General features: G+C 73.0%; 233 protein-coding genes, 7 tRNA genes and 2 pseudogenes (1 of these 242 cut by a window edge). 101 read left to right on the top strand and 141 right to left on the bottom strand.

What is annotated here, in order from left to right; translation table 11 throughout:
* Positions 1-69: 69 nt before the first annotated feature.
* Positions 70-663 (top strand): hypothetical protein, encoded by a 594-nt coding sequence (locus RMN57_RS14000; protein WP_313763741.1) that lies wholly within the window; start codon positions 70-72, stop codon positions 661-663.
* Between the two features lie 105 nt (positions 664-768).
* On the top strand, positions 769-1,827 hold the full coding sequence (locus RMN57_RS13995) for a hypothetical protein (RefSeq protein WP_313763740.1): 1,059 nt from the start codon (positions 769-771) through the stop codon (positions 1,825-1,827).
* A 108-nt stretch (positions 1,828-1,935) separates the two neighbouring features.
* Here RMN57_RS13995 and RMN57_RS13990 read toward each other — a convergent pair whose 3' ends face one another.
* The gene (locus RMN57_RS13990; protein ID WP_313763739.1) at positions 1,936-3,039 is read right to left on the bottom strand and encodes a M48 family metallopeptidase; all 1,104 of its coding nucleotides are present in this window, start codon (positions 3,037-3,039) and stop codon (positions 1,936-1,938) included.
* Positions 3,040-3,284: 245 nt separating this feature from the next.
* Here RMN57_RS13990 and RMN57_RS13985 point away from each other — a divergent pair, with 245 nt between their 5' ends.
* From RMN57_RS13985 to RMN57_RS13950, 8 genes are all read left to right on the top strand, one after another.
* On the top strand, positions 3,285-3,431 hold the full coding sequence (locus RMN57_RS13985; protein WP_313763738.1) for a hypothetical protein: 147 nt from the start codon (positions 3,285-3,287) through the stop codon (positions 3,429-3,431).
* 164 nt (positions 3,432-3,595) lie between these two features.
* Positions 3,596-3,754, top strand: coding sequence for a hypothetical protein (locus RMN57_RS13980; RefSeq protein WP_238741139.1), 159 nt, complete (start codon positions 3,596-3,598; stop codon positions 3,752-3,754).
* 171 nt (positions 3,755-3,925) lie between these two features.
* Entirely contained in the window at positions 3,926-4,558 is a 633-nt protein-coding gene (gene nadD / locus RMN57_RS13975; protein ID WP_313763737.1) for a nicotinate-nucleotide adenylyltransferase, read from the top strand.
* A 19-nt stretch (positions 4,559-4,577) separates the two neighbouring features.
* Positions 4,578-6,419 (top strand): LytR C-terminal domain-containing protein, encoded by a 1,842-nt coding sequence (locus RMN57_RS13970; RefSeq protein WP_313763736.1) that lies wholly within the window; start codon positions 4,578-4,580, stop codon positions 6,417-6,419.
* 130 nt (positions 6,420-6,549) lie between these two features.
* Positions 6,550-7,020: a ribosome silencing factor gene (gene rsfS, locus RMN57_RS13965; RefSeq protein ID WP_313763735.1), complete on the top strand. Its 471-nt coding sequence runs from the start codon at positions 6,550-6,552 to the stop codon at positions 7,018-7,020.
* The gene (locus tag RMN57_RS13960) at positions 7,017-7,664 is read left to right on the top strand and encodes a histidine phosphatase family protein (protein WP_313767817.1); all 648 of its coding nucleotides are present in this window, start codon (positions 7,017-7,019) and stop codon (positions 7,662-7,664) included. Before rsfS ends, RMN57_RS13960 begins: the two co-directional genes overlap by 4 nt.
* A gap of 193 nt (positions 7,665-7,857) precedes the next feature.
* Positions 7,858-7,930: transfer RNA gene (locus RMN57_RS13955), tRNA-Ala, on the top strand.
* A 37-nt stretch (positions 7,931-7,967) separates the two neighbouring features.
* Positions 7,968-8,040: transfer RNA gene (locus RMN57_RS13950), tRNA-Ala, on the top strand.
* A 92-nt stretch (positions 8,041-8,132) separates the two neighbouring features.
* Here RMN57_RS13950 and RMN57_RS13945 read toward each other — a convergent pair.
* Positions 8,133-9,134, bottom strand: a complete 1,002-nt coding sequence (locus RMN57_RS13945; protein ID WP_313763734.1) for a helix-turn-helix transcriptional regulator — start codon at positions 9,132-9,134, stop codon at positions 8,133-8,135.
* 101 nt (positions 9,135-9,235) lie between these two features.
* Between RMN57_RS13945 and RMN57_RS13940 the strand changes: the two genes are divergently transcribed.
* The 8 genes from RMN57_RS13940 (at position 9,236) to RMN57_RS13905 (ending at position 21,960) form a co-directional block, all read left to right on the top strand.
* Positions 9,236-10,678, top strand: coding sequence for an MFS transporter (locus RMN57_RS13940; RefSeq protein WP_313763733.1), 1,443 nt, complete (start codon positions 9,236-9,238; stop codon positions 10,676-10,678).
* A gap of 230 nt (positions 10,679-10,908) precedes the next feature.
* Positions 10,909-10,981: transfer RNA gene (locus RMN57_RS13935), tRNA-Ala, on the top strand.
* 221 nt (positions 10,982-11,202) lie between these two features.
* Positions 11,203-12,555, top strand: a complete 1,353-nt coding sequence (locus RMN57_RS13930) for a hypothetical protein (RefSeq protein WP_313763732.1) — start codon at positions 11,203-11,205, stop codon at positions 12,553-12,555.
* A 222-nt stretch (positions 12,556-12,777) separates the two neighbouring features.
* Positions 12,778-15,672, top strand: coding sequence for a leucine--tRNA ligase (leuS, locus tag RMN57_RS13925; RefSeq protein WP_313763731.1), 2,895 nt, complete (start codon positions 12,778-12,780; stop codon positions 15,670-15,672).
* A gap of 388 nt (positions 15,673-16,060) precedes the next feature.
* On the top strand, positions 16,061-16,852 hold the full coding sequence (locus RMN57_RS13920; protein WP_313763730.1) for a hypothetical protein: 792 nt from the start codon (positions 16,061-16,063) through the stop codon (positions 16,850-16,852).
* A gap of 118 nt (positions 16,853-16,970) precedes the next feature.
* Positions 16,971-17,816, top strand: a complete 846-nt coding sequence (locus tag RMN57_RS13915) for a DegV family protein (protein WP_313763729.1) — start codon at positions 16,971-16,973, stop codon at positions 17,814-17,816.
* 586 nt (positions 17,817-18,402) lie between these two features.
* Positions 18,403-19,173, top strand: coding sequence for a ComEA family DNA-binding protein (locus RMN57_RS13910; protein ID WP_313763728.1), 771 nt, complete (start codon positions 18,403-18,405; stop codon positions 19,171-19,173).
* A 237-nt stretch (positions 19,174-19,410) separates the two neighbouring features.
* Positions 19,411-21,960 carry a ComEC/Rec2 family competence protein gene (locus tag RMN57_RS13905; protein ID WP_313763727.1) on the top strand — a complete coding sequence of 850 codons (2,550 nt, stop codon included), beginning with the start codon at positions 19,411-19,413 and terminating at the stop codon, positions 21,958-21,960.
* Positions 21,961-22,337: 377 nt separating this feature from the next.
* Here the strand turns inward: RMN57_RS13905 and RMN57_RS13900 are convergent, their stop codons facing one another.
* Positions 22,338-22,574 (bottom strand): hypothetical protein, encoded by a 237-nt coding sequence (locus tag RMN57_RS13900; RefSeq protein WP_313767816.1) that lies wholly within the window; start codon positions 22,572-22,574, stop codon positions 22,338-22,340.
* Positions 22,575-22,826: 252 nt separating this feature from the next.
* On the opposite strand from RMN57_RS13900, the gene holA reads away from it, so the two are divergent.
* Positions 22,827-23,822 (top strand): DNA polymerase III subunit delta, encoded by a 996-nt coding sequence (gene holA, locus RMN57_RS13895; RefSeq protein ID WP_313763726.1) that lies wholly within the window; start codon positions 22,827-22,829, stop codon positions 23,820-23,822.
* 385 nt (positions 23,823-24,207) lie between these two features.
* Here holA and rpsT read toward each other — a convergent pair whose 3' ends face one another.
* Complete coding sequence (gene rpsT, locus RMN57_RS13890) at positions 24,208-24,474, bottom strand: 30S ribosomal protein S20 (protein ID WP_313763725.1); 267 nt, start codon at positions 24,472-24,474, stop codon at positions 24,208-24,210.
* A 165-nt stretch (positions 24,475-24,639) separates the two neighbouring features.
* Positions 24,640-24,945: an antibiotic biosynthesis monooxygenase gene (locus RMN57_RS13885; RefSeq protein ID WP_313763724.1), complete on the bottom strand. Its 306-nt coding sequence runs from the start codon at positions 24,943-24,945 to the stop codon at positions 24,640-24,642.
* Positions 24,946-25,167: 222 nt separating this feature from the next.
* On the opposite strand from RMN57_RS13885, the gene lepA reads away from it, so the two are divergent.
* Positions 25,168-27,036 (top strand): translation elongation factor 4, encoded by a 1,869-nt coding sequence (gene lepA / locus RMN57_RS13880; RefSeq protein ID WP_313763723.1) that lies wholly within the window; start codon positions 25,168-25,170, stop codon positions 27,034-27,036.
* Positions 27,037-27,178: 142 nt separating this feature from the next.
* Here the strand turns inward: lepA and RMN57_RS13875 are convergent, their stop codons facing one another.
* From RMN57_RS13875 to RMN57_RS13860, 4 genes are all read right to left on the bottom strand, one after another.
* Positions 27,179-28,258, bottom strand: coding sequence for an FAD-dependent oxidoreductase (locus RMN57_RS13875; protein ID WP_313763722.1), 1,080 nt, complete (start codon positions 28,256-28,258; stop codon positions 27,179-27,181).
* Positions 28,259-28,333: 75 nt separating this feature from the next.
* The gene (gene sigJ, locus RMN57_RS13870) at positions 28,334-29,257 is read right to left on the bottom strand and encodes an RNA polymerase sigma factor SigJ (protein WP_313763721.1); all 924 of its coding nucleotides are present in this window, start codon (positions 29,255-29,257) and stop codon (positions 28,334-28,336) included.
* A gap of 172 nt (positions 29,258-29,429) precedes the next feature.
* Complete coding sequence (locus RMN57_RS13865) at positions 29,430-31,328, bottom strand: ABC transporter ATP-binding protein (RefSeq protein ID WP_313767815.1); 1,899 nt, start codon at positions 31,326-31,328, stop codon at positions 29,430-29,432.
* A 110-nt stretch (positions 31,329-31,438) separates the two neighbouring features.
* Complete coding sequence (locus tag RMN57_RS13860) at positions 31,439-33,172, bottom strand: ABC transporter ATP-binding protein (RefSeq protein WP_313763720.1); 1,734 nt, start codon at positions 33,170-33,172, stop codon at positions 31,439-31,441.
* A gap of 327 nt (positions 33,173-33,499) precedes the next feature.
* Between RMN57_RS13860 and RMN57_RS13855 the strand changes: the two genes are divergently transcribed.
* From RMN57_RS13855 to RMN57_RS13845, 3 genes are read left to right on the top strand one after another with little or no spacing between them, the layout of a single operon-like run.
* Positions 33,500-35,422 carry a long-chain fatty acid--CoA ligase gene (locus tag RMN57_RS13855; protein WP_313763719.1) on the top strand — a complete coding sequence of 641 codons (1,923 nt, stop codon included), beginning with the start codon at positions 33,500-33,502 and terminating at the stop codon, positions 35,420-35,422.
* 58 nt (positions 35,423-35,480) lie between these two features.
* Positions 35,481-36,710, top strand: coding sequence for a radical SAM family heme chaperone HemW (hemW, locus tag RMN57_RS13850; protein WP_313763718.1), 1,230 nt, complete (start codon positions 35,481-35,483; stop codon positions 36,708-36,710).
* 40 nt (positions 36,711-36,750) lie between these two features.
* Positions 36,751-37,308 (top strand): Uma2 family endonuclease, encoded by a 558-nt coding sequence (locus RMN57_RS13845; RefSeq protein WP_313763717.1) that lies wholly within the window; start codon positions 36,751-36,753, stop codon positions 37,306-37,308.
* Here the strand turns inward: RMN57_RS13845 and RMN57_RS13840 are convergent.
* The 3 genes from RMN57_RS13840 to htpX are packed head-to-tail and all read right to left on the bottom strand — an operon-like array spanning position 37,299 to position 39,703.
* Positions 37,299-38,132, bottom strand: a complete 834-nt coding sequence (locus RMN57_RS13840; protein WP_313763716.1) for a DUF3097 domain-containing protein — start codon at positions 38,130-38,132, stop codon at positions 37,299-37,301. The genes RMN57_RS13845 and RMN57_RS13840 overlap by 10 nt on opposite strands.
* Positions 38,133-38,176: 44 nt before the next feature.
* Positions 38,177-38,761: a PspA-associated protein PspAB gene (locus RMN57_RS13835; protein ID WP_238741087.1), complete on the bottom strand. Its 585-nt coding sequence runs from the start codon at positions 38,759-38,761 to the stop codon at positions 38,177-38,179.
* Positions 38,762-38,785: 24 nt separating this feature from the next.
* Entirely contained in the window at positions 38,786-39,703 is a 918-nt protein-coding gene (gene htpX, locus RMN57_RS13830; RefSeq protein ID WP_313763715.1) for a zinc metalloprotease HtpX, read from the bottom strand.
* Between the two features lie 272 nt (positions 39,704-39,975).
* On the opposite strand from htpX, the gene hrcA reads away from it, so the two are divergent.
* The 15 genes from hrcA (at position 39,976) to era (ending at position 54,502) form a co-directional block, all read left to right on the top strand.
* The gene (gene hrcA / locus RMN57_RS13825) at positions 39,976-41,010 is read left to right on the top strand and encodes a heat-inducible transcriptional repressor HrcA (protein WP_313763714.1); all 1,035 of its coding nucleotides are present in this window, start codon (positions 39,976-39,978) and stop codon (positions 41,008-41,010) included.
* A gap of 76 nt (positions 41,011-41,086) precedes the next feature.
* On the top strand, positions 41,087-42,229 hold the full coding sequence (dnaJ, locus tag RMN57_RS13820; protein ID WP_313763713.1) for a molecular chaperone DnaJ: 1,143 nt from the start codon (positions 41,087-41,089) through the stop codon (positions 42,227-42,229).
* A gap of 162 nt (positions 42,230-42,391) precedes the next feature.
* Positions 42,392-43,141, top strand: coding sequence for a 16S rRNA (uracil(1498)-N(3))-methyltransferase (locus RMN57_RS13815; RefSeq protein ID WP_313763712.1), 750 nt, complete (start codon positions 42,392-42,394; stop codon positions 43,139-43,141).
* A 108-nt stretch (positions 43,142-43,249) separates the two neighbouring features.
* Positions 43,250-46,483 (top strand): PDZ domain-containing protein, encoded by a 3,234-nt coding sequence (locus RMN57_RS13810; protein ID WP_313763711.1) that lies wholly within the window; start codon positions 43,250-43,252, stop codon positions 46,481-46,483.
* Between the two features lie 97 nt (positions 46,484-46,580).
* Positions 46,581-47,300 (top strand): RDD family protein, encoded by a 720-nt coding sequence (locus RMN57_RS13805; RefSeq protein ID WP_313763710.1) that lies wholly within the window; start codon positions 46,581-46,583, stop codon positions 47,298-47,300.
* A 52-nt stretch (positions 47,301-47,352) separates the two neighbouring features.
* Positions 47,353-47,706 carry a histidine triad nucleotide-binding protein gene (locus RMN57_RS13800; RefSeq protein ID WP_313763709.1) on the top strand — a complete coding sequence of 118 codons (354 nt, stop codon included), beginning with the start codon at positions 47,353-47,355 and terminating at the stop codon, positions 47,704-47,706.
* Positions 47,707-47,711: 5 nt separating this feature from the next.
* Positions 47,712-48,635, top strand: a complete 924-nt coding sequence (locus tag RMN57_RS13795; protein ID WP_313763708.1) for a ribonuclease Z — start codon at positions 47,712-47,714, stop codon at positions 48,633-48,635.
* A gap of 248 nt (positions 48,636-48,883) precedes the next feature.
* On the top strand, positions 48,884-50,023 hold the full coding sequence (locus RMN57_RS13790) for a PhoH family protein (protein WP_380233891.1): 1,140 nt from the start codon (positions 48,884-48,886) through the stop codon (positions 50,021-50,023).
* Positions 50,024-50,037: 14 nt separating this feature from the next.
* On the top strand, positions 50,038-50,532 hold the full coding sequence (ybeY, locus tag RMN57_RS13785; RefSeq protein ID WP_238741059.1) for an rRNA maturation RNase YbeY: 495 nt from the start codon (positions 50,038-50,040) through the stop codon (positions 50,530-50,532).
* A 19-nt stretch (positions 50,533-50,551) separates the two neighbouring features.
* The gene (locus tag RMN57_RS13780) at positions 50,552-51,880 is read left to right on the top strand and encodes a hemolysin family protein (protein WP_313763707.1); all 1,329 of its coding nucleotides are present in this window, start codon (positions 50,552-50,554) and stop codon (positions 51,878-51,880) included.
* Positions 51,881-51,912: 32 nt separating this feature from the next.
* Positions 51,913-52,149, top strand: coding sequence for a hypothetical protein (locus RMN57_RS13775; protein ID WP_313763706.1), 237 nt, complete (start codon positions 51,913-51,915; stop codon positions 52,147-52,149).
* Between the two features lie 73 nt (positions 52,150-52,222).
* Positions 52,223-52,762: a DUF4383 domain-containing protein gene (locus RMN57_RS13770; RefSeq protein ID WP_313763705.1), complete on the top strand. Its 540-nt coding sequence runs from the start codon at positions 52,223-52,225 to the stop codon at positions 52,760-52,762.
* Between the two features lie 111 nt (positions 52,763-52,873).
* Complete coding sequence (locus RMN57_RS13765; RefSeq protein WP_313763704.1) at positions 52,874-53,239, top strand: cytidine deaminase; 366 nt, start codon at positions 52,874-52,876, stop codon at positions 53,237-53,239.
* A 103-nt stretch (positions 53,240-53,342) separates the two neighbouring features.
* A complete protein-coding gene (locus RMN57_RS13760) occupies positions 53,343-53,522 on the top strand; it encodes a hypothetical protein (protein ID WP_238741044.1) in 180 nt (59 codons plus the stop codon).
* 50 nt (positions 53,523-53,572) lie between these two features.
* A complete protein-coding gene (gene era, locus RMN57_RS13755) occupies positions 53,573-54,502 on the top strand; it encodes a GTPase Era (RefSeq protein WP_313763703.1) in 930 nt (309 codons plus the stop codon).
* A gap of 72 nt (positions 54,503-54,574) precedes the next feature.
* On the opposite strand, the gene RMN57_RS13750 is transcribed toward era, so the two are convergent.
* Positions 54,575-54,841 (bottom strand): protealysin inhibitor emfourin, encoded by a 267-nt coding sequence (locus RMN57_RS13750; protein ID WP_313763702.1) that lies wholly within the window; start codon positions 54,839-54,841, stop codon positions 54,575-54,577.
* A gap of 94 nt (positions 54,842-54,935) precedes the next feature.
* Positions 54,936-55,955: a M4 family metallopeptidase gene (locus tag RMN57_RS13745; protein ID WP_313763701.1), complete on the bottom strand. Its 1,020-nt coding sequence runs from the start codon at positions 55,953-55,955 to the stop codon at positions 54,936-54,938.
* A gap of 354 nt (positions 55,956-56,309) precedes the next feature.
* On the opposite strand from RMN57_RS13745, the gene leuA reads away from it, so the two are divergent.
* From leuA to RMN57_RS13725, 4 genes are all read left to right on the top strand, one after another.
* Positions 56,310-58,106 carry a 2-isopropylmalate synthase gene (gene leuA, locus RMN57_RS13740; protein WP_313763700.1) on the top strand — a complete coding sequence of 599 codons (1,797 nt, stop codon included), beginning with the start codon at positions 56,310-56,312 and terminating at the stop codon, positions 58,104-58,106.
* A 261-nt stretch (positions 58,107-58,367) separates the two neighbouring features.
* Positions 58,368-59,030: a TerB family tellurite resistance protein gene (locus tag RMN57_RS13735; RefSeq protein WP_380233883.1), complete on the top strand. Its 663-nt coding sequence runs from the start codon at positions 58,368-58,370 to the stop codon at positions 59,028-59,030.
* 278 nt (positions 59,031-59,308) lie between these two features.
* Positions 59,309-60,055, top strand: a complete 747-nt coding sequence (gene recO / locus RMN57_RS13730; protein WP_313763698.1) for a DNA repair protein RecO — start codon at positions 59,309-59,311, stop codon at positions 60,053-60,055.
* A 4-nt stretch (positions 60,056-60,059) separates the two neighbouring features.
* Positions 60,060-60,905, top strand: coding sequence for an isoprenyl transferase (locus RMN57_RS13725; protein ID WP_313763697.1), 846 nt, complete (start codon positions 60,060-60,062; stop codon positions 60,903-60,905).
* A gap of 95 nt (positions 60,906-61,000) precedes the next feature.
* Here the strand turns inward: RMN57_RS13725 and RMN57_RS13720 are convergent, their stop codons facing one another.
* From RMN57_RS13720 to RMN57_RS13705, 4 genes are read right to left on the bottom strand one after another with little or no spacing between them, the layout of a single operon-like run.
* Positions 61,001-61,414, bottom strand: coding sequence for a Fur family transcriptional regulator (locus RMN57_RS13720; protein ID WP_313763696.1), 414 nt, complete (start codon positions 61,412-61,414; stop codon positions 61,001-61,003).
* A 35-nt stretch (positions 61,415-61,449) separates the two neighbouring features.
* Complete coding sequence (locus RMN57_RS13715; protein ID WP_313763695.1) at positions 61,450-62,472, bottom strand: metal ABC transporter permease; 1,023 nt, start codon at positions 62,470-62,472, stop codon at positions 61,450-61,452.
* Positions 62,469-63,233: a metal ABC transporter ATP-binding protein gene (locus RMN57_RS13710; protein ID WP_313763694.1), complete on the bottom strand. Its 765-nt coding sequence runs from the start codon at positions 63,231-63,233 to the stop codon at positions 62,469-62,471. Before RMN57_RS13710 ends, RMN57_RS13715 begins: the two co-directional genes overlap by 4 nt.
* A gap of 16 nt (positions 63,234-63,249) precedes the next feature.
* Positions 63,250-64,203 (bottom strand): metal ABC transporter substrate-binding protein, encoded by a 954-nt coding sequence (locus RMN57_RS13705; RefSeq protein WP_313763693.1) that lies wholly within the window; start codon positions 64,201-64,203, stop codon positions 63,250-63,252.
* Between the two features lie 190 nt (positions 64,204-64,393).
* Between RMN57_RS13705 and RMN57_RS13700 the strand changes: the two genes are divergently transcribed.
* The gene (locus RMN57_RS13700) at positions 64,394-65,776 is read left to right on the top strand and encodes a glycine--tRNA ligase (protein ID WP_313763692.1); all 1,383 of its coding nucleotides are present in this window, start codon (positions 64,394-64,396) and stop codon (positions 65,774-65,776) included.
* Positions 65,777-65,999: 223 nt separating this feature from the next.
* Here the strand turns inward: RMN57_RS13700 and RMN57_RS13695 are convergent, their stop codons facing one another.
* From RMN57_RS13695 to RMN57_RS13685, 3 genes are all read right to left on the bottom strand, one after another.
* The gene (locus RMN57_RS13695; protein ID WP_313763691.1) at positions 66,000-67,325 is read right to left on the bottom strand and encodes a hypothetical protein; all 1,326 of its coding nucleotides are present in this window, start codon (positions 67,323-67,325) and stop codon (positions 66,000-66,002) included.
* A gap of 68 nt (positions 67,326-67,393) precedes the next feature.
* A complete protein-coding gene (locus tag RMN57_RS13690; RefSeq protein ID WP_313763690.1) occupies positions 67,394-68,629 on the bottom strand; it encodes a hypothetical protein in 1,236 nt (411 codons plus the stop codon).
* Positions 68,626-69,204, bottom strand: coding sequence for an NADAR family protein (locus RMN57_RS13685; protein WP_313763689.1), 579 nt, complete (start codon positions 69,202-69,204; stop codon positions 68,626-68,628). The genes RMN57_RS13690 and RMN57_RS13685 overlap by 4 nt, the downstream gene beginning before the upstream one ends.
* A gap of 169 nt (positions 69,205-69,373) precedes the next feature.
* On the opposite strand from RMN57_RS13685, the gene RMN57_RS13680 reads away from it, so the two are divergent.
* Positions 69,374-70,024: a hypothetical protein gene (locus RMN57_RS13680; RefSeq protein ID WP_313763688.1), complete on the top strand. Its 651-nt coding sequence runs from the start codon at positions 69,374-69,376 to the stop codon at positions 70,022-70,024.
* 171 nt (positions 70,025-70,195) lie between these two features.
* Here the strand turns inward: RMN57_RS13680 and RMN57_RS13675 are convergent, their stop codons facing one another.
* Positions 70,196-71,689 carry an MFS transporter gene (locus tag RMN57_RS13675; RefSeq protein WP_380233877.1) on the bottom strand — a complete coding sequence of 498 codons (1,494 nt, stop codon included), beginning with the start codon at positions 71,687-71,689 and terminating at the stop codon, positions 70,196-70,198.
* Between the two features lie 101 nt (positions 71,690-71,790).
* Between RMN57_RS13675 and RMN57_RS13670 the strand changes: the two genes are divergently transcribed.
* Positions 71,791-72,669, top strand: a complete 879-nt coding sequence (locus tag RMN57_RS13670; protein WP_313763687.1) for a helix-turn-helix transcriptional regulator — start codon at positions 71,791-71,793, stop codon at positions 72,667-72,669.
* 188 nt (positions 72,670-72,857) lie between these two features.
* On the opposite strand, the gene RMN57_RS13665 is transcribed toward RMN57_RS13670, so the two are convergent.
* Together RMN57_RS13665 and RMN57_RS13660 are read right to left on the bottom strand one after the other, a co-directional pair.
* Positions 72,858-73,289, bottom strand: a complete 432-nt coding sequence (locus RMN57_RS13665; protein WP_313763686.1) for a hypothetical protein — start codon at positions 73,287-73,289, stop codon at positions 72,858-72,860.
* Positions 73,286-73,825 (bottom strand): hypothetical protein, encoded by a 540-nt coding sequence (locus tag RMN57_RS13660; RefSeq protein WP_313763685.1) that lies wholly within the window; start codon positions 73,823-73,825, stop codon positions 73,286-73,288. The genes RMN57_RS13665 and RMN57_RS13660 overlap by 4 nt, the downstream gene beginning before the upstream one ends.
* Positions 73,826-73,959: 134 nt before the next feature.
* Between RMN57_RS13660 and RMN57_RS13655 the strand changes: the two genes are divergently transcribed.
* From RMN57_RS13655 to RMN57_RS13620, 8 genes are all read left to right on the top strand, one after another.
* Entirely contained in the window at positions 73,960-75,189 is a 1,230-nt protein-coding gene (locus RMN57_RS13655) for a sensor histidine kinase (RefSeq protein WP_313763684.1), read from the top strand.
* Positions 75,177-75,821: a response regulator transcription factor gene (locus RMN57_RS13650; protein WP_313763683.1), complete on the top strand. Its 645-nt coding sequence runs from the start codon at positions 75,177-75,179 to the stop codon at positions 75,819-75,821. Before RMN57_RS13655 ends, RMN57_RS13650 begins: the two co-directional genes overlap by 13 nt.
* 2 nt (positions 75,822-75,823) lie before the next feature.
* Positions 75,824-76,600 carry a DUF4097 family beta strand repeat-containing protein gene (locus RMN57_RS13645; protein ID WP_313763682.1) on the top strand — a complete coding sequence of 259 codons (777 nt, stop codon included), beginning with the start codon at positions 75,824-75,826 and terminating at the stop codon, positions 76,598-76,600.
* Positions 76,601-76,812: 212 nt separating this feature from the next.
* On the top strand, positions 76,813-77,982 hold the full coding sequence (gene dusB / locus RMN57_RS13640) for a tRNA dihydrouridine synthase DusB (protein WP_313763681.1): 1,170 nt from the start codon (positions 76,813-76,815) through the stop codon (positions 77,980-77,982).
* A 563-nt stretch (positions 77,983-78,545) separates the two neighbouring features.
* Positions 78,546-81,254 carry a pyruvate, phosphate dikinase gene (gene ppdK / locus RMN57_RS13635; protein ID WP_313763680.1) on the top strand — a complete coding sequence of 903 codons (2,709 nt, stop codon included), beginning with the start codon at positions 78,546-78,548 and terminating at the stop codon, positions 81,252-81,254.
* A 215-nt stretch (positions 81,255-81,469) separates the two neighbouring features.
* Complete coding sequence (locus RMN57_RS13630; protein WP_313763679.1) at positions 81,470-81,988, top strand: ribonuclease domain-containing protein; 519 nt, start codon at positions 81,470-81,472, stop codon at positions 81,986-81,988.
* A 135-nt stretch (positions 81,989-82,123) separates the two neighbouring features.
* A complete protein-coding gene (locus RMN57_RS13625; protein WP_313763678.1) occupies positions 82,124-82,594 on the top strand; it encodes a hypothetical protein in 471 nt (156 codons plus the stop codon).
* Entirely contained in the window at positions 82,594-82,911 is a 318-nt protein-coding gene (locus tag RMN57_RS13620; RefSeq protein WP_313763677.1) for a transcriptional regulator, read from the top strand. Before RMN57_RS13625 ends, RMN57_RS13620 begins: the two co-directional genes overlap by 1 nt.
* A 115-nt stretch (positions 82,912-83,026) precedes the next feature.
* On the opposite strand, the gene RMN57_RS13615 is transcribed toward RMN57_RS13620, so the two are convergent.
* The gene (locus tag RMN57_RS13615) at positions 83,027-84,022 is read right to left on the bottom strand and encodes a hypothetical protein (protein WP_313763676.1); all 996 of its coding nucleotides are present in this window, start codon (positions 84,020-84,022) and stop codon (positions 83,027-83,029) included.
* Between the two features lie 109 nt (positions 84,023-84,131).
* On the opposite strand from RMN57_RS13615, the gene RMN57_RS13610 reads away from it, so the two are divergent.
* On the top strand, positions 84,132-85,385 hold the full coding sequence (locus RMN57_RS13610; protein WP_313763675.1) for an ADP-ribosylglycohydrolase family protein: 1,254 nt from the start codon (positions 84,132-84,134) through the stop codon (positions 85,383-85,385).
* A gap of 132 nt (positions 85,386-85,517) precedes the next feature.
* Here the strand turns inward: RMN57_RS13610 and RMN57_RS13605 are convergent, their stop codons facing one another.
* The gene (locus RMN57_RS13605) at positions 85,518-86,246 is read right to left on the bottom strand and encodes a GNAT family protein (RefSeq protein WP_313763674.1); all 729 of its coding nucleotides are present in this window, start codon (positions 86,244-86,246) and stop codon (positions 85,518-85,520) included.
* A 734-nt stretch (positions 86,247-86,980) separates the two neighbouring features.
* Between RMN57_RS13605 and RMN57_RS13600 the strand changes: the two genes are divergently transcribed.
* The 5 genes from RMN57_RS13600 to RMN57_RS13580 all read left to right on the top strand — a co-directional run bounded on the left by RMN57_RS13600 (position 86,981) and on the right by RMN57_RS13580 (position 94,319).
* A complete protein-coding gene (locus tag RMN57_RS13600; RefSeq protein ID WP_313763673.1) occupies positions 86,981-87,925 on the top strand; it encodes a PAC2 family protein in 945 nt (314 codons plus the stop codon).
* A 226-nt stretch (positions 87,926-88,151) separates the two neighbouring features.
* A complete protein-coding gene (locus RMN57_RS13595) occupies positions 88,152-89,153 on the top strand; it encodes an SGNH/GDSL hydrolase family protein (protein ID WP_313763672.1) in 1,002 nt (333 codons plus the stop codon).
* Between the two features lie 126 nt (positions 89,154-89,279).
* Positions 89,280-90,590: a deoxyguanosinetriphosphate triphosphohydrolase gene (locus RMN57_RS13590; protein WP_313763671.1), complete on the top strand. Its 1,311-nt coding sequence runs from the start codon at positions 89,280-89,282 to the stop codon at positions 90,588-90,590.
* A 179-nt stretch (positions 90,591-90,769) separates the two neighbouring features.
* Positions 90,770-92,677, top strand: coding sequence for a DNA primase (gene dnaG, locus RMN57_RS13585; RefSeq protein ID WP_313763670.1), 1,908 nt, complete (start codon positions 90,770-90,772; stop codon positions 92,675-92,677).
* Between the two features lie 430 nt (positions 92,678-93,107).
* Positions 93,108-94,319, top strand: a complete 1,212-nt coding sequence (locus tag RMN57_RS13580) for an RNA polymerase sigma factor (protein WP_380233867.1) — start codon at positions 93,108-93,110, stop codon at positions 94,317-94,319.
* Positions 94,320-94,391: 72 nt separating this feature from the next.
* On the opposite strand, the gene RMN57_RS13575 is transcribed toward RMN57_RS13580, so the two are convergent.
* The 3 genes from RMN57_RS13575 to RMN57_RS13565 form a co-directional block, all read right to left on the bottom strand.
* Entirely contained in the window at positions 94,392-95,660 is a 1,269-nt protein-coding gene (locus RMN57_RS13575) for a DUF2690 domain-containing protein (protein WP_313763669.1), read from the bottom strand.
* A 608-nt stretch (positions 95,661-96,268) separates the two neighbouring features.
* Positions 96,269-97,702: an FGGY family carbohydrate kinase gene (locus RMN57_RS13570; RefSeq protein ID WP_313763668.1), complete on the bottom strand. Its 1,434-nt coding sequence runs from the start codon at positions 97,700-97,702 to the stop codon at positions 96,269-96,271.
* 107 nt (positions 97,703-97,809) lie between these two features.
* The gene (locus tag RMN57_RS13565) at positions 97,810-98,103 is read right to left on the bottom strand and encodes a hypothetical protein (protein ID WP_313763667.1); all 294 of its coding nucleotides are present in this window, start codon (positions 98,101-98,103) and stop codon (positions 97,810-97,812) included.
* 242 nt (positions 98,104-98,345) lie between these two features.
* Here RMN57_RS13565 and RMN57_RS13560 point away from each other — a divergent pair.
* Positions 98,346-98,418: transfer RNA gene (locus RMN57_RS13560), tRNA-Asn, on the top strand.
* A gap of 61 nt (positions 98,419-98,479) precedes the next feature.
* Positions 98,480-98,552: transfer RNA gene (locus RMN57_RS13555), tRNA-Asn, on the top strand.
* Between the two features lie 166 nt (positions 98,553-98,718).
* Here RMN57_RS13555 and RMN57_RS13550 read toward each other — a convergent pair.
* Together RMN57_RS13550 and RMN57_RS13545 are read right to left on the bottom strand one after the other, a co-directional pair.
* Entirely contained in the window at positions 98,719-99,468 is a 750-nt protein-coding gene (locus RMN57_RS13550; RefSeq protein ID WP_313763666.1) for a trypsin-like peptidase domain-containing protein, read from the bottom strand.
* A gap of 117 nt (positions 99,469-99,585) precedes the next feature.
* Complete coding sequence (locus tag RMN57_RS13545; RefSeq protein WP_313763665.1) at positions 99,586-100,431, bottom strand: hypothetical protein; 846 nt, start codon at positions 100,429-100,431, stop codon at positions 99,586-99,588.
* A gap of 189 nt (positions 100,432-100,620) precedes the next feature.
* Here RMN57_RS13545 and RMN57_RS13540 point away from each other — a divergent pair.
* Positions 100,621-100,694: transfer RNA gene (locus RMN57_RS13540), tRNA-Ile, on the top strand.
* A 340-nt stretch (positions 100,695-101,034) separates the two neighbouring features.
* Positions 101,035-101,982: a pyridoxal-phosphate dependent enzyme gene (locus tag RMN57_RS13535; RefSeq protein WP_313763664.1), complete on the top strand. Its 948-nt coding sequence runs from the start codon at positions 101,035-101,037 to the stop codon at positions 101,980-101,982.
* A gap of 69 nt (positions 101,983-102,051) precedes the next feature.
* Here the strand turns inward: RMN57_RS13535 and RMN57_RS13530 are convergent, their stop codons facing one another.
* Together RMN57_RS13530 and RMN57_RS13525 are read right to left on the bottom strand one after the other, a co-directional pair.
* On the bottom strand, positions 102,052-103,554 hold the full coding sequence (locus RMN57_RS13530; protein WP_313763663.1) for an LCP family protein: 1,503 nt from the start codon (positions 103,552-103,554) through the stop codon (positions 102,052-102,054).
* Between the two features lie 223 nt (positions 103,555-103,777).
* Entirely contained in the window at positions 103,778-104,242 is a 465-nt protein-coding gene (locus tag RMN57_RS13525) for a MarR family transcriptional regulator (protein ID WP_313763662.1), read from the bottom strand.
* Positions 104,243-104,337: 95 nt separating this feature from the next.
* Here RMN57_RS13525 and RMN57_RS13520 point away from each other — a divergent pair, with 95 nt between their 5' ends.
* Complete coding sequence (locus tag RMN57_RS13520; protein WP_313763661.1) at positions 104,338-105,360, top strand: NADP-dependent oxidoreductase; 1,023 nt, start codon at positions 104,338-104,340, stop codon at positions 105,358-105,360.
* 361 nt (positions 105,361-105,721) lie between these two features.
* Complete coding sequence (locus RMN57_RS13515; protein WP_313763660.1) at positions 105,722-106,216, top strand: DUF3145 domain-containing protein; 495 nt, start codon at positions 105,722-105,724, stop codon at positions 106,214-106,216.
* A 67-nt stretch (positions 106,217-106,283) separates the two neighbouring features.
* Here RMN57_RS13515 and fabF read toward each other — a convergent pair whose 3' ends face one another.
* The 5 genes from fabF to RMN57_RS13490 form a co-directional block, all read right to left on the bottom strand.
* Positions 106,284-107,549: a beta-ketoacyl-ACP synthase II gene (gene fabF / locus RMN57_RS13510; protein WP_313763659.1), complete on the bottom strand. Its 1,266-nt coding sequence runs from the start codon at positions 107,547-107,549 to the stop codon at positions 106,284-106,286.
* Between the two features lie 142 nt (positions 107,550-107,691).
* Entirely contained in the window at positions 107,692-107,934 is a 243-nt protein-coding gene (locus RMN57_RS13505; RefSeq protein WP_313763658.1) for an acyl carrier protein, read from the bottom strand.
* Positions 107,935-108,012: 78 nt separating this feature from the next.
* Complete coding sequence (locus RMN57_RS13500) at positions 108,013-109,044, bottom strand: beta-ketoacyl-ACP synthase III (RefSeq protein ID WP_313763657.1); 1,032 nt, start codon at positions 109,042-109,044, stop codon at positions 108,013-108,015.
* Positions 109,041-109,985 (bottom strand): ACP S-malonyltransferase, encoded by a 945-nt coding sequence (locus RMN57_RS13495; RefSeq protein ID WP_313763656.1) that lies wholly within the window; start codon positions 109,983-109,985, stop codon positions 109,041-109,043. Before RMN57_RS13495 ends, RMN57_RS13500 begins: the two co-directional genes overlap by 4 nt.
* 90 nt (positions 109,986-110,075) lie before the next feature.
* The gene (locus RMN57_RS13490; protein WP_313767811.1) at positions 110,076-111,272 is read right to left on the bottom strand and encodes a helix-turn-helix domain-containing protein; all 1,197 of its coding nucleotides are present in this window, start codon (positions 111,270-111,272) and stop codon (positions 110,076-110,078) included.
* Positions 111,273-111,549: 277 nt separating this feature from the next.
* On the opposite strand from RMN57_RS13490, the gene RMN57_RS13485 reads away from it, so the two are divergent.
* Positions 111,550-112,326 (top strand): pirin family protein, encoded by a 777-nt coding sequence (locus RMN57_RS13485; RefSeq protein ID WP_313763655.1) that lies wholly within the window; start codon positions 111,550-111,552, stop codon positions 112,324-112,326.
* A gap of 57 nt (positions 112,327-112,383) precedes the next feature.
* On the opposite strand, the gene RMN57_RS13480 is transcribed toward RMN57_RS13485, so the two are convergent.
* Positions 112,384-113,217 carry a serine hydrolase domain-containing protein gene (locus RMN57_RS13480; protein ID WP_313763654.1) on the bottom strand — a complete coding sequence of 278 codons (834 nt, stop codon included), beginning with the start codon at positions 113,215-113,217 and terminating at the stop codon, positions 112,384-112,386.
* 140 nt (positions 113,218-113,357) lie between these two features.
* On the opposite strand from RMN57_RS13480, the gene RMN57_RS13475 reads away from it, so the two are divergent.
* On the top strand, positions 113,358-113,876 hold the full coding sequence (locus RMN57_RS13475; protein ID WP_313763653.1) for a MerR family transcriptional regulator: 519 nt from the start codon (positions 113,358-113,360) through the stop codon (positions 113,874-113,876).
* Positions 113,873-114,886, top strand: coding sequence for an aldo/keto reductase (locus tag RMN57_RS13470; RefSeq protein WP_313763652.1), 1,014 nt, complete (start codon positions 113,873-113,875; stop codon positions 114,884-114,886). Before RMN57_RS13475 ends, RMN57_RS13470 begins: the two co-directional genes overlap by 4 nt.
* Positions 114,887-114,940: 54 nt before the next feature.
* Here RMN57_RS13470 and RMN57_RS13465 read toward each other — a convergent pair whose 3' ends face one another.
* Positions 114,941-115,519 carry a TIGR03086 family metal-binding protein gene (locus RMN57_RS13465; protein ID WP_313763651.1) on the bottom strand — a complete coding sequence of 193 codons (579 nt, stop codon included), beginning with the start codon at positions 115,517-115,519 and terminating at the stop codon, positions 114,941-114,943.
* A 100-nt stretch (positions 115,520-115,619) separates the two neighbouring features.
* On the opposite strand from RMN57_RS13465, the gene RMN57_RS13460 reads away from it, so the two are divergent.
* Positions 115,620-116,594, top strand: coding sequence for a WYL domain-containing protein (locus RMN57_RS13460; RefSeq protein WP_313767810.1), 975 nt, complete (start codon positions 115,620-115,622; stop codon positions 116,592-116,594).
* A 20-nt stretch (positions 116,595-116,614) separates the two neighbouring features.
* On the opposite strand, the gene RMN57_RS13455 is transcribed toward RMN57_RS13460, so the two are convergent.
* From RMN57_RS13455 to RMN57_RS13435, 5 genes are all read right to left on the bottom strand, one after another.
* A complete protein-coding gene (locus tag RMN57_RS13455; protein ID WP_313763650.1) occupies positions 116,615-117,829 on the bottom strand; it encodes an alpha/beta hydrolase in 1,215 nt (404 codons plus the stop codon).
* A gap of 348 nt (positions 117,830-118,177) precedes the next feature.
* Positions 118,178-118,525: an MmcQ/YjbR family DNA-binding protein gene (locus tag RMN57_RS13450; protein WP_313763649.1), complete on the bottom strand. Its 348-nt coding sequence runs from the start codon at positions 118,523-118,525 to the stop codon at positions 118,178-118,180.
* A gap of 67 nt (positions 118,526-118,592) precedes the next feature.
* Positions 118,593-120,896 (bottom strand): Dyp-type peroxidase, encoded by a 2,304-nt coding sequence (locus RMN57_RS13445; RefSeq protein ID WP_313763648.1) that lies wholly within the window; start codon positions 120,894-120,896, stop codon positions 118,593-118,595.
* A gap of 31 nt (positions 120,897-120,927) precedes the next feature.
* Positions 120,928-122,829, bottom strand: a complete 1,902-nt coding sequence (locus RMN57_RS13440) for a galactose oxidase-like domain-containing protein (RefSeq protein WP_313763647.1) — start codon at positions 122,827-122,829, stop codon at positions 120,928-120,930.
* A gap of 315 nt (positions 122,830-123,144) precedes the next feature.
* Positions 123,145-123,831: a TetR family transcriptional regulator gene (locus RMN57_RS13435; RefSeq protein ID WP_313763646.1), complete on the bottom strand. Its 687-nt coding sequence runs from the start codon at positions 123,829-123,831 to the stop codon at positions 123,145-123,147.
* Positions 123,832-124,047: 216 nt separating this feature from the next.
* Between RMN57_RS13435 and RMN57_RS13430 the strand changes: the two genes are divergently transcribed.
* Positions 124,048-125,652, top strand: a complete 1,605-nt coding sequence (locus RMN57_RS13430; RefSeq protein WP_313763645.1) for an MFS transporter — start codon at positions 124,048-124,050, stop codon at positions 125,650-125,652.
* A gap of 165 nt (positions 125,653-125,817) precedes the next feature.
* On the opposite strand, the gene aceE is transcribed toward RMN57_RS13430, so the two are convergent.
* Positions 125,818-128,568, bottom strand: coding sequence for a pyruvate dehydrogenase (acetyl-transferring), homodimeric type (gene aceE, locus RMN57_RS13425; protein ID WP_313763644.1), 2,751 nt, complete (start codon positions 128,566-128,568; stop codon positions 125,818-125,820).
* 517 nt (positions 128,569-129,085) lie between these two features.
* Between aceE and RMN57_RS13420 the strand changes: the two genes are divergently transcribed.
* The 5 genes from RMN57_RS13420 (at position 129,086) to RMN57_RS13400 (ending at position 133,004) form a co-directional block, all read left to right on the top strand.
* Positions 129,086-129,523, top strand: a complete 438-nt coding sequence (locus RMN57_RS13420; RefSeq protein WP_313763643.1) for a DUF3052 domain-containing protein — start codon at positions 129,086-129,088, stop codon at positions 129,521-129,523.
* A gap of 230 nt (positions 129,524-129,753) precedes the next feature.
* Positions 129,754-130,212 (top strand): peroxiredoxin, encoded by a 459-nt coding sequence (locus tag RMN57_RS13415; protein WP_313763642.1) that lies wholly within the window; start codon positions 129,754-129,756, stop codon positions 130,210-130,212.
* A 261-nt stretch (positions 130,213-130,473) separates the two neighbouring features.
* Complete coding sequence (locus tag RMN57_RS13410) at positions 130,474-131,049, top strand: TerD family protein (RefSeq protein WP_238740915.1); 576 nt, start codon at positions 130,474-130,476, stop codon at positions 131,047-131,049.
* A gap of 212 nt (positions 131,050-131,261) precedes the next feature.
* Positions 131,262-131,837, top strand: a complete 576-nt coding sequence (locus RMN57_RS13405; RefSeq protein WP_313763641.1) for a TerD family protein — start codon at positions 131,262-131,264, stop codon at positions 131,835-131,837.
* Between the two features lie 60 nt (positions 131,838-131,897).
* Entirely contained in the window at positions 131,898-133,004 is a 1,107-nt protein-coding gene (locus RMN57_RS13400) for a DUF475 domain-containing protein (RefSeq protein ID WP_313763640.1), read from the top strand.
* A 187-nt stretch (positions 133,005-133,191) separates the two neighbouring features.
* On the opposite strand, the gene RMN57_RS13395 is transcribed toward RMN57_RS13400, so the two are convergent.
* The gene (locus RMN57_RS13395) at positions 133,192-134,388 is read right to left on the bottom strand and encodes a DUF2637 domain-containing protein (protein ID WP_313763639.1); all 1,197 of its coding nucleotides are present in this window, start codon (positions 134,386-134,388) and stop codon (positions 133,192-133,194) included.
* Positions 134,389-134,767: 379 nt separating this feature from the next.
* Here RMN57_RS13395 and RMN57_RS13390 point away from each other — a divergent pair, with 379 nt between their 5' ends.
* Positions 134,768-135,493 carry a Tellurium resistance gene (locus RMN57_RS13390; RefSeq protein WP_313763638.1) on the top strand — a complete coding sequence of 242 codons (726 nt, stop codon included), beginning with the start codon at positions 134,768-134,770 and terminating at the stop codon, positions 135,491-135,493.
* A 61-nt stretch (positions 135,494-135,554) separates the two neighbouring features.
* Here RMN57_RS13390 and RMN57_RS13385 read toward each other — a convergent pair whose 3' ends face one another.
* Complete coding sequence (locus RMN57_RS13385) at positions 135,555-136,739, bottom strand: TerD family protein (RefSeq protein WP_313763637.1); 1,185 nt, start codon at positions 136,737-136,739, stop codon at positions 135,555-135,557.
* A 544-nt stretch (positions 136,740-137,283) separates the two neighbouring features.
* Here RMN57_RS13385 and RMN57_RS13380 point away from each other — a divergent pair.
* The 3 genes from RMN57_RS13380 (at position 137,284) to RMN57_RS13370 (ending at position 142,354) form a co-directional block, all read left to right on the top strand.
* Positions 137,284-138,585, top strand: a complete 1,302-nt coding sequence (locus RMN57_RS13380; RefSeq protein WP_313763636.1) for an HpcH/HpaI aldolase/citrate lyase family protein — start codon at positions 137,284-137,286, stop codon at positions 138,583-138,585.
* A gap of 290 nt (positions 138,586-138,875) precedes the next feature.
* Positions 138,876-141,485, top strand: coding sequence for a phosphoribosyltransferase (locus RMN57_RS13375; RefSeq protein WP_313763635.1), 2,610 nt, complete (start codon positions 138,876-138,878; stop codon positions 141,483-141,485).
* 5 nt (positions 141,486-141,490) lie between these two features.
* Positions 141,491-142,354, top strand: a complete 864-nt coding sequence (locus tag RMN57_RS13370; protein WP_313763634.1) for an HAD family hydrolase — start codon at positions 141,491-141,493, stop codon at positions 142,352-142,354.
* 93 nt (positions 142,355-142,447) lie between these two features.
* Here the strand turns inward: RMN57_RS13370 and RMN57_RS13365 are convergent, their stop codons facing one another.
* The 3 genes from RMN57_RS13365 to RMN57_RS13355 form a co-directional block, all read right to left on the bottom strand.
* Positions 142,448-142,669: a zinc ribbon domain-containing protein gene (locus RMN57_RS13365; RefSeq protein ID WP_313763633.1), complete on the bottom strand. Its 222-nt coding sequence runs from the start codon at positions 142,667-142,669 to the stop codon at positions 142,448-142,450.
* Positions 142,670-142,688: 19 nt separating this feature from the next.
* Complete coding sequence (locus tag RMN57_RS13360; protein WP_313763632.1) at positions 142,689-143,159, bottom strand: DUF4442 domain-containing protein; 471 nt, start codon at positions 143,157-143,159, stop codon at positions 142,689-142,691.
* Between the two features lie 112 nt (positions 143,160-143,271).
* Complete coding sequence (locus tag RMN57_RS13355) at positions 143,272-144,603, bottom strand: hypothetical protein (RefSeq protein ID WP_380233846.1); 1,332 nt, start codon at positions 144,601-144,603, stop codon at positions 143,272-143,274.
* 209 nt (positions 144,604-144,812) lie between these two features.
* Between RMN57_RS13355 and RMN57_RS13350 the strand changes: the two genes are divergently transcribed.
* The 3 genes and pseudogenes from RMN57_RS13350 (at position 144,813) to RMN57_RS13345 (ending at position 146,006) form a co-directional block, all read left to right on the top strand.
* A tRNA-Val gene (locus tag RMN57_RS13350) sits at positions 144,813-144,884 on the top strand.
* Between the two features lie 501 nt (positions 144,885-145,385).
* Positions 145,386-145,568: pseudogene (locus tag RMN57_RS37060) on the top strand (GntR family transcriptional regulator); the annotation flags it as partial.
* Positions 145,569-145,610: 42 nt separating this feature from the next.
* Positions 145,611-146,006, top strand: coding sequence for a UTRA domain-containing protein (locus RMN57_RS13345; RefSeq protein ID WP_313763631.1), 396 nt, complete (start codon positions 145,611-145,613; stop codon positions 146,004-146,006).
* A 38-nt stretch (positions 146,007-146,044) separates the two neighbouring features.
* Here RMN57_RS13345 and RMN57_RS13340 read toward each other — a convergent pair whose 3' ends face one another.
* Both RMN57_RS13340 and RMN57_RS13335 read right to left on the bottom strand, forming a co-directional pair.
* Entirely contained in the window at positions 146,045-146,197 is a 153-nt protein-coding gene (locus tag RMN57_RS13340; protein ID WP_313763630.1) for a hypothetical protein, read from the bottom strand.
* Between the two features lie 175 nt (positions 146,198-146,372).
* Entirely contained in the window at positions 146,373-146,870 is a 498-nt protein-coding gene (locus tag RMN57_RS13335) for a hypothetical protein (protein WP_313763629.1), read from the bottom strand.
* 394 nt (positions 146,871-147,264) lie between these two features.
* Here RMN57_RS13335 and RMN57_RS13330 point away from each other — a divergent pair, with 394 nt between their 5' ends.
* On the top strand, positions 147,265-148,530 hold the full coding sequence (locus RMN57_RS13330; RefSeq protein ID WP_313763628.1) for a transcriptional regulator: 1,266 nt from the start codon (positions 147,265-147,267) through the stop codon (positions 148,528-148,530).
* On the opposite strand, the gene RMN57_RS13325 is transcribed toward RMN57_RS13330, so the two are convergent.
* Positions 148,511-149,170: an HAD family hydrolase gene (locus RMN57_RS13325; protein WP_313763627.1), complete on the bottom strand. Its 660-nt coding sequence runs from the start codon at positions 149,168-149,170 to the stop codon at positions 148,511-148,513. The two genes, RMN57_RS13330 and RMN57_RS13325, sit on opposite strands and share 20 nt — an antisense overlap.
* 57 nt (positions 149,171-149,227) lie before the next feature.
* Here RMN57_RS13325 and RMN57_RS13320 point away from each other — a divergent pair, with 57 nt between their 5' ends.
* Positions 149,228-149,488, top strand: a complete 261-nt coding sequence (locus tag RMN57_RS13320) for a hypothetical protein (RefSeq protein ID WP_313763626.1) — start codon at positions 149,228-149,230, stop codon at positions 149,486-149,488.
* A gap of 56 nt (positions 149,489-149,544) precedes the next feature.
* On the opposite strand, the gene RMN57_RS13315 is transcribed toward RMN57_RS13320, so the two are convergent.
* The 40 genes from RMN57_RS13315 to RMN57_RS13120 form a co-directional block, all read right to left on the bottom strand.
* Positions 149,545-149,811 carry a hypothetical protein gene (locus tag RMN57_RS13315; protein WP_313763625.1) on the bottom strand — a complete coding sequence of 89 codons (267 nt, stop codon included), beginning with the start codon at positions 149,809-149,811 and terminating at the stop codon, positions 149,545-149,547.
* Positions 149,808-150,032, bottom strand: a complete 225-nt coding sequence (locus RMN57_RS13310; protein WP_313763624.1) for a holin — start codon at positions 150,030-150,032, stop codon at positions 149,808-149,810. The genes RMN57_RS13315 and RMN57_RS13310 overlap by 4 nt, the downstream gene beginning before the upstream one ends.
* 30 nt (positions 150,033-150,062) lie before the next feature.
* Positions 150,063-151,121 carry a peptidoglycan-binding protein gene (locus RMN57_RS13305; RefSeq protein WP_313763623.1) on the bottom strand — a complete coding sequence of 353 codons (1,059 nt, stop codon included), beginning with the start codon at positions 151,119-151,121 and terminating at the stop codon, positions 150,063-150,065.
* A gap of 62 nt (positions 151,122-151,183) precedes the next feature.
* Positions 151,184-151,558, bottom strand: a complete 375-nt coding sequence (locus RMN57_RS13300) for an ATP-binding protein (RefSeq protein WP_313763622.1) — start codon at positions 151,556-151,558, stop codon at positions 151,184-151,186.
* Positions 151,555-152,283 carry a hypothetical protein gene (locus RMN57_RS13295; protein ID WP_313763621.1) on the bottom strand — a complete coding sequence of 243 codons (729 nt, stop codon included), beginning with the start codon at positions 152,281-152,283 and terminating at the stop codon, positions 151,555-151,557. Before RMN57_RS13295 ends, RMN57_RS13300 begins: the two co-directional genes overlap by 4 nt.
* A gap of 1 nt (position 152,284) precedes the next feature.
* Positions 152,285-153,382 carry a hypothetical protein gene (locus tag RMN57_RS13290; protein ID WP_313763620.1) on the bottom strand — a complete coding sequence of 366 codons (1,098 nt, stop codon included), beginning with the start codon at positions 153,380-153,382 and terminating at the stop codon, positions 152,285-152,287.
* Positions 153,382-154,425 carry a hypothetical protein gene (locus RMN57_RS13285; RefSeq protein WP_313763619.1) on the bottom strand — a complete coding sequence of 348 codons (1,044 nt, stop codon included), beginning with the start codon at positions 154,423-154,425 and terminating at the stop codon, positions 153,382-153,384. Before RMN57_RS13285 ends, RMN57_RS13290 begins: the two co-directional genes overlap by 1 nt.
* Before the next feature lie 13 nt (positions 154,426-154,438).
* Positions 154,439-155,368: a hypothetical protein gene (locus RMN57_RS13280; protein WP_313763618.1), complete on the bottom strand. Its 930-nt coding sequence runs from the start codon at positions 155,366-155,368 to the stop codon at positions 154,439-154,441.
* Between the two features lie 6 nt (positions 155,369-155,374).
* Positions 155,375-158,812: a hypothetical protein gene (locus RMN57_RS13275; RefSeq protein WP_313763617.1), complete on the bottom strand. Its 3,438-nt coding sequence runs from the start codon at positions 158,810-158,812 to the stop codon at positions 155,375-155,377.
* A 14-nt stretch (positions 158,813-158,826) separates the two neighbouring features.
* Entirely contained in the window at positions 158,827-158,979 is a 153-nt protein-coding gene (locus RMN57_RS13270) for a hypothetical protein (protein ID WP_313763616.1), read from the bottom strand.
* 23 nt (positions 158,980-159,002) lie between these two features.
* A complete protein-coding gene (locus RMN57_RS13265) occupies positions 159,003-159,596 on the bottom strand; it encodes a hypothetical protein (RefSeq protein ID WP_313763615.1) in 594 nt (197 codons plus the stop codon).
* Positions 159,593-160,045 carry a phage tail tube protein gene (locus RMN57_RS13260; RefSeq protein ID WP_313763614.1) on the bottom strand — a complete coding sequence of 151 codons (453 nt, stop codon included), beginning with the start codon at positions 160,043-160,045 and terminating at the stop codon, positions 159,593-159,595. The genes RMN57_RS13265 and RMN57_RS13260 overlap by 4 nt, the downstream gene beginning before the upstream one ends.
* A 13-nt stretch (positions 160,046-160,058) precedes the next feature.
* Positions 160,059-160,478: a minor capsid protein gene (locus RMN57_RS13255; protein WP_313763613.1), complete on the bottom strand. Its 420-nt coding sequence runs from the start codon at positions 160,476-160,478 to the stop codon at positions 160,059-160,061.
* On the bottom strand, positions 160,471-160,821 hold the full coding sequence (locus tag RMN57_RS13250; protein WP_313767808.1) for a minor capsid protein: 351 nt from the start codon (positions 160,819-160,821) through the stop codon (positions 160,471-160,473). The genes RMN57_RS13255 and RMN57_RS13250 overlap by 8 nt, the downstream gene beginning before the upstream one ends.
* Before the next feature lie 18 nt (positions 160,822-160,839).
* The gene (locus RMN57_RS13245) at positions 160,840-161,157 is read right to left on the bottom strand and encodes a hypothetical protein (protein WP_313763612.1); all 318 of its coding nucleotides are present in this window, start codon (positions 161,155-161,157) and stop codon (positions 160,840-160,842) included.
* Positions 161,154-161,582, bottom strand: a complete 429-nt coding sequence (locus RMN57_RS13240; RefSeq protein ID WP_313763611.1) for a hypothetical protein — start codon at positions 161,580-161,582, stop codon at positions 161,154-161,156. Before RMN57_RS13240 ends, RMN57_RS13245 begins: the two co-directional genes overlap by 4 nt.
* Before the next feature lie 10 nt (positions 161,583-161,592).
* Complete coding sequence (locus RMN57_RS13235) at positions 161,593-162,108, bottom strand: hypothetical protein (RefSeq protein WP_313763610.1); 516 nt, start codon at positions 162,106-162,108, stop codon at positions 161,593-161,595.
* A 10-nt stretch (positions 162,109-162,118) separates the two neighbouring features.
* Positions 162,119-162,715, bottom strand: a complete 597-nt coding sequence (locus RMN57_RS13230) for a hypothetical protein (RefSeq protein ID WP_313763609.1) — start codon at positions 162,713-162,715, stop codon at positions 162,119-162,121.
* Positions 162,712-162,945, bottom strand: a complete 234-nt coding sequence (locus RMN57_RS13225; RefSeq protein WP_313763608.1) for a hypothetical protein — start codon at positions 162,943-162,945, stop codon at positions 162,712-162,714. The genes RMN57_RS13230 and RMN57_RS13225 overlap by 4 nt, the downstream gene beginning before the upstream one ends.
* Positions 162,945-164,015 (bottom strand): major capsid protein, encoded by a 1,071-nt coding sequence (locus tag RMN57_RS13220; RefSeq protein WP_313763607.1) that lies wholly within the window; start codon positions 164,013-164,015, stop codon positions 162,945-162,947. Before RMN57_RS13220 ends, RMN57_RS13225 begins: the two co-directional genes overlap by 1 nt.
* 13 nt (positions 164,016-164,028) lie before the next feature.
* Positions 164,029-164,802: a hypothetical protein gene (locus RMN57_RS13215; RefSeq protein WP_313763606.1), complete on the bottom strand. Its 774-nt coding sequence runs from the start codon at positions 164,800-164,802 to the stop codon at positions 164,029-164,031.
* 59 nt (positions 164,803-164,861) lie between these two features.
* Positions 164,862-165,983 (bottom strand): phage minor capsid protein, encoded by a 1,122-nt coding sequence (locus RMN57_RS13210; protein ID WP_313763605.1) that lies wholly within the window; start codon positions 165,981-165,983, stop codon positions 164,862-164,864.
* Between the two features lie 14 nt (positions 165,984-165,997).
* The gene (locus RMN57_RS13205) at positions 165,998-167,536 is read right to left on the bottom strand and encodes a capsid protein (protein ID WP_313763604.1); all 1,539 of its coding nucleotides are present in this window, start codon (positions 167,534-167,536) and stop codon (positions 165,998-166,000) included.
* Positions 167,517-167,789 (bottom strand): hypothetical protein, encoded by a 273-nt coding sequence (locus RMN57_RS13200; RefSeq protein WP_313763603.1) that lies wholly within the window; start codon positions 167,787-167,789, stop codon positions 167,517-167,519. The genes RMN57_RS13205 and RMN57_RS13200 overlap by 20 nt, the downstream gene beginning before the upstream one ends.
* Positions 167,786-169,033, bottom strand: coding sequence for a PBSX family phage terminase large subunit (locus tag RMN57_RS13195; protein ID WP_313763602.1), 1,248 nt, complete (start codon positions 169,031-169,033; stop codon positions 167,786-167,788). The genes RMN57_RS13200 and RMN57_RS13195 overlap by 4 nt, the downstream gene beginning before the upstream one ends.
* Positions 169,023-169,565 carry a hypothetical protein gene (locus RMN57_RS13190; protein ID WP_313763601.1) on the bottom strand — a complete coding sequence of 181 codons (543 nt, stop codon included), beginning with the start codon at positions 169,563-169,565 and terminating at the stop codon, positions 169,023-169,025. The genes RMN57_RS13195 and RMN57_RS13190 overlap by 11 nt, the downstream gene beginning before the upstream one ends.
* 46 nt (positions 169,566-169,611) lie before the next feature.
* A complete protein-coding gene (locus tag RMN57_RS13185; RefSeq protein WP_313763600.1) occupies positions 169,612-169,887 on the bottom strand; it encodes a hypothetical protein in 276 nt (91 codons plus the stop codon).
* Between the two features lie 374 nt (positions 169,888-170,261).
* Positions 170,262-171,215, bottom strand: coding sequence for an IS481 family transposase (locus RMN57_RS13180; protein WP_313761509.1), 954 nt, complete (start codon positions 171,213-171,215; stop codon positions 170,262-170,264).
* A 320-nt stretch (positions 171,216-171,535) separates the two neighbouring features.
* Positions 171,536-171,667 (bottom strand): hypothetical protein, encoded by a 132-nt coding sequence (locus RMN57_RS13175; RefSeq protein ID WP_313763599.1) that lies wholly within the window; start codon positions 171,665-171,667, stop codon positions 171,536-171,538.
* A 90-nt stretch (positions 171,668-171,757) separates the two neighbouring features.
* Positions 171,758-171,955 (bottom strand): hypothetical protein, encoded by a 198-nt coding sequence (locus RMN57_RS13170; protein ID WP_313763598.1) that lies wholly within the window; start codon positions 171,953-171,955, stop codon positions 171,758-171,760.
* Positions 171,956-171,980: 25 nt separating this feature from the next.
* A complete protein-coding gene (locus tag RMN57_RS13165) occupies positions 171,981-172,133 on the bottom strand; it encodes a hypothetical protein (protein ID WP_313763597.1) in 153 nt (50 codons plus the stop codon).
* Positions 172,134-172,244: 111 nt separating this feature from the next.
* The gene (locus RMN57_RS13160) at positions 172,245-172,532 is read right to left on the bottom strand and encodes a hypothetical protein (RefSeq protein ID WP_313763596.1); all 288 of its coding nucleotides are present in this window, start codon (positions 172,530-172,532) and stop codon (positions 172,245-172,247) included.
* Between the two features lie 53 nt (positions 172,533-172,585).
* Positions 172,586-172,765: a hypothetical protein gene (locus RMN57_RS13155; protein WP_313763595.1), complete on the bottom strand. Its 180-nt coding sequence runs from the start codon at positions 172,763-172,765 to the stop codon at positions 172,586-172,588.
* Positions 172,762-172,941 (bottom strand): hypothetical protein, encoded by a 180-nt coding sequence (locus tag RMN57_RS13150; protein ID WP_313763594.1) that lies wholly within the window; start codon positions 172,939-172,941, stop codon positions 172,762-172,764. The genes RMN57_RS13155 and RMN57_RS13150 overlap by 4 nt, the downstream gene beginning before the upstream one ends.
* 16 nt (positions 172,942-172,957) lie before the next feature.
* Complete coding sequence (locus RMN57_RS13145) at positions 172,958-173,173, bottom strand: hypothetical protein (protein ID WP_313763593.1); 216 nt, start codon at positions 173,171-173,173, stop codon at positions 172,958-172,960.
* Positions 173,170-173,871 carry a hypothetical protein gene (locus RMN57_RS13140; protein ID WP_313763592.1) on the bottom strand — a complete coding sequence of 234 codons (702 nt, stop codon included), beginning with the start codon at positions 173,869-173,871 and terminating at the stop codon, positions 173,170-173,172. The genes RMN57_RS13145 and RMN57_RS13140 overlap by 4 nt, the downstream gene beginning before the upstream one ends.
* Positions 173,868-174,203 (bottom strand): hypothetical protein, encoded by a 336-nt coding sequence (locus tag RMN57_RS13135; protein ID WP_313763591.1) that lies wholly within the window; start codon positions 174,201-174,203, stop codon positions 173,868-173,870. Before RMN57_RS13135 ends, RMN57_RS13140 begins: the two co-directional genes overlap by 4 nt.
* A 12-nt stretch (positions 174,204-174,215) precedes the next feature.
* A complete protein-coding gene (locus RMN57_RS13130) occupies positions 174,216-174,374 on the bottom strand; it encodes a hypothetical protein (protein ID WP_313763590.1) in 159 nt (52 codons plus the stop codon).
* Between the two features lie 2 nt (positions 174,375-174,376).
* Positions 174,377-174,538, bottom strand: coding sequence for a hypothetical protein (locus RMN57_RS13125; RefSeq protein ID WP_313763589.1), 162 nt, complete (start codon positions 174,536-174,538; stop codon positions 174,377-174,379).
* A complete protein-coding gene (locus tag RMN57_RS13120) occupies positions 174,535-175,659 on the bottom strand; it encodes a hypothetical protein (protein WP_313763588.1) in 1,125 nt (374 codons plus the stop codon). The genes RMN57_RS13125 and RMN57_RS13120 overlap by 4 nt, the downstream gene beginning before the upstream one ends.
* 169 nt (positions 175,660-175,828) lie before the next feature.
* Between RMN57_RS13120 and RMN57_RS13115 the strand changes: the two genes are divergently transcribed.
* The gene (locus RMN57_RS13115; protein WP_313763587.1) at positions 175,829-176,128 is read left to right on the top strand and encodes a helix-turn-helix domain-containing protein; all 300 of its coding nucleotides are present in this window, start codon (positions 175,829-175,831) and stop codon (positions 176,126-176,128) included.
* Positions 176,129-176,551: 423 nt separating this feature from the next.
* Here the strand turns inward: RMN57_RS13115 and RMN57_RS13110 are convergent, their stop codons facing one another.
* From RMN57_RS13110 to RMN57_RS13020, 19 genes are all read right to left on the bottom strand, one after another.
* A complete protein-coding gene (locus RMN57_RS13110) occupies positions 176,552-177,193 on the bottom strand; it encodes a hypothetical protein (RefSeq protein ID WP_313763586.1) in 642 nt (213 codons plus the stop codon).
* 99 nt (positions 177,194-177,292) lie between these two features.
* Complete coding sequence (locus tag RMN57_RS13105) at positions 177,293-177,565, bottom strand: hypothetical protein (RefSeq protein ID WP_313763585.1); 273 nt, start codon at positions 177,563-177,565, stop codon at positions 177,293-177,295.
* Positions 177,566-177,575: 10 nt separating this feature from the next.
* Positions 177,576-177,764, bottom strand: coding sequence for a hypothetical protein (locus tag RMN57_RS13100; RefSeq protein WP_313763584.1), 189 nt, complete (start codon positions 177,762-177,764; stop codon positions 177,576-177,578).
* Positions 177,761-178,450, bottom strand: coding sequence for a hypothetical protein (locus tag RMN57_RS13095; protein WP_313763583.1), 690 nt, complete (start codon positions 178,448-178,450; stop codon positions 177,761-177,763). The genes RMN57_RS13100 and RMN57_RS13095 overlap by 4 nt, the downstream gene beginning before the upstream one ends.
* Positions 178,447-178,689, bottom strand: coding sequence for a helix-turn-helix transcriptional regulator (locus RMN57_RS13090; protein ID WP_313763582.1), 243 nt, complete (start codon positions 178,687-178,689; stop codon positions 178,447-178,449). The genes RMN57_RS13095 and RMN57_RS13090 overlap by 4 nt, the downstream gene beginning before the upstream one ends.
* Positions 178,686-178,919: a hypothetical protein gene (locus RMN57_RS13085; protein WP_313763581.1), complete on the bottom strand. Its 234-nt coding sequence runs from the start codon at positions 178,917-178,919 to the stop codon at positions 178,686-178,688. The genes RMN57_RS13090 and RMN57_RS13085 overlap by 4 nt, the downstream gene beginning before the upstream one ends.
* 88 nt (positions 178,920-179,007) lie before the next feature.
* Entirely contained in the window at positions 179,008-179,361 is a 354-nt protein-coding gene (locus tag RMN57_RS13080; protein ID WP_313763580.1) for a hypothetical protein, read from the bottom strand.
* 58 nt (positions 179,362-179,419) lie between these two features.
* Positions 179,420-179,713: a hypothetical protein gene (locus RMN57_RS13075; protein ID WP_313763579.1), complete on the bottom strand. Its 294-nt coding sequence runs from the start codon at positions 179,711-179,713 to the stop codon at positions 179,420-179,422.
* 56 nt (positions 179,714-179,769) lie between these two features.
* Positions 179,770-180,012, bottom strand: coding sequence for a hypothetical protein (locus RMN57_RS13070; protein WP_313763578.1), 243 nt, complete (start codon positions 180,010-180,012; stop codon positions 179,770-179,772).
* A 68-nt stretch (positions 180,013-180,080) separates the two neighbouring features.
* The gene (locus RMN57_RS13065) at positions 180,081-180,266 is read right to left on the bottom strand and encodes a hypothetical protein (RefSeq protein WP_313763577.1); all 186 of its coding nucleotides are present in this window, start codon (positions 180,264-180,266) and stop codon (positions 180,081-180,083) included.
* 47 nt (positions 180,267-180,313) lie between these two features.
* On the bottom strand, positions 180,314-180,940 hold the full coding sequence (locus tag RMN57_RS13060; RefSeq protein ID WP_313763576.1) for an SAM-dependent methyltransferase: 627 nt from the start codon (positions 180,938-180,940) through the stop codon (positions 180,314-180,316).
* 12 nt (positions 180,941-180,952) lie between these two features.
* Positions 180,953-181,327, bottom strand: a complete 375-nt coding sequence (locus tag RMN57_RS13055; protein ID WP_313763575.1) for a hypothetical protein — start codon at positions 181,325-181,327, stop codon at positions 180,953-180,955.
* Positions 181,324-181,554 carry a hypothetical protein gene (locus tag RMN57_RS13050; RefSeq protein WP_313763574.1) on the bottom strand — a complete coding sequence of 77 codons (231 nt, stop codon included), beginning with the start codon at positions 181,552-181,554 and terminating at the stop codon, positions 181,324-181,326. The genes RMN57_RS13055 and RMN57_RS13050 overlap by 4 nt, the downstream gene beginning before the upstream one ends.
* 67 nt (positions 181,555-181,621) lie before the next feature.
* Positions 181,622-183,070 carry a DNA cytosine methyltransferase gene (locus tag RMN57_RS13045; RefSeq protein ID WP_313763573.1) on the bottom strand — a complete coding sequence of 483 codons (1,449 nt, stop codon included), beginning with the start codon at positions 183,068-183,070 and terminating at the stop codon, positions 181,622-181,624.
* Positions 183,071-183,202: 132 nt separating this feature from the next.
* The gene (locus tag RMN57_RS13040; RefSeq protein WP_313763572.1) at positions 183,203-184,231 is read right to left on the bottom strand and encodes a hypothetical protein; all 1,029 of its coding nucleotides are present in this window, start codon (positions 184,229-184,231) and stop codon (positions 183,203-183,205) included.
* Positions 184,228-184,431 carry a hypothetical protein gene (locus RMN57_RS13035; RefSeq protein ID WP_313763571.1) on the bottom strand — a complete coding sequence of 68 codons (204 nt, stop codon included), beginning with the start codon at positions 184,429-184,431 and terminating at the stop codon, positions 184,228-184,230. Before RMN57_RS13035 ends, RMN57_RS13040 begins: the two co-directional genes overlap by 4 nt.
* Before the next feature lie 9 nt (positions 184,432-184,440).
* Positions 184,441-184,884: a hypothetical protein gene (locus RMN57_RS13030; RefSeq protein WP_313763570.1), complete on the bottom strand. Its 444-nt coding sequence runs from the start codon at positions 184,882-184,884 to the stop codon at positions 184,441-184,443.
* A gap of 37 nt (positions 184,885-184,921) precedes the next feature.
* Positions 184,922-185,215, bottom strand: coding sequence for a hypothetical protein (locus RMN57_RS13025; protein ID WP_313763569.1), 294 nt, complete (start codon positions 185,213-185,215; stop codon positions 184,922-184,924).
* Positions 185,216-185,224: 9 nt separating this feature from the next.
* A complete protein-coding gene (locus tag RMN57_RS13020; RefSeq protein ID WP_313763568.1) occupies positions 185,225-185,527 on the bottom strand; it encodes a hypothetical protein in 303 nt (100 codons plus the stop codon).
* A 402-nt stretch (positions 185,528-185,929) separates the two neighbouring features.
* Here RMN57_RS13020 and RMN57_RS13015 point away from each other — a divergent pair, with 402 nt between their 5' ends.
* Positions 185,930-186,073 (top strand): hypothetical protein, encoded by a 144-nt coding sequence (locus RMN57_RS13015; RefSeq protein ID WP_313763567.1) that lies wholly within the window; start codon positions 185,930-185,932, stop codon positions 186,071-186,073.
* 44 nt (positions 186,074-186,117) lie between these two features.
* Here the strand turns inward: RMN57_RS13015 and RMN57_RS37055 are convergent.
* The 16 genes and pseudogenes from RMN57_RS37055 to RMN57_RS37050 form a co-directional block, all read right to left on the bottom strand.
* Positions 186,118-186,255, bottom strand: a pseudogene (locus RMN57_RS37055) (helix-turn-helix domain-containing protein); the annotation flags it as partial.
* A 193-nt stretch (positions 186,256-186,448) separates the two neighbouring features.
* Positions 186,449-187,270: a hypothetical protein gene (locus RMN57_RS13010; RefSeq protein ID WP_313763566.1), complete on the bottom strand. Its 822-nt coding sequence runs from the start codon at positions 187,268-187,270 to the stop codon at positions 186,449-186,451.
* A complete protein-coding gene (locus RMN57_RS13005; protein WP_313763565.1) occupies positions 187,270-188,061 on the bottom strand; it encodes a hypothetical protein in 792 nt (263 codons plus the stop codon). The genes RMN57_RS13010 and RMN57_RS13005 overlap by 1 nt, the downstream gene beginning before the upstream one ends.
* The gene (locus RMN57_RS13000) at positions 188,058-188,228 is read right to left on the bottom strand and encodes a hypothetical protein (RefSeq protein ID WP_313763564.1); all 171 of its coding nucleotides are present in this window, start codon (positions 188,226-188,228) and stop codon (positions 188,058-188,060) included. The genes RMN57_RS13005 and RMN57_RS13000 overlap by 4 nt, the downstream gene beginning before the upstream one ends.
* Before the next feature lie 25 nt (positions 188,229-188,253).
* Entirely contained in the window at positions 188,254-188,862 is a 609-nt protein-coding gene (locus tag RMN57_RS12995) for a WhiB family transcriptional regulator (RefSeq protein WP_313763563.1), read from the bottom strand.
* Positions 188,859-189,608: an exonuclease domain-containing protein gene (locus RMN57_RS12990; RefSeq protein ID WP_313763562.1), complete on the bottom strand. Its 750-nt coding sequence runs from the start codon at positions 189,606-189,608 to the stop codon at positions 188,859-188,861. Before RMN57_RS12990 ends, RMN57_RS12995 begins: the two co-directional genes overlap by 4 nt.
* Positions 189,605-189,853 (bottom strand): hypothetical protein, encoded by a 249-nt coding sequence (locus RMN57_RS12985; protein WP_313763561.1) that lies wholly within the window; start codon positions 189,851-189,853, stop codon positions 189,605-189,607. The genes RMN57_RS12990 and RMN57_RS12985 overlap by 4 nt, the downstream gene beginning before the upstream one ends.
* Positions 189,850-190,707: a hypothetical protein gene (locus RMN57_RS12980; protein WP_313763560.1), complete on the bottom strand. Its 858-nt coding sequence runs from the start codon at positions 190,705-190,707 to the stop codon at positions 189,850-189,852. Before RMN57_RS12980 ends, RMN57_RS12985 begins: the two co-directional genes overlap by 4 nt.
* Positions 190,704-191,588 carry a PD-(D/E)XK nuclease-like domain-containing protein gene (locus RMN57_RS12975; protein ID WP_313763559.1) on the bottom strand — a complete coding sequence of 295 codons (885 nt, stop codon included), beginning with the start codon at positions 191,586-191,588 and terminating at the stop codon, positions 190,704-190,706. The genes RMN57_RS12980 and RMN57_RS12975 overlap by 4 nt, the downstream gene beginning before the upstream one ends.
* Entirely contained in the window at positions 191,585-191,923 is a 339-nt protein-coding gene (locus tag RMN57_RS12970; protein WP_313763558.1) for a hypothetical protein, read from the bottom strand. The genes RMN57_RS12975 and RMN57_RS12970 overlap by 4 nt, the downstream gene beginning before the upstream one ends.
* Positions 191,923-192,285 carry a hypothetical protein gene (locus tag RMN57_RS12965; RefSeq protein ID WP_313763557.1) on the bottom strand — a complete coding sequence of 121 codons (363 nt, stop codon included), beginning with the start codon at positions 192,283-192,285 and terminating at the stop codon, positions 191,923-191,925. The genes RMN57_RS12970 and RMN57_RS12965 overlap by 1 nt, the downstream gene beginning before the upstream one ends.
* A gap of 11 nt (positions 192,286-192,296) precedes the next feature.
* A complete protein-coding gene (locus RMN57_RS12960; RefSeq protein ID WP_313763556.1) occupies positions 192,297-192,617 on the bottom strand; it encodes a hypothetical protein in 321 nt (106 codons plus the stop codon).
* Positions 192,617-193,057, bottom strand: a complete 441-nt coding sequence (locus RMN57_RS12955) for a hypothetical protein (protein ID WP_313763555.1) — start codon at positions 193,055-193,057, stop codon at positions 192,617-192,619. The genes RMN57_RS12960 and RMN57_RS12955 overlap by 1 nt, the downstream gene beginning before the upstream one ends.
* Entirely contained in the window at positions 193,057-193,842 is a 786-nt protein-coding gene (locus tag RMN57_RS12950) for a BRO family protein (protein ID WP_313767807.1), read from the bottom strand. The genes RMN57_RS12955 and RMN57_RS12950 overlap by 1 nt, the downstream gene beginning before the upstream one ends.
* Positions 193,843-193,950: 108 nt before the next feature.
* Positions 193,951-194,211, bottom strand: a complete 261-nt coding sequence (locus RMN57_RS12945; RefSeq protein WP_313763554.1) for a hypothetical protein — start codon at positions 194,209-194,211, stop codon at positions 193,951-193,953.
* Positions 194,208-194,414, bottom strand: a complete 207-nt coding sequence (locus RMN57_RS37050) for a helix-turn-helix domain-containing protein (RefSeq protein ID WP_374209057.1) — start codon at positions 194,412-194,414, stop codon at positions 194,208-194,210. The genes RMN57_RS12945 and RMN57_RS37050 overlap by 4 nt, the downstream gene beginning before the upstream one ends.
* A 213-nt stretch (positions 194,415-194,627) precedes the next feature.
* On the opposite strand from RMN57_RS37050, the gene RMN57_RS12940 reads away from it, so the two are divergent.
* The 3 genes from RMN57_RS12940 to RMN57_RS12930 all read left to right on the top strand — a co-directional run bounded on the left by RMN57_RS12940 (position 194,628) and on the right by RMN57_RS12930 (position 196,796).
* Positions 194,628-195,170, top strand: a complete 543-nt coding sequence (locus RMN57_RS12940) for a helix-turn-helix transcriptional regulator (RefSeq protein WP_313763553.1) — start codon at positions 194,628-194,630, stop codon at positions 195,168-195,170.
* 117 nt (positions 195,171-195,287) lie between these two features.
* Positions 195,288-195,464, top strand: a complete 177-nt coding sequence (locus tag RMN57_RS12935) for a hypothetical protein (RefSeq protein ID WP_313763552.1) — start codon at positions 195,288-195,290, stop codon at positions 195,462-195,464.
* 60 nt (positions 195,465-195,524) lie between these two features.
* The gene (locus RMN57_RS12930; RefSeq protein ID WP_313763551.1) at positions 195,525-196,796 is read left to right on the top strand and encodes a hypothetical protein; all 1,272 of its coding nucleotides are present in this window, start codon (positions 195,525-195,527) and stop codon (positions 196,794-196,796) included.
* Between the two features lie 160 nt (positions 196,797-196,956).
* Here RMN57_RS12930 and RMN57_RS12925 read toward each other — a convergent pair whose 3' ends face one another.
* Both RMN57_RS12925 and RMN57_RS12920 read right to left on the bottom strand, forming a co-directional pair.
* Entirely contained in the window at positions 196,957-197,091 is a 135-nt protein-coding gene (locus RMN57_RS12925; RefSeq protein WP_313768092.1) for a hypothetical protein, read from the bottom strand.
* 75 nt (positions 197,092-197,166) lie between these two features.
* Entirely contained in the window at positions 197,167-198,210 is a 1,044-nt protein-coding gene (locus tag RMN57_RS12920) for a nuclease-related domain-containing protein (RefSeq protein WP_313763550.1), read from the bottom strand.
* A gap of 256 nt (positions 198,211-198,466) precedes the next feature.
* Here RMN57_RS12920 and RMN57_RS12915 point away from each other — a divergent pair, with 256 nt between their 5' ends.
* The 3 genes from RMN57_RS12915 to RMN57_RS12905 all read left to right on the top strand — a co-directional run bounded on the left by RMN57_RS12915 (position 198,467) and on the right by RMN57_RS12905 (position 203,069).
* Positions 198,467-199,321, top strand: coding sequence for a toll/interleukin-1 receptor domain-containing protein (locus tag RMN57_RS12915; RefSeq protein WP_313763549.1), 855 nt, complete (start codon positions 198,467-198,469; stop codon positions 199,319-199,321).
* Between the two features lie 336 nt (positions 199,322-199,657).
* The gene (locus RMN57_RS12910) at positions 199,658-200,389 is read left to right on the top strand and encodes a VIT family protein (protein ID WP_380236240.1); all 732 of its coding nucleotides are present in this window, start codon (positions 199,658-199,660) and stop codon (positions 200,387-200,389) included.
* A gap of 100 nt (positions 200,390-200,489) precedes the next feature.
* Positions 200,490-203,069, top strand: a complete 2,580-nt coding sequence (locus RMN57_RS12905; RefSeq protein ID WP_313767805.1) for an AAA family ATPase — start codon at positions 200,490-200,492, stop codon at positions 203,067-203,069.
* A gap of 76 nt (positions 203,070-203,145) precedes the next feature.
* Here RMN57_RS12905 and RMN57_RS12900 read toward each other — a convergent pair whose 3' ends face one another.
* The 3 genes from RMN57_RS12900 to RMN57_RS12890 form a co-directional block, all read right to left on the bottom strand.
* Positions 203,146-204,033: a metallophosphoesterase gene (locus tag RMN57_RS12900; protein ID WP_313763548.1), complete on the bottom strand. Its 888-nt coding sequence runs from the start codon at positions 204,031-204,033 to the stop codon at positions 203,146-203,148.
* 247 nt (positions 204,034-204,280) lie between these two features.
* A complete protein-coding gene (locus RMN57_RS12895) occupies positions 204,281-204,547 on the bottom strand; it encodes a DUF4190 domain-containing protein (RefSeq protein ID WP_313763547.1) in 267 nt (88 codons plus the stop codon).
* 119 nt (positions 204,548-204,666) lie between these two features.
* The gene (locus RMN57_RS12890) at positions 204,667-204,822 is read right to left on the bottom strand and encodes a hypothetical protein (RefSeq protein WP_313763546.1); all 156 of its coding nucleotides are present in this window, start codon (positions 204,820-204,822) and stop codon (positions 204,667-204,669) included.
* A 146-nt stretch (positions 204,823-204,968) separates the two neighbouring features.
* Between RMN57_RS12890 and RMN57_RS12885 the strand changes: the two genes are divergently transcribed.
* The 6 genes from RMN57_RS12885 (at position 204,969) to RMN57_RS12860 (ending at position 211,788) form a co-directional block, all read left to right on the top strand.
* On the top strand, positions 204,969-205,607 hold the full coding sequence (locus RMN57_RS12885) for a TetR family transcriptional regulator (RefSeq protein WP_313763545.1): 639 nt from the start codon (positions 204,969-204,971) through the stop codon (positions 205,605-205,607).
* A gap of 109 nt (positions 205,608-205,716) precedes the next feature.
* Complete coding sequence (locus RMN57_RS12880) at positions 205,717-206,625, top strand: serine protease (RefSeq protein WP_313763544.1); 909 nt, start codon at positions 205,717-205,719, stop codon at positions 206,623-206,625.
* A 141-nt stretch (positions 206,626-206,766) separates the two neighbouring features.
* Positions 206,767-208,242 (top strand): S28 family serine protease, encoded by a 1,476-nt coding sequence (locus RMN57_RS12875; RefSeq protein ID WP_313763543.1) that lies wholly within the window; start codon positions 206,767-206,769, stop codon positions 208,240-208,242.
* 213 nt (positions 208,243-208,455) lie between these two features.
* Positions 208,456-209,172 (top strand): TetR/AcrR family transcriptional regulator, encoded by a 717-nt coding sequence (locus tag RMN57_RS12870; RefSeq protein ID WP_313763542.1) that lies wholly within the window; start codon positions 208,456-208,458, stop codon positions 209,170-209,172.
* A complete protein-coding gene (locus tag RMN57_RS12865; protein ID WP_313763541.1) occupies positions 209,156-210,790 on the top strand; it encodes an acyl-CoA dehydrogenase family protein in 1,635 nt (544 codons plus the stop codon). Before RMN57_RS12870 ends, RMN57_RS12865 begins: the two co-directional genes overlap by 17 nt.
* Positions 210,787-211,788 carry an amidohydrolase family protein gene (locus RMN57_RS12860; protein WP_313763540.1) on the top strand — a complete coding sequence of 334 codons (1,002 nt, stop codon included), beginning with the start codon at positions 210,787-210,789 and terminating at the stop codon, positions 211,786-211,788. Before RMN57_RS12865 ends, RMN57_RS12860 begins: the two co-directional genes overlap by 4 nt.
* Positions 211,789-211,825: 37 nt before the next feature.
* On the opposite strand, the gene RMN57_RS12855 is transcribed toward RMN57_RS12860, so the two are convergent.
* Complete coding sequence (locus RMN57_RS12855; protein WP_313763539.1) at positions 211,826-212,638, bottom strand: inositol monophosphatase family protein; 813 nt, start codon at positions 212,636-212,638, stop codon at positions 211,826-211,828.
* A gap of 138 nt (positions 212,639-212,776) precedes the next feature.
* Between RMN57_RS12855 and RMN57_RS12850 the strand changes: the two genes are divergently transcribed.
* Together RMN57_RS12850 and RMN57_RS12845 are read left to right on the top strand one after the other, a co-directional pair.
* Positions 212,777-213,808, top strand: coding sequence for an Lrp/AsnC family transcriptional regulator (locus RMN57_RS12850; RefSeq protein WP_313763538.1), 1,032 nt, complete (start codon positions 212,777-212,779; stop codon positions 213,806-213,808).
* 178 nt (positions 213,809-213,986) lie between these two features.
* The gene (locus RMN57_RS12845; protein ID WP_313763537.1) at positions 213,987-214,418 is read left to right on the top strand and encodes a hypothetical protein; all 432 of its coding nucleotides are present in this window, start codon (positions 213,987-213,989) and stop codon (positions 214,416-214,418) included.
* Between the two features lie 25 nt (positions 214,419-214,443).
* On the opposite strand, the gene RMN57_RS12840 is transcribed toward RMN57_RS12845, so the two are convergent.
* From RMN57_RS12840 to RMN57_RS12830, 3 genes are all read right to left on the bottom strand, one after another.
* Positions 214,444-215,319, bottom strand: a complete 876-nt coding sequence (locus RMN57_RS12840) for a helix-turn-helix domain-containing protein (protein ID WP_313763536.1) — start codon at positions 215,317-215,319, stop codon at positions 214,444-214,446.
* A 50-nt stretch (positions 215,320-215,369) separates the two neighbouring features.
* Positions 215,370-215,852: a DUF2269 family protein gene (locus RMN57_RS12835; protein ID WP_313763535.1), complete on the bottom strand. Its 483-nt coding sequence runs from the start codon at positions 215,850-215,852 to the stop codon at positions 215,370-215,372.
* Between the two features lie 178 nt (positions 215,853-216,030).
* Entirely contained in the window at positions 216,031-216,741 is a 711-nt protein-coding gene (locus RMN57_RS12830) for a 4'-phosphopantetheinyl transferase superfamily protein (RefSeq protein WP_313763534.1), read from the bottom strand.
* Positions 216,742-216,944: 203 nt separating this feature from the next.
* Between RMN57_RS12830 and RMN57_RS12825 the strand changes: the two genes are divergently transcribed.
* Positions 216,945-218,453, top strand: a complete 1,509-nt coding sequence (locus RMN57_RS12825; protein ID WP_313763533.1) for a choice-of-anchor A family protein — start codon at positions 216,945-216,947, stop codon at positions 218,451-218,453.
* Positions 218,454-218,518: 65 nt separating this feature from the next.
* Here RMN57_RS12825 and atpF read toward each other — a convergent pair whose 3' ends face one another.
* The 3 genes from atpF to RMN57_RS12810 form a co-directional block, all read right to left on the bottom strand.
* Complete coding sequence (atpF, locus tag RMN57_RS12820) at positions 218,519-219,019, bottom strand: F0F1 ATP synthase subunit B (protein ID WP_313763532.1); 501 nt, start codon at positions 219,017-219,019, stop codon at positions 218,519-218,521.
* Positions 219,020-219,220: 201 nt separating this feature from the next.
* Positions 219,221-220,447 (bottom strand): kynureninase, encoded by a 1,227-nt coding sequence (kynU, locus tag RMN57_RS12815; protein ID WP_380236273.1) that lies wholly within the window; start codon positions 220,445-220,447, stop codon positions 219,221-219,223.
* Between the two features lie 37 nt (positions 220,448-220,484).
* Positions 220,485-220,922, bottom strand: the 3' portion of a protein-coding gene (locus RMN57_RS12810) for a tryptophan 2,3-dioxygenase family protein (RefSeq protein ID WP_313763530.1). Its footprint extends 393 nt past the window's final position; the window shows 438 of its 831 coding nt (coding positions 394-831); the start codon falls outside the window, past its right edge — the gene reads right to left on this strand; its stop codon occupies positions 220,485-220,487.

The following is a 220,922-nucleotide window of genomic DNA, read 5'->3' as shown; positions in this document are numbered from 1 at the left end:
TCACACGTGTGACGGACCAACTGCGAGGAGCCACAGACAAATCGCCCGCCCGGTAATACGCTGAATCCCGTGGCTGAGGATGTGGGGGGCTTGCCGTACCCCGACGGCGCCGACCACGGTGGTGCGGACGACGAGTTCGCCACCGTGGTCTTCGATGAGGCCTTCGTCCGGTCCGCCGCCGTGCACGAGCCGACGGCCAAGGAGCGGCAGCTCGCCGCCGCCGAGGCCAGGTTCGAGCCGGACACGGCGGGTGCGGGCTGGGGCTATGACGTCCCGGCCGGTGACGGGCTGCCGCTGGAGCTGCGGCCGTACCCGGGTGGGCTCGACGACGACCGCCTCTACCCCGACCCGTGGTCGGGCCCCGGCCGGGCGGCCGGGCGCCGGAGCCGCAGGTGGGGCCGGGGCGGCGGCTTCGACCCGGCGCGGGCCCGGCGCGGGCGCTACGTCGCCCAGCAGCGCTGGCACCGACCGGTGGCCTGGGTCCTCGCCGTGATCATGGGCGTGAGCCTGGTCGCGGTGGCGGTCGCGGCGATCTACCAGGGCGTGGGCGGGTCGGGCGGCGGTACGCCGCGGCGGCCCGAGTCCGGCAGCAGCAGTGCGGGGCTCGACCCCGCACCGTCGCCGGCCGAGCCCTCGCTGGTCGTCGTGGCGCCGGCGGGCTGACCCGCCGGGGCGGTGCGCCCCGGGCCGGTGGGCGGCCACCGGGCGTCCCGCGGAATGTGCGCGAGCACCCTCGTGGCGGGGCCGGGTGCGCCTTACCCTGGTGTCATGGGTGACCCGCGCGAGCCTCCGGAGGGTGCGCCCGAAGGTGGTTCCGGAAACGATGACGAGTACCGGTCCGTCGTCTTCGACGAGTCGTTCGTCCGGGCTGCCCGGATCCAGGAGCTGTCCGCCCGGGAGCGGCTGGCCGGCCCGTTCGGCCGGGCCACCCGGCCGCGGGTGCGGCTCGGCCCGCTGGGCACCGTGCCGCGGCAGGCCCTCGCGCTGCTGCTGTTGATCCTGCTGGCCTTCGCGGCCGCCGTGTACTTCGGCGTCAGCTCGCCGAACCGGCAGTCGGCGCGGCCCGAGGGCAGCCAACTGACCGTCAGCCTGGTGGCTCTGAGCCCGGCTTCGGTGGTCCGGCCGGTCGCCGACCCGGCCGCTCCGTTCGCCTCGCTGCCGGCCGGCTACGGCGACGGCGCGATCGGCCTGGGCACGCCCGCGGGGGCGGCCACCCAGCACTTCAGCCGGGTCGAGGTGACCAAGGCGCTCGACACCGTCCAGCGCTACCTGGTCGCCTCCTCGCTGGCGCCGGCGGCGCTGGTCCAGGGCGGCACCGCGGACGTGCGGGCCTTCATCACCCCCGGTGAGCAGGCGCACTTCGACGCGAGCGTGGCGCACCCGGTCGACGACCGCCACCACGCGGCGACCGGCTGGGTGGTCCGCTTCGACCCGGCGCAGGTCGCGCTGGCGGCCGACACCGTGAAGGTGGCCGGCGCGATGCGGATCGACGAGGCGGACAGCGGCACGCTGCAGATCACCACCGACCACACCTTCGTCTACGCGCTGAAGCAGGCCGGGGCGCCGAGCGGTGCGCCGGTGACGCTGGAGACCGTGCGGCGGCAGCTGACCTTCCAGTTCGACCGGATCGACCTGGCCTCCGCCCAGCTGCGGCTGGTGGACTCGGTGCTGCAGGCCGGTCCGGCCAACTGCACCGGCTCGATGGCCGCGTACCTGCAGCCGGTGCTGGCCGGGCCGGACGGCACCCAGCCGCCGGCGCCGACGGCCGTCGACCCCGGCAACCACGCCCACCCGGCCTGGCAGGTCTGTGGGGTGCTGGCGGGCTGACGCCCGGCGTCCGCGGTCGGGGGCCGGTCGTCGGCCGGGCGCCCGGGGGCGGTGAGACGCCGACGGCCCCCCGGCGGGTGGGCCGGGGGCCGTCGGGACGGGCCGGGGTCAGTCCCGGTCGCGGTCGTCCCGGCCGTCGCGGGGGCCGGGAACGTCACTGTTGCCGTTGCCGTTGCCGTTGCCGTTGCCACGGGTGGCGTTGGCGAAGGTGTCGCGGAGCTTGCCGCCGACGTTGGCCGCACCGCCGGCGACGTCGCGGATCAGGCCCATCAGCGGGTCCTTGCTCTCCTTCACGGAGCTGCTGTAGTGCTCGGCGGCGGCCTTCCACTGCTCGCCGACCGAGGCGTCGGGGTCGTCGGTGCGGCGCGGGTAGGCGCCGGCCAGGATCGAGCGGTACTCGTCGCTCTCCGCCCACTTCTTCAGCTTGGCGACCCGCACCACCGCGAACGGGTGGCTCTGCGGCAGCACCTGCAGCAGCTTGAGCACGCCGTCGCGGAGGTCCCCGGCCTTCTCGTACTCCTCGGCCTGCTCCAGGAAGGCGTCCACGTTCATCTCGGCCGTGTTGTGGCCGCCGGCCAGCTTCATCAGGGCCCGCATGGAGGCCTGGAGGTCCTGGCCGGCGAGCAGCCCCGCGCGGTCGCTGGAGAGCTCGGCCTTGCGGAACCACTCGTTGAGCGCCGTCACGATCGCCATGATCGCGAGGTTGCCGAGCGGCACCCAGGCGATCCGGGCGGCGATGTTGGTGAGGATCAGCAGCATCGTCCGGTAGACCGCGTGGCCGGACATCGCGTGGCCGACCTCGTGGCCGATGACCGAGCGCAGCTCCTCCTCGTCCAGCAGCTCGACCAGCCCGCTGGTGACCACGATGATCGGGGAGTCGATGCCGATGCAGTACGCGTTGACCGTCGGGTCCTGGCTGACGTAGAGGTCCGGCACCTGGTCGAGGTCCAGCACGTAGGCCGCGTCCCGCACCATCCCGTGCAGCTCGGGGAACTGCCGCTCGGACGTCTTGACGGCGGTGGCCAGGAACATCAGCCGGATCGCGCGCTCGGAGACGAGCCCGGCGAGCTTCTTGAGCACGTCGTCGAAGCCGGTCAGCTTCCGCAGCGCGACCAGGGCGGAGCGGTCCGCCGGGTGCTCCCAGGCCCGGGTGGAGATCTCCGGGAAGCGCTGGCGGCGCCGGCTCGGGGCCTTCGCGGTGATGTCGGTCATGGTGTGGGTACCCTCCTGGTCGACGGCGGCCCCGGCCGGTGGCCGGCCCCCGCTGGTCTTCGCCTGCAACGACTCTCAGTGCAACGTCCGCGGTTGCGTACTCGTCCCCGGGCGGGCCCCTCCTCGGCACGGACGCGGCCGGAGGGGGCAGTGGGCGGCCGCGGTGTGAGGGCGGTTTACCCTGAATGCCCTGGAGCGCCGGGACCAGCCTGGCCGCGGTACGCGTACGTCCGAGGAGCCCGCAGATGTCCACCGACGCCCTTGTCAGCCTGGCCGGACCGATCTCCGGGGAGGGCGGCCCCGGGCTGTTCCTGCGGATCATCGTGGTGGCCTCGTTCGTCGGCGTCGGCCTGCTCGCCTGGATCCTGCTGCGGGCCGGCCGCAAGAGCTGAGCGACCCCCTTCCGGCCCGGCTCCGGCCGGGCACGCTCACGCCGGATCAGACGCGGTGGGCCGCCGAGCGGTTGCCGTGTAACCCCCCGTACGATGACGGGTGGGCCCTCACCGGCCTGCACACCCCCTGGTCCGTCATCCGAGCCGAGAAGGTCCCGCCGACCATGAGCACTGCCGCCGCACTTCCCGTTCTCAACCTGCTCGCCTCCGAGGGCGAGGGGGGCAACCACGACAGCCTCAACCCCTACCTGACCGGTGGCGGCGCGCTGTTCATCCTGCTGCTGCTGCTCTACGTGACCACCCGCTTCAACCGGGACCGCTGAGCCCGCCTCCCGGGACCGCTCGGGGAGCGTCCGGCGACCGCGCCGGCCGCTCCCTCACGCATCTCTGCGGGCAGGCTCCGACCGGGCCCGCAGCCGGGCCCTGCCCGGGACTCCGGGGCCGTCACCCGGCCGTTCCCGCACCGCAACGGGCGTCGCGTATGGTGTGGCGGCATGGGAGAACAGACCGGGAATCCCGGCGGACCGGCACCGGCGAAGCGACGCCTCGGCGTGATGGGCGGCACCTTCGACCCGATCCACCACGGACACCTGGTCGCCGCCAGTGAGGTGGCGAGCGCGTTCCACCTGGACGAGGTGATCTTCGTACCGACCGGGCAGCCGTGGCAGAAGACCGACCGCCACGTCACCCCGGCCGAGGACCGCTACCTGATGACGGTCATCGCCACCGCGGAGAACCCGCAGTTCTCGGTCAGCCGGATCGACATCGACCGCGAGGGTCCGACGTACACCGTCGACACCCTGCGCGACCTGCGCGCGCTGCACCCGGACGCCGACCTCTTCTTCATCACCGGCGCCGACGCGCTCGCCCAGATCCTCTCCTGGCGGGACTCCGACGAGCTCTTCTCGCTCGCGCACTTCATCGGCTGCACCCGGCCGGGGCACACTCTTTCGGACGCCGGGCTTCCGGTGGGCGGGGTCTCCCTGGTGGAGGTCCCGGCGCTGGCCATCTCCTCCACGGACTGCCGCAACCGGGTCGCCAAGGGCGAGCCGGTCTGGTACCTCGTCCCGGACGGCGTGGTCCGCTACATCGACAAGCGGGCGCTCTACGCGCCGGACCGGACCTGAGTCCCGGAGGGGCGTGCGCATGAGTGACCGCAGGGGCGGCGGACAGCAGCCCGACGACTGGTCCACCGGGCAGTACCAGCAGCACCGGCAGCCGTACCAGGGGCATCCGCAGCAGGGCGGCTACGACCAGCAGTCCTACGAGCAGTACGACCAGTACGGGCAGCCGGTCCAGTCGGGGCAGCAGGGGCAGCACGGGTACCAGCAGCAGGGCGGTTACGGCTACCAGGAGCAGCCGTACCAGCAGCAGGGGTACCAGTCCTACGACCAGCAGTCCTACGAGCAGTACGACCAGTACGGGCAGCCGGTCCAGTCGGGGCAGCAGGGGCAGCACGGGTACCAGCAGCAGGGTGGCTACGGCTACCAGGAGCAGCCGTACCAGCAGGGCTACGACCCGCACGGGCAGCAGGCGCAGCAGTACGCGACCGCGCCGCAGCCCGTGATCACCGAGCCCGAGCCCGAGCCCGCTCCGGAGCCCACCACCCCGGTGCCGCCGCGCCCGCGTACGCCCCGGCCGGCCGCTGCGGCAGCCGCCGCTGCCGCCGCGCCGACCCGGCCCGAGCAGCCGTCCGAGCAGGTCGGCGGCAGTCGCGCCGGCAAGGCCAAGGAGCCCAAGGCCTCCTACGCCACGGGCCAGTTCACCTTCGTCGACGAGGAGGCGGAGGAGACCGAGGACGTCATCGACTGGCTGAAGTTCGCCGAGTCCCGCAGCGAGGTGCGCGCCGAGCGCCGCCGCAAGCTGCGCAACCGGCTGATCGGCGTCGGCGTGGTGGCCGCCCTCGCGGCGGCCGGCACCGGCGGCTACCTCTGGTTCACCGGCGACAAGCAGACCGCGGCGACCGCGGCCGGCCCGCGCCAGGTCAACGTGGTCCACCTGCGCGACCTGCAGGGCAAGGTCTCCAGCGCACTGCTGGTCAACGACTCCGCCGGGCGCAAGGGCACCGTGCTGCTGCTGCCCGACACCCTGCGGCTGCCCGGCCCCGGCGACCCCCCGGTCACCACCGTCGGCCAGGCGATGGACGCCGTCGGCCCGTCCTCCACCCGCGACGGCCTGGCCACCGTGCTCGGCGCCCCGGTGGCCGGCACCTGGCGCCTGGACACCCCCTACCTGGAGCTGCTGGTCGCCCAGCTCGGCGGCGTCCGGGTGGACACCAACGCCGAGACCCACGAGGGCGGCAAGCCGGACGGCAAGCTGCTCTCCGCCGCCGGCAAGAACACCCTGCTCGGCGGGAAGGCCGCGGTCGCCTACGCCACCCTGCAGGGCCAGGGCGAGAACCGGGACGCCCAGCTGGCCCGGTTCGGCCAGGTGATGGACGCGGTGCTGCGCACCATGCCGACCGAGTTCAAGGACGCCAAGGACGACGTGCACCGGATGAACGCGGTGCTCGACCCGTCGCTGCCCGAGGACGCCCTGGCCGGGGTGCTGGCGCAGCTCGCCCAGCAGGGCAAGGACGGCCACCTCGGGACCACCGCGCTGACCGTCAAGCCGGACGGCACGCTGGACGAGGCCACCGCCGGCAAGCAGGTCAAGGACGTCCTGGGCGGCACCGTGAAGTCCGCCAACGCCACCGACGCGCCGGCCCGGGTCTCGATCCAGGACGCCACCGGCAACGACCAGGCGGCCGCGGCCGCGCAGGTCCAGGTGGTCAACGCGGGCCTCACCTTCATCCCGGGCGGGGCCAAGGGCGCGCCGCAGGCCGTCAGTGAGATCCGCTACACCGACGACGCCCGGCAGGCCGCGGCGAAGTCGCTGGCCACCAGCCTGAACCTGCCCGAGACGGCGGTGAAGAAGGTCGCCGACGCGCAGAACGCCGACCTGGTGGTCGTCCTCGGCAAGGACTACCAGCCGCCGAAGCCGCAGTAGGCCCGGCGCCCGGTGCGGCGGGCGGTCCCGGAAATCGGTTCCGGGGCCGCCTGGGCGGCGTGAGATCCTGGAAGGCGATGCCCGGCCGTGTGCCGGGCGCGCCCCCAAGCCGCCGAGCCGGAAGTACACCGTGACCGCCACCGAGCACAGCCAGGAACTCATCACCGTCGCCGCCCAGGCGGCGGCCGACAAGCTGGCGCACAACATCATCGCGTTCGACGTCAGCGAGGTGCTGTCGATCACCGACGCCTTCCTGATCGCCTCCGCGAACAACGACCGCCAGGTCAAGTCCATCGCCGAGGAGATCGAGGACCAGCTGCGCGAGCAGCTGGACGTCAAGCCGGTGCGCCGCGAGGGCGAGCGCGAAGGCCGCTGGATCCTGCTCGACTACCTGGACATCGTGGTGCACGTCCAGCACTCCGAGGAGCGCTCCTTCTACTCGCTCGACCGGCTCTGGAAGGACTGCCCCGAGCTGCCCCTGCCGGCCGACGCGCTGGCCTCGCGCAACCGCCCCGACGCGCTCACCGACGCGGACGGCAACGCCGTCGCGCCGGCCGAGGCGGCCCCGGCGGACGACTTCGGCGCCGAGGACTACAGCTGAGCCGGGAGGCGCGAGGCCCGCGCATCGTCTTCTGGCGGCACGGTCAAACCTCCTGGAACCTCGAATCGCGGTTCCAGGGGACCACGGACATCGAGCTCACCGGCCAGGGCGTCCTGCAGGCCCAGCGGGCGGCCCGGCTGCTCTCGGGCCTGCGGCCCGACCTGCTGATCTCGTCCGACCTGAAGCGCGCCCGGCGCACCGCCGAGGAGCTGGCCGCCGTCACCGGCCTGGACGTGCAGCACCACGAGGGGCTGCGCGAGACCTACGCGGGCTCCTGGCAGGGGCTGACCAACGCCGAGATCCGCGAGCGCTTCCCGGAGGAGTACGCGGCCTGGGCGCAGGGCGAGCCGGTCCGGCGCGGCGGTGGCGAGCTCTCCACCGAGGTGGCCGACCGCGCCGTCCCGGTGGTGCTGGAGGCGGCCGCCAAGCTGCCGGAGCACGGCACCCTGGTCGTGGTCAGCCACGGCGGCACCATCCGCACCATGCTCGGGCGGCTGCTCGGCCTGGAGCCGGCGCTCTGGGAGTGCTTCGGCGGCCTGTCGAACTGCTGCTGGTCCGTGCTTGGCCGGGGCGCGCGCGGCTGGCGACTGCTGGAGCACAACGCCGGCACCCTGCCGCAGCCGGTGATCGGCGACGACACCTGAGACGACACCCGGGTGGAGCGGTCGGCGGCACCCGAGCGGGCCGCCGGAGGCGCCCCCACCGGGCGGCCGAAGGCGGCTCCCGAGGGGGTCCACGGGGGCGGATTTCGCAGTTCCGGGCCTGACCAGCTAGAGTCTTCCTCGTTCGCACGGAGGGAACGCGGCCCGGAAGGGAAGCGGGAGATCCGGTGAGTGCGGGGCTGTAGCTCAGTTGGTAGAGCGCTTGCATGGCATGCAAGAGGTCCGGGGTTCAATTCCCCGTAGCTCCACTCCGCACCTGCGGTCCGCGAGGACCGTGCGTGTCGCGGGGCTGTAGCTCAGTTGGTAGAGCGCTTGCATGGCATGCAAGAGGTCCGGGGTTCAATTCCCCGTAGCTCCACAGACCGTACGAAGGCCGTCACCCATCGGGTGGCGGCCTTCGGCGTTCCCGGCCCGGCCCTCTCCGGTCGCCGGGGCGAGGCGGGGGACGGCTCAGGCCTTGTCCGGCCTGCCGGCCGCGCCGGCCGCGCCGACCTCGACGGCCTCGCCGGAGCGGGGGCCGTGGCCGGAGGGGTAGCCGCAGTCGTGGCAGGGGTCCAGCCAGCCGCCGGGCGGCAGGGCGGCGAGCTGCTCGATCCGTTCGCGGTCCTGCGGGCCCTCCGGGAGGTAGACCACGATGTAGGTCTCCGGCACCCCCGGCATCGTCAGGTACGAGGCGTTCAGCCGCAGCGCCCCGACCTTCGGGTGTTTGAACACCCGGAGCCAGATCTCCGGCGGTGCGACCTCCTGGCGCTCCCACAGCTCCCGGAACAGCTCGCTGCGCTCCGACAGCCGCTGGACGTGCTCCTCCCAGGCCGGCTCGCCGACGTGCTTGCCGTACGCGGACCGCAGCACGGCCACCATCCGCGGCAGCGCCTCGGCCCGGTTCACGAACGGGTTGCAGCACGGCGGCGCGAGCACCGTGCACCAGATGCTGTTGAACCGCCCGTTGGCCGTCGTGATCCGGGCGGCACCGAACAGCGACTCGTACGGCCGGTTGTACATCAGCACGTCGAACCGGGTGTTGGAGACCGCAGCGGGCAGCGGCGCCAGCGCGTCCAGGATGACCTGGGTGGACGGGTCCAGCACCGGCGGCTCCGGCTCCGCCAGGAAGTCGGGGGACAGCCCGGCGAGCCGGAACAGGTGCTCCCGCTCGGTGCCGTCCAGCCGCAGCGCCCGCGCCACCGCGGCCAGCACCTGCTCGCTCGCGTTGATCGGCCGCCCCTGCTCCAGCCACGTGTACCAGGTGACGCCGACCCCGGCGAGCTGCGCCACCTCCTCGCGGCGCAGCCCCGGCGTGCGCCGTCGCAGCCCGGGCGGCAGACCGACGTCCTCCGGGGTCACCCGGGCCCGGCAGGCCTTCAGGAACCTGGCCAGCTCGGTCCGGCGGCGGTCCTTCTGCTCCTTGCGGCCCGGCTCGGCGTCGGCGGCGGTGAGGTCGTCCAGGACGGTCATGCCACCAGCCTGCCGCAGAGCGCGACGCGGAAACAGGTGCTGCCAGTACCAGGATCACCAGGCTCTAACCACCAGTACCCGGATCGGGCGAGCCTGGCTCCATGACGGACCTTCAGACCCGGCCCAGCGCGGCCGGCAGTACGACCGCGGCCCGGGCGGTACGCCCCGGACTGCTCCTCGCCCTCGTCCTCTGCGGCCAGTTCATGGCCGTCCTGGACGCCTCCATCGTCAACGTCGCGGTGCCGACCATCCGCACCGACCTGCACGCCTCCGGCGCGGCCCTCCAGCTGGTCATCGCCGGCTACACCATCGCCTACGCGGTGCTGCTCATCACCGGCGCCCGGTTGGGCGCCCGCTACGGCTACAGCCGGCTCTTCCAGATCGGCCTGGCGGGCTTCACCGCCGCCTCGCTGGCCTGCGGCCTCGCCCCCGCCACCGGCTGGCTGATCGCCTTCCGGCTCCTCCAGGGGGCCGGCTCGGCCCTGATGGTGCCCCAGGTGATGAGCCTGCTGCAGCGGACCTTCACCGGCGCCGCCCGGACCAGGGCGCTGGGCCTCTACTCGGCGGTGCTCGCCGGGGGCATGGCGGTCGGCCAGGTGCTGGGCGGGGTCCTGGTCAGTGCCGACCTGTTCGGCACGGGCTGGCGCCCGGTCTTCCTGGTCAACGTGCCGATCGGGCTCGCCCTGCTGGCGGCCGGCGCCCGGCTGCTGCCGAACCTGCCCGGTGACCGGAGCCGCGGCTTCGACGTCCCCGGCCTGGTGGTGCTCGGCGCGGCCCTCGGCCTGCTGGTGGTGCCGCTGGTGCTCGGCCACGAACTGGGCTGGCCGGCCTGGGGCTGGGCGATGCTGGCGGCCAGCGCGGCCCTGTTCGCCCTGTTCGTGGTGGTCGAGCGCCGGATCGCCCGGCGCGGCGGGCAGCCGCTGATCTCCGGCCGGGTGCTGCGGGCGCCCAGCCTGCGCCCGGCGGCCCTCGCCATCTTCATGATCATGGCGGCCTTCGCGGGCTTCCTGTTCGCCTTCGCCCTGCACCAGCAGGCCGGGCTCGGCCACGAGGCGCTGCGAGCCGGCCTCTGCTCGGCGCCGGTCGCGCTCGGCTTCGGGCTCTCCAGCCTGCACTGGCACCGGCTGCCCGCCCGGCTGCACGGGGTGCTGCCGGTGATCGCCGCCGCCCTGCTCGCCCCCGGCTACCTGCTGCTCGGTGTGCTGCTGGGGGACGGTGCGGACATCGGCGCGCAGGCGCTGGCCGTGACGGCGGTGCTCGGGCTGATCGCGGGCTGTGCGTACTCGCCGCTGTTCGCCCGGGCGCTGGGCGGGGTGGACCCGGCCGACGCGGCCGACGCCAGCGGGGTGATGGTGACGGTCGTCCAGCTCGGCCAGGTGGTCGGGGTGGCGGTGCTCGGTTCGGTGTTCCTCGGCGGGGCCGACCTGCCGGCGTCGGCCGGGGAGTCCGGGCACGCGCTGCTGGTGACCACCGCCGTGATCGCGGCCGCCGTCGCGGTGGCCGCGGTCGCCGCAGCCCGGACCCGCCGGACGGCGAAGGGGTAGCGGGGTGCGGGACCGCGCCGTGCCGCCGGGGCTCCCGGCGGCACGGCGCGGTGGGGCGGGGCTGGTGGGGCGCCGGCCGTGGTGGCGCCGACAGGTCGCTCCCGAGGGGTGCCCGGGCGGTCGCCGAGGGGCATCCGAATACGGATTCGTGGAGCACCCCTTCGACCGTGTAAAGTAGTCGATGTCGCCGAGGGAAACCGCAGGAAACTCCCGGTGACACTGCAGGTCAAGGGGCTGTAGCTCAGTTGGTAGAGCGCTTGCATGGCATGCAAGAGGTCCGGGGTTCAATTCCCCGTAGCTCCACAGGAATCGAGGGCCGCCTCCCGCTTCGGGAGGCGGCCCTCGGCGTTGTGACCGGTTGTCGGCCGGATGCGGCGGGTCGGTCGCGGCGGCCGGACGCGGGTGGCGGGTGGCGGTGGGCGGGCCCGGGCGGGCCCGGGCGGTGCGCCGCGGCCACGTCCCGGCCCCGGCCCGTTTCCCGGAGGCCCCGGCGGCCGGCCCCGGCGGACCGCTACCGTCGTCCCATGGCCGACCTGGAGCGCAGACGCAACGAGGAGCTGGCCCGGATACTGCACCAGCTCGGCTGGAGCCCGGAGCGCCTCGCCCGCGAGGTGAACCTCACCCTGCCGCCCGCCCTGGCGATCAGCTCCACCGCCCCCTACAAGTGGCGCGACCGGGGCATGGTGCCGCGCAGCCCGCACGACCAGACCGTCTGCGAGGTGCTCGGTCGCACCCTCGGCATCGCCGTCACCTACGAGCAGCTCTGGGGCCGGATGGGCGGCAACCGGGGCGCCAAGATCCTCTCCCCGCACCTGCTCACCGATCCGTGGACGGCCGACACCGCCCAGACCGCGCTGCGCGACGCGGCCACCGACGCCGGTCCGGTCCGGCTGACCGACCTCTTCCGCGGCGCCGACCTCGACCGGGCCGCCGACCGGCTGGCCGCCCCGCCGCCCCCGCTCGGCGGGGGAGAGGGCGCGCTGAGGATCGCCCCGGCCCTGGTCGAGGAGCTCCGGCTCTCCCACCTGAGCAAGCTGCGGCTGGAGCAGGCCTGCGGTGGCGGGCTGGTGCTCGGCCCCGCCCGGGCCGAGCTGGCCCTCGTCGCCAAGCTGCTGGAGCTCGGCGCCTACGACGAGCCGCTCGGCCGTGCGCTGTACGGCACGGCCGGCCGGTTCGCCCGGCTGGCCGGCTGGGCGGCGTACGACCTCGGGCACGACGCGGCCGCCCAGCGGGCCTTCGTCGCCGCGCTGCGGGCCGCCCACCTCAGCGGCGACCGGCGGCTGGGGGTCGGCGTGGTCGGCGGTCTGGTGGTGCTGGCCACCCAGAGCGCCGGCGGGCGGGGGCTGGACGCCGTCACCGCGCTGGCCGGCGCACTGGAGGCGGCCGGGGACGCCCTCGACCCGGCCGACCGGGCGCTGCAGCTCGGGCGGATCGCGCGTGCGCACGGGCGGCGGGGCGACAAGGACGCGGTGCGGGAGGCGGCGGAGCGGGCGTTCGCGGAGCTGGACGCGGCTGGGAGCCGCGCGACGGACGTGGCCGGGCTCGACGCGACGGACACGGGCGGGGACCGCGGGGACGCGCGGGCGGATCTCGCCGGCATGGTGGGGGAGGGCTACCTCTTCCTCGGCGACCACCGGCGCGCCCAGCCCCTGCTCGCCGAGGCGGTGGCGGGCCTCGGTTCCGGGCGGGCCCGGGCGCGGGCACTGCTGATGGTCCGGCTCGCCGACTCCCAGCGCCGCACCGGCCGCCACCGCGAGGCGGCCGCCACCGCCGACCGCGCCCGGGCGCTCGCCGCCGGCATGCAGTCCGAGCGGGTCGCCCGTGCCCTGCGCGACTTCGACGCGGCCTCCCGGGCGGTATTGCCGGGAGGGGCCTGACACCCTTGCGGTACCCTGAGCCCATGCGAACCGTGCGCCTGCTCCTTAGCCGGCCGCGCTGACCAGGACCGGCCCCGCTCTCGGGCGGCTGCCGGAGTCGGCGTGGCGTCCCCTCCTGCGAGGGGCTTTTTTGTTTTCCACCGCCTTCGCCACCGACCTCCCGGTCCGGCCGGCCGGCCGAGCGTGCGGTTCGCCCACTACATCGACGGAGCCAGAAGGACCATGAGCGAGACGACCCCTGCTTCCGGCGCGGCCGAGGCCGCAACCGAGCCGTTCCGGTACAGCGCCACCCTGGCGGCGGAGATCGAGTCCCGCTGGCAGGACATCTGGGAGAAGGAGGGCACGTTCCACGCCCCCAACCCCACCGGTGACCTGGCCGACCCGGCCGCCGGCGACGTCTCCGCGAAGCCGCACAGCTTCATCATGGACATGTTCCCGTACCCCTCGGGCGCGGGCCTGCACGTCGGCCACCCCCTGGGCTACATCGCCACCGACGTCTACGCCCGCTACCAGCGGATGACCGGCCACAACGTGCTGCACACCCTGGGCTACGACGCCTTCGGCCTGCCCGCCGAGCAGCACGCCGTCGCCACCGGCCAGCACCCGCGGATCACCACCGAGGCGGCCATCGCCAACATGCGGCGCCAGCTGCGCCGGCTGGGCCTGGGCCACGACCCGCGCCGCTCGATCTCCACGATCGACCCGGAGTACTACCGCTGGACCCAGTGGATCTTCCTGCAGATCTTCAACTCCTGGTACGACGAGGCCGCGCAGAAGGCCCGCCCGATCGACGAGCTGATCGCCCAGTTCGCCGACGGCTCGCGGCCGACCCCGGACGGCCGCGCCTGGGCGGCGCTGAACGCCACCGAGCGCGACGAGCTGCTGGGCGAGTACCGCCTGGCCTACGCCAAGGAGGTGCCGGTCAACTGGTGCCCCGGCCTGGGCACCGTGCTGGCCAACGAGGAGGTCACCGCGGACGGCCGCTCCGAGCGCGGCAACTTCCCGGTGTTCAAGTCCAACCTGCGCCAGTGGATGATGCGGATCACCGCCTACGCGGACCGCCTGATCTCCGACCTGGACCTGCTGGACTGGCCCGAGGCCATCAAGCTGCAGCAGCGCAACTGGATCGGCCGCTCCGAGGGCGCCCGCGTCGACTTCGCCGTCGACGGCGAGAAGATCACCGTCTTCACCACCCGCCCCGACACCCTGTTCGGCGCCACCTACATGGTGCTGGCCCCCGAGCACGGCCTGGTCGACTCGATCGTCCCCGCCGCCTGGCCCGAGGGCACCCGGGCGGAGTGGACCGGCGGCGCCGCCACCCCCGGTGAGGCCGTCGCCGCGTACCGCGCCGCGGCCGCCGCCAAGTCCGACGTCGAGCGCCAGGTCGAGGCCAAGGTCAAGACCGGCGTGTTCACCGGCGCCCACGCCGTCAACCCGGTCAGCGGCGAGCCCGTGCCGGTCTTCATCGCCGACTACGTGCTGATGGGCTACGGCACCGGCGCCATCATGGCCGTCCCCGCCCACGACCACCGCGACTTCGCGTTCGCCCGCGCCTTCGAGCTGCCGATGCGCTGCGTCGTCCGCCCGACCGACGGCCGCGGCGACGACCCGGCCGCGTGGGACGACGCGTTCGACACCTACGACTCCGTCATCGTCAACTCGGCGCACGACGAGGGCACCGCCGACGGCATCTCGCTGAACGGCCTGAGCGTCGTCGACGCCAAGGCCGCCGTCACCGCCTGGCTGGCCGAGCGCGGCATCGGCGAGGGCACCGTCAACTACCGCCTGCGCGACTGGCTGTTCAGCCGCCAGCGCTACTGGGGCGAGCCCTTCCCGATCGTCTACGACGAGGACGGCGTCATGCACGCGCTGCCCGAGTCGATGCTGCCCGTGCAGGTGCCCGAGGTCGACGACTACTCGCCGCACACCTACGACCCGTACGACTCCACCTCCTCGCCGAAGACCCCGCTGTCGCGGAACGAGGACTGGGTCAACGTCGAGCTGGACCTGGGCGACGGGCCGAAGACGTACCGCCGCGAGACCAACACCATGCCCAACTGGGCGGGTTCCTGCTGGTACGAGCTGCGCTACATCGACCCGACCAACGGCGCCGCCGTGGTCGACCCCGCCAACGAGCAGTACTGGCTGGGCCCGACGGCCGGCAAGCCGGGCGGCGGCGCCGACCTGTACGTCGGCGGTGCCGAGCACGCCGTGCTGCACCTGCTGTACGCCCGCTTCTGGCACAAGGTGCTGCACGACCTGGGCCACGTCGCCTCGGTCGAGCCGTTCCACAAGCTGTTCAACCAGGGCATGATCACCGCGGACGTCTACCGCGACGAGCGGGGCTTCCCGGTCCCGGCCGCCGAGGTCGAGGAGCGCGACGGCGGGTACGTCTGGCAGGGCGAGCCGGTCAAGCGCGAGGCCGGCAAGATGGGCAAGTCCCTGAAGAACGCCGTCGCCCCGGACGAGATCGCCGACGAGTACGGTGCCGACACGCTGCGCCTGTACGAGATGTCGATGGGCCCGCTGGACGTCTCCCGCCCCTGGGACACGCGTGCGGTGGTCGGTTCCTACCGCTTCCTGCAGCGCCTGTGGCGCAACGTCGTCTCGGAGGCCACCGGCGAGCTGGTGGTCACGGACGAGGAGCCGGACGAGGCGACGCTGCGCGCGCTGCACAAGGCCATCGACGGCATCCGCGGCGACATGGCCGGCCTGCGCTTCAACACGGCCGTGGCCAAGGCGATCGAGCTGAACAACTACCTGGTGAAGCGCGGCTCCACGCCGCGGGCGGTGGCTGAGCAGCTGGTGCTGATGGTCGCCCCGCTGGCCCCGCACATCACCGAGGAGCTGTGGCGCCGGCTGGGCCACGGCGACTCGCTGGCCCACACCGACTACCCGGCGGCGGACCCGGCGTACGTCGTCGACGAGGCCGTGACCTGCGTCGTGCAGATCAAGGGCAAGGTCAAGGCGCGGCTGGAGGTCGCGCCGTCGATCTCCGACGCGGAGCTGGAGGCGCTGGCGCTGGCCGACCCGGCCGTCGTCGCCGCGATCGGGGACGCGCCGGTGCGCAAGGTGATCGCGCGGGCGCCGAAGCTGGTCAACATCGTCACCGGCTGACGGTTGGCGGCTGTTGGTCGACGGTCGACGGCTGTCGGGCCGCCGTGGCCGCCGGTTGCCGGCGGTCCGCTGGGCGGGTGCTCCTCGGGGGCGCCCGCCCAGCGGCGTTCCCGGGGGCGGGCGGTGGGCGGGGCGTGGGCAGGGCGCGTGCGGGGCCGGGGGTGGGGCCTTTGGCCGGGGTCCGGGGTCCGTGGTTCGGGGGTTCGCCAGGACTCGGGGATCTCTCCGGGGCTCCCGGGGGAGATCCCCGATCTGTCCCTGATCTCGGGCGCCCGAGCCCGTCTGGCGATGCCGGAGGCCCGGTCCGGCGGATACCGTGGAACCCAAGGCGGTCCGGCCCGCGTTGGGCCCGGTGGGGGCCGGTTCGGCTGGCGGAAGGTGGCTCGTGATGGACGTGCTCGGCGTGATGGTCGGCCTCGCCCTGCTCTTCGGACTCGCGATGGTGGCGCTGGTCGTGGTCGGCGTCGTCAAGGCGGCGAAGGCGGTCGGCGAGAAGGTGGAGCGCCACGAGGCCAACGCCCGGCGTGCCGTGGAGAACGCCACGCTCAAGGCGAAGACCTTCGCCAAGCCCGGCCCGCAGGGCCAGATCTCGTCCGTCCGGCTGGGCCTGCGCACCTCGCTCGACGGCACCCGCCAGGTCCTGGAGAGCGGCCTCGTCCAGGACGGCCAGCTCGGCGAGTCGCTCGCCCTGCTGCGGCGGCTGGACGCCCACGCGGCCGAGCTGGACGGTGAGCTGCGCATCCTGGAGCGCGAGCCGGACACCGGGCGGATCGCCGCCAAGCTGCCCGAGCTGCGGGAGCGGGCCGAGCGGATCAAGCACTCCGCCGAGACCATGCGCTGGGCCGCTCAGGACCGGATGCACCGCTTCGCGGACGACGAGCTGACCCGGCTCAGCCAGGAGTGCGAGAACGAGGCCGGGGCACTGCGGCACTGGGACGCCCCGGGCGGGAACGGTGCTTCCGGTGGCGACGGGGTCGGTGGCGCCGCGGCCGGTGGTTCCGCGGCAGGCGGTTCCGTGGCCGACGCTTCCGCGACCGGGCGTCCGTCGACGCAGCGGGCCGGCCTGACCGACGGGAAGGGCGGGCGGCCGAGCGCCGAGGAGCTGCTGGTCCTGGGCGACCCGCTGGCGAAGCTGACGGAGCGGCTGCGGAAGCCGTCGGCGGGTCCGTCGGCCGGCTGAGCGGGCAGGCGCGGGTGGCGGGCGGTGAACCGCCCGCAGGCGCAGCGTCGCCGGTGGGCCCGGGGTGACGCGGTCGGTGCGCTGTCGTCCGGGCCGGGCGCGGAGTAACCTCCGCCTCATGCCCGCCGACCTCGCACTCGTCACCGATTCCACGGCCTACCTGCCGCAGGAGGCCGTCGACCGCCACGGTGTCGCCGTGGTCCCGCTGAGCGTCGTGGTCGGCGACGCCGTGCTCACCGAGGGTGTGGAGATCTCGCCCAAGGACGTCGCCGAGGCGCTGCGAGGCAAGCAGCGCGTGACGACCTCCCGGCCCAACCCGGAGTCCTTCGCCGCCGCCTACCGGGCTGCCGCCGAAGCGGGTGCGCGTGGCATCGTCTCGGTGCACATCTCGGGCGAGCTCTCGGGGACGGCGGAGGCGGCCCGGCTGGCGGCCGCGGAGTCGCCCGTCCCGGTGCGGGTGGTGGACAGCCGGCTGGTCGGCATGGCCCTCGGGTACGGGGTGCTGGCGGCGGCCGAGGCGATCGCGGCCGGCGCGGAGCTCGACGGGGCGGCCGACGCCGCCGTGCGGCGGGCGGCGGCGACCACCGGGTTCTTCTACGTGGACACCCTGGAGTACCTGCGCCGGGGCGGCCGGATCGGGGCGGCCCGTGCGCTGCTCGGCTCGGCCCTGGCGGTGAAGCCGCTGCTGCACCTCGACGGGGGTCGGATCGAGCCGCTGGAGAAGGTGCGCACGGCGTCCCGGGCGATCGCCCGGCTGGAGGAGATCGCCGTCGAGGAGGCGGGCGGTCGGGAGGTCGACATCGCCGTCCACCACCTGGCGGCGGAGGACCGGGCCGAGCCGCTCGCGGAGCGCCTGCGGGCCCGGGTTCCGGGGCTGCGCGAGCTGTACGTGGGCGAGGTCGGCGCGGTGATCGGCGCGCACGTCGGTCCGGGGCTGCTGGCGGTGGTGGTCTCGCCGCGCTGAGCGGCGCTCGGCGCCGGTGCTGGTCCTGTACCTCTGTTGACGGCCGGTCACCCCGCCGGGCGACCCCGGTCAACTCCGAGCCGCTCTCCTGGCTCGTGCGAGTGACCTGAGTTATCCACAACCCCCGGGTTATCCACAGGGTTACGGCAATTCTCCCGCCCGCCCTGGACGGGCTCCTAGCGTGCACCGCATGACGAGCACGAGATTCGGCGCGAGCAAGCGCCAGGCGATCAGCCGCACCGCCCGGGCACGGATGGCGGTCCTGCTGCCCGCGGCCGAGGGCCCCGGGGAGGTCCGGCCCGCGGGGCCGGCCACGGCACCTGTTCCATTGGTGGGAGGGGGAGCGGCCGCGCCCACGGCGGACGTTCCGACGGCGGACGTTCCGGTGACGGAGGTTCCGGTGCCGCTCGCGCCGACTCGGGGCGCGCCGACGGCCGATGCTCCGGCTGTCGGAGCGGGTGCGGCGGGCGAGCCGTCGGCCACCGGGCCGCCGGGGCCAGGTCGGGAGTCCGGGTCTGGGGCCGAGCCGGGGTCTGGGACAGGGCCGGGGGCCGGGTCCGGGTCGGCGCCGGGCTTTGACGACCCCGTGCCCGGCCACCTCACCGAGTCGCTGCCAGGGCTGCCGTCCGACCAGGGGGACGTGGCCCCGGCCGCTGAGGGGGTCGTGGCGGGGCCGTCCGGCCGCGCGCGGTTCCGCCTCGGACCGGCGGCGATGCTCGACCGGCGGGCCGTGGCGGGGCTGGCCGTCCTGGCGCTGCTGGCCGTCGCCTACGGCGCGCAGCACTTCTGGCTGGCGCGCCCCCAGCCGGTCGAGGTCCCGGTCGTGGCGGCCGCAGCGGCGGAGCCCGGTAGCGGCGGTCCGCCGCCGTCGGATGCCGTTCCCGGTGCGCCGCGGTCGGCGGACAGCCATGCAGAGGCGGCCGGTGCGGTCGTGGTGGACATCGGCGGCCGGGTGCACGCTCCCGGGCTCCACACACTTCCCGGCGGGTCGCGGGTGGCCGATGCCCTGCACGCGGCCGGGGGCCCGCTGCCCGGGACGGAGACCAGGAACCTCAACCTGGCCCGGCTGCTCACCGACGGCGAGCAGATCCTGGTCGGGGAGTCCGGAGGGGCCCCGCCCGCCGGTGGGCCCGGCACCGGCGGGCCGGCGGCTGGGACACCGAAGCAGCCGGTCAGCCTGAACCACGCCACCCTCGAACAGCTCGACACGCTGCCGGGCGTCGGCCCGACGCTCGCCCAGCGCATCATCGCCTTCCGCATGTCCCACGGCTCCTTCCGCTCCGTCGACCAGCTCCGCCAGGTCAACGGCATCGGCGAGCGCACCTACGCGGAGATCAGACCGCTGCTGACCCTCTGATCCGTCCCGGCCCCACCGCCCCGGAACCGGCCGACCTGAGCCCGCCCTGCCCGACCCCGGCCGACCCGTGCGTCGACCGTCTGCCCATCGGCTGCCCGCCCACCGACTGCCTGCCTGAAGGGAGGTGCCGTCATCACCAGCCCGGCCGCGACCGCGAAGCCGATCACTGACTCGTCATCAACTCCTCTGACCGCCGACGATCTCCGGCTGCTGCTCCCTGCCGTCGCGGCGTGGGCCGTGACGGCGGCCGTGCTCGGCCTGGGCCCGGGCCACGGCGCGGTGCTGCTCGCCGCTGCGGGGGCCGCCCTACTCCTCGCCGCTGTCCTGCTCGCCGGCCGTCCGGGCGGGCGCCCCTCCTGGGCAGGGGGCCGGCGCCAGGGCACCCGCATCACGGCGGCTGCCGTACTGCTCGTCGCTGCCGCGGCGACCGCCGTGACCCTGCTGCACACGGCCGACCTCCACCGGGGCCCGGTGCCGGCGCTCGCCCGGGCCGGGGGCACCGCGCCCGAGGTGGCCGTCGAACTGACCGTCACCGGTGACCCGAGGACACGCGCTTCGCGGACCAGGGGGACGACTGCCGGGCAGACCGTCCTCACCGTGGACGCCGTGGTGGACCGGGTCACCATCTCCGACGGGCCGGTGCCCGTGCCCGGAGCAGCCTCCGCCCGGACGCACACGCCGGTGACGGTGCTCGCCCGCGGGCCGGACATCGACCGGTGGCAGCGGTTGCTCCCGTCTACCCGGGTGGCCGTCGAGGCCGATGTCCGCCCGGCCGGGGAGGGGCACGACGACGAAAGTGCCGCTTTGCTGGTCGCGCACGGCCCGCCCCGGGAGCTCGCGTCGCCGAGCCTGCCGCAGCGGATCGCCGGACGGCTGCGCGAGGGTCTGCGGACGGCCGCCGACGGGTTGCCGTCGGATGCGCGGGGGCTGCTGCCGGGCCTCGTCGTCGGCGACACCTCGCGCCTGCCCGGCGACCTCCTGGAAGCCTTCCGGGCCACCGACATGGCCCATCTGGTCGCGGTGAGCGGCGCCAACCTGGCGATCGTCCTGGGGGTCCTGCTCGGTGCGCCGGGGCGGGCCGCCACCCCCGAACGACGCGGCCTGGCCGGGTTCCTCGGGCTCTCCCTGCGCACCACGGCGCTGCTCGGCACCGGCATCACGCTGGCGTTCGTCACCGTCTGCCGGCCCGAGCCGAGCGTGCTGCGGGCGGCCGGCACCGGGTTGATCGGGCTGCTGGCGCTGGCCACCGGCCGTCCGCGCCGGGCGCTGCCGGCCCTGTCCGGGACGGTGCTGCTCCTGGTGCTGCTCGATCCCTACCTGTCGCGGTCCTTCGGCTTCCTGCTCTCGGTGCTGGCCACCACCGGGCTGCTGGTCCTCGGTCCGCACTGGGCGCGGGCGCTGCAGGCGCGGGGCTGGCCGCACCACTTGGCAGGTGCCGTCGGGGCCACGGCGGCGGCCCAGGCGCTCTGCGCGCCGGTGACGGTGGTGCTGTCCGGACACATCAGCCTGGTCGCCGTTCCGTGCAACCTGCTGGCCGAACTGGCGGTGGCTCCGGCGACCCTGCTCGGATTCGCGGTGCTGGTGATGGAACCCCTCTTCCCGGCGCCGGCCCGGCTGCTCGCAGAGGTGGCGGGTGTCCCGGTCGGCTGGCTGGCGGCGGTGGCCCGGCACGGGGCGGATCTACCGGGGGCTCAGCTCTCCTGGCCGGGCGGGCCGCTCGGCACGGTGACGCTCGCCCTGGGGACGGTGGCGGTCTGTTGGACGGTGCCGTTGCTGGTGTCACGGCGGGGCGCGGTGGCGGGGCAGCGCCGCTGGGGGCGCTGGGCACGGGCGGCAGTGGCGGGTCTGCTCTTCCTGGTACTGCTGGCCGTGCTGCTACGACCGCCCGTGCTCACCCGGCTGGCCACGGGCTGGCCGCCTCCGGGGTGGCGGCTGGTCATGTGCGACGTGGGGCAGGGCGACATGGTGGTGCTGCCGACGACGGGCTCGGTGGGTGACCCACCCGACAGCGCGGTCGTGGTCGATGCCGGGCCGGATCCGCATGCGGCCGATCGCTGTCTGCGGGAGCTCGGGATCACCCGGGTGCCGCTGCTGCTGGTGACGCACTTCCATGCCGATCACGTGGAGGGCGTGCCGGGGGTGCTGCGGGGCCGCGCGGTGGGGGCGATCGAGGGGACCACGGTGGACGACCCGCCGGGTGAGGCGGCCCGGGTGTCCGGGTGGGCAGCGGCCTCCGGAGTCCCGCTGCTGCGGGCTCGGCGGGGTGAGCGGCGGTCGGTCGGGCCGTGGCTGTCGTGGGAGGTGATGTGGCCGGACGCCATGCCGGCGCCGGAGGCGGCGGGTGCCAACAACGCCAGTGTGGCGCTGCTGGTGACGTTGGCGGGCGGGCTGCGGCTGGCCTTGTTGGGCGATCTTGAGCCACCGGCTCAGGCGGCGTTGCTGGGGAGATCGGGAGGTGGGGTGAAGGTGGACGTGCTGAAGGTGGCACATCATGGTTCGGCGCATCAGGACTGGGACTTGGCCACAGTGTTGGGCCCCCGGCTGGCTTTGATCTCGTGTGGTGAGGGCAACCCGTACGGGCATCCCTCGGCGCGGACGGTGGATCGTCTGCGCTCACTCGGGGCCACGGTGCTGCGGACGGACGTGGCCGGTGACATCGCGGTGACGGGCGACGGCCCGGCCGACCTCGGGGCTTCGGTGCATCCGCACGCCGGCCACGGCCGGCGCGGTGCCCGTGCCCTCCGCGGTGTGGTCGAGGCCGGCGGGCCGCGCGGCCCGCCGGCCTGACTCCACCAATCCCGCTCACTCGCTCGCCCTCCCCACCAGGAGGAGGAGAGGAGGTGGGGAGGGAGGGAGGGCGAGGGGGGTGGGGGGCGGGGCGGGGCCCCAGGGAGAAGACGCGCCGGCCCCGGGCGCTACCCGGGGCCGGCGCGAGTGGAAGCGGCCCCCAGCGCGAGTGGAAGTGGCCCCAGCGGGGGCCACCGCGCTCCGGGTCTGCCGGGCGCGAGGCACCGCCGCCGGGGACAGCCGAGGACGGGCAGAGGCCGCCGGGGACGAGGAACGCGGCCGCTGCGGGGCGATATGAGAGGCAGCGGCGCCGCTGCGCTCGGGGCGGTCGCCCGCCCACGAGAAGTCGGACCGGCCGACTTCTCACGGAGGCGCCGTCAGCTCTCCTCGCGCCAGCCGTCGTACTCGGCGGCGACGGCGTCCAGGGCGCGCAGCAGGGCGGCGGTCCAGCCCTCCTCGGGCGGCTCCACGACCACGAGCCACTGGGCGTCCTCGGCGTCGTCCTCGCCCGCGAGCGCGTCCCGGACGATTTCGAGCTCGCCGAGGTCGGCGTGGTCGGCGCTGAGCTGCTCGGCGGCCTCCTGGGCGGCATCGCGGTCGGGCAGGACGAGCAGTTGCCGGGCGTTCGGGTCGAAGGCGTCCGGCTGGTTGGTGGTCTGGTCTTCGGTCACCCGGCCATTCTCCAGGGCGCGATCTTCGTCCCCGCGGAGACCCCCGGCCCTGGCCCCCGGCCCCCGGCCCCGGCCCCAGGCGCGGCGCCCCCGGCCCCGGCCCCGGCCAGGCCGCGACCGCGGGCCCCGCTCCCCGCGCCCCGCGTGCACCGCACCGGGCAGGGCTGTCCGTACCGCGTGGGATGCTGGTAGGCGATGGCCAGGAAGAGTGCACCCGACGACCTGCTCGCCCCGCTGACCCTCGCGGTCGGCCAGGAGGAGCTGCTGCTGGACCGCGCGGTGGCCCAGGTGGTGGCGGCCGCGAAGGCCGCGGACCCCGACACCGACGTGCGGGACCTCGCGCCCGGCGGACTCCAGCCGGGCAGCCTGGCCGAGCTGACCACGCCCTCGCTGTTCGCCGAGCGCAAGGTGATCGTGGTCAGGGCCGCTCAGGACCTCTCCGCCGACTCCGTCAAGGAGGTCAAGGCGTACATCGAGGCCCCGGCCGAGGAAGTGATCATGGTGCTGGTCCACGCGGGCGGCGCCAAGGGCAAGGGGCTGCTGGACGCCGGGCGCAAGGCCGGTGGCCGGGAGGTGGCCTGCGCCAAGCTGGCCAAGGCGTCGGAGCGGCTCGCCTTCGTCAAGGGCGAGTTCCGCACGCTCGGACGGTCGGCGACGCCGGAGGCCTGCCAGGCGTTGCTGGACGCGCTCGGCAGCGACCTGCGCGAGCTGGCGGCCGCGTGCAGCCAGCTCACCTCGGACGTCGAGGGGACCATCGACGAGACCGTGGTGGCCCGCTACTACAGCGGTCGGGCCGAGGCGACCGGCTTCGAGGTGGCGGACCTCGCCGTCACCGGCCGGGCCGCCGAGGCGCTGGAGCGGCTGCGCTGGGCGCTGGCCGTGGGGCAGCCGCCGACCGGCATCACCTACGCCCTGGCCTCGGGGGTCCGCAGCATCGGCCGGCTGGCGACCACCGGGCGGAACATGCGCCCCGCCGACCTGGCGCGCGAGCTGGGCATGCCGCCGTGGAAGGTGGACCGGGTCCGTCAGCAGATGCGTGGTTGGACGGGTGACGGCGTGGCCACCGCTCTGACCGCGATCGCCCAGGCGGACGCCGCCGTCAAGGGCGGCTCCGACGACCCGGCCTTCGCGCTGGAGCGGGCCGTGGTCGCCGTGGCGCGGGCCGCCCGGGCCGGTTCCCGCCCGTACTGAGCCAGGTCGGTGCCGAGCCGTACTGAGCCAGGTCGGTGCCGAGCCGTACTGAGCCAGGTCGGTGCCGAGCCGTACTGAGCCAGGCCGGTACCGACCCACCCTTCCCGCGGGCCTGGAGCGGCGGCTGTTGCTGCCGCGGAGGCCCGGCGAACCCGGGTCCGCCCCGGGACGGTGGTGCCCCGACCGCCTTGGCCGGGGCACGGAACGCGACAGGCGCCGCAGCAGCCTCTGGGGAAGAGGTCCGCTACGGCGCCTGCCGTACTGCCTGTGCACCGCACCCGCGTGGCGAACGCAGGCCGCGTGCGGTGCGAGTCTTTGCCTCGCCTCAGGAGTCCGGGTAGAGGGCCGGTTCGTCCCGAGGGGGTGGGGCCGGAGCCCCGGGGCGTCAGGCCTGGGCGGCGTTGACGCGCTTGGTGATGGCCGACTTCTTGTTGGCGGCCTGGTTGGCGTGGATGACGCCCTTGCTCACGGCCTTGTCCAGCGCCTTGGAGGCGGCGCGGGCCAGCACGACGGCCTTCTCGGTCTCGCCGGCGGCAGCGGCCTCACGGGCCTTGCGCAGAGCGGTCTTCAGCGAGGACTTGACGGCCTTGTTGCGCAGGCGCGCCTTCTCGTTGGTCTTGTTGCGCTTGATCTGGGACTTGATGTTCGCCACGAAAGTGCCTCAGTCTTTGTCATCGGTTGGAACGGGCTGCACCGCGCGGCCGTCGGACCAGCTGAGAGGGCATGCCGAGGCCAGGTGCAGCGCCCCACGCTACCAGGGGCGCGCCGTTCGCCCCAAACCGACCGGGCGCCGCGAACGGGCGCGGGGGCGACCGGCTCAGGCCCAGAGCACCGGCTCGCCGTAGTGCTCCACCTCGGGGAACGGCGCGTAGAAGTGGTGCAGCAGTTCGCGCCAGCGCCGGTACTCGGCGGAGCGGCGGAAGCCCTCGGTGTGGTCGGCCAGGGTCTCCCACTCCACCTGGAGCAGGAACCGCGAGCCGCGCCCCGCGTCCAGGCAGCGGCGCAGTTCCAGGGAGCGGAATCCCCGCTGGACCGCGATCAGCGGCCGGGCCTCGGCGAAGGCGGCGAGGAACGCCTCCTCCTGGCCGGGGACGACGTCGAGCAGGGCGCTTTCCAGGATCATGCGACGGCATCCTGCCGCAGTGGCGGCGCCCGCCGGAAGGCCGTCCGCGGAGCGGCCGGGGCCGGGGCCGTGACCGGAGCGGAGAGCTGACCGGTGGCGCACGCCGCGCTCGTGGGAAGATGGGAGGGACTATTTCGATCGGACGACTGTCCGGTCCCCGGGAGGCCGGTCAGCGATGACCCGGACACCCCGGCCCCCGGACCAACGGAGAATCGGACCAAGGTGCCCGCGACCCCCAGCAATGTGCCAGAGCCCAGCCGTACCGACCCGGCGCTGATCCGCAACTTCTGCATCATCGCCCACATCGACCACGGCAAGTCGACGCTCGCAGACCGGATGCTCCAGATCACCGGTGTGGTCGACCCGCGGCAGATGCGCGCCCAGTACCTCGACCGCATGGACATCGAGCGCGAGCGCGGTATCACCATCAAGTCGCAGGCCGTCCGCCTCCCGTGGGCGCCGAACACCGGGCCGAACACCGGTGCGACGCACATCCTCAACATGATCGACACCCCGGGCCACGTGGACTTCACGTACGAGGTGTCCCGCTCCCTCGCCGCGTGCGAGGGCACCATCCTGGTGGTCGACGCGGCCCAGGGCATCGAGGCGCAGACCCTCGCCAACCTGTACCTGGCGCTGGAGAACGACCTCACGATCATCCCGGTGCTCAACAAGATCGACCTGCCGGCCGCCCAGCCGGAGAAGTACGCCGCGGAGATCGCGCACATCATCGGCTGCGACCCGTCCGACGTGCTCCAGGTCAGCGCCAAGACCGGCCTCGGTGTCGAGGACCTGCTGGACCACATCGTCAACACCATCCCGGCCCCGGTCGGCGTCAAGGACGCCCCGGCCCGCGCGATGATCTTCGACTCGGTGTACGACGCCTACCGCGGCGTGGTCACCTACGTCCGTGTCGTCGACGGCCAGCTCACCAAGCGCGAGCGGATCGCGATGATGTCCACCGGCGCGACCCACGAGCTGCTGGAGATCGGCGTCATCTCGCCGGAGCCCAAGGTCGCCGACGGCCTCGGCGTCGGTGAGGTCGGCTACATCATCACCGGTGTGAAGGACGTCCGGCAGTCCAAGGTCGGTGACACGATCACCTCGCAGACCAAGGGCGCCACCGAGCCGCTCGGCGGCTACAAGGACCCGCGCCCGATGGTGTTCTCCGGCCTCTACCCGCTGGACGGCTCGGACTACCCGCTGCTGCGCGACGCCCTCGACAAGCTGCGGCTGAACGACGCCGCCCTGGTCTACGAGCCGGAGACGTCCGTCGCGCTCGGCTTCGGCTACCGCTGCGGCTTCCTCGGCCTGCTCCACCTGGAGATCATCCGGGAGCGCCTGGAGCGCGAGTTCAACCTCGACCTGATCTCCACCGCCCCCAACGTGGTCTACCGCGTGGTGATGGAGGACGGCACCGAGCACACCGTCACCAACCCGAGCGAGTTCCCCACCGGGAAGATCGCCGAGGTGTACGAGCCGATCGTGCGCGGCACCATCCTGGCGCCCAACGAGTTCGTCGGCGCGATCATGGAGCTCTGCCAGTCCCGCCGCGGCAGCCTCCAGGGCATGGACTACCTCTCCGAGGACCGCGTCGAGCTGCGCTACACCCTGCCGCTGGCCGAGATCGTCTTCGACTTCTTCGACCAGCTGAAGTCCAAGACCCGCGGCTACGCCTCGCTGGACTACGAGCCCATCGGTGAGCAGAGCGCCAGCCTGGTCAAGGTCGACATCCTGCTGCACGGCGACGCGGTGGACGCCTTCTCCGCGATCGTCCACAAGGACAAGGCCTACAGCTACGGCGTGATGATGGCCGGCAAGCTGCAGAAGCTGATCCCGCGCCAGCAGTTCGAGGTGCCGATCCAGGCCGCCATCGGCTCCCGGGTGATCGCCCGTGAGACGGTCCGCGCGATCCGCAAGGACGTTCTCGCCAAGTGCTACGGCGGTGACATCTCGCGTAAGCGCAAGCTGCTGGAGAAGCAGAAGGAAGGCAAGAAGCGGATGAAGATGGTCGGCCGCGTGGAGGTCCCGCAGGAGGCCTTCATCGCCGCGCTGTCCACCGACGCCGAGGCGCCGAAGGACAAGAAGTAACGTCGCGAGCCGGCAGCGACGACGGGAGGGCCCGGGGCGAACAGCCCCGGGCCCTCCCGCGTTCCGGTGACGCGCGACCGCAGCCCGCGACCGCAGTCCACGCGTCCGCAGACAGGCGTACCGGGCATGCCCGGCATGCGCGCTACCGCAGCGACCGGACCACGGCGTTCACGATGAGGGCCTTGGTGAGCCGCCCCGTCCGGCCGGTGAGCACGCCCGGTCGCATCGAGTCGTCCCCGTGGATGAGCTGTACCAGCCCCTCCCGCCGGCCCAGGCTCAGGCACTGCACCGCGTACCGGAACGCGAAGGGCTTGCCGGTGCGCCCGGCGAGCAGCCGGCCGACGTAGCGGCCCATCGGCAGGGCGGTGGCGCAGGCCATCCGTAGGGTGCCGGTGCCGGGGACGGTGACCTCGGCGGCGTCGCCGATCACGTGGACGTCGGGGTGCGAGACCGACCGCAGGTACCGGTCGACCACCGCCCGGCCGGCGGCGTTGACGGTGAGTCCGGCCTCGGCGGCCAGCGGGAGCGGCTCCATGGAGGCGGCCCAGACCACGACGTCGCCCGGAATCCGGCCGGCGGTGGTGTCCAGGCCGTCCTGGTCGACCGCGGTGACGGTGGCCTGCTCGTGCACCTCGACGCCGAGCCCGGCCATGACGGCCAGGACGTGGGCCCGGCCGCGGGCCGAGAACCAGCCGCCGACCCGGCCGGCGGCGACGATCCGCACCTTCCACGCGGGGTGCGCCTCGGCGATCTCGGTGGCCATCTCGATGCCGGTGGCGCCGCCGCCGACCACGGCCACGGTGCCGGGGCGGTCCGCGGTGCGCAGCCGTTCGCCGACCTCGGCGGCCCGCTCGGCGCCGTAGGCGTGCTCGGCGGCGCCGGGGACGCCGTGCCAGGCGGTGCGGCTGCCGAGGGCGTAGACCAGGGTGTCGTAGGCGAGGGTCTCACCGGTGTCCAGGAGGACCTTGCGACCGGCGAGGTCGAGCTCGGTGGCCCGGGCCCGGACGTGCCGGACGCCGCGGCCGCGCACCACCTCGGCGACGGTGGGCCGGCGTGCGGGGTGCCCGGCCGCGGTCTCGTGCTGGCGGATCCGGTGCCGGAAGCGGGTCTCGGGGGCGACGAGGGTCACCCGGTTGTGCTTCCCGGCCCGGGTGGCCGCGGTGAGGCCCGCGTAGCCCGCGCCGAGTACGACGATGTGCTTGCCGTTCGCCTTGCTGGTCATGGTGCTCGTCTCCCCTTCGAAGGGCCCGCGAGGGGCACCCTGTGCGCCTGCTCGGGAAGGGGACGACGCGACCGGTCAGGATGTGACGGTGATCGGCGTCACACGGGTGAGCTTCTCCGGGTTGACCACCACGTAGGCGTCGGTGATCCGGCCGCCCGGGCCGACGTTGAAGCCGACCACACCGTCCACGGCGCCCGTGCCGGCGTTGTGGAAGATCAGCCCGGGCAGGCCGTTGACCAGGGCGGACGCGATGCGGGTGTCGGGGGTGAGCCACTTGGTGACCAGACCGACCACCAGGCGGGCGACCTTGTCGGCCCCGAACACCGGGCGGGCCGCGGCGCGGACGATGCCGCCGCCGTCCGCGTGCCAGACCACGTCCGGGTCGAGGACGTTCATCAGGCCGAGGATGTCGCCCTGGGCGGTGGCGGCGGCGAAGGCCTCGACCGCCTGCCGGTGCTCGGCGGGGTCGGCGGTGCTGCGCCGGCCGCCCTCCTTGACCCGGCGGCGGGCCCGGGAGGCGAGCTGGCGGGTGGCGTCGGGGGAGCGGTCGAGGGTGGCGGCGATCTCGTCGAAGCCGACCGCGAACACGTCGTGCAGGACGAATGCGGCCCGCTCGGCGGGGGTGAGCTGCTCCAGTACGGCGAGCAGCGCGATCGAGACGGACTCGCCGAGCTCGGCCAGCTCGGCGGGCGAGGCCGGGGCGGCCGTGGTGGCGACGGAGGGCTCGGGCAGCCACTCGCCGAAGTAGGACTCCCGGCGGGCCCGGGCCGAGCCCAGCTGGTCGTAGCAGAGCCGGGTGACCACGGTGGTCAGGAAGGCCCGCGGGTCGGCGACGGCGGCGCGGTCGGCGGACTGCCAGCGCAGCCAGGCCTCCTGCAGGACGTCCTCGGCGTCGGTGAAGGAGCCGAGCAGCCGGTAGGCGACCGAGCCCAGGTAGCGCCGGTTCGCCTCGAAGGCGTCCGGGTCCGGTTCGGCGGGGGCTGACGGCTGGTCACTCACACGCCTACCGTAGCGCCCGCCGTCACCGGTGCAGAAGAGCCGGCCGGGACGAGGCGAGCCCGGCCGAGCCCAGCCGAGCAGGCCCGGCCCGCCCTGCCGGAACGCAGGAGCCGGAACGGGAGGACGGACACCCCGCTCCGGCTCCTGCGTGCGTCCGCTGCGCGCGCCCCGGTCAGTCGACCTCGGCCACCGCCTCGGCGAACTGCGCCTTGTACAGCCGCGCGTACGCGCCGTCGGCCGCGATCAGCTCCTCGTGCGTGCCCTGCTCGACGATCGAGCCGCTCTCCATCACCAGGATCACGTCGGCGTCCCGGATGGTGGAGAGCCGGTGGGCGATCACGAAGCTGGTGCGCCCGGTGCGCAGCCGGGCCATGGCGCGCTGGATCAGCACCTCGGTGCGGGTGTCGACGGAGCTGGTCGCCTCGTCGAGGACGAGGATCGAGGGCTGGGCGAGGAACGCCCGGGCGATGGTGATCAGCTGCTTCTCGCCGGCGCTGACGCCGGTGCCCTCGTCGTCGATGACGGTGTCGTAGCCGTCCGGCAGGGTGCGCACGAAGCGGTCCACGTGCGCGGCCTTGGCCGCCTCGACGACCTCCTCGCGGGTGGCGCCGTCGGCGCCGTAGGCGATGTTCTCGGCGATGGTGCCGCCGAACAGCCAGGTGTCCTGGAGCACCATGCCGATGCCGGAGCGCAGGTCCTCGCGGGCCATCGCGGCGATGTCCACCCCGTCGAGGGTGATCCGCCCGGAGTTGACCTCGTAGAACCGCATCAGGAGGTTGACCATGGTGGTCTTGCCGGCGCCGGTCGGGCCGACGATGGCGACGGTCTGCCCGGGTTCGACCTTGAGCGAGAGGTCCTCGATCAGCGGCTTCTCGGGGTCGTAGCGGAAGGAGACGTCCTGGAAGACGACCCGGCCGCGGATGGCGTCGGGCCGCTCCGGCATGGCCGGCTCGGGGGTCTGCTCGGGCGCGTCGAGCAGTTCGAAGACGCGCTCGGCGGAGGCGACGCCGGACTGCACCAGGTTGGCCATGCTGGCGACCTGGGTGAGCGGCTGGCTGAACTGCCGCGAGTACTGGATGAAGGCCTGCACGTCGCCGATGGACAGCGCGCCGGAGGCGACCCGGAGGCCGCCGACGACGGCGACCAGCACGTACTGGAGGTTGCCGATCAGCATCATCGCGGGCTGGATGACGCCGGAGATGAACTGGGCCCGGAAGCTCGCCTGGTAGAGGGCCTCGTTGTGCTCGCGGAAGGTCGCGGCGGACTCCCGCTGCCGGCCGAACACCTTCACCAGGGTGTGGCCGGTGTACATCTCCTCGATGTGCGCGTTCAGCTGCCCGGTGGACTTCCACTGCTGGACGAACTGGGGCTGCGCCCGCTTGCCGACCCGGGTGGCCACGACCACCGAGAGCGGCACCGAGACCAGGGCGATCAGGGCCAGCAGCGGGGAGATCCAGAACATCATCGCCAGCACGCCGACGACGGTGAGCAGGGAGTTCACCACCTGGCCCAGGGTCTGCTGCATGGACTGGCTGATGTTGTCGATGTCGTTGGTGACGCGGCTGAGCACTTCGCCGCGGGGCTGCTTGTCGAAGTAGCTGAGCGGCAGCCGGGTGAGCTTGGCCTCGACGTCCTGGCGCAGCCGGTAGCCGGCCCGCTGGATGGCCTTGGTGGCGAGCCGGCCCTGGAGGACGCCGAAGACGGCGGCGGCGACGTAGATGGCGAGCACCCAGAGCAGGACGGTGCCGATGGCGCCGAAGTCCATGCTCTGGCCGGGGGTGAAGTCGGTGGAGGAGAGGAGGTCGGCGACGCCGCCGTTGCCCTGGGCGCGGAGGCCGTCGACGACCTGTTCCTTGCTGGTGCCGGGCGGGGTCTGCCGGCCGACCACACCGGCGAAGATCAGGTCGGTGGCGTCGCCGAGGACCTTGGGGCCGGTGACGGCGCAGCCGATGCTGAGCACGCCGAGGGAGAGGACGCCGGCGAGCAGGGGGCGCTCGGGGCGCAGCAGGCCGAGCAGCCGCTTGCCGGAGCCCTTGAAGTCCATCGACTTCTCGACGCCCTGGCCGCCCATGAACCGGCCGGGGCCGGCGGGGCCGCGGCGGGCGGCGGCGGCCTGGGAGTCGCTGGGCAGGTCGCCGGGGCCGGTGGCCGGCTTCGCCGGCGCCTTCTTGTCCGCGGTGGTCACGCCGCCTCCTGCTCGGTGAGCTGGGAGAGCACGATCTCCCGGTACGTCGGGTTGTCGGCCATGAGTTCGCGGTGGGTGCCGCTGCCGACGACGGCGCCTTCGTCGAGGACGATGATCCGGTCGGCGTCGCGGATGGTGGAGACGCGCTGGGCGACGATCAGCACGGTGGCGTCGGCGGTCTCGCGGGCGAGGGCCTTGCGGAGCTTGGCGTCGGTGGCGTAGTCGAGTGCGGAGAAGGAGTCGTCGAAGAGGTAGACGTCGGGCCGCCGGACCAGGGCGCGGGCGATGGCGAGGCGCTGGCGCTGGCCGCCGGAGACGTTGCTCCCGCCCTGGGCGATGGGTGCGTCGAGGCCTTCGGTGAGCTGTTCGACGAAGTCCTTGGCCTGGGCGACTTCCAGGGCGTGCCAGAGTTCCTCGTCGGTGGCGTCGGGCCGGCCGTAGCGGAGGTTGCTGGCGACGGTGCCGGTGAAGAGGTAGGGCTTCTGCGGGACGAGGCCGACGGTTTCGGCGATCGCCTCGGGGGCGAGTTCGCGGACGTCGACGCCGTCGAGCAGGACGCGGCCGGAGGTGGCGTCGAAGAGCCGGGGGACGAGGCCGAGCAGGGTGGACTTGCCGCTGCCGGTGGAGCCGATGACGGCGGTGGTCTGGCCGGGGCGGGCGGTGATGTCGATGCCGCGCAGCACGGGGACCTCGGCCCCGGGGTAGCGGAATTCGACGTCGTGCAGCTCCAGGTTGCCGCGGCGCAGCACCTCGGTGACGGGGGCGGCGGGCGGGACGACGCTGGAGCGGGTGTCGAGGACTTCGTGGATGCGTTCGGCGCAGACCTCGGCGCGCGGCACCATCATGAACATGAAGGTGGCCATCATGACGCTCATCAGGATCTGCAGCAGGTAGGAGAGGAACGCGGTGAGCGCGCCGATCTCCATGCCGCCGCTGTCGATGCGGTGGGCGCCGAACCAGAGCACGGCGACGCTGGAGACGTTGACCACCAGCATGACGGTGGGGAACATCAGGGCCATCAGCCGGCCGACCTGGAGTCCGACGTCGGTGAGGTCGTGGTTGGCGCCGGCGAAGCGGTGCTGCTCGTGGTCGTCCTTGACGAAGGCGCGGATGACCCGGATGCCGGTGATCTGCTCGCGCAGCACCCGGTTCATGGTGTCGATCCGCACCTGCATGGCGCGGAACTTCGGGCGCAGCGCGCGGACGAGCAGGACGACGACGCCGCCGAGGACCGGGACGACGGCGAGTAGGAGTGCGGAGAGCGGCACGTCCTGGTTGAGGGCCATGATGACGCCGCCGACGCACATGATGGGGGCGGCGACCATCAGGGTGAAGGACATCAGGACCAGCATCTGGACCTGTTGGACGTCGTTGGTGGTCCGGGTGATCAGGGAGGGCGCGCCGAACTGTCCGACCTCGCGGGCGGAGAAGCCCTGCACGCGGTCGAAGACGGCGGCCCGGACGTCCCGGCCGACGGCCATCGCGGTGCGGGCGCCGTAGTAGACGGCGCAGACGGAGCAGAGCGCCTGGATGACGGTGACGCCGATCATCACGCCGCCGACGCGCAGGATGTAGCCGGTGTCGCCCTTGACCACGCCGTCGTCGATGATGTCGGCGTTGAGGGTCGGCAGGTAGAGGGAGGCGAGCGTCGCGACCAGCTGGAGGAGGACCAGCAGGGTGATCGGTCGGGTGTACGGGCGCAGGTACGCCCTGAGCAATCTGATCAGCACTGGCACACTCTTGTCGTCGGCGGTGGGATTCGCACCACAATTCTCGGTCTTTCGTGGGCTTCTCCAGACCATTGGGCATGCGGCGACCGGAGGTTTGTCCAGTCCTTTGCCGAATGTTTCGGCGGGGGCCGGGACGGGCCTGCACCGGGGGTGCGGGGGCGTGCCAGCTGGCTCTGCCCCCTTACGCATCGACCGGTTTCCCCCTAGGCTGCTGGTGGCCCCCTTGTTACTCGCTGGTATCAGGCCGGTTAACCCGGGGCCCCGGCGACCGCCCCCACGGGAGCCGCGACCACCCCTCAGACGGCCACCCGCCCCCGGAGGTCCTCGTTGAGTTCCGCGCAGTCCCTGATCGGCTCCGGCAGCGCCGACATCGTCGCCGGGCGTCCCGCCTCCGTCGCCCACCTGTTCCTGGAGCGGGTCGCCGCCACGCCGGGTGCCGAGGCCTACCGCTACCCCGCCCCGGTGGACGAGCAGGCGGCCGACGGTGCCCCGGGCGCCGAGCAGTGGCGCTCGCTGACCTGGGCGCAGACCGCCGTCCGGGTGAAGGCGGTGGCCGCCGGCCTGATGGCGCTCGGCATCCGGCCCGAGGACCGGGTCGCCCTGGCCTCCTCCACCCGGGTGGAGTGGATCATCGCCGACCTCGGCAACATGTGCGCGGGCGCGGCGACCACCACCGTCTACCCGAGCACCAACGCGGACGAGACGGCGTTCATCCTCGCCAATTCCGGTTCGAGGGCGCTGTTCGCGGAGAACGCCGCGCAGCTCGCCAAGGCCGTCGAGCAGATCGAGCAGCTGCCCGAGCTGCGCACCGTGATCCTGTTCGACGCGCCCGGTGACACCCCCGAGACGGCCGGCCTCGAACTGCTCACCCTCGCCGAGCTGGAGCAGCGCGGCGCGGAGTACCTGGAGCAGCACCCGGACGCGATCGAGAAGACCGTCGCCGGGCTCGACAAGGAGCAGCTGGCCACCCTGATCTACACCTCGGGCACCACCGGCCGGCCCAAGGGCGTGCGCCTGGTGCACGACTGCTGGGCGTACGAGGGCCGGGCGCAGGAGGCCAGCGGGCTGCTGCGCGCCGACGACGTGCAGTTCATGTGGCTGCCGCTGTCGCACGTGTTCGGCAAGACGCTGATCTCCGGCCAGATCTCGACCGGCCACGTGATGGCGGTGGACGGCCGGGTGGACCGGATCATCCACAACCTGCCGGCGATCCGGCCGACCGTCATGGCGTCGGCGCCGCGCATCTTCGAGAAGGTCTACAACGGCATCGCCGGCCGGGCCCGGGCCGAGGGCGGGGCCAAGTACAAGATCTTCCTCTGGGCCGCCAAGGTCGCCCGCGACTACGCCCGGACCACCCAGGCCAACCGGATCGCCACCGGCCGCGACGGCGCCCCGGCCGCGCTGCGGCTGCAGCACGCGCTCGCCGACAAGCTGGTGTACGCGAAGATCCGGGCCGCCTTCGGCGGGCGGCTGCGCGGGGCGGTCTCCGGCAGTGCGGCGCTCGCCCCGGAGATCGGCTACTTCTTCCTGGGCGCCGGGGTGCCGATCCTGGAGGGCTACGGCCTCAGCGAGACCAGCGCCGGCTCGACCGTCAACCGGGCGGAGGACATCCGGATCGGCACCGTCGGCCGGCCGCTGCCCGGTACCGAGGTGCGGATCGCCGAGGACGGCGAGATCCTGCTGCGCGGCCCCGGCATCATGCGCGGCTACCACGAGCTGCCGGAGAAGACCGCCGAGGTGCTGGAGCCGGACGGCTGGTTCCACACCGAGGACATCGGCGAGCTCAGCCCGGACGGCTTCCTGCGGATCACCGACCGCAAGAAGGACCTGTTCAAGACCTCCGGCGGCAAGTACGTCGCGCCGAGCGAGGTCGAGGGCAAGTTCAAGGCGGTCTGCCCGTTCGTCAGCAACGTCCTGGTGATCGGCAACGGCCGCAACTTCTGCACCGCGCTGATCGGCCTGGACGAGGCGGTCATCGTGCCGTGGGCCGCCGAGCACGGCCTGGCCGGCAAGTCCTACGCCGAGCTGGCCGTGGACCCGCAGGTGAACCAGCTGATCGAGGGCTTCGTCAAGCGGCTCAACAACGACCTGCAGCGCTGGCAGACGATCAAGAAGTTCCACCTGCTGCCGCGCGACCTCGACGTCGAGCACGGCGAGCTCACGCCGAGCCTGAAGATCAAGCGCCCGGTGGTCGAGAAGACCTACGCGGACGCCGTCACCGCGATGTACGCGGGGGCCAACGAGGCCTGATCCGTCCCGTTCCGGTACGGCCCGCGGGCTTCCGCGGGCCGTACGGGACAATGGGGTCATGCCCTCCGCACTTCCCGACGGCGAACCCGTGCCGTCCGACGGTTCCCTGCCCGCGCACGCCCTCGCCGGGCTCGGGTCGCGGCCGTTCGGTTTCTACCTGCACGTGCCGTACTGCGCGAGCCGCTGCGGCTACTGCGATTTCAACACCTACACCGCCACCGAGCTGCGTTCCTCGGGCGCGGTCGCCTCGCAGGAGACCTACGCGGACAACGTGGTCGCCGAGATCCGGCTGGCCCGGAAGGTGCTGGGCTCCGCCGAGCTGCCGGTGCGGACGGTCTTCCTCGGCGGCGGCACGCCCACCCTGCTGCCCGCCCGTGACCTGGTGCGGATGCTGGCCGCGATCCGCGAGGAGTTCGGGCTCGCCGAGGACGCCGAGGTCACCACCGAGGCCAACCCCGAGTCCGTCGACCCGGCCTACCTGGCCGAGCTGCGGGACGGCGGCTACAACCGGATCTCCTTCGGCATGCAGTCGGCCCGCCCGCACGTGCTGCAGCTGCTGGACCGCCACCACACCCCCGGCCGCCCCGAGGCCTGCGTCGCCGAGGCCCGCGCGGCCGGCTTCGAGCACGTCAACCTCGACCTGATCTACGGCACCCCCGGCGAGTCCGACGACGACTGGCGGGCCTCCCTGGACGCCGCGATCGGCGCCGGACCGGACCACGTCTCGGCCTACTCGCTGATCGTCGAGGACGGCACCCGGCTCGCCGCCCGGGTCAAGCGCGGCGAGCTGCCGATGATCGACGACGACGTGCACGCCGACCGCTACCTGATCGCCGAGGAGGCGCTCGCCGCCGCCGGCTACTCCTGGTACGAGGTCTCCAACTGGGCCACCACCCCCGAGGGGCGCTGCCGCCACAACGAGCTCTACTGGACCGGGGCGGACTGGTGGGGCGCCGGCCCCGGCGCGCACAGCCACGTCGGCGGCGTCCGCTGGTGGAACGCCAAGCACCCCGCCGCCTACGCGCAGGCGCTCGCCGAGGGCCGCACCCCCGCGCAGGGCCGCGAGCTCCTCTCCGCCGAGGACCGCCGGGTAGAGCGCATCCTGCTCGAACTGCGCCTCGCCGAGGGCGCCCCGCTCGACCTGCTCACCGGCACCGGCCGGGAGGCCGCCGACCGCGCCCTCGCCGACGGTCTGCTGGCCCCGGAGCCCTATGCCCAGGGCCGCGCCGCCCTGACCCTCCAGGGCCGTCTGCTGGCGGACGCGGTCGTGCGTGACCTGGTGGACTGACGTTCGTTAACGTGGTGTCAGCCGTCGGAGGGAGCGCGCAGTGACCGCCATCGATGACCGGATGATGGGGATCTTCGAGAACCTGGAGGTTCCGGAAGGCGTCAAAGCCGAACTCATCAGGGGGGAAATCGTGATGATGGCCGGGCCGGACATGGTCCACAACCTCATCGTCTCCGCGATTCAGCACCAGACCCCCTACGCCCGGTGGCGGGCGCTTCAGACCCAGGATCTGATCATCTCCGGCGAGGCCAGTGAACCCCAGCCGGATCTGGTCGTCTTCGAGCGCGGCGCAGCCCCTGAGGCCGGCCGATTGCTGTCCGCCGCTGCGGTGACCGTCGTGGTCGAGGTGGTCTCCAAGACCAGCGTGCACCGGGACTACCGCATCAAGCGCGAGATGTATGCGCAGGGTGGGATCCCGGCGTACCTCATCGTCGATCCGCTCAAGGGCGTATGTGTGCTCCTCACCGAGCTGACCACCGACACGGCTTCGGGTACCCCGGTGTACTGGTCCGAGCGGACCACCAAGTTCGGTGACCCGATCCAGGTCGACCTGCTCGATGTCATCCTGGACACCTCGGAGTTCCAGACCTACTCCTGAGCCGGTGGCGTCACGAAGTCGATCAGCTCCTCGACGCGCCCGAGCAGCTCGGGCTCCAGGTCCTTGTAGGAGTCGACCGTCGCGAGGATGCGCTTCCACGCGGCGGGGGTGTCGACCGGCCAGCCGAGGCGCCGGCAGGTGCCCTCCTTCCAGTCCTCCCCGCGCGGGACGGCGGGCCAGGCCGGGATGCCGACGGCGGCCGGCTTCACGGCCTGCCAGATGTCGACGTAGGGGTGGCCGACCACCAGGACGGACTCGCCCGTGACCCGGGCCGCGATCCGGTGCTCCTTGGTGCCGGGGAGCAGGTGGTCGACCAGGACGCCGAGGCGGCGGCCCGGGCCGGGGGCGAAGTCGGCGACGATCGCCGGCAGGTCGTCCACGCCCTCCAGGTACTCGACCACCACGCCCTCGATCCGCAGGTCGTCGCCCCAGACCCGCTCGACCAGCTCGGCGTCGTGCCGGCCCTCGACGTAGATCCGGGACTCGCGCGCCACCCGGGCGCGGGCCCCGGGCACGGCCACCGAGCCGGAGGCCGTCCGCCCGGGCGTCCGGGCCGGGGCGGGCCCGGCGGGACGCACCAGGGTGACGGTGCGGCCCTCCAGCAGGAAGCCGCGCGGCACCAGCGGGAAGACCCGGTGCTTGCCGAAGCGGTCCTCCAGGGTGACGGTGAAGCCCTCGGCGGTCTTCTCGCAGCGCACCACCGCCCCGCAGAAGCCGGTCGCCGCCTCCTCCACCACCAGGTCCCGCTCGGCGGGCACCTCGGGGGCGGGCTGCTGCCGCTTCCACGGCGGGTTCAGATCGGGTCCGTACTGGCGGCTTCGCATGCAGGTGACTATAGGCAGCGCCGGCCCGCCGGGCCGACGGCGCGTCAGAGGCCCGGCGCGCCCCAGACCGGGAACCAGCGGGTGAGGTCCTTCTCCAGCCGCAGGTCGTTCCCGAGCGAGGCGTTGACCTGGAGCTCCAGCGGGCTGTTGCGCTTCTCCCCGCCGCCGGGCATCGGCGCGAACGGGTAGAAGGTGCCGCGCTTGTAGAGGTAGACCAGCGCCAGCGAGCGCCCCTGCTCGTCGCGGAAGCCGACCATCGAGCAGAGCAGCTGCGGGCCGAAGCCGTTCCCCTCCAGCTCGCTGTTGACCGCGTGCAGGTCGGTGACCAGCTCCGGCAGCTCCTCCGGCGGGTGCCGCACCAGCAGCCAGGAGTAGCCGTACGCGTCCGTGGAGGCCTCCACCGGGACGCCGCCGCGCCCGGTGTCGGCGTCCAGCAGCGCCCGCACCTGCCGCTCGACCTCGACGAAGGCGCCGCCCTCGACGGAGGCGAAGCAGACCGAGCCGAGCCCGGTCGGGCGGAAGCCGGACGCCGCCTCCAGGGTCAGCGCGGCCGACGGCACGCCGAACAGCTGGTCGAGGTCGGGCTTGACCGGCTTGGTGCGGCCGAACAGCGCGTCCAGGATTCCCACGGCGGTCCCTTCCGGAGCGGCGGGTCAGTGGCCGAGCCGGGCCGAGATCCGGGCCAGCTGCTCCAGCCGCCGCTCCAGCGAGGGGTGGGTGGAGAACAGCTGGGTGGCGGTCTCCCGGGCGCTCAGCGCGGGGGCGAAGTAGAAGGCGTTGTAGGGCTGCGCCTGGCGCAGGTCCTTGGTGGGGATCGCGGCGATCTGCCCGGTCACCTTGGTCAGCGCCGAGGCGAGCGCGCTGGGCCGGCCGGTGAGCTGGGCGGCGGCCCGGTCGGCGGCCAGCTCCCGGTAGCGGGAGAGCAGCCTGGTCAGCAGGAAGCTGATCGCGTAGACCACCACCGACACCAGCGGGATGATCAGCGCGACGATCGCGGCGTTGGAGTCGTTGTTGCTCCGGCCGCCGGCGAACCCGCCGTACACCGCGATCCGGGTCATCGCCCCGGCCAGCACCCCGAGGAAGCCGGCGACGGTCATCACCGCGACGTCCCGGTGGGCGACGTGCGACAGCTCGTGCGCGAGGACGCCCTCCAGCTCCTCCGGCTCCAGCCGCCGCAGCAGGCCGGTGGTGACGCACACCACGGCGTTCTGCGGGTTGCGGCCGGTCGCGAAGGCGTTCGGCATGTCGTTGTCGGCGACCGCCACCCGGGGCTTGGGCATGTCGGCGAGCGCGCAGAGCCGGTCGACGGCGCCGTGCAGCTGGGGGTACTGCTCGGGGGTCACCCGGTGGGCGCCCATCGCCCGCTCGGTGATCTTGTCGCTGAACCAGAACTGGGCGACGAACAGACCGCCGGAGATCAGCACGATCAGCGGCCAGGCGCCGCGCAGCAGGGCGATCAGCAGGCCGGTGAAGCCGACGTAGAGCAGGCCGATGAAGAACATCGTGGCGACCATCCGGCCGGTGAGGCCGCGGTCCGGTGCGAAGCGGGTGGGTTGGCCCGAGGTCGACATCGCTGTCCTCCGTTCGCCGTCTGCTGTCGATGCTCCCACCCGGACCGGCGCGGGGCATCATCCGGCGCGCGACCCGTCGCCGCGGACTGCGGGCAGGATCACCCCGGCCGGGCCGTTCCTGCCGTGGGACCCGGGCCTTACACTGGCAGGTACGGTTCTGGCACTCGTGTGTTCAGAGTGCCAAGACCGGGGTCGCCCGGTTCGGCCCGGAACATGCAGGTACGGAACACATGTCACAACGGACAACGTGCGAAGACGGAGGTGCGTGCCCCATGGCCGGTGAGGTCCGCCAGCTGGACGACCGCAAGCTCGCGGTGCTTCGCGCCATCGTCCAGGACTACGTGGGCACCGAGGAGCCGGTCGGCTCCAAGGCCCTGGTCGAGCGGCACAACCTCGGCGTGTCACCGGCGACGGTCCGCAACGACATGTCGGCGCTGGAGGAGGACGGCTACATCCACCAGCCGCACACCAGCGCGGGGCGGATCCCCACCGACAAGGGGTACCGCCTCTTCGTCGACAGGCTGGCCGAGGTCAAGCCGATGAGCGCGCCCGAGCGGCGGGCGATCCGGCACTTCCTGGACGGCGCGGTCGACCTCGACGACGTGGTCGCCCGCACGGTCCGGCTGCTCGCCCAGCTGACCCGACAGGTCGCGGTGGTCCAGTACCCCTCGCTGTCCCGTTCCACGGTGCGGCACATCGAGCTGGTGGCCCTGGCGCCGGGCAAGGTGATGCTCGTGCTGATCACCAACACCGGCCGGGTCGAGCAGCGGATGGTCGACTGCCCGGGCGCCGTCGGCGAGGTGGTCCTCGCGGACCTGCGCGCCAAGGTCAACACGCGGGCCGTCGGCCGGCGGCTGCCGGAGGTCCCGGGGCTGCTGGAGGACGTGCCGGCGCTCTTCGAGGCGGCCGACCGGCCGACCGTCACCACCGTCCTGGCGACGCTGTTCGAGGCGCTCGCCGAGCAGAACGAGGAGCGGATCATGCTGGCCGGCACGGCCAACCTGACCCGTTTCGGCCACGACTTCCCGCTCACCATCCAGCCGGTGCTCGAAGCACTGGAGGAGCAGGTCGTCCTGCTCCGCCTCCTGGGTGAGACCGCGGACGCCGGGATGACGGTGCGGATCGGCCGGGAAAACGCCTACGAGGGGCTCAATTCCACCTCGGTCGTCTCGGTCGGTTACGGTTCGGGCGATGAGAGCGTGGCCAAACTGGGTGTGATCGGTCCGACCCGGATGGACTATCCGGGCACAATGGGGGCGGTGCGAGCGGTGGCACGGTACGTCGGCCAGATCCTGGCCGAGTCGTAGGGAACGGCCGCCGTCAGAATTCTGACGGTGGTCCCAGTCGCAGGCACTTCTACAGGCGGAACAAGCGGAGCATTTGGTGGCCACGGACTACTACGCGGTACTCGGCGTCCGACGGGATGCGGGGCAGGACGAGATCAAGAAGGCGTTCCGGCGCCTGGCACGCGAACTGCACCCGGACGTCAACCCGGACCCGAAGACGCAGGAGCGGTTCAAGGAGATCAACGCCGCCTACGAGGTGCTCTCCGACCCGCAGAAGCGTCAGGTCTACGACCTCGGCGGGGACCCGCTGTCCCCGAACGGCGGCGCGGGCGCGGGCGGCTTCGGCGCCGGCGCGGCGGGCTTCGGCTTCTCCGACATCATGGACGCCTTCTTCGGCGCCGCCTCCGGCCAGCGCGGACCGCGCTCGCGGACCCGGCGCGGCCAGGACGCCATGATCCGGCTGGAGATCACCCTGGAGGAGGCCGCGTTCGGCACCACCAAGGAGCTCCAGGTCGACACCGCCGTCACCTGCACCACCTGCAGCGGTGAGGGCGCCGCGCCCGGCACCTCCGCGCAGACTTGTGACATGTGCCGCGGCAAGGGCGAGGTCTCCCAGGTCACCCGGTCCTTCCTGGGCCAGGTCATGACCTCCCGCCCCTGCCCGCAGTGCCAGGGCTTCGGCACCGTCGTGCCGACCCCGTGCCCGGAGTGCGCCGGCGACGGCCGGGTCCGCGCCCGCCGCACGCTGACCGTCAAGATCCCGGCGGGTGTCGACAACGGCACCCGGATCCAGCTGGCCGGCGAGGGCGAGGTCGGCCCCGGCGGCGGCCCCGCCGGCGACCTCTACGTCGAGATCGCCGAGACCACCCACACCGTCTTCCAGCGCCGCGGGGACGACCTGCACTGCACGGTGACCATTCCGATGACGGCCGCCGCGCTCGGCACCCAGGTGCCGCTGCAGACCCTGGACGGCCTGGAGGAGGTCGACATCCGGCCCGGCACCCAGTCCGGCCAGTCGATCCCGCTGCACGGCCGCGGCATCACCCACCTGCGCGGCACCGGCCGGGGCGACCTGATAGTGCATGTCGAGGTGCAGACGCCCACCAAGCTCGACCCCGAGCAGGAGGAGCTGCTGCGCCGCCTGGCGGTGCTGCGCGGCGAGGAGCGGCCGGCCGGCCAGTTCGCGCCGGGCCAGCAGGGGCTGTTCTCCCGGCTGAAGGACGCCTTCAACGGCCGCTGATCCGCTTCGGCGGCCGTCGACCCGGTTCGACTGCCGCTGATCCGGCTGCCGCCGACCAGGCCGCCGCCCGCACCGCCGGTGCCCGGTGATCCGCGAGGGTCGCCGGGCGCCGTCGTTCCCCCGCCCGCCGGACCCCCGCCCGCCAGACCTCCAGGAACCGCCATGACCGCGCCCGTGTTCGTCGTCGAGACCGCGCAGCTCGCCACCGCCGCACCCGGCGCGGTGGTCCGGCTGGACGGCCCGGAGGGGCGGCACGCCGCGGCCGTGAAGCGGCTGGAGCCGGGCGAGGCGGTGACCCTCGCCGACGGCCTCGGCCTCGGCGTGGACGGCACGGTCGCCGCGGTGCACGGCAAGGACGCCGTCGACGTGGCGGTGGCCGCCGTCCGCCGGGAGCCCGAGCCGGCCCCGCGGATCGTCGTCGTCCAGGCGCTGCCCAAGGGCGACCGGGGCGAGTTGGCCGTGGAGACCATGACCGAGGTCGGCGTGGACGCGGTGATCCCGTGGTCCGCCTCCCGCTGCATCACCCAGTGGAAGGGCGAGCGCGGAGCCAAGGCGCTCGCCAAGTGGCGCTCCACCGCGCGCGAGGCCGGCAAGCAGTCCCGCCGGCTGCGCTTCCCCGAGGTCCGCGAGCCGATGACGACCCGCCAGCTGGCCCCGGTGCTGGCCGCGGCCGCGTTCGCCGGGGTGCTGCACGAGGAGGGCGCCGAGCCGCTGGCCGGCGCCGCGCTGCCCTCCGCGGGGGACATCGTGCTGGTGGTCGGCCCCGAGGGCGGGGTCTCGCCGGACGAGCTGGCCGCCTTCGCCGAGGCCGGCGCCAAGCCCTACCGGCTCGGCGCCTCGGTGCTGCGCACCTCGACCGCCGGGGTGGCCGCCGGCGCCCTGCTGCTGGGCCGCACCGGCCGCTGGAGCTGACCCGACGCCCGCGGGCGGGGCGGCGCCCTGGCCCGGGCCGTCGCCCGCAGGGGGCGGCTGTTGCCGAAAAGCCGGTGCATCGTACGCGTACGTGCCTAGGCTGGCGGCGTGAGCGAATCCCCGAGCACCTCCGCCGGCGCCTACCTGCGCCACCCGCACCTGCACGGTGACCTGGTCGCCTTCGTGGCCGAGAACGACGTCTGGCTGGCTCCGGTGGACGGCGGACGGGCCTGGCGGCTGACCGCCGACCACGCCCCGGTCCGCAACCCGCGCTTCTCCCCGGACGGCCGGCACATCGCCTTCACCTCCACCCGGGACGGCGCCCCCGAGGTGCACGTCGCCCCGGTGGACGGCGGCCCGTCCCGCCGGCTGACGTACTGGGGCAGCGGCCAGACCCAGTTGGAGGGGTGGACGGCCGACGGCCGGCCGGTCGCCACCACCACCGCCGGGCAGTCCACGCTGCGCCGCACCTGGGCGCACGCCGTGCCGCTGGACGGGGGCGAGCCGGTCCGGCTGCCGTACGGGCCGGTCGGCGGGCTGGCGTTCGAGCCGGGTGGCGACCGGCTGTTGCTCTCCACCGTGAACAACCGGGAGCCGGCCTGGTGGAAGCGGTACCGGGGCGGCCGGGCCGGCAAGCTCTGGATCGGCAGCGAGGAGTTCGTCCGGGTCCACGAGGACCTCGACGGCCAGCTCTCCTCGCCGCTCTGGGTCGGCGACCGGATCGCCTTCCTCTCCGACCACGAGGGCGTCGGCGCGCTCTACTCCAGCCTCCCCGACGGCTCCGACCTGCGCCGCCACACCACCTCGCCGGACGGCTTCTACGCCCGCAACGCGAGCACCGACGGCGCCCGGGTGGTCTGGCACAGCGCCGGCGACCTCTGGCTGCTGGACGACCTGGCCGGCGCCGAGCCGCGCCGCCTGGACGTCCGCCCGGCCGGCCAGCGCGCCGGGCGCCGGCCCCGCCCGGTGTACGCCGCGCACTGGCTGGAGACCGCCGCCCCCGACCGCACCGGCCGGGCCGGCGCCGTCGTGGTGCGCGGCACCGTGCACTGGCTCACCCACCGCGAGGGCCCGGCCCGGGTGCTGGACGAGACGCCCGGCGTCCGCGGCCGGCAGGCCCGGGTGGTGCCGGGCGAGGACGCCGGGCAGGGCGTGCTCTGGGTGACCGACGCGGACGGCGACGACGCGCTGGAGTACGCCCCCGCCGTGCTCGGCGCCGAGCGCCGCCGGCTGGCCGGCGGCCGGCTCGGCCGGGTCCGCTCGCTGGTCGTCTCCCCGGACGGCAAGCAGGCCGCGGTCGGCTCGCACGACGGCCGGGTGCTGCTGGTCGTGCTCGCCGACGGCGCCGTGCACGAGCTGGAGCGCAGCACCGACGGCGAGGTCAGCGGCCTGGCGTTCAGCCCCGACTCGGCCTGGCTGGCCTGGTCCCGGCCGGCCCCCGGCATGGGCCCCTTCTCGTTGCGCCAGATCGTGCTCGCCAACCTGGCCACCCGCACGGTCAGCGAGGTCACCCCGCAGCGGTTCGTCGACACCTCGCCGGCCTTCACCGCCGACGGCCGCCACCTGGCGTTCCTCTCGGTGCGCAACTTCGACCCGGTCTACGACTCGCACGTCTTCGACCTGTCGTTCCCCAACGGCTGCCGCCCGTACCTGGTCACGCTGGCGGCCGACACGCCGTCCCCGTTCGGGCCGCAGCGGGCCGGGCGGGCGGTCGGCGGGGAGGAGGACGAGCCGAAGGGCCGGAAGGCGGACGGCGAGGAGTCCGCCGGGGACGCGCCGCCGGTCACCCGGGTGGACCTCGACGGCATCGCCGACCGGATCATCCCGTTCCCGGTCGAGGGCGGCCGGTTCGGCACCCTGCGCGCCGCCAAGGACGCCGTGCTCTGGACGAGGGTCCCGCTGATCGGCGAGCTCGGCGACGAGGCGGCCTCGCTGGAGGACGAGCGGCCGCGCCCCGCGCTGGAGCGGTTCGACCTCCGCAAGCGCCGCGCCGAGCAGCTGGTCGACGGCCTCGACGGGTTCGCGGTCAGCGGCGACGGCAGCCGGATCGCCGTGCTGGACGAGGGCGCGTTGCGGATCGTCCCGGCCGACCACAAGGCGGGTGAGGACGACGAGGTCGACGTCGACCTCACCCGGCTGCGGGTCACCGTCGACCCGGCGGCCGAGTGGCGGCAGATGTACGAGGAGAACGGCCGCCTGATGCGCGACAACTTCTGGCGCCCCGACCTCGACGGCGTGGACTGGGCCGGCGTGCTGGACCGCTACCGGCCGCTGGTGGAGCGGGTCGGGTCGCATGACGACCTGGTGGACCTGCTCTGGGAGGTGCACGGCGAGCTCGGCACCTCGCACGCCTACGTGCTGCCGCACGGCGTCCACACCGAGGCCGCCCGCCGGCAGGGGCTGCTCGGCGCGGACCTCGTCAAGGACGGGGACGTCTGGCGGATCGCCCGCATCCTGCCCGGCGAGTCCTCCGACCCGCGGGCCCGCTCGCCGCTGGCGGCGCCCGGCGCGGCGATCCGCCCGGGCGACGCGATCCTCGCCGTCAACGGGCGCCCGGTGGACCGGGTGACCGGTCCGGCGCCGCTGCTGGCCGGCACCGCCGGGCAGCCGGTCGAGCTGACCGTGGCCGGCAAGGACGGCACCGACCAGCGCCACCCGGTGGTCGTCCCGCTGGCCGACGAGGAGCCGCTGCGCTACCACGACTGGGTGGCCGGCCGGCGGGCCGCCGTGCGCGAGCTGTCCGGCGGGCGGCTCGGCTACCTGCACATCCCCGACATGCAGACCACCGGCTGGGCGCAGATCCACCGGGACCTGCGCTCGGAGATGGCCAAGGAGGGCGTGATCGTCGACATCCGGGAGAACCGGGGCGGCCACACCTCCCAGCTGGTGATCGAGAAGCTGGCCCGCCGGATCGTCGGCTGGGACGTCGCCCGGGACATCACCAGCCCGGTGCCCTACCCGGGCGACGCCCCGCGCGGACCGGTGGTGGCGCTCGCCGACGAGTTCTCCGGCTCGGACGGCGACATCGTCAACGCCGCCATCCAGGCGCTGAAGCTCGGCCCGGTGGTCGGTACCCGGACGTGGGGCGGGGTGATCGGCATCGACAGCCGCTACAGCCTGGTCGACGGCACGCTGGTGACCCAGCCCAAGTACGCCTTCTGGCTGGAGGGCTACGGCTGGGGCGTGGAGAACCACGGCGTCGACCCGGACGTCGAGGTGCCGTTCGCGCCGCACCACTGGGCCGCGGGGCAGGACCCGCAGCTGGCGGAGGGCGTCCGGATCGCGCTGGCGGCCCTGGCCGAGACCCCGGCCAAGACGCCGCCGCCGATGCCCTGGCAGTAGCCGCGGGGGAGCGGGGGGTCGGCCGGTCCGACCTCCCGCTCCGGGCCTGGGTAGGATGCGGGGCTGTTCTTGATCATCGGTAGGTACGGGGGCGGTCGTGGCACAGGGATATCCACCGGGTTCGTACGGTTCGCAGCAGTACGCCCCGCAGCCGTACCCGCCCCAGCAGCCCCACGGGCAGCAGCCGTACCCGCCGCAGCAGCCCTACGGCGGCCAGCCGCAGCACTACGGGCAGCCGCAGCCGTACGGTCAGCCCCAGCCCTACGCGCAGCCCCAGCCCTACGCGCAGCCCCAGCCCTACGCGCAGCCCCAGCCCTACGGCCAGCCGCAGCCCTACGGCCACCCGCAGCCCTACGCGCAGGAGCCGCAGCAGTCGCCCCACGCCCGGGTGCCCCGGCCGAAGGAGGCGAGCGGCTTCCGCCGCTACCCGGCGATCATCCTCGACTGGCTGCTCGCCGTCGTCCTGGGCGTCATCGCCGCCAAGGCCGTCGGCGGTCCGAAGAGCGACCACCCCGGTTCCTACTTCATGGCCCTGCTCGCCGTCGGCTTCGGCGTCTCCTACGTCAACCAGGTGCTGTTCGCCCGGCTCACCGGCTTCAGCGTGGGCAAGGGCCTGCTGGCGCTCCGGGTGATCCGCAAGAAGGACGGCAGCCGCCCGCACACCTGGCGGCTCACCAAGCGCTGGGCGATCGGCTTCGTGATCATCGCCGTCTCGCTGATCACCGAGGACTTCGAGGACGAGGAGGTCTTCGGCGTGCGCGTGGTGCGCTGGAAGCATCTGAGCGAGTACCAGCAGGCCACCGCGCGGCTCGGCTAGCATGCGGCCGTACGCCCCGACCGACACCGTGCGACACCGCGAGGAGACCCCGATGGCCGGCGAGCCGCAGTCCGACTGCCTGTTCTGCAAGATCGTGGCGGGCGAGATCCCGGCCACCGTGGTGCGCAAGACCGAGCGCACCCTCGCCTTCCGCGACATCGCCCCGAAGGCCCCGACCCACGTCCTGGTCATCCCGCACGTCCACTACCCGAACGCCGCCGCTCTGGCCGCGGCCGAGCCGGAGATCGCCGGCGAGCTGCTCGCCGAGGCCGGCCGGGTCGCCGAGGACGAGGGCCTCCGGGACTACCGTCTGATCTTCAACACCGGTGCCGGCGCGGGGCAGACCATCTTCCACGCGCACGTCCACGTGCTGGGCGGCATCCCGATGCACGAGCGCATGGTCTGACCGACGTGTCACAGCGCGAACTCGTCGTCCTCGGCACCGCCAGCCAGGTGCCCACCCGGCACCGCAACCACAACGGCTACCTGCTGCGCTGGGACGGCGAGGGCCTGCTGTTCGACCCCGGCGAGGGCACCCAGCGGCAGATGCTGCACGCCGGGGTCTCCGCCACCCAGCTGACCCGGATCGCCGTGACGCACTTCCACGGCGACCACAGCCTGGGCCTCGCCGGGGTGATCCAGCGGATCAACCTGGACCGCGTGCCGCACCCGGTGGACGTCTACTTCCCGGCCTCCGGCGAGGTCTACTTCGAGCGGCTGCGGCACGCCACCGCCTTCCACGAGACGGCCGTGCTGCGCCCCCGCCCGATCGACGAGCCCGGCCCGCTGCCGGCGCCCGGCGCCCGCTTCGCGCTGGACGCCGTCCGGCTGTCGCACCCGGTCGAGTCCTTCGGCTACCGGCTCACCGAGCCCGACGGCCGACGGCTGGTGCCCGAGCGGCTCGCCGCCCTCGGCCTCGCCGGGCCGGACGTCGGCCGGCTGCAGCACCTCGGGGCGGTCGAGGTGGACGGCCGGCAGGTCACCCTGGACCAGGTCAGCGAGCCCCGGCCCGGCCAGAGCTTCGCCTTCGTGATGGACACCCGGCTCTGCGACGGCGTCCACGAGCTCGCCGAGCGGGCCGACCTGCTGGTCATCGAGGCGACCTTCACCGACGCCGACACCCGGCTCGCCGAGGAGCACGGCCACCTCACCGCCGGCCAGGCCGCCAAGGTGGCCGCCGAGGCCGGCGTCCAGACCCTGGTGCTGACGCACTTCTCGCAGCGCTACCCGGACCTCGGCCAGCACCTCGCCGACGCCCGCAAGCACTTCGACGGCACGGTGGTGCTCGCCGAGGACCTCGCCCGGGTGCCCGTGCCGCCCCGGCGCCGGCCGTGACCGCCCGTCGCGGCCCCGGCCGGGGCCGGGCGGCGGCCGGGTCGCGGCCGACCGGAGGCCCGGGCCGCGGAAGGGCCGCGACCGGCGCGGAAAACCGCTCGCGCCGCTCCGCGATCTGCCGCAGCATCGTCGGGTGCGGCCCCGCCGCCCGCCGCGGCGATCACGTGCGCGGCGTACCCTGGTGCCCCGGAGAGAACCGAGCGGCCCACGAGAGACGGATGGGATGAGGCAGGCCCCAGCGCCGACCTATGAGTGACACATCGCAGACCCGTACCAACGGACAGTCGCGCCCCGAGACGGCCGACGACGGCCGCGTCAGCGCCCGGATCGTCGTCCCCGAGAAGCACCCGATGGTCACCCTGCTCGGCACCGCCGACTCGCTGCTGCGGGTGATCGAACGGGGCTTCCCCGCCGCCGACATCCACGTTCGCGGCAACGAGGTGACCGCCACCGGAGAGCGCGCCGAGGTGGCCCTCGTCCAGCAGCTCTTCAACGAGATGATGCTGGTGCTGCGCACCGGCCAACCCCTGACGGAGGACTCCGTGGAGCGCTCCATCGCCATGCTCCGGAGCGCCGTCGACGACCCGGACAGCCCGGCGCCGTCGCAGGTGTTCACCGCGAACATCCTGTCCAACCGGGGTCGCACCATCCGCCCCAAGACCCTCAACCAGCAGCGCTACGTCGACGCGATCGACAAGCACACGATCGTCTTCGGTCTCGGCCCGGCCGGTACCGGCAAGACCTACCTCGCGATGGCCAAGGCCGTCCAGGCCCTCCAGGCCAAGGAGGTCAACCGGATCATCCTGACCCGTCCGGCCGTCGAGGCGGGGGAGCGGCTGGGCTTCCTGCCCGGCACCCTCTACGAGAAGATCGACCCCTACCTGCGCCCGCTCTACGACGCGCTGCACGACATGATGGACCCGGACTCCATCCCGCGGCTGATGGCGGCCGGCACCATCGAGGTCGCCCCGCTCGCCTACATGCGCGGCCGCACCCTCAACGACGCCTTCATCATCCTGGACGAGGCCCAGAACACCTCGCCCGAGCAGATGAAGATGTTCCTCACCCGCCTCGGGTTCAACTCCCGGGTGGTCGTCACCGGCGACACCAGCCAGATCGACCTCCCGGGCGGCACCCGCAGTGGCCTCAAGGTCGTCCAGGAGATCCTGGCCGACGTGCCCGACATCCACTTCTCCGTCCTCACCAGCACCGACGTGGTCCGCCACAAGCTGGTCGGCCGGATCGTGGACGCCTACGAGCGCTGGGACGCCCGCCAGGAGACCGGGGAGACCGCTCCGCCGGCCACCCGCAAGCCCGCCCAGCGGCGTACCGGCGGCAAGGCGACCGCGCCCCGCGCACCCCGACAGTCCCATCGCACCGAAAGCTGAGTAACCAGCCCGTCATGTCGATCGACATCGCCAACGAGTCCGGTTGGGACGCCGACGAGGAAGCCATCCTCGACGTCGCCCGCTACGCACTGGACAAGATGCGGATCCACCCGCAGTCCGAACTGTCCGTGATCCTGGTGGACGGAGCGGCGATGGAGGAGCTGCACATCCAGTGGATGGACCTCCCGGGCCCGACGGACGTGATGTCCTTCCCCATGGACGAGCTGCGCCCCGGCAAGGAGGGCGAGGAGCTGCCGCAGGGCCTGCTCGGCGACATCGTGCTCTGCCCCGAGGTCGCCGAGCAGCAGGGCAAGGCGGCGCCGTCCAAGCACTCGATGGACGAGGAGCTGCAGCTGCTGACCGTCCACGGCGTGCTGCACGTGCTCGGCTACGACCACGAGGAGCCGGACGAGGAGGAGGAGATGTTCGGCCTCCAGAAGGCCATCCTGGACGGCTGGCGGGCCGGTCGCGGCCTCGGCGGCATCTCCCCGGCCCCCACCACCCACTGAGCGCGGAGCCCGAACCCCTGTGAGTGGTGAGAGTACGAGCTTCATCCTCGGTGCCGTGCTGCTCGTCGTGCTCGGCTGGCTGGCCGCGTGCGCCGAGGCGGGCATCTCCCGCGTCTCGAAGTTCCGTGCGGAGGAGGCCGTCCGGGCCGGGCGGCGCGGCTCGGCCCGGCTGCTGACGGTGGCCTCCGACCCGATCCGCTACCTCAACCTGGCCACCCTGATCCGGGTGGCCAGTGAGATGGCGGCCGCGGTGCTGGTCACCGTGGTCTGCGTGCGCAACCTCGACGAGACCTGGCAGGCCGTGCTGCTGGCGTTCGGCGTGATGGTGCTGGTGTCGTTCGTGGCGGTCGGCGTCTCGCCGCGCACGATCGGCCGCCAGCACCCGCTGACCACCGCGACGGCGGCCTCCTTCGTGCTGCTTCCGCTGGCCGCCGTGCTCGGCCCGATCCCGAAGCTGCTGATCCTGCTCGGCAACGCGCTGACCCCCGGCAAGGGCTACAAGGAGGGTCCGTTCGCCTCCGAGGCGGAGTTGCGGGCCCTGGTCGACCTCGCCGAGAAGAACGACGTGATCGAGGACGAGGAGCGCCGGATGGTGCACTCCGTCTTCGAGCTGGGCGACACCATCGTCCGCGAGGTGATGGTGCCGCGCACCGACCTGGTGATGATCGAGCGGCACAAGACCGTCCGGCAGGCGCTCACCCTGGCGCTGCGCTCGGGCTTCTCGCGGATCCCGGTGGTCGGTGACAACGAGGACGACGTGGTCGGCATCGTCTACCTCAAGGACCTCGTCCGCCGCACCCACATCAACCGGGAGGCCGAGTCGGACGAGGTCGGCAGCGTGATGCGGCCGGCCGTGTTCGTCCCGGACTCCAAGCCGGCCGCCGACCTGCTGCGCGAGATGCAGCAGATCCGCTCGCACGTGGCGATCGTGATCGACGAGTACGGCGGCACGGCCGGGCTGGTCACCATCGAGGACATCCTGGAGGAGATCGTCGGCGAGATCACCGACGAGTACGACCGGGAGATCGCGCCGGTGGAGGACCTCGGCGACGGCTCGTACCGGATCACCGCCCGGCTGCTGGTCGAGGACCTGGGCGAGCTGTTCGGCATCGAGCTGGAGGACGAGGACGTCGAGACCGTCGGCGGCCTGCTCGCCAAGCACCTGGGCCGGGTGCCGATCCCCGGCTCGTCCTGCGAGATCCCGCTCCCGGAGGACACCACCTCCACGCTCTCCGGGATCCGGCTCACCGCGGAGAGCTCGGCCGGCCGGCGCAACCGGATCGGCTCGATGGTCGCCCTCCCGGTCCGCCGGAGGGCCGACCGGGCCGCCGAGGAGGTCGGCGAGTAGCGCCCGGGCGGCGGCGGGGCGACGATGGCGTCATGAGTCATCTACTGCGTGCGGAGTACGGCCCGCGGGGTCGGTCGGCCGGGGCGAGCACCTGGCACGTCGTCCGGGCCGCAGATCCCGCGACGGCCCTCTGCGGCCGCACGATGGACACCGACGCCGAGACCCGGGCGGAGGAGGAGTGGGGCACCGGGCTGCGCTGCTGCCAGCAGTGCGGTTCGCTCTACATGCACGAGGTGCCGCACATGGAGGGGAGCCACCCCTACAGCTAGCCGTCGGCCGAGCGCTCCCGGGGGACCGGAGTAGCGTGGACCAGGCCGTCCGACGTCCCCTGCGGAGGTCACCATGAAGCTGCAAGACGAACTGCCCGTCGACCGCAAGCTCGCCACGGTCTGGCGGATCGGGGCGGGGCTCGGGGGGGTCTTCCTGATCGTGTTCGGCTGCCTCGGGTTGGCGGATCACCCGGGCTTCCTGTCCACGGAGGGGAACGAGGTCGCCGGGATGTCCACCAACGGGGCGCTCAGCATCCTCTCCATCGTGGTGGGCGGCATCCTCGTGATCGGCGCCTTCATCGGCGGGAACGTCGCCGCCAACCTGAACATGGCGGCCGGGGTGCTGTTCGTGCTCTCCGGCTTCTACGGCCTGACGGTGCTCGGCCGGCCGGACGCCAACATCCTCAACTTCCGGATGGCCAACGTGCTGTTCGCCTTCATCTTCGGGCTGGTGCTCACCACCTTCGGGATGTACGGGCGGGTCAGCAGCCACCTGCCGCACGACAATCCGTACTGGCAGCGGCGCGCCGGCCACGAGGAGCCGATGCCGTCCGGCCCCAAGACCTTCGTCAAGGTCATGCGGCCCGGTCCGCCGAACCCGATCGGCCACTGACCCCGGCGGCCGGGGTCGGCGGCCGGCTCGGCGCCGGACCCGGTGGCCGGTTGGGCGCCGGACCCGGCGGCCGCGGTGGAACGTCTGGACGGCCGACCCGAGCGGCGTCCTATGCTCGGCGGCATGAGTGACATCGTCGAGATCGACCCCGAAGACAAGAAGATCATCACCCTGGCCCGCTCCGCCCGCGCCCGCAACGGCGTCCCGGAGGGGGCCGCGGTGCGCGACGAGACCGGGCGCACCTACGTGGCCGGGACGGTCGCGCTGGAGTCGCTGCGGCTGAGCGCGCTGCAGACGGCGGTCGCGATGGCGGTGGCCAGCGGCGCGAAGTCGCTGGAGGCGGCGGCCGTGGTGACCGAGGCCGGGGAGCCGGCCGAGGCCGACCTGGCCGCCGTGCGGGACCTCGGCGGGGCCGGGACGCCGGTGCTGCTGGCCGGTCCGGACGGCGCGCTGCGGCTCTCGGTCGGGGCGCGCTGAGCGACGACGCACCTCCGGGCGCCTGGGGCCGTGACCCGGGGCGCCCGGCCCGCGCTGTGGGGCCGACTCCGTTCAGCCGATAATCTCACCGGAAGTTGGCGCGGTGAGAGGGCTGGGGGAGATGGGGCCGTACGCGTTCTTCGCGGGGCTGCTGCTGGGCGTGATGGGGATGGGCAAGTGGCAGGAGACCGGTTCGCCGTTCTGGCTCTGGGGCTCGGTGGCCTTCCTGCTGATGGTGCTGATCATGGGAATCTCCTCGCTGGGCGGCGGCAAGAAGGGCTGACCTTGGCGGTGCGTCCGTCCCGGCTCGGGTGATCAGGGAGAATGGAGCCCATGAATGCCCCTTCCTCCTCGTACCGCTCCGGCTTCGCGTGCTTCGTCGGCCGCCCCAACGCGGGCAAGTCGACCCTGACCAACGCCCTGGTGGGGACGAAGGTCGCGATCACCTCCGACCGCCCGCAGACCACCCGGCACACCGTCCGCGGCATCGTGCACCGCCCGGACGCCCAGCTCGTCCTGGTCGACACCCCCGGCCTGCACAAGCCGCGCACCCTGCTCGGCGAGCGCCTCAACGACCTGGTCCGCACCACCTGGGCCGAGGTCGACGTGATCGGCTTCTGCCTGCCCGCCGACCAGAAGCTCGGCCCCGGCGACAAGTTCATCGCCAAGGAGCTCGCCGAGATCAAGAAGACCCCCAAGGTGGCCATCGTCACCAAGACCGACCTGGTCGACTCCAAGCGGCTCGCCGAGCAGCTGATCGCGGTCCACCAGCTCGGTGCCGAGCTGGGCATCGAGTGGGCGGAGATCATCCCGGTCTCCGCGGTCGGCGACAAGCAGGTGGACCTGGTCGCCGAGCTGATCACCAAGCTGCTCCCGGAGGGCATGCCGCTCTACCCGGACGGCGACCTCACCGACGAGCCCGAGCAGATCATGGTCGCCGAGCTGATCCGCGAGGCGGCGCTGGAGGGCGTCCGGGACGAACTGCCGCACTCGCTGGCGGTCGTGGTCGAGGAGATGCTCCCGCGCGAGGACCGCCCGGCGGACCGCCCGCTGCTCGACATCCACGCCAACGTCTACATCGAGCGCCAGAGCCAGAAGGCGATCGTGATCGGCGCCAAGGGCTCGCGGCTCAAGCACGTCGGCACCACGGCCCGCAAGCACATCGAGGCGCTGCTCGGTACGCCGGTCTACCTGGACCTGCACGTCAAGGTCGCCAAGGACTGGCAGCGGGACCCGAAGCAGCTGCGCAAGCTCGGCTTCTGACCCGAAAGCCCCCACGGCGGCCCGCCCGGACACCTCCGGGCGGGCCGCCGTTCCCGTCTGTCGGACGGGGCGTCAGGCGCCCTCGCGCAGCACCAGCGAGACCAGCTCGCGCTGCGACTCGGTGAGCTTGGGGTCGGCGCAGTGGACCGTCCGGCCGTCGACGGTGATCTCGTAGTGGAAGCCGTCCGGTACCCCGTACGAGGGTGCCCGCAGCCCGCCCGCGACGGCCTCGCGGGCGAGCGCGTGCACGTGCGGGGCGTCGATCCGCTCGGTGGTGTCGAGTTCCGCATGGCGGACCTGCCCCGCTAGGCCGCCGGTCCGGGTCACCTGGATACGCATGGTGTCCATGGTGATACGCAGGGATGGTGTTTGCCGGGGTTTTCCCGGACCTTGACCTTGCGGGATCCGCCGCCCGCCCGGCGGATCCCGCCGGTCAGGTGGTGCTGACGCCGACCTGCGCCCAGGCCGCCGTCACGGTGTCGGCCACCGACGGCTCGGGGTAGCGGGCCCTGGCGGCCGCGACGGTGGCCCGGGCGAAGGCGGTGAACCCGGCGTCGGAGGGGAGCCGCCGGCCGGTCAGCGCGTCGTACCAGATCCGACCCGCCCGCTCCCAGGCCGGCCCGCCGAGCGCGGTGGCGAGCAGGTAGAACGCGTGGTTGGGGATGCCGGAGTTGATGTGCACGCCGCCGTTGTCCCGGGCGGTGCGCACGTAGTCGCGCAGGTGGGCCGGTTGTGGGTCCTTGCCGAGCCGGGGGTCGTCGTACGCGGTGCCGGGCGCCTTCATCGAGCGCAGCGCGACCCCCTGCACGCCCGGGGCGAGCAGCCCGGCCCCGATAAGCCAGTCCGCGTCGGCGGCGTCCTGGCGCAGCGCGTACTGCTTGACCAGGGAGCCGAACACGTCGGAGACGGACTCGTTGAGTGCGCCGGGTTGGCCCCGGTACTCCAGGCCGGCGGTGAACTGGGTGACGCCGTGGGCGAGTTCGTGGCCGATCACGTCGATGCAGGCGGTGAAGTCGCCGAACACCTCGCCGTCGCCGTCCCCGAAGACCATCTGCTGGCCGTCCCAGAAGGCGTTGTCGTAGTGCACCCCGTAGTGCACGGTGGCGTCCAGCCGCAGGCCCTCGTCGTCGATCGAGCGGCGCCCGTAGACGTCGGCGAAGAGTGCGTAGGTGGCGCCGAGGCCGTCGTAGGCGTGGTTGACGGACTGGTCGTCGACCGGGCCCTGGCCCTCCCGGCGGACGGTGCGCCCGGGCAGGCGCTCGGTGTGTTCGGCGTCGCCGATCACCCGGTCGAGCCGGTCGGAGCCGGGCCGGGGCGGGGCGGCGGTGAGACGGGCCGTGCGGTGCACGGCGTCGAGGGCGAGGGAGCGGGCGGCGGGCTCGTGACCGTCCTCGGCGAGGCGGTCCAGGACGTACGGCGGAACGATCGCGCAGAGCGCCGGTTCAGCGGTCATGTGGCCAAGAGTGAGGCAAGCGTGACGTGTTGTCACCGGCGCGGACGAAATCGCGCGCCGTCTCAAGGAATCGCGCGCCGTCTCAAGGAGTGGAATGTCCGCCCGGCTCGCTTCGGGGGCGCGCTCCGCTCGGTTACGCTGGAGCACATCATGCGCAACGGGCTGCTTCTTCTTAGCTGCCGCGTCGAGGGCCTGTAGTCCACCAAGGGCCGGCTCCCTCGCCGCGGGGACTGTGCTGTGCGCGTAGGAATCGGGCGATCCAACGACGGGTCGCGAGCGGCAGCAGGCCGGCCAGTCGGGTGTCCACCTCACCCCGACACGCCCCGCATCCACAGGAAGCCGAGAGTCACCTCCATGACCGAGCAGACCTCCGCCGCGTCCGTCCCCGCCGGTCGGGCCTTCACCGACCGTCCCACCCCGATCACCGCCGCGACCGTCCGCCAGCAGTCCGCGGGCATGCGCCACGGCCGCTACCTGCCGTTCGGCACCGTCGACCTGCCGGACCGCACCTGGCCGTCGAAGGTGATCACCAAGGCGCCGCGCTGGCTCTCCACCGACCTGCGGGACGGCAACCAGGCGCTGATCGACCCGATGTCCCCGGCCCGCAAGCGGAAGATGTTCGACCTGCTGGTCGCGATGGGCTACAAGGAGATCGAGGTCGGCTTCCCGTCCTCCGGCGCCACCGACCACGCCTTCGTGCGGTCGCTGATCGAGGAGGGCGCGATCCCGGAGGACGTGACCATCTCGGTGCTGACCCAGGCGCGCGAGGAGCTGATCGAGAAGACGGTGGAGTCTCTGGTGGGCGCCCCGCGGGCGACCGTCCACCTGTACAACGCGACCGCGCCGCTGTTCCGCCGGGTGGTGTTCCGCAACGGCAAGGAGGCCACCAAGGCGATCGCCACCGACGGCACCCGGCTGGTGATGGAGTACGCGGACAAGCTGCTGGGCGACGACACCGTCTTCGGCTTCCAGTACTCGCCGGAGATCTTCGTCGACACCGAGCTGGACTTCGCGCTGGAGGTCTGCGAGGCGGTCATGGACGTCTGGCAGCCGGGCGAGGGCCGCGAGATCATCCTGAACCTGCCGGCCACCATCGAGCGGGCCACCCCGAACGTCCAGGCCGACCAGTTCGAGTGGATGTCGCGCAACCTGTCCCGCCGCGAGTACGTCTGCCTGTCGGTGCACCCGCACAACGACCGCGGCACCGCCGTCGCCTCCGCCGAGCTGGCCTACATGGCCGGCGCCGACCGGATCGAGGGCTGCCTGTTCGGGCAGGGCGAGCGGACCGGCAACGTCGACCTGGTAACCCTGGGCATGAACCTGTTCTCGCAGGGCATCGACCCGCAGATCGACTTCTCCGACATCGACGAGGTGCGCCGCACCGCCGAGTACTGCAACCAGATGGAGGTGCACCCGCGCCACCCGTACGCCGGCGACCTGGTGTACACCTCCTTCTCCGGCTCGCACCAGGACGCCATCAAGAAGGGCTTCGACGCCCTGGAGGCGGACGCGAAGGCGGCCGGCGTGCCGGTGGAGGAGCACACCTGGGGCGTGCCGTACCTGCCGATCGACCCGAAGGACGTCGGCCGCACCTACGAGGCGGTCATCCGGGTCAACAGCCAGTCGGGCAAGGGCGGCGTCGCGTACGTCCTGAAGAACGACCACAAGCTGGACCTGCCGCGCCGGATGCAGATCGAGTTCTCCCGGATCATCCAGGCCAAGACCGACGCCGAGGGCGGCGAGGTCACCCCGGCCGACATCTGGGCGGTCTTCGAGGACGAGTACCTGCCGACCACGGCCAACCCGTGGGGCCGGATCTCGCTGAGCGGCTCGCGGACCCTGACCACCGAGGACGGCCGGGACGCGCTGACCGCCGAGGCCGTCGTCGGCGGCGAGCCGGTCACGCTGGCCGGTACCGGCAACGGCCCGGTCTCCGCGTTCGCCGACGCGCTGGCCCGGATCGGCGTGGACGTCCGGGTGCTGGACTACGCCGAGCACGCGCTGAGCGAGGGCGGCGACGCCCAGGCCGCCGCGTACGTCGAGTGCGCGGTGGAGGGCAAGGTGCTGTGGGGTGTCGGCATCGACGGCAACACCGTGCTGGCCTCGCTGAAGGCCATGATCAGCGCCGTCAACCGCGCGCAGCGCGGGTAGTTCGTACGAGTGGTGGTCGCCGGGCCGTCCTTCGGGGCGGCCCGGCGCCGTTCCGGGCGGCCGGGGCCGGGCGGGGCGCGCCGTGGTGTGGCCTGCGCCACACTTTTTCGGATTCCGGGCCGTTCGAGGTGCTGACACGTGCCGGTAACCATGGCAACATCGACGCACCGGAAAGCCGGGTCGGTGGGACGGCCTCGGCATCCGGTCGCGTGACCTGCCCATGGTTGTGCAGGCCGCCTGCCGTGTCTGGGGAGTGGCGCCGTGACAGGGTTGTGGGGTGTTCGCCCGCGGTGGCGGACTGACGTTCTCGGTGACTTCTTCTGCCCGGGCTGCGGTGGTGACCGCAACTACCGCCGGCAACACGGCCGGCGGTGGCTGCGGTTGCTCGGTACCCCGGTGCTGCCGCTCGGCCCCGTCCTCGGCAGCGTGCAGTGCACCACCTGCCACGGCCGGTACGGGGTGGAGAGCCTGGAGCAGCCCACCTGCGTCCGCCTGGGCGGGATGCTGCGCGACGCGCAGTACACCGTCGCGCTGGCCCTGCTCGCGGCCGGCGGCACCGCGCACCGGGCGGCCCGCGAGGCGGCCTGCGCGGCCGTCCGGGAGGCCGGCTTCGAGGACTGCGGCGAGGCCCAGGTGCTGGCGGCGCTGGCCGCGCTCTCCGGCCTCGGCGGGGAGCTCCACGACGCCCACGGCGTGGCCGGCGGCCTGGCCGCCGAGCTGCACGCGGTGCTCGAACCGCTCGCCGCGCACCTGGCCCAGCAGGGCCGGGAGCGGTTGTTGCTGCAGGGCGCGGCGATCGCCCTGGCTGACGGGCGCTACCTGCCGCAGGAGCGCGAGGCGCTGGCCGCGGTCGGGCGCTGCCTGGACCTGCCGCAGAGCACGGTCGGGGCGCTGCTGGAGGCGGCCACCCGGGCCTCCCGTTAACTCGCGTCGGTCTCCCGACAGCCCCGCGCCGCCAGCCGCGCCGCCCACCGCACGGCCCTGCTGAACGGCCCACCGCACGGGCGACCCGTTCCGAGACCCCCACGAGAACCGGGCCCGACCCCCCTCCCGGGCCCGCCGTGACCCGCACCGACCGGCACACCCCCACGGCCCCGGTGCGGGCGCACGGCCGCCCCCGGTTCGGTGCGCCGGCCGCCCGCCGTCCTGCGCGACAATGGTGGGATGTCCACACTGTTCGACGCCGGCCGCGGGGCCGCGGCATGAGCCTCTTCCGGGACGACGGCGTGGTGCTCCGGGCGCAGAAGCTCGGCGAGGCCGACCGGATCATCACCCTGCTCACCCGCCAGCACGGCAAGGTGCGCGCGGTGGCCCGCGGGGTGCGCAAGACCAAGTCCAAGTTCGGTGCCCGGCTGGAGCCGTTCTCGCACGTGGACGTGCAGTTCTTCAGTCGGGGGAGTGAGCTGGTCGGCCGCGGGTTGCCGCTCTGCACCCAGGTGGAGACGATCGCCCCGTACGGCGGATCGATCGTCACCGACTACGGGCGCTACACCGCCGGGACGGCCATGCTGGAGACGGCCGAGCGGTTCGCCGAGAACGAGGGCGAGCCGGCCGTCCAGCAGTACCTGCTGCTGGTCGGCGGGCTGCGCACGCTGGCCGCCGGGGTGCACGAGTCGCACCTGGTGCTGGACGCGTTCCTGCTGCGCTCGCTGGCGGTCAACGGGTACGGCGCGAGCTTCACCGACTGCGCCAAGTGCGGTCTGGAGGGCCCGAACCGGTTCTTCTCGCTCCAGGCCGGCGGTGTGCTCTGCGCGGACTGCCGAGTGCCCGGATGTGCCGTACCCTCCCCTGAGACACTGGTACTGCTCGGGGCGCTGCTGTCAGGGGACTGGCAGACGGCCGACACCTGCGAGCCGAGGTACTGGCGGGAGGGCAGCGGCCTGGTCGCGGCCTATCTGCAGTGGCACCTGGAGCGGGGCATCCGCTCGATGAGATACGTGGAGAAGTGAGCACATGGCAGCGCGACGGCTCTTCGGCGGCGGCAAGCAGCGGGCGTACGTCCCCCCGACCCCGCACCCCAGTGGCGCCCAGCCCCCGAAGATCCCCGGCGAGCTGGTGCCCGAACACGTCGCCATCGTGATGGACGGCAACGGCCGCTGGGCCAAGGAGCGCGGGCTGCCGCGGACCGAGGGCCACAAGGTCGGCGAGAGCGTCGTGCTGGACGTCCTCAGGGGCGCGATCGAGCTCGGCGTGAAGAACATCTCGCTGTACGCGTTCTCGACCGAGAACTGGAAGCGCTCGCCCGACGAGGTGAAGTTCCTGATGAACTTCAACCGGGACGTCATCCGCCGCCGCCGCGACGAGATGGACGCGATGGGCGTGCGGATCCGCTGGGCCGGCCGGATGCCGAAGCTGTGGAAGAGCGTCGTCCAGGAGCTCCAGGTCGCCGAGGAGCAGACCAAGGGCAATGACGCCGTGACGCTCTACATGTGCGTCAACTACGGCGGCCGGGCCGAGCTGGCGGACGCGGCGCAGGCCATCGCGGCCGATGCCGCGGCCGGCAAGCTGGACCCGCGGAAGGTCAACGAGAAGACCATCGCGAAGTACCTGTACCACCCGGACATGCCGGACGTGGACCTCTTCCTGCGCCCGAGCGGCGAGCAGCGGACGTCCAACTTCCTGCTCTGGCAGTCCGCGTACGCCGAGTTCGTGTTCCAGGACGTGCTCTGGCCGGACTTCGACCGCCGGGACCTCTGGCGGGCCTGCGAGCAGTACGCGATGCGCGACCGCCGCTTCGGCGGGGCGATCCCCAACGAGGTGGCCCAGCCGGTGGTGGCGGATCTGCCCTCGCAGCGCTGACGCGCCGGGCGGCGCCGACGCCCGGACACCCGGAAGGGCCCCGCGGGACGCGTCCCGCGGGGCCCTTCCGGGTCCCGTACCGGCCCGGTGCCGGTTCAGGCCTGCTTCTTGGCACACTCCGCGCAGGTGCCGAAGATCTCCAGCGTGTGCGCGATGTCGCTGAACCCGTGCTCGGCGGCGACCGAGTTGGCCCAGCGCTCGACCGCCGGGCCCTCGACCTCGACGGTGGCGCCGCAGGTCCGGCAGACCAGGTGGTGGTGGTGCCCGCTGCTGCAGCGGCGGTACACGGCCTCGCCGTCGGCGGTGCGCAGGACGTCCACCTCGCCCGCGTCGGCGAGCGACTGCAGCGTGCGGTAGACCGTGGTCAGGCCCACCGAGTCGCCGCGGTGCTTGAGCATGTCGTGGAGCTCCTGCGCGCTGCGGAAGTCCGCGATCTCGTCCAGGGCCGCCGAGACGGCGGCACGCTGCCGGGTCGATCGGGCGCGCGGCGACGGGCCTGCGGTGGTCACCGTGGGTCCTCCTGGGGGTCTGGGCGTCTCGCCCCTCATTGTGCCAGTCCCGCCCCGCGCTCCGGGGTGGTCGCGTCGGACGGACCCTTTCCGGACCAACCGTGGCCGGACGAACCCTGCCCGGACGGATCCTGACCGGACGAACCCTGGCCGGACGAGCCCTGACCGGACGAACCCTGGCCGGGCAGTCGCACGTCGCAGACCGCCGGGCCGGCGTCGGCGGCCGCCGGCCGGTGCCGGCGGCGGGCCAGCGGGCCGGCGACCGCGCTGAACACCGCGAAGACGACGATGGCCAGCAGCACGATGGCGGGGCCGGGGGGCAGCTCGGCCTCGAAGGAGGCGGTGACGCCGGCCAGCGAGACGACAACGCCGAGTGCGATCGAGGCCGCCTGGGTGACGGCGAACGAGCGGGTGAGCTGCTGGGCGGCCACCACCGGGACCACCATCAGCGCGCTGACCAGCAGCAGACCGACCACCCGCATGGCGACGGTGACGGTGACCGCGGCCATCACGGCGAGCAGCAGGTTGAGCAGGCGCACCGGCAGGCCGGTGACCCGGGCGAAGTCCTCGTCCTGACAGATCGCGAAGAGCTGGCGGCGCAGGCCGACGGTGACGGCGATGACCACGGCGCCGAGGACGCCGATGGTGACGAGGTCGGCCGGGCCGACGGTCAGGATCGAGCCCCAGAGGTAGCTCTCCAGGGCGGTGGCCCCGCCCTGGGCGGAGGTGGAGACCAGCAGCTTGCCGCAGGCCATGCCGCCGTAGAAGAGCAGGGCGAGGGCGATGTCGCCGCGCTGGTTGCCGCGCGAGCGGACCAGCTCCATGGTGACGGCGCCGAGCACGCAGACCAGCACGGCCATCCAGACCGGGCTGGTGTTGAAGACGAAGCCGAGGCCGACGCCGGTCATCGCGACGTGCCCCATGCCGTCGCCCATCAGCGCCTGGCGCCGCTGGACCAGGTAGATGCCGACGGCGGGCGCGGTGAAGCCGACCAGCACGGCGGCGAGCAGGGCGCGCTGCATGAAGTCGTAGCTGAGCATCTCGGTCAGGTCGATCATGCGAGGAGCCTCGGCGTGGTGTGGTCGGCGTGCGGGTGGACGTGGTCGTGGCCGGGCAGGGCGTGCAGGCCGGTGTTGGGGACCGGCGGCCCGTCGTGGGCCACGCAGCCGTCGCGGAGCACCACCGTGCGGTCGATCAGCGGCTCCAGCGGTCCGAGTTCGTGCAGCACCAGGAGGACGGCGGCGCCGCGCGCGACCTCGCTGCGCAGGGTGTCGGCGAGCACCTGCTGGCTGGCGGCGTCCACCCCGGCCATCGGCTCGTCCATGATCAGTAGGTCGGGCGAGCCGACCAGGGCGCGGGCGATCAGCACCCGCTGCTGCTGTCCTCCGGAGAGGTCGGCGACGCCGTCCGAGGCCCGGTCGAGCATGCCGACGGCGGTCAGCGCGCGGTCCACCGCCTCCCGGTCGCGGCGGCGGAACGGCAGCAGCCGGTGCTGCGGCAGCCGTCCGGTGGAGACCACCTCGCGGACGGTGGCCGGCACGCCGGAGGCGGCGGTGGTGCGCTGCGGCACGTAACCGATCCGGTGCCAGGCGCGGAACTTGGCGAACGGCGTGCCGAACAGCTCCAGGTCGCCGTGCTCCAGGGCCACGGCGCCGGTCACGGCCTTGACGGTGGTGGACTTTCCGGAGCCGTTGGCGCCGAGCAGGGCGACGACCTCGCCGGCGGCCACGGTCAGGTCGACGCCGCGCAGCACCGGCCGGCCGCCGCGGGAGGCGACGGCGGCACGCAGGTGCACGGCCGGGGGTGTCGGGTGGGTCATCGCTTCTGCCGTCCTGTCAGCTGGTGGTGGCGCCGAGCGCGGCCCGGAGGTTGGCCAGGTTCTGGCGCATGACCGTCAGGTAGTCGTTCTTGGCCGGCTCCTTGAGGCCCTCCAGCGGGTCCAGGACGGCGGTCTTGAGGCCGAGGTCCTTGGCGACGGTGTCGGCGAGCTTGGGGCTGACCAGGGTCTCGAAGAAGATCGTGGTGACGCCGTTCTCCTTGGCCGCCTTCTGGACGTCGGCGAGGCGGGCCGGGGTGGGCTCGGACTCCGGGTCGACGCCGTTGATGGCGACCTGGGTGAGGCCGTAGTGCTCGGCGAGGTAGCCGAAGGCGGCGTGGCTGGTGACGAAGGTCCTGCTCCCGGCGTCCTTCAGGCCGGCCTTGAACTCCTCGTCCAGGGCGGTGAGCCGGCCGACCAGGTCGTCGGTGTTCTTCCGGTAGTCCTCGGCGTGCTCCGGGTCGGCCTTGGCGAACTCGGCGCCGACGTTCTTGGCGACCGCCGCGTAGCGGGTCGGGTCGAGCCAGATGTGCGGGTCGCCGGCGGGCCCGTCGTGGTCGTGGCCGTCGCCGTCGGCGTGGCCCTCCGCGAGGTGGTGGTCCTCCAGCGGGCCGGCCGCGGCGGCGTCGACCACGTGCTTGGCGGAGGAGCCGGCGACCGCCTTGTCCACGGTGGGCTGCAGGCCCTTGAGGTAGACCACCGCGCCGGCCTTCTTGACGGCGGCGACCTGCTTGGCGGTGAGCTCCAGGTCGTGCGGTTCGACGCCGGCGGCGGTGAGGTCGGTGACCTTGACGTGCTCGCCGCCGATCTGCGAGGCGAGGTACTCCATCGGGTAGAAGGAGGCGACGACGTCCAGCTTGCCGTCCGTGCCCTTGGCGCTGCCGTCCCCGCCGCAGGCGGTGAGGAGGAGGGCGGCCGCGAGGGTGGTGGCGGCCAGGGCTATGGAAGTGCTGGCAGGTCGTCGGATCATCATGACAACCATTCTCAGGTTAATTGGAAATGATTGTCAAATCACTCGGGCGGGTGAACGGTCGGTGGGGGTGGCCGGGACGGGCCGGGAGATACCGATTTGAACCTCGTACCCGGGTGGCCGGTAACCTGAGGTATTCGGGAACGTGCAACCAGCCGTGCCCTGACCGTGCCGTCGTACTGAAGAGAGCACTGTGGCCGCCGACAAGATCGACACGATCGTCAGCCTGAGCAAGCGCCGTGGCTTCGTCTACCCCTGCAGCGAGATCTACGGCGGCACGCGTGCCGCCTGGGACTACGGGCCGCTGGGTGTCGAGCTGAAGGAGAACATCAAGCGCCAGTGGTGGCGCGCGATGGTCCAGGCCCGTGAGGACGTCGTCGGACTCGACTCGTCGGTGATCCTGGCCCGCGAGGTCTGGGAGGCCTCCGGCCACGTCGCGACCTTCAACGACCCGCTGACCGAGTGCCTCTCCTGCCACAAGCGCCACCGGGCCGACCACCTGGAGGAGAAGTACGAGGCCAAGCACGGCTTCCCGCCGCCGAACGGCCTCCAGGACATCAACTGCCCGGACTGCGGCACCAAGGGTTCCTTCACCGAGCCCAAGGACTTCTCCGGCATGCTGAAGACCCACCTCGGCGTCACCGAGGAGGCGAGCGGCCTGGCCTACCTGCGCCCGGAGACCGCCCAGGGCATCTTCACCAACTTCAAGGCCGTCCAGACCACCTCGCGCAAGAAGCCGCCGTTCGGCATCGCCCAGACCGGCAAGAGCTTCCGCAACGAGATCACCCCCGGCAACTTCATCTTCCGCACCCGCGAGTTCGAGCAGATGGAGATGGAGTTCTTCGTCAAGCCGGGCGAGGACGAGCAGTGGCACGAGTACTGGCTCCAGCAGCGCTGGGACTGGTACGTCGACCTCGGCCTGCGCACCGAGAACATGCGCCTCTTCGAGCACCCGAAGGAGAAGCTCTCCCACTACGCCAAGCGCACGGTGGACATCGAGTACCGCTTCAACTTCGGCGGCAGCGAGTTCTCCGAGCTGGAGGGCATCGCCAACCGCACCGACTACGACCTCACGGTGCACAGCGAGGCCTCCGGCCAGGACCTCAAGTACTTCGACCAGGAGTCCGGCGAGCGCTACTTCCCGTACGTCATCGAGCCGGCAGCGGGCCTCAACCGCGCCATGCTGGCCTTCCTGATCGACGCCTACTTCGAGGACGAGGCGCCGAACGCCAAGGGCGTCATGGAGAAGCGCGTCGGCATGCGGCTCGACCCGCGCCTGGCCCCGGTCAAGGTCGCGGTGCTGCCGCTGTCGCGCAACGCCGACCTCTCGCCGAAGGCCCGCGGCCTGGCCGCCGACCTGCGCACCGCGTGGAACGTCGAGTTCGACGACGCGGGCGCGATCGGCAAGCGCTACCGCCGCCAGGACGAGATCGGCACGCCGTTCTGCGTCACCGTCGACTTCGACACCCTCGAGGACAACGCCGTGACCGTGCGCGACCGCGACACCATGTCGCAGGAGCGCGTCTCGCTGGACCAGGTGAAGTCGTACCTGGCGGCGCGGCTGATCGGCTGCTGAGGCCCTTCCGCTCGACCGGAGCCCCCGTTCGCCCTTCCGGGCGGGCGGGGGCTCCGGCGTCGGTGCCGGTGGTGCCGGTGGTGCGGGTGATCGGCGCTGCGGGTGGTCCGCGGTGGGTCGGGGGCTCGGCCGGTCGGTGGCCGGGTGGCGGCTCGCGGCGGTTCGGCGGGTCGGTGGCCGGGTGGCGGGTCGGCGGCTGGGTGGCTTGCCCGGTGCCGCTCGGTCAGCGCCGTCCCCAGCGGGAGCGGGGCCGGCCGGCGGGGGTGGTGGGCAGCCCGGCCGTGCGGAGGGCGGCGAGCGTGGTGCGGTGGCGGCCCTCGTCCGCGGTCAGCGCGGCCAGCAGCCCGTCGTAGAGCTCCCGGTGGTCCTTCAACGCGGAGGCCAGCCGGACCAGTTCGGCGGACGGGCGGAGCGCGGCGAGCTCGTGGAGGAGGACGGCGGGCAGCGGCGCGGGCAACGTGCCGACGAGGGCGGCGAGGTCGGCGGTGGGCCGTCCGGCCGCCTGGCGCAGCAGGGTCCGGACGTCGCCGGAGCGGCCCGCCCGTTCGAGGGCGGCGGCGAGCGCGGCCAGCTCGGCGGTCGGCGCGGAGCCCCAGTTCCAGAGCAGGGTGGCGCCGTCGGCGGGCTGTCCGGTCTGCTCCAGGGCCGCGAGCAGGGCCGGCAGGGCGTCGACCGGGTGGCCCCAGAGGGCGTGGAACAGCTCGGTGGCCTCCTCGGCGAGGCCGGCCTGGCGCAGTTCGGCGAGGGTGGCGGCGGCCTGCTCCGGCGCGCCGTTCGCCGCTCCGCGCGCGAGCCGGACGGAGGCGCCGTCCGGGCCGCCCCGGGTCAGCAGCGCGGCGAGGCGGGCGGTGTCGGGCGGCAGGAGGAGGGCGGCGGCCTGGTCCAGCAGGGCGGCGCTCTCCCGTGCGGCGCCCTGGCGGTGCAGGGTGGTGATCCGCTCGGCGAGGGCGGCGAGTTCGCCGGGGGAGCGGCGACGGGGCGCCTTGGGGGCGGGCGGAGGCGGGGGCGGCGCGGCGGCCGCCGGGGCCGCGGGCGCCTCGGGGCGGGCCTGCGCACGGCCGGGGCGCGTACCGGTGGCGGGCCGGGGTTCGGTGGCGGAGCGGGTCTCGCCGGCGGGCCGGGTTTCGCCGGCGGGCGGGGGAGTGGCTTGTGGTGCCGAGGGGGCGTACGGATCGTCGTACGCGCCCCCGAACCGGGCGTCGGCGCCCGGGCGGGGGGTCGGCCCCGGCCCGGAGCCCGGTGCCGCCTGCCGGGGGCCGGGTTGGCGTAGGCGGTGCTCCAAGTCCATGAGCTGCTCGCTCAGTTCCAGGCAGCGCGCGCCGATCTCCTCGCGCAGCGTCCGGGCCCTGGCGAGCTGTCGCAGCAGCTCCGCGTCCGGTCGCTGCCGCTCCGGGACTGCCCGCACCGCCTCGGCGAGCCGGCGCTCGCGCTGGTTGGCGTACTGCCGCGCGCGGAGTAATTCGTCCAGCTCCGCCCGTAGTTCGAGGGCGTCCTGCTCGCTCTCACCTGTGTGTTGGGCTCTGGGTTGTTCCGTGTGCCGTATCCGCATGATCGCCGCACCCTGTCCATCTCGACCCTGACTGCGGGTCATCCTGGCGTCGGTAAACGGCGTTCTCGTTACGGGAGCGCGTCGAGCGGCTTGCGACTGGCGTCCAGGAGGGCGCAGACGGCGGCGGTCGTTCCGAGCGCGACGACGGCCGCCCGCAGGAGCGCGGCCTCGTAGTAGGGATCGGTGAAGCAGAGGACGGTCAGGCAGCCCGCGGCCGCGCCCGCCGCGGCGGGGAGCGCGAGCCGGGCGGCATGGCGGGCGGTGGCGGCGACCAGCGCCACGGCGCCCGCCGCGGCGGCGAGCCGGGGCGTACCGAAGCTCCCGGCGTAGCGGACGGCGAGCGCGGGGACGAAGAACAGGACGAGCCCCCGGCCCAGGGCGTCCGCGAGCGCGGCGACGCGCGGGCCCGCCGGAGCGTCGCGGCGCGGCACGAAGCGGGTCGCGGCGAGCACGGCGAGCGCGACGAACGCGCGCGCCAGCCGCTGTTCGTCCAGCCGGGCGAGGTTGTAGAGCAGCACGGTGTCGTAGCACACCAGCATCAGCTGGCCGTACGCCCACAGCTCGATCGCGAAGACGACCGGCCTGGGCGCGGTCGGCGCGGTGTCCGGTTCGCGCGAGGCGATCCGGGCGAGCAGCAGCGGCGTGGCGAGCGCCGACGCGATCCGCAGGACGATGTCGTCCACCGTGTACGGATTGCGCAGGTCCCACTCCACCGCGCAGAACGCCGCGGTGTACGAGGCGGCGGCGAGCGGCAACAGCGGCGAGCGGGCCACCCGGACGTACAGCGGGCGGTCCAGCCGGCGCAGCACCGCGGCGAACGCCAGGAGGACGAGCGGCAGTTCGAGGAACGCCTGGACGCGCAGGACGGACGGTGCGAGCAGTTCCGGCGCGGGCGTGTGCGCCGCGAGCCAGTCGAGCGTCCGGCTGTCGCGCGGCACGGCGAACCATCCGGGCGGCAGGTGGCGCGCGATGAACGCGGTGCTCCCGCCGTGCACCCGGCGGACGTGGACGGCGAAGGCCAGTTGGTTGAGGAGGAACAGAGCCCCGACGAGCGCGAGCAGCGCCTCCGGCCCGGGCGCACGCCGGCGTCGGGGCGCCGGACGGGGCGCCGACCGGGACGTGGCTTCGTCCGTGTCGGGCGTGGCGTCGGGCGTGGCGTCGGGTGTGGCGTCGGGTGTGTCGGGCCCGGGCGGGGTCTCGTGCCCGGGCCGGACCCCGGGCCGCAGGACCCGGGGTGCGAGGGCGAGTGCGGCTCCCGTCGACAGCACCACCGTGCCGTCCAGCACGGGCGCGATCGCGCTCACCGGGCCAGCCGGGTGCGGGCCTCCATCAGGGCGAAGCCGAGCAGGTTCTCCCCCCGCCAGTCGGCCGGCCGATGCGCCCGCTCGTCGTCGGCGGCGAGCCCGATGCCCCAGATCCGGTCCACCGGGCTGGCCTCGACCAGGACGCGCCGATCGGTGCCGAGCAGGTACTCCCCGAGCGCCTCGTCCTGCCCGAACTTGGCGAGGTTGCCCCGGACGACCAGCTCGAACCGGCCGGCCGCCCAGGCCGCGGCGTCGAAGCCCCTGACCATCCGTCCGAGCTTCTTGGCCTCGGCGGGGGTGGCGGCGCCCAGGATCCGGGGCACGATCGCCGAGTCCCCGAACATCCGCGCCTTGCCGGCCATCATCCAGTGCTCGGCGGAGGCGTACTCGACGCCGTCGACGGTGAACGCGCACGGCCACCACTGGCTCAGCGACCCCGGTCCGATCGACCCGTCCCGCTGCGGCCGGTGCCCCCAGAACAGCAGCCACTTCGGCTCCGCACCGGCGGCGACCGCGGCCACCAGCTCCGCACGGTTGCGGGTGTCGAGCGGGTTCCCCGTGAATTCCTTGCTCATATCGTCATACTGACACAAAGGGGTGGGTGCCGACCATCGACTTTCGGGCGGGGCCGTGGCACCGGGCCGGCGCGGATCGTTCGGAGCGCGCGCCCGGCCGGCGCCGTCGGGGGCCTGAGGCACGGTCCGCCCGGCCGTGGTGTCGGTGCTGCTTGGCATCATGATCGGTATGAGCCACAACATCTCGTACTCCACCGCCGACAAGGCCGACGTCCTGGCGTTCCTCGGTTCCGGCGGCAACCTGACGGAGGACCAGCAGCGTCGCCTCGGCAACATGCGCCGGCTCGCCCAGGCCCACCAGGACAGCCTCGACTACCAGGACGTGGACTGGGGGCTGTCCGTCCCGGACGCCCTCGACCACCTGATAGCCGGGCGTGCGGACTCCGACGCGGCCTGCGCGGGCAACGCCTACCACGCCGCCATGCAGCTCGTCATCGACCGCAACGCGTCCGACCCGTCGCAGCTGGGCACCTACTCCAAGCCGTCGACGTTCTTCGGCCTGGTCGACGACGAGATGCGCCGTCTCGGCGTGCCGGCCGACCTGCTGCCCCACGGCTACCTCTACGGCGGCCTGCCCGACGAGTTCCCCCACATCCCGTGGTCGGTCGACGGCTACCCGGCCATCGGCCACCTCCCGCTGGCGAAGGCCAAGCCCGCGGCCGACGCCTACCGCGCCGTCCTGGACCGGATGGACCCGGACTTCCGCTACGACGTCCAGGAGCTCATCGAGAAGCTGGAGTTCGAGCACGAGGAGTGGGAGCGCGCCACCCGGGACATCGACTGGTACACCCAGGACACGCTGTTCTTCTCCCTCACCTGAGGGGCCCCGCGGTCGGATAGGGCCCATCCGGGCTCGGACCCGGGTGGCCCGAACGCGGTGCATGTGACCAGCGGGATCAGGGGGCAACGCCGGGTCGGACGACGCAGCGGCCCCCGCCGCTACGGCGAGCGGCGGGGGCCCGGTGCTCGGCCGTGACCCGAGGCCGGACCGTCAGCCGATCGAGCGGGGGAGACGGAGGGTCAGACCGAGGATGGTCAGCGCGCCCAGCAACTGGATGCCGAGGCAGAGGGCCAGCGCCCGGTCCGTCCCGAGGGTGGGGGAGAGGGCCAGGAAGAGGGAGCCCAGCGTGGCCACGCCCAGGGCGAGGCTGGACTGCTGGCCGGTGGCGAGGACGCCGCTGCCCACGCCCGCCCGGTCGGCCGGCACCTTGGAGAGGACCACCCGGAACAGCGGGGTGCCGATCAGGCCCTGGCCGATGCCGGCGAGGGCGACGCCCGGCACCATCCGGAGCGGGGAGAAGTGCGCCCAGTCGGCGAGGACGGTCGCCGCCAGGGTGGCCAGGCCGGTCGCCTGGACCAGCGCGCCCGCGGTGAGCACCCGGCTGCCGAAGCGGCCGATCAGCCGGGGCCCGGCGAGCGAGGCGACGAAGTAGCCGACCGCCATCGGGACCAGCGCCCACCCGGCCGCCACCGGGGTGAGGTGGAGGCCCTGCTGGAGCGCCACGGCGATGACGAACATGAACCCGCCGAATCCGGCGAAGAAGGGGAGCGCGATGCCGAGGCCGCGCCGCATCTCGGGGATGCGCAGCATGGTGGGCGGCACCAGCGGGGAGCCGCCGTTGCGCTCGGTGCGGCGCTCGACCAGGACGAACGCGGTGGCGAAGGCCGGGAACAGTGCGAGCAGCACCCAGGACCAGAGCGGCCAGCCGGCGGTGCGGCCCTCCATCAGCGGGACCAGCAGGGTGAGCAGGGCGGCGGCGAGCAGCACGGTGCCGGGGACGTCGACCCGGGCGGCCCGCTCGGCGCGGTTCTCCGGCACGTACCGGACGGCGAGGACGAGGGCGAGCAGCGCGCACGGCACGTTGATCAGGAAGACCGAGCGCCAGCCGGTGCCGAAGACGTCGGCGGCGACGAGGATGCCGCCGAGCACCTGCCCGATCACCACCGCGATGCCGCCGACCGCGCCGTAGACGCTGAGCGCGCGGCCGCGCCGGGCGCCGTGGGTGGCGGCCGTGATCGTGCCGAGCACCTGCGGGATCAGCAGCGCGGCCGAGGCGCCCTGGGCGGCACGGGCGGCGACCAGCGTCCAGGCGTCCGGGGCGAGACCGCAGGCGAGCGAGGTCAGGGCGAACGCGGCGGCGCCGGCGGTGAAGAGGCGGCGCCGCCCGAAGATGTCGCCGAGCCGTCCGCCGAGCACCAGCAGGACGGCGAAGGCGATGCCGTACCCGGCGGCCACCAGCTCCAGCACGGCGGGGCCGGCGGCCAGGTCCTGGTCGATGGTGGGCAGGGCGACGTTGACGATGAAGAAGTCGAGCATCGTCAGGAAGGCCCCGAGCAGCAGAGTGGCCAGCCCGGCGGTGCCGAGCGAGGCGACGCCCGCCGGGGCGGCACCGGTGGTGGCGGTGGCGGCTCCGGCCGGCCTGGGGGACGCGGTGACGGTGGTCTTGGCGGCGGTGGGCTTGGCGACGGCGAGTTGTTGGGTCACGGGTCATACGATCCGCCGTCCGACAACCTGGTACCAGAGTGTGCTTATCCAGGTATAAGAAGTACCTGGCAATAGGCTCCGTGCTGGCGCATGCTGGGGCCATGAGCCTGACGACAGCCCCCGCGCACACCCCCGAGAGCGCCGCCCCCGTCGCGCCCGCCGAGGCCCGGCGGCACGAGCTGGCCGCCTTCCTGCGCAGCCGCCGGGAGCGGATCGCACCGGAGCAGGTGGGGCTGCCGATGACCGGCCGCCGCCGGACGCCGGGGCTGCGCCGGGAGGAGGTGGCGCTGCTCGCCGCGGTCGGCGTCACCTGGTACACGTGGCTCGAACAGGGCCGGGACATCCAGGTCTCCGCCCAGGTCCTGGACTCGGTGGCCCGCGCGCTGATGCTGGACCCGGCCGAGCGGGGCCACCTCTTCGTGCTGGCCGGGGCGGAGGACCCGTCGCCGGTGCGGGAGTGCCTGACGGTGACGCCGGCGATCCGGCTGGTCCTGGAGCAGATGTCGCCGATGCCCGCCGCCGTGGTCAACGCCCGCTGGGACGTGCTGGCGTACAACCGGCCCTACACCCACATCATCGGGAACATCGACGAGTTGCCGTTCGAGGACCGGAACCTGATGTGGCTGGCGTTCACGCCCTCCCGCTTCCGGGACGTGCTGGTGGACCACGAGAACGAGCGGGAGACCATGGTGGCCCGGTTCCGGTCGGCGATGGCCGACCACAGCGCCGAGCCGGCCTGGAAGGCGCTGCTGGCCCGGCTGCGCAAGGCCTCGCCGGACTTCGAGGCGGCCTGGCAGCGGCACGACGTGATGACCCCGGGCAACGGGCTGAAGCGGTTCATGGTGCCGGGCGTCGGGCTGCTGCACTGCGACTACACCAGCTTCTGGCTGGGGCCGCGGCCCGGCGCCCGCCTGGTGGCGTACACGCCCCGGGACGAGGACACCCGGGCGCGGATGGACCTGATGGTGGACGGGCTGTAGCCGGCGGGCTTCAGCGGGCCGCCGTGGGCGAGCCGGGTCCGGTGAGCCGGGTTGGGTGAGCCGGGTTGATCGGGCCGCGTCGGGTCGGGCCGCGGGCGGGAGGGATCCGGCAGGCGGGAGTGGGTAGGCCGGAGTGGGTCGGTCGGAACGGGTAGGCCGGAGTGGGCTCGCTGCTTGCGGGTGGTGGCTCAGGCGTGGGCCGCCGAGCGCCGGCCGAGTGCCAGGCAGACGGCGGCCAGCGGCAGTTCGACGCAGCCGGCCATCACCACGGCGGCGGCCAGCGGCAGGCCGTGGCCGGCGGTGCCGACATCGGCCAGGGCGTCGCCGGTGAGCAGCACCGCCACCGCGCAGGCCACCGGGAACGCGGCCGGGCTCCGGCGCCGCAGCAGCGCGTCCAGCCGCAGCAGGGCGGTCAGTTCGCCGAGGTCCAGGGCGACCCAGGCGGTCTCGTGGCAGACGGCCAGCACCACCAGCCAGGGCAGCAGCGCGGTGGCGGCCACGGCGGGGAGCCGCCGGGCCCAGGCCGGCAGCGAGCCGGCGGGGCGGGTGGGGGAGCCGGTCGGGCGGGCCGGTGCGAGGGAGCGGGAGGCCGGGCGTGCCCCCAGGACGGCCGTGCTCACAGCGCGCCCCCGGCCCGTAGCGGGAGCCGCCGCCCGGGGCGGACCCGCGCCAGAGCCTGCCGCTCACAGCCGCCCGCGTGCCGGACCAGCACCCCGTCGAACCGCCCCTCGGCCCAGGCGAGCCAGAACTCACCGGCCACCGTGACGACTTCGGGCACCGCGACGGCCCGGCCCGGGCGCCCCGGCCGGCGCAGCCACCCGACGGTGAAACCGACGGTGGGCACGCTGCCGCCGTCCGGCAGCCGGCCCCAGGCCAGCACGGAGGACCCGCACGCCCCGGGGAGCGCGCACCGCCGGGCGCCCCGCAGCAGCGGCAGGTCGAGCCGGGCGGCGACCAGGACGTCCGCCAACTCGCCGTACTCGTAGACCTCCAGGGCCGGGCGCCCGTGCGTCGCCCGGACGCTGCGCACGGACCACGGCCCGCGCGGCCCGGTCGGGCCCGCGGGCCCGACCGGCAGCGGACCCTCGGCACCGTCGGCGCCCACGACGGGCCGCCCGGACGGTGGGGTGGCGGAATGCGGTGCAGTGCTCGTCATGCCGTCAAGACTCGCGTCCGGCAAGGCCTGTGTCGGTAGTGCGCCGCACCGAATCGGGGGTGTAGCCAGGTACACCCCTACTCGGCAGCCCCCTTCATGGCAGCCGTCGATCACCGCCCTCTACGCTGTCGGCCGTGCCCACCACGACGCTGCGCCGCGCGCTCGCCAGGGGCGCCGCCCGGCCGCCGTGGTCGGCGGCGCCCTGGCGCGACACGCGCTTCCTGGCGGCCGGAATCCCGCCGGCCCTGCCGATCTGGTTCGCCGTCATGTCACCGCGGCTGTCGCTGGTGATCCTCGGCCTGGCCCTGCTCTGCCTGCGCCCGCTCACGGCCCTCCAACGCAGCCGCCTCCGTGTCCTGCGCGGGATCGAGGTGCCCCCGCTGCTGCGGGCGGACGACGCGCCGAGCGGCCTGCTGCCCCGGATCCGCACCGGCGTGAGCTGGCGCCAGGTCGGCTACCACCTGCTGGCCGGGCCGCTGCTGGCGCTCGGCGCGCTCGCGGTCGTCTACGCCTGGGGCGCCGCGCTGGCGGGCACCACCGTCTGGGCGTGGGCCTGGCTGATGCCGGTCTCCAGCCCGGTGCGGCACCAGTGGTACCAGCTGGACGTCCCGCTCTCGGTCGGCGGCGCCGTGCTGCTGGCGGTGCTGCCGTGGGCGGCGGCCCTGCTGGCCCGGCTGGAGGAGCGGGCGGCCGTCCGGCTGCTCGGTCCGGGGCTGGCGGAGACGCTGGAGCACCGGATCGAGGAGGTCGTGGAGAGCCGGGCGGGCCTGGTCGACGCGGTCGACGCCGAGCGCCGCCGGATCGAGCGCGACCTGCACGACGGCGCCCAGCAGCGGCTCACCTCGCTGGCGATGAACCTCGGCCTGGCCCGGCGCACCCTCAAGGACGTGCCGCCGGAGGTCATGCAGGTGATAGTCGAGGCGCACGAGGAGGCCCAGGCCGCCATCGACGAGCTGCGCGACCTGGTTCGCGGCCTGCACCCGGCGGTCCTGGAGGACCGCGGCCTGGACGCGGCGCTCTCCGGCATCGCGGCCCGCGCGCCGCTGCCGGTCCGGCTCGACGTCCGGCTGGCCGAGCGCATAGCCCCGACTGTCGAGGCGGTCGCCTACTTCACCGTCTCCGAGGCGCTGACCAACGTCGCCAAGCACGCCCGGGCCTCCCGGGTGGACCTCTCGGTGCGGACGGCGGGCGGCCGGCTGCGCCTGGTCGTCAGCGACGACGGCGTGGGCGGCGCGGACGCCGCGCGCGGCACCGGGCTCACCGGTCTGCGCAAGCGCGCCGCCTCGGTCGACGGCACGCTGTCCGTTCTCAGCCCCCTCGGGGGCCCGACCACCATCACCGTGGAGTTGCCGTGCGCGCTGTGATCGCCGAGGACTCGGTCCTGCTCAGGGTCGGCCTGGTCAAGGTCCTGGAGGCGGTGGGCTTCGAGGTGGCCGCCGCGGTCGGGGACGCCGAGGCGCTGCTCGCCGCGGTCGAGGAGCACCGCCCGCAGGTGGTGGTGGCCGATGTCCGGATGCCGCCGGGCTTCACCGACGAGGGCGTCCGGGCCGCGCTGCTGATCCGCCGGCAGTGGCCGGAGGTCGCGGTGCTGCTGCTCTCCCAGTACGTCGAGGAGCGCTACGCCGCCGACCTGCTGGCCACCAACACCAGCGGGGTCGGCTACCTGCTCAAGCAGCGGGTGGCCAATGTGGACGACTTCGTGGACGCGCTGCAGCGGGTCGCCGAGGGCGGCACCGCTCTGGACCCGGAGGTCGTCGCCCAGCTGCTGGTCCGCCGCCACCGGGATCCGCTGGAGAAGCTGACCCCGCGCGAGCGGGACGTGCTCGGCCTGATGGCGGAGGGGCGGTCCAACGCGGCGATCGCCGCCGCCCTGGTGGTCAGCGACAGCGCGGTGGCCAAGCACATCAACTCGATCTTCACCAAGCTCGACCTGCCCCCGGCCGACGACAGCCACCGCCGGGTGCTGGCGGTGCTGCGCTTCCTGGAGGTCGGCTAGCCGTGCAGGAGGGACGGGTCTGGCGGACGGTCGGGGCGCTGTCCCTGGCGGCGGTGCTGGTCGTCGGGGCGGTGCAGACCTGGGCCGTGGCGGTGCAGCAGCAGACGGTGTCGGAGCGGACGTACCCGGTCGCGGTGACCAGGGTGGTGCTGGACACCGGCCCCGCGGCGGTGGTGGTCAGGCCGGGCGCCGAGGGGCAGGTGGTGGTCCGGCGCCGGCTGGACTGGACGGTGCGCAAGCCGGTCGTCGCGGCGGAGATCCTGGGCAGCACACTGACCGTCGCGATGCGGTGCAACCAGCTGCTCCCCGGGGTGGACGTCAGCTGTGGTGCGCTGATCGAGCTGGAGGTGCCGCCCTCGGTCGCGGTGGAGGGCCAGGGCTCCTCCGGCAGCCTGCAGGTCTCCGGCCTGAGCGGGGAGGTGCGGCTCTCCTCCAATTCGGGGGAGATCCGGATGAACGGGATCTCCGGATCGGTGGTCGCGAGGACCACCTCCGGCTCGGTGCGGGGCACGGGCCTCTCCTCCTCCCACGTGGAGGTGGGTGCGACCTCGGGCTCGGTGTCCCTGGACTTCGCCAGGCCGCCGCACCTGGTGGACGTGGGTGCGACCTCGGGCTCGGTGGAGCTGGTCGTGCCGAAGGGATCGCGGTACGCCATCACGGGCGAGGCGGGCTCGGGGAGCCGGCACGTCGACCCGCTGCTGGCGGACCCCTCCAGCCCCGACCGGATCCGGGTCGCGGTGACGTCCGGCTCGGTGAACGCCGTCTCCTCGAACGGCTGACCGGGGCGCCCGGCCGGGGACGACCGCGCCGCCCGGCCGGCCGGGGCGACTGACCGGGGCGCCCGTCCGCCCGCCCCACCGCCCCACCGCCCCACCGCGCCGGCCGCCCGCCGACCGGCCCCGGGGCGACCGATTCCGACGCCCCCGGGGCCGGTCCGCCGCGTGGGGGACAATGAAGAGTCCCGCATCCCCGTCCCCGAGGTCAGCCGCGCATGACAGCCACGCCCGCACCCACCGCGACCACCGACGAGTTCGCGCCGCTGACGATCGGCCCGATGCAGGTCTGGCCGCCCGTCGTGCTGGCGCCGATGGCCGGCATCACCAACGCGCCGTTCCGCACCCTCTGCCGCGAGCAGAGCGGCGGCAAGGGCCTGTACGTCTCGGAGATGATCACCACCCGGGCGCTGGTCGAGCGCAACGCCAAGACCATGCAGCTGATCAAGTTCGACGCGAGCGAGAAGCCCCGCTCGATCCAGCTCTACGGGGTGGACCCGGTCACCGTCGGAAAGGCGGCCCGGATGATCGCGGACGAGAACCTCGCCGACCACATCGACCTGAACTTCGGCTGCCCCGTCCCCAAGGTGACCCGGAAGGGCGGCGGCTCGGCCCTGCCGTACAAGCGGAACCTGCTCCGCGAGATCCTCCGGGAGGCCGTGGCCAACGCCGGGGACCTCCCGGTCACCATGAAGATGCGCAAGGGCATCGACGACGACCACCTCACCTACCTGGACGCCGGCCGGATCGGCGCCGAGGAGGGCGTGGCCGCGATCGCCCTGCACGGGCGCACCGCCGCCCAGCACTACGGCGGCACCGCGGACTGGTCGGCGATCGCCCGGCTGCGCGAGTCCGTCCCGGCGCACATCCCGGTGCTCGGCAACGGGGACATCTGGTCGGCGGACGACGCGGTGCGGATGATGCGGGAGACCGGCTGCGACGGTGTGGTGGTCGGCCGTGGCTGCCTGGGCCGGCCCTGGCTGTTCAAGGACCTGGTCGCGATCTTCGAGGGCGAGGTCGACTACGCCCGCCCGAGCTTCGCCGACGTGTCGCGGGCGATGGTGCGCCATGCGCAGCTGCTCGGTGAGTGGCTGGGCGACGAGGCCCGCGGTGTGATCGATTTCCGCAAGCACGTGGCCTGGTACACGAAGGGCTTCTCGGTCGGCTCCGAACTCCGGGTGAAGCTGGCCAACTCCTCCTCCTTGGCCGAATTGGCCGAAACCCTGTCCATGGTGGAGCAGTCCCAGCTCTGGCCGGCCGGTGCGGACGGCCCGCGCGGCCGGACGAGCGGCAACAACCGGGTGGTTCTGCCCGAGGGCTGGTTGGACGATCCGTACGACTGCGCACTGCCCAGTGCAGACGCCGAATCGGACACCTCCGGCGGATGATCTGTCCGTAGTGGCGAAATGGCCCTCATGGGGGCCATGGACGTCCCGGCCCAGCCCTCTTGTCCAATTCGGCCAAGGGGGCTCCCTTTTGGTGCGCTAATGTCACGCAACGAGCACGATTCTGGACGGAGTGCGACGATCGACGCAGCTCGACTACGCCCGATCGGCGAGATGCACTCGTGACGCTGGCCACATACGGTGGCTGCTGACGGTTACTCAGAGGACGATTTGGCCAGTTCGGCCGGGAATCGCTTCCCGAAGGGGGCGGCGCGGGATCGGCCGGTCCGGGTGCAGGAAATCAAGCCGGGGCGGCGCACTGGACCGTCGGTCACTACCCTGCGTCCCGCTCGTGTGATCTTCCGGTTTCCTTGGCTTCAAGAGTTGAACGGTTGCTAGCGTCATCCGGACGATTTCACCAACAGAGGTGAACGCCTTTATGTGCATTCGATCTGCTGGGTTACCGCGCCGTACTGGCCACGTACGGCCTATCGGGGACGCAAAAGTGCCTTCGAAATGGGTATGTTCTCCGGCGTCAGGGCAACCGCGTACGAGGAGACCGACCCGTGCCGTCCCAGCAGAAGTTTGTTTACTCCTTCACCGAAGGAAACAAGGACCTCAAGGATCTTCTTGGCGGCAAGGGCGCGAACCTGGCCGAGATGACCAACCTGGGCCTCCCCGTCCCCCCGGGGTTCACCATCACCACCGAGGCCTGCAAGGTCTTCCTGGAGACCGGCAGCGAGCCGGCCTCGCTCCACGAGGAGATCAGCGCGCACCTCGAAGCGCTTGAGCAGGAGATGGGCAAGAAGCTCGGCCAGGCCGACAACCCGCTCCTCGTCTCGGTGCGCTCGGGTGCCAAGTTCTCCATGCCCGGCATGATGGACACCGTCCTGAACATCGGTCTCTCCGACGCCTCCGTCGTCGGTCTGGTCGCGCAGTCCGGCAACGCGCGCTTCGCCTGGGACTCCTACCGCCGCCTGGTCCAGATGTTCGGCAAGACCGTGCTGGGCGTCGACGGCGAGCTGTTCGAGGAGGCCCTCGACGAGGCCAAGCACGCCAAGGGCACCACCAACGACCTGGACCTGGACGCTTCCGACCTCCAGGAACTGGTCGAGGTGTTCAAGGGCATCGTCGAGCGCGAGACCGGCCGGGCCTTCCCGCAGGACCCGCGCGAGCAGATGGACCTCGCCGTCCACGCCGTCTTCCACTCCTGGAACGGCGACCGCGCCCGGCTGTACCGCCGCCAGGAGCGCATCCCGAACGACCTGGGCACCGCGGTCAACGTCTGCACCATGGTCTTCGGCAACCTCGGCGAGGACTCCGGCACCGGCGTCGCCTTCACCCGTGACCCCTCCACGGGCGCCCAGGGCGTCTACGGCGACTACCTGTCCAACGCCCAGGGCGAGGACGTCGTCGCCGGCATCCGCAACACCCTGCCGCTGTCCGAGCTCGAGAACCTCGACAAGAAGTCGTACGACGAGCTGATGGCGATCATGCAGAAGCTCGAGAACCACTACCGCGACCTCTGCGACATCGAGTTCACCATCGAGCGCGGCAAGCTCTGGATGCTGCAGACCCGCGTCGGCAAGCGCACCGCGGCCGCGGCCTTCCGGATCGCCGTCCAGCTGGTCGACCAGGGTCTGATCGACCTGGACGAGGCCCTGATGCGGGTCACCGGCGGCCAGCTCTCGCAGCTGATGTTCCCGCGCTTCGCCCCGAACACCGAGTCGAAGCAGATCGCCTGGGGTCTCGCCGCCTCCCCCGGTGCGGCCATCGGCAAGATCGTTTTCGACTCGTACACCGCCGTCAAGTGGTCCCGCTCCGGCGAGAAGGTCATCCTGGTCCGCCGCGAGACCAACCCGGACGACCTGGACGGCATGATCGCCGCCGAGGGCATCCTGACCTCGCGCGGCGGCAAGACCTCGCACGCCGCCGTGGTCGCCCGCGGCATGGGCAAGACCTGTGTCTGCGGTGCCGAGGAGCTGGAGGTCGACACCAAGCGCCGCCGGATGACCACCGCCGACGGCATGGTGCTGGAGGAGGGCGACGTCGTCTCGATCGACGGCGCCACCGGCAAGGTCTACCTCGGCGAGGTACCCGTGCTGCCGTCCCCGGTGGTCGAGTACTTCGAGGGCACCCTGCACGCCGGCGCCGACGTCCAGGGCGGCCTGGTCCAGGCCGTGCACCGCCTGATGTCGCACGCCGACGGCCGCCGCCGGCTCGCCGTCCGCGCCAACGCCGACAACGCCGAGGACGGCGGGCGCGCCCGCCGCTACGGCGCCCAGGGCATCGGCCTGTGCCGCACCGAGCACATGTTCCTCGGTGAGGAGCGCCGCAAGGAGGTCGAGCACCTGATCCTGGCGGACAACGACAAGGACCGGGAGCTGGCCCTCTCCACCCTGCTGCCGCTGCAGAAGGGCGACTTCCTGGAGCTCTTCCAGGCGATGGACGGCCTCCCGGTGACGGTCCGCCTGCTCGACCCGCCGCTGCACGAGTTCCTGCCGGACATCACCGAGCTGTCGGTGCGCGTCGCCCTCGCCGAGGCCCGCAAGGACCCGAACGAGAACGACCTGCGCCTGCTCCAGGCCGTGCACAAGCTGCACGAGCAGAACCCGATGCTGGGTCTGCGCGGCGTCCGCCTCGGCCTGGTCATCCCCGGCCTGTTCGGCATGCAGGTCCGCGCCATCGCCGAGGCCGCCGCCGAGCGGAAGCTGGCCGGCGGGGACCCGCGCCCCGAGGTGATGATCCCGCTGGTCGGCACCGTCCAGGAGCTGGAGCTGGTCCGCGACGAGTGCGAGCGCGTGCTCGCCGAGGTCGCCCAGTCCACCGGCGTCCAGCTGGACATCAAGCTCGGCACCATGATCGAGCTGCCGCGCGCCGCGGTGACCGCGGGCCAGATCGCCGAGGCCGCCGAGTTCTTCTCCTTCGGCACCAACGACCTCACCCAGACCGTCTGGGGCTTCTCCCGGGACGACGTGGAGGCCTCGTTCTTCACGGCCTACCTGGAGAAGGGCATCTTCGGGGTCTCGCCGTTCGAGACCATCGACCGCGACGGCGTCGGCTCGCTGGTGAAGCACGCCGTCGAGGCCGGCCGGGCCACCCGCCCCGACCTCAAGCTCGGCGTCTGCGGCGAGCACGGCGGCGACCCGGACTCGGTCCACTTCTTCCACGAGGTGGGGCTGGACTACGTCTCCTGCTCCCCCTTCCGGATCCCGGTGGCGCGCCTGGAGGCCGGCCGCGCCGCCATCGAGTCTGCGGGCAGCGACTCGCGCTGAGGAAGGCATCCCTCCAGCGCGGTTCCATTCGCTGACCGCAATCCCTCCCGTCGGGAGGGCGTACACCGGAGCTCGGCGCAGGAGAACCGGCGTACGTAACGCAGCCGGGGCGGGAACGGACAACGGCGTCCGTTCCCGCCCCGGCCGCGTGCTTTCCGGGCCGCGGTCGAGCCCGCCGCCGCTCCCGCCGCCCGCCCGACTGCCAAGCTGGGCCCATGACCAGCAGAAACCGCCTGCCCGCCCGTCTGGCCGTCCTGCTCTGCGCCCTGGTGGCGGCCGCCGGGTGCACCGGCGCGGACCACAGCGCGACCGCCACCGCCACCGCGACCGCGACCGCCGCCTCCGCCGCCACGGCCACCGCGCCGCGGCCGAGCGCCCCCAGGCCCTCCGCGCCCCGCACGACCGCCGCCACTCCCGCCCCGGCCGGCACCTGGGTGCCCACCGACCCCGCGCTCGCCGACGTCTGCCGCACCAGGCTGCCCGCGCAGGCCCTCGACACCCTCGGCCTGATCGCCAGGGGCGGGCCGTACCCGTACCGCTCGGACGGGATCGTCTTCGAGAACCGGGAGAACCGGCTCCCGCGCAAGGCCTCCGGCTACTACCACGAGTACACCGTCGTCACGCCGGGCTCCGCCGACCGCGGTGCCCGACGGGTCGTCACCGGCGGTTCGGGCGAGCAGTACTGGACGGCCGACCACTACGACAGCTTCCAGGAGATCGACGTCCGTTGCTGACCCGGCCTCCCCGCCCGGCAGAACTCTCGAACCGGCAGAACTCTCCCACAGGAACTACTTTCCAATCCGGAAAGTGGATGCCATAGTGGAAGCACCGAGGCACCCCGACGGGGTGCCGGACTCCAGGGGGATTCCATGAACGACACCGCTCCGGCCGATCTGCCCGCGGCGGATGCGCTGCGCGTCGCCGAGCAGGCCCGTGCCGCCGCCCAGGCCCCGCGCTCGCTGCCGGGCTGGTTCGGCCCGGTGTTCGCCACGGCCTTCACGCTCTACGGGGCCGGCGTCGGGTATGCCTCCTACTCCCACGCGGGCTGGCTGAGCGGTCTGCTGGCCGTCGTCTTCGCCGCCCTGACCGGAGCCCTGACCGCGGCCGCCGCCCGCTCCGGGGGCATCGTGCAGCGGCCGGCCAGTGGCCACCGGCACCTGATGTGGCGCGCGTTCGGGCAGGTGGCCGGGGCTGCGCTGGTGGCGGCCGGCCTGGCCTACGCCGCCGGCGCCGACGCCCGCGGGCTCGGGGTGGCGATCGGTGCCGCAGCGGGCGTGGCGTTCTGGGTGACGGCCCGGTGGCTGAACGCCCGGATCCGGCGCGAGTTCGAGGCCCGCTGATGCCCGCCGGGCTCGACCCGCTGCTGCAGCACCCGACCAGGCTCGCCGTGCTCGCCTTCCTGAGTGCCTGCCAGGAGGCCGAGTTCTCGGCCGTCCGGGACCACTGCGAGGTCTCCGACTCGGTGCTCAGCAAGGCCGCGACGGCCCTGGAGGAGGCCGGCCACGTCAAGGTGAAGAAGGGTTACGTCGGCAAGCGCCCGCGCACCTGGCTCGCCGCCACCAAGGCCGGCCGTGCCGCGCTGGCCGGACACGTCGCCGAGCTCCAGCGCCTGGTGGCCGCCGCCGAGGCGGCCGGCGCGGAACACGGCCGGGAGTAGCACACCCTCCTGCGCGGGTCCACCCGCAGTGGTCGGCCCGGGTCGACCCGCCCGGGTCGGCCCACCCGCCCAGCCGCCCGACCCTCCCGCCGGGGCTGCCCCGTCCCGCCCGGGCTCACCGGGCCCGGCGCCAGCTGACGCGGGCGTGCGGCCCGTGCGGTCCGGAGTCGATCAGGGCGGCCAACTCCCGCAGGACGGGGGCGGGATCGCGGCGCAGCTGGACGGGGGTGGCCCGGACGACCGGGAGTCCGGCGGCGGTCAGCCGGTTGGCGCGGGCCAGGCTCCGCTCGTGGTCGGCCGGTCGTAGGTGCCAGGCCCGGGAGTCGATCTCCAGGGCGACGCAGGCCTGCGGCCAGTAGGCGTCCGGTACGGCGAGGAAGCCGCCGTCGAGGAAGAGCGCCGGGTTCCAGAGCGGGTCGGGCAGGCCCGACCCGCGCAGCAGTTCCCTGGCCTCACCCTCCGCCACCGAGCGGACCCCGGCCGTGAGGTCTTCCACCATCCGTGCCACGTGCGGGAGTTCAGTGGTGCCCGGCCGGGCGAGCAGTTGGTCCAGCAGTTCGCCGAGGCCGCAGTGGCGCCGTTGCACGGCCTCCGCGCAGAGCGCCCGGTAGCGCCGCCGGCCGGTCTCCCGCGGTGCCAGGTCCGCCAGCGCGCGGGCGACCGTGGTGCTCCAGAGCCCGTCGTCCCGCTCGAAGCCGCCCGGCATCGGCCCGGCCGCGCGGTGGATGCGGACGTACTCCCGGTCGGCGACCCGGCGCGGCCGGGGGGCCAGCACGTCGACCTCCGTGAGGTCGGCCGGGTGCCCGGCGCTCGGCAGTCCGGCGTCGGCCAGGACGGCGGCGCCGGTCAGCAGCACCTCGCCGGCCTGCGGCGCGCGCCCCTTCGGCCCCGCGTACGCGAGCGCCGAGCGCAGCCGCTGATGCGGCGTCAACCGCCCGGTCTGCAGGCAGATCACCCGTGGCAGGACCTGCTGCCAGGGGCCGCCCGGCCGCAGCCGGTGCGCGATCGTGCCGGACGGCACGCCGAGGCGGCGCAGCTGCGCCCGGGTGACGATGTGCTGCTGGTCGGCGCCGAGCAGCAGCAGCGGGGCGATCGGATCGGCTCGGGTCATGCCCGGGTTCTTCCCGTCCGGGTCGGAAGTATGCGAAACATCGCCCGCCGGAGGAGCGGGCCGGTATCGAGGTTGACGCGGAGCAGCAGGCCCGCCGAGCCTGGGCGCGATGACGACTCCTCACTCCGGCCCCGCGCTCGACGCGCTCAACGGCCTCTCCGTCGGTGACGCCCTCGGCGCCCAGTTCTTCGTTCCCGCCACCGCCGCGGCCCACTTCGCCGCCCGTACCGTTCCGCCCGGCCCGTGGCCGTGGACCGACGACACCGAGATGGCCTGCTCGGTGTACTCGGTGCAGGTCGAACGCGGTGCGGTCGACACCTTCGACCTCACGCACTCCTTCGCCCGCCGCCACGACTTCGACCGCGGCTACGGCCCGGCCGCCAACCGCCTGCTCCGGCTGGTCCGTGAGGGCGGCGACGCCAGGGCGCTCGCCGCCGAGCTCTTCGACGGCCAGGGCTCGTACGGCAACGGCGCCGCGATGCGGGTGGCCCCGCTGGGCGCGCTGTACTACGCCGATCCCACCAAGGCGATCCGGCCGGCCGCCGAGACGGCGCTGATCACCCACACCCACCCGCAGGCCGTGGACGGCGCGATCGCCGTCGCGGTGGCCGCCGCCTTCGCGGTGCAGGTGGGCCGGCAGACCCGGATGACCCCGACCACGTTCCTGGACCGGGTCCGGGCCCACACGCCGGCCGGCGCCGTGCGGGACGGCCTGACCGAGGCGATCGCCCTGCTGGGCGAGCCGGATCCCGCGGTCGCCGCGCGGGTGCTCGGCAACGGCAGCCGGACCAGCGCCGCCGACACCGTGCCGTACGCGCTCTGGTGCGCGGCCCGCCGGCTCACCGACTACCCGGCCGCGATCTGGGAGGCGATCGGCGCGGGCGGGGACATGGACACCGTCGCGGCCGTCACCGGCGGCGTGGTCGCCGCGTGCACCGGCAGCGCCGGTATCCCGGCCGCCTGGCTGGCCGCCCGCGAGCCGCTCCCGGCCTGGGCGTTCCCGGAGCCGGAGAGCGTCCCCGGCGGCCGCGGCCGGGCCGAGATGCTGGTGCCGCGCCCCCAACCGGTCCCCGACCTGCGGTGGAGCGAGGAGGAGTGGCAGCGGATCCGGAGCGGGCCGCAGGAGATCGGGCCGGACCGACGGTGGTCCGTGCACACCCGCGAGGGCACGGTCCGGGTCTGCCGCTCGGAGCGCGACCCGGTCTGGGAGCTGACCGTCGTCCGTGGGCGGGACGGCTGGCGCCCGGTCTCCGCGGTGGCCGAGGCCGTCGACGGCCGGTGGTCGCTGTCCAACGGCGGCGAGCGCGATCCCGCCCTCCTCGTGCAGGTGCTGCGGGCCGCCGCCACCGGCGAGCGGCCCTGACCCCGGCCGGTGGGCCCCGGGCCCGAGCTCGGGCCCACCGGCCGAACGGAACCCGCTCGGGACGGGACCGCCGCAGCGGTCACCCGGGAGCAGTCACCCGGGGCCCACCGGTCCACCGGCCCGCCGCGGCCGTCAGGCCGTGATCAGCTGCCCGGCGCCGCCGCCGTGTCTAAGGCACTCCTGGTTGATCGCCCGGTCCGGGGCGCTCGGCGAGGTGGCGGCGGCGATCCGCAGCTCGATGATGTCCCGCACGGCGGGCCACTCGGCGTCGAGGATCGAGTAGAACGCGGTCGAGCGCACCACCCCGTCCAGACCGCGCGAGTGCGCCCGGCGGACGCCCTCTGAGGTCGCGCCGAGCCGCTCGATCGCCGCCCGGGACCGCATGTTCCGGGCGTCCGCGCGCATCGAGATCCGCTGCACGCCCCACTCCTCGAAGGCGTACCGCAGCATCAGCAGCTTCGCCTCGGTGTTGATGCCGGTGCCCTGGGCGCGCGGGGAGAGCCAGGAGTTGCCGATCTCGGCGGCGTCCGGCACGGCCGTGGCCGGGTCGCCGAACGGCACCCCGGGCACCGGCGGCCAGACGACCGGGCCCTGCCAGTAGTCCAGTTCCAGGAACCGGGTGGAGCCGACCACCCGGCCGTCCGCGACGTTCACCGTCGCGAACGGCAGCGACCGGCCCGCGGCCTGGTCGGCGAGGGCGCGCGCGATGTAGTCGCGGGCCGCTTCCAGGCCGTGCGGGACGGGGGTGAAGGCGTAGGTCGTACGGTCCTCGGCGCCGGCCTCGGCGATGGCCTCGGCGTGGTGCGCGGCAAGGGGCTCCAGCCGCACGGTGCGGCCGGTGAGGATGACAGGTACGGGCACGGAACCTTCGGTCCTTCATCGGTCGGAGGGCGCGTCCCGCGCCGGGGTGCGGCTCGGGTCGCGGTGGACGTTCGCCCCGGTCCGGGGTCCGCCCGCCGGTACCCGTGCACGCCGGAGGTCCGGTCGGGCGGGGCGGGGGCGGCGGCCCGGAGCGGGCAGCGCGGTGCCGGAACGGACGCGGGTCCACGGACCGGTCCGGCGGGATGAGCGAGGGGACAGTGTGCGTCCGCGAAATGGCCGAGGAGGAAACGAGAGCGCGAAGGGAAGCAGGCGGCCAGGTGAAGGCAAGATGCGTCGTGGGTGGCTGGCCGAGCACCGGTCCGGGACGTGATCGACGGCGTTACGGTACGACGTGACGACGACGCGACGATGCGAGGCAGCGAGAGGACGATACCCGCCAGAAGGCGGTGCGTCACTTCGCAGCACACGAATGGGCGCGCCGGGCTTCCGGACGCGGCCGCCGGAGGCCGTTCGGACGCCCGTGACCAGCGGGTTTCCGGCCGGGTGCGATCATGGTCGGGACACGCCCCGGAAGGCGCCCCGAAGGCGCCCCGACGGCGTGTCGAAGGCGCGTCGAAGGCGCTCAGACGGCCCGCCGACGGCTTCCGGCCCTCGACCGGGGGCCGTGCCGCGGCGCCGCCGCACGGCGGCGGGAATTCCGGCGGGCCCCGGCACGCTGGAGACGAGGAGAAGCCGGTACGAGTCGACGATCAGGGAACGGGGTTGGGTTCGCGGTGCGTGATCCCCAGGCGCTGTACGAGCTGGATCAGCAGGGCGTGGCCGCCGTGGCCGCGGCGAACGCCGCGTTGGCCGACACCGGCGCCGGGTTGGTGCTGCTCCACCACTTCGAGGGCTTCATGGACGCCGGCGAGGCCGGTGGCCAGGTGGTGGCCCACCTGCTCGCCGAGGGCTCGCCCCAGGTGGTGGCCCGCTTCGACCACGACCGCCTGGTGGACTACCGGGCCCGGCGCCCCGCGATGGTCTTCGACCGCGAGAGCTGGACGTCCTACGCCCCGCCGGAGATCCTGCTCCAGCTGGTCCACGACGCGGCCGGCTCGCCGTTCCTGCTGCTCACCGGGCCCGAGCCGGACGTCGAGTGGGAGCGCTTCATCGTCGCCGTGCGCGAGCTGGTCGAGCAGTTCGGGGTGCGGCTGACGCTGGACTTCCACGGCATCCCGATGGGCGTGCCGCACACCCGCCCGGTCGGCCTGACCCCGCACGGCAACCGGCTCGACCTCGCGGCCGGCTACCCGCAGTGGTTCGAGCAGGCGCAGGTCCCCGGCAGCGCCCAGGCGCTGCTGGAGTACCGGCTCGCCGAGGCCGGGCACGACGTTCTGGGCTTCGCCGTGCACGTGCCGCACTACGTGGCCCGGTCGGAGTACCCGGCCGCGGCGGTGCTGATCCTGGAGGCGGTGCAGTCGGCCACCGGCCTCGTCCTGCCGGGCACCGGGCTGCGCACCCGGGTCGGCGAGGTCTACGCCGACATCGAGGAGCAACTGGCCCAGGGAGACGGGGAGCTGCGCTCGGCGATCCGCGGCATGGAGGGCCAGTACGACGCGGTGGCGGGCGCGGAGGGCCGGGAGAGCCTGCTGGCCGAGCCGGTGGACCTGCCCTCGGCCGACGAGCTGGGCCGGCGCTTCGAGCAGTTCCTCGCCGAGCACGAGCGCGGCCCCGAGTAAGCCGCCCCGAGTAGCCGACCCCGAGTAGCCGCCCCGAGCGGCCGCCCGGGCAGTTGTCCCGGGCGGCCGCCGCGGGCACGGGCAGGAACCCGGGGAGCGGGAACGGGGCGGAAAGTCCCCACCCGGGGCGGGAGTCATCCGGCGCGGTCGTTCGTTGAGGCAGAGGTGCCCGGGGGACGGGCCGCCGCAGGGAGAGACGTCACCGTTCCGACCCCCGGGGGGATCCATGCCTGTGCCCGCACGCCCGACGACCACCGCCGTGCTGTCCGCCGCTCTGGCCGCGCTGCTGCTGGCCGGCTGCACCGGGGGCGGCTCCGGTGGCTCCGCCGCCCCGGCGTCGGACGGCCCGCGCCCGCTGCGGGTGACACCGACGCTCACGCCGACCCCGACTCCCACCCCCGCCGGCCCCTACGTCGCCCTCGGCGACTCCTACACCTCGGGCCTGAAGATCGCCCCGCAGGTGGGCGAGCCCAGCGGCTGCGCCCGCTCCGCGGTCAACTACCCCTCGCTGGTGGCCAAGGCGCTGGGCCTGGCGACCGGGCAGTTCAAGGACGTCAGCTGCAGCGGCGCCCGTACCGGGGACCTCATCGGCGCCCAGGAGACCGCCGGCGGCGCCAACCCGCCGCAGCTCGAAGCGCTCACCCCGGCGACCAGGCTCGTCACGGTGGGGATCGGCGGCAACGACGCCGGGTTCATGGAGGTCGTCGGCGCCTGCGCCCGGGAGAACCTGGTCGACGCGGTGAAGGGCCTGGTCGGCGCGGACCGGACGGAGGCGCCCTGCCGCGAGCACTACGCCTCGGCCGGCGGCGCCGCCGACCAGGTCCAGCGCAAGGTGGACGCGGCCGGCGAGCGGCTGGGCCGGATCCTGACGGACATCAGGCAGCGCTCCCCGCAGGCCAGGGTCTACGTGGTCGGCTACCCGACGCTGCTGCCCGCCGACCCGGCGAGCTGCCTCCCGGTGCTCGGCAGCGCCGTCGCCCCCGGCGACCTGGGCTTCCTGGTGGAGAAGGAGCAGCAGCTGAACGCCATGCTCAAGCACCGGGCCGAGGCCGCCGGCGCGGTCTTCGTCGACGCGGCCGCGCCCTCGGCCGGCCACGACATGTGCGCCGGCGAGGCCGCCCGCTGGGTCGAGCCGCCCTTCCCGGCGCCCGGTCTGGCGGCGATCCACCCCAACGCCAAGGGGCAGGAGGGCGTGGCCGCGGCGGTGCTCAAGGCGGTGCGCGGCTGAGCCGGGAGGCCGCCGGGAGGAGCGCCGCGCCGGGCGCGCGCGGGGCGAGGATTCACGTCCCGGCCCGCGCCCCTTCGCGCGCGGCACACTTCCGGTGTCGGACGTGCGGCGTACCGTGAAGGTCATATGGACGACACCGCGCAGAGCCTCATCGCCGCCCCGAGCCCGTACGACCACGCCGCCGAGGCCCGCTGGGTGCCCGAGCCGGACAAGCGCCCCGGCCGGACGGCGTTCCAGCGCGACCGTGCCCGCGTGCTCCACTCCGCCGCCCTGCGCCGGCTGGCCGGAACCACCCAGGTGGTGGCCCCGATGCGCAGCGACTTCCCCCGCACCCGGCTCACCCACTCGCTCGAATGCGCCCAGGTCGGCCGCGAGTTGGGCGCCGCGCTGGGCTGCGACCCGGACCTCGTGGAGACCGCCTGCCTCGCCCACGACATCGGCCACCCGCCGTTCGGCCACACCGGCGAGGAGGCCCTCGACCAGGCCGCCGAGGCCTGCGGCGGCTTCGAGGGCAACGCGCAGTCGCTGCGCATCCTGACCCGCCTGGAGCCCAAGCGGTTCGCCCCGCAGGACGACCAGCCGGCCCGGCTCGCGCCCTGGCCCGGCCGCAGTGTCGGCCTCAACCTGACCCGCGCCGCGCTCGACGCCGCCACCAAGTACCCCTGGACGCACGGCTCCCACCCGGTCGACCCGGCCTCGCACAAGTACGGCGTCTACGCCGACGACCTCCCGGTCTTCCGCTGGCTGCGGGCCGGCTCCCCGGCCGGGCGCAAGTGCTTCGAGGCCACCGTCATGGACTGGGCCGACGACGTCGCCTACTCCACCCACGACGTCGAGGACGGCCTCCAGGCCGGCCACATCGACCCGGCCGCGCTGCGCGCCCCGGGCGAGCGGGCCGAGCTGTTCAAGGTGGCCGAGCGCTACGCCCCGGACGCCGAGCCGGAGGAGCTGGCCGCCGCGCTGGACCGGTTGCTCGCCCAGGAGTGGTGGCCCGGCTCGTACGACGGCTCGGCCCGCGCCCGGGCCGGCCTGAAAGACCTCACCAGCCAGCTGATCGGCCGCTTCTGCCTGGCCGCCGAGCAGGCCACCCGCGCCCGCTACGGTCCCGGCCGGCTCACCCGGTACGCGGCCGAGCTCGTGGTGCCGCGCGACGTCCGGCTGGAGTGCGCCGTGCTCAAGGCGGTCGCCGTCCGGTTCGTGATGCAGCGCGACGAGCAGGCCCAGCTGCGGGCCCGCCAGCGGATCGTGATCGCCGAGCTCGCCTACGTGCTCAACCGGCGCGCCCCGGAGGGGCTGGACCCGGTCTTCGCGGCCCTCTACCGGGAGGCGGAGGACGACCGTGCCGCCCTGCGCGCGGTGATCGACCAGATCGCCACCCTGACCGACGCCTCCGCCCTGGCCCTGCACGCCAAGCTGGTCGGCGCCGCCTGGACGTGATCCCCGGGGCCGCGGCCCGGAGGCACCGCCCGCCGGGGTGGCCCCGCCCAGTCGGTGAGGCCCCGCCCCGCCGGTGACGCGCCGCCCCGCCGGTGACACGCCGCCCCGCCGGTGAGGCGCCGGTCACGCCGCACCCGCCGACCCCCGGGAAAGCCCGGCCGCCCCAGTAGACTTCCGGGGTGGCCGGGCGGATCAGGGACGAAGACGTACAGGCGGTGCGCAGCGCACTGCCGATCGACGTGGTGGTCGGCGACTACGTACAGCTGACCAACGGTGGCGGTGGCGAGTACAAGGGCGTCTGTCCCTTCCACGACGAGAAGTCCGCCTCCTTCTACGTGAACCCCGCCAAGGGCGTCTTCCACTGCTTCGGCTGCCAGGAGAACGGCGACACCATCGCCTTCCTGATGAAGATCGAGCACTTCACCTTCGCCGAGGCCGTGGAGCGGATGGCCGCCCAGGCCAACATCACGCTCCGCTACGAGGAGGGCGGCTACAGCCCCCGTCACCAGCAGGGTGAGCGGACCCGGCTGGTCGAGGCGCACAAGGTGGCCGCCGCCTTCTACCAGGAGCAGCTCGCCTCGGCGGAGGCGGAGATCGGCCGCCGCTTCCTGGCCGAGCGTGGCTTCGACGAGGAGTCCGCCCGGACCTTCGGCGTCGGCTACGCCCCGGCCGGCTGGGAGCACCTGGTCCGCTACCTGCGCGGCAAGGGCTTCAGCGACAAGGAGATCCTGCTCGGCGGCCTGGCCTCGCAGGGCCAGCGCGGCGGCCTGATCGACCGCTTCCGGGGCCGGCTGGTCTGGCCGATCCGCGACATCGCGGGCGAGGTGGTCGGCTTCGGCGCCCGCCGCCTGCGCGAGGACGACAACGGCCCGAAGTACCTGAACACCCCCGAGACGCCGATCTACAAGAAGTCCCACGTCCTCTACGGCATCGACCTGGCGAAGAAGGAGATCGCCAAGTCCGGCCGGGCCGTGGTGGTGGAGGGCTACACCGACGTGATGGCCTGCCACCTGGCGGGCGTCACCTCGGCGGTGGCCACCTGCGGTACCGCCTTCGCCGAGGACCACATCAAGATCATCCGCCGGCTGATGATGGACAACGCCAGCTACCGGGGCGAGACGGTCTTCACCTTCGACGGCGACGCGGCCGGACAGAAGGCCGCCCTGCGGGCCTTCCAGGACGACCAGAAGTTCGCCGCCCGGACGTCCATCGCGGTCAGCCCCGGTGGCATGGACCCGTGCGACCTGCGCCTGGCCAAGGGCGACGAGGCCGTCCGCGAGCTGATCGACAACCCGGTGCCGCTGTTCGAGTTCGCGCTGCGTTCGGCCGTCGCCCGGCACCGGGTGGAGAACCCGGAGGGCCGGTCGGCGGCGCTGGAGGAGGCCGCGCCGATCGTCGCCCGGATCAAGGACCGCTCGATCCAGCACGAGTACGCCGTCCGGCTGGCCGGGATGCTCGGCATCCTGGACGAGCAGTTCGTGGTGCGCCGGATCTCCCAGCTGGCCCGCTGGGAGCGCGAGCGCCAGCAGAACCCGCGCGCCAACGGCCAGCAGCGCCGCCCCGACCCGGCCCAGCCGGTCCGGCCCGCCCGTCCGGCCTTCGTGCTCAACCCGCGCGACCCGGCCCAGTTCGTCGAGCGCGAGCTGCTCAAGCTCGCCCTCCAGCACCCCGACCTGGTCTCGCCGGCCTTCGACCACTACGGCGAGGACGAGTTCCCGACCCCGCCGTACACCGCCGTGCGCCGCGCCGTCGCCCAGGCCGGCGGTGCCGCGTACGGGGCCGGCCTGGCCGACTTCACCAGCGCGGTGCGCGAGGCCGCACCGGACGACCAGGTCCGCTCGCTGGTCACCGAGCTGACCGTCGAGCCGGTGCGCTCGCGCCGCAAGGCGGACGCGGTCTACGCGGGGGAGTTCCTGGTGAAGCTGCGCCTGCTGGCGGTGGACCGGCGGGTGGCCGAGGTCCGCGCGCACCTCCAGCGCCTCGGCACCCGGGCCGCCGCCGAGGAACTGCACGCGGTGCAGACCGAGCTGTGGCAGCTCCAGCAGTACGGCCAGCAGCTGCGCAGCCAGGGCGCCGCCGCCCTCTGAACCGATCCCCGTACGCTGCTGACGGTCGGTCACCCCCGGTCGCCCCGGCGGTCGGAGTCCTTGCGGGGGAGCGCGGGGAGTCGCGGGAGAGGCGCCTCGGCGCGGTGAACCGGGTCCTGCCGCGGAGCCGTTGTGCCTGGTGTCCATCCGGCCCCCGCCGGCGCGCGCCGGACCCGCAGCGAGAACGGGTGGAACGCAGCCATGGCCGCATCGAGGAGTGCTTCGCTGATCAGCGCCATGGCGGTGGTCGTGCTCGCCGCGCCCGCCGCTCCGGTCGGGCGGGGCGGGGCGGGGCGCGTGCGGCACGTGCCGGAGGCGCTCAGAAAGTCCGCGCACGAGTCTCGGCCACGGAGTGTGGCGTGCCGCACACTGGAGGGCGTCCCAGCTCCGTCCAGCGCGGGTCCGCCAGAGTCGCGCCCGCCCCGAGGGGATGCCCGTGGACCAAGGCTCTGCCACGACCGCCCGCCCGACCACCGACCAGCTCGCCCCCCACGACGACCACGGCCGGGCCGGGGCTCCGCCCCCGGACGGGGCCCGGGTGCCCGACCAGGGCCTCCCGGAGGGCCACCCCGAGGCCCGCGACGGTGACGAGGAGTCCGGCGAGCCCAGACCCGCGCCCGACCCGGGGGCCGACGCCGACGCCGACGCGGAGGCCGATGCCGACGCCGATGCCGCCGACGCCGGGCCCGATGACGAGGACGATCCCCGCCCCGCGGCCGCCGGCGCGAGCGCTCCGGCCGCCGACCTGCTCCGCCAGTACCTGCGTGAGATCGGCCGGATCCGGCTGCTGACCGCCGTCGAGGAGGTGGAGCTGGCCCGCCGGATCGAGGCCGGTCTGTTCGCGGAGGAGCGGCTGCACCGCGAACCCGCGCCGTCCGACCCGCTGGCCGGCGAGCTGGACACCCTGGTGGTGATCGGCCGGATCGCCAAGCGGCGGCTGATCGAGGCCAACCTGCGCCTGGTGGTCTCGGTCGCCAAGCGCTACGTCGGCCGCGGGCTGACCCTCCTCGACCTGATCCAGGAGGGCAACCTCGGGCTGATCCGGGCGGTGGAGAAGTTCGACTACGCGCGCGGCTACAAGTTCTCCACCTACGCGACCTGGTGGATCCGGCAGGCGATGAGCCGGGCGCTGGCCGACCAGGCCCGGACGATCCGGGTGCCGGTGCACGTGGTCGAGCTGATCAACCGGGTGATCCGGGTCCAGCGCGCTCTGCTCCAGGAACGCGGCCTGGAACCGACCGCGGCCGAGATCGGCGCCGTCCTGGAACTGACCGAGGAGCGGGTGCGCGAGCTGTTGCGGCTCGCCCAGGAGCCGATCTCGCTGCACACCCCGGTCGGCGAGGAGGACGACGTGGCGCTCGGCGACCTGATCGAGGACGCCGACGCCGCCTCACCCGCCGAGTCGGCCTCCTTCCTGCTGCTGCGTCAGCACCTGGAGGCCGTCCTGGCCACCCTCGGCGAGCGCGAGCGCCAGGTCGTCCAGCTCCGCTACGGCCTGGACGACGGGCGCCCGCGCACCCTGGAGGAGATCGGCGTGCTGTTCGGGGTGACCAGGGAGCGGATCCGCCAGATCGAGTCCAAGACGCTCGTGAAGCTCCGCGACCACGCCTTCGCCGAACAGCTCCGCGGCTACCTGGACTAGACCGGCCCGGCCGACCCCGGCGGCTAGGCCCTGTCCGGCCGATCTTGCCGGGCGCAATCGACCGGACAGGACCTAGGACGAGGCCGACTCGGAGGGCCCCGCCGTGGCGGTCGCCGTTGCCGTGGTCGCCGCCGTGGCCGCCGGGGTCGAGGGGCCCGCGCCGGCGGGGCTCGTACCGGCGGGGGACGGGGAGGCCGCGGGCGGGGAGGCCGGGCCGATCGGGATCGGGGTGGAGGCGACCAGCTCGGCGAGGTGCGAGACGCTCCCCGTGCAGTCGTCCCCGGCCGACTGGTGCCCGCACACCCGGAAGGTGGTGGCCGGGTCGCCGGCGTTCACCATCATCGAGTAGTTGTCGTAGCCCCAGTGGATCAGGGCGGTCTCCACCTCGCCGGCGCTGCTGGTGACGGTCGCGCTGTCGCCCGGCTGGCCCTCGGTGATGGCGGCCCAGGCGGCCTGGCACTTCTGGCTGTAGCGGAGGTAGATGACCACCTTGCCGATGTTGCCGGTCTGCAGCGTGCGGGCGTCGGCCCCGCAGCCGGTGGTCTTGGGGTCCTTGTGCGCGCAGCCCATCGCCTGGCAGCTCGGCCCGGGCGGGGCCGGGGAGGCGGGCTTGGCGGGCGTGGTCGTACCGGCCGTCGCGGTCGGGGCGGGCTGTGCGTGGGCGGGCGGCTCCTCCGCGCCGCCGCGGCTGTACCGGAACCCGGCCGCGCCCAGGAGGACCGCCAGCACCAGGCCGCCGGCCACGAGCGCGACCGGACGCCGCCACCACGGCGCGGCCTTCCGGGCGGACGGCAGCGGCCCGGCCCCGGGCTCCTCGACGGCGGGTTCCCCGGCAACCGGCTCCCCGGCACCCTGCTCCCCGGCGGACGCCTCGCCGCCTGACGTCTCCTCGCTCGACGCCTCCTCGGCGGGGTCCGCCTCGGCGGAGGGCCGCCCGGCCCCGGCCGCTGCGAGGGGCCCGGCGTCCGCGGCCGACCCGGCGGACTCCTCCCCGACCGGGGTGGCCTTCCCGGCCTCCGGCGCCTCCGCCCCGCCCGCCGCGTCCGCCTCGGCGCCGTCCTCGGCCGCGACGACGGCAGCCGGGGCGGAGGCCTGCGCCCAGAGCGCCCGCAGCGCGGGCCCGTCGCACTCGACGGTCCCGATCAGCGCCTCCAGCGCCTGCTCGGTGATGACCCGTTTGCCGTTTAGCCAGCGCTCCCAGGAGGCCCGGCTGTAGTGGGTCCGGGTGGCCAGCTCGGACAGCGAGAGTCCGGTCGCGTCCTTGACGGCGCGCAGCCGGTCCGTCAGGCGCGCAGCGGGCTCGGACAGTTCGTCCGGCAGTTCTTTCCAGGCGGATGCCATGCGGTCTTCCCAACACGAGAGACGGGGGGACGCGGGGAGCGAACTGGGGTCGGGAGATGCACCGGCCCGGCCCAGGGGCGGCTTCGCGTCTCCAACCTCACCGACCAGCCGTCTCAAACCCCAGGTCACCGCTCTGAGACGGACGGAAGTGTCTCACAACCCCGGTCATCGCTCGAACATTCACTGGTCAGTCGTGCAGAGTTCTCGGGTCGGCCCACTTCGGCGCCCGGATCCTTCGTCCGGCGACCATCGTGGACCTGACTCCCTGCCGTCCCGAATCCCCCACCGGCCGGGGCAGCCTCGCGGGGGGAGGCTGCCCCGGATCGCAGGGACGCGCGGCGGGGAGGGCGTTTCGTGCCGCCCTCCCCGCCGCGACCTCTTTCCGCTTCTCTCCGCCTCCGCGGTGGCGGGCCGTCAGTGCCGGAAGGCCGCCGGGCCCGGCACGCCGAGCTCCTTCGGCGGGGTGGGCCGGAGCCGCGTTCCCGCGGCCGCCGCGACGGCTCGGACGCACCGGACCCGCCGAACGCCGCGTCCCACACACCGCCCGCAGCCGTCCCACACACCGCTCGCGGCCGTCCCGGGGGCCGTCCCACGACCCCCGGCCCGGCTCAGCCGGCCGTCTCCGGGTGGACCTGCTCGCGGGCGGCCCGGAACTGCTGGCGCACCGCCGAACCGACCGGCAGGTCCTGCTCGGTGTCCGGCGTGACGGTCTCCGCCCCCGGAAGCTCCCAGCGCGGCGGTTCCGGGGTGCCGGCCAGCGCCCACGCGGCCTGCCGGGCCGCGCCGCGCGCCGCGTGGGCGCCGGGCGGCGGCACCACGACGGGGACGCCGAAGAGCAGCGGGGCGATCTGCCGGACGGCCGGCAGCCGCCCGGCGGCCCCGAGCAGGAAGACCCGGTTCACCGGCACGCCCCGGGTGCGCAGGACGTCCAGCGCGTCCGCGAGGTTGCAGAGCATGCCCTCGACGGCAGCCCGGGCGACGTGCTGCGGGGCCATCGACTCGGCCCGCATCCCGGTCAGGGTGCCGGCCGCGTGCGGCAGCGCGGGCGTCCGCTCGCCGTCCAGGTAGGGCAGCAGCACCAGCCCGTACGCGCCGGGGCTGGACTGCAGGGCGAGGTCGCTCAGGCCGTCCAGGTCCTGCCCGAGCAGGGCGGCGGTGGAGCGGAGCACCTGGGCGGCGTTCAGGGTGGCGACCATCGGCAGGTGACGGCCGGTGGCGTCGGCGAACGAGGAGACCAGGCCGGTGGCGTCCACCACGGCCTCCTCGTGCACCGCGAAGATCGTCCCGGAGCTGCCGAGCGAGACCGCCGCGTCGCCGGGCCCGAGGCCGAGGCCGAGCGCGGCGGCCATGTTGTCGCCGGTGCCGGCGGAGATCAGCAGGCCCTCGGGGGTCTGCCCGGCGGGCTCGGCGGGGCCGAGCACGTCGGGGAGCTTCAGGCCGTGGCCGAGCGCCAGCTCGATCAGGTCCTGGCGGTACTCGCCGGTGATCGGCGACCAGTAGCCGGTGCCGGAGGCGTCGCCGCGGTCGGTGGTGCGCCGTTTGGGGTGGCCGAGCAGCTGCCAGACCAGCCAGTCGTGCGGCAGCAGGACCTCGGCGATCCGGCGGGCGTTGGCCGGCTCGAACTCGGCCAGCCAGCGCAGCTTGGCGATGGTGTACGTGGGGCCGGGGACGGCGCCGATCGCGGCGGTCCAGGCCGCCGGGCCGCCGAGGGCGTCCACCAGCGCGGCGGCGGCACCGCTGGAGCGCGGGTCGTTCCAGAGGATCGCGGGCCGCACCAGCACGCCGCCGGCGTCCAGGCCGATCATGCCGTGCTGCTGCGCGCTGACGCCGATCGCCCGGACGCCCTCCAGCAGGCCGCCCGCCGCGGCGTCGCCGAGCGAGTGCAGCCAGAGCTGCGGGTCGGCCTCGCCGGCCCGGGTCTCCGACCGCTCCGGCGCGGGGTGCGGGGCCTTGCCGGACCGCAGCACCGCGCCGGTCTCCGTGTCGCACGCGACGATCCGGGTGCGACCGGTCGAGCTGTCTATCCCCGCGACGATGGCCATGTCGAGATCATGCCTCAGCGGGCGCGCCGACGCGGGCGACCCGGGCAAGTGTTGCCCGTTCGGTTGCGTCGTACAGGTGCGGCGTACGGCCTGCCGTCACCTCCGCGTCACGGGCGGAAGGTACCCCAGCTGTCGTCCTCCGCCCGGGGACGGTTGAAGTACGGCACCCGGTCGGTCACCCGGTTCGGCAGCCGGTCCCCGACCCGGTCCGCCACGGCACCGGCGGCCTTCCCGGCGACCGCCCCGGCCTGGTGCTTGGCCTTGTCGGCGGCGCTCTGCACCTTGGGGTTCTGGGCGACCTGCCGGGTGACCTTGGCGATCTGCTCGTACCGCTGGCGTCCGGCCCGCGAGCCGAGGACGTAGCCCGCCGCGAGTCCGACGATCAACGACAGCTTCCACATGATCGGATTCCACCCTCTCCTGGCGGCCTCTGCCGCATTGCCCTACCCGTCGATCGGGGCGGCGAACCGTCCGTGCCCCCAGCATCCCCGGGTGGTGAGCCGGGCGCGCGGGGGGCGCGCCGGACGGGCCCCGGGGCGGCCGGGGAAAGCGATTGGCGGACCACCCCCCCGAGTGCGCTAATGTATGTCCCGCAGCGAGCGCCGAGGAGCCCGGGAAACCGGGGGCCGAAGCGGAAGCCCGATCCCCCATAGCTCAATTGGCAGAGCAGCCGACTGTTAATCGGCAGGTTATTGGTTCGAGTCCAATTGGGGGAGCTCAGGTGGACGGCCGTCGGGCCGGTTCTCCTGTCCGTGGTGCGGCAGTTGCCCACCGCGATCCCGCATAGCTCAATTGGCAGAGCAGCCGGCTGTTAACCGGCAGGTTTTTGGTTCGAGTCCAAATGCGGGAGCTGCACCGGGTGCACCCGGTGACTGCTCAGAGCGAAGGCCCCCCGGACGACCGGGGGGCCTTCGTGTTGTCCCGGGGCCGCCGGCCCGTGCGGCCGGGGTGTTGCGTCCGTCACGTCCTCGCCGTCCGCGCCGCGCCCGGCGCCCGCGACCGCGCGGCGGTCCGGGTCAGGCGGTGGCCCGGCGGTAGAGCTCGGCGACCCTCTCGTCGAAGGCGACGCTGTAGGAGGTGCCGTCGGTCTCGCCGCCCTCCTGGTAGCCGCCGATCACGCCGACCACCGCGCCGGCCGGGGTGACCCAGGGGCTGCCGCTGGTGCCGTTGGTGTAGCCGCCGCAGTCGAAGCGCTCCTGGGTGGGGCTCTGCGAGCTGGTCCGGGCCGAACAGGTGATCGGCTCGTCGCTCTCGTTTGGGTAGCCGGTCACCGAGACGGCGAGACCGACGCCCTGCCCGGTGGCGAGCGGGTTGCCGCCGACCGCGTCCTCGACCTCGCGGCCGCCGATCGCCCGGACCGTGACGAACGCCACGTCGTACTCGGGGTCGTCCTCGGCCGCCCAGCGCGGGTCGACGGTGATCGACTGCACCGGCCAACTCCCGTACGGCGAGTAACCGTTGCGGTAGCCGGGGGTGAACACCAGGCCGTCCAGCAGGCCGATCCGGCGGCTCTGCACGCAGTGCGCGGCGGTCACCAGCAGATTCCGCCGCGGGCTGTGCACCACGCTGGCCGTGCAGGCCCGCGGGCCCTGGGCGTCCCGGATCGAGAGGGTGCCGACCCGGTCGCCGGCCGGGCTCGGCGGTGCCACCGCGGCGCTCGGCGGCTGCTCGTCCCCGCCGCCGCAGGCGGCGCCGGCGGCCAGCAGCAGGGCCGCCAGCACGGCCGCCTGGGCCGTGCGTGCGGGCCGTACCGGGCGGGAGGCCATCCGGGCTCCGTCTCGTCCTCTGGGGCGGGCTCTGCGGGTCGTGCGTTCCGCCGTTCGTGAGGAAGATCTACCAGGCCCGGCCCGGCGACGCCACCGCCGGGTCCCCGGCCACCGGGTTCACCCGGTGGCGCGGTCGTACAGGGCCCGGACGCGGTCGCCGAAGTAGCTGCTGTAGGAGGTGTCCGGGGTGTTGCCGCCCTCCTCGTGGCCGCCGATCACGCCCACCACGGTCCCGGTCCGGGTGTCCGGGTCGAAGTCGGTCACCCAGGGGCTGCCGCTGGTGCCGCCGGTCCAGTCGGGGCAGTCGATCCGCAGCTGGGTGGGGCTCTGCTCGGAGGTGGTGTTGCTGCAGGTGATCGGCACCTCGCTGGTGCCGGGGTAGCCGGTGATCTTGACCGGCAGCCGGTAGCCGCGGTCGACGCCCAGCCGGTTGGCGCCGAGCACCTGCTGCACCTGCTGCCCGTTCCGGGCCTGCACCACCGCGAAGGCGACGTCCACGTCCGGGTCGCCGCCGTCCTGCCAGGCCTGGTCGACGGTGACCGCCAGCAGGGGCCAGACGCCGCTCGGGGTCTCGCCGTCCCGGTAGCCGGGGACGAAGACCAGGTCGGAGCGCCGGCCGAGCTTCGGGTCCCAGACGCAGTGCGCGGCGGTGACGATCAGGTTGAGCCCGGCGCTGTCGACCACGCTGGCGGTGCAGAAGTGGTCGCCGTCCGCGTTGCGGGTGAACACGGCGCCGACCAGTCCGTTGAGCACGGTGGGCTTGGCGGTCCGGGTGACGCCGGTGTGCCGGCCGAGCGCCCCGCGCAGCCGTTCGCGGCTCCAGCCGTGGCTGTCCGAGGCGGCCGAGGCGGGCCGCGAGCTCACCGTCGGGGTGGCGCCGCCGGGGCCCGCCGCGGTGGTGCAGCCTGCGGCCGTCAGGACCGTCAGGGCGGCGCCGAGCACCGCCGGCTTACGTGCCGTCATCCGCCCAGGCTGGCCGGAGGCCGGGCGGGCCCGCCACCGGGGCTGCGCCGCGCGGGGAGGCGTGCGTTCGCGCGTACCCATGTGCGCCCCCGGCGCGCACCACGGGTGATCGACCGGCTATGCTGCCCGGGACGGCCTCGCGGGGCCGTCTGCTGCTGCCGGACCGGTCACCGGTGCGGGCGGCGAACCGGGGCGGTAGCTCAGCCGGTTAGAGCAGGGGACTCATAATCCCTTGGTCGTGGGTTCGAGTCCCACCCGCCCCACCCTTCGCCCGGACGACCGGGCTTGACCAGGCGCGGTCATCTGCACGAACTCTAGTGACCGCGGGCCCGGCGGACGTGCCGACAGGCCGGATGTCACTCGAACAGGTCCGCGCCGAGGGCGCGTTGACGTCGGCGTCGCTTCTTTGTCGCTCGGCTCGCCTCCGGGGCGCTCGTACCCGGTGCCGACGGTCGGCGCTCCAAGGCCTTCGTCCCTCAGGCCTCCTCGCTTCTCCCTTTCGGCACCGGCGCGCCCCTTCGGCTCGCTCGCTCAGGCACCGCTCGCTCAGGCACCGCCCGCCCGGGCACCGACCGCCCGGCGGCGGCTCCGTATCCTGGCCCGATGCTCGAACCCGCACTGCTGCCGACCCCCCTGCTGGACTGCACCGACGAGGTGCTGGCACGGGCCGGGGTGGAGCTGCGGCTCAAGCGGGACGACCTGCTGCACCCGACCGTGCCGGGCAACAAGTGGCGCAAGCTCGGGCCCAACCTGGCGGCCGCGCTGGAACAGGGGCACACCCGGCTGCTGACCTTCGGCGGGGCCTACTCCACCCACCTGCGCGCCGTCGCGGTGGCCGCGGGGGCGCTCGGTCTGGAGAGCGTCGGGCTGGTCCGGGGCGAGGAGCTGGCCGGTCGGCCGCGCAACTGGTCGCTCCGGGCGGCCGAGGCGGCCGGGATGGAGCTGGTCTTCCTGTCCCGGTCCGCCTACCGGGAGACGGCCGCCCGCTGCGCCGCCGACGCGGCGGTGGCGGCGGAGCTGCAGCGGCGCTGGGGGCCCTGCCTGGTCCTGCCGGAGGGCGGCTCCAACGCGTTGGCCGCGATCGGCGCGGCGGCGATCCCGGGCGAACTCCCCGACCTCGGCGAGCGGGACGTGGTCTGCTGCCCGGTCGGCACCGGCGGGACGCTGGCCGGTGTCGCGGCCGGGCTGCCGCCGGGTGCGCGGGCGCTCGGCGTGGCGGTGCTGCGCGGCGGCGAGGGTTATCTGGAGGGCGAGGTGGCCGGGCTGCACCGGGCCGCCTACGGGCGCGAGTTCGGCAACTGGCGGATCGACCACGGGCACCACGGCGGCGGCTACGGCCGGGTGCCGGCCGAGCTCGCCGCCTTCGCGGAGCGGTTCGAGCGGCGCCACGGCGTCGCGCTGGAGCGCCGGTACGTCGCCAAGCTGCTCGCCGGCCTGTACGCCGGGGTGCAGGCCGGGGCGTTCCCGGCGGGCACCCGGCTGACCGCCGTGGTCACCGGCCTGCCCGACCCCGACCCCGACCGCGGCCAGGGCCTGGGCCCGGCCGCCTGAGCGGACCGGGTACCGGGCCCGGCACCGAAGGCGGGGGCGGGCCCGGCGCGGGGCCGGCCCGCCCGGGCGTCAGCCGAAGGTCAGGTCGGCGCAGGGGTCGGTGTCCGCCCCGCGGGCGTTCTCGGCGATGCCGGTGGGCATCCCGCTCGGCGTCGCCGAGGGGCTGCCGGACGGGCCGCCGGACGGGGCGTCGGACGGCCCTGCGGTGGGGCCGGCGGCCGCCGCGCCGAGGGAGTCGATCCCGGTGGACGGCACCGGCCGGTAGTCGCGGCCGAGCGTCACGGTGATCCCGTCCGAGCCGGGCTCCTCGACCAGCCGCGCTCCGGGGAAGAGCGGGGCCAGCTGGTCGGCGGCCGCCTTCTGCGCCGGGTCGTAGGCGATCTCGGTGGTCAGCCGGCTGCCGTTGACGGCGCCCAGCTCGACGTTGGTGAAGCCCTTGCCGCGCACCGCCTTCGCCGCGCTGCCGGCCAGTCCGGGGGTGCCGACGCCGTTGACCACGGTGACCGGCACGGCCGCCTCCTCCGGGCTGAGCGCGGTCGGCGAGGCGGTGGGGGCGGGGGCGCCGGAGGGGGAGGCGGACGCCGCGGCGCCGACCTGGCCGGTGCTCTGGCCGTCCAGGGTGCGGTCCTCGCGCAGCAGCTTCCAGAGGGTGTCCACGTCCGGGTGGACCAGGGCGACCCGGTCCCCGGCGAAGCGCCACGGGGTGGTGACGAAGGTGATGTCGGAGAGCTTGATGCCCTGCAGCGACTGGGCGAAGTCCACCAGCTTCATCGCGGTGCCGAGGCCCTCGTCCACGGTGAGCGAGCGGGTGGCCGCGTCGGCCAGCGGGAGCAGGGTCGGCAGCGAGAAGCCGAGGCCCTGGATCTTCCGGATCATCGAGGAGAGGAAGGCCTGCTGGCGCTTCATCCGCCCGATGTCGGAGTTGTCCCCGAACCCGTACCGGGCCCGCAGGTAGTCCACGGCCGGCTGGCCGGAGAGCCGCTGCATGCCCTTTTTCAGCTGGATGTTGTGCGAGTTCACGTCGTTGGGGACGCAGACGTCCACGCCGCTGATCGCCTCGGTCATCGCGGCGACGCCCTTGAAGTCCACCACGATGGTGTGGTCGATCCGCAGGCCGGTCATCGTCTCGACGGTGTTCTGCGTGCAGGCCGGGTTGCCCTTGGGGAACTCGCCTATGGTGAAGGCCGAGTTGAACATCTGGTTGGTCTTGGGCTTCGTCCAGCTGCCGTCCGGCAGACGGCAGGACGGGACGGTCACCAGGGCGTCGCGGGGTATGGAGACCCCGACGGCGTGCTTGTGGTCGGCGTAGACGTGCAGCAGGATCGCGGTGTCGGAGTGGCCGACGCCGAGGTCGCCGCCGCCGAGGTCGGCGTTGCCGTCGTCCCGGGTGTCCGAGCCGAGCACCAGGACGTTGACCGGGACCGAGGCGCCCGGGGTGACCGGGACGGGGGCCGGTGGCCGCTCGGTGGCGACACCGCCCGCGTCGAAGGTGGTGATGTTGCTGTCCAGCCGGTGGTAGAACCAGGCTCCGGCTCCCGCGACGGACAGCACCAGAACGGCGGCGAGGCCCACAGCGATCCGTATGATGCGCCGACGTCGTGAGCTGCTGCTCATCCTGCCCCGGCCCCCCGTCTTCTGGTGTCGTTCTCCACGCGCACCGGCCCTAGGGCAGGCCGGTGCCAAGTCTCGAACCTTAGACGTTTCGCGGGAGTGTTCGGTTACAGCCGGGGCCCGGTCAATTGCTCCGGAACGGCCCGAAGGGCTGTGATGCTGCTCACGCGGGGGCTGCGGAGGCTCACGCCCCGGGGCCGGAGGCGCCCGCGAGCATCCTGCGGAGCAGGTCGCGCAGGACGGTCCGCTCCTCCGGCCCGAGCGCGGCCAGCGGCTCCCGGGCGAAGTTCAGCGATTCGCGCAGCTCCTCGGAGGCGGCCGCGCCGGTCTCGGTGGCGGCGACCAGCTTGACCCGGCGGTCCTGCCGGTCGGCCTCCCGGGTGACGAAGCCGCGCGACTCCAGCCGGTCGACGATGCCGGTGATGTTGGACGGCTCGCAGCTGAGCGTCTGGGCGATGTGGCGCATCGGCATCGGCCCGCGCCGCAGCAGGGCGAGCACCTTGGCCTGGGCGCCGGTGAGCGAGCGGGCGGCGGCGGCCTCCTCGTACTCGCGGTGGAAGAGCCCGACCAGGTTGGCCATCAGGTCGACGACCTCGCGGGTGATCTCGTCGGGCTGGGAGGCGACGGTCGGGGCGGGCTGGGTGTCCATGCCCCCGAGTCTACCTGAAAAGTTGACAACATGAACCTTTCATGCCCATCGTTACTTCAGTAAGTCAACCTTTCATGCAGCAGGGAGCACCACCGATGGCCGAGCAGGAAGCGCCCGTCACCGCCCGCGAATGGCACCTCGCCGCCCGCCCGCAGGGCTGGCCGGTGCCGACCGACTTCGCACTGGTCGAGGCCCCGGTCCGGGCCCCGGAGCCGGGCGAGATCCTGGTCCGCAACGCCTACCTCTCGGTCGACCCGTACATGCGCGGCCGGATGAACGACGTGAAGTCCTACGTCCCGCCGTTCCAGCTGGGCCGGCCGATGGACGGCGGCGCGGTCGGCTACGTGGTGGCCTCGGCGGCCGAGGGCTTCGCGCCGGGCGACGCCGTCCTGCACGGGCTCGGCTGGCGCGAGTACGCCACCGTGGCGGCCGGCCGCGCGGTGAAGGTCGACCCGTCCGTGCCGCTCTCCGCCTACCTCGGCGTGCTCGGCATGACCGGCCTGACCGCCTACGCGGGCCTGCTGGAGGTCGGCGGCCTCAAGGAGGGCGACAAGGTCTTCGTCTCCGGCGCGGCCGGGGCCGTCGGGTCGATGGTCGGTCAGATCGCCAAGCTCAAGGGCGCCGCTCTGGTGGTCGGCTCGGCCGGATCGGCGGAGAAGGTCGACAAGCTGGTCGGCGAGTACGGGTTCGACGCCGCGTTCAACTACAAGGACGGCCCGGTCGCCGAGCAGCTGGCCGAGGCGGCCCCGGAGGGCATCGACCTCTACTTCGACAACGTCGGCGGCGAGCACCTGGAGGCCGCGATCGGCGCGCTCGGCGTGCACGGCCGGGCGGTGCTCTGCGGCGCGATCGCCCAGTACAACGACACCTCCGCCCCGGCGGCCCCGCGCAACCTCGCGATGGCCATCGGCAAGCGGCTGCGGCTGGAGGGCATGCTGGTGGGTGACCACGGCGCCCTGCAGCCGCAGTTCGTCGCCGAGGTGGGCGGCTGGCTGCGCGAGGGCCGGCTGCGCAACGAGGAGACCGTGGTGGACGGATTCGAGAACACCGCCCAGGCCTTCCTCGACCTGCTGCGCGGCGCCAACACCGGCAAGATGGTGGTCCGTCTCGCCGGCTGACGGTTACTCAGGCCGTCCCGCGACCGTCCCGCCGCCCCCTCCGGGCCGGCGGGGCGGTTTGCGTACCGGGCGCAGGGGAGCCGGCCGCACTACCGCATTCCGGCCGGATCCGAAAGCGCGTCAGCCGCGGTGCGGGGTGGCGCGGTACGGTGGTCCCGCCTGGCGATGGGGCCGTTCGGGGGAGAGATCCGACCGAGGGGTGGACCTCGTAAAGGATTCGACTAGCATTGAGCGAAAGCCTGTCCGTTTTGCTCAATTTAGTGGCTTAATGTCGGCTAACGTGGGTAACTGTGGATCAACTGCAGGCACGAACGCGAGGCAGCTGGGGAAGGCGACCCTCGTCCACAGCCTGGAGGTCCCGGTGACGACACGTGGAGTCCTGTACGTCCACTCCGCGCCCCGCGCGCTGTGCCCGCACGTCGAGTGGGCCGTCGCGGGGGTGCTCGGTGTGCGGGTGAGCCTGGACTGGATCCGCCAGCCGGCCGCGCCCGGGCACTGGCGTGCCGAGTTCTCCTGGCAGGGCGAGCCCGGCACGGCCTCGAAGCTCGCCTCCGCGCTGCGCGGCTGGCAGCTGATGCGGTACGAGGTCACCAGCGAGCCCTGCGCCACGGCCGAGGGCGAGCGGTACAGCAGCACGCCCACGCTCGGCATCTTCCACGCCGTCACGGGGATCCACGGCGACATCCTGATCCCCGAGGACCGGTTGCGGGCCGTCCTGCTGCGCGCCCGTAGCGAGGGCGCGGACCTGGAGGCGGAGATCTCCCGGCTGCTCGGCAAGCCGTGGGACGACGAGCTGGAGCCCTTCCGCTACGCGGGCGAGGGAGCCCCGGTGCGCTGGCTGCACCAGGTGGTCTGAGCCCGCACCGCGGAACGCCCGAAGGGGCCGGCGCTCGTCACGAGCGCCGGCCCCTTCGGGTACGGGGTCAGACGGTGCGGAAGGCCAGCACCACGTTGTGGCCGCCGAAGCCGAACGAGTTGTTCAGGGCGGCGATCCGGCCCTCGGGCAGCGCCCGGGCCTCGTCCCGGACGATGTCCGCGTCCACGTCCTCGTCGAGCTCGTCGACGTTGATGGTCGGCGGGGCGACCCGGTGGTGCAGCGCCAGCACGGTGGCGACGGTCTCGATGCCGCCGGCGCCGCCCAGCAGGTGGCCGGTCATCGACTTGGTGGCCGAGACGGCGATGTGGTCCAGGTGCTCGCCGAGCTCCTTGCGCAGCGCCTTCAGCTCGGCCGTGTCACCCTGCGGGGTCGAGGTGGCGTGCGCGTTGACGTGCACGATCTCGGCCTTGTCCAGCGGGTTGCGGTCGAACAGGTCGGCCAGCGCGCGGGCCACGCCGGCGCCGGTCGGCTCCGGCTGGGCGATGTGGTGGGCGTCCGAGGACAGGCCCTGGCCCACCGCCTCGCAGTAGATCCGGGCGCCGCGGGCCTCGGCGTGCTCGATCGACTCCAGCACGACCACGCCGGCGCCCTCGCCGAGCACGAAGCCGTCGCGGCCCTTGTCGTACGGGCGCGAGGCGCGCTCGGGCTCGTCGTTGTTCTTGGACATCGCCATCATGTTGGCGAACGCGGCGATCGGCAGCGGGTGGATCGCGGCCTCGGTGCCGCCGGCCACCACGACGTCGGCGCGGCCGCTGCGGATCATCTCGATCGCGTAGCCGATCGCCTCGGCGCCGGAGGCGCAGGCGGAGACGGGGGTGTGCACGCCGGCGCGGGCACCGACCTCCAGACCGACGTTGGCCGCCGGGGAGTTGGGCATCAGCATCGGCACGGTGTGCGGGGAGACCTTGCGGGCGCCCTTCTCACGCAGCACGTCGTACTGGTCGAGCAGGGTGGTGACGCCGCCGATGCCGGAGGCGATCACGGCGCCCAGACGCTCGGGCACGAGCTTGGAGGACTCGTCGGTGGCCGGGGTCTCGTAGCCGGCGTCGGCCCAGGCCTCGCGGGCGGCGATCAACGCGAACTGCGCCGAGCGGTCCAGCTTGCGGGCGACCGGGCGGGGGAGGACCTCGGCCGGGTCGACGGCGGTGCGCGCGGCGATCCGGACGGGAAGGTCGGCGGCCCACTCCTCGGTCAGGACAGCCACCCCGGAGCGCCCGGCGACCAGGTTCTCCCAGGTGGTGGCGGCGTCGCCGCCCAGCGGCGTGAAGGCGCCGATACCCGTGACGACCACGGTACGGTTTTCAACGGTCACTGGATCTTCTTCTCTCACGTTCGTGCGGGACAACGGCGGCGGGCCGGGGGTGGGCCCGGCCGGGCGCCCGGTGGGGCGTCCGGCCGGCGGGTCGGCCGACTCGGGGAGCCGGCCGACGACGGGCGTCGAACGGGTCGGACGCTCAGGCGTTGGCGAGGATGTAGTCCACCGCGTCGCCGACGGTCTTCAGGTTCTTGACCTCGTCGTCCGGGATCTTCACGTCGAAGCGCTCCTCGGCGGCCACGACGACCTCGACCATGGACAGCGAGTCGACGTCCAGGTCGTCGGTGAAGGACTTGTCGAACTCGACGTCCTCGGTCGGGATGCCGGCGATCTCGTTGACGATCTCAGCGAGACCTTCCAGGACCTCGTCCTTGGTAGCCATACTGGCTGCTCCTCTTCGGTGTTGAATGCGCTCGCCCGGCGGACGGACGCAGGTTTGTGATGAGTGGGGCGGAAGTGCCTAGGGGAGCGTAACGACTGCCGCCGCGTAGACCAGACCCGCCCCGAACCCGATGATCAGGGCGAGGTCGCCGCTGCGGGCCTCGCCGCTCTCCAACATGCGCTCCATCGCCAGCGGGATGGAGGCGGCGGAGGTGTTGCCGGTCTCGGTGATGTCGCGGGCGACCGGCACCGTCTCGGGCAGCTTCAGCGCCTTGATCATGGCATCGGTGATGCGCATGTTGGCCTGGTGCGGGATGAAGGCGCCCAGCTGGTCGGCGGTGACCCCGGCGGCGTCCAGCGCCTGCTGGGCCACCTTGGCCATCTCCCACACCGCCCAGCGGAAGACCGACTGACCCTCCATCCGCAGGGTCGGCCACTTGGCCTCCTCGCCGGCGCCGTTGACGGCGTCCTCCTTGGCGAAGGCGGTGTCCCAGGCCTGGGTCTGCGAGATGACGTCCTTCTGGGAGCCGTCGGAGCCCCAGATGACCTTCCCGATGCCGGGCGTGTCGGACGGGCCGACGATCGCGGCGCCGGCGCCGTCGCCGAAGATGAAGGCGGTCGAGCGGTCCGACTGGTCTGTCAGGTCGCTGAGCCGCTCCACGCCGATGACCAGCACGTACTCGGCGCTGCCGCCGCGGATCATGCCGTCGGCCAGGCCCAGGCCGTAGCCGAAGCCGGCGCAGGCCGCCGAGATGTCGAAGGCGGGGGCGGTGCCGCAGCCGAGCCGCTCGGCGATCTCGGTGGCGATCGCGGGGGTCTGCTTGAGGTGCGAGACGGTCGCGACGATCACGCCGCCGATCTGCGAGGCGTCGATCCCGGCCTGGGCGATGGCCTTGCCGGCGGCCTGCACCGACATCTCGGCGACGGTCTCCTCGGGGCCGGCCCAGCGGCGCTCGGCGATCCCGCTGCGGGTGCGGATCCACTCGTCCGAGGAGTCGATCCAGTTCAGCACCTCGGCGTTGGGAATCACCCGAACCGGGCGGTAGCCGCCGACACCGTGGATGCGCGCGTACTGCGCACCGGTGACCGGCTTGATCTGCGGGGCGCTCATGCCTTGGTCTCCTGACCGCCGTGCTCCGCGACGAGCTCGCGGGCCTTGTCCAGGTCGGCGGGGGTCTTGAGGGCAAGCGTCGCCACACCCTTGAGGTTGCGCTTGACCAGTCCGGTGAGGGTGCCCGCGGGGGCGAGCTCGATGACGGCGGTCGCGCCCAGCCGCTCCAGCGTCTCCATGCAGAGGTCCCAGCGGACCGGGTTGGAGACCTGCGACACCAGGCGGTCCAGCACCTCGGTGCCGGAGGTCACGACGCCGCCGTCCTTGTTGGAGACGTAGGCGACCTTCGGGTCCGCGACCGGCAGGGTCGGGGCCAGCTTGGCCAGGCGCTCGACACCGGGCGCCATGTGCTCGGTGTGGAACGCGCCCGCGACCTTCAGCGCGATCAGGCGGGCACCGGCCGGCGGGTCGGCCCGCAGGGCGTCCAGCTGCGGCAGTGTGCCGGCGGCGACGATCTGGCCGCCGCCGTTGTTGTTGGCCGGGGTCAGCCCGTGCTCGGCCAGCTTGGCCGCGACCACCTCCGGCTCACCGCCCAGGACGGCGACCATGCCGGTCTCGGTGGCGGCGGCGGCCTCGGCCATCGCCAGGCTGCGCTCGCGGACGAAGGTCAGCGCGTCGTGGGCGGAGAGCACCCCGGCGCCGGCGGCGGCGGTGATCTCGCCGACGCTGTGGCCGGCCACGGCGCCGACCAGCTCACGGGCGCGGTCCTCGTCCGGGAACAGCGCGCGGGCCGTCACCAGACCGGCCGCGACCAGCAGCGGCTGGGCGACGGCGGTGTCCTTGATCTCCTCGGCGGACGCCTCGGTGCCGGCGTGCACCAGGTCGAGCCCGGCGACCTCCGACCAGCCGCGCAGGCGGTCGGCGACGCCGTCGAGCTCCAGCCAGGGGCTGAGGAAACCGGGGGTCTGGGCACCCTGTCCAGGGGCGACGATTACGAGCACGGTTCAACCCTCTCTCGCCGGACGCCCGGGGGCGGGTAGGCGACGGTAACGAAGAAAAGCATCGGGGATTGTAAGTTCCCTACATCGGGCTCAGCTCTGCTCGCCGGCCGCCGTGAGTCGCCCCAGCGCCAGTGCGATACGCAGCGTGAACGCCGAACGCACGTCCGACGGAGCGTATCCCGTGACGTCTGTCACACGTCGGAGCCGGTAGCGCACCGTGTTGGGGTGGACGAAGAGCATTCGGGCGGCCCCCTCCAGCGAGGAGGCCTGCTCCAGGTAGACACTCAAGGTCTCCAGCAGCGCCGAGCCGGCCTCGTCCAGCGGTGTGTAGATCTCCTCCACCAACTGGCGGCGGGCCGCCTGGTCCCCGGCGAGCGCCCGCTCCGGGAGCAGGTCGTCGGCCAGCACCGGGCGCGGCGCGTCCGGCCAGGCGGCGCAGGCCCGCAGGCCGGCCGCGGCGGCGTGCGCCGAGCGGGTCGCGGACAGCAGGTCGGGCACGGTGGGGCCGACCACCACCGGGCCGGGCGCGAACTGGCCGATCAGCGCCCGGGCGGCGTGCACCGGCTCCTTGTCGCCGCCGACCACGACCACCAGCCGCTTGCCCAGCACTCCGGTCAGCACGTGCAGCTTGGCGTAGCGGGCGGCCCGGCGGATCGCCTCCACCACCAGCTCGCTGTCGCCGTCCGGGGCGCTGCCCATCACCACTCGGACCTGGCTCGGCTGGCCCCAGCCGAGCGCGGCGGCGCGCGAGAGCACTCCCTCGTCGGCGTCACCGGAGAGCAGCGAGTTGACGACCAGCGCCTCCAGTCGCGCGTCCCACGCGCCGCGCGCCTCCGCGGCCTGGGCGTACACCTGGGCGGTGGCGAAGGCGATCTCGCGGGCGTAGACCAGCACGGACTCGCGCATGTCCGCCTCGTCGCCGGGGGCGGCCACCTCCTCGATGGCCTCCTCCATCACCTCGATCGTGGTGCGGATCAGCTCGACGGTCTGGCGCAGCGTGATGGCGCGGGTCAGCTCGCGCGGCGCGGTGCCGAACACGTCGGTGGAGATCGCCTGCGGGGCGTCGGGGTGGCGGTACCACTCGGTGAAGGCGGCGATACCGGCCTGGGCGACCAGGCCGATCCAGGAGCGGTGCTCCGGCGGCATCCGCCGGTACCAGCCGAGCTGGTCGTCCATCCGCGCGATCGCGGCGGTGGCCAGCTTGCCCGAGGACTTCTCCAGCCGCTTGAGCGTCGCGGCCCGGCGCTCGGCCCGCTCGGCGGCGAGTCTGCGCTCCTGCGCGGTCAGTCGCGGCGCCGCGCGGCCGGGCCGGTCGCGGCCGGCCCCGGGGGTCGGGCCCGGCCCGCTCTGGTCGGGCTTGGCGGTGGGTTCGCTCTGGGAGTTCGCGGAAGCGGCTGGCACAAGGACAAGACTGCCTCACCGGAGTGACTGCTCGTGCACAACCCCCGGCGCAGCGACGCGGTGGCACCCGTCACACCCGCGCTCCGCAGGGCGTGCCGGAGCCGCGCCGGGAGCGCCCGGAACGCGCCCGGAACCTGCCCGGGGGGCACGCTACCGTGGGCCCGTGACCGACGCCCCCGCCCGCCCCCGCGCCGACCTGCGCCGCACCGCCGAGCGCTACCTCTCCACTCCGGCCGAGGGGATCGAGACCAGACACGCGTTCTCGTTCGCGGGTCACTACGACCCGAGGAACACGCACTTCGGCGCGCTGCTCGCGTGCAACGAGGAGCTGCTCGCACCGGGCGCGGGGTTCGACGAGCACAGGCACCGGGACACCGAGATCCTCACCTGGGTGCTGGAGGGCGCGCTGGCCCACCGGGACTCCCGCGGCCACAGCGGTGTGGTCCGCCCGGGCATGCTCCAGCACCTGAGCGCGGGCTCCGGCGTCACCCACACCGAGCGCAACGTCGGCGGCGCCGGGGGGCCGGTCCGCTTCGTCCAGATGTGGCTCCAGCCGGACGCCTTCGACGCGCCCCCGGCGTACGGACTGCGCCGGGTGGAGCGCGCGCCCGGCGGGTTGACGCTGCTCGCCTCCGGGCTCGATCGGGACGCCGGCACGGACGCCCTGCGGCTGCGCCGCAGCGACGCCGCGCTCTGGCTGGCGACCGCCGGCCCCTGGCAGCCGCTGCCCGAACTGCCGGCCGCGCCCTGGCGCTACGCGCACCTGACGGCCGGTTCGCTCGGCTACCGGACGGTGCCAGGGCCGCAGGGCGGCGGGCGCTCGATGGTGCCCGGCGACAGCGTCCGGATCACCGGCGGCGCCTTCGCCGACCCGGCGGCCGGCGGGACCGGCGCCGAGCTCCTGCTCTGGGAGATGCACTCGCCGGTCTCGTACGGCTGACGGGCGTCCGGTTTCCGTCCCGGCCGGCTCGGGACGAGGGGACGCCCGCGCCGGGCCTCAGCCGCGCAGCTCGGCCACGACGGCGTCGCTGAGCTGCGGCCAGACCTCGGCGGCCCACGGCCCGAAGTCCCGGTCGGTGAGCGCGATGCAGGCCGCGCCGGCCTCCGGGTCGACCCAGAGGAAGGTCCCGGACTGGCCGAAGTGGCCGAAGGTGGCGGGGGAGTTGGCGGTGCCGGTCCAGTGCGGGGCCTTGCCGTCGCGGATCTCGAAGCCGAGGCCCCAGTCGTTCGGCCGGCGGTGGCCGAAGCCGGGCAGCACGCCGCTGGTGCCCGGGAAGGCGACCTCGCGGGTGGCGGCCCGCACGGTGGACGGGTCGAGCAGCTTGGGCGACTGCAGCTCGGCGGCGAACAGCGCGAGGTCCGCGACCGTGGAGAGGCCGCCAGCCCCGGCGGGGGACTTGTGCGCGGTGTTGATGAGCGTGTCGCGCATGCCGAGCGGCTCGAACAGCGCCTCGGCCGCGTACCGGCCGAACTCGATGCCGGAGGCCTGCTGGAGGGCCTGCGCCAGCACGTCGAAGCCGGCGTTGGAGTAGAGCCGGCGGTTGCCCGGCTCGGCCATCACCCGGTGCTCGTCGAAGGCGAGGCCCGAGGTGTGCGCGAGCAGGTGGCGGACGGTCGACCCCTCGGGCCCGGCCGGGTCGTCCAGCTCGAAGACGCCCTCCTCGACCGCGACGAGCACGGCGTAGGAGGTGAGCAGCTTGGTCACCGACGCCAGCGGGAACAGGTGGTCCTGCGGACCGTGCCCGCCCAGCACGGCGCCGTCCGCACCCCGCACCACGGCCGCCGCCGCGTGGGGGACGGGCCAGGTCTCGATCATCCGCAAGCTCTCCATGGGCCCGACTCTAACCGGCCGCCGCCGCCCGGGTGCCGGGAGCACCGGGCTGGCAGGCTTGCTTTGAGTGCACTCCAACTCGTTAGCGTCTTGAACCGACCCACCGAGGCGTGGGTCGCTCACCACTGGGGGTTTCGACCATGGCCACGCTCGCGTCGATCGAGATCGACCTGAGGACCTGCTCCGAGGTGTTCAACGCGCCGGTCGGCGTGCCCGACCGGACGCCCCGGCACAGCATCAGCGAGGTGGCGGCGGCCAGCGGGCTGACCGCCCACACGCTGCGCTGGTACGAGCGGATCGGCCTGCTCGACCCGGTCGACCGCGCCGCCTCCGGCCAGCGCCGCTACTGCGACGCCGACCTGCACCGGCTGGCCTTCCTCGGCCGGCTGCGGCTGACGAGCATGCCGGTGGCCGACATGCTCCGCTACGTGGAGCTGGCCCGCGAGGGCGAGCGGACCGCCGAGGACCGGCGCGAGCTGCTGGTCGCGCACCGCGAGGTGGTCCGGCAGCAGATCGCCGATCTGCACGCCACCCTCGCCGTCCTCGACTTCAAGATCGATCTCTACGCCGGGAGGCTCGCCGCCTGCGGCGTGCCGGCGCAGACCCCGCAGACCGCACAGACAACGCAGACTTCGGACAGGAAGCAGCAGAGCGCATGACGAACACCATTCTCCCCACCGTCCGGCTCGGCAACGACGGCCCGGCCGTCGGCGTCCAGGGCCTCGGCTGCATGGGCATGAGCGAGTTCTACGGCCCGACCGACACCGTCGAGGCCCTCGCCACCCTGGACGCGGCCCTGGAGGCCGGCGTCACCCTCTTCGACACCGCCGACGCGTACGGCTCCGGCCACAACGAGGAGCTGATCGGCCCGTTCGTCCGCGCAAACCGGGACCGGGTCGTGCTGGCCACCAAGTTCGCCCTCGAACGCCGCGCGGACGACCCGACGTACCGGGGCATCCGCAACGACCCGGCCTACATCCGCTCCGCCGTGGACGCCTCGCTGCGCCGGCTCGGCGTGGACGTGATCGACGTCTACTACATGCACCGGCGCGACCCGGCCGTGCCGCTCGCCGAGTCGGTCGGCGCGATGGCCGAGCTGGTGGCGGCCGGCAAGGTGCGCCACCTCGGCCTCTCCGAGGTGACCGGGGCGGAGCTGCGCGAGGCGTACGCGGTGCACCCGATCGCCGCCCTGCAGTCCGAGTGGTCGGTCTTCGCCCGGGACGTCGAGAGCTCGGCGGTGCCGGCCGCGGCCGAGCTGGGCGTCGCCTTCGTGCCGTACTCGCCGCTCGGGCGCGGCTTCCTGACCGGCTCGTTCGCCGCGGCGGAGGAGCTGGCCGCGGACGACTTCCGCCGGAGCCAGCCCCGGTTCCGCGGGGAGAACGCCGCGGCCAACCTCGCGCTGGTCGAGCCGATCCGGAAGATCGCCGCGGCGCGCGGGGCGACCGCCGCGCAGGTGGCCCTGGCCTGGGTGCACCAGCGGGCGGAGGTGCACGGCCTGACGGTCGTGCCGATCCCGGGCACCCGCAAGCGCACCCGGCTCGCCGAGAACACCGCGGCGGCCGCGCTCCGGCTCACCGCCGAGGAGCTGGCGGCGCTGGAGCCGATCGCCGGCCAGGTGGCCGGCGACCGCTACACGGACATGACCTTCACCTCGGCCGGCCGCGACTAGCCAGGCCGGCCCGGTGGCGGGAGCGGGGCGGCCGGTCCCGCTCCCGCCGGGGCGTCAGACCTCGCGGCCCAGGTAGGCGGCCAGCCGGGTGGTGGCGTCGGCGTCGGCCGGGGCGGGCCGCACCGGGCCGAACGGGACCGGTCCGCCGCGGTTCTCGGCCGGCAGCACGAACTCGGCGACGGCCAGCGCGGCCCGTCCCAGCTCCTCGTCCAGGGCGAGGCCGCTGCCGAGGGCGCGTGCGACGTCCCAGGAATGGGTGACGGCCTCCATCACGTAGCCGCCGACCGCGGCCCGCCCGGGCACCTCGCCCCAGGGCGCGAAGGACGGGCGGTCCAGCTTGGCGTCGTCCGCCCAGGCGGCCGTGACCCGGGCCCGGGCCCGCTCGAACGCCGCCGGCCAGGCGTCGTCGGGCAGGTCGCCGGTGGCCGCGACGACGTCCTCGGCCCGGCCGCCCTCGCCGATGTAGGCGAGCCGGTGCACACCGCCGACCACGTGGCCCAGCAGCTGCCGCAGGTCGTACTCCTCGCACGGGGTCGGCCGGTCCAGCGCGGCCGGGGTGGCCTCGGCGATCAGCTTCTCCAGCTGGCCGAGCGCGAGCAGGTACAGCGGGCGGGGGTCCTGGGTGGTGTCCATGCGGGATCAACTCCGTCGTCGGAAGGGGGTTTTCGCTTCGGAGGCAATCTCCCGGCAAAACCTGACAACGAGCGTCATGATTTCTGTCATCCTCGTGGGCATGAAGGCCGACCGCCTGCTCTCGATCCTGCTGCTGCTCCAGACCCGCGGCCGGGTGCCCGCCACCGAACTGGCCGAGCGCCTGGAGGTGTCGGTCCGCACCATCTACCGCGACGTCGAGGCGCTCTCGGCGGCCGGCGTCCCGGTCTACACCGAGCGAGGGCGGCACGGTGGCATCGCGCTGCTGCCCGGCTACCGCACCGACGTCAGCGGCCTGACCGCCGACGAGGCGCGGGCCCTGTTCGTGCTCTCCGCCCAGGGCGCGCACAGCGACCTCGGGCTGGACGGCGCGCTCGGCTCGGCGCTGCGCAAGGTGATGGCCGCGCTGCCCGCCCCGCACCGGCCCGCCGCCGAGCGGATCAGCGAGCGCATCCTGGTCGACCCGGTCCGCTGGCTCCAGCCCGGCGGGAGCGCCTCCGGGCCGGACCTCGGCGAGCTGCAGCACGCCGTCTTCGCCGACCGCCGGCTGCGGCTGCGGTACCGGCACAGCGGCGCACCCGTCCCCGCGGAGTACACCGTCGACCCGTACGGCCTGGTCAGCAAGGCCGGGGTCTGGTACCTGGTGGCCGACCTGAACGGTGAGCCGCGGCTGTTCCGGGTCGAGCGGGTGCTCGCCGCCGAGACCGCGGAGGAGTCCGTGCGGCGGCGTCCGGGGGTGGGGCTCGGCGCGGTCTGGGCGGTGCTGCGCGACCAGGTCGAGCGGCTGCCCAAGGACGTGCCGGTCAAGGTGCGGGTCCGGCGCGGGCGGCTGGACATGTTCGTCCGGATCCACTCCACCCGGCTCACCGCCCCGCCGCCGGAGTCGGGCGCCGGGGCCGCCGACGACTGGGTGGAGCTGGCGATGGGGTTCCAGGCGCTGCCGGCCGTCCGCGCGCTGCTCGCCTTCGGCGCGGACGCCGAGGTGCTCTCGCCGCCCGCGGCCCGCCGGGAGCTGGCCCGCGCCGCGGCGGAGGCCGCCCGGCTCTACCGGGACTGACCGCCGGGGTCGGATCCGCCCTACGGCGTGTCCGCGGGCGGGCGGACCACGTTCTCGTAGCGGCCGAGCGAGACGGCCGCGAAGTTGTGCAGGCTGTCGGTGCCCTCGGCGAAGTAGCCGTTGTGGCCGGAGGAGCGGGCCGAGGAGATCTGCTCGGCCCCGAAGTCGGTCGAGGTCGGGTCGGCGCCGTGACCGAGCCCGCCGACCTCCAGGTACGGCACGTTGCCGATCCAGTCGCTGCCGTTGCGGGTGGCCCAGACGTGCACGCCGGCGCCCAGCTCGGCGGTGCTCTGCACGCCCATGCCGGGGCTGCCGAACACCATCAGGTCGGTGATCCCCGAGGTGTCGGACGGCGAGGCGGCCGCCCGCGGGATCTCGGGGGCGGCGCTGCCGCAGACCACCGAACCGTAGGAGTGGCAGAGCAGGGACGGCGGCGCGTCCGGCCGGGTGGTCTCCTTGAGCCCGGCGAGCAGCCGTTCCAGCCGGGGCGCGCCGACGTCGGCGAGCCGGGAGGTGACGGCGTCCGGCCCGAGGCCGGAGGGGGTGACGTAGCCGGTCCAGGCGATCACCGCGGTCCGGGTGCCGGGCGCCTGGCGGTGCTCCTCGGCGTACAGCGCGCGGGCCATGCCCGCGGGGGAGCGCAGCGGCTCGGCCGCCTGGTCGAAGTGGCCGAGGTCGGCGTCCGAGCCGGGTACCAGCACGGCGATCCGGTCGGCGTCGGCGAGGTCGCCCCAGACTTCGGTGACCAGGCCGCGCCCGCGCGGGTCGAAAGCGAGGACCTGCCGCTCGGACGCCAGCAGGTGCTCGACGTCGTTGGCGCGGGAGACGGCCAGCGCGCGCTGCTCGGAGTCCAGCTTCCGGTCGGCGGCGCGGGCCCTGGCGCGGTCGCGTTCGGCGGCCAGCGCGATCCGGTTGGCCCGGTAGCGCAGGTCGACCGGGGCGCCGTCGAAGTTGCCGACCACCAGCGGGTAGTCCCGGATCAGCCGGTCCAGCTCGGTGGGCGCCAGGGAGGCGAAGAACTCGGCCGCGGCGGCCGGGGTGGTGGTGGCCGGGTCCGGCATGGACTGCCCGAAGGAGTGGTCCTCGACCCAGGCGGCGCTGCCGGCTGGGGGCGTGGAGATCGCCAGCTGCTCGGTGGACGCGGCGGCCTGGGCCGCGGCGGCGCCGGCATCGGCGAGCACGGCACAGCCCGCGAACGCGCCGATCAGAACACGCTTCCACCGGCGACGGCGCATCGCGTCAACTCCCTAGGGCCTGTCTTGTGGATCAGGTCGGATCAGACCGCGGCGTCTGGGTGCGTGCATCGCAAGGCGGAGGAGGGAGTCCATGCGGTGGGGGCACCTCCCTGCCGAAGGCCGGGGGCCAACGGCGACCGACGACAACGCGGCGAGGTGCGTGCCCGGGCGCCGCGGGCCCGGGCAGATCCACAAGACAGGCCCACGGGCCCGTGACCGTTCCACGGGCGGGGCCCGGAGGGTGGTACGACTGCCAACTTCCTTGCGCAAGCCTAGGGGTCCGGAGGACTGTCGGCGCCGCGCCAAACTGTGGGATGGATCACATGAACCGCGGGTGTCCGGGCGGCGTCACCCGTTCGTGCCGGCGTCGAATTCTCGGACCATCCGTTTGGGGGCGGTCCGCCGCCAGGCCTCGGTGAGCAGCTCCCGCAGCTCAGCGGGGTCGACGCGGTCGAGCCGGACACCGATCCAGCCGTGCCGGCCGACGTACGCGGGGTAGTCGAAGACCTCGGGCTCGGCCGCGAGCAGCTCCGCCTGGTCCTCCTTGGAGGCCTTCACGCTGACGCTCCCGCCCTCCGGCGAGCCCATCGCGAAGATCTTCGCGCGGACCCGCAGGGTCTCGATCTCCCAGGTGGGCTGCTGCTCCGCCCCGGGCAGGGCGAGGGCCATCGCCAGGAACTCCTCGAACGTCACCATGGCGGCAGCGTAGGCCAGAAGGAGTCCCCGGCACGCGCGGGTCCGGGCGCGTGCCGGGGACGACGGGCTACTGGAGCGAGGTCCAGAGGTTGCACGAGCGGTCGCGGAGGACCTGGAAGTCCCGGTGGCCGGCTCCGTCGGAGACGGCGATCCGGCGGTAGTTCTCACCGTGGAACACCCAGTACTGACTTTGCCCCCCGACCCGCTGCTGGTCCGGCACCGGGAGGAAGCAGTCCACCTTGCCGATCCCGTTGAGCGAGGCCCAGGCGGTGAGGTCCCAGTCCGCGCGCTCCCAGACGTCGGTGTGGGCGCTGCCGTCGGCGATCGAGATCAGCCGGTAGAGCTGCTGCCCGCCGCTGGTGTGGAACACCCAGTACCAGCTCTTGCCGTTGACCCGCTGCTGGTCGGGCACGGGCAGGAAGCAGTCCACCCGCTCGACGCCCTGGAGCGAGGGCCAGGCGGTGAGGTCCCGGTCGTCGCGCTCCTTCACGTCGGTGTGCTTGGTGCCGCCGGCGATCGAGACGGTTCGGTAGACCTGCTTGCCGCCGGTGCTGTGGAACAGCCAGTACCAGCTCTTGCCGTCGGGGCCCTGTTGGTCGGGGATCGGCAGCACGCAGTCGATCCGGCCGACGCCCTTGAGCGAGGGCCGGGTGGCGTACGCACTGTCGCCCTTGACCAGCCCGTCGGCGGACCTGAAGCCGTCGGCCACCGAGATCTTCCGGTAGAGGCCGTTGTGGCAGACCCAGTACTGGCTCTGGCCGCCCTTGCGCTGCTGGTCGGGCACGGGGAGGAAGGTGTCGCAGGGGTACCCCTTGCCGCCCGGCTGCGGGAGCTGCTGGCCGGCTTGCTGGCCGGCCAGCGGGACGAGGCGCCCCTCGGAGAGTGCGGTGAGGGTGCTGATCGATGGCGAGAAGGCGTAGACCGAGCCCTCGGTCCGGACGAACTGTCGGAAGCTCAGCGGGGTGTGCTTGACCGCGCCGCCCGGGTCCTGGCTCTTGTAGTGGACATCCGCCTGGGCGATCACCGGGTCCTGGCCGGGCTCCTCCTCCGCGGGGGGCGGATTGTTGGGCCCGGGCGGGAACGTGGGCTCGTCGATCCAGTCCACCTGGATGAACTCGAACTGCCGGGCGATGTCCGCCTGGTAGGAGACGAAGAGCAGCCCGCGCTCTTCGTCGGCGCCGCTGCCGGGGGCTCCCGAGGTCGGGTCGAACGGCTGCCCGTAGGGCGCGCCGCGGCGCATGATCCGCCGGCCGTCGAGGAAGTGCGCCGGGATCGGGTCCGTGTTCGGGCCGGGCCGCAGGCCACCCCGCGGGCTGGTCTTGCGCAGGTGCGAGAAGACCGGGGTGACGAGCCCGTCGGGGTCTTCGCGGAAGTCGAAGTCGTTGTCCGACGCCGCGTTCGGGTCACCCGTCGGGTCCTGGATCTGGTGCTTGCAGACCGGCGCGCCGGAGCGCCAGCGGCCGACCAGCCGGGCGGCCAGCCAGTCGACGGTGGCGGTCTCCGGCACCGCCTTGGCCTGCTTCAGCTCGCCCAGTCTGACGGAGACCTGAGCCCACCAGCTGGGGACGTCCTGGGCCAGCCGGCGGACCACCTGGAAGGAGCCGTTCTTCGCCCACTCGGGGTAGTCGGTGAAGCTGCCGGCGGCGACCTCCTCGCCGACCACGAACTCGCCGGCCGGGATGATGCGGGTGCCGGGATGGCCGTCGACCTCGTCGTCCGTGGTCGGGCTCGGCCGGTCGAAGAACCTGACACCGGGTTCGCTGATGCCGTCCTTGAAGCCGAAGTGCTCCTTGCCCTTGCGGGCGCCGCCCATGTGTTCGGCGTTCTGCTGGAAGATGATGACGATCTTGGCGTCGGTGGCCGCGTTGCGCTGGGTGGTGAGGGCGTTGTTCAGGCCTTCCACGGTGTCCGAGGCGATCGTCAGCACCGCGTGCACGGGCTGGTTCTTGCCGTTGCCGAACTTCCAGCGCTCCGGGGAGTTGTCCCCGGTGTCGCCGAGCGCGCCGGCCCGCTTGGCCGAGCCTTCCTTGAACGCCCCCGGGCCGGTGCCGGGATTCGGGTCCTGCTCGAACGGGTCCTTGTCGGAGAGCATCTTCATGCCCTCGTAGGTGAAGCTGACGCCGAGCCAGGTTGCCTTGAGCGACTTGGGATCGTCACCGCCGGACGCTCTGCGGGCCTCGCTGAACGCCTCGTTGAACGCGGCGACCTGCCGGGTGGTGGCGATCTGCGGGGCGAGGTCCCGCAGCCAGTTCCGGGCCCTGATCGTGTCCTCGAACTTGAGGAACAGCAGGGTCACGTGGTCCTTCTTGAAGCCGGCGATGACGTCGCCCTGGATCTCGTCGCTCTCGCGCAGTCTCAGATCCGTTGCCATGGGGTTTCCTCCGGGTGGGGGTTCGGGGGGATCAGGCCGAGGAGCTGAGCTGCACCCACTGCGCGACGCTGGGCACGCCCTGGTCGTTGAGCAGGAAGAGCATGTACCAGCCGGGGGGCGCGGCCTTGGCGTCCGGCGGGGCCTGGAACTCCAGCCGGTTGCCGGCCCGGCTGCTGAGCCGCAGTTCCAGGTGGCGCTGGCTGGTGTTGACCGAGTGGGTGGAGGTGGTCGGTGCGAGCAGGACGGCCTTGGCGGCGCGCTCCGGGGTGCTCGTGGTGACCAGGAACTTCTTGTCGTAGCCGATCGCGCCGGTGGGCGCCCGGTCCAGCGAGGGGCGGTTGTTCTGGTGCAGGTAGGCCGGCTCGTAGATCTCGATGGTGCCGTTCATGTCGTCGTTGATGTCCGGGTCGTTGGCGAGCTGCTGGAGCTCGTCACCGGTCACCATGACGCGGCCGTCGGGCAGGACCACGGCGTTGGAGTGGTAGCCGCGGGGCAGCCGCTGGACCGGGCCGAGCTTCCAGTTGCCCTGGGCGTCGCGCAGCTCGGTCTGCCGGTACTTCAGGTCGGCGTTCGGGTTGTACGGGCCGTTGCCGTAGTCGCGGATGTCGTAGGCGCCGTTGACGGTCATCAGCGTGCCGTCGGGCATCAGTAGGGTGTCGTCCTGGGTGCGGCCGAACGCGCGGGACTTCTCGGCCGTCCAGTTGCCGTTCGAGAAGCGCAGGGTGCTCGGGTTGTCGCGGTCGCCGCCGAGGATCAGCGCGGAGTCCGGGCCGTTGACGCCGCCGGGCAGCATGACGGCCGACCCGTAGTTGCGCTTGTGGCCGTCCGGGCGGGCGGTGAGGTCGCTGCGGGTCTCGGCGACCGGGTCGAAGAGCCACTGCTCGCCGGCCTGGCGGCCGAAGCCGTAGACGTTGCCGTCGCGCAGCGAGAACAGGTGCGGGTAGTCCAGGCTGAACGGGGCGTCCGCCTTGAACCGGTCGACCGGGGTGTTCCTGGGGACCTGGGTCTTGGTCTGCGGGACGTCGTAGCCCTTGGCGGGGAAGCGCTCGACCACGGGGGTCGGGGTGCCCCAGCCGAGCTCGGACTGGCCGGACATGATCAGCTGCCGGCCGTCGGCGCCGGTCACCACGGACGGGTACCAGCGGCCGACCGACATGTCGGGGTTCCGCGTCCAGGTCTCGGTCCACGGGTCGAAGATCAGCGAGAGCTTGGCGCCGGTGCCCCCGTTGCCGCCGAGGTTGCCGCCGAAGACGCCGAGCATGCCGTTGGGCAGGAAGGAGTGCCCGGCGCAGAAGAACGGCGCCGGGCGCGGCTGGTTGAGGCCGTCCGGCATGTCGACCACCGGCGGGGTGACCTTGGTGAAGGCGTCCGCGCCGAAGCCCTTGGCCGGGTCCCAGAGGTAGGCGCGGCCGGCGTTCTCCTTGCCGGTGGTCTGGGTGGGGGCGGGCTCCTTCTCGGGGTTGCTCTCGATCCGCTCGAACGAGAACACCAGCACCTTGCCGGTCGGCAGCAGGGCGATGTGGTCGCCGAAGTCGGGCGAGGGGAAGTACTCCTTGAACGCGCCGAAGACGGTGGGGTCGAAGCCGGCGTTGGTGCGGGTCTGGGAGTCCGTCAGCGCGTTCAGCCGGTTGACCCGGGTGGTCTGCGGGTAGTCGCCGATGCCGCGGACGGCCGCCCGCATGCGGGCGTGCTCCTCGGCGTGCTCCGGGCCGAGCGCCGCCACCTCGTCGTCCCGCAGTTCGGCCAGCACGCGCGGGGCGGTGACGTGCGGGGCGGTGTCGTCGCCGCCGTGGGTGCGGACCAACGCGGTGGCGGGGGTGATGGCGGCCAGCAGGGTGCCGGCGGTGAGTGCGACGACGGCGGCGGTGGCGACGGCGGACAGCCGTCGGGAGGACCGCGGCCGGCGCCGCGGCCGCGGTGTGGGCAGGGACATGGGGCTCCTCGGAGGGGGGACGTCGGGAGGGGCCGGCGGGGTCACGGGCGAACGGGCCGTGGGCGGGCACAGGGGCACCGGGTGGTTGCCGACCGTCACAGGACATCACAGACAGTGGTGGTTCGCATGCGGATGCATCGCTTCGGAGGGTGCGTGTCGCAGGCGAACGGGGTGTGGGCCCCGGGTCCGTCCTCGTGACGGCCCCGGGGCCCACACCCCGTCATCCCCCGCCCGGTGGGCGGCTGTTCAGGCCGGGTCCGGACCGGCCCTGCGCCGCGCGGGGGCGTCGGGGGCGGTCCGGGCGCGGCGCACCGGTCAGGCCGGGTGCCGCCAGTCGCCGGCCAGGGCGGGCCCCAGCTGGTCGAAGTAACGCCCGATCAGGGCGATCATGCCCTCCGGGCCGGACTCCTCCTGGTCGGCGTTCCAGGACAGGTGGGCGGCGCGCAGCACGCTGCCGAAGACGGCCGCGATCACGGTGGGGCGCAGGTCCTCGGCCGGGTCGAGCCCCTCGCGGGCCGCGATCAGCCGGGCCACCACCCGCTCCTGCTCGGCGGCCCGGCGCAGGTGGGCGGCGAGAAGGGTGGGGGTGTCCTCGATGATCTGGAGCAGCTCCAGCGCACTGGTGACCGAGCCGGGGCCGGTCCGGTGCTCGGCGCCGAGATCGCGCCAGGACTCGACGATCGCCGCGCGCATGGCCTGCAGCGGGTTCTCCTCGGCGGGGCGCCGGCGCAGCCGGTCGATGAAGTAGTCCTCCGCGATGGCCAGGACGGCGAGGGCGACCTCGTCCTTGTTCGCGAAGTAGCGGAAGAAGGTGCGCTGTGAGACGTCGACGGCGGAGGCGATCTCGTCGACGGTCGTCTGTGCGAAGCCCTGGCTGAGGAAGAGCCGGTGGGCGGCCTCGATCAGCGCCGCCCTGGTCCGCTGCTTCTTGCGCTCGCGCAGGCCGGGGCCGGTGCCGCCGGCGGCGGGTGCAGTGGCGGCGGGCGGGAGCTGAGCGGCCATGGCGGGGCCCTCCGGGCGGTGGTGCGGGTGGGGTGCAGGAGCACCACTGTAGCGTCCTGACAAATGTCAGTTCGGGCCAGAAGTCAGTGTTTGCCGAATGGCAGTCACTGACATAATCTTCCCGGGTGGCGCCCGCAGGCCGGGTAACTCGTGGGGACGGGTGGGCCGGGGCGCCACGCCCACGCCTGTCCGCCGCCTCGCCCCGGAGAGCCCCAGATGAGCCAGTCCGTCGTCAAGAGCGCCCAGGCGGACGTCCCGCCGCAGCGCAAGACCCCGCCCGGGAGAAGCCTCCAGGGGCACCCCTGGCTGACCCTGCTGACCGTCGCCGTCGGCGTGATGATGGTCGCCCTGGACGGCACGATCGTCGCGATCGCCAACCCGGTGATCCAGGAGAAGCTGCACGCCGCGCCCTCCGAGATCCAGTGGGTGACCAGCGGCTACCTGCTGGCCCTCGCGGTCTTCCTGATCACCGCGGGCAAGATCGGCGACCGGTTCGGCCACAAGTCCACCTTCCTGGTCGGCGCGGTCGGCTTCGCCGCCACCTCGGCGGCGATCGGCTTCGCCGGCAACATCCAGATGGTGATCGCCTTCCGGGTCCTCCAGGGCCTGTTCGGGGCGCTGCTCCAGCCGGCCGCGCTCGGCCTGCTGCGCGGGGCGTTCCCGGTGGAGAAGCTCAACATGGCCATCGGCATCTGGGGCGGCGTGATCGGCGCCTCCACCGCGGCCGGGCCGATCGTCGGCGGTCTCCTGGTCGAGCACGTCAGCTGGGAGTCGGTGTTCTTCATCAACATCCCGGTCGGCCTGATCGCCCTCGCCCTCGGCATCTGGGTCCTCAAGGACGTCCGGGCCGAGAACGCGGCCAAGTCCTTCGACCTCCCCGGCATCGCGCTGCTCTCGGCGGCGATGTTCGCGCTGGTCTTCGGCATCATCAAGGCGCCGGAGTGGGGCTGGGGCGACGTCTCCACGCTGCTCTTCCTCGGCGGCGCGGTGGTCCTGATGACGGCCTTCGCGCTCTGGCAGCGGGTGGCCCGCGAGCCGCTGATCCCGCTCAGCCTGTTCCGCTCGGTGCCGCTGTCGGCCGGCACCCTGCTGATGGTGCTGATGGCCTTCTCGTTCTTCGGCGCGATCTTCTTCGTGACCTTCTACCTGCAGAACGTGCACGGGATGTCGCCGGTCGAGGCCGGTGTCCACCTGCTCCCGATGACCGGCATGATGATCGTCGGTTCGCCGCTGGCCGGTGTGGCCATCGGCAAGCTCGGCCCGCGCATCCCCATCGTGACCGGCATGCTGCTCACCACCGTCGCGATGTTCGGCATGTCCACCCTGGACACCGGCTCCGGTACGGGGGTGATGTCGCTCTGGTTCGTGCTGATGGGCCTGGGCATCAGCCCGGTCATCGTCGGTGCCACCGAGGTCATCGTCGGCAATGCCCCGCTGGAGCTGTCCGGCGTGGCCGGCGGCGTCCAGCAGGCCGCGATGCAGGTCGGCGGCAGCCTGGGCACCGCCGTGCTCGGCGCGCTGATGGCCGCCAAGGTCACCGACGTGCTGCCGGGCAACTGGGCCAAGGCCGGTCTGCCGCCGGTCGAGGGCGCTCATGCCGAGGGCCTCAACCAGGCCGCCCAGCTCGGCATCGCCCCGCCGGCCCCGGCCGGCACCCCGCAGCAGGCGGTCGACGCGATGGCCTCCGCCGTCCACGACTCCTTCGTCAGCGGCATGTCGCTCGCCTTCGCGGTCGCCTCCGTGGTGGCCTTCGGAGCGGCCCTGCTCGGCCTCCTGACCCGCCGCGGCAGCACCGACGCGGGCCCGGCCGTCCACATCTGACCCAGGGCGCCACGACCGCGGCCCCGGACCCGGCAGGGTCCGGGGCCGCGGCCGTCCGCGCTCGCCGTCCGCGCTCGCCGGACGGACCCGCCCGGGGGGCTCCGGGAACGGCGAGGGGCCGGACCTCCGTGGTGGAGGTCCGGCCCCTCGGTGCCTAGCGGCCGATCAGGCGTCGCCGCCCGCGGCGCCCGGGTCGGCGGCCGCCACGTCCAGCAGCTGGTAGCGGTCGATCGCGTCCTTCAGGGCGCTGCGGTCGATCTTGCCCTGCTTGGCGAGCTCGGTGAGCACCGCCAGGACGACCGACTGCGCGTCGATGTGGAAGTAGCGACGGGCCGCACCGCGGGTGTCGGCGAAGCCGAAGCCGTCGGCGCCCAGCGACTGGTACTGGCCCGGCACCCAGCGCGAGATCTGGTCCGGCACCGCGCGCATCCAGTCGGACACGGCGACGAACGGGCCCTCGGCGCCCTGGAGCTTCTGGGTCACGTACGGGACGCGCTCCTGCTCCTCGGGGTGCAGCAGGTTGAACTCCTCGGCCTCCACCGCGTCGCGGCGCAGCTCGTTCCAGGAGGTCGCGGACCAGACGTCGGCCTTGACGTTCCACTCCTCGGCGAGGATGCGCTGGGCCTCCAGGGCCCACGGCACCGCCACGCCGGAGGCGAGGATCTGGGCCGGGATCTGGCCGGCGGTGCCGGGCGCGTACCGGTGCAGACCCTTGAGGATGCCCTCGACGTCGACGTTCTCCGGCTCGGCCGGCATCTTGATCGGCTCGTTGTAGACGGTGAGGTAGTAGAACACGTCCTCGCCGTGCGGGTGCTGCTCGCTGGAGCCGTACATCCGCCGCAGACCGTCCTGGACGATGTGCGCGATCTCGAAGCCGTACGCCGGGTCGTACGCGACGACGCCGGGGTTGGTCGAGGCCAGCAGGTGCGAGTGGCCGTCGGCGTGCTGCAGGCCCTCGCCGGTCAGCGTGGTCCGGCCGGCGGTGGCGCCGAGCACGAAGCCGCGGGCCAGCTGGTCGGCCATCTGCCAGAACTGGTCACCGGTGCGCTGGAACCCGAACATCGAGTAGAAGACGTACACCGGGATCAGCGGCTCGCCGTGGGTGGCGTAGGACGAACCCGCGGCGATCAGCGAGGCGGTGCAGCCCGCCTCCGAGATGCCGTCGTGCAGCATCTGGCCGGTCGGGGACTCCTTGTACGCCAGCAGCAGCTCGCGGTCGACCGACTCGTAGGTCTGGCCGAGCGGGTTGTAGATCTTCGCCGACGGGAACAGCGAGTCCATGCCGAAGGTGCGGTACTCGTCCGGGGCGATCGGCACGAAGCGGTTGCCGATGCCCTTGTCGCGCATGAGGTCCTTGAGCAGCCGGACGAACGCCATGGTGGTGGCGATGGTCTGGTTGCCGGAGCCCTTCTTGACCGCCTTGTACGCGTCGTCGCCCGGCAGCTCCAGCTTGCGCGGCCGCACCTTGCGGGTCGGCACGTAGCCGCCCAGCTCCTGGCGGCGGTCGTGCATGTACTGGATCTCTTCGGAGTTGCGGCCCGGGTGGTAGTAGGGCGGGTAGCCCTCTTCGAGCTGCTTGTCCGTGATCGGCAGGTGCAGGCGGTCGCGGAAGCGCTTGAGGTCCTCGACCGTCAGCTTCTTCATCTGGTGGGTCGCGTTGCGGCCCTCGAAGTTCGGGCCGAGGGTCCAGCCCTTGACCGTCTGGGCGAGGATGACCGTCGGCTGGCCCTTGTGCTCGCGGGCCGCCTTGAACGCCGCGTAGATCTTGGCGTGGTCGTGGCCGCCGCGACCCAGGTGCTGGATCTGCTGGTCGGTCATGTTCTCGACCATCTTGCGCAGCCGCAGGTCGCCGCCGAAGAAGTGCTCGCGGATGTACGAGCCGGTCTCGGTCGCGTAGGTCTGGAACTGGCCGTCCACCGTGGTGTTCAGCTTGTTCACCAGGACGCCGTCGCGGTCCTGCGCGAGCAGCGGGTCCCAGCTGCGGTCCCAGATCAGCTTGATCACGTTCCAGCCGGCGCCCCGGAACTGGGACTCCAGCTCCTGGATGATCTTGCCGTTGCCGCGGACCGGGCCGTCGAGGCGCTGCAGGTTGCAGTTGACCACGAAGGTCAGGTTGTCCAGGCCCTCGCGCGCGGCGAGCGACAGCTGGCCGAGCGACTCCGGCTCGTCCATCTCGCCGTCGCCGAGGAAGGCGTAGACCTGCGAGTCGGAGGTGTCCTTGATGCCCCGGTGCTCCAGGTAGCGGTTCATCCGGGCCTGGTAGATCGCGCCGAGCGGGCCGAGGCCCATCGAGACGGTCGGGAACTCCCAGAAGTCCGGCATCAGCCGCGGGTGCGGGTAGCTGGAGAGGCCGTACGGGAACTTCGACTTCTCCTGGCGGAAGGCGTCGAGCTGCTGCTCGGTGAGTCGGTCCAGGAGGAAGGCGCGGGCGTAGATGCCGGGGGAGGCGTGACCCTGGAAGAAGATCTGGTCGCCCGACTCGCCCTCGGCGTCCTTGCCGCGGAAGAAGTAGTTGAAGCCGACGTCGTAGAGCGACGCCGAGGACGCGAAGGTGGCGATGTGGCCACCCACGCCGATGCCCGGGCGCTGGGCGCGCGAGACCATGACGGCCGCGTTCCAGCGGGTCGCGTTGAGGACCTTGCGCTCGATCTCCTCGTTGCCGGGGAAGAAGGGCTCGTCCTTGGTGGCGATGGTGTTGACGTAGTCCGTGCTGCGCATCTCGGGCACGGCGACACGCTTCTCGCGGGCGCGCTCGATCAGGCGGAGCATCAGGTAGCGGGCACGCTCGCGCCCCCGCTCGTCGATGGCCGCGTCAAGCGACTCCAGCCATTCCGCGGTCTCCTCGGGATCGAAGTCCGGGACCTGACTCGGAAGGCCGCCAATGATGATCGGGTTGCGATCGGATCCGGAAGCCACGCTGTTCCTTCACTGTCGGTCGAAACTTAGGTGTGTCGCGCCGCCTCCATCGTGCTACCGCGCTCGGAGATCCGTCATCTCTACCGATCGGTAACCGTTCCGCCTGGTGGGCGGTACGGTCTGGCGGTGTGCGGAGCGGGCGCTGTTGCCGGCGCCGCGCACCACCGGGTGTTACGAAAAGAGGTGGTCCGACCTGGTTGCCCGGCCGTCCGATGGCGGGCGGTCGGGGTGAGGGCCAACAGGAGACTCTACGCCCGCGCACGCGCGGACCCCGAATGCCGTTCGCATCTCGGGCACGCGTACGGCCTGCGGACCGGGACCACCCGAAGCATCCTTGTCCTACGCAGAGAAGGGCAAATCGGTGTGATTCGCGACACCTCCCACGGCGTGTCCCGGTGCGACACGTCAACCTTTGGAGGGGATCGGGGGTCGGGTACTTGCGCGAACCGCCGCGCCCGTGTGGACTACGGCCACAGCCTCGGCATGGATGCCGAGCCGAATACTGGAGGTTATTCCCGTGAGCGCGACCGCGGATCCCGCGGACAAGTCCAACCCGGCGCACCGTCTCGGTTTCGAGAAGGACCAGATCATCCAGGAGCTGGGGTACGACGAAGACACTGACCAGGAACTCCGCGAGGGCATCGAGGAGATCACCGGGACGGATCTCGTCGACGAGGACTACGACGACGTCGCCGACGCCGTCCTGCTGTGGCACCGCGACGACGACGGGGATCTGACCGACTCCCTCGTCGACGCCCTGGAATACCTGGCCGAGGGCGGCCTGATCTGGCTGCTGACGCCCAAGACCGGCCGTGACGGCCACATCGAGGCCTCGGAAATCGCCGATGCGGCCCGTACCGCCGGCCTCTCGCAGACCAGCTCGATCGCCGTCGCCAAGGACTGGGCCGCGACCCGCCTGGCGACCAAGGCGGCCACCAAGGGCGGCAAGCGCTGAGCACCCCCTGACGCCGTCGGACCGGGCCCCGCTGGAGCTTCCTCCAGCGGGGCCCGGCCGTTTCGGCGCCCGGGCTGGAGCCCCTGCCGGGGGCGGCGTTCGCCCAGGGCGAAAACGGCCGTTCCGGGCGCCGGCGCCCTCACCCGTCCGGCCGAACCGGCGCCGACGAATGCGAGGATGGCGCTCGTCGCGCCCGCCGCGCGGCCCCGTCGCGTCAGAAAGGTCCCACCATGGCCATCGAGATCGGTACCGAGGCTCCGGACTTCGAGCTGAAGAACCAGCACGGCGAGCTGGTCAAGCTCTCCGACTTCCGGGGCGAGAAGAACGTCGTCCTGGTCTTCTACCCGTTCTCGTTCACCGGTGTCTGCACCGGCGAGGTCTGCGCGATCCAGAAGGAGCTGCCCCGTCTGCAGAACGACGAGGTGCAGGTGCTCGGCGTCTCCAACGACTCGCCCTTCACCCAGCGCGTCTTCGCCGACCAGGAGGGCCTGGACTTCCCGCTGCTCTCCGACTTCTGGCCGCACGGCGAGGTCTCCCGCGCCTACGGCGTCTTCAACGAGGAGAAGGGCTGCGCCGTCCGCGGCACCTTCGTGATCGACAAGGCCGGCGTGGTCCGCTGGAGCGTCGTGAACGACCTGCCGGACGCCCGCGACGAGCAGGAGTACCTGAAGGTCGTCGGCGCGCTCTGACGCATCCGGGGGCGCTCGTCGCCCCGCGCACGACCCCTCCGTGCGACCCCGCGCACACCTCCGTGTACGACCGTGCGTGACCCCGCGGGCCCGGCCTCGGCAAGATTCGAACAGCCACGCCGGGCCCGTTCCCTGCCCAGGACGGGAACCCGGCACTACGATCGGTCCGTTGGCTGGTCAGAGGCCCGGGGGCAACCGCCTCCGACGCCTTGAACCGCACTACGGGGGCACCGGGCGTGCCTCCCGATTCTTGGAGGACAAGTGGGTGTCAGCCTGAGCAAGGGCGGCAATGTCTCGCTCACCAAGGAGGCCCCCGGCCTGACCGCCGTGGTCGTCGGCCTTGGCTGGGACGTCCGTACCACCACCGGCACGGACTTCGACCTGGACGCCAGCGCCCTGCTCTGCAACGACCAGGGCAAGGTCGGCACGGACGGCAACTTCGTCTTCTTCAACAACCTGAAGAGCCCCGACGGCTCGGTCGAGCACACCGGCGACAACCTCACCGGTGAGGGCGAGGGCGACGACGAGCAGATCAAGGTCAACCTGGCCACCGTGCCGGCCGACGTGGCCAAGATCGTCTTCCCGGTGTCGATCTACGACGCCGAGAACCGGTCCCAGAACTTCGGCCAGGTCCGCAACGCGTTCATCCGCGTGGTCAACCAGGCCGACAACAAGGAGCTGGCCCGGTACGACCTCTCCGAGGACGCCTCGACCGAGACCGCGATGGTCTTCGGCGAGCTGTACCGCAACGGCGCCGAGTGGAAGTTCCGTGCCATCGGCCAGGGCTACGCCTCCGGCCTGCGCGGCATCGCCCAGGACTTCGGCGTCAACGTCTGAGTCGCGGACGGGGCCCGGCGGGCCTGAGGCAGTACCAGCGGGCCGGGGCGGCCGCGGACGTGACGCGTCCGTGGCCGCCCCGGCTTCGTGCTGTCCCGGCGCACTGGAAGGATAGGAGTTCAGGAAGTTCAGCCGGCCGGACGAGGCCGGACGGGGCCGCGGGGGAATAGACCTGAGACGCGCCCCGGGAGGAAAAGGGAGGAAGGACAGCCATGAGTGTCACGCTCGCCAAGGGTGGAAACGTCTCGCTGACCAAGGCCGCGCCGAACCTGACGCAGGTGCAGGTCGGTCTCGGCTGGGACGCCCGCTCGACCACCGGTGCGCCGTTCGACCTCGACGCCAGCGCGCTGCTCTGCTCGGGAGGGCGGGTGCTCGGCGACGAGTACTTCGTCTTCTACAACAACCTGAAGAGCCCCGAGGGCTCGGTCGAGCACCAGGGCGACAACCTCACCGGTGACGGCGAGGGCGACGACGAGGTCGTGCTGGTCAACCTGGACCTCGTCCCGCCGCAGGTGGACAAGGTCGTGTTCCCGGTGTCGATCTACGACGCCGAGTCGCGGCTGCAGAACTTCGGCCAGGTGCGCAACGCCTACATCCGGGTGGTCAACTCCCTGGACGGTCAGGAGATCGCGCGCTACGACCTGACCGAGGACGCCTCCAGCGAGACCGCGATGATCTTCGGCGAGCTGTACCGATACGCGGGCGAGTGGAAGTTCCGCGCGGTGGGCCAGGGTTACGCCTCGGGCCTGCGCGGCATTGCCCTGGATTTCGGCGTAAACGTACAGTAAAGGCTCGAAACACGCAGACGTCGTGTTCGGTGCCATGAACTCGAAAGGTAACCAAGTCCCGTGTTCCTCCGCACATTCGGCTGGTCATTCGCGATCACCGTCATCGGGCTGATCACAGCCGGCCTGCTCTGGGGAGCCGAGGGATTCGGCATTGTGCTGATCCTCTCCATCCTGGAGATCTCCCTGTCGTTCGACAACGCGGTGGTCAACGCCACGGTGTTGAAGCGGATGAACCCGTACTGGCAGAAGATCTTCCTCACCGTCGGTGTGCTGATCGCCGTCTTCGGCATGCGGCTCATCTTCCCGCTGCTGGTCGTCGGCCTCACCGCCCACCTCAACCCGGCCACCGTCGTCGACCTGGCGCTGCACTCGGACAAGACGTACGAGGGCATGACGTACGCCCAGTACCTGGAGGCGGCCAACCCGGCCATCGCGGCCTTCGGCGGCGTCTTCCTGCTGATGATCTTCCTCGACTTCATCTTCGAGGAGAAGGACTACAACTGGCTGGCCTGGATCGAGCGGCCGCTGGAGAAGGTCGGCAAGCTGGAGGCCTTCTCGACGGTCGTCGCGCTGGTCACCCTGCTCCTGGCGTCGAACTTCTTCGCCGGTGAGCACGCCGAGACGGTGCTGCTGGCCGGTGTGCTCGGCCTGGTCACCTACCTCTCCGTGAACGGACTCGCCTCGATCTTCGAGGCGGGCCTTGAGGAGGAGGCCGAGAAGGAGGAGGAGGCCGAGAAGGCCGGGAAGTCCATCGTCCAGGTGGGCGGCAAGGCCGCGTTCTTCCTCTTCATGTACCTGGAGGTCCTGGACGCGTCGTTCTCCTTCGACGGCGTGGTCGGCGCGTTCGCCATCTCCAGCGACATCTTCCAGATCACCCTGGGTCTCGGCATCGGCGCGATGTACATCCGTTCGCTGACCGTCTTCCTGGTCCGCAAGGGCACCCTGGACGACTACGTGTACCTGGAGCACGGCGCGCACTACGCGATCGGTGCGCTCGCGGTGATCCTGATGGTCGGCATCGAGTACCACATCCCGGAGATCGTCACCGGCCTGATCGGCGTCGCGTTCATCGGTCTGGCCCTCGGCTCGTCCATCCTGCGCAACCGCCGCGCGGCCGCCGAGGGCGGCGACGGCGAGGAGCAGGAGTTGGTGAGCTCCAGCAAGTAGGCGCCCCGGCGCAGACACGAACGGCCCGCCCCCCGGCGAGAGGGGGCGGGCCGTTCGGCGTTCCGGGGTGTTCCGGCGGTCCGGTGGTCCGCCGGTCCGGCGGTCCGGTGGTCCGCTGGTCCGGCGGTGGGGTGCCGGGGGCGGTGCCGGTGTTCCGGGTGCCGGTGTTCGGAGTGCCGGGGTGCGGTCAGCCGAGCTGCTGCTCGATGGCGCGCAGCTTGCGCTCCAGCGAGTCCAGCTTGGGCATCGACAGGGTGTCGTCGTCGGCCGTCAGGTCGACGGTCGAGCTGCGGTAGGACGAGGACGACGAGCTGCTGCGGTAGGAGGGCTCCTCGGAGGTCCCGAACGAGGACGAGCCGAGGGCGGACGAGTCGAACGAGGACGAGCCGAGGGCGGAGGAGCCGAACGAGGTGCCGACGGCGGCCCGCGGGCGGCGGCCGGCCTCCAGGGCGCTGCGCGGGGCCGGCTCCAGCGAGGAGGTGGCGTTCTGGGAGGTCGTGGCGTCCGCTCCGGCGGCTAGGGCAGGCTCCGTAGCGCTCGGGCCGTCTCCGGCGGCGGTGAGGGCGGGCACCTGGCGGCCGCCGCGGGCCCGGGCGAGCATGCCGCCCTGGCGGGCGATCGCCTTGAGCTCGGCGCGCTCGCGGCGGTCGGCGGTCCGGGCGCGCATCTTGGCGTCCAGCTTCGCCTGGCGCTCCTCGCGCACCTCCTCGACGGCCTCGTCCAGGCTGCGGACGTTCTCCAGCAGCATCAGCGACCAGGCGGCGTAGGTCTCGCGGGGGGCGCGCATCCAGCGCACGATCCGGATCTGCGGCAGCGGGCGCGGGACCAGGCCCTGCTCGCGCAGCGCGGCCTTGCGGGTCTGCTTCAGTGCGCGGTCGAACAGGATCGCGGCCGAGATCGACATGCCGGAGAAGAACTGCGGCGCGCCGTCGTGCGACACGCCGCGCGGGGCGTGCACCCAGTTGAACCAGGCCGAGGCGATCGCGAACACCCAGACCAGCAGGCGCGAGCCGAGCGCCGCGTCACCGTGGCTGGCCTCGCGCACGGCGAGCACCGAGCAGAACATCGCGGCGCCGTCCAGACCGAACGGGACGAGGTACTCCCAGCCGTTGGAGAGGCCGAGGTTCTCCTTGCCGAAGCCCACCAGGCCGTGGAACGACAGCGCGGCCGCGACGCCGGCGCAGCAGAACAGCAGGACGTAGGAGGAGATCCCGTAGATCATCTCCTTGCGCCGGCGGCGCTCCTCGCTGCGCTCCCAGGAGTCGCCGGGCTCCTCGGTCTTGCTGCCGTTCTTGAAGCGCAGCGTCGCCACCAGGATGGCGGTGAACAGCAGGGCTGCGCCGCCGATGACGGTCCAGACCAGCTGTATGGAGGTCAGGTTCATTGCGGGTCGGGCCTCGGGTTTCCGCAGGGGACAGGTCACAGTGCGACACGAGAGGACAAGACCCGTCCCCGGACCGGGGCCTGACGGCGCGTCGCTGCTGCCGGTGCGCCTCCGCACCCCTGGACGGGGGCGGGCGGGACACCTGTGCGGCAAGACGATATCGCGTCCGAGGGGGCGGCATGTTACGGGAGGGGAGCTTCGGCCCGCCAATCGACGCGCCGGTGGGGGTGGAGGTACCCTGCCGCGGCCGTCGGCGCCGCTCGGCGGTGTCCCGGGTGTCGGGGTGGGTAGGGAGTTCGTTACCCGGCGGGCGCGGTGATGCCCGATCATGGAACGGCGGACCGTCAGACCGCCTGGCGGCCCCTGGGGGAGGACTGGGATGGCCTCGATTTGGGAGTACCTGCGCGGGGAGCGGAACACGCTCGACCCGGGCGGGCAGTACAAGGTCACGCTCACCAAGTCCACCCCGCAGCACGCGATCACCGGGGCCGCGGCCACCACCGGCTACCTCTACGTCAATCTGCACTGGACCACCCGGATAGGGGCCCCGCGCGCGTCCGGCCGGGACGCGCTGCGGCGGTTCTTCAACCCGCGCATCCTCAGCCCGATGGAGCCGGACGCCCAGCACGCCCAGGTGAACGTGGACCTCGACCTGGCCTGCATGTACGAACTGGCCGACGGCAGCCGCGGCGTCGTCCAGCCGCTCGGCGGCTACTTCGGCGACCTGCAGCGTGCGCCCTACGTCAAGCTGAGCGGGGACGACCAGTACGGGGCGCCGTCCGGTGAGACGATGTACGTCAACCTGGAGAAGAAGGACCAGTTCAAGCGGCTGCTGATCTTCGTCTACATCTACGACGGCACCCCGGCGTTCGAGCAGGCCAACGCGGTGGTGACGATCGTGCCGCAGACCGGTCCGCGGATCGAGATCAAGCTGGAGGAGCGGGCCCACGCCGCGCGCTCCTGCGCCGTGGTGCTGATCGAGAACACCGGGGACAACACGCTCACGGTGCGCCGCGAGGTGCGGTACGTGAACGGGTTCCAGGCGGACATCGACCGGCTGTACGGCTTCGGGATGCAGTGGCAGCGCGGGTACAAGAGCAGCTGACCGGCCGGCCGCCGGTGGGTCCTCCGGCGGCGTGGCGGCGGTCCTCCGGCGGCCGGGCGGCTCAGCGGGGCTGGAACTGCGGGCCCTGCGGCGGCAGCGCGAACTCCTCGGCGCCAGCCTGCCCCTGTCCCTGCTGCTGTCCCTGCTGCTGCGGGGGCTGGTGCTGCGACTGCGGCGGCGCGGTGTTGGGCTGGGGGTAGCCGTAGCCGCCGCCCTGCTGCGGAGGCTGCTGGGGCTGCTGGTGCGGGTAGCCGTAGCCGCCCTGCTGCTGGGCGTGCTGCGGCTGCGGGTAAGGGTGGTTCGGTGCCGCCGGCTGCGGGTAGCCGTAGCCGCCCTGTTGCGGAGGCTGCTGGGGCTGCTGATGGGGGTAGCCGTAGCCGCCCTGCTGCTGGGCGTGCTGCGGCTGCGGCTGTGGGTAGCCGTACCCCGGCCGGGTGTTCGGGGGCGCCGGTGGGGCGGGCGGCAGCGTGGGCGGCGCGGTCGGCGGCGGGGGAGTGTTGGCGGGGACGCCGCCCGTGGCCGGCGCGGTGGTGGGCGGCGCGGGCGTCGGGGGCGCGGCGGGCAGCGGGACGGCCGGGGCCAGGGTGTAGGTGCCGGGCTCCGGGCGCGGGGTGGGGCGGGGGTCCGGCAGCGCGGTGCGCGGGTCCACCGCCGGGGCGGCCGGAGCGGCGGAACCGGCGGCCGCCCCGGCGCCGGCCTCGTCCTCGACGGTGATGCCGAAGTCGGTGGCCAGGCCGATCAGGCCCGAGGCGTACCCCTGGCCCACGGCCCGGAACTTCCACACCCCGGCCCGGCGGTAGAGCTCGCCCGCGACCAGCGCGGTCACGTCGTCGGCCTCCGGCATGGCGAACTCGGCGAGCGCGGGCGCGCCCTCGCCGCCGGCGGCGTCGTAGAGCAGGACCCGCAGGCCGGTCACCGAGCGGAACGAACCGCCCTCGGAGGAGCCCGCCAGCACCACCCGGTCGACGTCGAGCGGCAGCTTGCCGAGCTCGGCCTCGACGGTGTCGGCGATCTCGGCGCCGCCGGCGGTCTGCTGCTTGGGCAGGTGGCGGACCAGGCCGGAGGGGTGCCGCGGCTGGTTGTAGAAGACGAAGTCGGCATCCGAACGGACCCTGCCGTCGGCGCCGAGCAGCAGCGCGGAAGCGTCCACGTCCGGCGCACCGGGCGTGGCGCTCCAGCGCAGCACGGCGCGGACCGCCGCGACCGGCAGTGCGATGTTGGCGCCCTTGGCCATCACGTGCGTCATAGCCGACCATCCTGCCTGTTCGCCACCCCTTCGGACAACGTGACCGAAGGTGGCGAACCGGGGGGACTTTGCCAACACTTGCGCTTTGTGAAGCGGAGGGTAATCTTCCGAGAATTCGATGTTTCGGAACCGCATTCGACCGGAAGTCGTCCGTACGATGGGCGGCCAGAGGCCCCCGGGAGGGTCCGGCAAGGCTCCGGCAAGGCTCCGGCAGGGGGGTGGCAGCAGCGCATGCCCGGGAACCATCGCGCCCGGCGAGTCGGTTGACCCTTCGGAGGACCCGCTCGTGCGGAGCGGGATCCGACGGTCCCGTTCCGCGTCCAGCACCACGACACCTCACCCGCCGCCCGCCCGATGCCGCACCGGACCCGCGCCCGAACCGGCGCCCCCGATCCGGCCCCGCCCGCCCTGCCGCCAGCCCCGTGCCCGGTCCCAGCGCCTCCGCACCCCGAGCCTCCGTCGAGCCCCCGCCGCCCGTCCGACGAGCCCTTCGCACACCCAGAACCCCGCCGCAGAGGCGGCCGCAACCCCTGAGGAGAGCACCTTGCGCCATTTCGGCCACCTCGCCGACGACGTACGCGGCCGGCTCTTCCTCGAACCGCCCCGCGACTTCTCCCCGGAGAGCGGCGCGGCCGTCCTCGCGACCGCGCTCGGCGCCACCCTGTACAGCCCGGCCACCCGACCGAGCCTGAGGGCGGACATCCGCAAGCAGGCGGCCCGCGGCGTCGTTTCGATGGTGCTCTGCCTGGAGGACTCGATCGCCGACCACGAGGTCACCGGCGCCGAGGCCAACCTGGTCGCGCAGCTCGGCGCACTCTTCGAGGAGACGGCGGGAGCGGGGGCAGGGGCGGGAGCGGCGTTCGGGGAAGCGGGGGGGACGTTCGAGGGGGCGGTTGCGGAGGGTGGGGGCGCGCGGCCGAACGCGGGCGCCGTGGAGGTCGAAACCTCCACCAGTTGCACACAGGATCTGCCCCTCCTCTTCATTAGAGTGCGTGCCGCCGCCCAGATCACCGACCTCGCCGAGCGGCTCGGCCCCGCGATCGGGCTGCTGACCGGGTTCGTGTTCCCCAAGTTCACCGACGAGAGCGGCGCGGAGTACCTGGAGGCACTGGCCGCCGCCGAGGCGGCCACCGGGCGGCGGCTGTTCGCGATGCCGGTGCTGGAGTCCCCCGAGCTGGCGCACCTGGAGACCCGCCGTGAGCAGCTCTTCGGCATCGCCCGGCTGCTCGACAAATATCGCGAGCGCGTCCTCGCCGTCCGGCTCGGCGTGACCGACCTCTGCTCGGCGTACGGCCTGCGCCGCTCGCCCGACCTGACGGCGTACGACGTCGCCCTCGTCGCGGCGGTGATCGGGGACGTGGTGAACGTGCTCGGCCGCGCCGACGGCACCGGGTTCACCGTCACCGGACCGGTCTGGGAGTACTTCCCGGTCCAGGAGCGGATGTTCAAGCCCCAGCTGCGCCGCACCCCGTTCGCCGAGGCCGAGCCCTCCGGGGAGGCGGTCCGGCAGCGGATCATCGAGCACGACCTGGACGGCCTGATCCGCGAGTTCGAGCTGGACCGGGCCAACGGCCTGCTCGGCAAGACCTGCATCCACCCCAGCCACGTCCCCGCCGTGCACGCGCTCTCGGTGGTCACGCACGAGGAGTACTGCGACGCCCGGGACATCCTCGACCAGGAGCGCGGCGGCGGTGGCGTGCTGCGCTCGGCGTACACCAACAAGATGAACGAGGCCAAGCCGCACCGGGCGTGGGCGGAGCGGGTGCTGCTGCGCGCCGAGGTGTTCGGGGTGGCGCGGGAGGACGTCAGCTTCGCCGAACTGCTCTCGGCCTGCCTCTGCGGTTGAGGCTCCGCGGTGGAGGCTCTGCGGCGGAGGTCCGCGGCTGAGGCTCTGCCGGGTGCCGGGGCTTCCGCCGGCACCGCTCGCGCCCCGGGCGTGACCCCGCACCACCTGCATGACCCCGCACCACCCTGGTTCGACCCCGTACCACTCCGTACCGCCCCGTACCACCCCGCACCACTCCCGGTACGGGAGCTGCGGGCCCGAAGGACCACGAGGCCCGCACGACCCCGCACGACCCCCGCAGGACCCCGCGCGACCCCGCACGACTCGCACCATCGAAGGCAGGACCAGTAGTGACAGCACAGCAAGAGTGGACCGGCCGCTGGGTGGCCGACCGTGCCGGAGTCGCCCTGACCGGATCGGACCGCCTCCCCGAACTGGTCGGGCTGGCCCTGCGCGAGAACCGCAAGCGCGCGCACCTGCTGGTCTCCACCGTGCTCGGCAAGCACGTCCCGCAGCGCCCGTCCGTGGTGCACGGCGCCGGCCTCGACCTCGGCCGCCGGGTGCGCGAACTGCTCGGCGAGGCAGCGGCCGCGCGCGCCGTCGTGCTCGGCTACGCGGAGACCGCGACCGGGCTCGGCCACAGCGTCGCGGACGGCCTGGGCGCCCCGTACCTGCACTCCACCCGCCGCCCGGTGGCCGGCATGGCCCCGGTCGGCGGCTTCGAGGAGGAGCACTCGCACGCCACCTCCCACCTGCTGCTGCCCGCGGATCCCGAACTGCTGGCCGGCGAGGGCCCGCTGGTCCTGGTGGACGACGAGTTCTCCACCGGCAACACCGTGCTCAACACCATCCGCGAGCTGCACCGCCTCCACCCGCGCGACCACTACGTCGTGGTGGCCCTGGTCGACCTGCGTGGCGAGGCGGACCGCGCCCGGCTGGCCGACACCGCCGCCGAACTCGGAACCCGGCTCGACCTGGTGGCCGCCGCCGGCGGCCGCGTCGAGCTGCCGGCCGACATCCTGGACCGTGCCGAGCGCCTGATCGCCGAGGTCGGCCCGGCGCCGGAGCCGCCCGCCACCGCGCCGGCCCCGCTGGTCCGGGTCCAGCTGGACTGGCCGGAGGACCTGCCGGACGGCGGCCGGCACGGCTTCACCGCCGCGCACCGCGAGCAACTGGACGCCGTGCTGCCGCAGTTGGCCGACCGGCTGGCGGCGGCGGTGGAGTCGGTGGGCGCTGCCGCCGATGTGGGTGCTGCGGGGGCTGCGGGTGCTGCCGGGGTCGGCGGTGGCGCGGCGGGGGCCGGCGGCGCCGGTGCGGCCGACCGGGCCGAGGGCCGGGCCGCCGGCCGGGTGCTCGTCCTCGGTTTCGAGGAGCTGATGTACGCCCCGCTGCGCCTGGCCGGCGCCCTCGCCGAGCGGCTCCCGCACGGCGAGGAGCGGGTCCGCTACTCCACCACCACCCGCTCGCCCGTCCTCGCCGTGGACGACCCGGGCTACGCCATCCGCACCCGGCTCGCCTTCCCCGCCCACGACGACCCGGCCGACGACTCCCCGCGCGAGCGCTTCGTCTACAACGTCGCGCCCGGCGCCGACCCGGACCGCCGCTTCGGGACCGTCGTGCTGGTGGTCGACGACGTCGCCGACACCCCGGCCCTGCACGAGGGCGAGCGGGCCCTGCTGAACCAGCTGCGACAGGTCACCGACCGGGTGGTCCTCGCCGTGCTGCCCTCGCACCGCCCGGTGCGCCCGCCGCAGCTGGCGAGCCCGCCGCGGCCGGTGCGCCCGCCGCAGGAGCACCGCCCGCCGCGGCCGGTGCTCCTGCCCGGCCCCCTGTACGGCCCCGACTTCTCCTCCTACCGGGCCGACGAGGTGGCCTGGCTGCTCAAGGACCTCTCCGACGTCGCCCTGGAGGCCCCGACCGAGGAGCGCGAGGAGGCCGTCCAGAGCGGCGGTGCCCACTACGCGGAGTCCCTGCCGGTCGAGTACCAGCCCAGCCCGGAGTACCAGGAGCTGTTCCACCAGGCCCTGCGGGTCTCCGCCCGCCGGATCGCCGCCGCGGTCGGCACCGTCGCCGAGACACTGGTGCGCGAGCGCGGCCGCGGTCTGGTCCTCGCCTCGCTGGCCCGGGCCGGAACGCCGGTGGGCATCCTGATCCGCCGCTGGCTCGCTTTCGCGCACGGCCTGGACACCCCGCACTACGCCGTCTCGATCATCCGCGGCCGCGGCATCGACCCCGTCGCGCTGCGCTACCTGGCCGCCCACCACCACGCCCCCGACGTGGTCTTCGTCGACGGCTGGACCGGCAAGGGCGCGATCACCCGCGAGCTCGCCGACGCCGTCGCCGGCACCGCCTTCAACCCCGAACTCGCCGTCCTCGCCGACCCCGGTCGCTGCGTCCGTACCTACGGCACCCGCGACGACTTCCTGATCCCCTCCGCCTGCCTCAACTCCACCGTCTCCGGACTCGTTTCGCGCACCGTCCTGCGCGCCGACCTGATCGGCCCGGACGACTTCCACGGCGCCAAGCACTACGCCGACCTGGCCGGCGCCGACGTCTCCGAAGCCTTCCTGGACACCGTCTCCGACCACTTCGCCGCCGTCCGCGAGGAGGCCGTGGCGGCGGCCGAGCAGCTGGCCACCGCCGACCGCGCCCCCGACTGGGCCGGCTGGGCGGCCGTCGAGCGGATCAGCGCGGAGTACGGCATCGACAACATCAACCTGGTCAAGCCCGGTGTCGGCGAGACCACCCGCGTCATGCTGCGCCGCGTCCCCTGGCGGGTGCTGGCCCGGCGCGGCGCCGGCGCCGACCTCGACCACGTCCGCCTGCTCGCCGCTCAGCGCGGCGTCCCCGTCGAGGAGGTGGACGACCTGCCGTACTCGTGCGTCGGACTGATCCACCCCCGCTACAGCCGCGGAGCGACCGGCGCCTCCGGCACGGCCGTCCTCCTGAAGGAGTCCTGAACCCGATGAGCAGCACCGGCAGCTTCCTGGTCGCGAGCGACCTCGACCGCACGCTGATCTACTCCAACCGCGCCCTCGCGCTCGACGTGCCCGACCGGCTCGCGCCGCGCCTGCTCTCGGTCGAGGTGCACGACGGCAAGGCGCTGTCGTTCATGACCGAGCAGGCCGCCGCCATGCTGGTCGAGCTCGCCCGCGAGGCCCTCCTCGTGCCGGCCACCACCCGGACCAGGACGCAGTACGAACGCGTCAACCTCCCCGGCCCGACCCCCGGTTGGGTCCCCGCGTACGCGATCTGCAGCAACGGCGGACGCCTGCTGGTCGACGGTGTGCCGGACGAGGACTGGCAGGCGGAGGTGGCCGGCCGGCTGGCCGCGGCCTCGGTGCCGCTGGCCGAGGTGGTCGAGCACCTGGCGCTCTGCGCCGACCCGGAGTGGACGCACAAGCGGCGGGTGGCCGACGACCTCTTCGCCTACCTGGTCGTGGAGCGGGCCGGGTTGCCGGCCGGCTGGCTGGAGGAGCTGACCGGCTGGTGCGCCGAGCGCGGCTGGAACGTCTCGCTCCAGGGCCGCAAGGTCTACGCCGTGCCGGCGCCGCTCAGCAAGAGCGCCGCGCTGGCCGAGGTCGAGCGGCGGGTCGGCGGCGCCACCGTGCTGGCGGCGGGCGACTCGCTGCTCGATGCGGACCTGCTGCTCGCGGCCGACGCCGCCTGGCGTCCCGGGCACGGCGAGCTGGCCGACAGCGGCTGGTCGGCACCGGGCGTCACCGCGCTCGACCAGGTCGGCGTGGCGGCGGGGGAGGAGATCGTCCGTCAGTTCCTGGCGCGGGTCCGGGGCGCAGTCGACGTGGTGGACGCCGTCGCGGCGGGATAGCGCGTCCGGTGGGGCTGTCCGTGGGTGGGGCTGTCCGTGGGTGGGGCGTCCTCGGTCCCGGGCCGGGGACGCCCCACCCGGGCGACCGGCCGCTCAGCCGCAGCAGCCGCCCCCGCAGCAGCCGCCCCCGCCCCCGGACGGGGCCTGCTGCGGGGCGCCGCCGGAGGCCGCGCCGGTGACGGCGACGGTCGACAGCAGCTTCACGGTGTCCTCGTGCCCCTGCGGGCAGACCGCCGGGTCGTTGGCCTGGGCCATCGTGCGGCGGAGTTCGAAGGTGGCCCCGCAGGAGCGGCAGCGGAAGTCGTAACGTGGCATACCGGCAGGGTACCCAGCCTCAGGGAGTGCGGCGCTTCTCCCGGACGTACAACTGCTTGCGGACCCGGGCCACCACCGAGCCGTCCGCCGCCAGCACCTCGGTGTCGAACCAGACCAGGGCCTTCTTGCCCTCCTGCGTGAGCTCGCGGATCTCGGCCAGGCGGTCCTCGGTGAGCACGAACTCGGCGAAGATGTCGCCGCGCCCGGGCGAGACGAAGCTGATCTCGGCGGCCGCGTCCCAGACGACGTAGTCGCGGCCGAGGTTCTGCATCACCAGCAGCATCCAGAACGGGTCGGTCATCGCGAAGATCGAGCCGCCGAAGTGCGTGCCCACCCAGTTGCGGTTCAGCCGCCCGAGCCGGAGCCGGACCTTCGCCCGGCGGTAGTCGTCCGAGACGCCCAGCACCTTGATCCCGGCGAAGAGGAACGGCGGCCAGAAGTTGATGCCGCGCCGGAACGTGCGGGCGGGGATGTTGCGCTTACGAGCCATGGCGCGACTCTAGCCGACGAAGTTACTCGTGGGTAACCCTTCTCGGCAGGTGGCCTTCCGCCCCCTCCGCCCCGCTCACTCCGCCTTCCGCCCAGCGCCTCCCCGGTCCGTCCTACCGGTGGCCGCCGATGTCCCCGCGGATCATCCCCACCACCTGCGCCGCGGTCTCCCGCACCCCCGCCAGCTCGGTGAGGAAGTGCCAGTAGTCCGGGTGCCGGCCGGCAGCCTCCAGCTCCGCGACCGCCCGGTCCAGCCGGCCGACCGCCGCGTCCAGCGGAGCGGCGTGCCGCGGGTCCGGCGCCTGCCGTCCCGCCATCGCCAGCCGCTGCGCGTCGCGCAGGGCGAACCTGGCCCGCTCGACCTCCCGGTTCGGGTCGTGCTGCACCTCGTTCAGCTGCCGCAGCCGCTCGTTCACCGCGACCACCGAGCCGTCCGCGGTGTCGAGCAGGGCGCGCACCGTGCCGATCGCGCCCGTCGCGTCCGCCCAGCGCTGCTCGTCGCGCGCCCGCGCCGCCTCCGTGAGCTTCTGCTCCGCCGCCCGCCCGGTCTCCGCGACCTGGTCCGGCACCCGCTGGAGGTCCTGCCAGCACGCCGTGGAGAACCGCCGCCGCAGCTCGCTCAGCGCGGGCTCCACCGTGGCGGCCTTCGTCTCCAGCGCCTGGATCCGGGTCCGCAGGCTGGCCACCCGACGGTCGATCTCCCGGGCCCGCTCCGGCAGGTGCTCCGCGTCGGCGGTGATCGCGTCCGCCCGCTCGGTCACCCGCTCGGCCCGCTGCAGCGTCGCCGCCACACCGTGCCTGGCAGCGCCCTCGTTCAGCCGGCCCAGCTCCGGCGCCAGCTCGGCCAGCCGGCCCGCCAGGTCGTCCGCCTTCAGCCCCGCCCCGCGCACCGCCTCCAGCGCGGTGGTCGCCGCCAGCAACGACCGCTTCGCCTGCTCCACCGCCGGCGTCACCCGCATCAGCTGCGACTCCGCGTGCTGCAGCACCGGCTGCAGCCGCTCCAGGAACCCGTTCAGCTCCGCCTGCGCCGAACCGAGCTGCCCCTTCACGTCCGCCAGCTGGTGCCGCGCCCGCGCCGCCGCCCCGGACTCCAGCTCCGCCGCGTCCAGATCGTGCGCGTCCAGCGCCGCGAGGTAGTTCACCGTCACCTGGTCGACCCGGCCGGAGATCGCCTCGAAGTCCGCCGCCGCCCGCTGGGCCGTCGCCCCGTCCGCGGCCGCGCGCACCGTCTCCACGGCCAGCCGCACCTCGCGCTGGGTCGAGTCCAGCTCGTAGAACGCCTGCTGCGCCGCGTCCCGGGCTGCCATGGCCTCGGCCCGCATCCCCTCGCCGCTGCGCCGCCCCCACCAGCCGCCGCGCCCGCCGCTGGCACTGCCGAACGACGCCGCCCCGGCCGTCGCCAGCGCACCCGCGACCGCCATCGGCAGCACCAGCGCCTCGGCCACCGCACTCCCCGGCCGCCGCCCCCGCCTGCTCCCGCCGGCCACCCTCACTGCGCGCTCCCTGCTCCGACCGCTGATCCTCCGCCCATTCTTCCCGATCACCCCACCCCACCGGCACCCCACCCGTCCCACTCACCGACCACGTGCACCGGACCACCGTCCGGACCAGGTACCCTAGGCAGTCGTCGTCGCCCCCTCCAGGGCCACGCCGGGGGCGCGTAGCTCAGTGGTAGAGCGCTGCTCTTACAAAGCAGATGTCGGCGGTTCGAAACCGTCCGCGCCCACCCCGTGAACAGGTGAAACGCAGGCTGCGGCCCAGGTCAGGACGGATGTCCCGGACGGGGCCGCAGTCGTATATGTAGGCTTCCTGTACGACATCTGAGTCTGTTTGATGTCTCGCCAGGGGGAGCCGCCCCCTAAATTCCCCCCAAACGATCATGGCATTCTCGCAGGTCGGAGATGGGGTGGGCGTAGAAGCGCCCCCGGCCGGATCGGACGGCCGGGGGCGCTCACGCCGAGGTAGAGGGGTGGTCGTGGGCCACCTCGGCGCGCTTCAGGCCTCGGATGCAGGGAGCTCCCGAGGCGTGCATGGGGTGTAGGCGTACAGCTGGCCGGGGTATTCGAACACTAGTCCCTTTGATCGTTCAACCCGTTCAGCTTTGTACTAACAGCTTGGTCCGAGCCTCTGACCTGCGCAAGATCTTGGGCGCCCAAGGATTCGAACGTCCCCCTACGGTTTGGTCACAGCCACCTACCGGCCACCGTGACGACGTACAGGGACGTGCATGCCTCGGGTCGCGCCGCCATACCAGCGCGTCGCCGCAGAGATCCGCCGCAGGATCGCCAGCGGCGAATGGCCCCCCGGCCGCCAACTCCCGTCCCGCGCCAAGCTCGCCGCCGAACTTGGTGAGACGGACGCAGCCGTGCGCCTCGCCATGACACTCTTACGGCGCCGCGGAGAACTCGAAGGAACCCAGCGAACCAGGCTCTGGGTGGCGCATCCTCCTGCTGTGCGCACCCTCCTCGACCCGGACAGGGACTGGCCGTACCCCACCGGCGACGGAGCCATGGGCAGCAGCCGAGCCGACGCCGACCTCGCCGCCCGTCTACGCGTCCCGGTCGGTACCCGCCTGCGCTGGCGCCGAGACGAATGCCTCGACCCCGACTCCCGCCCCAGCCACCTCGTCACCACCTGGTGGGTAGGAGAGCGGGCCCGCACCTGGCACCAGAGCAGCGCAGAGGCCCAACTCCACCACCTCACAGCAGCAGAGGGAGACCAGCTCGGCCTGCCCCACGGCGTGCCAGCCTGGCTGATCCAGCGCACCCGGTACAGCAGCACCGGCCGGCCGGTCGAGACCGCTGACATGGTGCTGCCCACGGACCGGTGGCGGATCCGCCTGAGGTAGCCCTGGCCAGCCGCGCCGCCGCACGGTTGGCCAGGGAGTCAGCGACCCGCGGCCGCCAGCAGCAGGGCCGCCAGCACCACCAGGCCGGCGACCGACACGGCGAAGCCAGCCGTGAGCCCGCGCGAGTCCGGCAGACCGCGTCGGCGACGCTCGTCCGCGGCGCGGTACGCCGCCTGGTCGTCGCCGCTCACCGGGTGCGGCTGTGATCGTGCTGGTGCCACCGCATCCGTACACGCGCGTCAACGGCTGCCGAGTAGTTGAAGACCTCATTCGCGCTCTCGTGGACCTGGACCAGATCGGCGCACCGCTTGCACCGCGGATACGGCTTCGGCATCTTGCCGATCTCGTAGTAGTCGCTGGCGGCGCTCACTCGGCGCCGCCCTGCCGGTAGCCGCGGTACCCGGCGAGCGCAACCTGACTGCTGATCCAGGCCCGCGCGCTGGCCTCCACCGCGAACCGGCGCAGGTGCCCCTCGTCGTCCCGGATCATCCCCCCGAGGATCCTGTCCCGCACGGCCCACAGCCCAGGGGCGCGGCCCTCGGCTGCTTGCTGCTCAGGTACGTACCGGGCTGCCACGCGCTCGGGGGTGGTGAGCCCGTCGCCCCGCCATACCCGCACGGTCACCGTGCCGCCGCTCGCGAGGTGGAGCGGCCAGTCGATCCTGCCCTCGCCGTCGAGCAGCCTCTCGATCGACAGCGTGTCACCGCCGCCGAGCAGTCGATACATGGCCTGTCGCTGGTAGTCGCCGATGTCCAGTCCCTGCAGGGTCTGCCACAGCGTCGTGATGGCCCGCTCGATCGGCTGAGTGGTCGGGTCCAACAGCCCGTCGACCGCGACTGTCAGGTCGCCGTCCTCGATGGTCACGCGGTCTCCTCGGGGTCTTCGGTGGATCGGCAGGGTGCGCACGCGACGACGGCCCAGCCAAGCGGCGCGTGACCGTGCTGGGTCTGCATCGGGTGGTGGCCAGCCGGGACCAGCTCGGCATCGGCGCGGCCGCAGTGGATGCATGCCTGCTCGTGCAGCTGGGCGCGGGTCGGCGGCGCCGCCTCAGGCATGGCGCACCCCCACTGTCTGTAGTCTGATGACGCCGATCGGCGACAGAGGTAATCGTCGTCCTCAATGTGGACGTCCTGAAGGCCTCGCCGGGGACTCTTTGGAGACGCTTTCAGGACTTAGCACTCGGTTGCATGCCCGAGCAGTCCTCTAAGAGGCCACCTCCCCGTAGTGTTGAGCCACCATCGGCCCCGCGGAGGACACCGTGCCCAACACCGCGCTGAAGGCGGCCCGGCTCAAGGCCGGCTACAGCAGCCAGAAGGCATTCGCCGCCGCCCTCGCCCAGGCTGCCGCACAGCTCGGGATGGCGGGCATCGCCGTGAGCGGCCGCCAAGTCACCCGCTGGGAATCCAACGACCCACCGTGGCCTCAGGAAGACTCCCAGAAGCTCATCGTCCACGTCCTCCGCCGGCCGATCGAGGAGCTTGGATTCCAGCCGCCGTGGGAGGAAGCCCCGGACCCAGGTCAACCGACAGCATCCACCGTCCCCGCGAAGCCCAGACCCCCCGTTCTTCGCGCTGCGCTACCCCGACCCCCCGGCCGCAGCGGGGTCCAACCCGGAACCATCGGAGCCGACTACGCCATAGTGACCGAAGCCCATCGGCGCCTCTACCTGTCCGTTGCCCCGGCGGTTCTGCACCGGGCCGTGAGCGAACACGCAAGCCTGGGCACGGCACTCCTCGGCGAGACCTCCGGTGTCGCCCGCCAGATCCTCGCCTCAGCCCTTGCCGAAAGCTTGCTGCTCGTCGGCCGGATCGAGTTCTTCGACCTCCGCCAGCCCGACGCCGCCGATGCCACGCTCGTCCGCGCGCTCCAGGCCGCCGGGGAGGCCGACGACAGTCTGCTCGGCGCGGCCATTCTCGCCCACTCAGCATTCGTCCCTGGCTGGGCAAGCCGACTCGGCGACGCACGCGAGCGAATGCAGGCCGCCCGCACCTACGCCCGCCGCGCGCCCGCGTCCGCCGAGGTGCTCGCGTGGCTGGACGCTGTCGAGGCCGAGTGCTTCACCCGATGCGGCGACCACCGCGGCGCGCTCGCCTTGCTGCGGCGGGCGGAGGATCTGCTTGCCGCAGGCGGCGACACCACCAGCCCGGACTGGTTCACCTGGTTCTCGCCAGTTCGCCTGCACGCCTTCCGTGGCAACACCGAGCTGTTGGCAGGGCTCATCCCGCAAGCCCGAACCACTCTGGAGCAGACGCTCACCGAGCTACCGGACGCCGACGGGAAGCAACGCATTGTCGTCCTCGGAGACCTGGCCTCCGTTGAGGCCGCTGCCCGGCGTCCCGAAGAGGCATGCGCCATCCTGGAGCAGGCGCTCGATCAGCTCGCCATCACCTGGTACGCCACGGGCATGGACCGCGTGCGCGAGGCCCGCCGCGCGCTCACTCCATGGGAGGGGTCGGCGGCCGTCCGGCGCGTGGACGACCGCCTCTACTCCTGGTCGGCGACGCTCAGTTCGTTGCAGCGTTAGCCTTCGCGATCAGCTCCGGCAGCTCCGCGAGGGAGTCGATGCGGAATGTGGCCTGCTCGGCCGCGGAGTCGTGCTGCTGAATCCAGCCCCACGGGCCGCGCCGGATCAGCGCGGTCTGCATCCCCGCGGCCCGGGCGGGTAGCACGTCGTTGTCGAGCCGGTCGCCAACGTAGAGGATCTCGTCGGCCGCGGCCGGCGTCACCTCGGCGACCCGCTCGAAGAACAGCGGGTCCGGCTTGCTGGCACCCCAGTCGTCCGAGGTGCCGATCAGGTCCACGTCGGCGGTGAACAGCTCGCGGAGGATGCCGCCGGCACGGACGGTCTGGTTCCCTGCGATGGCCAGCCACAGGCCGGCGGCGCGGAGCTGGGCGAAGGCGGGCCGGACATCCGGGTAGAGGTCCCGCTCGCCGAAGGACTCCGGTCGACCGGCAGCGGCCCGCTTCTCGCGCTCCTCGTACAGGTCGAAGCCGGGCCGGAACACCTGGAACGTCTCCCGGTAGTCCCGGCCCTGCGCGATCACCGCCCCGAACTGCGCGACGAACGTGTGCCGCGGCACTCCCAGCCAGTCCGCCCACGTGCCGTACTCCCTGGTCTCATCGACCAGGCACTCCCCAACATCGAACACGACAGCCTTGATCATGGCCGCAGCCTAGCGGGGTGGGGGCGTCCTGTCGGTGGACTCCCGTAGGCTGGCTGCATGCCCAAGCCGCTGCCTCTGCCTGATGACCTGCTGCCCCTCCACGTCGCGGCGCTGGAGGCGGACCGGGCGATGATCCAGGCCCGCGAGCAGGGCGGCGACGTCGATGCGGCACGCGAGCAGTATGTGGCCGCGGCGCTGGCCCTGCGCGCCCACCCGATCTGGCCCGAGGCCCAGGCCGCGCAAGCCCACGCGCAGACCTGGCAGGCCTCGCTGGACCGCGCGAAGAAGACGCTCGACGGCGAGGCCGCGGCGGCCTGACTCCGGACGCGACGACGCGCCCCCGCCCTCCCGGAGGAGAGCGGGGGCGCGGTGCGTCAGCGGGAGACGAGCGGGACGACGGCGACGCCGAGCGCGGCCAGGCCGGTCAGAGCGCCGAGCGTTGGCAGCGGCCACCGGCCGGCCTCCAGCCGGCGGAGACGTGCCTCGTGGTCCGCGAGTCTGCCATCCACGTCCCGATCGGCGGCGCCCAGCGCATCCAGCTTGGCCTCCAGCCTGATCAGGCCATCGCCCACCCGCCGGACCTCCTCGTACATCTGAGCAGCAGTGATGACGATCCCCGCGTCCGGGGTCGGGCTAGTCACTCCCGGCTCCGGCCGAGCAGGGCCGCCGAGTTCGGGTCGCCGACCAGGGTGGCCAGCACGCCCTTGACGACGGACAGGCCAGCCGGGATCGCGGCGATCACAGCCGCCTGGAGCGCGCCGAGGTCGGTCAGGTCGACACCGGACGCGGTCAGCAGCCCGAGCAGCGTCACCGCGTACGTGGCGAGGGTCCGCTCCAACAGGTCGCGGAAGAAACGGTTCATCGGGGTCTCCGATCAGGGGATGGTGGTGGGTCAGGAGAACAGGAGGCGCCACGTGAGCGGGCCCGGGTAGCCGTCGGCGTCACCGGCCAGCTCCGCCCGGGAGCGCTGGAACGCGGCGACGTTCAGTCGGTCGGCCTCGCCCCAGTCCCGGGACGGGCCCACCCGGTAGTGGCCGCCGAATCCGCGGCGGACGAGCTGCTCGCCGAGCCGCTCGACGTAGTCGTTGACGGCGCCCGGCCGGAAGTACTCGCGCCCCGGGAACGCCGGTACCGCGGACGGCAGGTAGCCGAGGAGCTGCCGCAGGCTGGCCTCTCCGGGCACGCCGTCGGCGTCGCTGCCCGAGTAGCCGAGGCTGCGCTGGAACTCCTGGTAGTTGGCCGTGTCGGCGTCGCTCCAGTCCGGGCCCGGCCCCTGCTGGTAGTGGCCGCCGAAGCCGCGCGCAACGAGGGCCTCGCCCACCGCGGTGACGTGGTCGCCGTGCGCGCCGTACCCGTACTCCAGCCCGTTGATCGTCGTCCGGTAGCGGGCCGGCTCGGGCGCCGGCGCGGGCGGCTTCACCGGGGCCGGGTCGGGCTGAGCCGGAGCGTCCGGGCGCGGGGCGCCCGCCTGCACCCAGGCGTAGAGCGGGCCGCCGGGGCAGCTGGTGGCGTAGCCGTCGCGGTGCCCCCGGATCTCCGGGCCGGCGCCGTGGGCCTGGAGGAGCTCGATGCCGTCGCGTATCGCGTTCAGCATCTCCGGGGTGGGCTCGGTCAGGCCGGAGTCGCCGACCAGGCCTACGATCGCGTAGTGGTTCCTGTTCAGCGTCTGGTTGCCGTTGGCGCCGGTGCGGCGGCCGATGCCGCGGCCCTCCATCAGGAAGCCGTGCGGGCAGGCTGCGTAGTTGTAGGCCACGTCCACGTACCCCTCGGCCTTGTTCGAGAGGTGGCTGGCACGGATGTTCTGCCACTCGCGGAGGCACCGGTCGTGGTCGGTCAGCAGGTCGGTGCTGACCGGAGTGCCCTCGTAGTGGACTTTGACTCCCAGCGCGGTCGGCTGGGCTGCGGCGGCGGACTCGGGCCAGCCGAGATCCGCCCGGGTGACGAGCTGCACGATGCCTCCTGGGCATGACGAAGCCCCCGGGCCAACGGCCGCGGGGGCGAGTGGAAGAGGGGTCAGGGGGTGGGCGGCGGCCACTTCGCGGCCAGGGCGGTGTAGGCGGCGGCCCGCCGGTTGAAGTCGGCGGCAGCGGCCGCGACCGCGCGCGGGATCGCCGTCGGGTCCGGCACCGCCGGAGAGTTCCCGGGAAGGATCTCCACGTCACCCTGTCCGCGGATCTCCACGCCGGTGGCGGCGTCGCGTTCCACGACCACCGCCGACACGTACACGGTCGGATACCGGCCCGTCGGCCCCGGGGCCTGGCTGCCCTCCGGGGAACCGTCGTACACGCGGATCGCGACCGTGTGCCCCTCGGCCACCAGAACGGCCCGCCCGTCGTAGCTGATCTCGGCACCCCAGGGCTGGGCCGGATCGAGAGAGGTAGCGGTCATGATCCCCGTCCGAAGAGCTGCATGCACTGGGCATAGACGGAGCCCGCGCCGCTGAGACGCTGGGCCTGGATATCGATCTGCATGAGGCCGGTCATGCCGGTTGGAGTGGCCCCGTAGTACTCCAGAGCCGTCGGGCCGCCGGCCGTAGCCGTCGGCCCCCACGGCGTCCCGTCGACCAGGATGCGGACCTCTCCTGTCGTCCCGCCGTCAACGGCAGTACGCACGTACGCGCCCATCCAGGGCTGCACCTTGATGTTGAACGAGGTCGCGATGGTCGTCCACGCGCCGGACGTCGTCCGGGGCCAGCGTGAGGCGTCGACGTCCGCGGGCGCCAGCAAGGGGATGTTGGGGTAGGCGATGCCGCCCGTGATCACGTCCTCGGCCAGCAGCGTGGTGCCGTGGGCGTCGGTCATGACGATGCCCTGCGGGTTGCCGACGATGGCGGTGGTCCGCCGTAGCTGGATCGCCGGGGTGCCGTCGTCGCGATACACCACCAGGCCGCGCTGTTCGCTGCCGTCCGGGTTGTTCACGGGCAGCTTGCCGACGTAGAACAGCGGCGAGCCGTCGACGTCGTCGACGCGGAGCGTGCCGCCCTGGCCGATGACGACGTTGCCCGCCTGGATCTGGTTCATGGCCGGGCGGATCTGGCTGCGGCCGGTCAGATCCCGGACCTGCTGTTCGAGGTCGCGGATCCGGTCGAGCAGGTCGTAGGGCACCTCGGGCACGTCAGATCACCTCCAGGTAGAGATCGGCGGTCTCGCCGCGGCCGCGCTCCTCGGGCTGCAGGCGCCAGCCGACGAGCCGGTAGCGGGCAGTCAGCCCGGCCGGGTTCCAGACGTCGCGGATCCGCAGCCGCAGGGACGAGCCGAGTGGCGGGAGGCCTTCAGGGCCGGGCCGGATCGTCACCTGCGGGATGACTACGGGCCGCACCTGCCGCGCCAGATCAGCCGAAGCGTTCTGGTCGAGGACGGACTGGCTCGTGACACTGGAGTAGTCCGAGGACCCGTCCAGCCTGGGCCAGCCAGCCGCGTAGTCCGCGGGGGTGGTGAGCGGGGCGCTCATGAGTGGGTACGAGGCCGCGGCCAAGTTGCTGTTGACGCTGGCGCCGCGGGAGATCCACGCGTTCGCCTGCACCGACGCATCCCGGCTCAGCTTGTAGCTGAGGATCTGGCCGGGCATGCTCAGCACGGTGTCCGTGCTGCCCACGGTGATGGTGGGGTACCCGAGCTGCAGCACCCGGTGACGGGCGCCGCCGCTGTCGCGGTAGTAGTTGATCCGCCACTCGAATCCCTGCTGTGTGGCCGCGAGTTCGTCGATCCGGCGGCCGACGTAGGCGAGGTCGTACGAGAGGTACGTGCGGTCCCGCAGCACCCCGGACACCGGCGACGACGGGACCTCGATTCCGATGTGCCCGCCGGTCTTGCCCTGCGCGTAGTTGATCAGGTCGCGGACGATGTCCAGCTGGTCCTCGGCGGTCGCCGTCAGGGTGTCCACGATCTGCCGGTGGTCCCGGAAGTACGACTCCGCGCCGGCCGCCTGGACCTGCACCGTGGCAGAGCCGCGGTCAACGCTGACCTGTACATCCGTCCACTGGATCCCGGACCACAGTACGGTCTGCCCGCGGACCAGCCACAGCGCGGTGCGTCCCGGGACCAGGGCGTCCTGCACCCGGCGGGCCATGGCCCGGTCCGGCACCGGGATGGTGCCGCTGAGACTGCCGGTCTTGCCGATGTAGTCCTCCGCGGACACCCCCTGCACCGGCAGCCGGTCCATCAGCTGATCCGACCGCAGGTCACACACCAGCAGCTCGTACCCGACCGCCATCAGGACGCAGCCTCGTAGACCAGGCTCCACAACATCGTGTAGCCGGTGGCGATGTTCAGAGGCACCGTCGCCGACATGTTGCCGCCGGCCTCCGAGGACCCACCGGTTTTGACCGCGAACGCGGCGCCCTGGGCGTCGGAGGGGTTCGCCGAGACGATGCCCAGGTAGTTGTTCCCGTTCGCGACGTACAGCATCGAGCCGGTGACGGTGAAGTCGGCGGCTTGTGCGACGGGCAGCGACATGAACCACAAGCCTGAGCCGCCGGTTGTGGTGCTGCCCATGACCAGCCGGCCACGCCAGTAGACGGTGCGGCCAGCCCGCGTCCACCGCGCGGCCAGCGTCCCGTTGCCGAGGCTGGGCTGGGTGCCGCCCAGGCTCGCCCACGTCGGGGTCTGGGCGGTCCACGCGCCGACGCCGACCATGGTCTGCCAGGCGGAGCCGGAGTAGCGCTCCAGCGTCCCGCTGTTGTCCCGGTACTGGCCTGCGTACACGCCGGCGGTGGTCCCGTCGGGGCTGATGCTGCCCAGGGACGTCGTGTAGGTCCTGCGGTCCGTGAGCGCGGTGCCCCAGTTGATCGGGCTGCCAGCGCTTGCTCCCGCGGGAACTGCGATGTCCCAGAGTTTGAGGTAGGCGGTGCCGGTCGCCGGGGCGGTCGGGGCGGTCGGCGAGGCGTTGGCGGTGCCCTGGGTGTACGTGATCGCGGCCAGGGTCTGCCCGCTGGTGTCGTACAGCTGGTCATACGCCACGAGGAACACGCTGTCGATCCTCGGGAGGCTGGCGTGGCCGTTGGCGACGGTGATGTTCTCGGCGACGGTGACGGCGACCGGGTAGGCGCCCTGGGTGGTTGTGCCCTGCACCACGGCCCGGCCCACCGCGATGGTGCCGGTCATGCCGGTGCCGGTCAGCAGCAGCGGCGTGCCGCCCGGGATCACGCCCGCGCGGGTGGTGGTGGAGCCGGTCGGCGTCATCACCCCGAGCGGGGCGAGGCGGGTATCGGCGCGGCTCTGGCCGGGGTTGAGGAGCCAGGCGGAGCGTACGGTCACAGGGTCCTCCTGGTCACCAGTAGGCGGAGCGCCAGCGCACGGTGGCGCTGGCCGCGGGGTCGACGCTGCCCGGGGCAGCGCGGAACGAGAGGGTTGTGGTGGCCCCGGGCGGCAGCGTGAACGCGCCCTCGGGCGCGCTGCGGAGGGTGGCGGTGCCGATACGGGACTGGCCGCCGAGGGTCACGGTCCCGGCCCATGTGTCGACGACCAGGACGTCGGTCGCGCCGAGCGTGATGTCGTACTCCAGGACCAGGCCGGAGCCGCCGGCCATGGCCACGCTCGGCGTCACGACCGGGCCCCGGATCTCGATGACCGGGTGGACCTCGGCGTCGCCACTGTTGGTGGCCGCGATGTCGCCGGTGCTGCCCGGGGTGCCCCACACCAGACCCGTCTCCGGGCTGCCCCAGGCGAGGCCAGTCTCCGGGCTGCCCCAGTCCAGACCGGACTCCGGCGCGGGCAGGGCGGTCGCCGCGGTCTGCTCGGTGAGCTGGTAGCGGCGCGGGTCGGTGGCCTGCCACTGCAGAGCGCCGCCGGCCGCCCATCCCAGTTGCCACGAAGGATCGACCGGCAGATGCCGCCGCAGCAGGCGTGCGTACAGCAGCAACGGCCCGCGGTCGTCCAGCCAGATGACCAGGGGCTGTTCGTCCTGCGCGATGGTGCAGGCCGCCGACAGGGTGCGGACGGCGGCGCCGATGCTCCCGCCGGCCGTCCGCACCATCAGCCCCTCAACCGTGACCGTGCGAGGCTGGGCCAGGAGCTGACCGGGCCACGCGCCGTGCTGCTGGGACCGGTTGACCGTGCCGGAGTCCAGCGTCGGGGTCTCCTCCCACCCGGTGAGGGAGCGCCACCGGTACGGGGTGACCGTGCCGGTGGCCTGCCGCCGGCCGAGGACGAGGCTGCCCCACTGGATCAGGCCGGGCCCGGTGACGAGCTCACCTGCCATGCAGGTTCACCCCCTGCCCTTGGCGAGCCAGGCCAGTTCCTCCGCGGTCGACCTCGCGGAGCCGCCCTCACGCTCGTAGTAGTTGGTGATGTTGAGCCCGCCGAAGCCCGCACCGCCGGACCCGCCGCCGGCCGCGGCCAGCTGAGGGGAGCCGAACGGGGAACTGAAGGACATCCCGCCGATCTCGTCGGTGAGTCCCTGGAGTTGGCCGCGTACGGCGGGGAGGCGGCTGACAAAGCCGCCGATGAGGCTGTCCATGATGAGCTGGCCGGCGGGGGTCAGCAGACGGGCGTCTCGGTCCGCCGGTCCCTTCCAGTCCGGCAGCAGGTCGGTCAAGCCGCTCAAGGTGTCCTTGACCTTGTTGAATCCGTTCTTGATCCCCTTGACCAGCGAGTCGATGATCTTGCCGCCAGCCTCCAGCATGGAGCTGCCCAGGTCGGCGAGGACGCCGCCGATCGCGGCCGGCAGTTCGGTGAACCGGCGAACGACGGTGCTGACCAGGCCGGAAAGCAAGTCCTTCGCCGCCTGCACCGCGCCGTCCAGGTCGCCCTTGAGGAACGAGCTGATCAGTCGCAGGGCGGGGACGACGACGTCCCGCACGGTCGCGGCCAGTTCGTCCCCGAAGATCGCCGCGAGCTTCGCGATGGCGGTGATGATCGGGGTCACCAGCGGCAGCAGCTGGGCCAAGAGTTTGCCCTGCAGCTCGGCGAGTTGGGTCAGCACGGGGGTCAGGGCGATCGCGACCTGGGCGAACGCCTGGCCGAGCTGCTGGAGCGGCAGTTGAGTGATCAGCTGGGTCAGGACGGGCAGTAGGGCGCCCGTCAGATTGGTCAAGATCGTGACGAATGGGGTGATCAGGGCGGGTAGCTGGGCGAGGATCGGACCAAGCGCGGCCTGTAGGGCGGCAGCGAGTTCGGCCACCAGCGGCTGGGCCTGCTGGAAGATCGTGTTCAGCCCGTCCAGCAAGGGGGTTACCGCGGGTAGCAGTGCGCTGGCCAGAGTACCGATCAGCCCCAGCAGGGGCGAGACGGCAGACACCAGCGACCCGACCGCCTGAGCCGCCGCCAGCAGCACCGGACCAAGTGCGACCAGGACAGGCTGCAGGGCGGCGCCCAGGCTCTGAACCAGCAGCTGGGCAGGCGGGCCGAGCGCAGCCAGGACGGGGCCGATCACCTGCAGCGCCGTGGCCAGCAGCGGAGCCGCGGTGGATGCCAGGGTCGACATCGTGCCGAACAGCGCCTGCAGCCCGGACTGAACGGCCGGGCTGGCGAAGGCATCGGCCATCGCGGCGGTGACCTTCTGCAGGGTCTGGACGAATGAGCCGCCCTGCTGCTGGGCCGCGCCGAACACCGCGCCGAGGATCGACCCGATGTTGCCCACCACGTCGCCGAGCTGGCCGATCAGACCGACGGCTTGCTCGATCGCCTTCTGCATCCCGCCGCTGGCAAGGGCGGCTGACATGCGGTCGGCGAGACGATCGATGGCCCCGCCGGCGCTGGCGCTGAGCCTCTCGAAGGTGGGGCCGGCGGCGGCGCCGATCTGCACCAGGCCCTGCACGATGGTCGCGGGCAGCGCGCTCATCGAGCCGAGGCCGCGGTTGGCACTGGCCAGCGCCTGTCCGAGGACGCCGGACTCGGCGAGCTGGGTCGCGGTCTGGCCGACCTCCTTGCCCATCGCGTTGAGGTGGCTGGCCGATGCGACGAGTGCCGTGTGCAGCACCGGCAGCGACGCCGCGGCGGTCGTACGCAGGGTGCTGTCAAGGCCTTCGAACAGGGCCTGCTGAACGTCGACCTTCAGGTCCGCCAGCGCGGGCTTGAGACGGATGATCTCCTCGACGAACGCGCGCGCGTTCGGGCTGAGCTTGGCGAGGGCCGCGGCCAGTGGGTCCACTCCGCCGCCTGCGGCTCCGGCGCCGGCCTGCTGCAGCGACTCCATCGCGCGAGCGATCTGCTGGGCACCGTCCGCCGCGGTCTGGGCCTGCTCCTTCTGCGCGTCGGACAGGGCCCGTCGGGCGTCTGAGACGTCCCGGTCGGCCGCCGCCACCCGCTTGGACGCGGACACCTGAGCGTCCGCCAGGGCCTGCTGCTGGTCGGCCACCGCGCGCTGGGCGTCCGACAGCCGTTCCTGCGCGGACACGACGCGGTCCGAACCGTCCACGCCGGCCTGGGCGGCCGCGGCCGCCTGAGCCTTGAGCCGCTCGAACGAAACGCCCTGCTCGCGCAGGTGCTGCTGTGCCTCGTCCGCAGCGAGCTGGGCCTGGTCGCGCTGGAGCTGGGTGGCGGTCGGGTCCGCGAGGGTCTTGTTGAGAGACTCCTGAGCCTGCTGGACGCGCAGGGTGGCGGACCGCTGATCGAGGGCGCCGTCGATCAGCCGGTTCTGCATGTCCTCCAGGTCCTGGGTGGCCTGGGTGCGGGCGTCGTCGAGGTCGCGCTGAGCCTGGAGGGCACTGCGCTGGGCGTCCTCCAGGGACCGCTCGGCCTGGGCAACCTGCCGGAGCGCTTCGATCTGGGCGTCGGTGGAGGCCTGGACGGCGTCACCGACGGTGCGCTGTGCGTCCTCGACCTGACGGGCTGCCCGTTCGTTGGCGCGGGCGGCCTGCTCGGTCGCGTCGGCCACTGCACGCTGAGCGTTGGCGACCTTGTTGGCCGCGCCCGCCGCACCGCCTGCTGCCGCAGGCGCGTCGGCGAATGCGGCCTTGATCGCGCCGCCGATCCCAGACGTGCCGATCTTGATGGCGGCGCCGGCCGACGCCACCGCCAGCAGCCCAGTTGCGGCGAGCCCCGCCGCCGGGACGATGTTGGCGAGCGTGGCAGCCAGGCCGGCCGCGAGCGGGATGATGCCGCCGATCGCTCCGGCCACCATCGACAGGCGCCCGGCGACGGAGCCGATGGCCCCGGCCGCGTCGCCGATCGACGACAGGGCACGACCCATGCCGCGGCCGTCGTCGCTGCCTCGGCGCAGGTCGCGCGAGACGTTGCCCAGGCCTCGCCCGAGGCGTTGGGCGGCCTGGTCGCCGTCGGCGCCGATGCCTCGTGCGAGGGCGTCGCCGATCGTCGACGACTCGGCGACGAACCTGCCGCGCAGGTCACGGATGCGCCCGTCGGCGGAGCGGGTGAAGCCGTGGACCGCCAACTCCGCGTCCGACATGGAGCTGAGCAGGCGGCGGGAGGCGTCCTCGCCACCCTGGCCGAGACCGTCCGCGACCCGCCGCCCGACGTCCTCGGCCTGGTCCCCGACGGCCCGGGTTCCGGCGGCGATGCCGTCGGACAGGGCCTGCCCCATCAGCTGGGACTCGGATGCGAACCGGCCCCGCAGGTCCCGCAGGCGGCCGTCGGACGACCGCTGCAGGCCCGCGAGGGCGGCCTCTCCCTGGGCAATGCCGCGGACGGCACCGCTGGCGTCGATGTCGAACGTTGCGACGAGCTCGCCGACCTGCATGGCCACCCCCGACCGCTGGATTAGGGGGCGGGGTCACCGCCCGGGAGGGGGCCGTCGGCGCCGGGGCCGAGGTACGTACCGAACACGGAGGCGATCGCCTCGGGGCTGTCCGCCCGCAGCGGGGTCTGCGTGTAGGCCTCGCGCCAGCGGGACGTGTCCGAGAGTCCGGTCACGTAGGTGAGGAACTCGCGCTCGCTCAGCGCCGCGACTTCTTGCGGCGTGAGCTGGTACTCCCGGCGGAGGTCCGCTTCGAGGAGGGCCCAGTGCCGGAGGATGCACTGCCAGAAGAGCTGGCCGGCGTCCTCGGCGCGGCCGGGCCTTTTCCCCGGGTCCGGTCGGTGGTCTGCTTGTCGTAGGCTCGCGCCGCCTCGGCGAGGGTGATCACTCCGGGGCGCTTGACGTTGGCGACGGCCCAGGCCAGGACGATCGCGAGCTGCCGGTCGTCGATGCCCCGGTCGAGCCAGTACTGGAGGGCGTCCTCGCCGAACAGCGGCGTCAGGACCTCGGCGAAGGCGTCCATGTCCTCGTCGTCCTGGTGCCGGGCCAGCATCAGGGTGAACGTCAGCGGCACACGCTTGGGGAGGACATAGCTTTTGCCGTACAGGCGGAGCGTCGCGGGGACGACCTTGGCGACCTCGGCGGCGAAGAACGCGTCCGCGTCGGCGAACGCCTCCACGGATTCGTCGTCCTCGTAGTCGTTGTCGACGATGTCCTCGTCCGGGTCGAGGTCGTCCTCATCGTCCACCAGGCTGTCCTCGTAGTCCGGGTATCCGGTGTCGTGGCTGGTCACGGTGCCGCCGTGTAGGTCTCGGCGCCGGTGCGGTTGATCTCCATGGACCACTTGCCGAGGTCGTTGGTGCCGCCGCCCAGCTCGCCGGACTTGGCGGTGATGGACCAGACACGCCACTGGACTTCGGTGCGGTAGCGGAAGCGGATCTGCCCCACCGAGTTGTCGGCGAGGCCCTGCGCGAGGGCGTCGAGGGCGGCCTGGCCGGGGTCGGCGAGGCCGGTGGCCTGGTCGACGCGGCGGGTGCCCTCCAGCTTGAGGGAGCCGCCGCGCTGGAGGACGACCTCCTCGTACTGGCCCTGGCTGTCGAAATCGGTGCTCTCGGTGTGGGCGTCGTGGTCGCCCGGGTTGTACGAGAACGAGGTGAGGCCGGCCACGGGGGTCCAGGTCGGGGTCGGGCCGACCGCGACCTGGAAGATGTAGCCGCGCGCCTCGATCTTCTTCGTGGCCATCCCGGCCACCTCCTTAGGATCGGTGTGCGGTCGGGTTGACCACGTTCAGGCGGTAGTTGGTGACGTGCTCGTGACGACCGGTGGCGTCGGTGCCGAGCGGGGTCGGGGTCTGGATTGCAGTGCAGGAGATCAACCAGGTTCCGTCCGGCAGCTCGACCCCGGCGAGGCCCTGGAGGGCGGAGTAGATGTCCTGGCTGCGGGCCCTGGAGACCCGCGGATCTGGGCCGCCACGGACACGGATCTGTAGGCCGTGCTCGTCGTCGTCCTGGGCCGGGTCAGGGATGCCGAGCCCGTACGTGCCGATGGCCACCGCGCTGTCCGGCTGGGGCGGCATCGTGTCCACGAACAGATCGCCTGTGACCCCGGCCGGATCGTAGGTGGCCAGCCCGAGGCCGGCGAGGTAGCGAGCCATGCCGTCCAGGAGGTCAGGCATGGTCGGCCCGCCGAATGTGCGCGGCGATCAGCGCCAACACCACCTCACGCTCCCGATTGAATGGAGTCTCCAGGTACTTGGCGGTGCGGCCCGGCAGGTGCTGATAGTCCAGCTCCTCGTGCTGCCGTACCGCGTATGGGGTGTCGTAGGAGACGGCACCCTTCAGCGAGGTGCGGTCGACGTGGCTGCGGCCCGAGCGCTCCAGCGTGCCCTCGTCCAGCGGCACGACCTTGCGGGACTCGGTGAGGACATGCTCCATGCCCGCCTCCAGCCCATCGCCGGCCTCGGCCAGGGCCCGCCGCAACCACTCGTCGCCGTGCCACTCAAAGTGCCCTACCTGCATCGGCACGGCCACCACCTCCTACACGAGCTGGACCTCTAGGTGGTCGGGGGTGCCGAGGCCACTGCCGTCGCGCCGCAACGCGGCGATGACGGTGGTGTGGCGCCCGTCCGGCAGGGTGATCCGGGAGCCGGCCGGGGCGACGGTGTCGAGACGGGCGTAGACGGTGCTGGAGCTGGTCACCTCGCGGCCGTCGGCAGCCCGGACCAACCGGGTCGCCTGGTCGAGGAAGCACCGCACCACCACCAGCGGCCCGTACCTGGGGCCGTAGGCCGAATCCCCGAGGTAGGGCTCCACGCTGACCTGGTGCCGCAGCAGCCAGCCCGGGATACCGCTCACGCCTGCGTCACCGCCCCAAGCCGGAACCGGTCCGGCGTCAGGTCCGGTGCCTGGAGCGCATCCCAGACCTGCGGGGCGATCTGCCGGGCCGGAGAGTCGCTGCCGGACACGGAGGTCACCGACCGGGACAGATCGACGGAGCCGATCTTGACGCCGCCCCAGCCGACCCCGGCCGCACCGGTCGAGTCACCCAGCTCCTGCCACCACTCGACCTGAGCGCATGCGGCATCCCGGAACGCGGCCAGCACCAGGCTGTCCGTCGGCATACCAGTCGTCGGGTCGGCCACGTACCAGCAGGCCCGCAGCACCTGGCTGTCGAGCATCTGGCTTGCGCGGGTCAGGAGCCGGGTGGCGTCGGCCGGGGCGGGCTGACCGGTGTAGGCGGTGAGGTCGTCCGGGTTGGCGTAGACGCGGGCCACGGCCATGGGCCACCTCCTACGTGCTGCAGCCGATCACGGTGATGTCGTAGGTCACCGACGTGCCGGAGCCGGAGTTGGCGACCCGCAGCAGGTCGCCGGTGGCGGCGGTGACCGCGTAGCCGGTGGCGTCGGTGCAGAACAGGGCGAGCACGCCACCCGGGCGGACGGAGACCTTGTCCGTGGCGGAGCCGACCCAGGTGATGAACCCGTTGCTCGCGGCGCCACCGACGACGACGTTGTTCGTGTTCGCCGAGCTGGCTGCGACGATCAGGCCCTTGATCCGGGCCATGGCCACCGCGGCGCCGAGGGCGTCGGTCAGGGCGGTGCCGTTGAGGTCGAGGTCCTCGTTGCTGCTGGCTGCGATGGTGCGAGTGGCGGTCCACAGCCGGTCGGCCTGCCCGGCGCCGGTGCCGGCCGCGAGGCCGATCAGCGCCTTGTAGTCGAGCTGCATCTGTGGGGTACCGCCGGCGACCGCGGTCCCGGCCAGCAGGCCGGACGCGGTCACCGCGAGCTGGGTGTTCTGGAGTCCCATGCCAGCCGCCTCAGGTGATGATGACCAGCGGCGCAGTGGCCGCGGCGGTCGGGGAGGCGATGGTGGCCGGGGCGGTAGTCGTCAGCGCGGAGCCGGACGTCTGCGCGAGGTTCTTCTCGCCGGTGACGATGCCAGCCGACGCGGTGGTCGAGACGCCCACGAGGCTGGGCACGGTGGTCGCCTTGACCATGATGCCGACCCAGTAGGTACCGTCCGTCTGGATCGTCACCGGGCTGGCCAGCGCCAGGGTCTTGTTGGTGGTGGCGCCCCATGCGGTGGTCAGCTGGTCGGCGGTCTGCCCGAGCAGCGCCGGGGTTGCCGCGTTCGAGTAGAGGGCGAACCACCAGTTGGTGGGGGTGCCCGCGGCGGTCGCGCCGGAGCGCACCGAAATGCTGGTGACGACGTCACCGCGCCGCAGGTAGACCGGCACGCTGGTCATGACCTGGGTGGTGAGGGCGCCGAGGTCCGCGGTGGCGTCGAGCCGCCGCATGTTGGCGCGGTACATGGAGGTGGACGGGTCGACGCCGGCCACGGCCTGGCGGGCGACGTCGGAGGCGGTGGCGAGCTCGTCGCGCACGACGCCGAGGAAGCGGCCGTTAGCGGTCACTGCTGTGCTCCCTGCTCGGTCTCGGCCGCACGCTGGCGGGCCTTGGGGGTGGGCTTGGTGGGCTGCTCGGCGGGCTCGTCGAGCGGCGCGAGGACGTAGCCGGCGCGCTGGAAGTAGCCGAGCGCGGGCATCTGGTCGGCGGTGTCGAGGGTGGCGGCGCCGTCGGCGAAACGGACGCCGGCCACCTCCCCGTTGAAGTCGACGCGCGGGGCCTGAACCAGGTAGCGCATCACGCGACCTTGACGTTGCGGAACACGCCGCAGGTGCGGGTGTTGCGCAGGACCATGGCGAGCGGGCCCATCTCGACCTCGCCGGACTTGACGGCGCCGGGCTGCGACCAGTCCGGCATCCAGGTCTGTACGAGCGGCTTGCCAGCGACGCTGGCGCCGTGCATGGCGTCGAGGCCGAACGAGACCGCGTAGAGGTCGGTGAGGCCGGTGATGTTGCCGCCCGCGCCGGCGCCGTCGGGGTCGCGGGTCTGGATCGGGATGATCGGCGCGGAGCCGTCGACGCGGTCGCCCATGTCGACGAGGACCCACTGGCCGTACATGTCGATCTGCCGGCCGAGGTCGTCGCTGGTGCTGGTGAACTGGCTGGCGCGGCGGGCGAGGGAGCGCAGGCGGGCGATGGACTTGGTGTTGCCCAGGATGGCCTTGACCCCCGCCGGCAGACTGCCGGTGGCGGTGGAGCCGCCGTCGCCGCCGCCGACCTGCGAGGCGAGGATGCGGGACAGCCAGTCGTCGAGGCTGTCGAACGCCGCCATCGCCTTGTCCTCGGTGGTGATCGCCGAAGCGGACCAGTCGGTGTAGCCGGTGCTGTTGCCCTCGTTGATCGGCAGGTACTCGGTGGACTGGCCGGTCAGGGACTTGTCCAGGCCGTCGAAGCCGCTCGCGTCCACCGCGGTGTCGCCGAGGATCAGCTCCTGCTGGAACCGGGTCCGGACGCTCGTGATCTTCTGGGAGAGCTGGAACATGATCTCGTTCGTCGCGGCGTTGCCGAGGTTCGCGAGGGTGCGGTCGACGGTGAACGAGCCGCCGAGCGGGTGAAGCTGCACCTGCTTCTGCTCGCGGGTGGCCTGGCTGGCCGGGTACTCCTCGTTGAAGCTGCGGAACTGGGCGGTCGCCGCGGCGAGGAGACGGGTGTAGCCGTAGGTGAGAGAGCCGCCGCCGGTGCCGGGGGTGACGGTGTCGTCCCACACCATCTGATCGAGCACCCACGAGTTACGGCGCAGGGTGTCGATGACGTTCCAGTCGATGTCCGGGAGCGTGTTGAGCTGGGCCTGGGCGAGAGTGACGGGCACGACGTGCCTCCTGTCAGGTCTGGTAGTGGCCGCTGATTGCGGCGCCGAGGGTGGTGGGGCGTTGCTTGGTGGCCTCGCCGGTCCCGCCGGTGAGGTCGGCGCCGCTACGGCCCGCCTGGGGCACGGAGCGGAAGTTGGGGTTGCTGTCAGCCGCGGCCTTGATCGCGGCGTCGAGCTGGGCAGTGAAGTCGCCGGCGGCCGGGTCGAGGTCGCCGATGGCCTTGGCGAACGCCCTGCTGTCGAGCAGGGCGTCCGGCTTGGTCTGCAGTGCGGTGGCTCGGGCGTGGACGGCGAGCTCGACCTGACGGGCGCGGAGCTGCTGCTCCAGATGCCCGATCCGGCCGGTCTGCGTCTCGATCTGCTTGGTCAGCTCGGCCGGGTCGGGCGGGGTGGTGTCCGGGACCAGACCGAGGGCCTTGGCGAGCTTCTGCGTGAGGTCCGTGGTGGCGGCGTCGGCCGCGGTCTGCTTGGCGATGCGGGCCTTGGCGGCCTCGTCGCGGACCGAGGCCAGCTCCTTCTGCAGGCGGGCGATCGTCGCCGCCTGGTCGTCGCCCGCGCCAGCTGCGGCCGGGCTGGCCGGCCGGCCGGTTCCGGCGGGGGGCGTGGGCGTCTGGCTGGTCGGGGGCGTCTGGCTGCCGCCGTCCTGCCCGGTCTCACCGGTGCCGCCGGCGCCTTCGCCCTCACCGTTGCCACCCGCGATCGGGTAGATGGGACGGCCGTCGCGGCGCCAGCCGAGGACGGTACGGGCCGGGTGAGAGGCGAGCGGGTGACGGAAAGGGATGCGCATGATCGGCCCTCCCGGGGTCGGTCGTGGTGGTCGGCCCGCCCCCGGCGGGCCTTCGGTGATCAGCGCGCGCTGTGGATCTGCTCGCGCTGGGGCTTGCGTCGAAGGCCCTTGTCACGGGTCAGCTCGCGTACGCGCGCCTGATAGGCGCGCACGCGCGCGCCCGCGGCCCTGCGCGCGTCGTCGTCCATGGCCGTGGCCTGGCGGCGCTTCCACGCGCGGATCTGGCGCTCGTAGTACCTCTGCTGCTGGGTGTCCTCGTACGTCGCGCCGCCGGGGTGCGGCAGGCTCTGCGGGCGGGTGGTCGCCCCGGGCAGGAAGGCGCTCACCGAGTGGCGGCAGTTCGGGTGGAACAGGCCGGCCGCACGCGCTGCCGCGAGGGAGCCGGCCACGTGCACGGTGACGGTCTCACCGTCGCGGGTCGCATGAGGCAGGGTCAGGGTCTGCGGCCCGGGATGGTGCTCGTCCAGGGTCAGCACCTTCCCCTCCCACGGGCGACACAGCGGGCATTCCAGCGGCGCATCCGAGACGATGACCAACCGTTGGCCCATCGCCCGCAGCCGGTCCGTGTGACCCTGCACCGCGGCCCGGCCGGTGGCCGCACGGACAGCCATCTCGGCATAGCTGGCCATCTCCCAGGACCGGCCAGCCCTGTCCGTGAATCCGGGCACTCCGCGCGCCGCGAGCTGGTCGAGGGCGCGCTGGGCGGCCTGGCGCCGGGTCTGCGTGCCGAGCAAGACACCGCCCGAGACGCGGGCGACGATCTGCCGGTAGGCGTCCGGGACCGCGCGCAGGATCCGCCGGTACACGGGCTGTTGCTCGTCCACGGCGGCGTCCGCGAGGCGGTCGACGGCGTGGGCGTTGGGCAGGTCCCGGAGGGCTGCCGCGCGCTGGCCCTCCGGGAGCATGAGGTCGGCGACCGCCGCGCGGTCGCCGCGGCGGTAGGCCTCGCCGATCGCGGCTCGGATCGCGCCGTCCGCATCCCGGCGTAGGGCCTCCGTGGTCTGGGCGACGGCCGCCCGCAGGTCGCCGAGCGCCCGCAGCTTGCGTTCGGCCCAGTTCGGCAGGCCGATGCCCTCGGCCAGGAGCCGGGCGAGCCGCTCCAGCAAGCCGGCTTCGGCGTCCTGGTAGATCCGACCGACCTCGCGGGCGAGGTCTTCGCCGTCGGCTGGGGAGACAGGCATGGCCGCCTCCCGGATCAGGCCGTGACGTCGGGCGGTTCGAGGCCGGCGCCGCCTTCGCCGATGGCGGCCGGGTCGGCAAGCGGGGCCCGGTCGGTCTCGGCGATGATCCGTGCGACCTCGGCGCCCACTTGGTCGTCGTCCCAGTCGGTGTGGGCCATGCGGACCTTGATCTCGGTTGAGACGGCGCCTGCCTGATCCAACAGGTTGATCGTTTCGGCGGCGACCTTCGGGTCTTCCTGCACCGAGTCCTGGAACTCGACCCGGGGCCGCTCGACCACCAGCCCAGGGACGCTGAACAGCGGGCCTGACATCACAGCCAGCCACGCGGCAGTGATGTCGGCGATGGCCGGTGCCTGGTACAGGGCTTTGCGGGCGCGGGTGGTCATGGACCGTCCCTGCCGGGCCCGGATCTCGGTGGCGGTCACCGCGGTGCCGTCACCGACCGCGCCGAAGCTGGCTGCGCTGTAGCCGGCCTGGCGGACGGCCTGCTCGACCAGGGACTGCGCAGTCTCGCGGTGTTCGGCCACGCGGATCGCGAACTGCGAGACGGTGATGCCGCCGTCGTTGGTGGGCGGGATGTTCAGCCCGTCGTAGACCTCGCGGTCCAGGTCTGCGGAGACGCCGTTGCCGACGCCGTTGCTGGTGAGGTACTGGCCGGACAGGGTGATGCGTCCCTTGCCGAGCCGCAGGTCCCTCATCCACGACGACCACGTCTCGTCGAGGGCGTCCATGATGCCCTCGATGCCCTGGTAGTCGGACTGGCCGAGGTAGGCGGCAGAGGGGATGTGCCGCCAGCCGCGGGCAGGCCGGACGTTGGGAGCGTACGACGCGGTGAGATGACCCGGGGCGCCAGTCTCGATGACCGGCTGGAGGTCCTTGGTGTCGTCCTGGGCGCTGAGCGGCATCTGCTTGCCGAGCCGATCGCGGCTGCCCTTGTACAGGCCGTGGAGGATCACGCCCCGCTCGTGCCGTTCCAGGTGCCGCCAGTACGTTTCACTGTCGAGGCAGACGACCCGCCAGAACGTGACGGCGAGGAGCTGGCCGTAGCGGAACTCGGGCCAGGCACCGTCCGCGGCAACGGTCGTGATCCACGGCCGGTCGCTGACCGTGGTGTCCCAGGACACCCGGTAGTAGGTGCCGCCGAGGGCCGCGCCGACCTCGCCGCCCTCCAGCAGGGTCGGGTAGAGGCTGGTGGCCATCAGGGTCTCGATCTGGTCCTGGGTGTCTCCGCCGGCCTCCGCGGTGATGCGGGGAGGCTCGGAGAACAGCAGGTCACTGGAGGTGCGGGCAATGTCACCAGCGAGCGGGACGTGCACCTTGGTGCGCTTCTCGCCGAGGGCGGTCGGCTGCCCCCACCACCAGCGGGCGAACCGGCCGACCACACCGCCGCGCAACTGGCTGGGCCGGTTCTGGTAGCCCTTCTCGCCGCGGAGCCGGTACCGCTCGACGAGCCGGTCCGGGTCGGAGGAGTACCAGGCGTCCCAGTCGGCCATCGACTCCTGAACGGCGGGGTCGGTGGGGGGCCATGCCATGTCACCGGTGGGCAACGGCATTCGGCACCTCCTGCCCGGGTGGCGGGGTCCAACCCAACGCGACCAGCGATGCGGCGGTGTTCGGCGGGACGGAGATCGACATCTGCCCGTCCACCTCGATCTCGTGCAAGGCGAGGGCGACGACCATGGTGGGGACTTCCTGCACGTGCCCGCGGATCTCACACGCGACGACGCCCCGCAGTTCGGTGCCGTCCACGGTGATGGTGCCGCGGCCGGGCCGGAGTGCGACATGTGCGGTGCGGCGGGTGGTCATGCTGCTGCCTCCAGGTTGGTGTGGATGAGGCCGCGCCACTCGTGTGCCGTGGAGTGCAGTCCGTACCTGAGGGCGTCCAAGCTGTGGTCGTTGGCCTTGATCGGCTTGTCCTCGCCGGCCGCCGCGGCCTTGTCGTCCCAGGCGTAAGCCGGCAGTTCGTCCAGCAGCCCAGTGCAGGAGCGGTGCACACGGAGCCGGCCAGAGCCGATCGCAACACCGACGCTGCGGATCCCGTCGAGGACGTCGTTGTTGGCCTTCGCCACGCCGAGCACGCCGTCAGCCCACAGCTGAGTCATGAAGCTGGCAGCAGAGGGGTCAACGAACAGCCACTCCGGCTGAGCCTCGCGTTCACGCAGCCACTGCTGCACGGCCTGGCTGTACTGGGCGTCGGTCAGCTGGCGGTGCGCGAGTCGCGAGTCGTGCCGGTACTCGGACGCGACGTACAGGCGCCGGTCCGTGCCCATGCCGAGCAGCAGCCCGGCGAAGGGGTTGGCGGTGCCGTAGTCGATGCCGACGGCCAACCAGCGGGTCATGTGCGGCAGGAGGTCGACCACCATGGTGTCCGGCTGCCACATGTCGTAGATGGCGCCCTCGGCCTGCACCCACTGGCCGAGGATGTTCCGCTTGTAGAACAGCCCCTGGTAGGTGGCCTTGAGGGCGGCGACGTACTCGGGGTCGAGGAACGGGTTGTCGTCGAGGGTGAAGTGCCAGCTCCGAAGCCGGGTCTCGGCTGGCCGGAGCAAGTACTCCTTGCGGAACCAGTGCGACGGGTTGTCCGGGTTGGTGGTGCAGAAGATCTGAGCGCCCTTGACCGAGCAGCGGGCAACGAGCTGGTCGAAGAACGCCCGCGGGAGGGTGGTGGCCTCGTCCACGTAGGCGCCGGCGCAGGTCATGCCGCGGACTTTCGGCTCGGCCTGGGCGTCGTTGGCGCCGAGGACGTGCACGAGGCGGCCCATGATGACAGCGGTCGCGGCCCCGTTGGTGTAGTGGACCTGTTTGGCCAGAGCCCCGAACAGGTCCGGGTTGGTCAGGACCGCGAAGACGTTGCGGTTGATCGAGTCGCGGGTGCGGCCGACCATGACCAGTTCGCCACCGCGCGGGGCGTTGGCTACGTAGCCGAGCCACCGCAGCAGCGAGGCGACGGTCTTCCCGGACCGAACCGACCCCTCCCAGGCGTTAATCCGGTGCTGCGACTCGACGACGGACGCGATCTGTTTCCGCGAGAGCGGTAGGTCATGGCGCATCACCCGCCCCCTCGCTGCAGGCCTCCTCCTGCTGCTCGCGGTAGACCTCTGCCAGGCCAGCCATGAGCTGGCCGACCATGCTGCGGGCCGCATCGGCGCCGGAGTCGTCGCGGATCGGTTCGAGCTTCAGCGACCGGTCGAGGGCCATGCCGGCGGTCGCCATGAGCGCCTTCTTGTCGGCGGCAGGGGCCTCGTCGAGGACGTGTTCGGAGTAGCTGTTAGTGGGGCCGCCGAACGCGTAGACGACGGTGGGCTGCCACATCTGGGCGCGGAGGTTTTCGGCGTCGGCCTGGAGCTGTTCTGCGAGGGCGATGCGGCGGGCGGCGAGGTCCTGACGGCGGGCCTCGGTAGCGACGGCGACCTCGGGCCCGCGAACGAAGGACAGTCCCATCTCGCGGGCGAGCCGGGAGACGAGGTTGGCCGAGCGGCCGGTCGCACGCATGATCTCGTTCCGGCCAAGCCCCTGGGCGTGCAGGCGGCGGACGTTGTCGTAGTCCTCGTCGGTGGTCTGGATGTCGTATCGCCGGGCCACGGTCACCTCCTGCAGTTCGGTGCGGAAGGGACGGCGGGGGCCGGTGCTACGCGGCCGCCTGTCCGACCTGCCAGCCGGGGCGCCGGCCGCCGCGGGCGGGCCGGTTGGCGCCGTGCTGCCAGGTGTGGTGCTCGGCGAGGGCGGCGGTGGGCAGGTGGTAGAGGTGCGGGCCGCCGGGTATGGGCAGAGCTTCGATCAGGCCGAGCATCACCCAGCGCTTCACCGTGGACTCGCTGACGCCGAATGCGGTGGCGGTGCCAGCCCGGTCGGCGAGGTCGGCCGGGTTGATCTGGTCGAGCGGCGGGTTCGGGTAGACGGCCACGGCACCTCCCCGGGAAGCGCGAAGGCCCCGCACGGATTCGCTGCGGGGCCTTCGGGGCGTTTCTGGGCAGGGGCTACCTGCTGGAGCCGAGGTTACGACGGACGGCGATCATGCGCAAGCGGCAAGCTAGGGAGCGTCACGGGGCGTGAAGATGATGGTGTAGGAGCTGCCGGGGAACCCCCACCGCTCGGGGTCGTTGCCGTCGATGTCGCGCAGCACAACGTCCACCAGGAAGAGCTCGCCCAGACGGTGAGTCGTCAGCTCACCGGATGCCCAGAGCGCTTCGATGCGGTTCCAGTCGCCGCCGAAGCCGATGCCGACGCGGAAGGGGTTGCGTCCGTTCAGGCCGCGTTCGACGAGTCGCTCGGCTTGGACTAGGTGTTCTGACTCGTGAGGTTGGGGACGCGGCTGGCGGGTGGCTTGCCTGCGAGTGCTGTGTGTCCGCGGTGGTGATTGTAGGTGTGGAGCCAGGCGGGGTAGGCGTCGCGGCGTTCCTGTTCGGTGCGGTAGGGCCTGGCGTAGGCCCATTCGTCGAGCAGGGTGCGGTTGAAGCGTTCGACCTTGCCGTTGGTCTGGGGCCGGTAGGGCCGGGTTCGCTTGTGCGTGATGCCTTCGGCCGCGAGGGCATCGCGCCAGGTCCGGGAGCGATAGCAGGAGCCGTTGTCGGTCAGCACGCGCTGGACGGCGATCCCGGCCCGGGCGAAGAACTCGCTTGCCCGGGCCCAGAAGGCGGTGGCGGTCTCCTTGCGCTCGTCGGGCAGGATCTCGCTGTAGGCCAGGCGGGAGTGGTCGTCCACGGCGTTGTGGAGGTAGCTGTAGCCCGCGCCGGAACGGGTCTTGCGGCCGGCCTCACGGCCCAGGATCTTGTGGCCGCCGCCGTCGGGGATGTTGCCGAGCTTCTTGATGTCGACGTGGACCAACTCGCCCGGTGCGGCGCGTTCGTAGCGCCGCACCGGGCGAGCGGTCGCGCGGTCCAGGTGGGCCAGGCGGGCGAGCCGGTAGCGGGTCAGCACGCGGTGCACGGTCGCTGGGTTGAGCCGCAGCAGGTAGGCGATGCGGGCCGGGCCCCAGCGGCGCAGGACGCGGACCTTGATGATCCGCCGCTCGGTGCGCGACGGGGTCCGCCGGGGGCTGCGGTGCGGGCGGCTGGAGAGGTCGCTCATACCGGCCTCGCCCAGCGCCCGGTAGCGGTCCGCCCAGCGCTTGGCCGTGGTGGGCGAGACCTGGAAGCGCTCGGCGGCCCGCCGCAACGGCCAGCCGTCGTCGACCACGCAGCGGGCCAGGCGCAGGCGTCCGGTCTCGGTCAGCGGTGCGTTACGGTGTGGCATGAGGGCCTTTCTGGCTGAGGTGCAGATGTCGCAATCCACACCGAGCCAGAAGGCCCTCACTCATTTCAAGATCACCACGCCGTGAGCCCTGTCACCAACCTCCGTGGTCAGTACAACTAGGCCGTTGACCTGGAAGACCCCGGTCCGAGCGGCGGCTGGGAATGACATCTCGGGTGCAGCAATCTGGTGAAGGCAGCTGAGAAGGGCCTCGCCCACGCTGGTGCCGGTCCCGGTGCGCTGTTCGTGGTCCACGGCAGGCATCCTCTCGCGCAAACGCCCGCCCCGTCACTCGAACGGGGCGGGCGGGGCGGGCGGGTTGGTCACTGGCTGGGCGTGGGCTGCGGGTCCGGCTGGGTCCAGACGTAGCTGCGGCCGGCGCCGCGCTCAACGACCTGCGGCTCGGGCAGGGGTTCGGGCTGCTGGGGCTGGGCGGTGCCGTTGCTGTACGCCATGATGGCGGTCTCCTCTGCTGCTGTTGTGGTGGGTGGAGGGCCCGGGGCGGCCGGCTTGCTGGCAGGCTGTGCGGCCGCCCCGGGGCGAGGTCAGCGGTTGGCGGTGCGGACCCGGGAGGCCTCGATGGTGGCTCCGGGGTACTGGTCCCGGGCGGCGGCCTCGACTCCGGACAGGAGCTGGTCGCCGGTGACTCCGGCGGGGCCCACGCCGTCGGCCTGCACGGTGACCTTCTCGCCGGAGGCCGTGCGGATGTCGACCTGGGCCTCGTAGCGCTGGGTGTCGGGCATGTTCTTCTCCTTGGTCGAGGTGCGGTCAGCGGCTGGCGCTGGGGTTGGTGTGCATCGGTTGGTCGGCGCAGTCCTCGGCCCAGCACTGGTGGGTGTGGCAGGTGCGGCGGTCGTCGCCGTGCATGCCGGCGTCCTCGGCGGCGTCGTCCTCGGCGAGGGCGGCGGCGAGTTCCTCCATCGGGTTCTCCCTGGGGTCAGCGGTCGGCGGGGTGGCACTGGTGGCCGGGCTCGGCCCACCAGCCGCACAGCGGGCAGATGGTGGCGGCGAAGGTGCGGAAGAGCCGGCTCATCAGGCGCCGCCGACGGGCAGCGCGCGGCACGTCTCGGCGTGGCTCTGGGCCGACTCGCGGGCGACAGGCAGAATCCTCGCGACGCGTTCGGCCGTCTCCTCCTCGGTGTCGTCGACGTAGCTGTCGGTGGCGAGCTCGTGAGCCCAGGTGCAACCCCGGCAGACGAGGCGGAGGCGTCCGCGTGCGTGAACCTCGTCGATGATGTCGACGGTGAGCTCGGCGTCCGAGATGCCGGAGCCGGCGGTGGTCAGGTAGCGGGCGATGACGGTTTCGGTGGTGCTCTGCATTGCGGTCTCCGTTGATAGTGGCGGGGCGAGGGTGGCGATGAGGCGGCGCGTGGTCAGGTCTCCGGGTAGGTGTGGCCGGTGGGCGGATAGGTGCCGTCGTAGCGGCCAGCCAGGCCCTCGGTGAGGGCGCCTTCGACGACGTCGACGAACTCGCAAGGCAGGTCGGCCGCGTCGCGGATGTTGGCGAGCAGGGTGTCGGTGCGGCTGTCGTCGGTGGCGCGGGGGTCGCTCACTGCACGGTCCCTTCGCGCTGGCGGCGCATCTCGGCCTTGATGTCGTCCTCGGTGGCGCCGAGGGCCATGGCGTCGTCCATGGCGCGGAGGGCGATGTGCGGGTCGGTGAGGCAGGCGGGTCCGCCGTGGGCGAGGACCTCGCGGGCGGCTTCGGTGATCGCTTCGGTCTTGTTCATGGCAGTCCTCTCGTTGCTACTGCTGGCAGGTGTTGGCGTGGTTGGCGGCCTCGCGCTGGACGAGGTGGATGCCGGTGTCACGCTGGGGCCAGGTCTCGTAGGTGAAGACGGCGGGCTCGGAGGAGGCGCCGCAGGGGCAGCGCCAGCTGATGGCGGAGTTGCCGGTCCGGTCGTCGTCGACGCTTTCGACGGTGACGGCGTCGTGGGTGCTGATGGTCTCGGTGGTGATCACGAGGCGTTCTCCCAGTGGATGATCGATCTGGCGGGGTTGGCCGGGTCGGCCGTGGTCACGAACCCCTTCTCGGGCCCCTTCTCGGAGTGTTGTTGGTGTTGTTGTTGGCCGTGTTGACCTGCGACAACAACACCGGAGAGGGGCCCGGGGGAGGGGGCGGGGAGTGGGGGTAGGTCACGCCGGTAGATGCCGGTGCTGGACCCGCGGCCCTTCACGCGGACCGCGGTGACCGTGACGCCGGCCGCCGCGCACAGGTCCCGGACGGGGCCGGTGGCGGTCGGGTCGCCGCTCATCTCGGCGGCTACCTGGGCGAGGTGGATGCGGTCCCCGGGGTGAGGCATCAGGCGGTGGAGCATGGTCAGGAACTCGGCCGCTTGTTCGGGCTTGGCGGCGGGTTCCTCGCCCGTCTCCGGGCTGTCCCCGGCTGCCTCTGGAGCGTCTTCGGCAGACGTCTCGGTGGCGGTGTCGGGTGGCTTGCCGGCTCGCCAGGCAGCCCAGCACCAGGCTCCTGCGGCGGCGACCGGGAGGAGCGGCTGCTGGTGTGCGGCGTCGAGCAGGCCGGGGGCGCCCTTCCAGAGGACCAGTCCCCCGCCGAGCTTCACCCAGAGGTTTGCGTCTGCCGCGCGGCGGCCGAGGCGGCGGGCCACCTCGGCCGACCCGTCGTACAGCCGCCCGGCTGCCCGTCGCTGGATCGTCACCGGGTGACCGTGCCGCCGCCGGTGCCGACACCGGTCTGCGTGATGGTGGTGCCGGTCTGGTCGGCGGTCGTCTTGACCTGGTTGAACAGCGAGCCGATGATCCCGCTGCCGCCGTAGAGACAGATGGTCATGACGACGGCCCAGATCAGCGTCTTCTTCTCGCTGTCGCCGAGCTTGCCGCTCTTCCAGCGGGTGATGAGGACGGCGGCGATGACGATGCCGATGATGAGGGCGCCGCCCTGGGGGCCGGAGACCTCCAGGCCGGGTGCCTTCTCGGGGGCGGCGAGCTGGTACTGGGCGGCGGTGTCGATGGCGGTGGCGAGGTAGTTCATGGTCTGGGCCTTTCAGCTGAAGAGGTAGGGGAGGAGGAGCAGGACGGCGATGGCGAGGCCGAGGATTCGGAGGAGCCGGGCGACGGCCTGGCCCACCCGCTTGGGGGTGAGGATCAGAAGGAGCAGTACGGCGAGCGGCCACAGGAGCGGGCCGAGCTGGTAGGGGGGCACTGTCAGCTCCGGAGGAGGAGGGGCAGGGCGGCGGTGATGAGAGCTGCCCAGAGGGCGGCGATGCCGGCAAGGCGGAGCGTCTGGCGGATCGGGTGGTCGACCGCGCGGTAGAGGCCGGCGAAGGCGAGTGCGGCGGGGATCGCCCACCAGAGCACGGCGGTCACGGGTAGAACCCGGTGCCGGATGAGCGCTCCGTGCGCTGCTGGTTGGCCGCGGCGTCAACCTCCGCCTTGGCCTCTGCCTTGCGGGCGCGGGAGAGGGCGGCCCGGACGTACGCCGTGTCAGTGGCCATGCCTTGCAGTGCGAGGCGCTGGACGATGGTCTTCGCGTCGGCGTCGAGGCCGCCGAGGTGGCGGGCCATGGTGGCGATCGCTCCAGCGAGTGACATGCCGTTGACCTGGGGCGCATCACCGCGCATCGCCTGGGCGGGGTCGAGGGCGGGGTGCTCGTCGGTGGCCGGCGGCTGGGGTACGCGGTCGAGGCGGACGGTGGGCACGGCGGCCCGTTCGAGCAGCAGCCCGACCTGCGCGGCGGTGAGGGTGACCTGGTAGGTGGCCAGGATGTCGGCGATCTCGGCGTCGTCGGCGTTCGGGTTGGCAGCGGCGACGCGCTGAACGGCGGCGGCCGGACCGATCTCGGCGAACTCGGCGGCGATGACGTCCTCGATGTTGCGGGCGGGGGGCAGCGATGCGGGCTGATGCGCGGGTGATGCGCCGCTGGTCACGTGGTCGACAGCGCGCTGCTGGAGCGCGCCGGCGGCCTGCTGCGGAGCGAGGATCCATCCCCACAATCCGTAGGCGGGCAGTCGCATGGGGGACTCGCCTCGGGCGGCGCGGGCCTCGGCCCGGATGGCGGACCAGGACAGGGCGGAGAGGATGAGTAGGCCGACTGCAGGGGTCGAGAACATGATCTCTGCGGGGTGGCCGCCGTGGATGATGCGTGCGTGCTGGACGTTGAGGCTGATGCTGACGCCGGCCATGCTCAGGGTGGCGAGCCCGGCGGCGGCGGCGGAGCGTCCGGCCTTGACGGCCTCGGTGGCCTGGTAGAGGCAGCCGAGGCCGATGCCGTCGAACACTGCGACGGCGAAGAGGGCGAGGAAGGCGGGGACGCCGTAGTGCCTGGCGACGACGTAGAGGGACCAGCCGGCCATGGCGGCGGCGGCCGGGCGGACGATGGCCATGGCGGCGTGCCAGGCGATGCGTGTGGGGTGGATGGCGAAGGGCCAGTCGAAACGGCCGGGCGGCGCACTCCCCTGCGGGTGTGCGGCGTGGGTACGCTGCTGCATGGTCCTGTCCTCGGCTTCGCGGTTGGAGGGTTGGACTGGCCCCGGCCATGTGGCGTTCGCGCGCCGGCCGGGGCCTTCTTGTTGCCACAGCACTGTCAGTGCCGCATTGCTCACACTGTAGGGGTCCCCTACAGTGATGGCAAGCGGCCCACCGAGAGAAGGGGCCGAAGTGGGCGAAGAGGAGGTGCAGCAGGTGACCGACGCCCTCGAAGCGGTCGAGCGAATCCCGGACCTGGAGGAGCGGGTCCGTACCAAGAGTCGAATCATGGCGGACCAGGTACGGCGCAACCGGGCATGGGCGCAGGAGCGCAAGGAGTTGATCGAACGGCTACACGACGAGGGCGAGTCTTACCGCGCGATCGCAGACCGCCTAGGGATCAAGCTGAGCACCGTTCAGGACGTCTTCCGGGGCTATACCGGGTCAGGCACCACCCGACCGAAGAAGGCTGCAGAGCCACCGCAGGCCTGACGCATCGCCACGCATCGCGGCCCCGCCCGGCGTCTCGGGCGGGGCCGTCGCACGTCCCTGACCTGCGGCGCATCACTGCCGCATCACAGGCGTATCACGCCTTCTTACCTGACCGGCGGCAGGTGTTGCAGGTGAAGCCGAGGGGCGGCTGATCGCGACAGAAGTCGCAGTCGGGTGCTGGTGGCGGAGGGGACGGAGGTGTGTACGGGTGCACGGGACAGCGGCGCTCCCGCTTGAACATGTCCCTCTCGGACACACGTTCAACGGTGGAGCCCGGATACATCTTCTCCATCTGGCTGCTGATGAGCTGCATGGCCTCGGCAAGCGGCCAGCCGGACCAGTCGAGAATGCCAGAGACGCACCCGCAGGGCCGGTTAACGGTGAAGGCGTGGCTCGGCTCTCGGTTCTCGGCCCGCCACGCCATTACGCCACCTTCGCAAGCTCGGCGAGCACTCGCTCTGCACGGTCGGCGTACTCGTCGGCGGTGAGGACGGCGAGGCAGTCGGGGGCGCTGCACTCGCACATGCCGTCGGGGCGGATGGTGGCGGTCATCAGCTTGCAGCGGGCGCAGACGTGCCGGCGGGCGGGCCCGGTGGTGAAGGGCGTGCCGCTGACCCGGTTGAGGTGGCCGTGGAGTCGGCCGATCTCGTCGGCGAGGTCCCGGGCGTACTGGCGGGTGGCGGCCCAGTCGAGGTGCAGCAGCAGCACCTTCACGGCGCGGCTCGCGGTGCGCTCCCAGTCGTGGCCGGCGGGACGGACCCAGCCGGTCCAGTCGTTGGCGCGCTGCCGGTCGTCAAGGACGGTGCGGGCCCAGCCGGCGAGCAGGTCGAGGCCGGGCGTCTGGTCCTGGTCGCCGTGGTCGTCGCGGACGGTGCTGGCCGCGGTGGGGCCGACGAGGGAGAGCACGTCGACCCGGCACGGCAGGGGTGCGGTGCGGGTGGCACCGGAGACGCGGGCCCCGCGCCGGCCGGAGCCGGGCAGCAGGGCGAGGTGCGCAAGGGTGATCAGCTCGGGCAGCTGGGCGAGCTGGATGCGGAGGCGGTCGAGGTGCAGGGCGGGGAGCATGTCCGGTCTCCTGTTGCTGGTGGGGCGGTATGGTGATCGGACTGGTGGGGCGTCCCTGGCTGGCAGGCTGAAGGGGGCGCCCCGTTGCTGTGCTCGGGGTCAGCGGTGCTTGGGCTTGCGGGCTGCGGCTCGGGCGATCAGCCAGAACGGCACAGCCAGAAAGGTCAGGGGCCAGCAGACAGCCGCAAGCGCGCCGCCCATAACCGCCAGGAAGGCGTCCGTGTCCCTGTCGTGTCTGGCGAGCAGGTAGGTGGCAACGGCCCACACGATGAGGGCGATGGCGATGTAGCCGACGACGTACCCGGTCGGCACGTTGCTGGAGGGCCCGTGGTGGGCGGGCTGGGGAACGATGATCACTCCGGCCTTCGGCACGGTGGTCTCCTCAGGGCTGGTAGGTGGCGATGTCGGGGAACGGGGAGGCGGTGCCGGCGGTCTCGCGCCAGACCGGCCAGGGACGGCGCCACCACGGCGGGTAGGCGGGGACGTCGTCGAGGTCGAGGCAGCCGTCGAGGAACTGCCGCCGCTCCTCGTCGGTGGCGGTGTCCCACCAGGTGTCGAAGTCCTCGATCACGGCCGGGCCGCGGTCGTCGTGCTGGTGGTGGCCCCGTCGAGGACGGCGAGGACGCGGGCGCAGACGTCGCGGGTGGCGTCGTCGTCCTCGTCGTGGCTGCCGTACACCTCGGCGACGAGGCGCTCGCACTCGGCCCGTGCGGCGGCGATGCGGGCCTCGGCCTGCTCGGCGCGGCAGGCCGTCTCGACGTACATCGCGTCGGCCTGCTCCAGCTCCTCGCGCAGGCACCAGCGGGCGACGAGCTGGGTCGGGGACGTGCCGATAGCGGCGTCGACCTGGGCGCGCAGGCCAGCGGGCAGCGTCTCGGCGAGGCGCATCACACGAGTCAGGGCGTCCTCGGTGGACTGCAGGTTGGCGGTCAGCTCGGCAACGCGGGCCTCGGCGGCGAAGCGGGCAATGTCTGCCTCGCTGCGACGGGCGTGGACTCGACGTAGGGCGGCCTGGTGGCCGCGCAGGGTGATCCACGGGCCGCTGCCGAGGCGCTGGTCTCGGTCGGCCGCGATGGCCCGGTAGAGCGCGTTCCACGATGCGGCCCGGCGGCGGGCGGACTGCCAGGCGGCCCGGTAGCGGTCGGCGCGGCGGCCCTGCTGGCGCCAGAGCTGCAGCTCGTCCTCGGCGGCGCGGAGGTCGGCGATGGCCCGGTCACGCTGCCGGATGAGGTCTTGGGTGTAGGCGCTGGGGTTCATGCGGCGCTCCTGACTGGGCCGAGGTGCAACTGGCCGGTGCGGTGGGCTCTGACGATGGCGTGGGGGTTGTGGCGGGCGCGGAGCTTGCGGCGGATGCAGGAGAGCCGGCTGGATACGGCGTCGTAGCCGATGCCGAGTTCGGCGGCGATCTCGGCGATGGACTGGCCGTCGGCGAGGAGGGCGAGGACGTTGACCTCGTCGGGGTTGAGCGGGTCGTCGGGGTGGGCTCGGACGGTCATGGCTGCGGCTCCTCGGGGGTGGTGGGCAGTTGGGTGCCGCGGACGGGGGAGAAGCGGGTGGTGGCCCCGTAGCGGGCCCAGAGGATGGCGGGCTGGGTGTCGGTGGCGGGGGTGATGCCGATGTCGTCGGGCTGGTCGGACGTGGGGGTCCTCGGGGCGGTGACGATGCGGTACAGCCAGCAGCAGGCGACGGCCCCGCAGACGGCCAGGGCGACGACGAGGGCGTTCATGTGCGTCTCCGGGGGTGGAGGGCGTAGAGGGTGGCTGCCAGGCCGGCGCCGTAGAGGGCGCCGGCCGCGAGCAACAGGTGTGGGGTGGTCACCCGGTGGGGCCGTCCTGGCCGAGCACCGCGCGGGCCACCGCCAGGGCGGGCTCGTCAGCGGGGACGTCCTGTCCCGTGAGGGCCTCGGCGGCCTGGTCGAGCATGCGGGCCATGGCGAGGCCGGTGGCGGGGCCGAGCAGCGCGAGGTAGGCGTTCACGGCCTCCAGCTGCTTGGCCCACGTCTCGATGAGTACGGTCGGCGTGGTGGTGTCGTCGACGACGACGGGGCTGTTGCTGCGGAGGGTGTTGCCGAGCGTCCAGGTGGTGCGGCCGTCGTGGATGGCGGCTGTGGCTGCGGCTCGGAGGTGCTGGGCTGCGGTGGTGAGCAGGTCGGCGGGCTGGTCGGGCATCGGGTGCTCCTCGGGGTGGGGCCGGCCGCCCGGGCATGGGCGGCCGGCGGGGCGGGGGTCAGCGGGCGACTACCTGCCAACCGAAGGGCAGGTCGTGGCCGGGCCGGTCGGGGTCGGGCGTGAACGCGGCCTGGTAGCGCAGGAGGTAGCCGCCCGGGGGCCGGACCCCGGCGCCGTGGATGGAGGGCCCGGCATCGACCTCCTGGATGAAGTTGACGCCGAGCCGGTCGGCGAGCTGGCCGAGGGGCATGAGGCCCCAGTCCTCCAGCTGTTGGAGGGCGTTCGCGAGGGCCTGCCAGAGGCCGTGCTCGATGGCATCGGCCGTGATCTGGTTAGCGGGCTGGTCGGTCACGGTGGCTCCTCTGGGATGGGCCTGTCGCCGGGTGACGGCAGGCCGGGGCGGGCGGGTCAGGTGCGGTTCGGGACCTCGACGATCGAGCGGTAGGCCTTGGACCAGCGCCGGCCGAGGCCGCGGCCTCGGAGCTGCCAGACGCGGGTGTCGTCAAAGCCCGGCTCCTCTTGCCACTCGGTCTCGTAGCCGTCGGGCATGTACTGCGTGTGCTGGTCGACGACGGCCTTCTGTGCGCTGTTGAGGTCGGTGTAGGCGGAGGTGGGGTGCTCGCCGCTCATGGCGACGTAGGTGTGGTCCACGACGGTGGTGTCCTTCGGGTTGGGCTCGGCCGGGGTGGCCGGCCGGGCTGACGGGCGTCAAGGGGGTGTCAGCGGTGGCCGGCGGTCCAGCAGTCGGGGCAGATGTCCCGGCCGCCGGGTCGCTGCCGCCAGCCGTGCGGCCGGGTGTAGGCCCGGACGTCGACGGCGCGGCTGGTGCCGAACGGGGTGCTGGTCTCGGCGCTGCACTTCAGGTCGCTGTCGCAGCGGATGACGACGATGCGGTGGGCGCTCACGCGGCGGCACCGGCGGGTGCGAGCTGGGCGTCGAGGTGGTCGGCGAGCTACTGGCCGATGTGCTCGGTGTAGGCCGGGGGGATGGCCTGGTTGAGCTCGTCCTTGGTCATCCAGTCGATGCCCATGGCGTCCGCCGCGGCGGCCTTGCTGCTGTTGCCGCCGCCGGTGACGGAGACGAACGCGGTCCACTCGTCGAGCCGGCCGTAGTGCCGCTTGCGCTTGTCGCGGGTGTAGACGAGCGGGTGTTCGGGGTGGTGGCCGGGTGCCATGAGCTGGATGTTCGACTCGAACAGGCGGTGGCGGATGACGCGGAGGCCGGGGAACTGGGTGCCGCAGAGAACGAGCGGGTCGATGAGCGGGGCGCCTTCGACGTTCTCGATCACCCACGGGAGGCCGGTGGCCTGGAGGAGGGCGCGGGTCTCGGGGATGAAGTCCTCGTACTCGCGGCCGGTGCGGTGGGCGAGGTCGCTGTGGGCCCAGCAGGGCGGGGAGGCGGTGACGGCGTCGAAGTTGGCAGCGATCCACGCGGGGGCGAGGTCCCGGAGGTCGGCCTGGATGAACTCGTAGGGGTAGCGGGGCTGGGGTTCGCGGTTGACGCCGGTGACGGTGAACCCGGCGGCCGCGTAGCCGGCGGAGGCTCCTCCGGCCTTGCAGCAGATGTCGAGCAGGCGCATGATGGCGGGTCCTCAGCTGGTCGGGGTGCGGGCGGCGGCGATGGCGGTGGTGGTGGCACACGGCCACTGCTCGGCGTAGTGGCCGAGGCGGGAGCATCCGGTGCAGATCTGCCAGCCGCCGTGATCGCGCGGTTGGTGGAGCAGTCGGACTGCGGCGAGGGCGTCCAGCTCGGGCTGCACCACGGCCAGCACGGCGGCGGCCAAGCCCTCGGGGCTGCCTTCGATCCGTACGACGTACCGCCACGGTGCGGGCCGGCGAACAGGGTGGGCGGCCTCGCACTCGTCCTCGGTGGCGCGGCAGTCGGTGCCGTCACAGGAGTAGGCGGCGGCGAGCAGACCCTCGGCGATGCGCTCGGCGAGGCTGGCCGGCGTTGGGGTGGTGGTCACCGGCCCTCCCCGGCGGCCTCGATCTCGTCGGCGTCCATCGACGCGGACAGGCGGTCCACGGAGGCGTCGAGCATCACGCCGTACCTGGTGCCGCTCGGGTGGATGTGGTCGATGGTGCCGAGGGAGCCGGCGGGGATGTCGGGCTGCTCGGGGTGCCAGTCGGCGGAGGTGAGGTGGATGCGGGTGCGGACGCGGTCACCGAGGGCGAAGCGGGGCGGGGTGCTCATGGCGGGTCTCCGTGGTGGGTGTGTGTGGCGTGGCGGGCGGCCGACGGTTGCCGGCCGCCCAGGTGGTTCAAGCGGCGGGCTCTATGGCCTCGCCGGTCAGGGCCTCGACGGCCATAGCGACCAGGTCCCGTGCAACGTTCGGAGTGACGGCATTGCCGACCATCTCCACCCACTGGCGCTTGGTCGGCGGCTTGCCAGCCGTCTCACCGATGAACACGTAGTCGTCGGGGAACTCCATAGCGCGGGCGTACTCGTGGGGCTCGATCATCCGGAAGCGGCATTCCTCGACCGCGGCGACCCGGCCGCCCACGAGCAGGGAGTGGCGCTCGACGGTGGTGACGGTGGCCATCGGCTCGGCGGCGAGCTGGGCGTTGCCGTTGGTGTAGTACGGCACGAGCAGGTCGGGTGCGGTGACGAGTCCGTGGTGGTTGCCGCCGGCGGTGACGGTCGACATCGGGGCAGCGGCGGAGCGGTGGGATGATCCACCGCCTCGGAGTTCGACCATGTACGGGGGGACGGCGAGGCCGGTCTCGTTGCGGGTGGTGACGGTTCGAAGGGGCCGGTCGGCCGGGTCGGCGGTCTTGCCCTCGCGGCCCTCGGTGGGCACGAGAAGCGGGCGGGCGAACCGGTCGAAGCCCTCGCGGATGCGACGCATGGTGTTGGGCTTCAGAGCGCGGGAGCGGTCCCCGATCACCTGGGCGGGCAGGGACCAGTCGATGGCTTCGGCGGCGGAGCGGACCGCGGGTTCGACGATGGCGTTCCGGCACTCGACGCGGGGGCAGCGGTACAGGTACTGGCCGGACTTGCCGTACACGCCCCACGGCCGGTCGGGGCTGGACATCTTGGTGTGCTTCCACGCCTGAATGAGCTGGAGGCGGCCGTGCATCGGGCAGTCGCCGTAGGGACGGAGCCACTTCTCGAAGTCGGGTGCGCGGTGGCCCTTGAGCCAGAACTTCACGTACATGCGAGGGCGGCGGGAGCGGCTGCCGGGGCCGTAGGCCTGGGCGTGGGCGCTGTCGAGGTAGATGATGCGGTGCTCGTAGCCCCAGGACCGCATGACGGCGAGCCATGCATCGAAGGTGCCGCCGGGCATGTCGTCGGGTCCCCACCAGCGGGCGTCCGGGACGTTCTCGACGATGATGATCGGGTAGCGGTGGGCCTCGGCGAAGCGGGGGACGTCCCACATGGTGGCCCGGGAGCGGATGGCGGCCTCGTCGGTGCCGTCGGTGGCGAACAGGCCGTCGTTGAACTCGCCGTGGCCGCGACGCCGGCCCTTGGCCCGGGAGTGGTTGGTGCATTCCGGGCTGGCCCAGAGGATGTCAGTGGCGGGGTAGCGGGTGGGGACGACCTGGGAGATGTCGGCGCAGTCGTGGTCGGCGTCGGGGTGGTTGGCCTGGTGAGTGTTGACGGCCTTGCGGGCGTGGTTGGCGGCCATGCGGACCTGGACGCCGGGGATCTTGGTGGCCCCGGTGGAGGAGCCGCCAGCGCCACAAAAGAGGTCGGTCAGGGTAATCACGGTGGTCCTCCGGTCAGTTCTCGGGGTTGGCGGGGCGGGCTGTGCGGAGTGTTGTGGGGCCTGGCGCGGGCGCGGGGCGGGGTTGGACCGGTCCCGCGCTGTGCGGCCGTCAGGCGGGCGTCTGCGGGCCGCTCAGAGCTCGCGGAGGATGGCGCGGCCGAGCCGGGTGGTGAACCCCTCTCGGTCTCGCTCGTCGGCGTCGGTGGCGAAGGCGAGGTGGACCCGGACGAAGGGCTTGCCGTCGGCGTCGAGGGTGAGGGTGCCGTCGTACGGCTCCAGGCAGTCGTCGGCCAACTCGGAGGCCCAGCGGGTGAGGTCGGGCGTCTGCGGGCCGCTGGGGGCGGGCTGGGAGTTCACGGGCCAGCTGTCCGCGCCGGTGTTCGGGAACCTCGCGTGGGGCCAGGCGCCGACCTGGGCGGCGTGCCAGCCAGGGTGCTGGACGATCAGCTCGCACCGGGCGTGGTCCACGATGGGGTGGGGTGCGCGGCATCGAGGCATCTGGTCGAGCGTCGCCTGGGCCTGCTCGGCGGCCTCCTGGGCGCGTTCGCAGCTGTGCGCGGTGAGGTCGAGACGCTCGCGTGCGGTGCGGGCGCGGGCCTTGGCGGAGTGCCAGGCGGCACGGAGCCGCTCGTTCTCAGCCTCCAGCCGGTCGATCTCGGCGCTGCGGTAGGCGAGTTCCTCGGCGATGGTGGGCTCGACGCCGACGTGCAGGGCGCGCTCGGCCTCCAGCTCCCGGACCCGGGCGATCAAGGCGGGCACGTCCTGCTCAGCGCGGATGGCCTGGTGCTCGGGGGTGAACACCTCGTCGCCGTACTGGACGGCCGTCTTGCAGGGCCACCGCGTAACCCAGCCGTCGCCCCAGCAGACCGCGCAGACCCACGAGTGCGGAACGGCGTTGCCCTCCCAGGCGGGGGTGTGGAAGCGGGTGGGGAGCGCGGCCTTCTGCTCGGCGGTCATGTCGGCGAGGTCTTCGTAGTCGGGTGCGTCGGGAGCGGGGATGAGGACGGCGCGGCGGGCGCAGGCGGGGTGTTCGGTCGGCTGGCCGGCGAGGGCGAGTCGCCAGCAGGTGCCGCAGGCGGCCGGGTCGGCGATCGGGTGGTGGCGGGTCTCGACCACGTCAAGGTCGAGGTCGAGGCCGAAGGGCTGGGGTTGGGTGCTCATCGGGCGGTCTCCTCGGCGGCGATCTGGCATCCGGTGGCGCGGCAGGTGATGGGCGCGTCGTCGGGCTTCCGCTCGTCCTTCGGTCCGGCGAGGTAGTTGCAGGCGGTGACGAGCTGGTTGGGGTTGCCGTTGACGGTGCGGGCGGCGTGGGTGTTGCGGCCGCCGTGGAGGCGGAGGCGGCGCGGGTAGGACTGGGTCACGGCGGGTCCTCAGGCAGTCGGGGCGGCGGGGGCGAACGGGCTGAGGGCGCTGTTCGACAGCACGTAGGCGTGCCCGTAGTCCTCGGACAGCGCGGGCCCGGCGACGCCGTAGTGGTACTCCAGGGCCGCCCGCTGCAGGGCCGTCGTCGCGGTGAACAGCGCCAGCGCCTGCTGCTTCAGGTACAGGGCGTGGTCGGTGGGCAGGCCGCCGGCGACGACGTGGCCGCGGAGCTCGCTGTCCAGCTCGTCGAGGGCGTCGTGCCAGGTGTCGAGCATCGTGAAGAACGAGCGGACGTAGGGGTTGGCCTTCGTGTCGGCCTCGGTGAGCGGGACGTTCGACCAGTCGACGTAGTCGCGGATGGTCTTGGCGGTGAAGTGGTCGAAGGTGTCCGGGATGCCGCCGATGGTCTTCTCGTAGGCGGTGATGGCGGGGTGCTCGGGCTGCTGGGTCACGGTGGTCTCCTGGTGGTTGGTTAGGCGGCGGGGCGGGTCAGCGGTGGTTGTCGCGCCAGTGGGCGTTGGCCCATTCGATGGCCTCGCCGAGGTGCTGCAGCGGGGCGCCGAACTCGCCGATCTCCGGCGGGCAGAGGAGGCAGAGGAGCCTGTTCTGCGGGGTGATGTCGAAGTGGTGCAGCCGGGGCGCGTAGGCCTTGTGCCGGATGATCACGGCCTCGGGTTCGCCGTCGCGGGTGACGAGGAGGGGGCCGCGGGTGCGGTGGCTGTCGAGGCCGGCGATCAAGTCGTCGAGGTTCTCGGCGAGGTCGCGGATGTCGATGGGGTGCATTGGGGTCTCCTAGGCGGCGGGGCGGGTGGTCTGGGTGACGTGGTTGCACTCGCCGAGCAGGCAGGGCTTGACGGTGTCGCGCCACTGGTCGGGGCTGACGAGGCGGTAGCGGACGCCGCGGCGGTGTTCGCGCTCGCGGTTCCGGCGGACGGGCTCGAACTCGGCGGCGGCCTGCTCGGGGCTTGTGGCGGTGGTGCCGAGGGCGGAGCCGGTGGCGCATCCGTTGGGCTCGTAGCGGACCCAGCGGCAGGCGGCGAGCGGGTGGTTGACGCCGTCGATGACGACGAACAGCAGCAGCGGGCTGGTGGTCATGGGCGTGGCTCCGTTCAGGCGGCGGCGGGGGTGCAGTGGGCGTGGTGGTTCGGCCGGCCGGGTCGGGGGACCATCGGGCTCTCGCAGACCTCGCAGAGGGTCCAGTTCGGTGCGGCGTGCCTGTTCTCGGCTGATTGATCGTTTTCGGGCCGTGCGCCCGCGCGGACCTGTGGCTGAGGTTGGTCATCAGCCATGTCCGGGTCGTTGTGTGGGTCCCTACCGGAGGTAGGTGTACTGGTACCCCCCGCCACGGACGCTGTCCGGACAGCGTCCACGGACGCTGTCCGAGGGCGTCCATGGACGCTGTCCGAAACCTCGGATGGCGTCCACGGACGCTGTCCGGAAACCCCGCCACGGACGCTGTCCGGAACACAGTCCGTGGACGCTGTCCGGACAGCGTCCGTGGACGCTGTCCCCGCGCTGAGGACCGCCTCCATCTCGCGGGCCTTCTTCGCCTTGTGCGCCCGCTTCTGCCGGGTCTCCGTGAACAGCGGCATGTGCGCCGCCCAGTCCAAGCGCTGCCCGGTCGGCATCAGCAGCTGGTAGGTCTGCGGGGCGTTCGGCCGGCGGCGCTTGGCCAGGATTCCGACCGCGACCAGCACGGCCACGGCGCGGGTCACGGTCTCCGTGGTGCACCCACAGAGCACAGCGAGGGTTTCCCGGGACGGCCACGCGTTCCCACCGTCGGCGTCGGCGTAGGTGGCGATCCAGTGCCCTACCTGCGCCACCCGAGCCTGGTCCCGGTTCGCCACGCGCAAGGTCTCGTTGCGGAGCGCGTTGATCCACGCGTTCCGCACGGACTGCACGCGCTGCTCGGCGGGGCGGTCAGTGGCCACGGGCAGTACTCCAAGTGCGAGAGTGGTGAGGGTTGGTGACCTGGGGCGGGGGCCTGTGACACCCCGCCCCAGGCAGTCATGCGGGTTAGCGCGGCATCGGCATGGGCGCGTCCGGGTCCTGGATGATCCGGGCAAGGCTGCGGCCCTCACGGACGGCGTTCCACGTCCGCACCAGGTACGCCATCTGCCGGCCCGGCGGGGTCTTGCGGTGGTCCGCAGCCTCGGAGACGGCCCGGGTCCGCAGCGTCAGGATCGGGTGCCCCGCCGGCAGCTCAGCGCCGTCGGCGAGGCGCTGGAAGAACCACACCGTGGAGCCGGCGTCGATGCGCGTGAACAGGTGGTGTGCCGTCCCGGTGATCGACTGGGGCAGGCACCTGAAGTTCGAGTGGGTGCGGACCGCGATCTCGGCGGACCGGCGCAGGTCGGGACGCTGGTCGAGGAGGGCAGCCGCCTCGGCCGTGGTCGGCGACGCGCCGTTGAACCCGTAGTCGCCCTGGTCCCACATCCACACGCGCTTCGTGATGGACGACAGGACAGCGGCGTTGGTCTCCCCGCGGAGCCCGAACGCGTCGGCCGTGCGCCGCTTGCTACCGGCGTCCATGGTCTCCTGGGTGGAGTTCTCCAGGCCGGTGATGACGAGCATCCTGACGGTGGAGCCGGACAGGGCGATGGCGTTGAGGCGGTGCTGACCGTCGAGGAGGGTGCCGTCGGCGGCGAACTTGATGGCCTCGCCGTTCTCGGCCCACCGGCCGGCTTCCATGTCGCGGGCGTAGGCGATGACGACCCGGTCCCGCAGGTTGCGGTTGTGGGTGTTCTGCTTCAGCCACTTCTCGGCGAGGGCCGGGGTGATCTCAACGATCTGGCACTGCATTCCGGTGTTGCGGCCGGGTACCGTGGTCTTGCGCATTACTGCTCCTGTTCGAGGGAGTTGGCGACGTCGGCCAGGGCGTCGCTGATCTTGTGGAGGCTCGTCGCCCACCAGCGGCGGGCCTCCCTGCTTGCGTTGGCGCCCGGCAGGTTCATGGCCTGGACGAGGCGGGTGGTGTGCTCCAGCGCGCCGAGGAGTTCGGGCATCTGCTGGTGGGCGGTGTCCCGGTTGCGGGTGAACCGGTCGTCGTCGGTGAGGCGAGCCAGCTTCTCGGCGGCGCGGACGTAGTCGCGGCCGGCATCGGCGAACGCCTCCGGCAGCGGCCGGCGCCGCTCGACCCGCGGGGTGATCGTCTCCAAGCTGGTGTGCTCCAGCACGTGAGACTGGCCGGGCACCTCGTCAGCCCCAGGCTCCAGCCAGTCCGAACCGTCGAACGGATCGGACTGGTGGACCGGAGCCGGCCGGGTGGCGGCGTACGTCTTGCCGTCCGCGCCCTGCACCGCAGGTGTTCCGTTTGGAACACCTGCCGAGGACAGTTCGCGGTGGACGGTTCCGACGCCCACCCCGGTGGCGGAGGCGATGGCACGGACGCTGAGCCCGGACTCCCGGAGAGAAGCAACGACTTCCTGCCGCTCCTCGCGAGGCAGCCGGAGCCGCGTCTGCCCGAACTCGGTCGCGCAGTAGGCGTCCCAGCTGTCGTAGCCCAGCACCGCCCACGTCCGGGTTGTGTAGGCCTCCTGGATCAGCAGCCACGTCCCTTCGACCGCCACCTTGATTCGGGCGGTCAGCTGGCGGGCCTCCTCAACGCTCGGGAGTGCCGGGACGCTCATCGCTTCTCCTGGGGTTCGGGTGGTTCGGGGCGCCCGTTCTCGCGGGCGGGGGTGTGGTCGGGGCAGCGCCACCCGGTCCGGTACCAGCGGGCGGTGCGGCCGCAGTAGCGGTCCTCGCCGGGCGGCTGGTCGTCCTCCGGGGGCAGCGACTGCCGGCAGCCGCTCACGACGCCGGGTCTCGGTAGTGCGACATCACGCCGCCCTCGCGTTCTCGACCCGCTGCTTGTACAGCGCGAACCGCTCCTGAGGCGTGCATCCGCCGAACACTCCACTGCGGGACTTGGCAGGCGTCGCCCCCTCGGCCTGCAGGGCGAACCGCAAGCAGGCTTCCGCGACCGGGCACTTGCTGCAGACGCTGACCGCCTCGCGGTAGACGGCCCGTGCCGCCGTGCCGACGTCCCCGCGGGGGAAGAAGGCTTCGATGTCGCCGCCCCGGCACAGGGCCCGGTCTTCCCACCTGTCCTTCATCTCGCCACCTCCGGGCGCCTGGTCGGGGCCGACGGCCCTGGTCTGCTTGTTGCGCCACCGGACGACCGTGCGATCGGCGACGCCGAGGAGATCCGCCACCGGCCGATCCGGGGCCTCTCGCGGGGGGCTGGTGATCAGCGACCACGCGAGGTGCGCCTCAAGGACCCGGAGCTTCGGCCGGGGCATCTCGCCCGACAGGGCCCGCTCGATCGCGATCATGTCGATGACGGTGTCCGCTGAGTTCGCGGTGACCTGGGCGGTCACGGCGGCCGGCGCCCGGTAGCGAAGCGGGATGTCGACCCGCTCGGCGCCGTCACGGATACGGATCTTCACGACGCCACCCCCTGCCGGGGGATCAGCGGCCAGTGACGGTTCACGGTCGCCGTCGGTTCGGTGCGCTGCCGGTAGGCCTCGTACCGGGCGGCCTGCTGCGGCGCCCACTCCGCCTGTGCGGCGTGCAGGTCGGCCGGAGACAGGCGGCCCACTGACGGGTAGCGCAGCCCGATCTCCACCGCGACGCGCACCGCGGCGAGCGCGTCCGCCGTCGCATCGTGCGCCGCCGTGAGCGGCACCCCGTAGTGCAGGCAGAGACTGCCGAGGTTGCGGCGGCCGGGCCGGTACCGGTCGAGCTGCCGGTCCAGGACCAGCGGATCAATCACCAGCGGCTCGCGGCCGGCCTGCTCGGCCAGCGTCGGCAGACCGTGCCGCAGAAACTCCCGGTCCAACAGGCTCAGGTCGTACGGGGCGTTCATGATGACCAGCGGCGTGCCCGCGGCAACGTGCTCCGCCAACGCGACGCCCATCCCCTGCACCACCTTGGCGGCCGGCCAGCCCTTCGCCCGCGCCACCTCCGTCGTCACCCCGTGCACCCGGGCCGCCGCCTCCGGGATCTCGATCCCCGGGTCGGCCAGCCACGACAGGCGGCCCGGCGTCCAACGGCCCTCGTCGTCCTCCGGCCACTTCCCGCGCTGGGCACGGACACCCAGCACCGTGGCCGTCACCACCCGGTCGGACTCGACGTCCAGGCCCGTGGTCTCCGTGTCCGCAGCGGCCAGCGGCCCCTCATACCAGGCGCTCATGCGGCCACCTCGCCGTTCCCGACGTAGCGGGCGTACACGATCGGGTCGCCGTCAGCGCCGATACGGATCTCCGCCTCGAAGGCGCCAGCCGGCTGGTACGACGGGGTCCGTCCGAGCTGAATGTCTCGCACGGCGTGCTTCGCGGACTCCGCCCACCAGTAGTTACCAACCCGGCCCCACTGGCCGGGCAGGGCCCGCAGGCCCGCCACGATCGGGCGGTGGTCGAGGTGCTTACGGCGGCTCACTCCGCACCCCCGGGCTGCACGACCTGCGGCCACGCGGCCGGTCCGGTGGTGGGCTGCGACGCCTCGGCGATCTCCTCCGCCGTGACACGCGGCGGGGGGAACTCCTCGTCCCGCGTCACCTCGCCACGGTCGATCGAGTTGTAGATCACCTGCAACTGGGCGACATCGTGATCCGTCCACTTGTCGACAGGGCGCGTGACCTTCTGCTCCAGCTGGTCCACGGTGACGCCGACCGCCTCATACGCCGCTCGGGCGTCCGCGATGCGCTGGGCCAGCGGCTGGCCTCCGCCGTTCTTCAGCGCCTGCGCGCACAGCGTCTTGGCTTCCTCGATGTACCAGGCCGGCAGCACCGCGAAGATGGCCTCCCTGACCCTGCGCGCGCCGTTGTTGGCGTTGTTCTCGTAGATGTCCCGCATGTCCGTCAGGACCCGCGCGCCGTCCTTCGTGTCCCGCTTGTGCGGCACGATGAACGTCGAGGAGTTGCGGGTGTTCGTCTGGACGTCCCACGCCCACGCCTGCATCTCCGACTCGCCAGCCGCGTCGTCGCGCCGGAGCTCGGTCAGGCCGTACTGGATGTTGCCCCAGCACCGGGCCAGCTCTCGGGCCAGATGGATCGACGGGCCGTTCACCGTGCCGCTGCCGCGGGAGAACCGGAACGTCGACCGCTGGGCGAGCGTGTAGTTCTGGCAGGACTGGCGCATCTCGGCGACCGCGGCGGACAGGTTCCGGGGGCACTGCTGGGCGACGACGATCGCGGCCTGCACCTCGGCCACCGCGCGGGACTGCTCGACCGCGGTGCCCTGCCCGATCCGGGCCGGCGCCTGCGGCATGTACTGCTCGACGGGGTTGCTCACTGGTTCTCCTGCTTCTCGGCCCAGGCGGGCAGGGAGACGATCTCGACGCGGTCGGAGTAGCCGGGCCACTGCCCGGTGCGGTTGCAGTTCGCGTACAGCGCGATCGCTTCGCGGTTGCGGCGGCGGCCGGCGCGGATCGCGGCCGGGTCGAGCTGCACCACGTTGATCAGGTACGGGGCGGTCTTCTCCTGGAAGACGAAGACCATGACGACGTCCTCGACGCCGAGGACCGACCGGATCCCGTCCACGTACCAGGGGTCTTGCTGGTAGTAGCCGTAGTCGTAGACCGACTTCTCGATCGATCTGGGGTCGGCGGACACGGTGGTCTTGTAGTCCGGGACGATCAGCCGACCCCCGGTCGGGTACGGCAGCCAGTCCGGGCGGCACCGTCGCCACACCCCGGTTGCCTGGTCGACCCAGAACAGGGACTGCTCCGGGAGGCCCGAACCCGGGGCGAACAGGCGGGACGCTACGGGGTGCTGGCGGATCGCCTCGGCCATCGCCTGAACCTGCTCGAACTCGGCCCGCAGCAGCGGCACCAGGCCCTCGGCGCGGGCGCCGTCGCGGTCCTCCTGCGCGGCCTTCGTGCGGTAGCTGTCCGCCTCGATCACCAGCAGCTCCGGGCCAGCACCGAGCACCTGCATGTGCGCCGCGGTCCCGAAGTCGAACGTCCGCCGCGGCGCCTGGCCGTGAACGCGCTCGTACTGGAACAGGGCCGGGCAGGACGGGGCCAGCAGGCGGCGGGCCCCCGTCGAGGAGAGGGAGCCGCCCGGGACCGGGTCGGCGTGGTACTGCTCGTTCGACATCTCGTAGATGCCAGGCCGGTCGACGATCGGCCCGGCGGCCGGGGCGCTCGGCCCCGGCAGCTCGGTCACAGTCATCGCGTGGTCACCGCCCCCGCGTCCAGCATCGCGATCTCCTCGGCCGTGTAGCCGAGCGCGTTGTCGAGCTGGGAGTTCAGCCCCCGGATCGTCGTCGCCTGCCGGTCGACGACCGCCCGCAGCCGGACGTTCTCCTCGCGCAGCGTGCGGTGAGCAACCCGGATCACAGCGCTCGTGCTGTCGACGGCGTTCTCCGCCAGCTCCGTCCGCCGGGCGAGCCGGCCCGCGGCGCGGCCCTGCTCGGCGAGCTCGGCCTCCAACTCGCGCACGCGGTCACGCATCCTGGTCATCGCGGCGGCCGTCTCGGCCTGCGCGCGACGGGAGGTCCACGGCATCACGCCACCTCCCCGTGCTGGTGCGGGAACGCGATGACCTCCGCGGCCTGGGCCGCCTCGCGCCGGGCCGACATCGTCAGCGGCGCCGCCGCCAACAGCTCGTCCGCGAGACGCTCAGCGTCCACGTGCGTCAGCTCGGTCTCCGGCTCCGGCATCTGCAGGTCGGCCTCGACGTCGTCGACCGCCGCGTCCCACGCCGGCCCGCCCTGCTCGACCACCGCGGCCAACTGGTCCAGCGCCCGGACCACCTGCGACCGATCCTCCGCCCAGGCCTCCGCCAGCACACGCAGCGTCTCGTACCGCGGCCCGCGGTCCCGCAGGATCACGTGCATCCACATCGCGTCGATGCGGGCGTGCAACATCCCGTCCCGGCTCATCGGGCACCTCGCACCGGGGTGTGCTCGCGGTGGTCCCGGCCGCAGCCGCAGTGGCACGGGAACGCGCCCCGCAGCACCGCCACCGCCCGCTCGGCGGCCGCCTGCACCGACCCCGCCGGCCACGTCTCCGTGCCAACCACCACGTCCGCCGTACCGTCCGCGTGCTCCGTCACCACACCCACCCGCACATCAGCAGGGGTGAACAGCGCCCAGTACCGGCCGTGCTCGCTCAGGCCCGGCGACACCCACAGGAGCTCGCCGTCCACCACGATCTCCGCCACACCCGTGACCGAGACCAGATCCGTCACCGTGCCCATCACGCCGCCACCTCCAGCCGAGCCGCAGCCGCGGCCTCCCGGTCCTCGATCGCCCACTGGCGGGGCATCCACTCGCACAGGTCCCGCACCAGCGCCGTACGCGGCAGCCACTCGAACTCGGCGGACAGCGTGGTCAACTCCACCCGCACACCCGGCAGGTCAACCCGCGGCGGCAACTTCACGAACCAGGCCAGACCCCCGCAGTCCCGCGAAGCCGTCGCCCCCGACGCCCCGCCAACCGCCTCGTACCAGGCCGACAGCGCGGTCACGTCCGCCACCTCCAGCCGGGCCACCGAGCCGTCCAGCGACACGTCCACCGACTCCACCCCCGCACCCGGAACCCCGGCCACCAGGACGGCGACCGCGACGCGCACCGCGTCCACGTCGACCACCTCGGACGGCAGCCACCGCAGCACCGACACATCCACCAGCGGAGCCATCACCGGGCACCGCCGATCGCGTCGCGCATCTCCACCTGCCGACGGGCGATCCGCTTCTGGATCAGCTCCATGCCCCGCGGCGTGATGTGCAGCGTGTAGTGCGCGCACTCCCCCCACGTGTGCGACACCACCCGCACCACCGCGTTGAAGTGCACGGCGTTCGCCGCGTAGAAGTCGTACTGCGTCTGACCGCACGTCGCCTGCCTGCGGTAGATCAGGTGCTCGTCCAGCAGGAACGCGCGGAGCTGCTTCTCCTGCCAGCCCAGAACCTTCGCCGCCTCGCGGACCAGGACGTCACCGTCCTGCGCGGCCATCAGCGTGTCGTGTGCGAGCGCCTTCGGCTCCAGCTCACGCAGCCGGGCGTCCGCCTCGACCAACTGCTCGGCCGTTCGGGCGAACTGCTGGGCCAGCGCCAGCACTCCCTGCGGTGTCGTGATGTCCGGCAGCGCAGGGGCGGCCGGCGCCACCGAGTACGAGCCCGTCCGGCGGATCGACGGGATCACCTCGGCCGTGATCCACCGGCGGAACGCCCGAGCCTCGGGCTTGCGGCTGTCGAGGATCAGGTCGTACAGCCCGGACTCGTTGGCGGCGTAGGCGTTCTGGCGCCGGCCGAGGGAGTCGGTGACCTCGATGGTGTCGAGGTCACCCTCGTTCAGGCGGCGAGCGGCGTCGGACGGGTTTCCGATGCCGAGCACCTTGCAGACGTCGGCGACGACGAACCACGGCTCGCCGTCGATCGTCGCGACCCGGACCGGGGTATCGGTCTCCGGGAAGCGGTAGGGCATGATGGACACAGGTCCACCTCTCCTTCTTGCTGTTCGTGTGTTGGTGGTGGGCCGAGGGCCTTCGTCCGGGTGCCACCGGGTGGGGGCCCGACCCATGTCAGGGGTGGATCAGGCGGCGCGGCGGCCGCGGGTGGCCGGGTTCGACTCGCCGGCCTGCTGGATCTCGTAGATGTGGTCGAGGCGGAACCGGATCTTCCCGGCGACCTTGGTGTGCGGGACGCGCTTGCGGTACGCGGCGTCCTTGAGGGTGCCGATCGTGTGAGGCAGGAGCCCCAGCGCGATGACCTCCTCCGGCGAGTAGAGCCGGAGCCGGTCCGTGGCGGTCAGCCACTCCGGCAGCGTGGTGGTCGCGACCTTCTTGGTGGTCACGGCTGTTCCTCTCGATTGATGGCGGCGACTGGCACGTGGAGCGCGTCCGCGATGTCCCGGAGGGTCGATTCGCTCGCCCCCTTCAGCCCCCGTTCGACCTTGGAGAGGTAGCCCCGGTCTCGGCCCACGCGGGCTGAAAGCGTGCGGAGGCTCACTCCGTGTGCCTGTCGGATGCTGCGGATCGCAGTGCCGTTCGGTGTCACATGAGAATCACACCACAGGAAGGCTCACTGAGCAAGCATCTAGGCTCACTCGGACTACAGGTTTGCGAGCTTACTCAGAGTGCCTTTGGTGGCATCGGATGCCCGCCGAGGCTTGCGGGGCAACCCTCGCGCCCCTTCAGTGAGCCTCAACCCCAGCTCAAAAGGGCTTGATATGTGTGCACGGGTTGCCTCAAGGTGAGGCATGATGTGCTCATGGAGCAGGATTGGGGACGGCTTGGTAGGGCCGTCAGGGAGGCGCGCGAGGCTGCCGGCCTATCTCAGGTCGAGCTGGCCGAGTCGGCGGGCCTCAGCCGCAGCGCGGTGCAGAGCATCGAACGAGGGCGTGCTTTCGGCTCCCCGCAGCTATCGCACCGCAGCGTCGCCCAGGTCCTCGGCTGGACACCTGACTCCGTCGCGCTCGTGCTCGCTGGCGGCGAGCCGGCCCGAAGTGCACCCTCCGCCACGGCCTACCAGTCCACGGTCAGCGTGGTGCCGTCGCCCGACGCCGAGTCTGTCGATGAACTCCTCGACGACCTCACGGCGCGCGTTCGCGCGGCACTCCTTGGTGGCAGCGTTGCGGATGCCGATGCCATCGGCCTCGGCGAAGAGCCGGACGACGGTGAGGTGGTCCTGATCTGGAAGCGCGGCCAGCGGCCCGACGCTACCCCGGAACAGCTCCGCGCCGACCTCAAGAAGTGGGCCCGCCTCCAGCGCGTGGCCCGCGAGATCCTGGCTGACGACAACCCGTCAACCTGACAAGTCGACAATCATCACGACACGCCCGCAAGTCCCTGCGCATATGCCAAAGGTGTGCAAAGATTCCGCTTACCTGAGAGGGGTGGTCACCCAACAGGTAAGGGGGAGGACCGCCCCATGCGGATCCAGCGCGTACCGGACATCCCCCACGACGAGCTCGTCATAGTCGTCAGAAAGCCGGGCCGCGAGCCCGTCGTTCTGCTGAACGCCCGCCTCGTCACAGAGGCCCAGGCGGCGCAGTTCGGACGTCGGATCGCCAACGGCCTCGACGGCGGCGGTGGGCACGGCGTGTAGCACCTTGGCAAGGCGGGGCCTGTGGGACAGCAGGCCCCGCCTGCCCAACAGGAGGTGCACATGGCCTACGCCGAGAAGGTCTACAAGGTCCGCAACGGCAAGAAGACCAAGCAATACACCTGGCGTTCCCGCTTCAAGCTGCCGGACGGCAGCGTCGGGTCGGAGCCCGGATTCCTCACCGAGCGCACGGCGAAGGAGTACGGCGAGGAGCAGGAGGCTCTCGTCCGTGCTGGCCGGTGGGTCGACCCCAGCATCGCGCAGACCCCGTTCGGTCAGTGGGCCCGCGAGTGGATGGCTGCAAAAGCGCCCCGGGGCCGTACCAACACCACGCGGTGGGATCGTCTCGACACTCATATCCTCCCGCGGTGGGAGCACGTGCCGCTGAAGCAGATCAACTGGTTCGAGGCGGAGGCCTGGGCGAATTTGGTAGGCGAGACGCATGACGATACGACCGCCAGCCACTCGCTCACGCTGATGTCGCAGATCATGACTGGCGCAGTGGACGCTGGAAAGATCCAGGTGAACCCGCTGTTCGGCCGGCGCCGCTCGCGCACCGCGGCCATCAAGGCGAAGAACCAGGCGAAGCAGGCAAAGAAGGCAGCCGCACCGGCGACACCCGAGCTGGTGCTCCAACTCGCCCGGCGCGTTGGGCCACTCGACGGCATGCACATTCTCACGACCGCCTTCCTCGGCCCGCGCTGGGGGGAAGGGGCTGCCCTCACCCGCGACAGTCGCGGTACACGGACCGAACCGTGGGAGAAGGGGCACTTCACCTGCCCCACCTTGCAGATCCGGCTTGAGGTCGCCGAGTACCAGACTCGCGACGAGGCCGGCAAGAAGGGGCCGTTGCACTTCGACCTGGAGCCGGTCAAGAACGACGGCTCGCTGAGAGACATCGACGTCCCGCCGTTCCTCGATGCACTGCTCGATGAGCATGAGGGGCGCCTCAAGCCCCACCATCACACTCTCTTCTGCACCCGCAAGGGAGTGTGGTGGCGCAACAGCAACTTCGGGCGACAGGTCATGCGTCCGGGAGCGGACGGGCGAGAGGCGTTGGCGGCCTCGAAGGGCCATGCGCCACGCGAGGCTTGGGCGCCCTTGCTGCCGGGCCTTACGATGGATCTGCTGCGGCACTTCCACGACACTCTGCAGGCGCAGATAGGAGTGAAGGACCCGCTGGCACACGAGCAGGCCGGCCACGTTCGGTCCGGCATCAAGGCCGTGTACCAGCATCCGACGCCGGAGATGCGGAAGGAACGGCTCGACGGCTTGCAGGCTGTCTACGAGCGGGCGATGAAGAACATGGGGTGGGAAAGGGTCTGGGAGAGTTGATCTCCGAAATTCCCCCCAAATGATCTTCATCAGACACGTCGCAGCAGGTGAGGACACCTCAGAACGATGCTCTTACAAAGCAGATGTCGGCGGTTCGAAACCGTCCGCGCCCACCAGTACAAACGCCCCGGACCGAGATCGGTCCGGGGCGTTTGACGTCTCAGCCTGACATCAGCGACGACGCTTGAGCGGCCAGCCCATGTTCCCGAGGGGCCTCGCGCTGGGTGTCCTGTGCGACGTGGGTGTAGACGTTCATCGTCAGCCCGATCTGGCTGTGTCCGAGGATCTCCGTCACCACCCGCGGCGTGGCCCCCCGGGCGGCGGGCGTATGACGGACGGACACTCCTCAACATGCCGCAGGCGGGCTGATTCAGCGCGGCTTCCTGCCTCGCTTGCCGATCTGGCTCCAGACGTAGCGGTGGCGGGCGACGGTGAAGACCCGATCCACTCTGTTCGGGGAGAGCTCCGCCGGCCGAGAGGGCAGGACCGAGGCGATCTGCTCGCCGTCGATGACTGCCACCCCGGGTGTCGCCCCGAGCGTGATCTTCTGAGCGCCCACGACGGCGATGACGGGGTGGACGGGGACGTCGAAGCCGCACCACTCGGACAGCAGCCTGGCGGTGCGGCCTGCCTCGAACTCGGAGTTCTCCAGGTACGGGAAGCCGTTGCGGTTGACCTTCACGATCTTGTCCCCGACCCACACGGTGGCGCCCGGGTGGTGCTTCGAGTTGACCGTGAAGACGCCCGGCGGGCCAATCACCACGTGGTCGATGTTTGAACCGGACGGCAGCGGTACGCCGTGAAGTACCTTCCAGCCGGCGGCCTTCAGTGGTTCCAGGCCGGCGCCAACGATCTGCTCGCCCTCCAGCCCGCGGAGGGTGTGGGAGTCGCCGAGGCGCTGCCGGGAGATCTTGGCAGCCAGACGGACGAGCAGGTTGTACCTCCCCTCGCTCTCACGGACCAGGCTCTCCAGCCCGGCACCCGGGAGGTTCCGCGCGAGGTCGTCCTCTTCCCGCATGGGAGGGAGGAACGGAACCTCTGTCCGAGGTTGCGGCAAGGGAGACGGTGTGACGTTCTCCGGCTGGTTGCCCTTGCCCTGACGTCGCACGGTTCGCGGTGGTACGTGGTCGCCGGAGGTGCGGCACCACTCTTCGACCTTGGCCAGTGCGACGGCTTCGAACTCCGGGATGTCCACCGTGACCACCCCTGTCCTGCAGTCCAGCCAGGCCACCGAATCGCCGCGGGCTCCGGCCTTGTTCACGTAGAGCCGCTCTTTGCCCGGCACCCGCCACTGCTTGACCACCAGTTCCGTCATGCCCGCCCCTCCTGCACGCCCTCCCTGACACGGAATCAGCATGCCCACGTACCAATGGGCAGGAACGCGCCGACCGAGCGGCCAGGTCAGTTCGGCCACGTGGCGGAAGGAGGGGGAAGGGCCGGAGGGGTTGCGGAGATCTTCTCTACGAGTCAGGGGCGCGCTGGCGCGCGGCCCTGCCGCTCGCCGGCGCGCCTGTCTTGCGCTTCGCAACGGCGGCGGCCGGGCCACTGCCGGCCGTGGCTGATGGCGGGCGGCTCCATGGCCGCACCCGCCTCCGCTCGTGCCGGAGCTCAAACGGCTCTCCAGTCCACCCTATGTGTCATACTGACGATAACTCGGTCTGGGAGGGCTCGTGGCCAAGCATGATCTGTTCATCTCGCACGCCTCCGAGGACAAGGAGGGTCTTGTGCGCCCGCTCTACAGTGCGCTCGGTCGCCTCGGTCTTCGAGTGTGGTATGACGAGCAGTCCCTTTCCATTGGCGACAGCCTTTCCGGGGCGATTGACAGTGGGCTGAAGGCTGCAAGGTATGGTGCTGTAATTCTGAGCCCAAGCTTCCTGAAGAAGGCCTGGCCGGAGTATGAGCTCAGGAGCCTGATTGCGCTGGAATCCGGGCGCCCTAAGAAGATCCTGCCGGTTTGGTACAACCTGAACCGATCGGACGTTTTGAAGTACAGCCCGCACCTTGCTGACCGGGTTGCTCTCGTCGTTGGAGATCAAAGCCCCATGGAGGTGGCGCTCGGGATTGTCCGGGTTGCAAGCCCTCGGCGCTACAGTGAGCTTTCGCGGATTGCTGCGGCTGAGCGACTGGCAAGAGAGTCGGCGATCAGGGTTGATCTGCGAGACATGGCCAGCATGCCCCTTCTCTTTGAGCCGCTCACAAAAGCGCAGCTGAGTCGAGTGCGTCTGATCAATGAGGCCCTGATGGAGGTCTTCCCTCAGACGTGGAATGAGGCTGTCTCTTCATTTCAGCGCGATATTCCTGATGCAAGGGAGCGCGAGATTGAGATCTGGGAGTGGATCTCCGGAGTTTATCTGGCAGTGAACCGGGAATTCGATCTGCCGGCCGAGGAGAAGAAGATGATGCTGGGAATCCTTGTGCGTGCTTCGACGGGAATCACGATTCAACTTGATGGCAAGAGTCCGGAATGGCTCGTGGTTGCGTCGAAGCTTTTCTATGGGCGACTATCCGATGCCCAGCCAGAATGATTCGCCCTGACTGACGTACCGCGGACGGCGTCTCACGTGCCACAGGTGTGCCGGATCGGGTGGTACGTGGCGGTGAGTTGCGGGTGTCGGTGGTGAGGCGACCGGGGAGCGGGCAGGTCACGTAAGGCGCAGGTCGGGGCGGGTGGGCACGCCGCGGCCTACAAAGCGGATGTCGGTGGTTCGGAATCGTTCGCGCTCACAGACATGGAGGGCCAGTTCGGGGGAGTGATCCTCCCGAACCGGCCCTTCGGGGTTTTGGGGTGGTGCCGGGGAGGCGGGGTGGGGTGGGGGCGGGGAGGATCGGGGGGTGGTGGGGGGTTCGGGGGAGACGGGTGGATGTGGGCGCTGATGGAGGAGCAGGTCGGGGCGGCCGGGGCGGGGGAGAGTCGGGCGGAGTTGTCGGCGCGGCTCAACTGGTTGCGGGCGGCCGTGCTGGGGGCCAATGACGGGGTGGTGTCCACGGCGGGGATCGTGACGGGCGTCGCCGGGGCGTCCGGGTCGCGGACGGCGCTGGTGGCTGCAGGGGTGGCGGGGCTGCTGGCGGGGGCGATGTCGATGGCGGCGGGGGAGTACGTCTCGGTCAGCACCCAGCGGGACACCGAGCGGGCGGCGCTGGCGAAGGAGCGGCGCGAGCTGGCGGAGGACCCGGAGGGGGAACTGGACGAGCTGACCGACTTCTTCCGGGGCAGCGGGCTGGACGACGGCCTGGCGCGGCAGGTGGCCGTGGCGCTGACCGAGCGGGACGCGCTGACGGCGCACGCGCACACCGAGCTGGGCATCGACCCGAAGGCGCTGACCAATCCCTGGCAGGCGGCGCTCGCCAGCGCCGCCGCGTTCACGCTGGGCGCGCTGGTGCCGCTGCTCGCAGTGCTGCTGGCGCCGCAGGACCGGCGGTTGGCGGTGACCGTGGCGGCGGTGCTGGTCGCGTTGACGGTGTCGGGCTGGACGAGCGCCCGGCTGGGCGGCGCGGGGCCGGCCCGGGCGGTGCTGCGGAACGTCGTGGGCGGCGCACTGGCGATGGTGGTGACGTACAGCGGCGGCGTGCTGCTCGATCACGTCACGGGATAGCGGAGCGGAGCGCTCCGCGCCCCGTCGTCCCGACAGGCGGGCCGGGTGGGCCTGTGTTTGTGTGGGCCCAAACCCTTGGGAGAGGTGATCCACCGTGACGATGCCCCCGTTCGGATCGAACGATCCGTTCTCCGATCTGCTCAGCCGGTTCTTCGGAATGAGCCCGACGGCCTCCCCGCCCGCAGTCCAGCGGGTGCCGATCGGGCGGCTGCTGAGCGAGTCCGCGCAGGAGCTGCTCTCCCTCGCCGCGCAGCGGGCCGTCGAGGACGGCAGCAGCAACCTCGACACCGGGCACCTGGCCTGGGCGGCCACCCGGGTGGAGCCCTCGCGCCGGATGCTGGAGCGCGCGGGGGTCGACCCGAAGCAGCTGGCCGACGACCTGAGCAAGGCCCTGCCGGTCGGGGACGGGCCGGTCACACCGAGCGGGCAGCCCTCGCTCACCCCGTCGGCCAAGCGCGCGCTGCTCGCCGCGCACGCCCGCTCCCGGGCGGCGGGGGCGTCGTACATCGGGCCGGAGCACGTCCTCGGCGCGCTGCTGGAGGAGGAGCGGTCGGGCGCGGGCACGGCGCTGCGCGAGGCGGCGCCCTCGCAGGAGGCGCTGCGCACGGTGCTGGACGGGCGCGGCGTGGGCGGCGAGCGCAGCAGCACCGGCGCGCACCCCAGCGCGACACCCACCCTGGACGAATACGGCCGGGACCTCACCGACGAGGCCCGGGCCGGGCGGCTGGACCTGGTGGTGGGCCGGGCCGAGGAGATCGAGCAGACCGTCGAGATCCTCTCCCGCCGCACCAAGAACAACCCGGTGCTCATCGGCGAGCCGGGCGTCGGCAAGACCGCGATCGTCGAGGGGCTGGCGCAGCGGATCGTCTCGGGCGACGTGCCGCAGAGCCTCAAGGAGAAGCGGGTGGTCTCGCTCGACCTGACCGCGCTGGTGGCGGGCTCCAAGTACCGGGGGGAGTTCGAGGAGCGGCTGAAGTCGGTGATCGACGAGGTCGGGGCGGCGGAGAAGAGCGTGATCCTCTTCCTGGACGAGCTGCACACCGTGGTCGGCGCGGGCGGGGGCGGCGAGGGCGCGATGGACGCGGGCAACATCCTCAAGCCGGCCCTGGCCCGCGGGGAGTTGAGCGTGGTCGGCGCCACCACCCTGGACGAGTACCGCAAGCACGTGGAGAAGGACGCCGCGCTGGAGCGCCGCTTCCAGCCGGTGCTGGTGCCGGAGCCGACCGTCGCCGAGACGGTCGAGATCCTGCGGGGCCTGCGGGACGCGTACGAGGCGCACCACCAGGTGCGGTTCACCGACGAGGCGCTGGACGCGGCCGCGACCCTGTCCGACCGCTACGTCGGCGACCGCTTCCTGCCGGACAAGGCCATCGACCTGTTGGACCAGGCCGGGGCGCGGGTCCGGCTGCGCAGTCTGGGCGCCTCCACCGAGGCGATGCCGGTGCAGGACCGGATCACCAAGCTGCGCCGGGAGTTGGAGGAGGCCGTCGCGGACGAGGAGTTCGTGCGGGCGGCCAACCTGAAGACCGAGCTGCGGCAGACCGAGGACGAGCTGGCGGCGATCGGGGAGTCCCGCGAGGAGGTCGTCGACGTCACCGCCGACGACATCGCGCAGGTGCTCTCGGGCCGGACCGGCATTCCGGTCGCCGAGCTGAACGCGACGGAGCGCGAGCGCCTGCTCCGGCTGGAGGAGCACCTCCACGAGAAGGTGATCGGGCAGGACCGGGCGGTCACCGCGGTCGCCCAGGCGGTGCGGCGCGGCCGGGCCGGGATGGGCGACCCGGAGCGGCCGACCGGCTCCTTCCTCTTCCTCGGTCCGACCGGGGTCGGCAAGACCGAGCTGGCCAAGGCGCTGGCCGGGCTGCTGTTCGGCGACCCGGACCGGATGATCCGCTTCGACATGAGCGAGTTCCAGGAGAAGCACACCGTCTCCCGGCTGGTCGGCTCACCGCCCGGGTACGTCGGCTACGAGGAGGCCGGGCAGCTCACCGAGGCCGTCCGCCGCAAGCCGTACAGCGTGCTGCTCTTCGACGAGGTGGAGAAGGCGCACCCGGACGTCTTCAACCTGCTGCTCCAGGTGCTGGACGACGGCCGGCTGACGGACTCCCAGGGGCGCACGGTCGACTTCCGCAACACCGTGGTGATCATGACCAGCAACATCGGCTCGCAGCGGATCCTCGACCACGCCGGTGAGGTGGACGCGATCCGTGACGACCTGATGCGCGACCTCCGGGCGCAGTTCCGTCCGGAGTTCCTCAACCGGATCGACGAGGTGATCGTCTTCCACGCGCTCACCCGGAAGGACCTGCTCCAGGTGGTGGACCTGCTGCTGGAGCGCAGCCGGCGCCGGCTGAAGGCGCAGGACGTCCGGCTGGAGGTCACCGAGGGCGCCAAGGAGTGGCTGGTGAACCGCGGCTACCAGCCGGAGTTCGGGGCACGGCCGCTGCGCCGGACGATCCAGTCGGAGCTGGACAACCGGATCTCCAGCCTGTTGCTGGACGGCACGGTCCAGGAGGGGGACACGCTGCTCGCCGAGGTGGGCGACGGCGACCTCGTGGTGGCGCTGGCCCGGCCGGAGCCCTCGGCGACCGCCCCGGAGGCGGCGCTCACCGCTGAGCCCGCCGCTGAGCCCACCGCTGAGCCCGCCGAGGCGCCCACCGCTGAGCCCACCGCGGTGTAGCCGCCGGCCGGCGGCATCACGAGGGGGCGGGGGCGGGTGCGGCGCCCGGACACCGCACCCGCCCCCGCCGTCGTCCTCAGCCCTGCTGCGGGAAGACCTCCCGCAGCAGCGGGTCGGGCAGCCCGCGGCGGTGCCACTCCCGCGGGTAGCCCAGCGAGACCTCCTCGAAGCGGACGCCGTCGTAGCTGGTCACCCGGGGGATGTGCAGGTGGCCGTAGATCATCGCGGCGGTGTTGAAGCGGCGGTGCCAGTCGGCGGTCAGCTCGGTGCCGCACCACTGGGCGAACTCCGGGTACCAGAGGATCTCGGTGGGCTGGCGGACCAGCGGGTAGTGGTTGACCAGGACGAGCGGCAGCTCCGGGTCGTGGGCCGCGAGCCGCTCCTCGGTGAGGCGGACGCGTTCGCGGCACCAGGAGTCGCGGTCCGGGAACGGGTCGGGGTGGAGCATCCGCTCGTCCGTGCAGACCACGCCGGTGCTGTAGGCGGCGGCCAGGGACTCCTCCTTGGTGGTCGTCCCCGGGGCCCGGAAGGAGTAGTCGTACAGCAGGAACAGCGGTGCGACGGCGACCGGGCCGCCGGGGCCCTCCCAGACGGGGTACGGGTCCTCGGGGGTCACGACGCCGAGGCCGCGGCAGAGTTCCACCAGGTGCTCGTAGCGGGCGACGCCGCGCAGCTGCACCGGGTCGTCGGGGTGGGTCCAGAGCTCGTGGTTGCCGGGGGCCCAGATCACCCGGGCGAAGCGCTCGGCCAGCAGCCCGAGGGACCACTCGATCGAGGTGGTGAGCTCGGCGACGTCGCCGGCGACGATCAGCCAGTCGTCGGGGGACTCGGGCTGCAGCTTCTCCACCAGGTCGCGGTTCTCCTGGTAGGAGATGTGCAGGTCGCTCACGGCGAGCAGGCGGCCGGCCCGGCCGGTCCTACCCGCCCGTGCGGCGTCCGCGTCGCTCTGGTTCTCGGTGGTCACTCCAGCCCCCATGTGGTCACCCGGCCCATGGCGCCACAGTACGTGGTGGATGCGGACGGTGTCCCGGGTTGGCCGGATCATCCGTTCGAACGGCGGGTGGACGCCGGTCGTGGCGGGCGGGGAGCCGGGGGGCGGGAGCCGGGAGCCGGGAGCCGGGGGGCGGGGAGCCGCGGGCCGGGGGGCCGGGGAGCCGGCGCATCGGCGGACCGGCGCATCGGCGACCGCGGGCGGCGGTCCTGAGTGCGGCTCAGTCGCCGATCTGCCAGAGCATGCCGTGGGCGGTGGCGTTGGTGACGACGAGGATGACCAGCGCGGCGACGCCGAGCACGAGGCCCAGGACGGCGCGTCCGCGGCGGCTGGTGCCGCGGACCAGGGCGAGCGTGGCGAGGGTGATCGCGAGCGGGCCGAGGACGAGGTTGAAGAGCAGCAGGCCCGGCAGGCCGAGCAGGAACGAGGCGACGGCCAGGTTGTCGGCCTCGGCGGTGGTGGTGTGACGGGGCGTGACGGTGCTCATGGTGGCGGTGGTCCTTCCGGAGGTGGAAGAGCGCGGACGGAAGCGGATGCGCTGCTGCTCGTGGTCGGAGGCCCGGCCCGGCCCGGCCCGGCCCGGCGCGGCGCGGCGCGGCGCGGCGCTCAGCGCCGGTGCAGCCGGGCGAGGCCCTCGCGGGCGCCGAACGCCAGCAGCCACGCGGTGATGGCGGCGGAGGCGGTGAGGAAGACCGGGAGCGAGGTGTGGGCGGCGGCGCCGACCAGGGCGCCCAGGGCGATGAGGGCGGTGAGCAGGATCATGGCGGTCCCCTCCAGGGGCCGGAGGCCGTGCGCGGAGGCCGTGCACGACGGGTCGGCATGACGTTCGGTTTACAACTGTTCGCTGAATCCTCCGCCACTCTACGCCCGACTGGCCAAGTTCGGCAAACACTTGTTTACTGAATGGCGTGAGTCACACCATGGGGGCCAGACAGGCCCAGAAGCAGCAGAGTCGGCGCGCGTTGCTGGACGCGGGGCTGCACCTGTTGGCCGATCAGAACCTGGCGAGCCTCGGCGTGCGCGAGGTCACCCGCGCCGCCGGGCTCTCGCCGGCCGCGTTCTACCGGCACTTCCCCGACCTCGCCGCGCTCGGCGTGGCCCTGGTCGAGGAGTCGCTCGCCAGCCTCCACGTCATGATCCGCTCGGTGCTCGCCGGCGGGGACGGGGCCGAGGAGGTGATCGACCGGGCGGTGGAGGTCATCGAGCAGCACGTCCGCGACCACCGCCCGCACGTGCGCTTCCTCTCGCGGGAGCGGCACGGCGGCGTCCGTCAGGTGCGCGAGGCGATCGACGCCGAGCTGGGGCGCTTCGCCGCGGAGGTCGGCGCGGCGCTGGCGCTCCAGCCCGCGTCCGAGGGGTGGGGCCCGGAGGACCTGCGGATGCTGGCCGAGCTCTACGTCGACCGTATGGTCTCCACGGCCGCCGCCTTCCTGGAGGCGCTGGAGGCGCCGGACGCCGACCCGGAGGCCGAGCGGCGGATCGCCGCCGCCGCCGGGTTCCAGCTGCGACTGATCAGCCTCGGACGCCGCCACTGGCACGGCAGTTGAACCCCGCCGGCCGGACCGGCCGGACCTGACCTCTCCGTTGTGGTCGGACTCTTGACATCACGTCATGTCCGCGCCAGCTTTGGTGCACCCCCACAACGAGAGGTCTCTCATGAAGAAGCCGCTCATAGGCATGCTCGCCGCGCTCCTGTTCGCCGGGGCCACCGCCCTGGCCGGCGCCCCCGGTGCGGCGGCCGCCCCGTTGCCGACCGCCCCCGCCGCGGCCGGGACCGAAACGCAGGACCAGGGCGAGACCCTGGCACAGGGACAGGCTCAGGCGCAGGCCGCCGCCGTGAACTTCGCCGGGACGGTGGCGCTCAGCAACTGCTCCGGCTCGCTGGTCCGGCTCCCCGGCTCCGCCGCCAACGACCCGGCACTCGTGCTCTCCAACGGCCACTGCCTGGAGACCGGGTTCCCCGGCCCCGGTGAGGTGCTCGTCAACCGGTCCTCCAGCCGGTCCTTCACGCTGCTCAACTCCACCGGCGGGAAGGCCGCCACGCTGCGCGCCACCAAGGTGGTCTACGGGACGATGACCGACACCGACGTGTCGATCTACCAGCTGAACACCACCTACGCCTCGATCCAGTCGCGCTACGGCATCGCCCCGCTCACCATCGCGGCGAGCCACCCGGTGCAGGGCACCCCGATCAAGGTCGTCTCCGGGTACTGGAAGAAGATCTACTCCTGCTCGATCGACGGCTTCGCCTACCGGCTGAAGGAGGGCAGCTGGACCTGGAAGGACTCGGTCCGCTACACCTCCAGCTGCAACACCATCGGCGGCACCTCCGGCTCGCCCGTGGTCGACGTCAACACCGGCCAGGTCGTCGCCGTGAACAACACGGGCAACGAGGACGGCCAGCGCTGCACCGACAACAACCCCTGCGAGGTCGACCCGAACGGTGTGGTGACCGTCCGCCAGGGCATCAACTACGCCCAGGAGACCTACGGCATCCCGGCCTGCTTCGCGGCCGGCAACCGCCTCGACCTCACCCTGCCCGGCTGCACCCTGCCGCGCCCCTGACCAGCACACCTTTCGCCGGTGGGCCATCCGCGATCCCGCGGGTGGCCCACTCGGCCGTCTACCGGACGGCCGACCCGACCGGCAGCCGCCCGCCGGCTGCCGGAGAGTGTCCGACAGTTCCGTTGATCCGATGGAGAGTTGATGTCAACCAAGCTCAGAAGGCTGCTGGTCGCCGTCCTGCTCGTACCGTTGCTCGGCCTCGGCGCGGCGACGCCCGCCCTGGCGCAGCCCGACCCGGGGGCGGCCACCGGCACGGCCGGCTCCGTCGCCGACGACCCCTCGGCCGACATCAAGGACCGGCTCGCGGCGATCCCGGGCATGACCGTCACCGAGGAGAAGCCCGCCGGCGACGCCGAGCACCGCTACTTCCTGCTCACCTACACCCAGCCGATCGACCACTTCCGCCCCTGGCTGGGTACCTTCCAGCAGCGGCTGAGCGTGCTGCACCGCGGCTACGACCGCCCGACCGTCTTCTACACCAACGGCTACACGCTGCGCACCACGCCGTCCCGCACCGAGCCGGCCCGGCTGACCGACGGCAACCAGGTCTCGATCGAGTACCGCTACTTCACGCCGTCCCGCCCGGAGCCCGCCGACTGGACCAAGGCCGGCATCCGGCAGGCCGCCACCGACTCGCACCGGATCATCACCGCGCTCAAGCGGATCTACCAGCGCGAGTGGCTCTCCACCGGGGCCAGCAAGGGCGGTATGTCCTCCACCTACCACCGCCGGTTCTTCCCCGACGACGTGAACGGCACCATCGCCTACGTCGCGCCGAACGACGTCGACAACCGCGAGGACTCCGCCTACACCGAGTTCTTCCAGAACGTCGGCACCCCGGAGTGCCGCGCCGCACTTTCGGCCGCCCAGCGTGAACTGCTGGTCCGCCGGGACCGGTTGGAGGCCCGGTACGTGGCCGACAACGCCGCCGCGGGCTCGACGTTCACCACCACCGGCAGCGCCGACCGGGCGTACGAGGCCGGGGTGCTCGACACGGTCTGGGCGTTCTGGCAGTACAGCACCGAGGCGGACTGCGCCAACGTGCCGCCCGCGGCCACCGCCACCGACGACCAGCTGTACGCGTGGTTCGACGCACAGGTCGGCATCACCGGCAACAGCGACCAGTCGCTCGCCACCTACACGCCGTACTACTACCAGGCGGGCACCGAGCTGGGCTCGCCCACCTTCGCCGTGCCGCACCTCAAGGGCGTGCTGAACTACGACTTCAAGGAGCTGTACTCGCCGCGGACCTACGTGCCGAAGAACATCCCGATGCGCTTCGACCCGTCGGCGATGCGCGACGTCGACCGCTGGGTGCGGCACTCCTCCGAGCGGATCATCTTCGTCTACGGGCAGAACGACCCGTGGGGCGCCGAGCCGTTCCGGCTGGGCTGGGGCAGTGAGGACAGCTACGTCTACACCGTGCCCGGCGGCAACCACGGGTCCAACATCGGCAAGCTGCCGGCGGCGGAGTCGACGGAGGCCACCGCCAAGGTGCTGGAGTGGGCCGGGCTGGCCGACCCCGCGAACGCGCGCTCGCTCGCCCAGAGCCACCGGATCCCGCCGTTCGGCCCGCTGGACGAGGAGGGCCTGAAGGTCGAGCGGGACCGCCCCTGAGGCCGGTCCCTCCGGGGCCACCCGCCGGCAGCGCGCCGGGGGGTGGCCCCTTCGCATGCCCGGCGTTCTCCTGCCCCGCGCGGGAGCGGGCGCAGGCGGGGGCGGGCGCAGGCGGGAACGGGCGCAGGAGGGGGCGGGCGCACGCGGGAACGGGCGCGGGGGAGGCACGTGCGCCCTCTCCCCGAAGCGATGAATCAGTGCTTCAATGCTTCCATGGCCTACCGACGCACGCCCGCCGTCCAAGCCCGGCTCGACGCCCAGCGCGAAGCGGTGCTCCAGGCCGCGGTCGGGCTGCTCGCCGAGCGCGGGTACGGCGGCTGCTCGATGGCTGCGGTGGCGGACCGCGCCGGGATCGCCACCGGAAGCCTCTACCAGCACTTCGCCAACAAGGCGGAGCTGTCGGTCGAACTGTTCCGTCGGGTGGTGAACCGGGAGATCGACGCCGTCAACGAGGCCGTGGCCCGCCGCGAGACCCCGGAGCAACGGATCGCCGCCGTGGTGGAGACCTTCGCCGCCCGCGCCCTGCGCGCACCGCGGCTCGCCCACGCACTGCTGGTCGAACCGGCCGATGCCGTCGTGGACGCCGAGCGGCTGGTCTTCCGGCGGGCGTTCCGCGACGTGATCGCCGCCGAGATCGCGGTCGCGCTGGCGGCCGGCCGGCTGCCCCGGCAGGACCCGGAGCTGACCGCGGCCGCGATCGTCGGCGCGGTCGGCGAGGCGCTCGCCGGGCCGCTCGCGGCCGCCCCCGCACCACGAGCACCCGACCACGCACCGGCTCGCGCCCAAGCACCGGCACCGGCGTCGGCGTCGGCACCAGCGCCGGTACCGACGGCCGCACCCACCCCCGGGGACGCCCCGCCCGACGTCGTCCCCGCCCTGGTCTCCTTCACCCTGCGTGCCCTGGGAGGACGCGATGACAGCGACGCATGAGGTCACCAACCAGGTGCCCCTGCCGTACGGACACGACACCGCCGCCGACCCGGCCCTGATCGCCGCCCTGCACCGGGCCGGCGCCGGCTGGGCCGAGGACGAGCTGCACGAGCTCGGCCGCCTGGCCGGCTCCGAGCAGGCCGCCGAGTGGGGCCGGCTGGCCAACGAGAACCCGCCCGTCCTGCGCACCCACGACCGCTTCGGGCACCGGATCGACGAGGTCGAGTTCCACCCGTACTGGCACGAGCTGATGCGCACCGCCGTCGGCCACGGCCTGCACGCCGCCCCGTGGCAGGACGACCGGCCGGGCGCGCACTCCGCCCGCGCGGCCAAGTTCCTCGTCTGGGGCCAGGTCGAAGCCGGCCACACCTGCCCGATCTCGATGACCTACGCCGCCGTCCCGGCCCTGCGCGCGACCCCCTCGCTCGCGGCCGAGCTGGAGCCGTTGCTGGCCTCCCGGGAGTACGACTTCGGGCTGCGCGAGCCGCGCGGCAAGCGCGGGCTCATCGCCGGGATGTCGATGACCGAGAAGCAGGGCGGCTCGGACGTCCGGACCAACACCACCGCCGCCGTCCCGCACGCGGACGGCACCTACCGGCTCACCGGCCACAAGTGGTTCACCTCGGCGCCGATGTCCGACCTCTTCCTGACGCTCGCCCAGGCGCCGGGCGGGCTCAGCTGCTTCATGGTGCCGCGGATCCTGCCCGACGGCAGCCGCAACCGCTTCCACCTCCAGCGGCTCAAGGACAAGCTGGGCAACAAGTCCAACGCCTCCGCCGAGATCGAGTACGACGGCGCGGTCGGCCGGCTGGTCGGCGAGGAGGGGCGCGGCGTGCCGACCATCATCGAGATGGTCAACATGACCCGGCTCGACTGCACCCTCGGCGCCGCCTCCGGCATGCGCCTGGGGGCCACCCGCGCGGTCCACCACGCGCTCCACCGGCAGGCGTTCGGCCGGGCGCTGGTCGACCAGCCGCTGATGCGCAACGTGCTCGCCGACCTGGTCGTCGAGTCGGAGGCGGCCACCACCGTCGCGATGCGCCTGGCCCAGGCCACCGACGGCGCGCTGGCCGGGGACGAGACCGAGGCGCTGGTCCGGCGGCTGGGGCTGGCGGTGAGCAAGTACTGGGTCTGCAAGCGCGGTCCGGCGCACGCCGCCGAGGCGCTGGAGTGCCTCGGGGGCAACGGGTACGTCGAGGAGTCCGGCATGCCCCGGCTCTACCGGGAGGCGCCGCTGGTCTCGATCTGGGAGGGCTCCGGCAACGTCGCCGCCCTGGACGCGCTGCGCGCCATGGCCAGGCGCCCGGAGAGCGTCGAGGCCTTCCTCGGCGAGCTGGACGCCGCGGCCGGCGCGGACCGCCGGCTCGACGCGGCCGTGGTCGACCTGCGCAAGCAGCTCGCCGACCCGGGCGAGCCGGAGTTCCGCACCCGTCGGCTGGTCGAGTCGATGGCGCTGGCCTTCCAGGGGTCGCTGCTGGTGCGCCACGGCGACCCGGCGGTGGCCGACGCCTTCTGCGCCTCCCGCCTCGGCGGCGACCACGGCGCCGCCTTCGGCACGCTGCCCGCGGGCGTGGACGCCGGGGCGATCATCGACCGTGCCCGTCCGGTGCCCGCATGAGCGGCGGACACCCGGGCGGCACCGGGCGGCGGACGGCCGGTGGGGCCGAGGCGCCACCCGGGCCGGCCACCGCCGGGCGGGCAGACGCCGCGGAGGTGGAGGCGGCCGAGGCGGAGGCGGCCGAGGTCCGGGCCTTCTGGCAGGGCCTCGGCCTGCCCGGCCTGATCGACGTGCACACCCACTTCATGCCGCAGAACGTCCTGGACAAGGTGTGGGCGTACTTCGACGCGGCCGGCCCGCTGGTGGACCGGCCGTGGCCGATCACCTACCGCGAGGCCGAGGACGAACGGGTCGCCCGGCTGCGGGACTTCGGCGTCCGGGCGTTCACCTCCATGCTCTACCCGCACAAGCCCGGCATGGCCGACTGGCTCAACGGCTGGGCCGCCGGCTTCGCCGCCCGCACCCCGGACTGCCTGCACACCGCCACCTTCTTCCCGGAGCCCGGCGCGCCCGGGTACGTGGCGCGGGCGCTCGCGGACGGCGCCCGGGTGTTCAAGGCGCACCTCCAGGTCGGCGGGTACGACCCGGCGGACCGGCTGCTCGACGAGGTCTGGGGCCTGCTGGCCGAGACCGGCACACCGGTGGTCACGCACTGCGGCTCGGGGCCCGTCCCCGGCAAGTACACCGGCGCGGGCCCGATCGGAGAGGTGCTCGCCCGGCACCCGCGGCTGCGGGTGGTGGTGGCCCACCTCGGGATGCCGGAGTACACCGACTTCCTCGACCTCGCCGAGCGGTACCCGGAGGTCCGGCTCGACACCACCATCGCCTTCACCGACTTCGCCGAGCGCGACACCCCGTTCCCGCCCGCCGAACTGCCGCGCCTGGCCGGGCTCCGGGAGCGGATCCTGCTCGGCAGCGACTTCCCCAACATCCCGTACCGGTACCGGCACCAGCTGGAGGCGCTGGAGCGGCTGGGGCTGGGGGAGGAGTGGCTGCGGGCGGTCTGCCACGACAACGCGGCCCGGCTGTTCGGGCTGCCCTTGCAGCCGGCCGGCTGACGGCCGCCCCGGCGGCGCGGCGCCCCGCCCGCCGGGCTCACGCCACGGTGGCGAGCACCCGGAGCACCTCCCCGTGCAGCCCGGGCGGGGCGGCGAGGAAGCTGTCGGAGGTGGTCGACCAGGCCGCCCCGGCGGCGTCCGTGACCACCGCCCCCGCCTCGGCGGCGATCAGCGCGCCCGGCAGCAGGTTGCCCGCGTCCATCCCGTACTCCCAGAACAGCGTCAGGTGCCCGGATCCCACCTGGGCGACCTGCAGCGCGGTCGGCCCGAGGTTGCGCACCGCCAGCACCTCGGCCAGCACCGCCGTCAGCGAGGCGCCGGCCCGGCGCAGCGCCGGCCCGTCCGCGGCGACCAGCGGCGGCTGGCTCGTCCCGGCGACGGCCACCGCGAGCTCGCGCTCCGGCGGCGCGACGGCCCGTCCGTCCAGCTCGGCCCCGCCGCCCCGCACCGCGCGGTAGGTCCGCCCGCCGAGCTGCGGCGCGTGCACCACGGCCAGCACCGCGGCACCGTCCCGGACCAGCGTGGCGGTGACCGCCCACTGCTGCTGCCCGAGCAGGTACTGCACGGCGCCGTCGGTGGCGTCGCAGAGCCACCACTCGCCCTCGGCCGGCACCGCGCCCTCCAGCTCGTCCGTCACCCAGCCCGCCCCCGGCCGCAGTTCGGAGAGCCGGGCCCGCAGTTCGGCGGCGGCCGGGCCGTCCAGTTCGGCGAAGTGCGCCATCGCCTCCGCCGCCGTCCGCCCGGGGATCGGCTCGGCCGGGCGCGCCGCCGCCAGCCGGGCGCCCACCGCGCGGACCGCCGCCTCGACAGCCGGCAGCAGCTCCCTGAGCTCCCGGACCTCGTCGTTCATCGCCGACTCCCTTCCTCGGTTCCCCGGGCCGACGGGACCTCCCCGCCGGCCGGGCTCTGTTCGATGCAGGACCAGGAGTACCGTCAGGCCTGCCGAACAGGACGCTCGAACCGGCCCGGACGACGGAGATCGGACACCATGGACCTCTCAGCTGCTGATCCGGACACCGTGCTGGACCTGCTGGACCGCCGGCTGGTCTGCGCGCTCCAGGTCGACGGCCGGGCCGGGACCGGCCGGATCGCCGAGGTGCTCGGCGTCTCCACCCGCACGGTCACCCGCCGCCTTACCCGGCTCCAGCAGTCCGGGCTGCTGCGCGTGGTCCGGATGCCCGACGTCGAGGACGCCGCGGTCGGTGCGCTGCTGCTGCGGGTCCGGGTGCTCCGCGGCAAGGTCGACACCATCGCGCGGGCCCTGGCCGACCGGTCGGACGTGCCGTTCGTCGACGTGATGCTCGGTGGCCAGGAGGTCGGCGCGGTGGTGCTCAGCGACGCCTGCTCCCGGGACCGGCTGCTGTACGGGCAGTTGCCCGCCACGGCCGCCGTCACCGAGACCACCGCCCACGCCGTGCTGCACGCCTACGCCGACGCCGGCCAGTGGCGGGCCGGCTACCTGGACGAGGCCGAGGCGGCCGCCCTGGCGCCGCCGTCCGTCCCGCGTCCGGCGGCGGGGGAGACGCCGCTCGACGCGCTCGACCGTGCGTTGCTGGCGCGCCTCGGCGAGGACGCCCGGCAGTCCCACGCCGCGCTCGCGGCGGCGGTCGGCGCGCCCGAGTCGACCGTCCGCCGCCGGCTGGACCGGCTGGCCGAGGGCGGGCTGCTGCGCACCCACACCACGATCGACCCGCCCCTGCTGGGCATGGCCGTGGACGCCAACCTCTGGCTCGACGTGCCCCCGGGCCGGCTCGCCGAGGTCGGGACGGCACTGGCCGGGCACCCCCAGGTGCACGGGGTGTTCGCCACCAGCGGCCCGGCCAACCTGATGGCCACGGTGTTCTGCGCGGACCACGGTGGCCTCTACCGCTTCGTCACCGGGACGCTCGGTCCGCTCGGCATCACCCGGGCCGAGACGGTGATCGTCGGACGGGCCGTCAAACGGGCGGGTGTCGTGCTGAATGCCGCGGGTCCGGCGAACGCGGCGAGCCGCCGGGGCCGTCGGGCCGCCGCGTCCTGACCGGCCGCCCGCCAGGGAGCGGGACGAGAGGCACCGATGACAGCGGCTCATTACCTCGGGGGTAATCGACGCCCCGCGCAGCGCCGGGCAGGGTGGAGTCATCCGGTCCGGGCGAGCGAGCAAGCGCCCGGAACCGCCGCCCGATCCACCCCGTCGACCTCCCGGAGGCTGATCCGCCATGTCCGCGAACACCGTCGCCGCCGCCCGCACCACCGCCCCCGCAGCCCGGCTGACCACCCTGCGCCGCCTGCTCGCCCTCGACGCCGTGGTCACCGGCGGCAACGGCCTCGCCTACCTCGCCCTCGCCGGCCCGCTCGGCGACCTGCTCGGTGCGGGCACCACCACGATGGTCGACCTCGGGGCCTTCCTGCTGGTCTACGGCCTCGCCGTCGGCGTGCTGGCCGCACGGCGGCAGCCGCCGGTGCTCGCCGTCCGGGCGGTGATCGACGCCAACCTCGTCTGGCCGGTGCTCAGCCTGGTGGCGATGGAGCTCTGGCTGGAGCCGACCACCGCCGGCCTGGTCTGGATCCCGCTGCAGGCCGCGACCGTGCTGGGCTTCGCCGTCCTGCAGTTCGCGGCGCTGCGCAAGGTCCGGGCGGCCGAACGCTGAAGGCCCGGCCCCGGCCGACCCGGGCTCAGCCGGTGGCGGCCGTCGTCGCGTGGAGGAAGGCGACCGTCTCCGGGTCGGCCGGGAGGAACGTCTCCATGGCCAGCTCGGAGACCGTCACGTCGAGCGGAGTGTTGAAGGTGGCGATGGTGGACAGGAACGACAGCACCCGCCCCTCGTGCGCGACCCGCATCGGCAGCGCGAACGGGAACAGCTCGGTGGCGTCCTCGCTGACGTCCTCCATCACCGGGTCCGCGGGCAGCGGATAGGCGCTGACCTCCTCGTAGAGCGCCCGCAGCGGTTCGGAGCGGACCAGTGCGATCTGCCGCTCCATCTGCTCCAGCAGGTGGCGGCGCCACTGGCGCAGGTTGACGATCCGCGGGGCGAGGCCCTCCGGGTGGAGGGTGATCCGCATCGCGTTGAGCGGCTGCTCCAGCAGGTGCGGGGCCACCCCGGCGAGCAGGACGGCGATGCTCCGGTTGGTGGCGAGCACCCGGTAGGTGCCGTCCACCACGATCGCGGGGTACGGGTCGTGCGCGAGCAGCAGGCGCTCCACCCCGCTTCGCAGCGACTCCATCGCCGGGTCGTCCAGCGGCGTCTCCCCGTACTTCGGGGCGTAGCCGGCGGCCAGCAGCAGCGCGTTGCGTTCGCGCACCGGGACGTCCAGGTGCTCGGCGAGGCGCAGGATCATCTCCTGGCTCGGCCGGGAGCGCCCGGTCTCGACGAAGCTGATGTGCCGGGCCGACGATTCGGCCTGGAGCGCCAGTTGGAGCTGGCTGAGCTGTCGCCGTTCGCGCCAGCCGCGCAGCAGCGCCCCCACACCGAGGGCGGTGTCGCCGCCTTCCGGAGTGGTGGCCGCCCCCGCCCTGCCCGGCGTCCCCGCCGAGCCCGTCGTCCTCGTCATCCCCGCCGCCCCGGTCCGTTCTCCATGACGGAGACGCTAGCCGCCGTGGATCAGACTCCGGTAGTGGATCCGGGTCGGATGATCATCAGAACCACGACCACGGCCCAGAGCAGGTTGAACACCCCGGCCGTCATCGGCAGCAGCTTCAGACCCTGGACGGCCTTGCCGTGCTCCGCCGCGTCGGCGTCGAGGTCGAGCGCGTCCACCGCGGCCTGCTGCGCGGGCAGGACGAAGAGCAGCAGCGAGAGCCCCGCGAGCGCGGTGAGCACCATCGAGACGATCAGCCAGGACTGGCCGAGCACGTCCATCACCTGGGCGACGCCGATGCCCATCACCGGGACGGCTATCCCCAGCAGCGCGTAGACCTGGGTGATCCGGTGCAGCGTGCGCAGGATCCCCGCGTCGGCCGCCCGGTCGGGCCCGCCGGCCAGTGCAGCCCGGGCCTTCCGCGGGAACATGCTGACGGCCACCGCGACGGGGCCGATGAACAGCACCGAGGCGAGGACGTGCAGGCTCAGCAGGAACTTGGCCATGGCGGGGACACCCCTTGATCCAACGGGGGCTGCGCGCCGGGGAGGCGGCACGGGCAGCCGGGGCGTGCGGTTCCGGCCCCGAGCACGCACGCTAACACCGCTTATCCGGAGGGCGTCCGTGCGGGTCGGCGGGCCGGAGAGGCGGGGGGAAGCCCTCGCGGCCCCGGGCTCCGCGGCCTCAGCCGGCCTCGGGCGTCAGGACCACGATCCGCGGCGCGGCGGTGCTCGCCGCGCAGATCACCGCGCCCCGGACGGGGTCGGTCCAGTCGACCAGGTGGAGGTCCTGGTAGCGACTGCGCAGCGGCCGGCCCGGCGGGACGTCCAGCGGCAGCGCGGAGAGGTCGACCGCGGCGAGCCCGTCCAGCGTGGTCCGTCCGAGCTTGATCAGGGACTCCTTGCGCACCCACTGCCGCAGGAAGGCCCGGCCCGGCTCGGGGTGCGCCTCCACCTGCTGCAGCTCCGCCGGGGCGAGCACCCGGCCGGCGACCTGGAGCAGGGAGCCGCTGCGCGCCGTCAGCTCGACGTCGACGCCGACCGGTCGGCGGCCGGCGGCGGCCGCCACCACGCCGTGGGTGTGCGAGAGGCTCACCTGGACGTCCGGGTGGTCCGGCAGGTAGGGGCGGCCGTGGTCGGCCTTGCGGCAGTCCGGGCAGTTCTGGGCCAGCGTGATCGTGTCGGCCGGCACGCCGAGCAGACGGGCGGCGCAGAGCCGGACCAGGATGTGCGCGGCCGTGAAGTCCAGCCGGCCGGACTCCTGCCGGAACCGCGCGGCGCGCTCGCGCTCGACCGCGGTGAGCAGGTGCTCGCCGGCCTCGGGGTGCCGCAGCACGTCCGCGCTGGCCGACACGGCGGCGATCGGGGCGTGCGGGTCCTGGTCCTCGGAAGTCATGTCCCCAACCTAACCGGAGGCGGAGGGTGCGGGACGCGTTGGCCCGTCCGGATGACTGTCGGATCGGTGCTGATGGTCCACAGGGTATGTCTCGTCCGATTTCGTGACTTATGTCGTGAATCTTCCGGAATTGATCAGGTATCAAGTGAACTGCGGGGCAGGTCGGTACGGCCTGCCCCCTTCGCGGTGCGGAGGACGTGTCGATGGGTCAGGGCAGCACCGGTACGCCGGAACACAGGACAACCGCCACCGGGGGGCCGGTCGCGGTCCGGGGGCGCCGCGCCGTCCGGATCGGGGTGGCGGCCGCGGTCGCGGCACTGCCGATGGCCGCCGTGCTGACGGCCGGTTCGGCCGCTCCGCTGGCGCCGCCGCTGGGCGCCTGCACCGGGCCCGACTGCCCGGCCACCTGGCCCACGCCCCCGCACAACGGCGACTTCGCCGGGCGGGACGCCACGGTCAACGTCTTCACCGGAGGCGACTACACGGTGACCGGCCGGGCCGCCGAGGCCGAGGGCAGGATCGTCGTGCTCGGCGACCTCACCGTGGAGAAGAGCCAGGGCGGCGGCGCCTTCAACATGGGCGTGGTGGGCGTCGGTTCGCGGGTGGTGCCGCCCGGCGGGAGCGACTTCGTCACCGTCGGCGGCGACGTGGACGTGAAGTCCGGCAACCGGATCCTCATCGGGGGCAGCGACTCCACGCACCGGGTCTTCGGCAACCTGCGCCACGCGGGCGACCTCACCGGCACGGTCAACATCGATCCCACCGGGCGGGCGATCAAGGACGCGGACGCCGCCGCGCCCTTCCGGGGGGTGCGGACCCGGATCGAGGAGATCTCCACCTGCGCCAGCAGGGCGGCCGCCACCGGCACCGTCACGGTGACGAACAGCGAGGCGACCTTCGCCGGGGACGGCACCAGCAGGCGGCAGGTCTTCAACGTCGACCGCAACCTCGGCTCGGCGACCCGGCAGATCGGCCTGGTCTTCACCGGCATCCCGGCCGGCGCCACCGTGGTGGTCAACGTCCTCCCGGACGACGCGATCATCAACACCTACACCGGTACCGGGCTGCCGGGGGACCGGATCACCGAGCTGCGCCCCGGGCTGCTGTGGAACTTCCCCACCGCCACCACGGCGCGGCTGCTGGGCGGTGCGCAGTTCCAGGGCTCCGTGATGGCCGGCAACCCGGCCTCGACCACCACCATCGCGATGCCCGGCGTGAACGGCCGGGTCTACCTGGCCGGCAACCTCGTCCAGACCGGCAGCGGCGGCTACGAGATCCACAGCTACCCCTTCGACGGGGACCTGCCGGACTGCACCGCGACGCCGAGCCCGTCGCCGACCTCGCCGTCCCCCTCCCCGACCTCGCCGAGTCCGAACCCGACCTCGACCACGACCTCGCCGAAGCCGACCACCACGTCGCCGAAGCCGACCACGACCTCGCCGAAGCCGACGTCGCCGAGGCCGACCTCCCCGACCCCCACCTGGACGAGGTCCGGCTCGTCGAGCGCCGCACCGACCGGCGCGACCACGCACCCGACCGGCCACCGCCCCACCGGCCACCGGCCGACCAGCGGTTCGCCGACCGGCGGCGCCGAACTGCCGTCGACCGGCGGGGGCAACGCCCCGGTCGTCCTCGGCCTGGCCGGCGCCGGCCTGTTGGCCCTCGGCGGACTCGGCGTTCTGGCCGCCCGCCGCCGCGGCCGGCACAGCTGAGTCGACCCCACGACGCCGGACGGCCCCTCGCCCAGCACGGGCGAGGGGCCGTCCGGTGCGTGCCCTCAGCGCTCGTCGAAGAAGCGCGCCACCGTCGCGCGCTCGGCGGCCGCTGCCGACACCGACTCGCCGACCACCCGCCCCGCCAGCTCGACGGCCAGCTCGCCCACGTCGTGCCGGAGCGTGACGGCCGCGAGCGCCTGGTCCACGGCTATCTGCGCGTGCGCCTCGGAGACCAGCCGGTCGCGCTCCCGGAGGCCCTCCTCGCGGGCGGTCGCGATGAGCGCCGCGCCCTCCTCGGCGGCCTCCTGCCGGATCCGCGCCGCCTCGTGCCGGGCGTCGGCCAGCACCTGCCGGTAGGCCTGGTACGTCCGGTCGGCCTCGTCGTTGAGCGCCTCGGCCCGCTCCAGTCCACCCTCGGTGGCGTCCCGGCGCTCGGCCTGCACCCGCTCGATCCGCGGCAGGACCTTCCGCCCGAGCAGCCAGGTCATCAGGAAGAAGCAGGCCAGGCCGACGATCAGTGCGGCCGGCTCGGGCTTCAGCGGTCCGAGTTTCTCCAGGTCCATGCATCCCTCCTATGGTCTGACGAGATGTCATGAAGGATGCTGCCCGGTCGTGTTGTGCCGAACCGTCGTGGACGGGAGGTGTGGGGGAGGTCACCGGGCGGCGGCCGGGGGACGCCCGGGAGACGGCGGAGGCCACCGGCCCGACGGCGGACACTCCGCCGTCGGGCCGGTGGCCTCCGGGGCCTTCGCGGACCCCGTGCCTCAGGTCACCTCGCCGCGGCGGGAGAAGCGCTCCTCGCGCCACTCGCCGCTCTCCAGCACCTCGGCCAGCTGCTGCGCGGCGTCCCAGACGTCGGTGTGGGAGAGGTAGAGCGGGGTGAACCCGAACCGCATGAGGTCCGGGGCGCGGAAGTCCCCGATCACCCCGCGCTCGATCAGCGCCTGCACCACCGGGTAGCCGTCGGCGTGCCGCAGGGCCACCTGGCTGCCGCGTCGGGCGTGCTCGCGCGGGGTGGCCACCTCGATCCCGTCCAGGCCCTCCACCAGGGTGATGAACAGGTCGGTCAGGGCCAGGCTCTTGGCCCGCACCGCGGTCAGGTCGGCCTGCTCCCAGACGTCCAGCGAGGACTCCAGGGCGGCCTGGCCGAGCAGCGAGGGCGAGCTGGTGAGGAAGCGGCCGATACCGTCCTTCGGGTCGTACCCGGGCTCGAAGGCGAACGGGCGGGCGTGCCCGAACCAGCCGCTCAGCGACTGCTGCGGCCCGGCCGCCAGGTGTCGGCGGGCCACGTAGAGGAAGGCCGGCGAGCCGGGGCCGCCGTTCAGGTACTTGTAGGTGCAGCCGACCGCGAAATCCGCGCCGGCCGCGCCGAGTTCGACCGGGAGCGCGCCCACCGAGTGGCAGACGTCCCAGATCATCAGGGCGCCCGCGGCCTGCACCCGGGCGGTGATGCCGGGCATGTCCAGCAGCTCGCCGGTGCGGTAGTCCACGTGCGAGAGGACGACCGCGGCGACGTCCCCGTCCAGGTGCCGGTCCAGCTCCTCCGGCGCGACCAGGACGCTGCGCGCGCCCTCGAAGAGCGCGGTCACGCCCTCGGCGATGTACAGGTCGGTGGGGAAGGCCGCGCCGTCGCCGAGCACCGTCCGGCGACCGGGGCGCAGCCGCAGCGCGGCGGTCAGCACCTTGAACAGGTTGACCGAGGTGGTGTCGCAGACCACCACCTCCTCCGGCTCGGCCCCGATCAGCGGCGCGATCCGCCGGCCCAGCCGGTACGGCTGCTCGAACCAGCCGGCCTCGTTCCAGCTGCGGATCAGCTCGCGGCCCCACTCCTCCTCGACGACCTGCCGCACCCGGCCCGGGGTGCGGGCCGGCAGTGCGCCGAGCGAGTTCCCGTCCAGGTAGACGACGCCGTCCGGCAGGGCGAACTCCTTGCGGAACGCCGCCAGCGGGTCGACGGCGTCCAGCGCCTCGCACTCCTCGCGCGTGATCATGCCCACCTTCTTGCCCACTCTCTCGCTCACAGCTCGCTCACATCTCGTCCCGGACGGACCACAGCTCGGGGAAGACGTCCTGCTCGGCGGCCTTGCGCAGCCAGCTCAGACCGCTGGAGCCGCCCGAACCCGGCTTGGCGCCCATCGCCCGCCGGACCGCCGCCAGGTGGCGCTGGCGCCAGCGGGTCACCCGCTCCGCGACGTCCAGCAGCGCCTCGGCGAGCGGCTGGAGGGAGGCGAGCTCCGGGTCGGTGTAGACCCGGCGCCAGGCCGCCTCCACCGCCGGGTCGGTCCGGTGGCGCTGGTCGGAGGGCTCGTGCGGCACGGCCAGCCCGCGCCGGGCCAGCAGGGCCAGCGCGTCGTCGTACAGGCTGGCGGAGCGCAGCGCCTCGGTCAGCTCGGCGCGCGTCTCCGGCACCTCGTCGTACATCCGCAGCAGCGCGGCGTTCTTGTTGCCGAGCAGGAACTCCAGGTG

Source organism: Kitasatospora sp. CM 4170 (assembly GCF_032110285.1).
In the GTDB taxonomy this organism is placed as follows: Bacteria; Actinomycetota; Actinomycetes; order Streptomycetales; family Streptomycetaceae; genus Kitasatospora; species Kitasatospora aburaviensis.
The sequence above is the reverse complement of the archived record's forward strand: the minus strand, read 5'-3'. Positions and strand labels throughout refer to the sequence as shown.

Coding starts and splice junctions, on each gene's coding strand:
- RMN57_RS12825 (WP_313763533.1), top strand. CDS start 216,945: ATGGGTCAGGGCAGCACCGGTACGCCGGAACACAGGACAACCGCCACC.
- RMN57_RS12990 (WP_313763562.1), bottom strand. CDS start 189,608: ATGAGCGCCTGGTATGAGGGGCCGCTGGCCGCTGCGGACACGGAGACC.
- RMN57_RS13475 (WP_313763653.1), top strand. CDS start 113,358: ATGGCCACGCTCGCGTCGATCGAGATCGACCTGAGGACCTGCTCCGAG.
- RMN57_RS13170 (WP_313763598.1), bottom strand. CDS start 171,955: ATGCCCGACACCCAGCGCTACGAGGCCCAGGTCGACATCCGCACGGCC.
- RMN57_RS12875 (WP_313763543.1), top strand. CDS start 206,767: ATGTCAACCAAGCTCAGAAGGCTGCTGGTCGCCGTCCTGCTCGTACCG.
- RMN57_RS13440 (WP_313763647.1), bottom strand. CDS start 122,829: ATGTCCCTGCCCACACCGCGGCCGCGGCGCCGGCCGCGGTCCTCCCGA.
- RMN57_RS12930 (WP_313763551.1), top strand. CDS start 195,525: ATGGCCTACGCCGAGAAGGTCTACAAGGTCCGCAACGGCAAGAAGACC.
- RMN57_RS13435 (WP_313763646.1), bottom strand. CDS start 123,831: ATGGCCGCTCAGCTCCCGCCCGCCGCCACTGCACCCGCCGCCGGCGGC.
- RMN57_RS12850 (WP_313763538.1), top strand. CDS start 212,777: ATGGACCTCTCAGCTGCTGATCCGGACACCGTGCTGGACCTGCTGGAC.
- RMN57_RS13160 (WP_313763596.1), bottom strand. CDS start 172,532: ATGCAGAGCACCACCGAAACCGTCATCGCCCGCTACCTGACCACCGCC.
- RMN57_RS12910 (WP_380236240.1), top strand. CDS start 199,658: ATGTGGGCGCTGATGGAGGAGCAGGTCGGGGCGGCCGGGGCGGGGGAG.
- RMN57_RS13875 (WP_313763722.1), bottom strand. CDS start 28,258: ATGACCAGCAAGGCGAACGGCAAGCACATCGTCGTACTCGGCGCGGGC.
- RMN57_RS13005 (WP_313763565.1), bottom strand. CDS start 188,061: ATGAGCGTCCCGGCACTCCCGAGCGTTGAGGAGGCCCGCCAGCTGACC.
- RMN57_RS13710 (WP_313763694.1), bottom strand. CDS start 63,233: ATGACCCACCCGACACCCCCGGCCGTGCACCTGCGTGCCGCCGTCGCC.
- RMN57_RS13575 (WP_313763669.1), bottom strand. CDS start 95,660: ATGGCATCCGCCTGGAAAGAACTGCCGGACGAACTGTCCGAGCCCGCT.
- RMN57_RS13180 (WP_313761509.1), bottom strand. CDS start 171,215: ATGCCACACCGTAACGCACCGCTGACCGAGACCGGACGCCTGCGCCTG.
- RMN57_RS13750 (WP_313763702.1), bottom strand. CDS start 54,841: ATGCGTATCCAGGTGACCCGGACCGGCGGCCTAGCGGGGCAGGTCCGC.
- RMN57_RS13110 (WP_313763586.1), bottom strand. CDS start 177,193: ATGCTCCCCGCCCTGCACCTCGACCGCCTCCGCATCCAGCTCGCCCAG.
- RMN57_RS13310 (WP_313763624.1), bottom strand. CDS start 150,032: ATGAACCGTTTCTTCCGCGACCTGTTGGAGCGGACCCTCGCCACGTAC.
- RMN57_RS13840 (WP_313763716.1), bottom strand. CDS start 38,132: ATGCGAAGCCGCCAGTACGGACCCGATCTGAACCCGCCGTGGAAGCGG.
- RMN57_RS12940 (WP_313763553.1), top strand. CDS start 194,628: ATGGAGCAGGATTGGGGACGGCTTGGTAGGGCCGTCAGGGAGGCGCGC.
- RMN57_RS13415 (WP_313763642.1), top strand. CDS start 129,754: ATGGCCATCGAGATCGGTACCGAGGCTCCGGACTTCGAGCTGAAGAAC.
- RMN57_RS12905 (WP_313767805.1), top strand. CDS start 200,490: ATGCCCCCGTTCGGATCGAACGATCCGTTCTCCGATCTGCTCAGCCGG.
- leuS (WP_313763731.1), top strand. CDS start 12,778: ATGAGCGAGACGACCCCTGCTTCCGGCGCGGCCGAGGCCGCAACCGAG.
- RMN57_RS13695 (WP_313763691.1), bottom strand. CDS start 67,325: ATGCGGATACGGCACACGGAACAACCCAGAGCCCAACACACAGGTGAG.
- RMN57_RS13390 (WP_313763638.1), top strand. CDS start 134,768: ATGGCCTCGATTTGGGAGTACCTGCGCGGGGAGCGGAACACGCTCGAC.
- RMN57_RS13060 (WP_313763576.1), bottom strand. CDS start 180,940: ATGCGCCTGCTCGACATCTGCTGCAAGGCCGGAGGAGCCTCCGCCGGC.
- RMN57_RS13455 (WP_313763650.1), bottom strand. CDS start 117,829: ATGCGCCGTCGCCGGTGGAAGCGTGTTCTGATCGGCGCGTTCGCGGGC.
- htpX (WP_313763715.1), bottom strand. CDS start 39,703: ATGTCGACCTCGGGCCAACCCACCCGCTTCGCACCGGACCGCGGCCTC.
- RMN57_RS13040 (WP_313763572.1), bottom strand. CDS start 184,231: ATGAGCACCCAACCCCAGCCCTTCGGCCTCGACCTCGACCTTGACGTG.
- RMN57_RS13985 (WP_313763738.1), top strand. CDS start 3,285: ATGTCCACCGACGCCCTTGTCAGCCTGGCCGGACCGATCTCCGGGGAG.
- RMN57_RS13050 (WP_313763574.1), bottom strand. CDS start 181,554: ATGAGCACCCCGCCCCGCTTCGCCCTCGGTGACCGCGTCCGCACCCGC.
- RMN57_RS13930 (WP_313763732.1), top strand. CDS start 11,203: ATGGCCGACCTGGAGCGCAGACGCAACGAGGAGCTGGCCCGGATACTG.
- RMN57_RS13480 (WP_313763654.1), bottom strand. CDS start 113,217: ATGGAGAGCTTGCGGATGATCGAGACCTGGCCCGTCCCCCACGCGGCG.
- RMN57_RS12860 (WP_313763540.1), top strand. CDS start 210,787: ATGAGCGGCGGACACCCGGGCGGCACCGGGCGGCGGACGGCCGGTGGG.
- RMN57_RS13460 (WP_313767810.1), top strand. CDS start 115,620: ATGAAGGCCGACCGCCTGCTCTCGATCCTGCTGCTGCTCCAGACCCGC.
- RMN57_RS13775 (WP_313763706.1), top strand. CDS start 51,913: ATGAGTCATCTACTGCGTGCGGAGTACGGCCCGCGGGGTCGGTCGGCC.
- RMN57_RS12975 (WP_313763559.1), bottom strand. CDS start 191,588: ATGACTGTGACCGAGCTGCCGGGGCCGAGCGCCCCGGCCGCCGGGCCG.
- RMN57_RS13430 (WP_313763645.1), top strand. CDS start 124,048: ATGAGCCAGTCCGTCGTCAAGAGCGCCCAGGCGGACGTCCCGCCGCAG.
- RMN57_RS13715 (WP_313763695.1), bottom strand. CDS start 62,472: ATGATCGACCTGACCGAGATGCTCAGCTACGACTTCATGCAGCGCGCC.
- RMN57_RS13385 (WP_313763637.1), bottom strand. CDS start 136,739: ATGACGCACGTGATGGCCAAGGGCGCCAACATCGCACTGCCGGTCGCG.
- RMN57_RS13580 (WP_380233867.1), top strand. CDS start 93,108: ATGCCCGTGGACCAAGGCTCTGCCACGACCGCCCGCCCGACCACCGAC.
- RMN57_RS12890 (WP_313763546.1), bottom strand. CDS start 204,822: ATGATCCTGCTCACCGCCCTCATCGCCCTGGGCGCCCTGGTCGGCGCC.
- RMN57_RS13525 (WP_313763662.1), bottom strand. CDS start 104,242: ATGGACACCCAGCCCGCCCCGACCGTCGCCTCCCAGCCCGACGAGATC.
- RMN57_RS13240 (WP_313763611.1), bottom strand. CDS start 161,582: ATGGCCGTGGCCCGCGTCTACGCCAACCCGGACGACCTCACCGCCTAC.
- RMN57_RS12835 (WP_313763535.1), bottom strand. CDS start 215,852: ATGGCCAAGTTCCTGCTGAGCCTGCACGTCCTCGCCTCGGTGCTGTTC.
- RMN57_RS13770 (WP_313763705.1), top strand. CDS start 52,223: ATGAAGCTGCAAGACGAACTGCCCGTCGACCGCAAGCTCGCCACGGTC.
- RMN57_RS13260 (WP_313763614.1), bottom strand. CDS start 160,045: ATGGCCACGAAGAAGATCGAGGCGCGCGGCTACATCTTCCAGGTCGCG.
- RMN57_RS12865 (WP_313763541.1), top strand. CDS start 209,156: ATGACAGCGACGCATGAGGTCACCAACCAGGTGCCCCTGCCGTACGGA.
- RMN57_RS13680 (WP_313763688.1), top strand. CDS start 69,374: ATGAGCCACAACATCTCGTACTCCACCGCCGACAAGGCCGACGTCCTG.
- RMN57_RS13235 (WP_313763610.1), bottom strand. CDS start 162,108: ATGGGACTCCAGAACACCCAGCTCGCGGTGACCGCGTCCGGCCTGCTG.
- RMN57_RS13865 (WP_313767815.1), bottom strand. CDS start 31,328: ATGGGCGGCCAGGGCGTCGAGAAGTCGATGGACTTCAAGGGCTCCGGC.
- RMN57_RS13565 (WP_313763667.1), bottom strand. CDS start 98,103: ATGTGGAAGCTGTCGTTGATCGTCGGACTCGCGGCGGGCTACGTCCTC.
- RMN57_RS13745 (WP_313763701.1), bottom strand. CDS start 55,955: ATGACCGCTGAACCGGCGCTCTGCGCGATCGTTCCGCCGTACGTCCTG.
- RMN57_RS12855 (WP_313763539.1), bottom strand. CDS start 212,638: ATGAACGACGAGGTCCGGGAGCTCAGGGAGCTGCTGCCGGCTGTCGAG.
- RMN57_RS13370 (WP_313763634.1), top strand. CDS start 141,491: ATGAGCAGCACCGGCAGCTTCCTGGTCGCGAGCGACCTCGACCGCACG.
- RMN57_RS13620 (WP_313763677.1), top strand. CDS start 82,594: ATGCCCGCCGGGCTCGACCCGCTGCTGCAGCACCCGACCAGGCTCGCC.
- RMN57_RS13405 (WP_313763641.1), top strand. CDS start 131,262: ATGAGTGTCACGCTCGCCAAGGGTGGAAACGTCTCGCTGACCAAGGCC.
- RMN57_RS12935 (WP_313763552.1), top strand. CDS start 195,288: ATGCGGATCCAGCGCGTACCGGACATCCCCCACGACGAGCTCGTCATA.
- RMN57_RS12830 (WP_313763534.1), bottom strand. CDS start 216,741: ATGACTTCCGAGGACCAGGACCCGCACGCCCCGATCGCCGCCGTGTCG.
- RMN57_RS13595 (WP_313763672.1), top strand. CDS start 88,152: ATGCCTGTGCCCGCACGCCCGACGACCACCGCCGTGCTGTCCGCCGCT.
- RMN57_RS13095 (WP_313763583.1), bottom strand. CDS start 178,450: ATGAACCCCAGCGCCTACACCCAAGACCTCATCCGGCAGCGTGACCGG.
- RMN57_RS13225 (WP_313763608.1), bottom strand. CDS start 162,945: ATGCGCTACCTGGTTCAGGCCCCGCGCGTCGACTTCAACGGGGAGGTG.
- RMN57_RS12950 (WP_313767807.1), bottom strand. CDS start 193,842: ATGCCCTACCGCTTCCCGGAGACCGATACCCCGGTCCGGGTCGCGACG.
- RMN57_RS13150 (WP_313763594.1), bottom strand. CDS start 172,941: ATGAACAAGACCGAAGCGATCACCGAAGCCGCCCGCGAGGTCCTCGCC.
- RMN57_RS13010 (WP_313763566.1), bottom strand. CDS start 187,270: ATGCGCAAGACCACGGTACCCGGCCGCAACACCGGAATGCAGTGCCAG.
- RMN57_RS12870 (WP_313763542.1), top strand. CDS start 208,456: ATGGCCTACCGACGCACGCCCGCCGTCCAAGCCCGGCTCGACGCCCAG.
- RMN57_RS13120 (WP_313763588.1), bottom strand. CDS start 175,659: ATGCAGCAGCGTACCCACGCCGCACACCCGCAGGGGAGTGCGCCGCCC.
- RMN57_RS13980 (WP_238741139.1), top strand. CDS start 3,596: ATGAGCACTGCCGCCGCACTTCCCGTTCTCAACCTGCTCGCCTCCGAG.
- holA (WP_313763726.1), top strand. CDS start 22,827: ATGGCCAGGAAGAGTGCACCCGACGACCTGCTCGCCCCGCTGACCCTC.
- RMN57_RS13080 (WP_313763580.1), bottom strand. CDS start 179,361: ATGCCCGACCAGCCCGCCGACCTGCTCACCACCGCAGCCCAGCACCTC.
- RMN57_RS13020 (WP_313763568.1), bottom strand. CDS start 185,527: ATGACCACCAGCCCGCTGCTGCTGTTCGTCGTCATCGACGGCGTCAAC.
- RMN57_RS13765 (WP_313763704.1), top strand. CDS start 52,874: ATGCTCGGCGGCATGAGTGACATCGTCGAGATCGACCCCGAAGACAAG.
- RMN57_RS13970 (WP_313763736.1), top strand. CDS start 4,578: ATGAGTGACCGCAGGGGCGGCGGACAGCAGCCCGACGACTGGTCCACC.
- RMN57_RS13280 (WP_313763618.1), bottom strand. CDS start 155,368: ATGGCAGGTGAGCTCGTCACCGGGCCCGGCCTGATCCAGTGGGGCAGC.
- RMN57_RS13725 (WP_313763697.1), top strand. CDS start 60,060: ATGGCAGCGCGACGGCTCTTCGGCGGCGGCAAGCAGCGGGCGTACGTC.
- RMN57_RS13545 (WP_313763665.1), bottom strand. CDS start 100,431: ATGACGGCACGTAAGCCGGCGGTGCTCGGCGCCGCCCTGACGGTCCTG.
- RMN57_RS13325 (WP_313763627.1), bottom strand. CDS start 149,170: ATGATCAAGGCTGTCGTGTTCGATGTTGGGGAGTGCCTGGTCGATGAG.
- RMN57_RS13940 (WP_313763733.1), top strand. CDS start 9,236: ATGACGGACCTTCAGACCCGGCCCAGCGCGGCCGGCAGTACGACCGCG.
- RMN57_RS13990 (WP_313763739.1), bottom strand. CDS start 3,039: ATGACCGACATCACCGCGAAGGCCCCGAGCCGGCGCCGCCAGCGCTTC.
- RMN57_RS13550 (WP_313763666.1), bottom strand. CDS start 99,468: ATGGCCTCCCGCCCGGTACGGCCCGCACGCACGGCCCAGGCGGCCGTG.
- atpF (WP_313763532.1), bottom strand. CDS start 219,019: ATGGACCTGGAGAAACTCGGACCGCTGAAGCCCGAGCCGGCCGCACTG.
- RMN57_RS13790 (WP_380233891.1), top strand. CDS start 48,884: ATGAGTGACACATCGCAGACCCGTACCAACGGACAGTCGCGCCCCGAG.
- RMN57_RS12880 (WP_313763544.1), top strand. CDS start 205,717: ATGAAGAAGCCGCTCATAGGCATGCTCGCCGCGCTCCTGTTCGCCGGG.
- RMN57_RS13025 (WP_313763569.1), bottom strand. CDS start 185,215: ATGCACCCCATCGACATCCGCGACCTCGCCGAGAACCTCGACGACTTG.
- RMN57_RS12895 (WP_313763547.1), bottom strand. CDS start 204,547: ATGAGCACCGTCACGCCCCGTCACACCACCACCGCCGAGGCCGACAAC.
- RMN57_RS13800 (WP_313763709.1), top strand. CDS start 47,353: ATGGCCGGCGAGCCGCAGTCCGACTGCCTGTTCTGCAAGATCGTGGCG.
- RMN57_RS13200 (WP_313763603.1), bottom strand. CDS start 167,789: ATGACCACCCGCCGCACCGCACATGTCGCACTCCGGCCCGGCCGCGGC.
- RMN57_RS13320 (WP_313763626.1), top strand. CDS start 149,228: ATGCCCAAGCCGCTGCCTCTGCCTGATGACCTGCTGCCCCTCCACGTC.
- RMN57_RS13630 (WP_313763679.1), top strand. CDS start 81,470: ATGACCAGCAGAAACCGCCTGCCCGCCCGTCTGGCCGTCCTGCTCTGC.
- RMN57_RS13255 (WP_313763613.1), bottom strand. CDS start 160,478: ATGCCTGACCTCCTGGACGGCATGGCTCGCTACCTCGCCGGCCTCGGG.
- RMN57_RS13625 (WP_313763678.1), top strand. CDS start 82,124: ATGAACGACACCGCTCCGGCCGATCTGCCCGCGGCGGATGCGCTGCGC.
- RMN57_RS13360 (WP_313763632.1), bottom strand. CDS start 143,159: ATGGCTCGTAAGCGCAACATCCCCGCCCGCACGTTCCGGCGCGGCATC.
- RMN57_RS13300 (WP_313763622.1), bottom strand. CDS start 151,558: ATGACCGCTACCTCTCTCGATCCGGCCCAGCCCTGGGGTGCCGAGATC.
- RMN57_RS13535 (WP_313763664.1), top strand. CDS start 101,035: ATGCTCGAACCCGCACTGCTGCCGACCCCCCTGCTGGACTGCACCGAC.
- RMN57_RS13915 (WP_313763729.1), top strand. CDS start 16,971: ATGCCCGCCGACCTCGCACTCGTCACCGATTCCACGGCCTACCTGCCG.
- RMN57_RS12955 (WP_313763555.1), bottom strand. CDS start 193,057: ATGGCTCCGCTGGTGGATGTGTCGGTGCTGCGGTGGCTGCCGTCCGAG.
- RMN57_RS12970 (WP_313763558.1), bottom strand. CDS start 191,923: ATGCCGTGGACCTCCCGTCGCGCGCAGGCCGAGACGGCCGCCGCGATG.
- RMN57_RS13995 (WP_313763740.1), top strand. CDS start 769: ATGGGTGACCCGCGCGAGCCTCCGGAGGGTGCGCCCGAAGGTGGTTCC.
- RMN57_RS13920 (WP_313763730.1), top strand. CDS start 16,061: ATGGACGTGCTCGGCGTGATGGTCGGCCTCGCCCTGCTCTTCGGACTC.
- hrcA (WP_313763714.1), top strand. CDS start 39,976: ATGGCCGGTGAGGTCCGCCAGCTGGACGACCGCAAGCTCGCGGTGCTT.
- RMN57_RS13570 (WP_313763668.1), bottom strand. CDS start 97,702: ATGGCCATCGTCGCGGGGATAGACAGCTCGACCGGTCGCACCCGGATC.
- era (WP_313763703.1), top strand. CDS start 53,573: ATGAATGCCCCTTCCTCCTCGTACCGCTCCGGCTTCGCGTGCTTCGTC.
- RMN57_RS13500 (WP_313763657.1), bottom strand. CDS start 109,044: ATGAGCGCCCCGCAGATCAAGCCGGTCACCGGTGCGCAGTACGCGCGC.
- RMN57_RS13450 (WP_313763649.1), bottom strand. CDS start 118,525: ATGGTGACGTTCGAGGAGTTCCTGGCGATGGCCCTCGCCCTGCCCGGG.
- recO (WP_313763698.1), top strand. CDS start 59,309: ATGAGCCTCTTCCGGGACGACGGCGTGGTGCTCCGGGCGCAGAAGCTC.
- RMN57_RS13195 (WP_313763602.1), bottom strand. CDS start 169,033: ATGCGCCATGACCTACCGCTCTCGCGGAAACAGATCGCGTCCGTCGTC.
- RMN57_RS13250 (WP_313767808.1), bottom strand. CDS start 160,821: ATGCAGGTAGGGCACTTTGAGTGGCACGGCGACGAGTGGTTGCGGCGG.
- nadD (WP_313763737.1), top strand. CDS start 3,926: ATGGGAGAACAGACCGGGAATCCCGGCGGACCGGCACCGGCGAAGCGA.
- RMN57_RS13365 (WP_313763633.1), bottom strand. CDS start 142,669: ATGCCACGTTACGACTTCCGCTGCCGCTCCTGCGGGGCCACCTTCGAA.
- RMN57_RS13945 (WP_313763734.1), bottom strand. CDS start 9,134: ATGACCGTCCTGGACGACCTCACCGCCGCCGACGCCGAGCCGGGCCGC.
- dusB (WP_313763681.1), top strand. CDS start 76,813: ATGACAGCCACGCCCGCACCCACCGCGACCACCGACGAGTTCGCGCCG.
- RMN57_RS13705 (WP_313763693.1), bottom strand. CDS start 64,203: ATGATGATCCGACGACCTGCCAGCACTTCCATAGCCCTGGCCGCCACC.
- kynU (WP_380236273.1), bottom strand. CDS start 220,447: ATGATCACGCGCGAGGAGTGCGAGGCGCTGGACGCCGTCGACCCGCTG.
- RMN57_RS13885 (WP_313763724.1), bottom strand. CDS start 24,945: ATGATCCTGGAAAGCGCCCTGCTCGACGTCGTCCCCGGCCAGGAGGAG.
- RMN57_RS13290 (WP_313763620.1), bottom strand. CDS start 153,382: ATGGCGGTCGGGTACGAGCTGCTGGTGTGTGACCTGCGGTCGGATCAG.
- RMN57_RS13175 (WP_313763599.1), bottom strand. CDS start 171,667: ATGGCGTACAGCAACGGCACCGCCCAGCCCCAGCAGCCCGAACCCCTG.
- RMN57_RS13215 (WP_313763606.1), bottom strand. CDS start 164,802: ATGCGCATCCCTTTCCGTCACCCGCTCGCCTCTCACCCGGCCCGTACC.
- RMN57_RS12965 (WP_313763557.1), bottom strand. CDS start 192,285: ATGTTGCACGCCCGCATCGACGCGATGTGGATGCACGTGATCCTGCGG.
- RMN57_RS13210 (WP_313763605.1), bottom strand. CDS start 165,983: ATGCCTGTCTCCCCAGCCGACGGCGAAGACCTCGCCCGCGAGGTCGGT.
- RMN57_RS13685 (WP_313763689.1), bottom strand. CDS start 69,204: ATGAGCAAGGAATTCACGGGGAACCCGCTCGACACCCGCAACCGTGCG.
- RMN57_RS13590 (WP_313763671.1), top strand. CDS start 89,280: ATGGACGACACCGCGCAGAGCCTCATCGCCGCCCCGAGCCCGTACGAC.
- RMN57_RS12840 (WP_313763536.1), bottom strand. CDS start 215,319: ATGACGAGGACGACGGGCTCGGCGGGGACGCCGGGCAGGGCGGGGGCG.
- RMN57_RS13610 (WP_313763675.1), top strand. CDS start 84,132: ATGACGACTCCTCACTCCGGCCCCGCGCTCGACGCGCTCAACGGCCTC.
- leuA (WP_313763700.1), top strand. CDS start 56,310: ATGACCGAGCAGACCTCCGCCGCGTCCGTCCCCGCCGGTCGGGCCTTC.
- RMN57_RS12845 (WP_313763537.1), top strand. CDS start 213,987: ATGTCCGCGAACACCGTCGCCGCCGCCCGCACCACCGCCCCCGCAGCC.
- RMN57_RS13470 (WP_313763652.1), top strand. CDS start 113,873: ATGACGAACACCATTCTCCCCACCGTCCGGCTCGGCAACGACGGCCCG.
- RMN57_RS12960 (WP_313763556.1), bottom strand. CDS start 192,617: ATGGGCACGGTGACGGATCTGGTCTCGGTCACGGGTGTGGCGGAGATC.
- RMN57_RS13395 (WP_313763639.1), bottom strand. CDS start 134,388: ATGAACCTGACCTCCATACAGCTGGTCTGGACCGTCATCGGCGGCGCA.
- RMN57_RS13615 (WP_313763676.1), bottom strand. CDS start 84,022: ATGACCCGAGCCGATCCGATCGCCCCGCTGCTGCTGCTCGGCGCCGAC.
- RMN57_RS13165 (WP_313763597.1), bottom strand. CDS start 172,133: ATGGAGGAACTCGCCGCCGCCCTCGCCGAGGACGACGCCGCCGAGGAC.
- RMN57_RS13445 (WP_313763648.1), bottom strand. CDS start 120,896: ATGGCAACGGATCTGAGACTGCGCGAGAGCGACGAGATCCAGGGCGAC.
- RMN57_RS13815 (WP_313763712.1), top strand. CDS start 42,392: ATGACCGCGCCCGTGTTCGTCGTCGAGACCGCGCAGCTCGCCACCGCC.
- RMN57_RS13465 (WP_313763651.1), bottom strand. CDS start 115,519: ATGGACACCACCCAGGACCCCCGCCCGCTGTACCTGCTCGCGCTCGGC.
- hemW (WP_313763718.1), top strand. CDS start 35,481: ATGCCCTCCGCACTTCCCGACGGCGAACCCGTGCCGTCCGACGGTTCC.
- RMN57_RS13660 (WP_313763685.1), bottom strand. CDS start 73,825: ATGACGAGCACTGCACCGCATTCCGCCACCCCACCGTCCGGGCGGCCC.
- RMN57_RS13135 (WP_313763591.1), bottom strand. CDS start 174,203: ATGAACTACCTCGCCACCGCCATCGACACCGCCGCCCAGTACCAGCTC.
- RMN57_RS13090 (WP_313763582.1), bottom strand. CDS start 178,689: ATGACCGTCCGAGCCCACCCCGACGACCCGCTCAACCCCGACGAGGTC.
- RMN57_RS13205 (WP_313763604.1), bottom strand. CDS start 167,536: ATGCCGTTGCCCACCGGTGACATGGCATGGCCCCCCACCGACCCCGCC.
- RMN57_RS13085 (WP_313763581.1), bottom strand. CDS start 178,919: ATGAACGCCCTCGTCGTCGCCCTGGCCGTCTGCGGGGCCGTCGCCTGC.
- RMN57_RS13670 (WP_313763687.1), top strand. CDS start 71,791: ATGAGCCTGACGACAGCCCCCGCGCACACCCCCGAGAGCGCCGCCCCC.
- ybeY (WP_238741059.1), top strand. CDS start 50,038: ATGTCGATCGACATCGCCAACGAGTCCGGTTGGGACGCCGACGAGGAA.
- RMN57_RS13505 (WP_313763658.1), bottom strand. CDS start 107,934: ATGGCTACCAAGGACGAGGTCCTGGAAGGTCTCGCTGAGATCGTCAAC.
- RMN57_RS13520 (WP_313763661.1), top strand. CDS start 104,338: ATGGCCGAGCAGGAAGCGCCCGTCACCGCCCGCGAATGGCACCTCGCC.